Annotated in this window: 198 protein-coding genes, 5 tRNA genes, 1 other RNA gene, 3 pseudogenes and 2 other annotated features (1 of these 209 cut by a window edge); of the genes and pseudogenes, 68 read left to right on the top strand and 139 right to left on the bottom strand. The window is 40.2% G+C overall.

Annotated features, from left to right (window positions below; genetic code table 11):
* Positions 1-292: the 3' portion of a YeiH family protein gene (locus tag EIH20_RS03165; protein ID WP_124057912.1), read on the top strand. 695 nt of this gene lie to the left of the window's left edge; only the last 292 of its 987 coding nucleotides appear in the window; its start codon lies beyond the left edge, outside the window; it ends in the stop codon at positions 290-292.
* A gap of 90 nt (positions 293-382) precedes the next feature.
* Here the strand turns inward: EIH20_RS03165 and EIH20_RS03160 are convergent.
* The 14 genes and pseudogenes from EIH20_RS03160 to EIH20_RS03095 all read right to left on the bottom strand — a co-directional run.
* Positions 383-907, bottom strand: a pseudogene (locus tag EIH20_RS03160) (family 1 glycosylhydrolase); the annotation flags it as partial.
* Between the two features lie 75 nt (positions 908-982).
* Entirely contained in the window at positions 983-1,519 is a 537-nt protein-coding gene (locus EIH20_RS03155; protein ID WP_124057910.1) for an acyl-CoA thioesterase, read from the bottom strand.
* A gap of 26 nt (positions 1,520-1,545) precedes the next feature.
* A complete protein-coding gene (proS, locus tag EIH20_RS03150) occupies positions 1,546-2,985 on the bottom strand; it encodes a proline--tRNA ligase (RefSeq protein ID WP_124057909.1) in 1,440 nt (479 codons plus the stop codon).
* 267 nt (positions 2,986-3,252) lie between these two features.
* On the bottom strand, positions 3,253-6,513 hold the full coding sequence (locus tag EIH20_RS03145) for a DUF1002 domain-containing protein (protein ID WP_164470845.1): 3,261 nt from the start codon (positions 6,511-6,513) through the stop codon (positions 3,253-3,255).
* A 23-nt stretch (positions 6,514-6,536) separates the two neighbouring features.
* On the bottom strand, positions 6,537-7,859 hold the full coding sequence (locus EIH20_RS03140) for a zinc ribbon domain-containing protein (protein WP_124057907.1): 1,323 nt from the start codon (positions 7,857-7,859) through the stop codon (positions 6,537-6,539).
* Between the two features lie 12 nt (positions 7,860-7,871).
* The gene (locus EIH20_RS03135; RefSeq protein ID WP_124057906.1) at positions 7,872-8,678 is read right to left on the bottom strand and encodes a zinc ribbon domain-containing protein; all 807 of its coding nucleotides are present in this window, start codon (positions 8,676-8,678) and stop codon (positions 7,872-7,874) included.
* A 3-nt stretch (positions 8,679-8,681) separates the two neighbouring features.
* Positions 8,682-10,409, bottom strand: coding sequence for a serine hydrolase (locus EIH20_RS03130; protein WP_124057905.1), 1,728 nt, complete (start codon positions 10,407-10,409; stop codon positions 8,682-8,684).
* A 161-nt stretch (positions 10,410-10,570) separates the two neighbouring features.
* The gene (gene lepB, locus EIH20_RS03125) at positions 10,571-11,158 is read right to left on the bottom strand and encodes a signal peptidase I (RefSeq protein WP_124057904.1); all 588 of its coding nucleotides are present in this window, start codon (positions 11,156-11,158) and stop codon (positions 10,571-10,573) included.
* A gap of 121 nt (positions 11,159-11,279) precedes the next feature.
* Positions 11,280-13,322: a DUF2079 domain-containing protein gene (locus tag EIH20_RS03120; RefSeq protein ID WP_124057903.1), complete on the bottom strand. Its 2,043-nt coding sequence runs from the start codon at positions 13,320-13,322 to the stop codon at positions 11,280-11,282.
* A 214-nt stretch (positions 13,323-13,536) separates the two neighbouring features.
* Complete coding sequence (locus EIH20_RS03115; protein ID WP_124057902.1) at positions 13,537-14,502, bottom strand: L-threonine 3-dehydrogenase; 966 nt, start codon at positions 14,500-14,502, stop codon at positions 13,537-13,539.
* Positions 14,503-14,525: 23 nt separating this feature from the next.
* Positions 14,526-15,713: a glycine C-acetyltransferase gene (locus tag EIH20_RS03110; RefSeq protein WP_124057901.1), complete on the bottom strand. Its 1,188-nt coding sequence runs from the start codon at positions 15,711-15,713 to the stop codon at positions 14,526-14,528.
* A 214-nt stretch (positions 15,714-15,927) separates the two neighbouring features.
* Positions 15,928-31,902, bottom strand: a complete 15,975-nt coding sequence (locus EIH20_RS03105) for a DUF7507 domain-containing protein (RefSeq protein WP_124057900.1) — start codon at positions 31,900-31,902, stop codon at positions 15,928-15,930.
* A 406-nt stretch (positions 31,903-32,308) separates the two neighbouring features.
* Positions 32,309-32,791 carry an LURP-one-related/scramblase family protein gene (locus tag EIH20_RS03100; RefSeq protein ID WP_164470844.1) on the bottom strand — a complete coding sequence of 161 codons (483 nt, stop codon included), beginning with the start codon at positions 32,789-32,791 and terminating at the stop codon, positions 32,309-32,311.
* Positions 32,792-32,891: 100 nt separating this feature from the next.
* On the bottom strand, positions 32,892-33,776 hold the full coding sequence (locus tag EIH20_RS03095; protein ID WP_124057898.1) for a hypothetical protein: 885 nt from the start codon (positions 33,774-33,776) through the stop codon (positions 32,892-32,894).
* A gap of 256 nt (positions 33,777-34,032) precedes the next feature.
* Here EIH20_RS03095 and EIH20_RS03090 point away from each other — a divergent pair, with 256 nt between their 5' ends.
* Positions 34,033-35,694: an ABC transporter substrate-binding protein/permease gene (locus tag EIH20_RS03090; RefSeq protein WP_241152369.1), complete on the top strand. Its 1,662-nt coding sequence runs from the start codon at positions 34,033-34,035 to the stop codon at positions 35,692-35,694.
* Between the two features lie 16 nt (positions 35,695-35,710).
* Positions 35,711-36,445 carry an amino acid ABC transporter ATP-binding protein gene (locus EIH20_RS03085; RefSeq protein ID WP_124057896.1) on the top strand — a complete coding sequence of 245 codons (735 nt, stop codon included), beginning with the start codon at positions 35,711-35,713 and terminating at the stop codon, positions 36,443-36,445.
* 92 nt (positions 36,446-36,537) lie between these two features.
* Here the strand turns inward: EIH20_RS03085 and EIH20_RS03080 are convergent, their stop codons facing one another.
* The 9 genes from EIH20_RS03080 to EIH20_RS03040 all read right to left on the bottom strand — a co-directional run bounded on the left by EIH20_RS03080 (position 36,538) and on the right by EIH20_RS03040 (position 46,381).
* On the bottom strand, positions 36,538-37,251 hold the full coding sequence (locus tag EIH20_RS03080; protein ID WP_124057895.1) for a transaldolase: 714 nt from the start codon (positions 37,249-37,251) through the stop codon (positions 36,538-36,540).
* A gap of 11 nt (positions 37,252-37,262) precedes the next feature.
* Positions 37,263-38,624 carry a PTS ascorbate transporter subunit IIC gene (locus EIH20_RS03075; protein ID WP_124057894.1) on the bottom strand — a complete coding sequence of 454 codons (1,362 nt, stop codon included), beginning with the start codon at positions 38,622-38,624 and terminating at the stop codon, positions 37,263-37,265.
* Between the two features lie 15 nt (positions 38,625-38,639).
* On the bottom strand, positions 38,640-38,921 hold the full coding sequence (locus tag EIH20_RS03070; protein ID WP_124057893.1) for a PTS sugar transporter subunit IIB: 282 nt from the start codon (positions 38,919-38,921) through the stop codon (positions 38,640-38,642).
* Positions 38,914-40,980 (bottom strand): BglG family transcription antiterminator, encoded by a 2,067-nt coding sequence (locus EIH20_RS03065; RefSeq protein ID WP_164470843.1) that lies wholly within the window; start codon positions 40,978-40,980, stop codon positions 38,914-38,916. The genes EIH20_RS03070 and EIH20_RS03065 overlap by 8 nt, the downstream gene beginning before the upstream one ends.
* A 232-nt stretch (positions 40,981-41,212) precedes the next feature.
* Positions 41,213-42,568, bottom strand: coding sequence for an amidohydrolase (locus EIH20_RS03060; RefSeq protein WP_124057924.1), 1,356 nt, complete (start codon positions 42,566-42,568; stop codon positions 41,213-41,215).
* A gap of 67 nt (positions 42,569-42,635) precedes the next feature.
* Positions 42,636-43,718 carry an ABC transporter substrate-binding protein gene (locus EIH20_RS03055; RefSeq protein ID WP_124057891.1) on the bottom strand — a complete coding sequence of 361 codons (1,083 nt, stop codon included), beginning with the start codon at positions 43,716-43,718 and terminating at the stop codon, positions 42,636-42,638.
* Between the two features lie 22 nt (positions 43,719-43,740).
* Positions 43,741-44,790, bottom strand: coding sequence for an ABC transporter ATP-binding protein (locus EIH20_RS03050; protein WP_124057890.1), 1,050 nt, complete (start codon positions 44,788-44,790; stop codon positions 43,741-43,743).
* Between the two features lie 23 nt (positions 44,791-44,813).
* On the bottom strand, positions 44,814-45,593 hold the full coding sequence (locus tag EIH20_RS03045) for an ABC transporter permease (protein ID WP_124057889.1): 780 nt from the start codon (positions 45,591-45,593) through the stop codon (positions 44,814-44,816).
* Positions 45,593-46,381 (bottom strand): ABC transporter permease, encoded by a 789-nt coding sequence (locus tag EIH20_RS03040; protein WP_124057923.1) that lies wholly within the window; start codon positions 46,379-46,381, stop codon positions 45,593-45,595. The genes EIH20_RS03045 and EIH20_RS03040 overlap by 1 nt, the downstream gene beginning before the upstream one ends.
* Positions 46,382-46,774: 393 nt before the next feature.
* Here EIH20_RS03040 and EIH20_RS03035 point away from each other — a divergent pair, with 393 nt between their 5' ends.
* On the top strand, positions 46,775-47,341 hold the full coding sequence (locus EIH20_RS03035; RefSeq protein WP_124057888.1) for a beta-class carbonic anhydrase: 567 nt from the start codon (positions 46,775-46,777) through the stop codon (positions 47,339-47,341).
* Between the two features lie 144 nt (positions 47,342-47,485).
* Here EIH20_RS03035 and EIH20_RS03030 read toward each other — a convergent pair whose 3' ends face one another.
* Entirely contained in the window at positions 47,486-48,139 is a 654-nt protein-coding gene (locus tag EIH20_RS03030) for a YcjF family protein (protein WP_124057887.1), read from the bottom strand.
* A 222-nt stretch (positions 48,140-48,361) separates the two neighbouring features.
* Complete coding sequence (gene rlmH / locus EIH20_RS03025) at positions 48,362-48,841, bottom strand: 23S rRNA (pseudouridine(1915)-N(3))-methyltransferase RlmH (protein WP_124057922.1); 480 nt, start codon at positions 48,839-48,841, stop codon at positions 48,362-48,364.
* A 127-nt stretch (positions 48,842-48,968) separates the two neighbouring features.
* On the opposite strand from rlmH, the gene EIH20_RS03020 reads away from it, so the two are divergent.
* The 4 genes from EIH20_RS03020 to EIH20_RS03005 all read left to right on the top strand — a co-directional run bounded on the left by EIH20_RS03020 (position 48,969) and on the right by EIH20_RS03005 (position 54,998).
* Positions 48,969-50,357 (top strand): TrkH family potassium uptake protein, encoded by a 1,389-nt coding sequence (locus EIH20_RS03020; RefSeq protein WP_241152368.1) that lies wholly within the window; start codon positions 48,969-48,971, stop codon positions 50,355-50,357.
* A 19-nt stretch (positions 50,358-50,376) separates the two neighbouring features.
* Entirely contained in the window at positions 50,377-51,051 is a 675-nt protein-coding gene (locus tag EIH20_RS03015; protein WP_124057886.1) for a potassium channel family protein, read from the top strand.
* 382 nt (positions 51,052-51,433) lie between these two features.
* On the top strand, positions 51,434-52,375 hold the full coding sequence (locus EIH20_RS03010; RefSeq protein WP_124057885.1) for a metal ABC transporter solute-binding protein, Zn/Mn family: 942 nt from the start codon (positions 51,434-51,436) through the stop codon (positions 52,373-52,375).
* A gap of 1 nt (position 52,376) precedes the next feature.
* Positions 52,377-54,998, top strand: coding sequence for a pneumococcal-type histidine triad protein (locus tag EIH20_RS03005; RefSeq protein ID WP_124057884.1), 2,622 nt, complete (start codon positions 52,377-52,379; stop codon positions 54,996-54,998).
* A gap of 94 nt (positions 54,999-55,092) precedes the next feature.
* Here EIH20_RS03005 and EIH20_RS03000 read toward each other — a convergent pair whose 3' ends face one another.
* On the bottom strand, positions 55,093-56,376 hold the full coding sequence (locus EIH20_RS03000; protein WP_124057883.1) for a S1C family serine protease: 1,284 nt from the start codon (positions 56,374-56,376) through the stop codon (positions 55,093-55,095).
* 275 nt (positions 56,377-56,651) lie between these two features.
* On the opposite strand from EIH20_RS03000, the gene EIH20_RS02995 reads away from it, so the two are divergent.
* Complete coding sequence (locus EIH20_RS02995) at positions 56,652-58,175, top strand: YfcC family protein (RefSeq protein WP_124057882.1); 1,524 nt, start codon at positions 56,652-56,654, stop codon at positions 58,173-58,175.
* A 238-nt stretch (positions 58,176-58,413) separates the two neighbouring features.
* Here the strand turns inward: EIH20_RS02995 and EIH20_RS02990 are convergent, their stop codons facing one another.
* The 10 genes from EIH20_RS02990 to EIH20_RS02945 form a co-directional block, all read right to left on the bottom strand.
* Positions 58,414-59,229 carry an MBL fold metallo-hydrolase gene (locus EIH20_RS02990; protein WP_164470850.1) on the bottom strand — a complete coding sequence of 272 codons (816 nt, stop codon included), beginning with the start codon at positions 59,227-59,229 and terminating at the stop codon, positions 58,414-58,416.
* 70 nt (positions 59,230-59,299) lie between these two features.
* Positions 59,300-61,210: a DUF2207 domain-containing protein gene (locus EIH20_RS02985; protein WP_124057880.1), complete on the bottom strand. Its 1,911-nt coding sequence runs from the start codon at positions 61,208-61,210 to the stop codon at positions 59,300-59,302.
* Between the two features lie 127 nt (positions 61,211-61,337).
* Positions 61,338-62,183: a two-component system regulatory protein YycI gene (locus EIH20_RS02980; protein ID WP_164470842.1), complete on the bottom strand. Its 846-nt coding sequence runs from the start codon at positions 62,181-62,183 to the stop codon at positions 61,338-61,340.
* A gap of 1 nt (position 62,184) precedes the next feature.
* Complete coding sequence (locus EIH20_RS02975; protein WP_124057878.1) at positions 62,185-63,570, bottom strand: YycH family regulatory protein; 1,386 nt, start codon at positions 63,568-63,570, stop codon at positions 62,185-62,187.
* Complete coding sequence (gene walK / locus EIH20_RS02970) at positions 63,570-65,438, bottom strand: cell wall metabolism sensor histidine kinase WalK (RefSeq protein WP_124057877.1); 1,869 nt, start codon at positions 65,436-65,438, stop codon at positions 63,570-63,572. The genes EIH20_RS02975 and walK overlap by 1 nt, the downstream gene beginning before the upstream one ends.
* A gap of 3 nt (positions 65,439-65,441) precedes the next feature.
* Positions 65,442-66,152, bottom strand: coding sequence for a response regulator YycF (gene yycF, locus EIH20_RS02965; RefSeq protein WP_124057876.1), 711 nt, complete (start codon positions 66,150-66,152; stop codon positions 65,442-65,444).
* Between the two features lie 165 nt (positions 66,153-66,317).
* Positions 66,318-67,700 carry a L,D-transpeptidase family protein gene (locus EIH20_RS02960; protein WP_124057875.1) on the bottom strand — a complete coding sequence of 461 codons (1,383 nt, stop codon included), beginning with the start codon at positions 67,698-67,700 and terminating at the stop codon, positions 66,318-66,320.
* A 98-nt stretch (positions 67,701-67,798) separates the two neighbouring features.
* Positions 67,799-68,629: a Cof-type HAD-IIB family hydrolase gene (locus EIH20_RS02955; RefSeq protein ID WP_124057874.1), complete on the bottom strand. Its 831-nt coding sequence runs from the start codon at positions 68,627-68,629 to the stop codon at positions 67,799-67,801.
* 1 nt (position 68,630) lies between these two features.
* Positions 68,631-69,299 (bottom strand): O-methyltransferase, encoded by a 669-nt coding sequence (locus EIH20_RS02950; RefSeq protein WP_124057873.1) that lies wholly within the window; start codon positions 69,297-69,299, stop codon positions 68,631-68,633.
* An 86-nt stretch (positions 69,300-69,385) separates the two neighbouring features.
* On the bottom strand, positions 69,386-70,786 hold the full coding sequence (locus tag EIH20_RS02945; protein ID WP_124057872.1) for a hemolysin family protein: 1,401 nt from the start codon (positions 70,784-70,786) through the stop codon (positions 69,386-69,388).
* 192 nt (positions 70,787-70,978) lie between these two features.
* Here EIH20_RS02945 and cbpA point away from each other — a divergent pair, with 192 nt between their 5' ends.
* Positions 70,979-71,614, top strand: a complete 636-nt coding sequence (gene cbpA, locus EIH20_RS02940; protein WP_277423377.1) for a cyclic di-AMP binding protein CbpA — start codon at positions 70,979-70,981, stop codon at positions 71,612-71,614.
* Positions 71,615-71,711: 97 nt separating this feature from the next.
* Here the strand turns inward: cbpA and EIH20_RS02935 are convergent, their stop codons facing one another.
* The 9 genes from EIH20_RS02935 to EIH20_RS02895 form a co-directional block, all read right to left on the bottom strand.
* Positions 71,712-72,371: an MBL fold metallo-hydrolase gene (locus EIH20_RS02935; protein WP_124057870.1), complete on the bottom strand. Its 660-nt coding sequence runs from the start codon at positions 72,369-72,371 to the stop codon at positions 71,712-71,714.
* A 30-nt stretch (positions 72,372-72,401) separates the two neighbouring features.
* Positions 72,402-73,550, bottom strand: a complete 1,149-nt coding sequence (gene alr, locus EIH20_RS02930) for an alanine racemase (RefSeq protein WP_124057869.1) — start codon at positions 73,548-73,550, stop codon at positions 72,402-72,404.
* 31 nt (positions 73,551-73,581) lie between these two features.
* Positions 73,582-73,977 (bottom strand): holo-ACP synthase, encoded by a 396-nt coding sequence (gene acpS, locus EIH20_RS02925; RefSeq protein WP_241152367.1) that lies wholly within the window; start codon positions 73,975-73,977, stop codon positions 73,582-73,584.
* A gap of 23 nt (positions 73,978-74,000) precedes the next feature.
* A complete protein-coding gene (gene cshA, locus EIH20_RS02920) occupies positions 74,001-75,491 on the bottom strand; it encodes a degradosome RNA helicase CshA (RefSeq protein ID WP_124057867.1) in 1,491 nt (496 codons plus the stop codon).
* Between the two features lie 228 nt (positions 75,492-75,719).
* Positions 75,720-77,126: a UDP-N-acetylmuramoyl-tripeptide--D-alanyl-D-alanine ligase gene (locus EIH20_RS02915; RefSeq protein ID WP_124057866.1), complete on the bottom strand. Its 1,407-nt coding sequence runs from the start codon at positions 77,124-77,126 to the stop codon at positions 75,720-75,722.
* Between the two features lie 106 nt (positions 77,127-77,232).
* The gene (locus tag EIH20_RS02910; RefSeq protein WP_124057865.1) at positions 77,233-78,318 is read right to left on the bottom strand and encodes a D-alanine--D-alanine ligase; all 1,086 of its coding nucleotides are present in this window, start codon (positions 78,316-78,318) and stop codon (positions 77,233-77,235) included.
* Between the two features lie 21 nt (positions 78,319-78,339).
* Complete coding sequence (locus EIH20_RS02905; RefSeq protein ID WP_124057864.1) at positions 78,340-79,095, bottom strand: hypothetical protein; 756 nt, start codon at positions 79,093-79,095, stop codon at positions 78,340-78,342.
* A 273-nt stretch (positions 79,096-79,368) separates the two neighbouring features.
* Positions 79,369-79,929 carry a LemA family protein gene (locus tag EIH20_RS02900; RefSeq protein WP_124057863.1) on the bottom strand — a complete coding sequence of 187 codons (561 nt, stop codon included), beginning with the start codon at positions 79,927-79,929 and terminating at the stop codon, positions 79,369-79,371.
* A gap of 76 nt (positions 79,930-80,005) precedes the next feature.
* Positions 80,006-81,475, bottom strand: coding sequence for an FAD/NAD(P)-binding protein (locus tag EIH20_RS02895; protein ID WP_124057862.1), 1,470 nt, complete (start codon positions 81,473-81,475; stop codon positions 80,006-80,008).
* 131 nt (positions 81,476-81,606) lie between these two features.
* On the opposite strand from EIH20_RS02895, the gene EIH20_RS02890 reads away from it, so the two are divergent.
* On the top strand, positions 81,607-82,563 hold the full coding sequence (locus EIH20_RS02890; RefSeq protein ID WP_124057861.1) for a VOC family protein: 957 nt from the start codon (positions 81,607-81,609) through the stop codon (positions 82,561-82,563).
* 145 nt (positions 82,564-82,708) lie between these two features.
* Here the strand turns inward: EIH20_RS02890 and EIH20_RS02885 are convergent, their stop codons facing one another.
* Both EIH20_RS02885 and EIH20_RS08535 read right to left on the bottom strand, forming a co-directional pair.
* Complete coding sequence (locus EIH20_RS02885; RefSeq protein ID WP_124057860.1) at positions 82,709-83,020, bottom strand: hypothetical protein; 312 nt, start codon at positions 83,018-83,020, stop codon at positions 82,709-82,711.
* Between the two features lie 28 nt (positions 83,021-83,048).
* Entirely contained in the window at positions 83,049-83,189 is a 141-nt protein-coding gene (locus tag EIH20_RS08535; protein ID WP_164470841.1) for a hypothetical protein, read from the bottom strand.
* A 101-nt stretch (positions 83,190-83,290) separates the two neighbouring features.
* Here EIH20_RS08535 and EIH20_RS02880 point away from each other — a divergent pair, with 101 nt between their 5' ends.
* Positions 83,291-83,614 (top strand): hypothetical protein, encoded by a 324-nt coding sequence (locus EIH20_RS02880; protein WP_124057859.1) that lies wholly within the window; start codon positions 83,291-83,293, stop codon positions 83,612-83,614.
* A 19-nt stretch (positions 83,615-83,633) separates the two neighbouring features.
* Here EIH20_RS02880 and EIH20_RS02875 read toward each other — a convergent pair whose 3' ends face one another.
* The 15 genes from EIH20_RS02875 to EIH20_RS02805 form a co-directional block, all read right to left on the bottom strand.
* Positions 83,634-84,710 carry a hypothetical protein gene (locus EIH20_RS02875; protein WP_124057858.1) on the bottom strand — a complete coding sequence of 359 codons (1,077 nt, stop codon included), beginning with the start codon at positions 84,708-84,710 and terminating at the stop codon, positions 83,634-83,636.
* Entirely contained in the window at positions 84,700-87,189 is a 2,490-nt protein-coding gene (locus tag EIH20_RS02870) for a PEP/pyruvate-binding domain-containing protein (protein ID WP_124057857.1), read from the bottom strand. Before EIH20_RS02870 ends, EIH20_RS02875 begins: the two co-directional genes overlap by 11 nt.
* Positions 87,186-88,088 (bottom strand): UbiA prenyltransferase family protein, encoded by a 903-nt coding sequence (locus EIH20_RS02865; RefSeq protein ID WP_124057856.1) that lies wholly within the window; start codon positions 88,086-88,088, stop codon positions 87,186-87,188. Before EIH20_RS02865 ends, EIH20_RS02870 begins: the two co-directional genes overlap by 4 nt.
* Positions 88,073-88,951 carry a phosphatidylserine decarboxylase gene (locus EIH20_RS02860; protein WP_124057855.1) on the bottom strand — a complete coding sequence of 293 codons (879 nt, stop codon included), beginning with the start codon at positions 88,949-88,951 and terminating at the stop codon, positions 88,073-88,075. The genes EIH20_RS02865 and EIH20_RS02860 overlap by 16 nt, the downstream gene beginning before the upstream one ends.
* The gene (locus tag EIH20_RS02855) at positions 88,952-89,554 is read right to left on the bottom strand and encodes a CDP-alcohol phosphatidyltransferase family protein (protein WP_124057854.1); all 603 of its coding nucleotides are present in this window, start codon (positions 89,552-89,554) and stop codon (positions 88,952-88,954) included. It abuts the gene before it with no gap.
* An 18-nt stretch (positions 89,555-89,572) separates the two neighbouring features.
* A complete protein-coding gene (locus EIH20_RS02850) occupies positions 89,573-90,166 on the bottom strand; it encodes a CDP-archaeol synthase (protein ID WP_124057853.1) in 594 nt (197 codons plus the stop codon).
* Between the two features lie 227 nt (positions 90,167-90,393).
* Positions 90,394-90,672, bottom strand: a complete 279-nt coding sequence (locus EIH20_RS02845) for a type B 50S ribosomal protein L31 (protein ID WP_124057852.1) — start codon at positions 90,670-90,672, stop codon at positions 90,394-90,396.
* A 119-nt stretch (positions 90,673-90,791) separates the two neighbouring features.
* A complete protein-coding gene (locus tag EIH20_RS02840) occupies positions 90,792-91,772 on the bottom strand; it encodes an ABC transporter permease (protein WP_124057851.1) in 981 nt (326 codons plus the stop codon).
* Entirely contained in the window at positions 91,772-92,887 is a 1,116-nt protein-coding gene (locus EIH20_RS02835; RefSeq protein ID WP_124057850.1) for an ABC transporter permease, read from the bottom strand. The genes EIH20_RS02840 and EIH20_RS02835 overlap by 1 nt, the downstream gene beginning before the upstream one ends.
* Positions 92,884-94,446, bottom strand: a complete 1,563-nt coding sequence (locus EIH20_RS02830; RefSeq protein WP_124057849.1) for an ABC transporter ATP-binding protein — start codon at positions 94,444-94,446, stop codon at positions 92,884-92,886. Before EIH20_RS02830 ends, EIH20_RS02835 begins: the two co-directional genes overlap by 4 nt.
* A 121-nt stretch (positions 94,447-94,567) precedes the next feature.
* Positions 94,568-95,662: a BMP family ABC transporter substrate-binding protein gene (locus EIH20_RS02825; protein WP_124057848.1), complete on the bottom strand. Its 1,095-nt coding sequence runs from the start codon at positions 95,660-95,662 to the stop codon at positions 94,568-94,570.
* 17 nt (positions 95,663-95,679) lie between these two features.
* Positions 95,680-96,393, bottom strand: a complete 714-nt coding sequence (gene deoD, locus EIH20_RS02820) for a purine-nucleoside phosphorylase (RefSeq protein ID WP_277423379.1) — start codon at positions 96,391-96,393, stop codon at positions 95,680-95,682.
* A gap of 149 nt (positions 96,394-96,542) precedes the next feature.
* Positions 96,543-97,019 (bottom strand): Cys-tRNA(Pro) deacylase, encoded by a 477-nt coding sequence (ybaK, locus tag EIH20_RS02815; RefSeq protein WP_124057846.1) that lies wholly within the window; start codon positions 97,017-97,019, stop codon positions 96,543-96,545.
* Positions 97,020-97,126: 107 nt separating this feature from the next.
* Entirely contained in the window at positions 97,127-98,398 is a 1,272-nt protein-coding gene (locus EIH20_RS02810; protein WP_124057845.1) for a UDP-N-acetylglucosamine 1-carboxyvinyltransferase, read from the bottom strand.
* A gap of 17 nt (positions 98,399-98,415) precedes the next feature.
* Positions 98,416-99,252, bottom strand: coding sequence for a hypothetical protein (locus EIH20_RS02805; RefSeq protein WP_124057844.1), 837 nt, complete (start codon positions 99,250-99,252; stop codon positions 98,416-98,418).
* A gap of 187 nt (positions 99,253-99,439) precedes the next feature.
* On the opposite strand from EIH20_RS02805, the gene EIH20_RS02800 reads away from it, so the two are divergent.
* Positions 99,440-100,096 (top strand): lecithin retinol acyltransferase family protein, encoded by a 657-nt coding sequence (locus tag EIH20_RS02800; RefSeq protein ID WP_124057843.1) that lies wholly within the window; start codon positions 99,440-99,442, stop codon positions 100,094-100,096.
* A 55-nt stretch (positions 100,097-100,151) separates the two neighbouring features.
* Here EIH20_RS02800 and EIH20_RS02795 read toward each other — a convergent pair whose 3' ends face one another.
* The 3 genes from EIH20_RS02795 to pyrF all read right to left on the bottom strand — a co-directional run bounded on the left by EIH20_RS02795 (position 100,152) and on the right by pyrF (position 102,883).
* Entirely contained in the window at positions 100,152-101,426 is a 1,275-nt protein-coding gene (locus tag EIH20_RS02795; protein WP_124057842.1) for an MFS transporter, read from the bottom strand.
* Positions 101,427-101,489: 63 nt separating this feature from the next.
* Positions 101,490-102,128, bottom strand: coding sequence for an orotate phosphoribosyltransferase (gene pyrE, locus EIH20_RS02790; protein WP_124057841.1), 639 nt, complete (start codon positions 102,126-102,128; stop codon positions 101,490-101,492).
* A gap of 2 nt (positions 102,129-102,130) precedes the next feature.
* On the bottom strand, positions 102,131-102,883 hold the full coding sequence (gene pyrF, locus EIH20_RS02785) for an orotidine-5'-phosphate decarboxylase (RefSeq protein ID WP_124057840.1): 753 nt from the start codon (positions 102,881-102,883) through the stop codon (positions 102,131-102,133).
* Positions 102,884-103,122: 239 nt separating this feature from the next.
* Here pyrF and EIH20_RS02780 point away from each other — a divergent pair, with 239 nt between their 5' ends.
* Positions 103,123-103,554, top strand: a complete 432-nt coding sequence (locus tag EIH20_RS02780; protein WP_241152366.1) for a GNAT family N-acetyltransferase — start codon at positions 103,123-103,125, stop codon at positions 103,552-103,554.
* A 176-nt stretch (positions 103,555-103,730) separates the two neighbouring features.
* Here the strand turns inward: EIH20_RS02780 and EIH20_RS02775 are convergent, their stop codons facing one another.
* The 6 genes from EIH20_RS02775 to EIH20_RS02750 all read right to left on the bottom strand — a co-directional run bounded on the left by EIH20_RS02775 (position 103,731) and on the right by EIH20_RS02750 (position 109,446).
* Positions 103,731-104,798 carry a type 2 periplasmic-binding domain-containing protein gene (locus tag EIH20_RS02775; RefSeq protein ID WP_124057838.1) on the bottom strand — a complete coding sequence of 356 codons (1,068 nt, stop codon included), beginning with the start codon at positions 104,796-104,798 and terminating at the stop codon, positions 103,731-103,733.
* 17 nt (positions 104,799-104,815) lie between these two features.
* Positions 104,816-105,448, bottom strand: coding sequence for a 5-bromo-4-chloroindolyl phosphate hydrolysis family protein (locus EIH20_RS02770; protein WP_124057837.1), 633 nt, complete (start codon positions 105,446-105,448; stop codon positions 104,816-104,818).
* Between the two features lies 1 nt (position 105,449).
* The gene (locus tag EIH20_RS02765; protein WP_124057836.1) at positions 105,450-107,072 is read right to left on the bottom strand and encodes a substrate-binding domain-containing protein; all 1,623 of its coding nucleotides are present in this window, start codon (positions 107,070-107,072) and stop codon (positions 105,450-105,452) included.
* Positions 107,065-107,280 (bottom strand): helix-turn-helix domain-containing protein, encoded by a 216-nt coding sequence (locus tag EIH20_RS02760; protein WP_124057835.1) that lies wholly within the window; start codon positions 107,278-107,280, stop codon positions 107,065-107,067. Before EIH20_RS02760 ends, EIH20_RS02765 begins: the two co-directional genes overlap by 8 nt.
* A gap of 17 nt (positions 107,281-107,297) precedes the next feature.
* The gene (locus tag EIH20_RS02755) at positions 107,298-108,491 is read right to left on the bottom strand and encodes a toxic anion resistance protein (RefSeq protein ID WP_124057834.1); all 1,194 of its coding nucleotides are present in this window, start codon (positions 108,489-108,491) and stop codon (positions 107,298-107,300) included.
* Positions 108,492-108,777: 286 nt separating this feature from the next.
* Positions 108,778-109,446 carry a DNA alkylation repair protein gene (locus EIH20_RS02750; RefSeq protein ID WP_124057833.1) on the bottom strand — a complete coding sequence of 223 codons (669 nt, stop codon included), beginning with the start codon at positions 109,444-109,446 and terminating at the stop codon, positions 108,778-108,780.
* Positions 109,447-109,677: 231 nt separating this feature from the next.
* Here EIH20_RS02750 and EIH20_RS02745 point away from each other — a divergent pair, with 231 nt between their 5' ends.
* Both EIH20_RS02745 and EIH20_RS02740 read left to right on the top strand, forming a co-directional pair.
* Positions 109,678-111,144, top strand: coding sequence for an ABC transporter substrate-binding protein/permease (locus EIH20_RS02745; protein ID WP_124057832.1), 1,467 nt, complete (start codon positions 109,678-109,680; stop codon positions 111,142-111,144).
* 1 nt (position 111,145) lies between these two features.
* Positions 111,146-111,880: an amino acid ABC transporter ATP-binding protein gene (locus EIH20_RS02740; RefSeq protein WP_124057831.1), complete on the top strand. Its 735-nt coding sequence runs from the start codon at positions 111,146-111,148 to the stop codon at positions 111,878-111,880.
* A 60-nt stretch (positions 111,881-111,940) separates the two neighbouring features.
* On the opposite strand, the gene EIH20_RS02735 is transcribed toward EIH20_RS02740, so the two are convergent.
* Entirely contained in the window at positions 111,941-112,261 is a 321-nt protein-coding gene (locus EIH20_RS02735; RefSeq protein ID WP_124057830.1) for a hypothetical protein, read from the bottom strand.
* Between the two features lie 232 nt (positions 112,262-112,493).
* Between EIH20_RS02735 and EIH20_RS02730 the strand changes: the two genes are divergently transcribed.
* Positions 112,494-113,423 carry an ABC transporter ATP-binding protein gene (locus EIH20_RS02730; RefSeq protein ID WP_124057829.1) on the top strand — a complete coding sequence of 310 codons (930 nt, stop codon included), beginning with the start codon at positions 112,494-112,496 and terminating at the stop codon, positions 113,421-113,423.
* Entirely contained in the window at positions 113,417-114,193 is a 777-nt protein-coding gene (locus tag EIH20_RS02725) for an ABC transporter permease subunit (RefSeq protein WP_124057828.1), read from the top strand. The genes EIH20_RS02730 and EIH20_RS02725 overlap by 7 nt, the downstream gene beginning before the upstream one ends.
* Before the next feature lie 81 nt (positions 114,194-114,274).
* On the opposite strand, the gene EIH20_RS02720 is transcribed toward EIH20_RS02725, so the two are convergent.
* On the bottom strand, positions 114,275-115,585 hold the full coding sequence (locus tag EIH20_RS02720; RefSeq protein ID WP_124057827.1) for a sensor histidine kinase: 1,311 nt from the start codon (positions 115,583-115,585) through the stop codon (positions 114,275-114,277).
* The gene (locus EIH20_RS02715) at positions 115,582-116,277 is read right to left on the bottom strand and encodes a response regulator transcription factor (RefSeq protein ID WP_241152365.1); all 696 of its coding nucleotides are present in this window, start codon (positions 116,275-116,277) and stop codon (positions 115,582-115,584) included. The genes EIH20_RS02720 and EIH20_RS02715 overlap by 4 nt, the downstream gene beginning before the upstream one ends.
* A 143-nt stretch (positions 116,278-116,420) precedes the next feature.
* On the opposite strand from EIH20_RS02715, the gene EIH20_RS02710 reads away from it, so the two are divergent.
* Genes EIH20_RS02710 through EIH20_RS02700 form a run of 3 tightly spaced genes read left to right on the top strand, consistent with a single transcriptional unit; the run spans position 116,421 to position 118,815 of the window.
* On the top strand, positions 116,421-117,344 hold the full coding sequence (locus EIH20_RS02710; protein WP_124057825.1) for an ABC transporter ATP-binding protein: 924 nt from the start codon (positions 116,421-116,423) through the stop codon (positions 117,342-117,344).
* Entirely contained in the window at positions 117,341-118,081 is a 741-nt protein-coding gene (locus EIH20_RS02705) for an ABC-2 family transporter permease (RefSeq protein WP_124057824.1), read from the top strand. The genes EIH20_RS02710 and EIH20_RS02705 overlap by 4 nt, the downstream gene beginning before the upstream one ends.
* Positions 118,081-118,815, top strand: coding sequence for an ABC transporter permease (locus EIH20_RS02700; RefSeq protein WP_124057823.1), 735 nt, complete (start codon positions 118,081-118,083; stop codon positions 118,813-118,815). The genes EIH20_RS02705 and EIH20_RS02700 overlap by 1 nt, the downstream gene beginning before the upstream one ends.
* Positions 118,816-118,854: 39 nt before the next feature.
* Here EIH20_RS02700 and EIH20_RS02695 read toward each other — a convergent pair whose 3' ends face one another.
* The 10 genes and pseudogenes from EIH20_RS02695 to EIH20_RS02655 all read right to left on the bottom strand — a co-directional run bounded on the left by EIH20_RS02695 (position 118,855) and on the right by EIH20_RS02655 (position 128,094).
* Entirely contained in the window at positions 118,855-119,736 is an 882-nt protein-coding gene (locus EIH20_RS02695; protein WP_124057822.1) for a sensor histidine kinase, read from the bottom strand.
* The gene (locus tag EIH20_RS02690; RefSeq protein WP_124057821.1) at positions 119,733-120,422 is read right to left on the bottom strand and encodes a response regulator transcription factor; all 690 of its coding nucleotides are present in this window, start codon (positions 120,420-120,422) and stop codon (positions 119,733-119,735) included. The genes EIH20_RS02695 and EIH20_RS02690 overlap by 4 nt, the downstream gene beginning before the upstream one ends.
* Positions 120,423-120,530: 108 nt before the next feature.
* The gene (gene fba / locus EIH20_RS02685; RefSeq protein ID WP_124057920.1) at positions 120,531-121,388 is read right to left on the bottom strand and encodes a class II fructose-1,6-bisphosphate aldolase; all 858 of its coding nucleotides are present in this window, start codon (positions 121,386-121,388) and stop codon (positions 120,531-120,533) included.
* Positions 121,389-121,511: 123 nt separating this feature from the next.
* On the bottom strand, positions 121,512-123,125 hold the full coding sequence (locus EIH20_RS02680) for a CTP synthase (RefSeq protein ID WP_124057820.1): 1,614 nt from the start codon (positions 123,123-123,125) through the stop codon (positions 121,512-121,514).
* A gap of 249 nt (positions 123,126-123,374) precedes the next feature.
* Positions 123,375-124,304, bottom strand: coding sequence for a sensor histidine kinase (locus EIH20_RS02675; protein ID WP_124057819.1), 930 nt, complete (start codon positions 124,302-124,304; stop codon positions 123,375-123,377).
* Entirely contained in the window at positions 124,301-124,537 is a 237-nt protein-coding gene (locus EIH20_RS08630; protein ID WP_277423378.1) for a winged helix-turn-helix domain-containing protein, read from the bottom strand. The genes EIH20_RS02675 and EIH20_RS08630 overlap by 4 nt, the downstream gene beginning before the upstream one ends.
* Positions 124,538-124,624: 87 nt before the next feature.
* Positions 124,625-124,885: pseudogene (locus tag EIH20_RS08625) on the bottom strand (response regulator transcription factor); the annotation flags it as partial.
* An 89-nt stretch (positions 124,886-124,974) separates the two neighbouring features.
* Complete coding sequence (locus tag EIH20_RS02665) at positions 124,975-126,780, bottom strand: serine hydrolase domain-containing protein (RefSeq protein WP_124057817.1); 1,806 nt, start codon at positions 126,778-126,780, stop codon at positions 124,975-124,977.
* Between the two features lie 189 nt (positions 126,781-126,969).
* Positions 126,970-127,644 carry a DNA-directed RNA polymerase subunit delta gene (rpoE, locus tag EIH20_RS02660; protein WP_124057816.1) on the bottom strand — a complete coding sequence of 225 codons (675 nt, stop codon included), beginning with the start codon at positions 127,642-127,644 and terminating at the stop codon, positions 126,970-126,972.
* A gap of 42 nt (positions 127,645-127,686) precedes the next feature.
* Positions 127,687-128,094: a DUF1934 family protein gene (locus EIH20_RS02655; protein WP_124057815.1), complete on the bottom strand. Its 408-nt coding sequence runs from the start codon at positions 128,092-128,094 to the stop codon at positions 127,687-127,689.
* 88 nt (positions 128,095-128,182) lie between these two features.
* Between EIH20_RS02655 and EIH20_RS02650 the strand changes: the two genes are divergently transcribed.
* Positions 128,183-129,019: a lipoate--protein ligase family protein gene (locus EIH20_RS02650; RefSeq protein ID WP_124057814.1), complete on the top strand. Its 837-nt coding sequence runs from the start codon at positions 128,183-128,185 to the stop codon at positions 129,017-129,019.
* 11 nt (positions 129,020-129,030) lie between these two features.
* Entirely contained in the window at positions 129,031-130,425 is a 1,395-nt protein-coding gene (locus EIH20_RS02645) for an HD domain-containing protein (RefSeq protein WP_124057813.1), read from the top strand.
* Between the two features lie 96 nt (positions 130,426-130,521).
* Here the strand turns inward: EIH20_RS02645 and EIH20_RS02640 are convergent, their stop codons facing one another.
* From EIH20_RS02640 to EIH20_RS02630, 3 genes are read right to left on the bottom strand one after another with little or no spacing between them, the layout of a single operon-like run.
* Positions 130,522-131,361, bottom strand: coding sequence for a MetQ/NlpA family ABC transporter substrate-binding protein (locus EIH20_RS02640; RefSeq protein ID WP_124057812.1), 840 nt, complete (start codon positions 131,359-131,361; stop codon positions 130,522-130,524).
* 18 nt (positions 131,362-131,379) lie between these two features.
* Positions 131,380-132,081: a methionine ABC transporter permease gene (locus EIH20_RS02635; protein ID WP_124057811.1), complete on the bottom strand. Its 702-nt coding sequence runs from the start codon at positions 132,079-132,081 to the stop codon at positions 131,380-131,382.
* Position 132,082: 1 nt separating this feature from the next.
* A complete protein-coding gene (locus EIH20_RS02630) occupies positions 132,083-133,144 on the bottom strand; it encodes a methionine ABC transporter ATP-binding protein (RefSeq protein ID WP_124057810.1) in 1,062 nt (353 codons plus the stop codon).
* Between the two features lie 52 nt (positions 133,145-133,196).
* Positions 133,197-133,463: a binding site (T-box leader), on the bottom strand.
* A gap of 209 nt (positions 133,464-133,672) precedes the next feature.
* Between EIH20_RS02630 and EIH20_RS02625 the strand changes: the two genes are divergently transcribed.
* The 3 genes from EIH20_RS02625 (at position 133,673) to mscL (ending at position 135,633) form a co-directional block, all read left to right on the top strand.
* Positions 133,673-133,864, top strand: a complete 192-nt coding sequence (locus tag EIH20_RS02625; protein WP_124057809.1) for a 2-hydroxymuconate tautomerase — start codon at positions 133,673-133,675, stop codon at positions 133,862-133,864.
* Between the two features lie 131 nt (positions 133,865-133,995).
* Positions 133,996-135,126 carry an NAD(P)/FAD-dependent oxidoreductase gene (locus EIH20_RS02620; protein ID WP_124057808.1) on the top strand — a complete coding sequence of 377 codons (1,131 nt, stop codon included), beginning with the start codon at positions 133,996-133,998 and terminating at the stop codon, positions 135,124-135,126.
* Between the two features lie 117 nt (positions 135,127-135,243).
* The gene (mscL, locus tag EIH20_RS02615; RefSeq protein WP_124057807.1) at positions 135,244-135,633 is read left to right on the top strand and encodes a large conductance mechanosensitive channel protein MscL; all 390 of its coding nucleotides are present in this window, start codon (positions 135,244-135,246) and stop codon (positions 135,631-135,633) included.
* Positions 135,634-135,712: 79 nt separating this feature from the next.
* Here the strand turns inward: mscL and EIH20_RS02610 are convergent, their stop codons facing one another.
* From EIH20_RS02610 to EIH20_RS02505, 22 genes are all read right to left on the bottom strand, one after another.
* Entirely contained in the window at positions 135,713-136,282 is a 570-nt protein-coding gene (locus EIH20_RS02610; RefSeq protein WP_124057806.1) for a DNA-3-methyladenine glycosylase I, read from the bottom strand.
* The gene (locus EIH20_RS02605) at positions 136,266-136,445 is read right to left on the bottom strand and encodes a hypothetical protein (RefSeq protein WP_124057805.1); all 180 of its coding nucleotides are present in this window, start codon (positions 136,443-136,445) and stop codon (positions 136,266-136,268) included. Before EIH20_RS02605 ends, EIH20_RS02610 begins: the two co-directional genes overlap by 17 nt.
* Positions 136,446-136,461: 16 nt before the next feature.
* Positions 136,462-137,379, bottom strand: a complete 918-nt coding sequence (locus tag EIH20_RS02600) for a YdcF family protein (RefSeq protein WP_164470840.1) — start codon at positions 137,377-137,379, stop codon at positions 136,462-136,464.
* A 127-nt stretch (positions 137,380-137,506) separates the two neighbouring features.
* Positions 137,507-138,400 (bottom strand): 16S rRNA (cytidine(1402)-2'-O)-methyltransferase, encoded by an 894-nt coding sequence (gene rsmI / locus EIH20_RS02595; protein ID WP_124057803.1) that lies wholly within the window; start codon positions 138,398-138,400, stop codon positions 137,507-137,509.
* On the bottom strand, positions 138,372-138,758 hold the full coding sequence (locus tag EIH20_RS02590) for a GIY-YIG nuclease family protein (protein WP_124057802.1): 387 nt from the start codon (positions 138,756-138,758) through the stop codon (positions 138,372-138,374). The genes rsmI and EIH20_RS02590 overlap by 29 nt, the downstream gene beginning before the upstream one ends.
* Positions 138,751-139,506, bottom strand: coding sequence for a tRNA1(Val) (adenine(37)-N6)-methyltransferase (locus EIH20_RS02585; RefSeq protein WP_124057801.1), 756 nt, complete (start codon positions 139,504-139,506; stop codon positions 138,751-138,753). The genes EIH20_RS02590 and EIH20_RS02585 overlap by 8 nt, the downstream gene beginning before the upstream one ends.
* An 8-nt stretch (positions 139,507-139,514) precedes the next feature.
* Positions 139,515-139,973, bottom strand: coding sequence for an initiation control protein YabA (locus EIH20_RS02580; RefSeq protein ID WP_124057800.1), 459 nt, complete (start codon positions 139,971-139,973; stop codon positions 139,515-139,517).
* Between the two features lie 33 nt (positions 139,974-140,006).
* Entirely contained in the window at positions 140,007-140,975 is a 969-nt protein-coding gene (locus EIH20_RS02575; RefSeq protein ID WP_124057799.1) for a DNA polymerase III subunit delta', read from the bottom strand.
* A gap of 34 nt (positions 140,976-141,009) precedes the next feature.
* On the bottom strand, positions 141,010-141,339 hold the full coding sequence (locus EIH20_RS02570; protein WP_124057798.1) for a cyclic-di-AMP receptor: 330 nt from the start codon (positions 141,337-141,339) through the stop codon (positions 141,010-141,012).
* Between the two features lie 13 nt (positions 141,340-141,352).
* Positions 141,353-141,991: a dTMP kinase gene (tmk, locus tag EIH20_RS02565; RefSeq protein ID WP_124057797.1), complete on the bottom strand. Its 639-nt coding sequence runs from the start codon at positions 141,989-141,991 to the stop codon at positions 141,353-141,355.
* A gap of 15 nt (positions 141,992-142,006) precedes the next feature.
* Positions 142,007-142,603, bottom strand: coding sequence for a recombination mediator RecR (recR, locus tag EIH20_RS02560; RefSeq protein ID WP_124057796.1), 597 nt, complete (start codon positions 142,601-142,603; stop codon positions 142,007-142,009).
* 16 nt (positions 142,604-142,619) lie between these two features.
* Complete coding sequence (locus tag EIH20_RS02555; RefSeq protein ID WP_124057795.1) at positions 142,620-142,943, bottom strand: YbaB/EbfC family nucleoid-associated protein; 324 nt, start codon at positions 142,941-142,943, stop codon at positions 142,620-142,622.
* A gap of 222 nt (positions 142,944-143,165) precedes the next feature.
* Positions 143,166-145,172 (bottom strand): DNA polymerase III subunit gamma/tau, encoded by a 2,007-nt coding sequence (dnaX, locus tag EIH20_RS02550; RefSeq protein WP_124057794.1) that lies wholly within the window; start codon positions 145,170-145,172, stop codon positions 143,166-143,168.
* A 170-nt stretch (positions 145,173-145,342) separates the two neighbouring features.
* Positions 145,343-145,437, bottom strand: an RNA gene (gene ffs / locus EIH20_RS02545) — signal recognition particle sRNA small type.
* A gap of 33 nt (positions 145,438-145,470) precedes the next feature.
* On the bottom strand, positions 145,471-146,007 hold the full coding sequence (gene tadA, locus EIH20_RS02540; RefSeq protein ID WP_124057793.1) for a tRNA adenosine(34) deaminase TadA: 537 nt from the start codon (positions 146,005-146,007) through the stop codon (positions 145,471-145,473).
* 165 nt (positions 146,008-146,172) lie between these two features.
* On the bottom strand, positions 146,173-146,700 hold the full coding sequence (locus tag EIH20_RS02535; protein WP_124057792.1) for a hypothetical protein: 528 nt from the start codon (positions 146,698-146,700) through the stop codon (positions 146,173-146,175).
* Positions 146,701-146,803: 103 nt separating this feature from the next.
* Complete coding sequence (locus EIH20_RS02530) at positions 146,804-149,281, bottom strand: ATP-dependent Clp protease ATP-binding subunit (protein WP_124057791.1); 2,478 nt, start codon at positions 149,279-149,281, stop codon at positions 146,804-146,806.
* Positions 149,282-149,305: 24 nt separating this feature from the next.
* The gene (locus EIH20_RS02525) at positions 149,306-149,782 is read right to left on the bottom strand and encodes a CtsR family transcriptional regulator (RefSeq protein WP_124057790.1); all 477 of its coding nucleotides are present in this window, start codon (positions 149,780-149,782) and stop codon (positions 149,306-149,308) included.
* A gap of 123 nt (positions 149,783-149,905) precedes the next feature.
* Positions 149,906-149,979 (bottom strand) — tRNA-Arg (locus EIH20_RS02520).
* 25 nt (positions 149,980-150,004) lie between these two features.
* Positions 150,005-150,090 (bottom strand) — tRNA-Leu (locus EIH20_RS02515).
* A 24-nt stretch (positions 150,091-150,114) separates the two neighbouring features.
* Positions 150,115-150,186: transfer RNA gene (locus EIH20_RS02510), tRNA-Gly, on the bottom strand.
* A gap of 133 nt (positions 150,187-150,319) precedes the next feature.
* Entirely contained in the window at positions 150,320-151,402 is a 1,083-nt protein-coding gene (locus tag EIH20_RS02505; protein WP_124057789.1) for a LysM peptidoglycan-binding domain-containing protein, read from the bottom strand.
* A 612-nt stretch (positions 151,403-152,014) separates the two neighbouring features.
* Here EIH20_RS02505 and EIH20_RS02500 point away from each other — a divergent pair.
* Positions 152,015-156,214 (top strand): G5 domain-containing protein, encoded by a 4,200-nt coding sequence (locus EIH20_RS02500; protein ID WP_124057788.1) that lies wholly within the window; start codon positions 152,015-152,017, stop codon positions 156,212-156,214.
* Positions 156,215-156,274: 60 nt separating this feature from the next.
* On the opposite strand, the gene EIH20_RS02495 is transcribed toward EIH20_RS02500, so the two are convergent.
* The 3 genes from EIH20_RS02495 to EIH20_RS02485 all read right to left on the bottom strand — a co-directional run bounded on the left by EIH20_RS02495 (position 156,275) and on the right by EIH20_RS02485 (position 158,386).
* Complete coding sequence (locus EIH20_RS02495) at positions 156,275-156,790, bottom strand: hypothetical protein (RefSeq protein ID WP_124057787.1); 516 nt, start codon at positions 156,788-156,790, stop codon at positions 156,275-156,277.
* 648 nt (positions 156,791-157,438) lie between these two features.
* Entirely contained in the window at positions 157,439-158,002 is a 564-nt protein-coding gene (locus tag EIH20_RS02490) for a hypothetical protein (RefSeq protein WP_124057786.1), read from the bottom strand.
* 234 nt (positions 158,003-158,236) lie between these two features.
* Positions 158,237-158,386 carry a hypothetical protein gene (locus EIH20_RS02485; protein WP_124057785.1) on the bottom strand — a complete coding sequence of 50 codons (150 nt, stop codon included), beginning with the start codon at positions 158,384-158,386 and terminating at the stop codon, positions 158,237-158,239.
* Between EIH20_RS02485 and EIH20_RS02480 the strand changes: the two are divergent.
* A pseudogene (locus EIH20_RS02480) lies at positions 158,360-158,572 on the top strand (tyrosine-type recombinase/integrase); the annotation flags it as partial. The gene EIH20_RS02485 and the pseudogene EIH20_RS02480 sit on opposite strands and share 27 nt — an antisense overlap.
* 128 nt (positions 158,573-158,700) lie before the next feature.
* Here EIH20_RS02480 and EIH20_RS02475 read toward each other — a convergent pair.
* A tRNA-Thr gene (locus tag EIH20_RS02475) sits at positions 158,701-158,773 on the bottom strand.
* Positions 158,774-158,783: 10 nt separating this feature from the next.
* A tRNA-Lys gene (locus EIH20_RS02470) sits at positions 158,784-158,856 on the bottom strand.
* Between the two features lie 136 nt (positions 158,857-158,992).
* On the opposite strand from EIH20_RS02470, the gene EIH20_RS02465 reads away from it, so the two are divergent.
* Complete coding sequence (locus EIH20_RS02465) at positions 158,993-159,898, top strand: ABC transporter ATP-binding protein (RefSeq protein WP_124057783.1); 906 nt, start codon at positions 158,993-158,995, stop codon at positions 159,896-159,898.
* Positions 159,895-160,683: an ABC transporter permease subunit gene (locus EIH20_RS02460; protein WP_124057782.1), complete on the top strand. Its 789-nt coding sequence runs from the start codon at positions 159,895-159,897 to the stop codon at positions 160,681-160,683. The genes EIH20_RS02465 and EIH20_RS02460 overlap by 4 nt, the downstream gene beginning before the upstream one ends.
* 129 nt (positions 160,684-160,812) lie before the next feature.
* On the opposite strand, the gene EIH20_RS02455 is transcribed toward EIH20_RS02460, so the two are convergent.
* The 10 genes from EIH20_RS02455 to rsmG form a co-directional block, all read right to left on the bottom strand.
* The gene (locus EIH20_RS02455) at positions 160,813-162,147 is read right to left on the bottom strand and encodes a D-alanyl-D-alanine carboxypeptidase family protein (RefSeq protein ID WP_124057781.1); all 1,335 of its coding nucleotides are present in this window, start codon (positions 162,145-162,147) and stop codon (positions 160,813-160,815) included.
* A complete protein-coding gene (locus EIH20_RS02450) occupies positions 162,137-163,333 on the bottom strand; it encodes a sensor histidine kinase (RefSeq protein ID WP_124057780.1) in 1,197 nt (398 codons plus the stop codon). The genes EIH20_RS02455 and EIH20_RS02450 overlap by 11 nt, the downstream gene beginning before the upstream one ends.
* Before the next feature lie 10 nt (positions 163,334-163,343).
* Positions 163,344-164,033 carry a response regulator transcription factor gene (locus EIH20_RS02445; RefSeq protein WP_124057779.1) on the bottom strand — a complete coding sequence of 230 codons (690 nt, stop codon included), beginning with the start codon at positions 164,031-164,033 and terminating at the stop codon, positions 163,344-163,346.
* Positions 164,034-164,308: 275 nt separating this feature from the next.
* On the bottom strand, positions 164,309-165,787 hold the full coding sequence (guaB, locus tag EIH20_RS02440) for an IMP dehydrogenase (RefSeq protein WP_124057778.1): 1,479 nt from the start codon (positions 165,785-165,787) through the stop codon (positions 164,309-164,311).
* Positions 165,788-165,993: 206 nt separating this feature from the next.
* Complete coding sequence (locus EIH20_RS02435) at positions 165,994-167,016, bottom strand: DUF1129 domain-containing protein (protein WP_124057777.1); 1,023 nt, start codon at positions 167,014-167,016, stop codon at positions 165,994-165,996.
* Between the two features lie 30 nt (positions 167,017-167,046).
* Positions 167,047-168,147 carry a redox-regulated ATPase YchF gene (gene ychF, locus EIH20_RS02430; protein WP_124057776.1) on the bottom strand — a complete coding sequence of 367 codons (1,101 nt, stop codon included), beginning with the start codon at positions 168,145-168,147 and terminating at the stop codon, positions 167,047-167,049.
* 9 nt (positions 168,148-168,156) lie between these two features.
* Complete coding sequence (locus EIH20_RS02425) at positions 168,157-168,387, bottom strand: DUF951 domain-containing protein (RefSeq protein WP_124057775.1); 231 nt, start codon at positions 168,385-168,387, stop codon at positions 168,157-168,159.
* Positions 168,388-168,399: 12 nt separating this feature from the next.
* On the bottom strand, positions 168,400-169,281 hold the full coding sequence (locus EIH20_RS02420) for a ParB/RepB/Spo0J family partition protein (protein WP_124057774.1): 882 nt from the start codon (positions 169,279-169,281) through the stop codon (positions 168,400-168,402).
* Positions 169,271-170,035: a ParA family protein gene (locus tag EIH20_RS02415; RefSeq protein ID WP_124057773.1), complete on the bottom strand. Its 765-nt coding sequence runs from the start codon at positions 170,033-170,035 to the stop codon at positions 169,271-169,273. Before EIH20_RS02415 ends, EIH20_RS02420 begins: the two co-directional genes overlap by 11 nt.
* Positions 170,036-170,055: 20 nt before the next feature.
* Entirely contained in the window at positions 170,056-170,775 is a 720-nt protein-coding gene (gene rsmG, locus EIH20_RS02410; RefSeq protein WP_124057772.1) for a 16S rRNA (guanine(527)-N(7))-methyltransferase RsmG, read from the bottom strand.
* Positions 170,776-171,092: 317 nt separating this feature from the next.
* Here rsmG and EIH20_RS02405 point away from each other — a divergent pair, with 317 nt between their 5' ends.
* Positions 171,093-172,232, top strand: a complete 1,140-nt coding sequence (locus EIH20_RS02405; protein WP_124057771.1) for a hypothetical protein — start codon at positions 171,093-171,095, stop codon at positions 172,230-172,232.
* 78 nt (positions 172,233-172,310) lie between these two features.
* On the opposite strand, the gene mnmG is transcribed toward EIH20_RS02405, so the two are convergent.
* The 3 genes from mnmG to mnmE are packed head-to-tail and all read right to left on the bottom strand — an operon-like array spanning position 172,311 to position 176,111.
* On the bottom strand, positions 172,311-174,239 hold the full coding sequence (gene mnmG, locus EIH20_RS02400) for a tRNA uridine-5-carboxymethylaminomethyl(34) synthesis enzyme MnmG (RefSeq protein WP_124057770.1): 1,929 nt from the start codon (positions 174,237-174,239) through the stop codon (positions 172,311-172,313).
* Positions 174,240-174,253: 14 nt separating this feature from the next.
* Positions 174,254-174,724 (bottom strand): NUDIX hydrolase, encoded by a 471-nt coding sequence (locus tag EIH20_RS02395; protein ID WP_164470848.1) that lies wholly within the window; start codon positions 174,722-174,724, stop codon positions 174,254-174,256.
* 7 nt (positions 174,725-174,731) lie between these two features.
* The gene (gene mnmE / locus EIH20_RS02390; protein ID WP_124057768.1) at positions 174,732-176,111 is read right to left on the bottom strand and encodes a tRNA uridine-5-carboxymethylaminomethyl(34) synthesis GTPase MnmE; all 1,380 of its coding nucleotides are present in this window, start codon (positions 176,109-176,111) and stop codon (positions 174,732-174,734) included.
* Positions 176,112-176,350: 239 nt separating this feature from the next.
* On the opposite strand from mnmE, the gene treR reads away from it, so the two are divergent.
* Positions 176,351-177,070: a trehalose operon repressor gene (gene treR / locus EIH20_RS02385; RefSeq protein WP_124057767.1), complete on the top strand. Its 720-nt coding sequence runs from the start codon at positions 176,351-176,353 to the stop codon at positions 177,068-177,070.
* Between the two features lie 77 nt (positions 177,071-177,147).
* On the opposite strand, the gene EIH20_RS02380 is transcribed toward treR, so the two are convergent.
* The 7 genes from EIH20_RS02380 to rpmH form a co-directional block, all read right to left on the bottom strand.
* Positions 177,148-178,371: a hypothetical protein gene (locus tag EIH20_RS02380; protein ID WP_124057766.1), complete on the bottom strand. Its 1,224-nt coding sequence runs from the start codon at positions 178,369-178,371 to the stop codon at positions 177,148-177,150.
* A 181-nt stretch (positions 178,372-178,552) separates the two neighbouring features.
* Entirely contained in the window at positions 178,553-180,220 is a 1,668-nt protein-coding gene (treC, locus tag EIH20_RS02375; RefSeq protein WP_124057765.1) for an alpha,alpha-phosphotrehalase, read from the bottom strand.
* 24 nt (positions 180,221-180,244) lie between these two features.
* Positions 180,245-181,702 carry a PTS system trehalose-specific EIIBC component gene (treP, locus tag EIH20_RS02370; protein WP_124057764.1) on the bottom strand — a complete coding sequence of 486 codons (1,458 nt, stop codon included), beginning with the start codon at positions 181,700-181,702 and terminating at the stop codon, positions 180,245-180,247.
* A gap of 164 nt (positions 181,703-181,866) precedes the next feature.
* Entirely contained in the window at positions 181,867-182,766 is a 900-nt protein-coding gene (jag, locus tag EIH20_RS02365) for an RNA-binding cell elongation regulator Jag/EloR (RefSeq protein WP_124057763.1), read from the bottom strand.
* A gap of 22 nt (positions 182,767-182,788) precedes the next feature.
* Positions 182,789-183,619, bottom strand: a complete 831-nt coding sequence (locus tag EIH20_RS02360; protein WP_124057762.1) for a YidC/Oxa1 family membrane protein insertase — start codon at positions 183,617-183,619, stop codon at positions 182,789-182,791.
* Positions 183,606-183,989, bottom strand: a complete 384-nt coding sequence (rnpA, locus tag EIH20_RS02355; RefSeq protein WP_124057761.1) for a ribonuclease P protein component — start codon at positions 183,987-183,989, stop codon at positions 183,606-183,608. The genes EIH20_RS02360 and rnpA overlap by 14 nt, the downstream gene beginning before the upstream one ends.
* A 158-nt stretch (positions 183,990-184,147) precedes the next feature.
* Positions 184,148-184,282 carry a 50S ribosomal protein L34 gene (gene rpmH, locus EIH20_RS02350; protein WP_124057760.1) on the bottom strand — a complete coding sequence of 45 codons (135 nt, stop codon included), beginning with the start codon at positions 184,280-184,282 and terminating at the stop codon, positions 184,148-184,150.
* A 500-nt stretch (positions 184,283-184,782) separates the two neighbouring features.
* On the opposite strand from rpmH, the gene dnaA reads away from it, so the two are divergent.
* From dnaA to dnaB, 12 genes are all read left to right on the top strand, one after another.
* Positions 184,783-186,126: a chromosomal replication initiator protein DnaA gene (dnaA, locus tag EIH20_RS02345; protein WP_124057759.1), complete on the top strand. Its 1,344-nt coding sequence runs from the start codon at positions 184,783-184,785 to the stop codon at positions 186,124-186,126.
* 174 nt (positions 186,127-186,300) lie between these two features.
* Positions 186,301-187,449 carry a DNA polymerase III subunit beta gene (gene dnaN / locus EIH20_RS02340; protein WP_124057758.1) on the top strand — a complete coding sequence of 383 codons (1,149 nt, stop codon included), beginning with the start codon at positions 186,301-186,303 and terminating at the stop codon, positions 187,447-187,449.
* 170 nt (positions 187,450-187,619) lie between these two features.
* Positions 187,620-187,862, top strand: coding sequence for a S4 domain-containing protein YaaA (gene yaaA / locus EIH20_RS02335; protein ID WP_124057757.1), 243 nt, complete (start codon positions 187,620-187,622; stop codon positions 187,860-187,862).
* Positions 187,859-188,992, top strand: coding sequence for a DNA replication/repair protein RecF (gene recF, locus EIH20_RS02330; protein ID WP_124057756.1), 1,134 nt, complete (start codon positions 187,859-187,861; stop codon positions 188,990-188,992). Before yaaA ends, recF begins: the two co-directional genes overlap by 4 nt.
* Positions 188,985-190,904, top strand: coding sequence for a DNA topoisomerase (ATP-hydrolyzing) subunit B (gene gyrB, locus EIH20_RS02325; protein WP_124057755.1), 1,920 nt, complete (start codon positions 188,985-188,987; stop codon positions 190,902-190,904). The genes recF and gyrB overlap by 8 nt, the downstream gene beginning before the upstream one ends.
* Positions 190,905-190,930: 26 nt before the next feature.
* Positions 190,931-193,444 carry a DNA gyrase subunit A gene (gene gyrA, locus EIH20_RS02320; protein ID WP_124057754.1) on the top strand — a complete coding sequence of 838 codons (2,514 nt, stop codon included), beginning with the start codon at positions 190,931-190,933 and terminating at the stop codon, positions 193,442-193,444.
* Between the two features lie 128 nt (positions 193,445-193,572).
* Entirely contained in the window at positions 193,573-193,869 is a 297-nt protein-coding gene (rpsF, locus tag EIH20_RS02315) for a 30S ribosomal protein S6 (protein ID WP_124057753.1), read from the top strand.
* A 32-nt stretch (positions 193,870-193,901) separates the two neighbouring features.
* Complete coding sequence (ssb, locus tag EIH20_RS02310) at positions 193,902-194,411, top strand: single-stranded DNA-binding protein (protein ID WP_206424092.1); 510 nt, start codon at positions 193,902-193,904, stop codon at positions 194,409-194,411.
* A 22-nt stretch (positions 194,412-194,433) separates the two neighbouring features.
* Positions 194,434-194,670 (top strand): 30S ribosomal protein S18, encoded by a 237-nt coding sequence (gene rpsR / locus EIH20_RS02305; RefSeq protein ID WP_124057751.1) that lies wholly within the window; start codon positions 194,434-194,436, stop codon positions 194,668-194,670.
* A 136-nt stretch (positions 194,671-194,806) separates the two neighbouring features.
* Entirely contained in the window at positions 194,807-196,810 is a 2,004-nt protein-coding gene (locus EIH20_RS02300) for a DHH family phosphoesterase (RefSeq protein ID WP_124057750.1), read from the top strand.
* Entirely contained in the window at positions 196,807-197,259 is a 453-nt protein-coding gene (rplI, locus tag EIH20_RS02295) for a 50S ribosomal protein L9 (protein WP_124057749.1), read from the top strand. The genes EIH20_RS02300 and rplI overlap by 4 nt, the downstream gene beginning before the upstream one ends.
* 123 nt (positions 197,260-197,382) lie before the next feature.
* A complete protein-coding gene (gene dnaB / locus EIH20_RS02290) occupies positions 197,383-198,759 on the top strand; it encodes a replicative DNA helicase (RefSeq protein ID WP_277423376.1) in 1,377 nt (458 codons plus the stop codon).
* A 76-nt stretch (positions 198,760-198,835) separates the two neighbouring features.
* On the opposite strand, the gene EIH20_RS02285 is transcribed toward dnaB, so the two are convergent.
* Genes EIH20_RS02285 through EIH20_RS02275 form a run of 3 tightly spaced genes read right to left on the bottom strand, consistent with a single transcriptional unit; the run spans position 198,836 to position 201,970 of the window.
* On the bottom strand, positions 198,836-200,128 hold the full coding sequence (locus EIH20_RS02285; protein ID WP_124057747.1) for an adenylosuccinate synthase: 1,293 nt from the start codon (positions 200,126-200,128) through the stop codon (positions 198,836-198,838).
* Between the two features lie 12 nt (positions 200,129-200,140).
* Entirely contained in the window at positions 200,141-201,034 is an 894-nt protein-coding gene (locus EIH20_RS02280; RefSeq protein WP_124057746.1) for a cation diffusion facilitator family transporter, read from the bottom strand.
* A 12-nt stretch (positions 201,035-201,046) separates the two neighbouring features.
* Positions 201,047-201,970, bottom strand: a complete 924-nt coding sequence (locus EIH20_RS02275) for a C39 family peptidase (protein WP_124057745.1) — start codon at positions 201,968-201,970, stop codon at positions 201,047-201,049.
* Between the two features lie 263 nt (positions 201,971-202,233).
* Between EIH20_RS02275 and EIH20_RS02270 the strand changes: the two genes are divergently transcribed.
* From EIH20_RS02270 to rplL, 18 genes are all read left to right on the top strand, one after another.
* Positions 202,234-202,569, top strand: a complete 336-nt coding sequence (locus EIH20_RS02270) for a MerR family transcriptional regulator (protein ID WP_124057744.1) — start codon at positions 202,234-202,236, stop codon at positions 202,567-202,569.
* Between the two features lie 17 nt (positions 202,570-202,586).
* Positions 202,587-203,933, top strand: coding sequence for a type I glutamate--ammonia ligase (gene glnA / locus EIH20_RS02265; RefSeq protein ID WP_124057743.1), 1,347 nt, complete (start codon positions 202,587-202,589; stop codon positions 203,931-203,933).
* A 173-nt stretch (positions 203,934-204,106) separates the two neighbouring features.
* The gene (locus EIH20_RS02260; RefSeq protein WP_124057742.1) at positions 204,107-205,285 is read left to right on the top strand and encodes an acetyl-CoA C-acetyltransferase; all 1,179 of its coding nucleotides are present in this window, start codon (positions 204,107-204,109) and stop codon (positions 205,283-205,285) included.
* Between the two features lie 317 nt (positions 205,286-205,602).
* The gene (locus EIH20_RS02255) at positions 205,603-206,154 is read left to right on the top strand and encodes a dCTP deaminase/dUTPase family protein (protein ID WP_124057919.1); all 552 of its coding nucleotides are present in this window, start codon (positions 205,603-205,605) and stop codon (positions 206,152-206,154) included.
* Positions 206,155-206,175: 21 nt separating this feature from the next.
* On the top strand, positions 206,176-207,558 hold the full coding sequence (gene radA / locus EIH20_RS02250) for a DNA repair protein RadA (protein ID WP_124057741.1): 1,383 nt from the start codon (positions 206,176-206,178) through the stop codon (positions 207,556-207,558).
* Between the two features lie 36 nt (positions 207,559-207,594).
* Positions 207,595-208,716 carry a PIN/TRAM domain-containing protein gene (locus EIH20_RS02245; RefSeq protein ID WP_124057740.1) on the top strand — a complete coding sequence of 374 codons (1,122 nt, stop codon included), beginning with the start codon at positions 207,595-207,597 and terminating at the stop codon, positions 208,714-208,716.
* A 37-nt stretch (positions 208,717-208,753) separates the two neighbouring features.
* Complete coding sequence (gene gltX, locus EIH20_RS02240) at positions 208,754-210,226, top strand: glutamate--tRNA ligase (protein ID WP_277423375.1); 1,473 nt, start codon at positions 208,754-208,756, stop codon at positions 210,224-210,226.
* A gap of 79 nt (positions 210,227-210,305) precedes the next feature.
* The gene (cysS, locus tag EIH20_RS02235; RefSeq protein ID WP_124057739.1) at positions 210,306-211,727 is read left to right on the top strand and encodes a cysteine--tRNA ligase; all 1,422 of its coding nucleotides are present in this window, start codon (positions 210,306-210,308) and stop codon (positions 211,725-211,727) included.
* Complete coding sequence (locus tag EIH20_RS02230) at positions 211,727-212,140, top strand: Mini-ribonuclease 3 (protein WP_206424091.1); 414 nt, start codon at positions 211,727-211,729, stop codon at positions 212,138-212,140. Before cysS ends, EIH20_RS02230 begins: the two co-directional genes overlap by 1 nt.
* A 4-nt stretch (positions 212,141-212,144) precedes the next feature.
* Positions 212,145-212,978, top strand: a complete 834-nt coding sequence (gene rlmB / locus EIH20_RS02225) for a 23S rRNA (guanosine(2251)-2'-O)-methyltransferase RlmB (RefSeq protein WP_124057737.1) — start codon at positions 212,145-212,147, stop codon at positions 212,976-212,978.
* A gap of 489 nt (positions 212,979-213,467) precedes the next feature.
* Positions 213,468-214,067, top strand: coding sequence for a sigma-70 family RNA polymerase sigma factor (locus EIH20_RS02220; protein ID WP_124057736.1), 600 nt, complete (start codon positions 213,468-213,470; stop codon positions 214,065-214,067).
* A gap of 78 nt (positions 214,068-214,145) precedes the next feature.
* On the top strand, positions 214,146-214,298 hold the full coding sequence (gene rpmG, locus EIH20_RS02215; RefSeq protein WP_124057735.1) for a 50S ribosomal protein L33: 153 nt from the start codon (positions 214,146-214,148) through the stop codon (positions 214,296-214,298).
* Positions 214,299-214,313: 15 nt separating this feature from the next.
* Positions 214,314-214,487 (top strand): preprotein translocase subunit SecE, encoded by a 174-nt coding sequence (gene secE / locus EIH20_RS02210; protein ID WP_124057734.1) that lies wholly within the window; start codon positions 214,314-214,316, stop codon positions 214,485-214,487.
* A gap of 121 nt (positions 214,488-214,608) precedes the next feature.
* Positions 214,609-215,154 (top strand): transcription termination/antitermination protein NusG, encoded by a 546-nt coding sequence (nusG, locus tag EIH20_RS02205; RefSeq protein WP_124057733.1) that lies wholly within the window; start codon positions 214,609-214,611, stop codon positions 215,152-215,154.
* Between the two features lie 212 nt (positions 215,155-215,366).
* The gene (gene rplK, locus EIH20_RS02200) at positions 215,367-215,792 is read left to right on the top strand and encodes a 50S ribosomal protein L11 (protein WP_124057732.1); all 426 of its coding nucleotides are present in this window, start codon (positions 215,367-215,369) and stop codon (positions 215,790-215,792) included.
* Between the two features lie 81 nt (positions 215,793-215,873).
* Positions 215,874-216,563, top strand: coding sequence for a 50S ribosomal protein L1 (gene rplA, locus EIH20_RS02195; protein ID WP_124057731.1), 690 nt, complete (start codon positions 215,874-215,876; stop codon positions 216,561-216,563).
* 39 nt (positions 216,564-216,602) lie between these two features.
* Positions 216,603-216,726 (top strand) — a sequence feature (ribosomal protein L10 leader region).
* Positions 216,727-216,765: 39 nt separating this feature from the next.
* Complete coding sequence (rplJ, locus tag EIH20_RS02190) at positions 216,766-217,269, top strand: 50S ribosomal protein L10 (protein WP_124057730.1); 504 nt, start codon at positions 216,766-216,768, stop codon at positions 217,267-217,269.
* Positions 217,270-217,317: 48 nt separating this feature from the next.
* The gene (gene rplL, locus EIH20_RS02185; RefSeq protein ID WP_124057729.1) at positions 217,318-217,686 is read left to right on the top strand and encodes a 50S ribosomal protein L7/L12; all 369 of its coding nucleotides are present in this window, start codon (positions 217,318-217,320) and stop codon (positions 217,684-217,686) included.
* Between the two features lie 50 nt (positions 217,687-217,736).
* On the opposite strand, the gene EIH20_RS02180 is transcribed toward rplL, so the two are convergent.
* Positions 217,737-218,129, bottom strand: a complete 393-nt coding sequence (locus EIH20_RS02180; protein WP_124057728.1) for a hypothetical protein — start codon at positions 218,127-218,129, stop codon at positions 217,737-217,739.
* 73 nt (positions 218,130-218,202) lie between these two features.
* Entirely contained in the window at positions 218,203-219,078 is an 876-nt protein-coding gene (locus EIH20_RS02175; RefSeq protein WP_124057727.1) for a Cof-type HAD-IIB family hydrolase, read from the bottom strand.
* Positions 219,079-219,190: 112 nt separating this feature from the next.
* On the opposite strand from EIH20_RS02175, the gene manA reads away from it, so the two are divergent.
* From manA to rpoC, 6 genes are all read left to right on the top strand, one after another.
* The gene (gene manA / locus EIH20_RS02170) at positions 219,191-220,144 is read left to right on the top strand and encodes a mannose-6-phosphate isomerase, class I (protein WP_124057726.1); all 954 of its coding nucleotides are present in this window, start codon (positions 219,191-219,193) and stop codon (positions 220,142-220,144) included.
* A gap of 17 nt (positions 220,145-220,161) precedes the next feature.
* Positions 220,162-220,776: a class I SAM-dependent methyltransferase gene (locus tag EIH20_RS02165; protein WP_124057725.1), complete on the top strand. Its 615-nt coding sequence runs from the start codon at positions 220,162-220,164 to the stop codon at positions 220,774-220,776.
* Positions 220,777-220,880: 104 nt separating this feature from the next.
* Positions 220,881-221,993 carry a carbohydrate kinase gene (locus EIH20_RS02160; RefSeq protein ID WP_124057724.1) on the top strand — a complete coding sequence of 371 codons (1,113 nt, stop codon included), beginning with the start codon at positions 220,881-220,883 and terminating at the stop codon, positions 221,991-221,993.
* A 3-nt stretch (positions 221,994-221,996) separates the two neighbouring features.
* Positions 221,997-222,914 carry a pseudouridine-5'-phosphate glycosidase gene (locus EIH20_RS02155; protein WP_124057917.1) on the top strand — a complete coding sequence of 306 codons (918 nt, stop codon included), beginning with the start codon at positions 221,997-221,999 and terminating at the stop codon, positions 222,912-222,914.
* 297 nt (positions 222,915-223,211) lie between these two features.
* Complete coding sequence (gene rpoB, locus EIH20_RS02150; protein ID WP_206424090.1) at positions 223,212-226,832, top strand: DNA-directed RNA polymerase subunit beta; 3,621 nt, start codon at positions 223,212-223,214, stop codon at positions 226,830-226,832.
* A 61-nt stretch (positions 226,833-226,893) separates the two neighbouring features.
* Positions 226,894-230,520 carry a DNA-directed RNA polymerase subunit beta' gene (gene rpoC / locus EIH20_RS02145; RefSeq protein WP_124057722.1) on the top strand — a complete coding sequence of 1,209 codons (3,627 nt, stop codon included), beginning with the start codon at positions 226,894-226,896 and terminating at the stop codon, positions 230,518-230,520.
* Positions 230,521-230,686: the final 166 nt, after the last annotated feature.

Below are 230,686 nucleotides of genomic sequence, written 5' to 3'. Positions count from 1 at the left end.
GGCGTCTACCCAAAGCTTAAAACTCAGTGACATTACCCGCATCATTCCCCAATTTGTCCTCTGGTTCATGGCAGCCATTGTCTTTGCCAGTCTCTTTCCTCTCCCTGTTGAAATAACCCATCTATGCAAACAAGTCTCCCGTATCATCATGACCATGGCCTTAGCTGGCGTCGGCCTAACAGTCAATTTTGCCCAAATAAAAAAGGCCGGTGCCCGGCCGCTTATCCTTGGCGGACTCACTTGGGCTGCTGTGATTGCTACTAGTCTAGCGATGATTGCTATCTTCTATTAATCCTTCAAGTCAAAAAGGCTCCCAAACCTTGCTTCAGTCAGGTTTAGGAGCCTTTCTATATGCGATTCAACTAGCAGTCAGTCATCTGTGTTAATCATTACTTAAATCTTCACCATTTGAAGCAATGACTTTCTTATACCATTCAAAGGATTTTTTCTTAGAACGTTTGAGGGTGCCCTTGCCGTCGTTATCGCGGTCAACATAAATGAAACCATAGCGTTTTTTCATTTCACCGGTTCCGGCTGAGACAAGGTCAATACAGCCCCAGGTTGTATAACCCCATAGTTCAACGCCATCTTCATCGACAGCTCGGCGCATTTGTTCGATATGTTGAGCAAGGTATTTAATCCGATAATCGTCTGCGACATAGCCATTTTCATCTGGTTGGTCGACGGCACCTAAACCATTTTCCACAATGAATAAAGGTTTTTGATAACGGTCATATAGAGCGTTTAAAGTTGTCCGTAAACCTAGCGGATCTATTGCCCAACCCCACTCTGTCTTTTCAAGATATGGGTTATCCGGTGTTTGGAACAAGTTGCTTTCAACTGTTTCTTGTTGATCGTCAGCTGCCACCCCAATACGCGTATTGTAATAAGAGAAAGAAATGAAATCAAAAAGAACTCTTTCCGTAGCAAAACGGAAAGAGTTTAAATTTTGTTTAAGATATTTTCCAATAGCCTAGATGACTCATGCCCAAGGAATATCAATCGAAATTTGTTGATTAAAAGCTTGATCTTCTGCATAAGCCGACAATCGTGTTTGGCGGCGTTTAGCATAGCCGGCACAAACATATTTTTCCTCTGCTGTCTCTGGAAAGACGCTTGGCACATAAACCTTCTGACCCGCATCATTAGGCACCGTCACAAAGGTTAAGAAGGCCGTAGCCGCTAGATAACGCCGACCTGTATTCAGTTCCTCGCCCACTACCTTGACAAAAACTTCCATCGACGTCTTACCGGTCCCCGTCACCATGGTTTCAATGCAGACGGAATCAGCTAAGGGAAGCGGTTCGATAAAATTTAACGTGTCCATCGAAGCAGTCACCGTTAAGCAACGAGCATGTCGTGAAACAGAAATGCTCGCGCAGTTATCAATCATTTCCATCAAACGACCACCATATAAAGTATTGTGCATATTGCACATGGCAGGCAGAATGCGATGAGTCTGAATAACCCGTGATTGGGAGCAAGATTTGCTTTGCTTTAAAATAGCTGATTGATCCATATCAAATCATCCTTATCGCTAAAATCTTAGTAAGCCCGAGCTAACCAAACTGTATGTTTCGCCGGTTTCCCTGTCACGATACAGGTTGCTTTCTCTTCTACTTGACCAGCAAAAGGAATATTTCGCGTAGTAAAGCCTGTTAGCTCTTTAATCTTAGCTTCAGATTCTTCGGTGCCATCCCAACCAGCTAGAACCCAGCCTGGAACTTGGCCAGCTGCCCGTTTGCTTTCAATATGAGCAACCAATTCATCTAATGTATTGATATTGGTGTAGTAATTGGCTTGATTCATTTGACGTGCTTTTTCTAATAAGCGGGTTTGCATCGTATTTAATTCAGCTTGTACCCCAGCAACAAAATCAGGGAAGGCTAAAGCCACTTTATCTTCTGCATCGCGGGCTTTCATCATAGCTTGTTCATTTTTCAAGTCACGCGGTCCTACTTCAATCCGTAATGGCACCCCGCGAAGTTCCCACTCATTGAATTTATAACCGGGTGAATTGTCCGAATCATCAATAATGGTACGAATGCCTTGAGCTTTAAGGGCTTGGTCAAGTTCATGAATTTTGTCCATGATTTCAGGATTCTTTTGCCATGGTCCTACTGGTACGAAGACTACTTGTTGCGCCGCCACTTTTGGTGGTAAGACAAGACCTTTGTCATCGCCGTGAGTCATAATCATCGCTCCAATTAAACGGGTCGATACACCCCAAGAAGTCGTAAAGGCATGGACATGTTCGTTCTCAGTATTCAAGAAACGGATGTCAAAAGCTTGAGCAAACTTGGTTCCCATATAGTGAGAGGTTCCCGCTTGTACCGCTTTACCATCTTGCATCATGGCTTCGATTGAGAAGGTATTTTCTGCTCCCGCAAAACGTTCTGATGGCGTCTTTTCACCTGCATGAACGGGTACAGCTAACAAATCTTCCACTACTTCTTGATAAACTTTCAACATCTTCATGGTCCGCGCTAATGCTTCTTCAGCACTCGCATGGGCGGTGTGGCCTTCTTGCCATAAGAACTCAGACGTCCGTAAGAACGGTAAGGTTTTCTTCTCCCAACGGAAGACATTCGCCCATTGGTTAATTTCCATTGGTAGGTCACGGTAAGATTGAATCCATTCCGAAAAGGCTGATCCGATGACTGTTTCTGAAGTTGGACGCAAAGCTAAACGTTCTTCTAACTTCTCGCCCGCTGCTTCCGTTACCCAAGGTAATTCTGGCGCGAAACCTTCGATATGGTCCTTTTCTTTAGTAAAGAAGTTCTCTGGAATCAACATTGGGAAATAAGCGTTGCGAATTCCTTCTTCCTTAAAACGACGGTTAAATTCTTCTTGGATTTTTTCCCAAATTTCAAATGAGTTAGGTTTGAAAATCATACAGCCACGGACGGGTGAATAGTCCATTAAATCAGCTTGTTGAATGGTTTGAATATACCATTTTGAGAAATCTTCTTGTCTTGTTACCATTATTTTTTCCTCCTTAAAATTAAAAAGTGACTGTTCTCATCCTAAATTAAGGACGAAGAACAGTCACTCCGCGGTACCACCTTATTTGCTGATAGAATCAGCCAACTTTAAGCCGATAAGGAGGCCACCCAACAGTTCTACTTAGTAGGTTCAACTAAGGAGCGGGTGAGTTGCTTTCAGCCAAGGCAACTTTCTCTGAACACCATCCATTAGTTTACTAGTCTAGTCTTATTTATTATAAATTCCTAACTGCTAAAAATCAAGGTCTTACGGCTTTTGCAAATATTCCATCATGACGTCTGCATCTTGCGGTTCAACATTACCCGCAAAATTAGGAGCCACCAAGGAAACGCCTCCTGATTTATTCATAAAGAGGTACATATCCTTCAAGTCAGGATCCGTCGCATCTGTAAAGAGAATGACGGTGTTCACCGTTACTTCTCGAATACCCGAGCCGTCTGCTGAGAAGATACGAATGGTTTTTTCCGGTGCTTCAACTAATTGCACCTTATGCTGACCTTTGCCTTCAATATCAATGGTTGAATTAGCAAGATCTAAGGTGATATCTTTCGGAATATTCATTCCCTCAAGATGGAACTTCGCTGTCTGGCCTAATTGTGCCAAGTCAATCGCACCGACCATTCCACTAGGGGTTGGATTCGATTCAGGAGCTGTTGTTTCAGCTGTCATACTTTCTGCTGCTGAACTTTCTGACTCTGGTTGACTGACTTCTTGGCTTTGACTGTCTGTTTCTTGATTTGCCGCTGAAGCAGCCTCTTGGCTTTGACTTTCGCTTGCGGCACTTTCTTCAGAAACAGACGTTTGGTCATTTGGCTTAGCTGGGGCTTGGCTGCCCTCTACTGTGACTTGGGCTACTTGAACCCATTTATCGCCTTCTTGTTTTTCTAAAATAACTTGCATACCAGCTACTAAACCTTGATCATAAGCTAAATTATCTTGACCTTCAGCTGACATTTCTAATGGGTCTGTTACTGATCCACCAATATTTAAACGATAAGACGTTTTCGGTGTCCCTTTAACAATAATTTCTTTGCTTTGATCGGTAAGTGGTTCAAGAGTCAAAGTAGCTTCCGCTTTAGGAGCTTCTGACTTATCAGCTACTGTAGTAGCTGCCTCTTCCACTTTGGTCGTCGCTTGCTCTTCGGCCTTAGTCGTGGTTTCTGCCGCTGTTGTCGCTTTTTCCTCCGCCTTAGTCGTTTCAACTACGGTTGTGGCTTCTTTAGTCTCCTCATTCGCTTCGACCATTTGTTCTGCGACTGGCGTCCACTGATTTTCAATTTTTACCATCAATTGAACGGTCATGCCAGCTTTCAAGATATCTGGACTGCCTAAATCTACTGTTTCTTGATCGGCACCAGCTTTTGTTTCTTCTGTTTCTTCTTTATCGAGAACTAATTTATAAGTCAAACCTTTTTGGAGATTGATTTGAACTTGCGATTGGCCAGCTTTTAGAGGACTAATCGAATAATTCACTTTGAAGTTAGGCTCTTGCACAAGTGGTAAGGACCGTTCGCTAAAGGTCATCTTCTCTAATACTTGGCTAACTTTCTTCGAATCCACCTCTTTAATCTCTTGGCGTTTAGCTTGATTTAAAAGATCTTGAGTGTAGCTTTGAGCCCATTTTGGATCTTTAGCTTCTTTGTCGTTTGAATTCCAGTCTTTTGGCACCGGATAGACTTGAACCGTACCATCCCCATTACTTGAGTAGGTAATATATTGAGCACCATCCAGAACATAAGTCACACTAGGATAAGTTGCTCCCAGATGATTTTGATGGTCGACAGGCATCCCAGCTGGTTGACGATAAACTTGAATAGCTTGATCAAGGGCTTGGTCTCCTACTAAGCTTAGCCAAACTTTGGCTGCTTGGACTTGTTCTAAAGTAAAGCCTTTGAAATCGGGTGCTTGACTCTCCATACCTGATTTTGGTTTTTCTTCCCCAGCAACCGCTTGCTCTCCTTGAACTAAACTATTCGATTGTCCATCTAATTTATAGTCTTTCGGAATCTCAATCATAGCTTGACGCTGATTCTCAAGTTTGATGCCATAACGTTCTTGCAAGAAATCTTTAACCGCATAGTCGCTCGGTTGTTTTGGATCCTTGCTAGCATCACCAAATTTTTGCGTTTTAACATTATAGGCAATGTGCCAATTTTGACCACTGGCATCCATAATTTTAACGGAAATCCAGTCGCCATTTTGGACAAAATCTTGATAGACAGCCGTTTCCATACTTGGTGCTCCCGCCATAGCTAAGCGGTCCACTAATTCGCGCATCATAATATTTTGGTCTAGTGCCCGATAACGACGAAGAGATTCCAACCAAGTTTCACGCGTGTTTCCATATAAAACGGCTGGATCCTGACCGACTTTAGCAGCCATCTGACCATCCATCTTGCCGGCTACAAAATGATAAGCCAAGGTTCGAATGTAATTTAAGGCCAAGCGTTCATCAAGGCTGATATTGCCTAACATTTTTTCAACAGCAAAGGTATCGCTATAGACTTGATACATTCCAACTACATCTTGGTCTCCTTCAATTAGACTAAACGTTTTATCTAGCATGGCTTGTAAGATTGGCGCATATTTCTTAGTGTCGCGATAATCTGGCCGTTTTTCCTTCAACAATTGATCCTTGCTGAGGGGTTTGCCTAAGGTCGCTAATTGAGCATCCCAAGATTGAGCCATGATACTTCGGTTGATTTGATCAGCTGTATCTTTTGACTTAGAGGAATCTGTTTGCGCATAGTCTTTCAGGTAATCTAATAATTCTTGACGCAGTTTCTTATCGGTTAATTCCAATCCATTTTTCTTCAAATATTGGTCCAATAATTGATTGAATTCCTTCTCAGACATCGGTTTATTATGCTCCAAAAAGTACTGGTTGATATCCAGTTTCAAGTTCGCAATCCATACATTGGTTTGAGAATTATTGATGTCAAAATAGTTGCGCATATCATTAATAATGATTATTTCCTTCTGAGAAACAAGATAATCGTGTGGTTTAACTGATGACCCACCTTGATCTAACATCGCGTAAACACCCGCTAAGGCAGCTTCCCCAGTTACCGGAATCGGGGTGGCAATACGGATTAATTTATCTTTGGCTCCAGAGGTAATCGCCGCATTTTGATAAGTCGTAGACGTAACGTTCAAAATCATGCTTGGTGTCATAATTTGAACTTGAATACCAGATCCTGGGACCTGTTCAATGATCGAAGCTGATGAAAAGATACCTGTTCCATCACTGCCAATATTTAAATATTTATTCAAGATAGGCCCGGTCAACTGGATGGTATTTTGTGGACTTACTTGTTTTCCAGCCAAGATAGCCCGCATTTGTTGAACTTGATTTTCCGACAATGAACTGCCTAGGGCTATTTTTGAAGCCTTCATTTCTTGAATGGTTACTTGTTTAGTGATAGCCATAACTGGCTGACTCACGGGTGCAACTAGACTTAAAGCAGCGGCTGACGCTAAGAGACAACGTTTAAGCATGGGTTTCATATACATTCTCCTTTTTCTTCTGACTAGTCGACAATTTGATAATTAAGACCTTCAAAGAGTTGTAGGATAGACTCACTTGAATAACTATCATCCTTTTGCGCAAAAGTTGGCTCCATTAAGGCTACATTTACTTGCTTATTCTCATCTGTAATCAGGTTGGTAAAGCCAATAATACTCGTTGACTCCTCTTGTAATTTGGATTCATCATCTCTACTAAGCTGTTTCACTCGGAAAATACCAATAAAATGTCCGGCTCCGTTTTGAATCAAGTTCCCTTGTTCATCCGTCGGGAACGGATTATACATATAGTGTTCAAGCGTAACTTCATAGGGATAAAATTGATCTTCATAGCGACGTTTCACTTCTTCATTGATCATTCGTTTGATATCTTCGAGATTAGCAATCTCGCTGGCTTGATTCGCTACTTGGTCCAGACCCTTAACTTCGAAAGTCGGAGCAAATCCTTCTTCAAGAACATAACCTTGATTCAATAAGCTTTGTTCAGATTCCGGACTTAATCTAGCTACGACTTTGTCGCCATTCTTTAATTGACCATCATTATCGAAATTAAAAGTCAAATATTGAAATTCACCCGGCAGGGTACTATCAACTTTGACGCTTCCTTTACCTGATATCCCCACAAAGTTAACGATCAGGTGTTTTTGAATCAGGTCTGTTTTTAGTACTTTAGGTTCCTCCAAGCCCTCAACTTTAAAAGTCTTTTCTCCTCCCTTTAGCCTTTTTTGAGACTCTTTAGGAATCTCGATGATTAATTTAACTGTGTCTCCGTTTTTTAGATCTTGATCTTTATCAAACTTCAGTTCAAACTCCCTTATTGCATAGTCAAAATTCTCCTCGTAGCGGTTAGGATTGGGTTTGAATTGCTGATTATACTTTTCCCTTAATAGTTCATAATCCACATCACCAATCGCTTCTCCATGGCCACTCATGCCATGAAACTTGGCTATCGCATAAGGCATCACATCTAATGGCCGATTCTTATACCAATAATTTACACCTAAAAAAATAACGAAAATGCCAAGAAGGATTGGCCAGGTTTTCTTTAACCAAGGTCTTTGTTCTTGACTTGGATGGGGTCTCTCAGTTGATGTTCTAGTCTGAGTAACATCAGTTGGCATGCCTTGACTTTGATTTGGTTGAGATGACATTAGACTAGATTCTGGCTTAACGACTCGCTCTTTTTGAACCTTACTAGCCGAAGATGAACTAGTTGGTGTCGTTTTAGACGTAGTTTCCTTAGCTATTCCTTGTACAGCTTGACCACATTTGGGGCAAAATTTTTCATTTCCTTTTAACTGGTAGCCACACTTTGAACAAAATGCCATGAATGTTTCCCCCTACATGAATAATCTAATATATAAACTTGAAACAAGACCAAATAAAATGATATCCACAAAGATAATATAGTATTTAGAAATCATCGATTTAGTTGGAACAGAGTCAGATTGATAGATAAAAGCAGGCAATATCAGACCGATAAATAACCAAGAAGCTGACAAACAGAAAATTGCCAATCGAACCATGATTTCCAATGAAGACTCGCCGCCGATACTCGTTAAAATCGCAACAACAAAGGTAACTAGCGTCATTCCACATAAACTGTTGGCATACTTAGCAAGAATTTGTTGAAAATTAAGCGAAATTTTTTGAATGTAGTGCGCCACGATGTAAGTAATCGCCATTCTTAGAACAAGTAAACCAAAAACTATCAAGGTAAATTTAAACAGTACTTGTAGGTATGCATCCTCATAACCAGAAGCAGAGTATAGTTGATTGCCATAAGAACCAAAGGGGCCAAAGGACGATAGAAGGAAGCCTAGTGCTCGACTAGCAAACGAAGACAATAAAACAGCCTGACTTAGCGTGAATAGAGCAAGTGTGCCAAAATAATAATTTTTGTTTTTGTCAAACGGCCCTTCTTCTGGACGAAGTAGGCATGCTTTAAAGTAAGCCCAGTAGTCCTTAGCTTGACTATTTATTTGCGTCATATCGACATTAGCCACTTGTTGGGATACTTGCTGACTAATTTTGTCAAAGGATTCCCTAACTAATTCTCCATCAGCAATCGGTTGCTTTTGACCACACTTCGTACAAAATTTGGCTTGGTCATCGAGTTCATTTCCACAGTGTACACAATATTTCATTTTCTATTCCCCTTTTTCTTGGTTTATAAAGGCTTCATGAATGGCCTTCCCTAATTGTTGTAAACTTGAGACTTTGGCATCATAGTTCCCATCTTGAGATAAGACGACCATAATATAGGCCCCCTTATCTGTTTCAATTATGGCCGCATCATTCACTACTCCATACTCTTCAAATTGGCCACTCTTACTATAAATGGGGGTGCCCGAAGGCAGTTGATTAGTCAATTTACCATGGTCGATTTGTAATAAGAGGATGTCCAGCATGGCCTGATCAGCTTGAGGTGAAACGAGTTGTTTTGTATAAAGTTTTTCCAAAAATTCGCCAACTTCTTTTGCTGAAAGATAGTTGTCTTTCCCTGCATTTAACGCCTGCGTATCCAACATTTTTCGTTCCATCTTCGATTGTGTAAAACCAAGCGATTGAATATAGCGATTTATTTCTTCAATACCACCTAATTGATTAATCAAAATATTAGCGGCCGTATTATCACTGTTTGTGATCATCTCGGTAGCTAAAACCCGATACGTAAACGTCGTTCCCGGCGCTGCATTCTGGATATTACCTGTGCCACCCACTTTATCTTCCGCTTTTAACTTGTAAACTTGATCAAGTTTTACTTCACCCTTTTCAGCTTGTTTAAAGAGATCGGCTAAGATAAACAGTTTAATGACACTAGCTGAACGAATAGCTTGGTCACCGATCTGCACAGGGGAATCCGTAAGGGCTTGACCATCCGGACCCGTTAAGGCTTTAAAATAAAGACTGCTTGTCCCTTTATCTGCGAGCTGATTTTTAAAGGCGTCTTGAATGGGGCCCGCTAGTGCAGATTCTTTTGCTGTGACCACTTGAGTCGTTGCTGTTGATTCTGTTTCAACTTTTTTTAGTTTGATTTTTTTGACTTCTTTACTTGAGGTTTCTTGACTCGCAGTCTGAGATTTCTCAACTTGACTAGTCTTGTCATGTAAATCAACTTTCTCTTTTTTGTTTTGGTTAGCCAAGTATAGACTCCCAACACCAAGGCTCACCAAAATTAATAAGGCCATGATACCCTGCCATAAAGGGTTCAAAATACGTCTTCTTTCTGTTCGAGATTGAGTTTGAACTCTTGAAGGAAGTGGCGTCGACGTAGGAATTTCATTTACCAGTGGTTGACCACATTCTGTACAAAATTCAGCATCAGCTTCTTGAACGGCTCCACATTCTGGACAAAATAGTGAAGCAGCGGTACTCAGCCTGTTTTCTTCCTGATCGTAAGGCTCCATTCCATGTCCATTTTCTTTTGTAGCAAATTCTGATCTTTCTTCTTTATTATGTTCAGCAAAGTATTCACTTTCGAAACTTTCATCAACACTAACGATATTATCTTCATCCGTTTCGATTGGGGCATTTGGTTCAATTTGAAAATCCTGACTATCTTCTTTAACTTCTACGACAATATCTTTCGGTTCTGCGAAATCAGCCACTCCTTCTCCAATGGGGTCAGGTTCCTTATTAGTTTGATTCGGCTGATTTTCTTCTAACTCCCAAGTATTATCTTTATACTTATCTTGGCTAGGATCAGATTCAACAAAAGTCGATAACCCTTCTTGGCTATTCTCCCCCACATAAAGAGGAGATTCCTCGGAACTATCTTTCTCAACATCTAAATAAGATCTTAAGTCTGTTCCACATTCCGAACAAAATAGCGTTCCTTCACTGCAGGATTTTCCACAATTTGGACAAAAAACCACATGCTCACTCCCTATAAAAAAATAAAATAAATTTAAAATTTAATATAAATTATAGCATCTTTCTTATCCTTTCGCTATCTCTCACCAGAAACCAAAGATAATTGTCTTAAATAAAAATGCTCCAGCCAAACATTTTAGTTTAGCTGGAGCATGATATTTTTCTATTGAGGAACAATTTGTCCATGGTCGTCTAACTTGTATTTATCTAACAGACCTAACTTGTTAAATGGCCAATAGATCGCCACTGCCTCTCCCTTAATTTCGCTTTGATCGATAAAGCCTAAACGACGACTATCGAGAGAGTTTTGTCGATTATCGCCCATGACAAAGTATTTTCCTTGCGGGACTTTATCTTGAAAAGCAACTTCTTGCAGGCTGAAATTATTGGTAAATTCAGGCCCATATTCTGCTTGCTTCTTAGCCAAATATGGCTCAGGCGTCGCCACTCCATTCACATAAAGTTGGTCATCTTTAACTTGGATGGAATCGCCGGGCATACCAATAATCCGTTTAATGTATAGTTTGCCTGGATCATCGGGCGCTTTAAGAACAACGATATCAAAGCGCTCAAGCTTTTGTTGCTTAGTCATGAGAACCCGTTCGCCATCAGCTAGGGTATAATCCATCGAATGTCCTTTAACTTGAAAAGGCTCAATCACATAGGTTTTTACCGCCCAGAACACTGCAAAGACACACAAAAAAGTAAAAATGAAACTTACAACTTCACGGAAGAATTCTTTTTTTGACATATCATTTCCTCTAATCTCTTTAATCTATAGGCATTAACCAAAGCCTTTTATCTTCCCTAGTATAACAAATATCTAACTAATAAATAGGATTATTTTGTAAAAGATTTGCGACCAACCTTAATTATTTCTTCAAAATAACCACTTCATTAGTCGATTCAGCGGTTTCTTTATAACCTGCTTTAAGATACTTGCTAACAACTTCGGCTTCAACACTGGATCCAGTCATGTAAGATCTTGGCAAGATAACACTGTCAATCGTTGGGTCAACTTCACGCTTGTTGTGATAAAAAATGTCGTAAAGTTCCTTGGTTTCTTGTAGTTCGACTGTGTAATAAGCAAAAGCCAAGATTCGTTGATTACGAGACACTTTAGCAAGGTCTTGGCGGATAGCTTGATAGTGAGTCGGATCCGACTGATAGGCTCTTAAATTGTCGGTTAAAGGACCTAAGTATCCGTGTAAAAGGCCCGCTGACAAGATGAGAGACGCTAGTAAAACGCTCAATAACCGCCCCTTCGCTTGCATGGCATTGGATTGCTCTGCCTGCTTGAGATACAGAGCTTCAAATGCTAGACAAGCCATAAATAAGACTAAGACATTGGATCCGTAGCTATATTGGAAATGAAAATCAGCTTGATACGGATAATCGGATAGCAAGTTGATGACAACCAGAGGAATTAATAAGATAAAGTTTTGCCACTCTCTTTGGAAAAGTGGCATAAAAGCCATTCCCGCTAATAAGAGTAGAAGATAGGTGAGCTTCGTTTGGGTAAAGAGGCTCACTAAACTATAAGTTGGGTTGAGGATGATATTCGTCAAGACCGCTGATAAGCCCGCTTGATTCGGCAGAAGAAGATTGTCAAAACGAGTCACCATGGCTCCATCTCCATAATGCGTTAAATAGTAAAGACAGGCTCCAAAATAAATAATTGGCACAAGTAATTGAAGAACTGCTTTTAAGCGACGATCTTTTGCTTGTTGAGGGAATCGCTTTTGGAGAATAGCAAACAAACCAATCGCCATGACATAAATAATAGCGTCTTCTTTCACCATTAAGGTTATGCCGACAATTAAAGCCAAACGCCAACGCCAATTAGCCAAGTTGGCATAGAGTAACCATAAACAAAGGGGTACTAGGAAACAATTCTCGTGTAAATCGTAAGAGCCCGCTGTCGTCATGGCTGGTGTTACAGTAAAGAGAATCAACACAAGCCAGTGGGCCCAAGTAGGGAGTTTCAAACGACTTAAGCACAACTTCAAAGGAATTACTGCTGAAAATACAGTAATAACTTGTAAAACTTGCAAAGTTTCCCCCGACGGAAACAAAGCATAGAAAGGCAACATTAAATAATAAATAGGTGAAACGTGGACGGAAAAATGCGATAATAAGCGATCTCGTTCAAGGGTGGTCACCGGCCCTAAGCCGCATTTCATATTCGCAAACATTTGGGTGAAGATTCCCATGTCAAAAGTAGACGAACCAAAAGTTGTCACTTTTGCTGCCATAGCCCAACTTAAATAACCTACATAGGCTAAAATCAGCATACCGATACTCAATTTAATCCACCGTTGAGTTCTAATTGATAGCTCGATAGAATCAAGTTTCCCAACAATATGATGGGCTAGCGGAATAAGTAAGCTACAACAAATCATACTAAAAATTAAAAAGCTCACTTGACGGCCATTTAACTTATCGAGTTCAAACTGAAACGCGCTCAAAGCCACACCTGGACCATGATATAACAAGTTGAACATGTGCGGCAAACTTGCCAACATAGCTAGGGGCAGAAGCACCCGATAATCAGCTTGATCTAGGTAAAGCTTGAGATAAATCGCCAAGCCAATTACAAATAAGCCTAAAATCATTAAAATCGAAGGACTCATCAGCATGGCCTGACCCAAGAAAATGGCGATTAAGACTACAAACAAATCTTTATTTCGCCAACGACTGTCGCTTTCTTCTAGCGTGTAAAAGCCATAGCCTAAGGCTAGCATCATGAGAACAAAATTCATTAGCGGTGTTGTTTTACTTAACTTTAAATAAATACTTTCCATAGGAAATAACCAATGGATTAAGATTGCATAAACCAAATATGCATTCACGATAAAATAGACATTCTTAATTCGTAAGCTATGCCATTTTTGCTGCCACTTGTGCCAATTCATGTTTTTACAAATCCCTTCAATCAATCTCAATAGTCTTATTATACCGAAAGTCCATAGGCTTTAATATTGCTTTTTCAGTAATGTTGGTACCATTTTTTACGGATAAGCCGCTCCTTCTGGAATAATAATGCAAAAAAAGAAGCCGCCTAATCACCAGTCATCTTTCGACCTCGGACAGGCTAGCCTCTTGTAATGTTTTCCCCCTAACAAAAGCTTAATATTTAGCTTCGTCACCAAGTTTAACGCGTAATTTAGCCAACATATCTTTCACCATAGCCTCTAAATCATATTGTGCTTTAAAGCCCCATTCTTCTTGAGCGGCAGTGATATCCAAGCTATTTGGCCAAGAGTCCGCAATGGCTTGACGGACTGGATCAACTTTGTAAGTCAATTTGAAGTCTGGCAATTCTTTACGAATAGCCGCTGCAATTTCTTCTGGATCAAAACTCATTGCGGTAATATTGAAGGCATTGCGATGTACTAGTTTACTTTCATCAGCTTCCATCAAGTCTACAATGGCTTGTAGGGCATCTGGCATATACATCATATCCATCTGCGTACCAGCTCCAATAAAGCTTTCATATTGGTTAGCTTTAACTGCTTGGTAGAAAATATCTACAGCGTAATCAGTGGTTCCTCCACCTGGAAGAGCGACATTGGAAATCAAGCCAGGGAAGCGCACACCACGAGTGTCCACACCAAAGCGAGTATGGTAGTAATCACACAATAACTCGCCTGACACTTTGGTCACACCATACATGGTCGTTGGCCGTTGTAGGGTGTCTTGAGGCGTCGCATCTTTAGGAGTGGATGGTCCAAAGGCACCAATTGAAGATGGAGTGAAGAATTGTAAGTTTAATTCACGAGCCACTTCTAGGGCATTAACCAAACCATCCATGTTGATATCCCAAGCTAATTGTGGCTTTGCTTCAGCAACCGCTGACAATAAGGCCGCTAAATGCATCACGGTATCCACTTCATATTGGCGAGCAATCGCTAAAAAACGTTCATAATCTAGAACATCTAAAAGTTCGAAGATGCCTGTTTCGCAAACAGGATGGCCTTCAACTTGACGGATGTCAGTTGCTACGACATTGTCTTGACCATAAATTTCACGTAATTTACCTACTAATTCTGAACCAATTTGTCCTAGGGCTCCGGTTACCAAAATTTTCTTCATGTCTTCGTTATGCTCCTTTTAAATTAGATAATTCCCATTTCTTTGCCGACACGTTCATAAATAGCCACCGCTTGATCCAGCATTTCTTTGGTATGCGCCGCTGTTGGCATATTACGAACCCGACCAGTTCCTAAAGGAACGGTTGGGAAAACGATAGCTTTAGCATACACGCCTTCTTGGTACAAACGTTTCGAGAATTCTTGGGCCATCTTTTCATCCCCGATAATGACTGGAGTGATTGGCGCTTCTGAATGTCCAATATTAAAGCCTAAAGCCTGTAATTTCTCTTTCAAATAATCGCCATTTTGCCATAATTTCTCATTAAGTTCAGTTGATTCCATCATAATATCGATGGCTTCCATGGCAGCGGCTGCATCTCCTGGAGTTAAAGAAGTTGAGAATAAGAATGGACGTGCCGCTACTTTCAACCAATCAATTAGGTCTTTGCTACCGGCTACATAACCACCAACAACCCCAATAGCTTTGGATAAAGTTCCAATTTGGAAGTCGATGTCTTTTTCAAGGCCAAAGTGATGGACCGTACCTGCCCCTTTACCCATAACACCTGATCCATGCGCATCATCTACATAGGTGATGAGGTCAAATTCTTTAGCAATTTCTACTGCTTGTGGAAGTAAGGCAATATCGCCATCCATAGAGAATACACCATCAGTAATATACATAATTTTTTCATATAAGCCTGATTCACGTGCTTCTTTAGCTTTAGCTCTTAAATCGTCCATATCTGAGTGTTTTACGCGAATGATTTTAGCCCCAGATAAACGACAACCATCGATGATTGAAGCATGGTTCAATTCATCCGATAAAATGGCATCTTTCTTATTCATAACAGCTGAGATAGCCCCCATATTGCAGTTAAAACCTGATTGGAAAGCAATAGCGGCTTCAGTCCCTTTCAATTGAGCAATTTTTGCTTCTAATTGACGGTGAATATCCAAGGTTCCATTAATGGTCCGGACCGCTCCAGCCCCTACCCCGAACTCTTCAACAGCGACATGGTTAGCAGCTTTAAGACGTGGATGAGTCGCTAATCCTAAGTAGTTATTAGATGAAAGGTTAATCAATGATTTTCCTTCAATTTCAATAATCGGTCCGTTAGCACCATCTAGGATTTGAATTTCATTATATAATCCTCGATCTTTCTTATCTTGCAATGATGCTTGTAAAAATTGATCTAAAGCTTGGCTCATGCTGTTCCCTCCAATAGTTATTTGTAGCTTTATTATAGCTTTTGAAAACCGTTTCATCAATTGAATTATTGATAAAGATTTATCAGTCTTCAAGAAAAACCTTATCCTCAGCCATGTTTCATTAAAAAATCCCCGATTATTCATTACGAATAATCGGGGATTCTCTGTTCCTTCAAATGAGTGAGACCTTAGTCTAACTTATTATTCAGAGCTTTTATTCGCCTTTACGCTTATTGCTTGGGCGAAGAATCAATTGACTTCCTAAACCAATCAATAACCAAGAAACTAAGACAATTGGTAAGGACTCTTCACCAGTGGCTGGCAAGTCACCCTTAGGTTGTCCGCCGCCTCCGCCTGAAGGTCCAGGGACACCACCACCGCCGCCAGGACTCGGTGAAGGTTCTGGAGTTGGTTTAGTCGTTGTTGTCGTTGTTTCTGTTACAGGATTTTCTGGTTTTGGTTCGGTCGGTTTGTCATGTTCCGGCGGCACAATCACAAAGACTGTATTGGTTGCAACTGGTTTATGATCAAACTCGACTTGGGCTTGGTTCGGAATGACCGCTACATTATGCTTAGTATAAGCACTTAAATCAGCGCCATCCTTAATTGAAGCTTGAATTACCATCGTGATTTGGTATCCTTCTAAGACTTTCAAGATGTCTTTATCGGTAATATTGAAGTTCACCGTATTACCATTGACTGATAGTGAGCCAAGTTTCGTTGCATCATTACCCGCTTGAAGAACTTTCTCAGCGGCTTTAGCTTTCGGTTCAAGTTTTTCAGTCATTTCTTTCTTCAACTTATCGATTTCATCTTGTAATTCTTTCGGAGTCTTGGCCGGTTCACTTGTCGTTTGACTTGTTTCGGCTTGACTGGTTGCATCCGGTGATTGCAAGGCTTGCAATTTAGCTTGGGCTGCTTGAATTTGTTGATCTATCGCTGAAGTATCCGTTGTCGCGTAAGCTGGCTGAGCCGGAGCAACCGGTTGAGCCGGAATCGCTGGCATAGAGGCTTGAAGCCCAGATACATCGGCGGTTGGATCAGCAGCTAGCGCTGCATCAATTTGTGCTTGAATCGCGCTGGCTTGATTTACAGCAGCTTGGTAATTAGCCAATGCAGCTTGGTAATTTGCTAGTTGAGCTTGGTAGTCTGCTTCTAACTGAGCATTTTGACTATCGGCTTGGCTAGTTAAAGCAGTTCGTTGCGTCTCTAGCTCAGTAATCTGTTGTTTTAGGGCCGCGATTTCCTGACTATTATCTGCAGTAGTTGCCGCTTCAGATGTAGCTGCTTCAGTGGTTGATTCTAGGTCAGCTAATTGTTTTTCTAAGTCTTTGAGCTTATCTTTAGCTTCATTAAACTTATCAATTGCTTCTTTTGCCCCAGATCCGTTCAAGCGAATTTGAACACCATTTACAGCAAAGACAGGTTCCAATTGATCCTTAATCGCAAATTGTTCAAGATTCATATTGGCTTTAATATCCGCCTTAATTACAAAGCTAAAGCTTTCTTTAATGTCTTTTAATGTTCTCGTCAATGCTTGATTTGATCCACTTGCATCGCCGACTGCCTTGCTAGGAGCGCCTGGTGCTGGAGGTGTTGGTTCTGGAATTGGAATATTTGGAATATCTTCCACGTTCAGAATGACAAAGCCAGCCTTCATGTCACCAGAAATCTTAGTGGTAAATCCTTCCATCTTCACTTCAGAAACGGTGTAATTTATTTCTTTGCCATTTTCATCTAACTTAGGTAAATCTTTAAAGCTTCCTGCCCAATTATTGCTTGCATTCAACTCTAATTTTTCGCCTGTTTGATCAAGAACAGCCACTGCTTTAGAAGGAATTGGATTTCCTTTAATCATTTGCCATGATTTCACGACGTTGACATTAACCGTCTCTGGATCTGGTTTGTTACCCGGTACGGTATGATCGTCTTCATCGGTTGGAGGCGTGATTGGTTTATTCGGATCATTTGGATCCTTAGGCGGTGTTCCCGTTGTGGTTGCCTTGTTATAAACCTTACCTGCTTCTACATCCGCTTGAGTCACGGTATATTGAGCTGTTCCATGCGCTTCCTCACCTGGTTTCAAGGTTGTCTTATCTAACGTAATCGGTGCGTCAATCATTGGGTCGCTAACCTTGACGTCAGTTAAGGTCGTGTTACCCGTGTTGGTCACCGTGAAGGTAAAGTCGATGACTTCGCCTACCTTAGTGAAGTTACCTTGTTTAGCGTCTTTAACCAATTTAATTCCTGGTTTCAAGTCACCACCTGGTACCGTATGTTCATCTTCATCGGTTGGAGGCGTGATTGGTTTATCTGGATTGTTTGGATCCTTAGGCGGTGTTCCCGTTGTGGTTGCCTTGTTATAAACCTTACCTGCTTCTACATCCGCTTGAGTCACGGTGTATTGAGCTGTTCCATGCGCTTCCTCACCTGGTTTCAAGGTCGTCTTATCTAACGTAATCGGTGCGTCAATCATTGGGTCGCTAACCTTGACGTCAGTTAAGGTCGTGTTACCCGTGTTGGTCACCGTGAAGGTAAAGTCGATGACTTCGCCTACCTTAGTGAAGTTACCTTGTTTAGCGTCTTTAACCAATTTAATTCCTGGTTTCAAGTCACCACCTGGTACCGTATGTTCGTCTTCATCGGTTGGAGGATCCAAAGGTTTGTTCGGATCATTTGGATCGTGTGGTGGGGTACCCGTCGCAGTAGCTTTGTTGTAAATCTTACCAGCTTCCACGTCCGCTTGAGTCACGGTGTATTGAGCTGTTCCCGATGTTGATTCACCTGGAGCTAAGTCTGTTTTCGCTAAGTTAATTGGAATATTTAATTTAGCTAACATTGGATCATCCACTTTGACATTAGTCAATCGAGTCGTTCCAGTATTCTTAACGGTGAATTCATAAGTAATCACGTCACCGGCTTTGACATAGCTTGTTTCACGAGCAGTCTTAACTAATTCGATACCAGTTGTTGGCTTAGCTGGGATGTCGTGATCATCCTTAGGCGTGCGAATAGGCGTATCCGGATTATTTGGTGTTGTACCGGTCGCTGTCGCCGCATTGTAGACATGACCCGCATCTACGTCCGCTTGGGTAATAATGTATTGCGCTGTTCCTTGCGCTTTTTCACCTGGTTTAAGCGTGGTCTTATCTAAGCTAATCGCAATGTTTAACTTAGCCAACATTGGGTCATCAACTTTAATGTTATCCATCGTAACATTCCCAGTATTTTCTACGGTGAAGACATAGTCAATGACGTCGCCCGCTTGTTTGTACTCGGTTTGTTTTGCATCCTTAGTCAAGACTAACTGACCTTGTTGCTTACCAGGAATATCCACATCATCGGTAGCTGTTGGTGGTGTCACTGGCAGACTTGGGATTCCGGTTGCGGTCGCTTTGTTGTAAACATGACCGGCATCGACGTCTGCTTGAGTCACGGTATAATCCGCTGTTCCAGTTGTGCTTTCACCTGGAGCAAGGCTTGTCTTCGCTAAGGTAATTTGAATACCTAGTTTATTCAACATAGGGTCGCTAACTTCAACGTAGTTCAAGCTAATCTCGCCTGTATTCGTTACTTTAAATTGGTATTGAACCACTTGACCGGCATGGGTAATTTCAGATTGATTAGCTACTTTTTCAAGTTGAATCGCTGCTTTACCCTTACCAGGTACATCGTGGTCATCTTTATCTTCAACCGGTGGTCGTACTGGTTCACCCGGTTTACTTGGTGGAGTCCCTGTTACTGTTGCTGCATTGTAGACATGACCGGCATCCACGTCGGCTTGGGTTACTGTGTAACTTGCACTAGCTGTAGCTACTTCACCCGGTTTAAGCGTGGTCTTATCTAATTGGATTGGCGTTGACAAACCACTTAATAGTGGATCATTAATTTCAATCTTATCTAGAGTGATATTACCCGTGTTTTCAACTTTGAAGTTAAAGTGAATCACATCGCCTGCTTTGACAAATTCAGGTTCAGTCGCTGTTTTTTCAAGGTGAATGCTTGGGTTTTCTACTGCTGGCACATCATGTTCAGCATCATCCACCGGGGATGGTGGAGTCTGACCATTTGGTTGAGTTGGTGGGGTACCTGTCGCCGAAGCATGGTTATAAATATGGCCTGCATCTAAATCTGCTTGAGTAACAGTGTAAATAGCTTTAGCTTCCGTGCTTTCACCTGGAGCAAGAGTCGTAGATGCTAAGGTGATTGGAATGTTCAAGTTAATAAACATTGGGTCATTCACACGAACATCTTTCAGAGTCGTATTACCTGTGTTGGTCACGGTAAAGATATAGGTAATCTTATCACCGACTTGAGCATAAGATGTTTCTACTGAAGTCTTATCCAATTGGATAGCAGCCGTTTGGTCACCCGTTACCGTATCATCATCCTCTGCCGGTTTAGGAGTGTCACCGTTAGGTGTCGTACCGGTTGCCGTCGCTACGTTATGGATTTGACCCGCATCAACATCAGCTTGCGTTACCCGATATTCAGCATGACCTAGAGTTGATTGACCCGGTGCTAATACGGTTTGTTCAAGAAGAATTTGCAAGCCTAGTTTATTAATCATTGGGTCAGTGACTTTCACATTGGTTAACGTAACATTTCCTTCATTTCTCACAGTGAAATCATAGTGAATAATATCGCCAGCTTTAACATAAGTGTCTTCAACAGATACTTTATCTAAGCTTAATTGAGGGTTAGGTTGACCAGGAACTTCTTTCGTTGCCTCATCCGTTGGTGGAGTCAACGGTGTTTGACCCGGACTTGGAGCTGGTGGTGTACCGGTGGCTGTAGCAATGTTCATTACTTTGCCACTATCCAAATCAGCCTGCGTCACCGTGTATTTAGCCGTTGCTGTCGTACTTTCACCTGGAGCCAAGGTTGTCTTAGCAAGGTCAACGTTAGTACCTAATGCTTTCAACATTGGATCGTCTACTTTAACATCCGTCAAGGTCACAGAACCTGTATTGGTCACGGTGAAGTTGAAATCAATCACATCGCCGACTTTAGCATAAGAAGTCTGGCTAGCATCTTTAACTAATTTAATTTCAGTATTACGCTCACCTGGCGTGTCTTCTTGATCTTCATTTGGAATTGGGTCCCTTGGTGCTGTCACGCTCACCACATTGTGGACATAACCTCGGTCAAGGTCAGCTTGCGTCACCACATAAGGGGTTAGAACATGATAAACTTCTTTGTCGCCTGGAAGAAGTGGTTGTTTAAGTTGATAGCTTACTTGGTCCATACCTAGTAGGCTATCAGTAATCGTCACTTCAGTTAAAGTCATATTTCCCGTATTTGTGAATTCAAAATCATAGTAAATCTGATCGCCTACTTGACTAAATTTACCGGCTAGGTCTTGATTTTGACCTCTGATTACCTTGGCTGTTCGCTTATCAACTGACACATCTGGATTGCTTGCTCCTAGCGTATCATTACCGTCTTCACTAGGTACCGGTTGATTTGGACTTGTTACCGTTGCCACGTTATGGACTTTCATAGGATCAACATCAACATCCGCCTGGGTCACCACATAAGGCGTTTTCGCTGTATAAGTCATCTTGTCGCCTGGCTTCAAGATGCTGTACGGACTCTGAGTTAAATCAAGGGTCATATTAAGATTCAATTTATCATCCGTGATAGTCACTTGGTTCACGGTTTGGTTACCCGTATTTTCAAGGTCAAATTTGTAATAAATTTTGTCGCCTGCTTTTTGATAAATTAATCCTGGATAAGCATTATTTTTTGCATCCGTCACTTTAGTTGTCGACTTATTGATAGAAACAAATGGTTTACCATCGGCTGGCGTATAGTTGCCATCCTCAGTAGGTGGTGTTGGCCCTCCAGGGGTGGTTCCCGTAGCAGTCACTGTATTCTTAACTCGTCCAGCATCTAAATCATCTTGCGTAATCGTATAGAATTGACTTGGTGTGATTGTCACAGATTTACCTGGTAAGAGTGGTTCAGCTAAGGTTTCAAAAACGTCTTTAATGCCTAGCTTATCATCTGAGTATTTAATCTCAGTGATTGATTGGTTACCCGTATTAGTGAAGGTAAAGCTATAGTAGAGTCGATCACCGACTGCCTTATAGTTAGCGGTTGGGTAAGCTGTGCCAGCTGAATCAGTTACCTTCACTGTCTCTTTAACGACTGACATATTCGGTGTTTGGGTGACGGTAACCGTGTTGTCATCGGTGGCCTCCACTGGTTTATCACTTGGATCCTGTCCAGTTACTTTAGCCACATTGACTACTTTACCCGCATCGACGTCGGCTTGAGTTGACTTGTAGGTCACTTCCGCCACCAGTTGTTGACCTGGCTCTAGGCTTACTTGTCCATTATCGGTCACAGCCCCAGCTACCGGATTACCATCCGTTCCATAGACAGTGAAGCTTGCTTTAGTCAAGTCAACCTTATCATCGAATAATTCGACATTCTTCAAGACCACATTTCCTGTATTTTCAGCTGTCAATGTATAGATAATCTCATCGCCAACATTGACAAAAGTGGATTTGTTGGATGTTTTCTTCAAGGAAATCGCTGGTTTCATCGTTGCTGTAACAGTATTATCATCTGTATCTTCAACTGGTGTTCCTGAAGGACTCGTACCAGTTGCTTGGGCAATATTTAGGATATATCCTTGAGCAAAATCAGTCGCTTTTGCTTTATATTTAGCCACCAATTTCAAGCTTTGACCTGGTTCAAGGGCCACTTGACCATTGGTTGCATTATCAAGTTTTACTTGACCGTTTTTATCTAATACTTGGTAAGCATGATCATATAAGTCTGTCATACCATCGGCAATATTGACTTTAGTTAAGGTCGTATTACCTGTATTAGTCGCTACCATTTGGTAAGTCACGACATCGCCAACATTGTGAACTTCTTGCAAGTCAGATGTCTTCTCGATGGTAATACCTGGAGTTTGTCCCCCAACTTCTTCATGTTGGTCTTCACCAGGCGTTGGATCGTTCGGCGTTGACACCGTCACCGAGTTCATGACCGAACCGGCATCTAAGTCAGCTTGAGTGACTTTATGAGCTTGAGCTACCCGGTATTCATATGAATCACCAGGGGCTAAAGGACTTGGAAGAGTTACAGATAAATTATTTACACCTAACTTAGTATCGGTAATGGTCACTTGGTCAATCGTGGTGTTACCTGTATTCTTGATTACAAAACCATAGAAGATTAAGTCATCCACTGCATTATATTGGTCTTTAACTTGGCCAGCCGCATCGGTAATACGGAAGACTTTCTTAGTTACTGATACATCTGGGTTTTGATTACCCGGTGTTTCGTTTTCATCAGTGACAGGTGGATTAACTCCTGGTGCTGTCACTGACACAACATTCAGAACTTTACCTGCATCGACATCAGCTTGTTGAACGACATAAGCTTGATCTACCACATGTCGATAAGTTTGACCTGGTAACAAGAGGGTCGGTAATTCAACAATTAAATCTTTAATTCCTAATTTTTCATCATTAATAACAAATTGGCTAATCGAAACATTACCCGTATTTTTAAGATCAAACTCATAGTAAATTAAATCGCCAGCTTGTTCAAAAGTTCCTTTGCGGTCGGTTCCGTCACTAGCCGTTACCTTAAGTGTCTTCTTATCGACCGTAAAGGCGGGCGCCTGTGTACCTGGCGTTTCGTTCTCACCTTGACCTGGAGTTGGGTCATTCGGCGTCGAAACTGTCACAGCATTCGTAACTTTACCCGCATCAAGATCACCTTGTTGAATCTCATAAGGCTTAGTCACTTTATGAGTGTAAGTTTGACCTGGTAGTAATGGTTCGGTTAAATCAACCACTTGATTAAGAATGCCTAAGCGTTCATCAGTAATCGTCACTTGATTAATCGTGGTATTACCAATGTTCTTAATCGCAAATTCATAGTAAATTAAGTCGCCAACTTGCGAATAGGTTCCAGATAAATCCTTACCATTCGCATCAGTCACTTGAGTCGTCTTCTTCGTTACGGCAACATCCGGTTGTGGATCACCCGGCGTTTCATTGTCATCTTCCTCTGGCGTTGGATCGCCTGGCGTTGAGACAGTCACATGGTTCAGCACTTTACCTTGGTCCAAGTCTTTCTGTACGACAACATAAGGTTTGACTACCTCATATGTATAAGTTTGGCCTGGTAAGAGTGGCGTATCCAAATTCACCACTAAGTCCGTAATGCCCAGCAATTGATCATTAATGGTGACTTGCTTAATGGTCGTGTTACCACGGTTGGATATATCAAATTCATAGAAAATTTGATCGCCTACTTGGCTATATACACCATTTAAATCTTTACCTGCCTTATCCTGAACAGCTGAAGTCTTCTTGACAACATCTAAATCAGGTAACTGACTACCTGGAGTCTCATTATCATCTGTCGTCGGTGTAGGCATTCCTGGAGTCGACACTGAAACAGTATTGAGATACTGACCGGCGTCAAGATCGGCTTGGGTTACAGTATGTGGTGTATCTACCACATAAGTGTAGGATTGGCCTGGCAATAATGGTTGAGCCAAATCAATGGTCAGATTATTGACACCCAGCTTCGCATCATTCAAGGTAATCTGCTTCACAGTCACGTTACCCGTATTAGTTACCACAAATTGATAGTAGATTCGATCGCCAACTTGATTATAGGTCAGATTAGCATGCTCCGTACCGAATTGATTAGTTACCTTTGTCGTTTCTTTATTAACACTTACAGCTGGTTTACCATCAGCTGGTGTCAAGTTATCATCGGTCACCGGTGGAGTTTGACTAGTTGGTGTCTTACCTTGACTCGTTACCGTATTCAGGACATTGCCCTTATCAAGGTCAGCTTGAGTAACTGTGTAGAATTCTTTTGCCACATAAGTATAGCTTTGACCTGGTAAGAGTGGGTCAGTCAAATCAATAACTTGGTCGGTTACACCTAATTTGTCATCAGACCAAGTAATTTGATTAATAGTTTGGTTACCCGTATTTGTAAAGGTAAAGCTATAGTAAATCTTATCACCGACTGCTTTGAAGACTTTGTCAGCGTAAGCTTGACCAGCAGCATTGGTTATCTTGCTTGTTTCTTTTTGAACAGCCATATCCGGTTTAGCCGCCACGTCCACTACTGCTTGGTCAGTCGAATCCACCGGTGTATCGTGCGGATCGGTTCCGACAACATCAGCCACGTTGACAATTTCCCCTCGGTCCAAATCGGCTTGAGTGGTCCGATATTGCACCGCTACAATAACCATTTGACCTGGTTGAAGGGTAATATTACCATTCGGTACATTCGTTTGAACTAAGGTTTCGCCATCCGCTTGATAAATTTCGAAGTTAGCATTTTTTAAGTCTACTTTCTTATCCGAAATGGTCACATCATGTAAGACGACGTTTCCGGTGTTCTCTGCAATCAAGGTATAATCGATGAGATCGCCAACATTGGCTACCACATCTTGATCAACGAACTTAGTTAAATTAATAGCTGGATTACCTTTAGCGGTAACAGTATTATCGTCTGTCGCTTCGACATTAGGTCCGACTGGTGGTGTACCGATCGATGTAGCCGTATTGACTACTTGACCATCAGCAAAGTTATTAGGATCTACTTCATATTTAGCTTCAAGACGAAGCGATTGTCCCGGCAAGAGACTCACAAAACCATTAGTCAAACCTGATTGAAGTAACTGACCATTCTCATCGTATTTACTATAAACTTTGTCATACAAGCCTGGTAGACCATCGTCAATCTTCACTTGGGTTAATGTTACATTCCCTGCATTCGTTGCAATGACTTGGTAACGAATAATGTCTCCAACATTAGTCACACTGGTTACATCAGATGTTTTCTCAGTTGAAATCTTAGCCGTTTGATTACCTGGGGTTTGATTATCATCCGTAGCTGGTGTTGGATCACCTGGAACTGAAACGGATACCACGTTAACAACCTGACCTCGATCTAAGTCAGCCTGGGTCACCGTATATGGTGCGACTACCTTATGAGTATAGGTTTGGCCTGGTAACAATGGTGTTGTTAGAGACACGGTTAAATCATATACCCCAATCCGAGCGTCATTGATTAAGACTTGATTAATCGTAGTGGTCCCCGTGTTCTTGATGTCAAATTCATAATAGATGCGGTCGCCTACTTGGCTATATTTACCATTAAGATCTTGACCGTCTTTATCTATTACCTTAGTTGTCTTCTTATCAACACTTACATCGGTCGTAGGGTTACCTGGTGTTTCATTCGTATCGGTCGCTGGCGTTGGATCATTAGGCGCTGTTACCGTCACGGTATTCAAGACCGAACCCGCATCAACATCCGCTTGGGTCACTTTGTAAGCATCCGGCACAGTATAAGTTCGGCTCTCACCTGGTTTTAACCCATCGGTATAAGTCACTTTGAGATCCTTAATTCCTAGCTTACTGTCATTAATCGTCACTTCGTTGAGAGTTATATTTCCTGTGTTAGTGATGACAAAGGCATATTTAATCAAATCACCCGCTTTTTGGAACTTACCATTAAGGTCTGCACCAGAAGCATCGGTTACCGCTGTCGTCTTCTTATCAACGGCCACATCTGGATCGGTTACGCCAGGAGTCGTGTTATCATTCGTTCCTGGATTTGGAGCCCCAGGAGTTGTGACGGTTACGGTATTATCCACTTTACCCGCATCGACATCCGCTTGGGTCACCACATAAGCTGGCAATTCAGATTCATAAGTCATCGATTGACCTGGCGCCAGTGGTTTGTAAGGTGCTTGTGTTAAATTGAGTGTCACATCAATGTTTAACTTATTATCTTTAATTGTGACTTCATTAAGTGTTTGATTACCCGTATTCGTCAAGATAAATTTATAGTAAATTTTGTCGCCTGCATACTTGAATGTATTGGTTGCATAAGCATTTCCATCTTTATCTGTGACTTTTGCCGTGGCTTTATAGACATCAACATATGGTTTATCTTCACCTAAAGTTTTATTCGTATCGGTCGCTGGTGGCGTCGGTCCACCTGGAGTTTGTCCCGTGGCTGTCACCACGTTATCTACCATCTTATTATCAACATCTTTTTGTGTCACTGCATAGAATTCTTCTGGTGTATAAGTATATGATTTACCCGGTAATAATGGGTCAGCTAAATTAATTGTTCGGTTGGTCACACCCAACTTATCATCCGTAAAGGTAATCTGATTAATTGTCTGGTTACCTGTATTATAGAAGGTAAACGTATAATAGATCCGATCATCTACTTTTTGATAAACATTTTTCGGGTAGGCTGTACCAAGTGAATCCGTAACTTTAGCCGTTTCTTTATTAACCATCATAGCCGGTGTCTGTTGAACAGTAACCGTATTATTATCATTAGCCGTCACAGGTTTGTCTGCCGGATCTTGACCGGTCACTTGAGCCTTATTCAAGACTTTACCGGCATCCACGTCGGCTTGAGTAGTCGTATAGGATACGGTTGCTATCAACGATTGCCCTGGCGCCAACAGAACTGACCCGTTAGTCGCACTTGCATTCACAACACTGGTGCCATCTGTATCAATGACCTTGAAGCTAGCCTTAGATAAATTCACTTTATCATCGGTCAAGGTCACACTCTTAAGCTCCACGTTACCAGTATTTTTAGCCGTTAAGGTATATTGGATTGTCTCTCCAACCTTAGTAAAACTCGTCATGTTAGCCGACTTGTCTAATGTAATTTGCGGATTAGACTGTGCCGTAACGGTATTATCATCTTTAGCGCTGACTGGTGTGCCATCTGGTGCCGTACCAGAACCCGTAGCTGTGTTCAGAATCGAACCTTTAGCAAAATCAGCCGCTGTTGCATAATATTCAGCCGTCAAGATTAAGCTTTGACCTGGCAGAAGGGTTACGTTACCGTTGGTAACCCCGACTTGTTCCATTGAACCGTCCGCATTCATCACTGAATAAATCTTTTTATCTAATCCTGGCAAACCATCGTCAATCTTAACTTTAGCCAGACTAGTATTACCGGTGTTCTTGGTAGCCACTTTATATTCAACCAATTGGCCAACTTGGGTTACTTCAGTAATATCGGAAGATTTTTCAGTTAGAAGTTGTGGTTTCTGAACGGCCTCAGCAATAGCATCATCTGGTGCACTCACTTCTTGGTTGGTATCTGTAAAGCCATGGGCATAGGCTGTATTCTCTCTTCGACCATTATCAATATCAGCTTGAGTCACTTGATAGGAGGCGGTTCCGGTAGTCGATTCACCTGGGGCTAAAGTTGTCTTAGCCAAGGTCACCCCACCTGAGAAGAGTGGATCGTCAATATGAACATCACGTAAAGTAATTGGCCCTGTATTTGTCACTAAGAATGAGTAAGTTAACTTATCACCTACATTGGCATAGGTAGTTGGGAGGACATCTTTAACTAAGCTGATAGCTGGTGTGGCCGTTGATTCCAAGCGAGCTTCACCTGGATCGGTTACAATCAAGCCGGCAGGAGAAGTTCCGGTTGCCACCGCATCGTTCAGTATCGAACCACGATCTAAATCCGCTTGGGTTACCTTATAAGTCATGGTATAGGTGGTCGATTGCCCCGGAGCTAGCGTCGTAGGAGTGACTGGCACTGATTTGAGTTGCAACATCTTATCCGTCAAGTTGACATTTGTTAGGGTCACGTTTCCAACGTTAGTAATGGTAAAGGTATAGATAATTTCTTCACCTAGACGCGAGAAGGTGGTCTTATTGGCCGCTTTTTCTAAGTCAATCTTTAGTGTCCGTAAGACGTTAACAGTAGCGTCTCCTGGATCTTCAACCGGGGTTCCATTTGGAGCCGTTCCCTTAGCTGTAGCGGTATTAAGGACTTTACCTGAATCAATATCCGCTTGGGTTACAGAGTAAGACGCCGTATATGTTGTGGTCGCACCGACCGCCAAGGTATCGGCTACTTTCACTCCATTTAGTTTCAACTTAGCATCGGTTAAGGTGACGTTGGTCAACGTTACTTGACCATTATTGGTGATTGTGAAGGTATATTTAATCACATCCCCCACTTTAGTAACTTGAGTAACATCGGCTACCTTATCCATCGCAATCGATGGTGTTGTTGATCCGGTTATAGTGACTGTATCCGTATCTTGAACCGTTGTATTTGCTGGTGAAGTTCCTTTGGCCACAGCATTATTAGTCAATTTACCTGCGTCAACCATGGCTTGAGTCACAGTCACATTATATTTGATAATCGCATACTGGGTTGGTTTTAAGCTAAAGTTGCCATTGGTTGCCGTAGATGACACCGTGGTGCCATCAGCGTTATAAACTGTCAAGGTTTTACCCGTTAAATCTAGCTTGTCATCTGTTAAGGTGACTTTGTTTAAATCTGAGTTACCCGTATTGGTTACTTTTAATTGGTAAGGAACCGTTTGACCAGCTGCTGGTAACTTAGTTGCTGTAGTTGATTTAACTAAGTCAATAGCCGGCTCTTCAATCGGCGTCACATTCACCACATTGGTCGTCGTTGATCCAGTAGTGCCTGTTTCGTTGGCGTAATCAAGGGTTGCCGTGTTTGGATAAGCTGTTCCGGGAACGGCCTTACTATTCAATTTAGCATCGAAACGCATGGTTAATTGACTAGCGCCTTCTAAAGCAGCGAAATCATTAATCGTTAATTTAACCGTTCTGCTAGCCGCATCATAAGCAACTGTCCCAATGCTATTTTGGAAGGCACCATCGACCACGATTTGACCACTGCCATCGACAAAGTCTAATTCATTTGCCAGTTTGTCACTAATAACAAAGGTCTTATAGCGGCCAATATCGCCCGGCAATTTGACCGGTACATTATATGTAAATGGCACCCCAATGCGGGTGGTTAAATTAGTAGCCGACCCGTTAATATTCTTCGTGGCGGTTGGCGGATTATAGTTGATAACGGTTGTTCTAGCTGTTGACGTGTTGACCTCACCATCAACCGTTACAGCACCAGTCTCATCAACCGTCACTTCATGCATGGTGTTATCTGCTAAGTAACCAGAAGCAGTAGAGGTTTCCTTGAGATAGTAAAGTCCCATTGGCACACCGGAGAAGGAAGCCAACCCCGTTGCATCAGTCTTAATCGGGGTACCGACCACTGTCTTACCATCCATTTGATAAAGCGTAAACTCTGTACCCGCGATAGCCGTTTGGTTTTGATTGACCTTTTTAAGGTAAATATTACCGACAGCGGTTCCACCCGATCCAGATGCAGCCGCATTCTTTTCTGTTTCTCCACTTAATGAAGCAATAACATAACCATATGGGTCAGTAAATCGCGCATTATTTTGATAAAGACCCGATGGAGAAGGAGCAGCCTTTAAGGTTGTCACTTCAATAAAGTAATCTTGATTTTGAGATACATCAAGGTTGACTTTAAAACCATTAGAATAGGATGTAATAGTGGGACTAATTGGCGTCAAAGTACCCGTGTTATAACCATTGTTGGCATAGACGTCAGTCCTATAGACCTTAACCCCATTTGCGGCTGTACTTGCCCACTTTTGATATGTCGAATCGAAAGTATCAGTGACTACGAGTGTATTTGTTCCCCATGAACGCACTTTATCTCCTTGAACAACGATTTTCCATGTAATAGTTGTATCTGTTTCCTTGAGTACGTCTTTAGAACCATATGGGAACATAGACAGAAAATTACTACCGTCCTGGTTAATATAATCAATTGAAGCTTTGTTAATAAAGGTCCGCGTACAGTTGTTATCCACAGCTGTATATGAAAGATTATATGTCCCAACAGTAGATAAATCATTATAGGATGCTTGAAGGCCTTTTAAGTTAAAAGTCCCTCCTAAGTTAGTATGGGTATCAGCATAAGAGGACAAGGTAAAGGTCACTAAACGCGATGTAGGATCTATTGTTCCGGTACCAGCCGTTGCCCCATCAGCTGTCTTCAGATAAAAGAGCTGATTAGCCCCTTGGACACTAACTTCTTTAGGTAATTGTAGGGTAAACTTGTACCCGGCTTTCGCCGTATCTGGTACCGACCAAGTTCCGTTTATATCAATATTAAAGCCAATGAATGATCCACTAGCAGACGTTGAGGTCATCGGATAAAAGTTTGTATTGCTAACCGAGGTGACTCCAGACGGAATTGAACAAGTCGTGACCCCTTTCACATAGTTATTGGTAGCGGACCATTTGGTTCCGTAAAGATCTGTTTTAGCAATGGTTTCATAATAATCTCCCATGTCTGTTTCGGTCACATCAAAGACATACGGCTTACCGTTCGCATCAAACTTCGGAATATTACTAAATGTTGCTACACCTGTCGTGGCATTATAGGTCGCGTTGGTCCAAGTCTGACCGGTGTTGACATTCTTCAAAGTAAAACTTGGGGTCGGTTTAGTTACTCCTGTCGGAACATTTAACCATGTTTTTTGGATATTAATTGACCCTACCTTATTCGTATTGGTAAAGGTCCATGAAGTTGCTGAATTTTGTTTGCTTTTCTGTGTGTAGCCGGTTAATGGGCGTTCCTTAACCGTGTATGTAATAGCATTACCGGCAGAATCTTTCTTCGGTAAGCCGATAAAGGTGTAGCTAGTCGTCCCTGAATTCATAGTGTAAGAATTAATCGGAGTAGTTGAGTTACTAGCATATAAGTCAAAAATAACAGTTGGCTTAGTGGCCGGTGCATCTTCCCAAACTTTATCCACTTTCACGCTAGTTACGGTACTATCAACCGTGGCTGTCGCTTGTGCATAACGAGTCGAATAGTCTACATCCTCCACGGTGAAAGTATAGTTATCCCGATTCGGATCGGTAATTGGCGTGGTAATTTGATAGGTGTACTTGCTCGCTGTAGCTCCATTATAAGTATAATAGTAGCCATTATACGGCGTTAAGCTAGTAGCCGTCCCATTCATGGTTACATTAGTCGGCGCTCCAAGCCCTGTCCCTGGATAGAAATAGTTGTACATACCACCCGAATGATAGTAGAGGGCATTGTTAGTGACAACGGTCCAAACAATGGACTTACCATCCGCCGACACTTTCCCTGTCACCGCCGCATAATTGCTGTTGGTGGAAGTTGAACTATCAGCATAGGCCGTCTGCGGTGGACTAATCAAATCAAAGACGCCACCTAAAGGCACAAACGTCTGTACCAATAATAATGCCACTAGCGTCAGCGACACTATCTTTTTGAAATTTTGTTTTAACTTTGTCATCATGTTTCTACTCCTTTAAAACCCAAAAATTTTCACAGAAAAACAATCTAATATTCCAATTTTTATTATAACATTCCCTCTATACAAGTCTAGTCAAGCGATTCAGAATTTATAAAGTTTTTCTCTGGTTTTCCTTAATTTTTAATGAGAGTTTTTAGTCACCGCTGTCGGTTTTATTCGCTCTTCATTTGTTGGTATGCTAGCGAGAATACAAAAGTACGTTCAGAGCAATTTCATCCTGTTTTATTACCCCTTTGTTGAATAAAACATTTCAAAAAGTTGGCAATTCAATTTTTATCTATTTGCCTCCTATTTAATCACTAGGTCGATGCCTCATCACTAATTCATTAACCCAAGCAAAAAAGCTAGCCCTATTAGGGCTAGCACAAATTTTAATTTATTTCGTTTATTAGCGTTCAGCTGCATCCATAGCCGCATCAATCGCTAGAATGACACCTATAACGGTAATTAATTCGCCTTCTTCTTCATTTACATCGAATTCAAAGGTATCTGACCATGCAAAATATTTTTTCGAGATAACCGCAACTGTATCTCCTTCTTGATCAATGATGGAATAATTGTGGCCAAAGAAATCCCCTTCAATCCGCCAACCAATTTGTTCAATTTCGTAACGGTGTTTAAGTAAAGTGAATTTCTTCTTGATAGTCGCAATCAATTGACCATCACGATATAGTTCCATCTTAGGCATTAAAGTTGCTAAACGTTGCTTAATGAAGGCCAATTCTTGACCTGTCTTAGCATCTTTCAATGTCAATTGACGACCCAAAGAAATTAATTTTCCTTCAACTTTAAAATACGGCACTTGGTGTTCATCATAGATATCAAAGTCTTGTTTCAATGAAAAAACTTTTTGCTTCATATAAAGTTTCATGCTGGGACCTCCAAATTGTGTAGTATTTTTCATCGACATTATACTAAATCCATGACTAGCTGCCAAAGGATAACCCTTCTTAAAACACTATTTTTGATCTTTATTTGGGCTGAACCGATTCAGATAAAGGTTGAGCCTTAACTGGAGGCTGTATCTTTAGCGCTTGATCATAGCTAAATGCGACTTGCCCGTTCAAACGAAGCGTCTTGACTTTTCCAATACCTTGTTTGCTTAAGGCTTTTGAATCAACTTTCAAGGCTTGGCTAACCCATTCAATTGGAAGATTAGTATCAAGATAGACACTTGATAGACGTAAACTTTTAGCATCAAAACTTAACTTGAGTTTAGGGTGTCCTTTCAAGAATTGATCTAAGTTATTTTCAATCATCTTATGATTCAATCCTTTGGTTAAGTCAGGATTATCCTTCATAAAGCTTTGATATAGTTGATGAGCAGAAACTTGATCCTTTAATGTCAAAACAATTTGACCTTTTTCTAGCTTGTAGCTAAAAGCTTGGGACAACCAGGTCGCTTGTCCCTTGGCTAATTGACTGTAGAAAGCATCTAGTCCTTGAATTAAATTTAGCGCTTGTTTTTCCTCTTTTGCTCCCTTTCTAACCACGCTTTGATCAGCTAATAATTGTTGATAGAATTTGCCATCCTTTAACCAAAAAATAAGTGAATTTTGACTACCACTACCTTGCGAGATGGTTAAGGCTAATTGCCCTTGGAAAGGTTGATTAAAATTGTGCTGGCTTTCAACACTAAAGCTAGGATGAGTTAAAATCTTGCCAGCTTGATCTTTTAACTCAAGCTCAAATTTTCCTTGGCTCTTAAGACTTTTACTTGGGAAGGTCTGGTCTTGCGCCTTTAATAATTTCGCATAGTCAACCGACGGGGTTTCTTGCGCAAAAACAGGAGGACTAGCTACACCAACCTGACCAAGTATCATGGCTACTAACGCCACATGTTTCCATTTTTTCATATATCATTCCTCCAAAAACTTGTTGATACAATCCTAGCACAGAATAGAGAATTCAAAAGGCTTTTCGGCAAAAGATATACGAAATTTCCAATTACTTTCATTAATCACTTGTTTTACTCAAGCTTTTTCACACTTTCCTCAACTTGTTTCAAATATTCTGAAATTTCGCAAGCAATTTGCTCAGAATTGTATTAAGATATGAACGTGCGCATCTTGCGCTATATTACTCCTAGCTTTAAATAGAAAGGTGTCTATCATGCATAAATTAATCAGCAAAGCGTATCTATATTTCTCTATAATCCTTATCAGCTTAGGCTCTTGCTCATCTTGGATGATAAATCCCGTTCTTGCTGCCCCTACTCAAGCCGAAAAAACAGTAGTAGTTGGTACAACGGGGTCGACTAAACCCATGAACTTCCACGATGATAAGGGGCAACTAACCGGTTTTGAAATCGAATTACTAAAAGAAGTCGATCGTCGTGATGATCAACTTCATTTTGAATTCGAGTTAACAGAATTCCCTTCCCTATTTGCTGGTTTAGATTCCAAGAAATTCGACCTAGTCGCCAACAACCTAGGCGAAAGCAAAGAACGTCGCCAAAAATATTTATACAGCCTCTATCCTTATATTATTAGTCATAATAAATTAATCACGGCTGATCCTTCTTCAAAAGACCTCACCATGGACGACATGAAAGGCAAAAAATTCGGCGTTGTTCCATCCTCTCCTCAAGCTATGTTTTTGGAAAAATACAATAAAGCTAATCCCGACAAAGCCGTTCAAATAATCTATGTCGACACCAACCCGCCACAGATTATCCAAGATGTCCATAACGGGCGCTTGGATGCCGCTATTTATGCCTCGACTTATATTCACGATGTCGAAAAAACCTATGGCTACAAACTAAAAGCCAGCCCTATCGCTAATGAAGATGCCATTAAACCACCTGGCTCTTATTTAATCTATCGAATTGAAGACAAAGCCCTTCGCGACCAAATTGATCGCCAACTAGAGGCCATTCGTCAAGATGGTACCTTGACCAAAATCAGCCAGAAATATATTGGTCAAGATGATACCCAACTGACCGAGGCTTTAATCAAGAAGAATCAAGCCTATGATCAAGCTTTTAATAAAGCCCACCCTGAATTCAAGCAACAACAAACAAAGAGCAACAAAAGAGAGAATGCGCAATCAAAAACCTCACTCTTTAAACCAAGTTTAATCCCAACCACCTTGCTTAAGCTCTTGCCATATCTCCCGATCACCTTATTAATGGCCTTATGCTCAGAAATCATCGGTCTCATCCTAGGCTTCTTAATTTGCATGGCAAAACTTAAAAAAGTGCCTGTATTAAATCCTTTGCTCACTGTTTTTGTTTCTTTCATGCGTGGAACTCCTCAGCTAGTCCAACTTTTCCTAGCCTTCTATGGTTTCCCGATTTTTGTCGAATGGCTTAATCAACAACTAGGAACTGGCATTCAGGTCACCCAAATCCCTCCTCTCGTGTATGTCTTTATTGCTTTCGGCTTAAGTGAAGCAGCTTATAATTCGGAAATCTTCCGTTCAGCAGTCCAAGCCGTCAATAAAACCGAGATTGAAGCAGCTTACGCAATTGGCTTAACTTCATGGCAAACTCTCAAACGCGTGATTGTACCAAACGCCCTAATTACTGCTATTCCTAACCTAGGCAACAGCCTTATCCGCCTCTTAAAAGGGACTTCCTTGGCCTTTACCGTTACGGTCATTGATATAATGGGACAAACACGAATCCTAGCCGGAGCCAACTTACGTTACTTTGAAGCCTATGTAGCGGTTGCTCTCATTTACTGGCTCATCTGTATAACCATTGAATGGGCTATCCACCGTTTAGAAGACCATCTAAACATCGACCGTCGTTTCATTATCCATCAAGATTAAGTTCTCAGGAGGCTTTATGTTAAAAATAGAAAATTGGTCAAAAACCTTCCATCAACACACTGTACTCAACCAACTTGCTTTTCAAGTTGAAACCGGCCAAGTCCTCACCATTATCGGGCCTAGCGGAACCGGAAAATCTACCCTCCTTCGCAGCCTAAATTTTCTTGAACCCGCTGATTCTGGACATATCCAACTGGACGACCTAGACTATGATGTAACCCGCATGACAAGCCATGATATACTGACCCTGAGACGTCAAACCGCCATGGTCTTCCAAAACTATGGTTTATTTTCTCGTAAAACAGCATTGGAAAATGTCATGGAAGCTCTCGTTATGGTCAAACAAATGGATAAAGTCCAAGCTCAAGAGCAAGCCACTTTGTATCTAAACCAAGTCGGTATGGGAGACAAGTGTCACTACTATCCTAAACAGCTCTCTGGCGGACAACAGCAGCGCGTAGGAATCGCTCGAGCTCTAGCCATTCAACCCAAACTGATGCTCCTAGACGAACCTACATCCTCCTTGGATCCTGAATTAGTCAAAGGCATTCTGGATTTGATTAAAGGCATGGCCGGAAAGGAAATGACCATCCTCTTAGCGACCCATGAAATGTCTTTTGCCCGCGAGATCAGTGATCAGGTTCTCTTCTTAGATCAAGGACGGATCCTCGATGCTGGTAGCCCTGACTACCTCTTCAATCATAGCCCTCACCAACGAATTCAAGACTTTCTAAAAAAATTAAATCGCTAAATTAAGGGAACGTCACCCTAGACAAGCAGACAGAACAAAAGAGACTACTTTCCTCTAAAAAGGGGAAGTAGTCTCTTTTGCTTTCTATTTATTTAGAGAATGCTAAAACCTAGACTGGTTGAATCCTTGAGAAACATTTGCACGGTTTCTAAGGAATAGGTTTCTAAATCTTTACCTTGCAAAGCTAATTTTTCAATAATAGTTGGCGTACAAGTAATAATATCAACACCAAGGCGATCCGCTTGATAAATATTGAAGACTTCACGTGGACTAGCCCATAGAAGTTCAACACCGTCTTTTTGACGACAGAGGTCTAAAGCCGCTTTCATCAATGGTTCTGGATCAATACCCGTGTCAGCAATCCGACCAGCAAAGACAGAAACAATCGTTCCCACGCCAGCTTTAACCGCCTCTACTGTCTGCTTGACTTGGTCCAGCGTAAAGATTGCTGTGACATTCAATTTAATACCTTGAGCGGAAAGCTCTTGAATCAAGGGGATTGTACTTTCTCCTTGAGCATTGGTAATAGGAATTTTCACGTAGACATTGTCTGCTAAAGCCGCTAATTTCTCAGCTTCTAACTTCATAGTTGCCAAATCGTCAGCAAAGACTTCAAAAGAAACGGGATAGTCTTTAATGGATGCCAAAACTTCTTCGGCAAAAGCTACGTAAGAAGTAATCCCAGCTTTCTTCATTAAGCTTGGGTTGGTAGTAAAACCACACACGCGACCTGAGTCCAAATCATGCAGCATATCACTGAGGACAGCTCCATCGGAAAAGATTTTCACCTTCAAATTATCAGTCATGTTTTCTCCCCCTAAACTTGATGATTAATCGTTTGATCCTTATTTCCTTTCAATGATGGAACAATAAGGATAATAGCTAAGATAGCAACTAAGATATAAACGCCGGTTGAATGAGCCATTGAGCCAAGACGGCCTAAAAGAATACCTAAGACACCAAAGTCCACATCACCAAAGGTCGTATTTGAGAAGCCAAGATTTCCTAAAACAGGTAATAACATGGCAGGCAAGAAGGCTAAAAGCAAGCCATTTACAAAAGCACCTACCATCGCTCCACGACGGCCACCAGTCGCATTACCAAAGATCCCCGCTGTTGCTCCACAGAAGAAGTGAGGAACCATACCAGGAATGATTAAGACACCGCCCATCATACCCAAGATTAGCATACCGATTAAACCGCCTAAGAAACTGAAGGCAAAACCAATAATTACCGCAGTTGGAGCATATGGGAAGAAGACTGCACAGTCAACAGCTGGAACAGCATTTGGAATTAAACGAGAAGATACTCCTTCGAAGGCAGGAATTAAGTCAGCTAAAATCATACGAACCCCTGCATAGACAATTGCCACACCTACAGCAAATTTTAAACCAGATAAAATTGCGAAAATAAACGGATTTTGACCTGCAGATAAGGTTTCAACAAATTTCGGCCCCGCTGCAATAGCCGCAATTAAATAGAAAAACACCATAATTAAAGCAGTTGAAATAGTTGAATTACGTAAGAAATTCCATTTTTCTGACACTTGAATATCTTCCGTTGAAGGACTATCTTTACCTACTAATGAACCAATCCACGCAGATAAATAATAGCCTAGAGAGCCGAAGTGACCCATAGCAATTTCATCCCCATCAGTAGCTTTGATTGTATAATGTTGTCCAATGGCTGGCGAAATTGCAGACCAAGCACCTAAGATAAAGCCCCCTACTAAGATAAGAGTAAGACCTTTAAAGTCCAAAGCACCTAGAACGGCTGATAATAAGCAAGCCATAAAGAATGAATGGTGACCGGTTAAGAAAATGTATTTGAAACGAGTAAAGCGAGCAATCAACAAGTTGAAAGCTAAACCTGCCACTAAAATCGACATGGTTTCAACCCCTAGCACCTTTTGTGCTACTGAAGTAACAGCTTCATTATTTGGTACTACCCCTGTAATATGGAAGCCTGTTTCAATCATCTTCGATAATGGCTCAAGGTTGGTCACAATTACGCCCGCACCTGCGGCTAACATCAAATAACCTAAGATTGGGCCCAAAGTTCCGGTCATAACTTTATGAGCAGGAGACTTTAAAGCGATTAAACCAAAACACGCAATTAAACCCATCAAAAAGGCTGGTTCACTTAAAATATCTTTCAAAAAATCTAATAATAACATGATTAATTATTCTCCTCCTTAATTGTTTTGCATGCTTGAGAGAACAGGTAATAAGTCTTCTTCAATTTTCTTTTTGTTGGTATAGCTTTTAACGATACAAACTTGCGCATCCGCTGGGAAAATATCTTTAAATTCTTTCACGGTTACAAATAAATCACATTCACGGCCAACCGCTGCATTTGAATCACAAGATTCTGATTGGACATCATAGCCATGTTCTTTGGCAATGGCTTCAATTTTCATTTTCAGCAATAAACTTGAGCCAATTCCATTGCCACATACAGTAATAATCTTAATCATTTTCTTCCTCCTCTTGAATGGCGCCACAAACAATTTCATACATCGCTTGACAATTAGGGGCTTCGATCAAAGCTTGCAAGCTAGACTCATCATCAAGAATCATCACTAACTGTTGCAAAGCTTTTAAATGAGCTGATGAGTCAACCGCAGCTAATACAAATATCAAGCGAACTTGTCGATCCTCATCATAGTCTTCAGGATCTAAGTTGAAGTCTACAGCTTGCTTCAATTGTAAAAGACTGATGCCAAGACGTTTAACCCCCTTGTCTGGAGCTGCATGGGGAACAGCCACATGAGGTGCCAACACAATATAAGCACCCGATCGATTAACCGAATCAATCATGGCTTCAATATACGTTGCTTCAATATAGCCTTTCTTTAACAAAGGTTGGGCCGCTAAGCGTATGGCTTCTGACCACGATTCAACCTTTTCGCATTGTTGAATTAAATCTTCTTTCAACAAATCGTTCAAATTAATACCCTCCCAATTAATATATCCTCGTTCCGAGTTAAGTAAACATTTAGTCAATTCATCTCTTAGATTACCCGCATCATTGATACAACAATATCTATCGATAATTCGCATCAAGTCATCAACCTTTGAATTCTGGCCAGCATCCAAATGGAATTCACCATATACTTTTTCCTTTAGGAGAGCTTTCTCTACCGGATTCATGAACGGTTGTGTCACATAAAGCGGCTTATCAGTCTCAAAGAAGACCGTCGAGAAAACCAGATCATACTCTTGAGGATCTAAATGATTTAATTGATCTAGCTGATGCAACTCTTTAAAGTGAATTTCCGGCATTAAAGCCTTTAATTCAGAACTTAAAATCACCGAAGAGCTCACCCCATTCGGACAGACTGATAAAGCCACAATTTGACGTTGATTTTGATCAGGTTGATGTAGAGCTACATAACCACCAAAATGCATGGTAAAGTAGGCCACTTCATCATCAGAGATTTCTTTACCCAAAGCTTGACGCAAGGGAGACAAACTCTTCTTTATCAGATAAAAGAGGCTACTGTATTCCGCTAAAATCTGTTCCTTCAAAGGATTTGTCAACTTCATCTCAAAGACGAGCCGGTAATAGGCTGGCACCAAATGGCTATAAAGATTTCGTTTGAAATCAGCCTGATCATTAAAGTTAATTCCTGTCTTGGCCGAAACCAATTCAATAATTTGTTTCATAATAGCTAGAATATCTGGGTCCGCTTCGACTAAATAATCCCCTTGTACACAGCCCAATAATCGTGAAGCAATAAAGTATTTCTCGATTTGTAAACTTGGATAAATTTCAACAAAGTGATCAACTAATTCCATGATCCTTGTTTGTTCAATTAATACTTGTTCTTCAGATTGATAAGCCATTGTTTCCGGTAATTGGACATTTAACAGGGCTAAAATCAGGTAGGACGTCGCCTCAATTCGTTCTCCAACAAAATGAAGATTATCCTGGCTAGTCCGTTTGACAAATATTTGCGTGATTTCCTCTAATTTAAATTCACAGTGACATTGATAAAAAATATAACGCAAAATCCACTTACCACTGGCAAATTGCAATAGTTCATTGATGGTTGCTTCTAACAACAAATGCAGTGCTCGGACCAGTCCGACTAAGTGATATCCCCGACTTCGGCTATAGGCTACCTGAACCTCATAATTAACCAAAAATTGTTTTAACTCTTTTAAGTCAGATAGAACCGTATTCTTACTCACTTTGAGCAAATCTTGCAAATGGAAATTAGAAACCGGTTCCTTTTCCAAAAACAGATAAAAGATAATCATAAACAAGCGTTCATCTTGAAAATGATACCACTTCATCTGGGGAGCCATCTTAGCAAATAAATCTTTCACCGCAATGGGCGGAACGTGAATGCGATCCTCCTCAATCGTCACCAAGGAATCCTCGTATTCAGCTAGTACTTCATTTAAGCGAGCTACTTCCCATAGTAAATTCTTACGCGGCATTTTAAATATCCGCTCAAAATCAGAGATTTGATGCCCACTATATTTGGAAAAAATTGGAATTTTTTTAATGATATCATTGGTTAGCATCGCAATTCCTCCTATCTTCACTATATAGTAAACCGTTTTCAATATTAAGCGTGATTGAGTCCAATTCATGTCAATAAAGTCTTATTTGGTTGGACTCAAGTCCAACTTATACAATGAACCCTTGTCCAAAAGAAAAGCTGAACCCCTCCTAGCGCCTATCTAAGGCTGCAATGGATGAGGATTCAGCTTTCAAAATATTAAGGCGAAACAAAACTAGTTTCAATCTAGTTACTTACTCTTGCTCCATTAAACTTTCCACCGCTTGGCGAAAACCGACCATAGCTTTATCAAGTTGCTGACGAATGTGTTTCAAATCAATATGAACTAACTGATGATCTCGTACTAATTGACGCCCATTTACCCAAACATGACGAACATTATAGCTATCCGCCGCATAGACTAGGGCACTATACGGATCAAAGATAGGGAACATGTTAACCGAATCCGTTTCCACTAAAGTCAAATCAGCTTGATATCCTACTTTTAATTGACCCACTCGCTTTTCTAGTCCTAATACTTGAGCTCCGCCAACTGTCGCCAAGCGGACAATCTCTTTGGCTGGGAAAGCCTGGCGGTCATGGTTAGCTGTCTTGTGAGCATAAGCGATATACCTCATTTGATGAAAAAGATCTAAGGTATTTCCGGAACTTGGCCCGTCCGTACCAAGCCCCACAGGGACTCCAGCTTCCAGCAACTCTTTTAAAGGGGCGATACCTTTGGCTGCCTTGGTATTAGCCCCAATACAATGAATCATCTTAGCTTGCCTATGAGCCATCAAATCAATATCCTCTTGACTCAGATGAATACAATGAACAGCTAACAAGTGTTCATTCAATAAGCCCAGCTTATCCAGATAGCCAATCGGACTCGTGCCCAATTCTTGCCTAAAATAATCCATCTCATAGTCCATTTCAGCCACATGCATCATGACTGGAACTTGATACGATTCCGCTTTAGCTTTAATAGCTAACAGGGTGCTCTCATCGTTGGTATTAGTAGCATGAGGAGCTAACATAGGGCGAATTAACTCCTGGCCCTGCCATTGGTTAATAAATGAATCACTGATCCGCAAGCCATAATAGGGATCTTGGTCACCATCGCACGTCGCTTGATTAATAATCGTTTCGCCAATCAAAGCCCGCATACCCACTTCTTGTGTCACTTGACCAATGACTGATTCAAAATAATACATATCAGCAAAGGTGGTAATCCCTGCTAATAGCATTTCAGCTAAAGCGTAGCGAGCACTGGCTTCGACTAGTTCAGCCGTCATGTTGGCTTCAAGTGGAAAAAGCAAACGACGTAAACGGTCTTTCATATCATCGCCCAAGGAACGAAACGGTATCATGCCCACATGAGTATGGGCATTAATCATGCCTGGCATGAGGATACCATCTTGAGCATCAATCAGCTGGTAGTCAGCGCCAGAATAGCCCTCATTAAGTCTTTCTTGCCATTCAAGCGGTAGGTCAGATTGGTGGCCTAGGGCCATAATTTTATCTTCTTCAATAATTAAATAACCCGGATGATAGGTTTCGTCCTTATCATTCATCGTTAAGATCCAAGCATTATAGATTAAGCTTTGCATCATCGTTCCTCCCATAAAAAAACACCTACCTTTATTATAGCAAATAAAGGTAGGTTCGTTTAATGACTTAGTTCAAGACTTCATTCCATTGATTTAACCAATCCGCTAAGTTTTGATCAACGAATTTAGTATTCATTGCTTTAGCTTTTACAGCAACTGGTCCATAAGTTTTATTAGCTGCGACTTCTGGTTTCAACACAACATCTTTATTAACAGGAGCTTCGTTGAAGCCTTCTGCCGTTTTTAATTCTAAGTCTTTACTAATACGCCAGTTCAAATATTTATAAGCTAATTCTTTATTTTTAGCATTAGCTGGGATATTTAACGTATTGTAGTTAGCATAAGTTCCTGACTCCGGAACAATAAAGCTTACCTTTGGATTAGCTTCTTTAATCATACCTTGGGCAAAGTCAGCTACTACAGCCACTTGAACTTCACCTGCTTGGAACATGTTAGCTAAGTCTGAAGATTTAGCATAAGTTTTAACCACGTTTGGTTTTAATTCTTTCAAGGCTTCAAAAGCTGCTTTACCCTTGTCGTCTTCTAATTTTGCCCCTTTGTAGTCACTTGCTACATACAACATAGCTGGACCGAAAGTAGTTGATAATTCAGGAATCGCTACTTTGCCTTTTAATTCAGCCTTCCATAAATCAGACCAATCTTTAATTTCAAAACCAAGCGCTTCACGGTCGTAAATAATCCCGATACTGTTCACAGCGTAAGGAATACCTGAACCATTATCATAAACTTCCTTAGCTCCTGGTGTTAGTTTAGCGATGTTTGGTACTTCTTTTTCAGTTACTTTCGCGAATAATTTGTCTTTAGCACCTTGGTCAGCATTTAATTGTGATAATTCAATCACGTCAATGTTAGCATTTTTATCATTTTTTAATTTAGTTAAACGTTCTGATGCATTTCCGACTTCTAAAGTGACTTTCGCATTATTATCTTTAGCAAATGGATCCATAACAATCTTTTGAACGTCATCTTGGTTCAAACCAAAAGTCGAGATAACTAAACTTGATTCGGCTTTTGCTGAATCTTTGCTGCTTGAGGCTTCCTTTTCAGCCGTTGGAGCTTGTGAGTTACCACAACCTGCTAACAATAACATACCAGCTGTGAAAGCTGTTAAAAGACTTTGTTTCTTCATATTGATTCCTCCAATATATTTTTTATTTATTTAAAGCCAATAATTTAGTTTGTGGTAAATAAAGGTGAACTTCATCTCCCACTTGATATTTCGTTTGAGAAAAGTCATGAACTAAGCACTTGCCTAAGTCAGTTTCCACTTCGTACTGATAACCTTTTCCCATAAAGGTCCGAACAGTCACGCGACCTGATAGGTGATTAGAGCCACTTGTTTCCGCCGGATTAAGTTGAATATCCTCTGGACGGATGGTTAAGACTAAGTCCTTCTTATCTTGGGCTCCATCCACATAGGTAACATCATAAACACGTCCTTGAGCATCCTTTAATTGACCATCCACTAGTTGAACCGCAAAGAAATTCTCAAAACCAATAAATTCGGCCACAAAACGGGTCTTAGGATAGCGATAAATCTCTTCTGGCGAGGCAAATTGTTCAATAACACCCTGATTCATAATAGCAACTTTATCTGAAATTGAGAAGCACTCTTCTTGGTCATGAGTGACAAAGACAGTGGTCATACCCAATTGTTCATGTAAGCGGCGAATTTCTAAGCGCATGGCTAACCGCAATTTAGCATCCAGATTGGATAGAGGTTCATCTAATAGAAGCAATTTTGGTTCAATCACCAAAGCTCGCGCTAAAGCCACCCGTTGGCGTTGTCCACCTGACAATTGTTTAGGAAAACGGTCGCCTAAGCCTTCTAGACCACAAACTTTCATGATAGTTTCAACTTTTTCTTTAATCACAGCTGGATCTAATTTATTTAATTTTAACCCAAACGCTACATTATCATAAATTGTTAAATGTGGAAATAAAGCATACGATTGGAAAACCATTCCGAACTTACGTTTATGAACCGGCACCTGGCTCAAGTCTTGACCATCTACATAAAATTGGCCTTTTTGTTGTTGAATCAAGCCAGCCATCACACGCAAAGTAGTCGTCTTACCACAGCCGGATGGACCCAATAAAGAAATTAATTGACCTTGTTCAATCGCTAAATTCAAGTCTTCTAAAATATAATGATCTTGATCATAGGTGACGCCAATGTTTTTTAATTCAACATAAGACATATTTTCTTACTTCCCTTCTTTCTTTAAACAATAGACGACAAACCTAAGGTCTTATCGATCGCATACATCAAACCTAAGGTTAAGAGCATCAAGAGGGTCGAAATCGCCGAAACAGCCGGATTGTAATTAAATTCCATATAATTCAATATACTAATCGGTAAGGTAGAAACCCCTGGTCCAGTCAAGAACATGCTGACTGGAATATTATTAAACGAATTAATAAAAGCCAACATAAAGGCAGCGAAAATACCGGATGAAATATTAGGTAGCACAATCTTGGTAATAGCTTGCAAAGGTGTATAACCCAATGTCCAAGCCGCTTCTTCAATCGAAGAATCTAAATTCTGTAAGCTCGAACCAATTAAGCGAATCACATAGGGTAGACTAATTAATAAATGTCCCACTAAGAGTGACACTAATACGGGCCATTGGAATTGCACAACAACCAATTGGAAAATAGCATAACCGGTCACCATACCTGGGATTAAGGTCGGCGATAAGAAGAATTGATTCAAGAAGCGATTGCTTCGATGTGAATAGCGAGCTAAAACATAAGCGGCTGGAATGCCAATCAATAGAGCTAGCAAAGTCGCCACTAAGCCTATCCCCAAACTAACCCAGAAACTCGACACAAAGGTGTCTGATTCAAATACAACCCGATACCAGTCCAAGGTAAAACCTTGAATCGGAAATTGAATGGCTGCCTGCGTTCCAAATGAGGTAATCACAATAATCACTAATGGTAAGAAAAGAAAAAGAAAAACAGCAATGGCAATCACACTAATCCATTTATTTGCTTTCATTACAGATCACCCGCCAATCGTTTATCCATTCGTTTAGCTAGTCGCGATAATAGAGCATTCACTAATAAGGTTATTAATATCATAATAAAAGCCACGACGCTGGCTAATTGCCAATTACCCAAAGTCAAAGCATTTTGGCGTAGGAAGGTAGCCAGAAGCATATTCTTATTTCCGCCCAATAATTGCGGCGTTGTATAAGCCGTCAAGGTACCCGTAAAGACGAGGATACTACCGACAATCGTCCCTGGAATACTAAGCGGCACAATAATCTTGCGAAAGACGCGCCACTGGCTAGCACCTAAAGTGGACGCAGCTTCTAAAACTTCAGGTTCAATTGAATCCATTACTCCCACCAAGGAAATAATCATGGTTGGTAAGAATAAATAAATCGAACCAATAATAATAGCAAAATCGGTATATAAAAGAGTAAGTGGCTGATCAATAAGATGCATAGCCAAAAGAGTCTGATTGACGATACCCTTTTGTCCCAAAATATTAATCCAAGCAAAGCTTCGAACCACTGAATTAGTTAATAAGGGAAACAAGGTCACAGCCATCAATAAGCTTTTCCATTTTTTTGTTTGACCAGAAATAAAATAGGCAGTTGGGATTCCTAAGATAGCACACCAAAGAGTCACTAAACTGGCCACTTTCAAGGTGCGCCATAATACTTTCATTTGATATGAACTAGCAAAAAAAGCCGTATATTGACTGAAAGGATTGAGGGATAGTTCTAATGTTGGTAATAGCAAGTAAATTAAAGGTAGCACCATGAAGACTAAAAGCATCAACACGGCTGGGCTCAAACCAAAAACACGAACTTTATTCACGATTTAACCTCCTATCGTTAGCACTCAACAAGTATACACTCTCTAATAGCCCCATTCAAGAGCTTCTTGTGAAATTTATGCGTTTTTATCAGAATCACTCCAGACAAAAGACTGATTTTATTCGATTTTCAGAACGGATGATCGGACCTTTTTGTGAACCACACCATAGCTAACGAGAACCCCATGCCCTTTATCCCCCTATCACTTTGTCTGCCTTCTGATTCAATTTTTGTCCTCTAATTGAAAAAACGAACATTAATAAAAAAAGTGACTTTTAAAAAAGCAAGTCAGATGCCATTAAACTGATAAAAGATTACAATAGACATAAGCTACAAAAAAGGAGTCAATACAATGTCATTACTTGAATCTATCTTAACCTATAATCAACAATTCGTCGCCAATCAAGACTATAAAGCTTACGAAACCCAAGACAAATTTCCGGCCAAACGCTTAGTTATGTTGACTTGCATGGATACCCGCCTGGTAGATTTAGCTACCAAAGCCCTGAATTTAGCCAACGGCGATGTCAAAGTCATCAAGAATGCTGGGGCTTTGATTTCTCATCCCTACGGATCAATTATGCGTTCTTTGGTCATTGCTATATACCTTCTCAAAGCTGATGAAGTGATTATTATGGGTCACCATGATTGTGGCATGCAACAAGTTGATACCCAAGCTGTCCTAACTAAAATGAAAGAAAGAGGCATTACAAGCGAAAATTTAGCTAGCTTAGAAGCCAATGGACTTAATCTTGAAAATTGGTTATATGGTTTTGACGATGTAATCACTTCTGTTCGTCACGATGTGGATCTAGTACGCAATCATCCCCTAATTCCTCGTGATGTCCCGGTACATGGATTAGTCATTGATCCTCATACTGGTAAAGTGGACTTGGTCGTGAATGGTTACCTAGCTTAAGCTGAAATGGTTGCAGTTTGATACTATGAATAAGGCCACTTCTCGCTAGTGAGAAGTGGCCTTATGACTTTCATTTTTTAATAAATACACATATTTTCCTTTTTGAACACTTTGCGAAGCATGCTTAATAGAGGTGACGTTTAATTACAAAATTCCTGCTTTCTTTAAGGCTTGCATCAAGCCTTTATACTTACCTTTAAAACTACCCATATTCTCAAGTAAATCTTCGCCGCCATTAAGCATCTTGACTGTCGCCCAACCTAATGAAGCCGTGATACTCGATGCAACCACGCCATTTACAGCAGCTCCCGAATAAGTACCTAAGCCGGGAATTAGCTTCATAATATTGCCAACTGTGCTTCGACCAAAGCCTACCACAGCCAATTCTTTGGTAAATGATTTACCTAAACTCTTAGTCCAAGATTGGCCAAATAATTTATGCAATCGCGCCATCATAGTCAATTGAATGGGCACTAAGAGGATGGCATCTGAAAAAGGAATAGGCGAACACCCGACTACAGCAGCCATTATTGTTGCCGTTCGAATTATTTTGCCCGCTTCTTGACGACGAGACGATTCCAAACCACCCACAAAGTCGTTCAAGACCCCATCTAATTGATCTTTATGGCTATCCACGATTTTTTCAGCTTGATTTCGCGATTGACGATAAAATGATACAAAACTTGAGGCCACTGGTTTAGGTAAACGCCCTAATAATTCATCCATAAATGATGCTTCTTGAGGATTTTCAACTTGAATATTTTTTGAATTGATTAAATCTTGCGATTCTGTTGGCATAAGAATCCCACCTTTTTATTTATTTGGCTTTGCACTATTTATATGCTTACCTTATATAAAGCCAAACAAAATTTCAAATAATATAACTTCTACTTTTCTGAGAACTGATAACGAGGACCGCCTTCTCTAGACTCCCATTACAGCTTGGATAGCCGACATACACAGCTTAACTCGGAAACGGGTCAGTTCAATTTGTGGTGTCTTTTTTTGACAGCTCCTAACTTATTTATGATAGGCATGTCCATGCATAATTCGAAAAGCTCGATAAATCTGTTCGGTTAAAACTAGCCGCATCAATTGATGGGGCAGTGTAATTCGGCCAAAAGAAATCTTCATTTGAGCGTCTTGCTTTAGTCTTTCTGCCAACCCTAAAGAACCTCCTATAATAAAGGTAATCTTAGACTGACCGTATGTAGCCATCTGATCGAGTGTGGTCGCTAATTCTTCAGAGGAAATCATTTTCCCTTCAATTGCTAAGACAATCACTTGGCGACTGGGATCTAATTTGGCAAGGATTTTATCTGCCTCTTTATCTAACACGAGGTCAATTTCTTTTTGGCTCATCTGCTCACTCGTTGCTTCATCGGCCACCTCAACAATAGAAAAGTTGGCATACGTACTGAGGCGTTTAGCATATTCATCGATACCTTGCTTGAGATATTTTTCTTTAATTTTACCAACACAGATTAACTCGATATTAATCATGTCTTTCCTCCTAACTTTACATTTAAATGATAGCATTCTCTCAGTATTTTGTGTATGATATTATGCAAGGAACTAACTTAGTGAGGCAATTTTGTCTTGCGTTTTTTTATTGGAGTGAAATTTTGTGGAAAAATTAAAAGCAAAGATTCAACTGCATTGGACCACCCCGCAAAAACTCACCTTGAGTTTTGTTTTTATTATCTTCTTCGGCGGCTTCCTCTTGTCCTTACCGATTTCACATCGAACGACAGCCCCGCCGACGGTCTTTCTGGATCATCTATTTACTGCCGTTTCCATGATTTGCGTGACCGGCTTAACCGTCCTAGATGTTGGAGCGGTTTATAATAACCTCGGTCAAATTATTTGTATTGCTCTGATGCAAATTGGCGGCTTAGGTTTAATCACCATCATCTCTGCCTCTATGTATTATCTTAACAAAAAGATGTCACTCAAAGATCAATATTTCTTACAAGAAGCCCTCAACCGAGGAACTAATGATGACTTTATTTCCTTCTTGATGTCGGTTTACAAATTTACTTTCTCAGTCGAAGCGATTTTCGCTTGTATCTTGATGATTGACTTTATTCCTCGTTGGGGATTAGGTCGAGGCATGTTTAACTCTATTTTTGTTGCTGTATCTGCTTTTTGTAATGCTGGTTTTGATAACTTTGGCTCAACAAGTTTGCAAAAATTTATTGGTAATCCAATCGTAAACTTTGTAGTCACTTCCTTGATTATCTGTGGTGGCTTGGGCTTTAGTGTCTGGTTTGAACTACGTCAAAAAACTAAAGAATATTTAAGCTCCAAACCTCGAATTCTACGTTTAACTTTCCGTAATCTCTCTGTGCATACTCGCTTAGCCATTACGGCAACAGTCGTGGTTTTAACTCTCGGTACCACAATTGGTTGGCTAGTCGAACATAACAATCCTAATACCATTGGCAACCTGCCTTTATGGCAACAATGGATGGCCTCTTATTTCCAAGCTGTTACAATGAGAACGGCCGGTTTTGCAACTATCAACTATGAAAATAGCCATCCCTTCTCTAATCTGATGTATATTTTTCAGATGATTATCGGGGGGGCCCCTGGAGGAACAGCCGGTGGGATCAAAGTAACGACAGCGGCTATGTTATTCTTACTCTTCATTTCTGAACTAAAAGGCTATAGCCAAGTCGTATACCACAAACGAACCCTCCCTTCATATTTACTGAAACAAGCGATGACCATCACTCTTTTCTTCTTATCCGCCTTGATGGTTGGGTTCTCCCTTCTTTTACTGACTGAACCTAATCCCGATCCTTTTAAAATAATGTTTGAGGCTGTATCGGCCATCTGTACCGTAGGCGTATCGATGAACTATACTGGCCAATTAACCACTTGGGGACGGATTATCATTATGAGTATGATGTTCATTGGCCGTGTCGGCCCAATAACTGTCTTAATCAGTATTATCTCGCAACGCAAGAAATACGAAGTACGGTATGCTGACGCTGAAGTTTTACTAAGTTAATTTAGAAAGGAAGCTCTTTATGAAAAAAACAGAAACAGTTGGTATTTTAGGTTTAGGTGTCTTTGGTCGCACAGTTGCTAAAGATTTAAGTCATTATGGCACAACCGTCATAGCCGTTGACCGGGATCCTCTTATGGTTAAAGATGTTGCAGACGAAGTCACCAATGCAGCCGTTGGTGACATTACTGACTTCCAATTCTTGAAAACTTTAGGTATTCATAACTGTGATATTGTCGTGATTGCAACAGGGACTAACCTTGAAAGTGCTGTTCTAGCTACTATGAACTGCAAAAAATTAGGTGTTCCCCAAGTCGTAGCCAAAGCCCGTTCAGTAACATTTGAGGAAGTCCTATATGAAGTTGGGGCTGATGTTGTCGTTTCACCAGAACGTGACTCCGGTATGCGCCTGGCATCAAAAATTCTTCGCAACAAGATCGAAGAAGTCCTTCGCCTTGACGACGATACATCCGTTATTGAATTCCGCGCACCAGAAAAATGGGTTGGCAAAACCGTCAATGAATTAGATCTACGTAAACAATACGAACTTAACTTAATCGGCATGCGCCAAGAACGTGGTGAAAAGTTAAATTCTTCGATTGCCATTAATGATCCGATTGAAGCAGACACTATTCTAGTAGCGATTGCTAGCTCTCATGTTTTCGAAAAATTCGACTATTTAGGTTATTTTAACTAAGATATGCACTTTAAAAAGCGAGTTATCCACAGAATTAATTTTGATTCTGTGGATAACTCGCTTTTCTTGTTGATTTCTCATCAAAATAAACAGATGTTCGCTTGAAAACCGCCTCTTATTTGTTCCTTTCATTTTGCTTCAAATTTTCATTTCATGGCAACCCTAATTTAATCACTTATACACATGATTTCGACTTATCCACAAGATAATGCATATTTCTGTGGATAAGTCTTTTTGTCTTGTCAGTAAACCGTTTGACCCTTGGTTGAGTCAGCAAGTTTGACAGTCGATTTTGTAAATTAATGAGAAAGTGAGTTGACAAAATAAACAGTAATTAATACTATTATACCTGCGTGGAATTCCATCGCAAAGGAGGAAGCAAATGAAAAAAAGCATTCATTATATTGTTTTGGCATGTCTCGTCAGTCTATTTGGTCTATTGGTGGATTCAGTTAGTGTTGAGGCCTCAAAGGCCAATAAAGAGCCCTTAAGAATTGTCACCAGCTTTTACCCAATGTATGCCATCACTAAAGAGATTGTCGGCGACAAACACCCGGTTTACATGATTAATTCTAGTATGGGCATTCACGGTTTTGAACCCTCAGCTAACGATGTGGCCGAGATTTATCAAGCCGATTTATTTATCTATCATTCAGTAGCTTTAGAATCTTGGACCAAAAATATTGCAAAAAATGCCAAAAGTCATCCTGTTCAATTAATTGAAGCTTCTCAAGGTTTGGACTTGATGAAAGTCCAAGGATTAGAAGATATGGAATCCGTAGCCGGCATGGCGAGTGCTTCCCTATATGATCCTCACACTTGGTTAGACCCGATTGAAGCCGGTCGCGAAGCGACCTTAATCGCCAATCACTTAGCAGAAATTGACCCTAACAATGCTGACTTTTATCAGCAGAATGCGAAATCTTTCAATCAAAAGGCTAAAGCCCTAGTAGACACTTATCACCCCATTTTTGCTAAGTTAAAAAACAAAACCTTTATCACCCAACATACCGCCTTTTCTTATCTAGCTAAACGCTTTGGTCTGAAGCAATTAGGTATCGCGGGTATTTCATCTGAAGTCGAACCCTCATCTAAACGAATGGCTGAAATTCAGCAATTTATTCAACGCTATCAGGTCAAGACCCTTTTTGTTGAACCCAACGCAAATCAAAATATGGCCAAAACGGTAGCTAAAGCCACTGGCGTAAAACTAGCTACTTTGAGCCCTTTAGAGAGCGATCCTCAAAATAATCGCTCATTCTTAGATAACCTTGCCAGCAACATACAAATTTTGGCTGAAACTCTACAGAAAGAAGGCAATTGAGATGAAACATTCCTTATACAAGCACCCCTTTATCCTTTTTAGCACTGTAGCTTGCTTAGGCGCTCTGACTCAAGCCGTAACCCATTCACCGATTGAGGCAAAAGAAGGACAATATCAAATCCAATATATTGATGGGGCTCAACCCAATAAACCGTCAAATAACCAAACTAATGAGAACAAAAGTCAGGAAGAAATCAACCAAGAAGAAGGTATTGCGGCCGAACAAATTGTGGTTAAAATTACAGCCGATGGTTATGTTACCTCTCACGGTGATCATTATCATTACTACAACGGACAAGTACCTGAAAATTCGATTATTAGCGAAGACTTGTTAGCCCCGGATGACTATCATTTTAATGAACGTGACCTAGTCAACAAAGTTAAAGATGGCGCTATTATATGTTATCAAGATCATTTCTACCTAAATGTTAAAGACCCTGATCAATGTCAAAACGTCAGAACTTTAGAAGAAATTAGTTTACAGTCCAATGAAGTCCATCCAAAAGATGCCAAGAAAATTGTTGGTTTAAAGAAAACCTATCAACTAGGTCCAGAATCCCTAGTCATCTATGAAGGAGAGCGAACACCCGATCAAGTTACAAAGGAAAATCAAGGCCATGAAGAGCCGATTGTAGTCTATCTAACCGAGAAGGAATACGTGACTTGCCAAGGAATCGATCTGCATGTGTTCAAAGGACGTCCACCGAAAGATAGTCTATTTAGTGAAGATCTCTTAGCTCCCCAAGATTACCACTATCATAAAAAAGACCTAGTCTATGAAACGCCCACAGCCTATATTATTAAGTTAAAAGAAGATTACTATATTGTACTCAAGGATGAACAATCACAGAAATCTCTACGCAGCCTAAAGGAAGTCCAAGAAAAGGTCAAAAACGCTTTAGTTGAATTTAATGAAAAAGGTGGCAAACGAAACAAACAAGACGATAAGGTACCCACCGGTGCCCTTGGCGGCTCCGGAACGAGAAATGCGTCTGGTGCTTATGTTACTGATGATGGCTATGTCTTTAGCCCTTACGATGTCATCTCAGATATGGGTGACGGCTTTGTCGTTCCTCATGGGGACCATTTTCATTTTATTCCTAAAGGCGATTTGACGGCGGCCGAACTCAAGATTGCCTATCAAGTTCTGGGTAAATCACCCTCAAACGGGAAAACAACCCAACCAAAAGCAGGTAAAGTAGCCACTGATTCTGGTGAACATCGCAACCAAAATCAAAAAAATGGCCGTTATACCACGAGCGATGGCTATGTCTTTACTCCGGAATCGATTAGCAAAGTCGAAGGAAATGGTATCATTGCTAGACATGGCAGCCATTTCCACTGGATTCCCTTTACTGATTTAAACCCTAAAGAATTCGCCCAAGCTAAAGATTACATCAAAAAACATTTTGGCCAAGATATTCAGAATAAAACAGACAAACCTAATGACAAGGGATCGAGTCCTCAAGTCAATAAACCAGCTAAACCCAAATTTGACCATCAAAAGGTCGTTAGCAAAACGACCCAAAATGGTCAATTAGGCTATATTTACCAAGTTAATCAGCAAACCTATTTCGAAGCTTTAAATCAATTAAATTACCAAGATATCGCCTTTGCGGAATTAACTTTAAGTCAAAAAAATCCACAGCATTATCGATTCGATGTCAGCAAAAATAAACCTTCCGACTTAAAGCCAGGCCTATACGTTCCTTTGAGTCAATTACCTATGCATGCTGGCAGTGCAACCTTTGATTCTGGTCAATCCTTCGTTATTCCCCACATTGATCATATTCATATTGTGACCTATGATGATCTCACAGACAAACAAATTGCGACAATTAAATATTTGATGCAACATCCGGAATATCGTCCGGCGCCGTGGACCAGTGCTGGCCATCAGCAAACACATCATCAGGATATCACTTATATTCCCAATGTAACCCCCAAGAATAAACGCAAGGACTTGATGAACTGGCAAATTGTTCATTCATTAGATGAAGTTAAACAAGCCTTAGCTGAGGGTAATTTTGCAACGGATGAAGGTTATATTTTTAGTCCCGACGATTTATTAGCCAAAGAGGCTTTCATTTGGCAAAACGGTTCTTTCTCCATTCCTAAAGCGAACGGCAAAGAATACATGGCTATTAAACCTGAACAAGTAAACCCTAAAATGAAAAACGACATATCACTTAAGCTTAAAGAACGGAATTCAAAAAAAGATAGTCAAAATTCAACAACTGAATCAGAGGTATCCAATCTAGATTTGATTAATTTCCTTGCTAACCATTATCAAGTTGGCAAGTTAGCCGTTATTTATTCAATTTCTGATAACACCTTTACCGTTAAGCTAACAAAGAATAATCAAGTAGTTATTAGTAAAAGTCAAGCCACGGCTGCTTATCGTGGTCAAGCGAGTCTACCAAGCGTGGACCTCAAGCCACAAAGCCAAGTTCAATCAAACACGGTCGAAACCACAAGCTCGACTGCAATTGAAACTGAGTCAAACATGCCGCCTAATCCTACAAGCACTAGTGAAACAGCAAGCCAAACTACCCCCCCTAGCATTGAAACAACTGAAGAAAGTTTGACAAGTCAAAATTTGGTAACGAATCAAGAGCAATAAGTCCGACTTCGTTTTATCGGCAAAATAGCAAAATCCCCTACACCAACATGGAGTTGATGTAGGGGATTTTTCTTACTTATGATAGAGCGGCCACTTAATTCCCTGAGTTTAATTCCTCTTTAGGAGCTTGGAGACTCACCGTTGTTTGCGCTTCTTTACCTTGGCGTAAGTATTTTACTTCAATCTTATCGCCCTCTTTGTGATTATAAAGCACATTCCTTAAGCTTGCTGTATCCTCTATTTTCTTACCATCTAATTCAATAATAACATCATAGCCCTTAAGTCCTGCTTTTTCAGCGGAAGAACCTGATTCAACATCACGAATAGCGACCCCACTAGTTTGTTCAGGATCAAGTTGTAGAATATCTATACGAGAATGATCTGATAAAAGATTAACATCGACTGATGAAATGCCTAACACAGGTCGGGTTACTTTACCATTCTTTTCTAATTGATCAATAATTGTTTTGACTTCATTACTAGGAATAGCAAAACCCATTCCTTCGATTCCAGTCGAAGAAAATTTATTTGAGTTGATACCTATTAATTGGCCATCTTTATTCACTAATGCCCCACCAGAATTACCCGGATTAATGGCTGCATCCGTTTGTAATAAGCTAGCCGTCCAATCTTTAACCCCATCTTGGTTAACATCAACTGGCATAGACCGATTTAAGCCTGACACAATTCCTTGGGTAACCGAAGAAGCAAAATGGCTGCCTAAAGGAGACCCGATTGCAATAGCCAAAGATCCCACCTTAATATTATCCGAATTAGCAAATTCAATTTTATTTTTAGCATATTTGGCATCAATCGTCACCACAGCCAGATCAGTAATCTGATCTGATCCCAATACCTTAGCATCTACTTTTTGTCCGTCAGCCATAATGACTTGAAGGGCTTTATTGCCATCAATGACGTGGTTGTTGGTTACAATATAAGCTTTATTACCTTCTATTTTGTATATTACACCAGATCCTTCTCCAACTACTTCTAAATTGGCATTTGGATCAGGCAATTCAGCCTGTCCAGAATAAGAACCGAATAAGTCTCCTGACTTAGGATCTTGTAAATTCCCAATTGATACAACGGCCCCTTTTGTTCGTTCAACCGCACCTAGAATCGCTGTTTCAAAGTCATTTAACGTTTTGCTTGCTTGTGGACTCGTTTTAACTGCCAAAGCGTGGGGTTGACTATTTTGCGTGTAAGCTACCGATTGCTTCCACCCTTGACCTCCAAATAAAAACAAGAAAATACCTAGAATGACAAATGATCCCAACAATCCCCCAACAAATCCCTTCCAAAGCGTAACCTTTGAAGTATCAACTTTACTGGCTAAGGGTAGCGTTTCTTGTACTTGTTCTTCATTTACTTGCATATTATTCACTCCTTTATTATCAGTGTTGCTTGAATATGGTCAATATAGCACTTATTCATGAAAAAAGTTAGAACAATTTTCTGAAATTCAGTTATGAAATAGTATCTTTATTGTAGCATTTGCTTAAAATAGAGAACAGTGTTTTCACCCTCTCTTGCGTTAAAACTGCTCTTTATAAATTTTATCCATAATTTTATCCTCACTTATTCAACTATACATTGCAATAAAGCGCTTTCCATGATACTCTTTTTTCATAAAATGAAAGGAGCAATTATATGACAGAACAACAAAAAGTTAAAAAGAAACGTAGTTTTCCAACTGCTTATACGGTCTTATTTATTATTCTTATCTTCGCCGCATTACTTACTTGGGTAATCCCTGCCGGTTCATTTGAACGCTTGGCCTATGATGCCGAGGCCGGCCATTTCATTAAAACGGATGCAGAAGGAGCCGAGACAGTAGTCGAAGCTACCCAACAAAATCTAGACAAGCTTGGCATTACCGTCCCCTTAGAAAATTTCAAAAACGGTAAAGTATACAAGCCCGTTGCAATCCCAAATTCTTATAAAAAGATTGGTCGCAAACCACAAGGTCCAGTTGCCGTGGTCATGTCAATGGTAACCGGTCTTGCTGAATCAATTGATATTATTTCCTTTATTTTAATTCTCGGTGGATTAATTGGTATCTTGAACAAGACCAACACATTTGCTGCTGGTATCTCGGCCCTTTCTCGTAAAACCAAAGGCAAAGAATATCTATTAATTGTTATTATCACCCTTTTAATTACAGCTGGAGGTACAACCTTTGGTATGGCTGAAGAAACGATTGCTTTCTTCCCAATTTTAATGCCGATCTTCTTAGCTTCTGGCTATGATGCTATGGTGTGTATTGCTACCATTTATTTAGCTTCATCCGTCGGCACCATGTTCTCAACAACCAATCCTTTCTCAGTCGTTCTTGCCTCCAATGCAGCCGGTATTTCATTCACTGACGGCATTGCTTTCCGCTTTATTTCTTTAGTTTTAGCTACTCTAATTTCATTATTCTATTTAATGCGTTATGCTAACAAAGTAAAAAATGACCCATCTCAATCTTTATTAGCTGACGAAATGCCAGCCATTAAAGAACGCTTCTTACACAACTATGACGCAGACGCCGTCATTCCATTTGATTGGCGCAAATCTCTTATGTTGACATTATTTGGTTTAGGGTTCCCCGTAATGATTTGGGGTGTATCTAGCCAAGGTTGGTGGTTCAATGAGTTAACAACCCTCTTCCTATGTATCGGTATTATTTGCATGATCATTTCAGGCTTGTCTGAGAAAGAGGCTATCAATACCTTTATCGATGGCGCAGCAGAATTAATTTCTGTAGCTCTGATTGTAGCGGTAGCTCGGGCCATCAATATTGTCATGGATGCCGGCATGATTTCTGACACAATTCTCCAAAGTGCTTCTGGCATTATATCTGGGGTTAACGGTGTTCTATTCTCTACCGTTCAAATGATTCTCTTCTCGTTCTTAGGAATCTTCATCCCATCATCTTCTGGTCTTGCTACTTTATCTATGCCAATTGTGGCTCCTCTAGCCGATGTAGTCCACGTTGGACGTGACGTAGTAGTCTCAGCTTATAACGAAGGTCAAGGTTGGATGGCTTTCATTACCCCAACCGGCCTAATTTTGGCCGTATTAGAATTGGTCGACGTATCCTATGACAAATGGTTAAAATTCGTTTGGCCACTCATGGTGGTTATTGGCATCTTCAGCGTCATCATGCTAGCCCTCCAAACCATCATGTAACCAACAAAGTGAGGCTTTGCGTTAAGAAATGAATCACTTTGACTTAAGCGACAAAGCTTGATTTGCAAGCTAGGAGCTTAAACAAAGTGGAGGTCATTTCTGCAAAGACGAACTAGACTCCATCAAAGTGAGGAAGCTCGTTCAGCTCTGAAGCATTTGGCAAAGCGTGCAGATTAGCCCAGCTAAGCAAACGCCTTTAGACAAACGGAACTCAGAGTTGAGCTTTCTCTTAATTCAGTTATAATTTTCTTAATTGAGTAGATTGCGCAGGATCAGTCATATTAAGACTGAAATCTTGGTGAACAGCGAAATCTTTGCTTTGCAAAAGCCGGGTCATGGTATCCATCGCAATCTCTTTCGTATTATTATCCTTACTTAAATGGCCCAAATAAATATGTTTCGTCGCTTGACCAATTAATTGACTCATAGCTAAAGCTCCATCTTCATTGCTAAGATGGCCCTTATCTCCCAAAATTCGTTGTTTAACCGACCATGGATACTTACCATAACGTAACATTTCGACCTCATGATTACTTTCAATCAAATAGGCTGAAGCATTAGCAAGTTGACCCAGAAGGCGATCACTCACATAGCCCGTATCTGTTAGCATGGCAAAGACTTTCTTGCCCTTTTGAAAGGCATAAAATTGAGGATCGATGGCATCATGACTGACAGAATAAGTTTGAACGTCTATATCCCCTAGGCTAATTAATTGATTCGCCTCGACAAAGCGTTTATTTTCAGGAGCGATTTGACCAATCATGGTTTCCATCACTGACCAAGTCGCCCGATTCGCATAAATAGGAATATTAAATTTTCGCGATAGAATCCCCACTCCTTGAACATGATCAATGTGTTCATGAGTGACTAAAATAGCATCAAGACCTTGAGGAGAGCGATCAATTTCTGCTAAGAGATTAATAATTTTCTTGCCACTTAAACCCGCATCAACAAGAATGCGCTGCTTTGCGGATTCGATATACGTACAATTACCGCTTGAACCAGAAGCTAATACAGAGAAGCTCAAACTATCAACTTGAGCTTCTTGTGCCATAGGGTCTTGATATTTAGGAACAAATTGCATAACTTACCACTTTCTAAATTTAGATTGATTGGAGCTTGGTTTAGAATCCACTTGAACCTGATCCGCCACCGAAACCACCGGAGGAGCCACCAGAGAAGCCCCCACCGAAACCACCGGAGTTAGAACCTGAATAGCCCCCACTCGAACCAGTCGATTTAGGCGTCGCTGTTGAAATAGAATTGCGAACAGAGTAACGCATGGTATGGGCTAAAATATAAGGATCATTCATGCCACCGTTAATGAGACGCCCTTGAGCTAACTCACCTGGATTAAATTCCATATTCATCGCATCGACAACCTTATCAGCTACTCCGAGCGAAACAGCATACACAAGGTATTCTTCCCATAAGGCTAGCGACCCAATTTCCCGCATATTGAATTGACCAATATCGTGTAACATTTGCTTAAATCCTTGCCACTCTTGCTTCATTTGGTCTTGTTTAGCTGAGCGAATTGGCCACTTACTCATCGAAACGAGTAAAATTACTAAAGCAAGCACAGAAATGGCCGCTGCTATTAATACATAAGGTACCCATTCTGGTTTAGCATTCAATGCCATGATTAAGGACAAACCACTACCCCCAATGGTGGCAAATAAAGCAAAGGCTGACCATAGTGACGCTTGCAAAGTTTCTTTGGTTGCTTTCTGAGCAATCTGCTCGCCTTTAACAGCCGCTGAATCGCGGAACTTAGTCCAATAATCATATTGTTTTCGGCGGAAACTTTCTGAATCATTCATCCGGTCTTCTAACTCTTCTAGCGTAATCGATTGTTTTTCTGGTTGGACATAGTGGAGGGCTTGAAGCTCATGCCGCAGCAAATTCGATTCAGCTGGCGGATTTACTGTCGGACTAATTTGAACAGTGGTGGAAATACCGTTAGATAAGAAACCTCGTTTTTGGCGAGCCACTTCCTCTACTTCAATATAGCCTTTGCGAGCTAAGTCTAGAATCGTCGCAGCAAAATCATCTTCGTTCGGATTATTTCTTAACACAGCTGCAGCCATTATAGCCGGTGTGATATCTTCAGGTAATTCATATATATGCTGAGGTAAATGAACAGGATTTGGATTAGCCCGCTTACGGTTACGCAAATAAACCCAGAAAGCTCTTAATAAAACCAAAGGAGCTAACAAACATGATGCTGTTAAAGCAAGCATTTCAGTTAAACGATTTCGTTCATAAGCCGCTTTATCAGCTTTAATTTGCTTCTCTTCTTGGGCAATGATATCCGCTTTCTTAGCTTGATCGACCCGATTTTGATTTTGCGGTGTTAAGGCCGTAGGGAATAACGCATGGATTTCAACGAATTGATTGGCAGGATTATCCTTAACTTGAGCATGAATCACACTATGCGAACCTTGTCGGTTCAATTCAATAATCCCTTGAGGAGCACCATGAGCCCACGCTCTTAGGTCTTCCTTCTTATCGACTTTACCTGGTAAGCTAATCTTGATATCCGCATCAAAAGGTTCATCGGTATGCGAACCAATAATTTTACGATTTAGCACGGCTGTGTCACGATAATTGGTCACTAAATCTTTCATCGTATATTCAAAGACGAAGGTTACTTGAGCATTGTTGGTCGGATGATAGGCTTTAAACTCAATCTCATTTGTTCCGCGTGATACTTCGAAGTTACGATCCTGACCAAAATAAGTTTCTTCAAAATATTGGATTTTCTTAGTTTTAGGATCAAGAATACCGACTCGATAAGCGGTCACTTCAGATCCTTGCGTGTCTAAAACAAACTTGGCTCCATTCATATGCTCAGCATCATAAGTTTGAAAATCTTTAAAATGAACACTGCCATCTGATTGAACATCAGCTTGAATTTCTTGTTTGATAAAATCATAATTTACTTCCTGAGCCTGAACCAAGCTTGTGTGTGAGCTCAACAAACAAAGTAAAACCATGAAAAATGACACTAAACAACGAATCCCATTACGCATATCTACTTCATCCTCCCAAATCTATTACCCATATTTTATCAGTTTATTTACTGTAATGATAGGTAAAGGCCCGTCGGAAAAGTGAAATTTGTATGAAGACTGATTGTCTAGTGTCATGCAAATAAGGTTACTCACCTGGATTATGATTAAGTACTTGACCACGAATCGCATCGACTAACATCGACTTGGTAACACCATCACTCCGATAATAGATAATTTCCCATGCAGGAGAAAAGATACTGAAATCTTTAGTCGCCATATACCGAAAATACGTCAACCCAATATGCTGAATCTTAGAATCATTCGGCAGATAGGTCTCAATCCGTTGATCAAGGAAAGTCACGGCTTCTTTGGCAGAAATTAACTGAATAGGCTGTTCTAGTGCATAAAAGTTAGTCTGATAATTTTGAGAATACGAGACCATCTGATAGTTCTGGTCTAATTGAATACGCAAATCAGCTGATCCATCTACAATTGCCTTCCCATCATAGGCGCTCATACGAAAAATAATCAGACGAGATGAAGGTATATACCACCAATGCGTATATTGGTCACCAAAGAGAAACATTTCGCCATTCTTTAAGAAGTTATCTCGAATTATCTGAGCTTGGTCTTTAGATAAGCCTGTTGACTGATTATTTAGGCCCACACCTAGATCCACTGGCGCGTTAAAGGTCGAATTAAGGGTGCCATTAGCATCAACGACAGCCTTTTGATTCTTTAACTGACCGAGATTATCTTGTAAGAGCTGAAGTTTCGGAGCTTTGACAATGGGCAAATGAACGCGATCGGCGTCCAAGGGTTTTGATAGACTAATATTACGACCTTTTAAATCATCTTCGATGTTCGTATAGGTCGTAGTCGTATTAACTTGATCGGCGTAGTTGAACTTATTGTACAACTGCGTAACCAAATAACAATTGAAAAGGAAGAAGATTAAAACCAACAAGACTTGAATTCGCTTAAAGTCCATCTTACTCCCCCTCTGTATTAGACTCTTGTGCTTGATCTTGTTTAGCAAGATCGCCATGAGTAATTTGATCTAAGGAATATTGCCGTCCATTCACTTCGACATACCACTTAGGTATCAAGGTCACCACTTGAAAATTCTGCATATCCGGTTGCCATTCATATACCAATTGAATATCGGATATTCGATCTAGATTAACACCGGCACCCGTAAGAGTTGTGACTAGTTCATCCGCCGATAGAAGAGGAATATCCTGACTCATATCATCGATATTAGCCATCAAAATCACGGTTGGTTTTTCAAAACGATAGACTTCTGAACCTGGTGTATTTCGCATATAAACTTTTAAAGCCCCATAATCTTCGATGCTTGAATGACTGTATATAGGAAACCCATCGAGGAAACGACGATAAGTGACCATATTGTTTCGAATACCATCATAGCGTAAGCCTTGTCGCCAATAGGCATTTTCAGCTACTGGTTTAAAACTTTCACGTAGCTTCTGCTCTTCCGAAATCTTTTCGCGGTTAGAAATCGAATTGGTTGTAATAGTCATTAACTGTTTACTACCAAAGATAGTCAGCGTGGATTGATAATTTTGATAACTCTTAGTATCCGTCGTATTGGCTTGCGAAATCACGAAATCTGAGTTAGGAAATACTGAAGAGATGAACATATTTTCCGGAATTTTTTCTAAGATATAGGTCTTACTTTTGATAACTTGCTCATTCACAGGCAAGTAGACCGACTTGTCTTTTAGGTCATAACGATCAACCGATAACCAATTTTCTTTGACTTTATTCACTTGGTTGAAACAGTCCGCCAGATCAAAATCTGTACTTAGTTCCACCTCGATGAAAGATTTCGTTCGGGTATCAACCACATAAGCCAAGCGCTTGTCTGAATCTGGAATTAAAATCCGATCCAACTTAAAAGGGGTTTCCTGGTTATTGCCTAGATTGATAAGACTATCCACTAAGCTTAACGGAACCGATTGACGGAAATCAAATTCAATATAATCTTGCTCATATAGAGCTTGATAATCCTCTAGATTTCGATTAATTCGAATGTCCCTCACCTGGATAGGAGCATGTTGAATTTTAACTAAAAGACTTTCCAAGGTTGGGTAGTGATTCAAATCAAACAGACGATTACCCTTAGCCAGATAAGCCGTGGTTGGGAAAACCGCTTCTTCAAATTTTACATGAGCCGGTTGATAATAGGCAGACAATTGCTCTTGATTATTTTGAATCGTCTTGGTCGCGACTTCCTCTTGTGATAAATACTTAGATAATGGATGAGAATTGAAGACCAGTAAATAGGATAAGGCGATACTGGTTAACACAAACATGGCTAAAAAGAAGGATAAAAAAGGAAAACGTCGTTTCATTAATCATCCCACCCTTCATCAATCGCGCTGTCATATGGTGAATAAGGTAATTCAAAGATAAAGGTTGACCCTTTACCCTCGACACTTTCAGCCCAAATACGGCCGCCATGCATTTCGATCACTTCTTTAGAAATAGCTAAACCTAAACCTGTTCCTCCTTGTTCACGGGAACGGGCTTTATCTACCCGATAAAATCGTTCAAATAAATGAGGTAAATCCTTCTGAGGAATTCCCAAACCTTGGTCTGAGATACTTAATAGAACATTGGAATGGTTCTCTTCGATTTTCACTTCAATCTTACCGCCATCTGGGGAATACTTAATGGCATTATTTAAGATATTATCAATAACTTGCGTCATTCGATCTTGATCTAATTCCACATAGAGGTCACGACTGGTAAAATCACGAACGATACGATATTTCTTCACCCGTTGATTATTCTGGTCACTCTCAAGGGTAAAATCAAACCGATCGAGAATATGTGAGACCATCCGCGTAAAGTTAACAAACTCTTTGTTGAACTTCAATTGACCACCATCTAGTTTGGATAAATCCAATAGATTACCAATCATCCGCATCATCCGATTTGCTTCAGATTGAATAACCTCCAAAAATTGCGGCGCAATATCCGGGTTCTGCCAAGCTCCCTCGGACAAAGCCTCTGAATAGGACTTAATACTTGTCAATGGAGTCCGTAATTCGTGAGATACATTAGATACGAAATCGCGACGTTCTTGCTCGGTCTTCTCTTGTTCAGTGACATCAGTTAAGACACAAACCAGACCCGTAACGAAACCCGTCTCCCGACGAATAATCGAAAATTCGCCCTTAAGAATGGTGCGTTGATGGTGTCCATCTAGTCGATTGATTAATATCTCGGTTTCTTGTTGCAATAAATTCTTAAGCGTCAATTTTTCACCAATATCCAAAAGGCGAATAATGGAGCGTCCTACTGCTTGTTCTTGACTAATGCCTAGGAGATACAGAGCTCGATCATTAACTAAAAGGATATTTCCCCGGCGATCAGTCGCGATAACCCCGTCAGTCATGTGACGCAAGACCCCATCCAAACGTTGACGTTCAGATTCGGTCGAATCTTGGGCCTCTTTTACTTTAACAGCCAGTTCATTAATCGTAATGGCTAACTCACCAAGTTCATCTTGCCCATAAACCGTCGCTGGGTAGTTATAGATCCCTTCTGAGATACGAATGGCTTGTTGCCGCATATTTTCAATTGGACGGGTTAAACCTTGTGATAATAATAAGGACACGCCAAAAGTAACCGCCACTGCCACAGCTGCCGATTTAATAAAGAGATTCATAATGGCTGTTGTCTGTTCATAGACCTGATTCATACCTGCTTTAACGGAAACAGCCCCGACCACTTCTCCCGTATCAGGTGAAAGGATGGGTTTAATCAAGTTATAAGAGTGCTGACCATTTTCAGCATTGTAGCGTTCTTCAGCAAAAGACCGTTGGTTAACCAAGACATTCTTAACATCCAATTCATTGGTTTTTGCCCCAACCGCATTTTGCTGAACCTTAAAGTTAGTAGCTACGACATACTCTTCCGTGTTAATAATCAGGACTTCAGTCGGATTAGCCGAAGTAAAAGTTTCTAGCGTCTGGGTCAGACGTGCACTTTTGACATCTTTGGCCAGATTCATATCCGCCATAATCGGACTCGCATTGGTCACTAGAAAATCAACTTGGGTATTGATTTGCTCTTTAAAATTACTGACCGACTGTACTTCCAATTGATTGATGAAGAAAACACCAATCACTTGAAAAGCAATCAGTAAAATAAAGATGAATAGTAAGGGTATCTTAATATAAATGGATTGGAAAAATTTGTAGGATCGTTTCATAACCTAAGCTTCCTGATCAGGATTTTTTAAGAAATAACCCACTCCGCGTCGGGTGACAATATAAGACGGATGACTTGGTAAATCTTCAATCTTTTCCCGTAAACGACGAATGGTCACATCCACTGTCCGTACATCGCCAAAATAATCATATCCCCATACAGTCTCTAAGAGATGCTCACGGGTCATCACTTGGCCGATATGTTTAGCTAAATAATGCAATAGTTCAAATTCACGATGGGTGAGTTCAATCTCTTGACCACGCTTAGAAATAATATAAGCGTCTTGATGAACCGTTAATTCACCGATCACAATTTCGTTGGCCTTAGTGTCATCTTGTTGATTACCTTCTTGTAAAGCATTTCGACGTAAATTAGCCTTAACACGAGCGATTAATTCCCGGTTAGAAAAAGGTTTAGTCACATAATCATCAGCGCCTAATTCAAGACCTAAGACCTTATCGATTTCTGAATCTTTGGCCGTTAACATAATAATAGGCACCAAACTTTTCTTGCGAATTTCACGGCAAACTTCTAAACCATCTACCTTAGGTAACATCAAATCCAAAATCACAAGGTCAGGATTCACTTCTTCAAATTGACTTAAGGCTTCTTCACCATCATAAGCTTTCTCAATTTCATATCCTTCGTTGGATAAATTAAAGGCAATGATATCTGAGATTGGCTTTTCATCATCGACTACTAGAATCTTTTTCATCTACTCACTCCTTGTCAGGTTCAAGACCATGCGTAAGCTTCTGCATACCCTATATACTTAAGAATCTATCATTTCCATTATACCTTTTAGCTATGATTAGTCAAAGACTGGATTAGCTTAAGGTTAGAATTAAATAAGGGCTTGTCAACCAAGCCCTCTATATTTTTAAAAGATAATAACGGGGGTGCCTTCTTGGACTAAATCAAAGACTTGAGGCATGACTGCCGGAGAAATATTCACACATCCATTGGACCCATTGGTCAAATAGAAATCCCCACCAAAAGTTGGCTGCCAGCCTGCATCATGCAAGCCTTGTCCAATTTGATCGAACGGCATCCAATAAGCCACCGGTGACGCATATTTTTTACCGGTTAAGCCATTGACCCCACGCAAGGTGGCATTACGCTCTTTGCCCCAGATAGCATAAGCACCTGGAACCGTTTCAGATACCCCTTTTAAACCCGTAACGACCGGGGTTTCTAATTGCTTCTTACCATCGATATAAATAAACATGGTTTGGTGGGCGATATCCACTTCTACATAAGTATTACCAATATCATCCGTCCCACTATTGTTATAACCGGTACCGACAATGGCTGGTTCGCGGGTCACTTCTTTACCCGCTTTTAAATCCTGAGCGATTTGGGCAGCCTCAGTCTCACTGTCAATCGACCAACCTAAAGTCCCTGGTTGAACTTGGACTTGACCACTTAAGGTTGAATTGAAGGTTCTGGTTTTATTGAAGGTAGCATACTGATCGTTCAAACCTTTAACAAATTCTTGGATCTTGCCTTGGTCGAAAACAATTTGATTATTGGCATCAAAGCTCATCCATTTCATCACATCAGTCTTAGCGATAGGGATTTTCTTATCCTTAATCTTTAAGGTTAATTTAACCTGACTAGCTTGATCAATTTGCTTCATGAATTGGGTAATCTTCTTATCCGTACTCAAGATTTTTGGTGTTTTATAAGCTTCTTTAATATCTATTTCATTCTGACCTTTCTGAATACCATCAATCATCATGGTTTGAACCTTAGCTAGATCAACTTGATTACCCGCCTTTTCAGGAGTGACAAAATAACCACGTTCATCGGCATAATCGATTTTCGCATCTTGAGCTGGATGGCGTTTTTGGTTATCCAAGCCAATGGAAGTGAGAGCCTTACTTAAGGCTTCACCATCAAATTGAACATGTTGACTCAATACTTGATCGTATTTCGTTGTCTTGAAATAAGCCAACAGCCAAAAGCGAGGATCTTGCGAAAGATATTTTTCTTTCAAAACACCTTTTGTCTCAATTTTCCCTTTTAACTCGCCCACACTAAATTTACCGATTTCTTGACCTTGTTCTTTAACCGACAAGGTCTTTTTATTTAGTTCGTCTTCAAGTTTTTTCTGAGCTTGGTCTAATTTCAAATTGCTAATATCCACTGAACCGAATTTGGTATTTGCTTGAAAACGATCTGCATAATAACCAATTCCGGCTCCATAGCCTATTCCTATAATAATCAACAGTCCTAAAATAATCCCAATTGTTTTCTTCACTTAGTCACCACCTGTCCCCTTCTCTATACAGCCTCATTCAAATACAAATTTTAGCATCATTGTGTGAAGAAAGTATAAACTTACTATTAAATTATATCCTATTTTTCTAAAATATGTTTGTTTATCGCTTGGGATACCCCTGCTTGATCATTGGTCCCGGTTACATACTTGGCTGCTGCTTTAACCATAGGTTGGGCATTACCCATCGCTACTGAGTAGCCAGCATACTGTAACATCTCAATGTCATTCAATTGATCGCCGATGGTCATGACCTGCTCAGCAGGAATGTGTAGATAATCCGCTAAATCAGCCACCGCTTGACCCTTGTTGACACCCAAAGCAAAGAATTCAATAATGACATCCTTACTGCGTACCATACTGCATTGTTCTTTAAGCTCATTTGGAATCTGTGCTTGAACTCGATCCAATTCTTCTTTAGGACCCATAAGTAGAACTTTGGTTAAATCCTCAACAGCAGAAAAAGCTTCATCGGTTACCGGAATCACTGGCATAGCCAAGGTAGCCGCATCAGCCACAATATGAGGATTCGGCAGCTGGCTGCCGGTAAGGAAAATGGTCTCATCATTCAAACCAATTAATTGAGTTAGTTTGACATCTTGTTGATGGAAGAAAGCTAGAATAGCTTGGCGAATGGTAGGCGAAATAATATGTCGCTTAACAACTTCTAAACTTGGATAGGCTAAGGTTAAGGCTCCATTATGAAGAATGAGATAACCTTCTTTCTTCAGGTTCGGCATTCCTTGTATAAAGCGTTCCACCCCTGGATAGGTCCGCCCCGTGCAAATTAATGTCTCAACCCCAGCTTTTTGGGCCAATTCTAAGCTAGCTACATTTTCTGAAATTAACTGAGTTTGACTCGATAAAAATGTGCCATCAAGATCAATTGCCAACATTTTTACAGGCAACATATTATCCTTCCTTTCTTACCATTAATAATCCATCTCCTAAAGGAACTAAACAAGATCGATGACAAGGATCGTTAAGGACTGTCTGATGAAGTTCATTTAATTTGCGATGGATTTTGCGAACGCGTTTTGGCCGATCGGCTTCATCTTCTAGAATGGTCCCCCCTTGGAAAACATCATCAATAACAAGTACGCCCCCGACCTTCAAAAGTCGCATGCACTCGGGATAAAACTCAATATATTTGGCCTTAGCTGAATCCATAAAGATAAGATCATAGGGCCCAGATAAAGTAGGCAGGACTTCGGCCGCATCTCCTTCAATAATTGAAATACGGTCGCTTAAGCCCAACTTGGCAAAATTTTCTTTGGCGCGCTCGTACATCAACGCATAACGATCAATGGTGGTCAAATGACCATCCAGTTGTAAGTGTTGAGCCATAAGTGAAGCAGAAAACCCAATGGCCGTCCCAATTTCTAAGATATCTTTTGGTTGAATGGTGGCGCAAAAGAAATCTAAAAACTTAGCCGTTTCATGAGGAATAATTGGAATACCCAATTCGTTAGCAAAGGCTTCAAGTTGGCCTAATTGTCCCGGAAACTTAGCCTGAGCTGTCCGCATATATTCAACCAGTTCCGGCATGACTACCGGACGATACATCATTTCATTTAACATGATTATCTCCTTTTTATCAAAAAGGAACGAATCGCCCCGAGGTCTCGCTTAGTTCGGTTTCTCTTGGCAAATTCGTTCCCTAGAAATTAAATATTATAGTCGTAATTCTCTTCGGATTCATAATGATCATCATCGTGACCATTGTAATCTAAATCATTGATATCATATTCCACTTGCAAGTTACGATCGGGATCATAGACCACATGAATTCCTCGAATCCGTCCGTTCTCGATTTGGGTAGTCGTTAGGACGTGATCATTCATTCGCACCGAAACGCGTTCATCATCATCGGGTACATAACCGATCTGGTGAATAATCATCCCGGCAATCGTATCGACATCTTCCGAATGCAACTTCTCATGGAAAATTTGGTTATATTTATCTAAAGGTAAGATACCATCGATATAATAGTTATGTTCGTCCACTTTACGAATGGTTTTTGAAGCTGTATCGGACTCGTCTTCAATTTCACCGACAATTTCTTCAATGAGGTCTTCTAGAGTGACTATCCCTTCGACTCCCCCATACTCATCTTTGAGAATCGCCATATGCTGTTGCTCACGACGAAATTCTAAGAGCAGATCGTCAATATATATAGTAGAAGGAACAAACAGTGGCTCATTGGCAATCTCAAGTAGATTAATATTTTCAAAACCAACCTGACGAGAAGCCTTCAAGACATTCTTCACGTGGATGACCCCAATGACATTATCCTTATCTTCTTCATATAATGGAATTCGCGAATAAGGACTTGTTAATAACTCTTCTAAATTTTCAATGATATCATCTTCAATATCAATCATTTGAGTATCTGTCCGCGGAACCATTACTTCGCGCGCTAACTTAGAATCAAGTGATAGAACCCCTTGAAGCATAGAGAACTCCTCTAAGTCAATCGCTCCATCGTTACGTGAATTGTCTAATAAAGCCTTCATCTCACTTCGGGTAAACTTCTCTTCTTCCTTGGTGAAATCAATAGGGGTTAACCGCTTTAACAAACCGGTCGAAGCCGATAACAAGATAACAAACGGTTTGGTTATACGCTGTACAATCGAGATAAAACCTGCTGTTAAGAGAGCGACCTTCTCAGGCATCTGCAAAGCAACTTGCTTAGGATACAATTCCCCTAAGACCAAGGTAAAGTAAGATAAAATTAAAGTGACGATAAGAATGGCAATTTGTTTGCCACCCCAAATACCTGGGATATAGCGCATGATCAAGTCAGCAAAAGTTGTGGCCGCCGAAGCACTGGAGAAGAAACCAGCTAGGGTGATGACAACCTGAATTGTGGCTAAGAAATCGTCAGAATTATCTAGAAGTCTAAGCACACGCTTAGCTTTACGATTACCTGTTTCTGCCATTTGTTTCATTTTCTGTTGATTTAGTGAAACGAAAGCAATCTCTGTTGCTGCACAAACGGCATTAATCAAGGTCAAGAATAGAATAATAAATAATTGGGTAATTAATGAATTCCCCAAGGGGTCCATAGTTATTTCTCCTTTATATCACAAGTCAATTTTTTACATATATCATTAATATAGAAAAAATTACAGCAAAAAGCAAGAAATAGCGAAAAATTAATGATTAAAATATTAGAATTAAATGAGAACATCGTTGCTTTTGCTCTAATTGTTTGTTATGATTAGCTAGATAAATCAGCAGAAAGGAGTATTCACAACTTGATTCAATCTCTCATAATTCCTAAAAAAAATTTAGTGTGTATACCCGAATCTTGTAATTGTCTGGATGCTCTCTCAATTTTAGAAGATAACTCACAACGTTGTGCCCCTGTTCTAGACGCAACCAACACCTTATATCGTGGCAATATATATCGCTACCACATCTATCAATATCATTTCCACCATCCAGAAGTCGACTTGCGGACCCTTCCAGTGACTCCCTTCTTGAAAAACACAACCCGGGTGGTACACGAAGAAGATTCTTTCTTCAAGATGTTCTTCAGCATGGCCGACTTACCCTATATTGCTGTCTTGAATCAACAAAATTCCTTTGTCGGTATCGTCAATCATAGCCAAATGCTAGATTTCTTCAGCCAAGCCTTGGCTATCGATGAAGCAGGTTGGCTCTTAGAAGTTCAAACTATAGGCGCCAAAGGCGAGCTCAGTAAGATTGCTAAATTAATCAATCGTCATTGCGATATCACCGCTTGTACAACCTTTGAACAGACGGAATATGACACGCCTAGTCGTTGTCTCTTTATCCTGCCGAATTATTTAGATCAATTGAGCTTTAACCTCTTGGTGCGGGATTTGACACGTCGCGGATATATGATTAATCACGACAAAATTAATTAACACTAATGAATATACCCCTCGTTTCCTTTTAGAAACGAGGGGTATTTATTTTGCTAGGATTAAGTTAACAACGAAACAAAAGATAAGCCATCTTATTCTAAAGAGAGTGTTTATCAGCTTGACGAAAGACCTCAAAGAAAGGATTTTGTTTCAATTCATCAGCCACAGTCGTCATTGGCCCATGGCCTGGATAGAGGACATAGTGAGAAGGCAAGCCGATTAATTGATCAGCAATTGACCGCATCAATTGAGGGTAATCGCCACCTTCTAAATCGGTACGACCAATCGACCCCTTAAATATGGTATCCCCAACTATAGCTAGGCCATCCTCAGCAAAGAGATAGGCTACATGACCTGGACTATGACCCGGAACAAAGACGACTTCAAAGTGAAAATCCCCTACTTGGTGTTGCCCCATATGAGACCATTCATATTCACACGGCTGAACAATAATCGGATCAACCGGGAAGCTCAAGGATAAGTTCAAAGCCGGATTCGTTAAAAAACTTGCTTCAATCGGGTGAACATAGGCTGGGATAGCAAACGTCTGACGAATTTGATCTAAGGCACCGATATGATCAAAATGAGCGTGGGTCAAGAGCACCGCCTGTGGCTGCCAACCTGAGGATTGAATCCAATGAATCAATTCATCAGCTTGAGCTCCCGGATCGATAATCAAAGCTCGATTAGCCTCATCAATCACACAATAGGTATTTTCTTGAGCCATACCTACTATCATTTGCTCTACTCTTAACATCCAATCGCCCCTTTAATCCTTACAGATTGTTTAGTCTTTTAGATAAATTCGTGGCACCCGCGGACCAATTCCACAAAGAATTTCATAAGAAATAGTATCGAGTTTTCGCGCAAGATCCGATACGTGGTTAGTTAGACCACCATCGTCCCCAATAAAGGTTACCAAGGTTCCCACTGGATATGCTTTAGGTAATTTTACCATCATTTGGTCCATATTAATAATACCAACGACTGGACAAGCTTGACCATCAATCAAGACATCCACTGCCTTATAACGACGGAACCAACCATCCGCATAACCCATTGGAATTGTAGCGATCCATTCATCTTGACTGGCTTCATAAGTAGCACCATAAGAAATCTTCGTTCCTTTTGGCACTTGTTTAACATACACAATCTCAGAAATTAATTGAAGAGCGGGTTTCAAATCAAACCCTGGACTCGGTATTTGATCTTTTGGATCCAAGCCATACATTGAAATTCCCAAACGAACGATATCACTTTGCGGTTGCTTAGGATACCACATACCCATGGCCGAATTAGCAAAGTGTCGTAAGCTAACTTCTTCCGGTAAAACAGCCGTCAATTCCAACCATTTTTCCCATTGATAGTCGATATAGGTTGGATCGCCGCCACCTGCGGTCGAGAAATGAGTAAAGGCTCCTTGCCAGTCAATCCAATCATACGAGGCAACAGTCGCTTTAAAGGCTTCAATTTCTGCCACACTGGTTAAACCAATACGACTCATACCCGTATCTAAAGCTAGATGGAAAGGTAATTGATATAGACTTAATAAAGATAATTGGTCTGTATCAGCTAATTGTTGATAAGCCTCTACAAAGAAGTCAGCCGAAGAAACGGTAATGGTGATATGGTAATGCAAGATTTCAGCAATCCCTCGAGGATCGGTTAAACCTAGCACTAGAATCGGCACTTGAATTAAGCCCGACTTACGTAACTCGATGGCTTCATCCACTGAGGCCACACACAAACCTTGAGCACCAGCTTCCATGGCAGCACGGGCTACTTGTTCCGCTCCATGGCCATAACCGTTAGCTTTGACAGTAGCATAAAGGACTTGATTAGGTTGCATGGTGGCCAAAACTTGTTTGACATTATGTTGGATGGCATTTAAATCGACAATAGCTTGGGTAGGGCGATGTTCACTTGGTTCAATCATAATTTTTAGCTCCTTTATTTTGTCTCTTTTGTTAGTTAAGCTTAGCAAAATATTTCGCTAAAGCCTCGTTAATCACTTGTTCTGTTGATTCGATCAATACGGTAGCCGTCGCATAGTTTCGACTATGACTAATCGATACTTGGACCCCCTGGGTCAAGGGGCCTTCTTGTAAATACGGTTGTCCGTTCTTATGATAACCGATACTGATTTGTTTCATCTGGATGCGTCCCAATCCGGTTCCTAGGGCTTTGACATAAGCTTCTTTAACGCAAAAACGCCCCGCTAAAAATTCAATTTGGCGTGGATATGGCATAGATGCAAATAAAAAAGACTCAGATGGACTAAGAACGCGATTAGAAAAGTGCGGATGGCGGTCGTATGCCGCCTGAATCCGTTCAATTTCTATAATATCCGTTCCTATTCTCATCTGAATCCCCTCTTTAATTTGGATTAAGCTTGACGTTTTTTAATTTTGTAGGCTTTGTGGCTGCCTTCTTTTTTGCCGGCTTTATCATCGTAGCGTCTAGACCGATCGGATTTACCCGCTTTATAGCCTTTCCCGCCGCCTTGACGACTACCCGAACGATTGCCTGAACGTTTAGCCTCTTTTTTATTAGCGTTTGGTAAAGGTCTTTGCGGTGAAATAGCCACTTGAACTTGACTATTGTCACTGATTAGTTGGCTCAAAAGAGCGGCTACAAGATCATTAGCTGGGTAATGTTGTAATAATAATTTAGCCGTATTAAAGTGTTGCGCCGCTTGCCCTGACTCCAACATCTCATTGGCTTGATCAATCAATTGTTGAATTTGCCCAGCTTGAGCTTCTTGAACAGTTGGTGGTTTCATCGGCATCATTTCTTTACGAGTTAAATGTTCAATCGTTCGTAAATAAGGCATTTCCATTGGGGTAACGAAGGTAATGGATACCCCATCATTTCCCGCCCGGCCTGTCCGACCAATACGGTGAACATAGCTCTCAGGATCTTGAGTAATATCGTAGTTATAGACATGGGTCACACCCGAAATGTCTAAACCACGAGCGGCTACATCGGTTGCCACTAAGATTTCAAGTTGTCCTTTACGGAAGGTGTTGATTACTGAGGTCCGTTTTTGTTGAACAATATCGCCATGGATACATTCAGCATTATAACCACGTAGGCCTAATCCACGAGTTACTTCATCTACCCGTTTTTTGGTTCGGCAGAAGATAATCGCTTGCGTTGGGTTTTGGACATCAATTAAGCGCGTTAAAATATCAAATTTCTCATCATCACGACATTTGATAAAATGCTGCTCAATCAAGTCAGCTGTCATTTCTTTAGCTTCAATTCGAATTTGGGTTGGTTCTTTTAAGAACTGTTTGCTTAGAGACTTAATAGCTGGTGACATGGTCGCCGAGAACATCAACGTTTGACGATTTTCTGGTGTTTCTTCCACAATCGCTTTGACATCTTCAATAAAGCCCATATTAAGCATTTCATCTGCTTCATCAAGAACTAAAGTTTGTAAGTCTTGTAATTTTAAAGCTTTACGCTTAATTAAATCTAGAATACGTCCTGGCGTACCCACAACGATTTGAGGTCGGTTTGTCCGTAAGCGTTCTAATTGCTTACCAATTGGTGATCCTCCGTAGACAACATAGACACGAGCCCGTTGACCCTTACCTAAACGGAATAGTTCTTCTTGAACTTGAATCGCTAATTCCCGAGTTGGAGCTACAACTAAAGCTTGAACGCTTTTGTTGCTGTCATCCAATTTATTTAAGATAGGTAAACCAAAAGCGGCTGTTTTACCAGTCCCGGTTTGTGCTTGACCAATCATGTCACGGCCTTCTAAGGCTACTGGTAATGCTTGTTGTTGAATCGGAGTTGGGGCTTCGAAGCCCAACTCTTGCAATGAATCTAAAATAGGTTGTTTCAGGTTAAATTCTGTAAATTTCAATCAATTTCCTCTTTTTCTTTTGTTTTTTGCTTCAGCAATGGGTGTCGCGAGTATCTAAGCGCTGTTTTTTTCAAGCAAAAAACCGCACTGACGGTGGCACAAGCAAGAAACTTGTGTTGTTTGCCATGCGGTCCATAACATTCATAATAACACAGTGACACTCTGTAAGTCTTATAAGTGAGTGTAACACTAATCGAAAGTGAACACAATGCTTATTCAAAATTATCCTTAATCTTTGACCTTTTTGCCTGTCAAGGCTGTCACAACTTGAAGCAAATCAGTACCAAAACTAGACTTCACAAGAACGATATCATCTTCTTGGATATCAGCTTCTAAAGCCGCCACTAAACGGTCGTGTTGACTTTCTTCATAGAAAATTTGGTCCTTAGCATATTTATCTTTAATCTCATCAGCTAAGTAAGCCATATAAGGACCAAATAAATATACTTTGTCAATGACTTGTGGATCCAAGCCTTGGCTTAAGTGACGGTGGAAATATTCCGTTTGATCGCCTAACTCCCGAATGTCACCTAGGACAGCTATCTTACGTCCTGTTGCTTCCATTTTAGCTGTCGCGAGTGTCTTAAGAACGGCCATCATCGAAGTTGGACTCGCATTATAGGCATCATTCAGTAAATTAGCCCCATTTAAAGTCTTTAACCATTCCAAGCGATTCTTGGTCAATTGGAATTGGGCTAATTGGAAAATGGCTTGCTCCAATGGTACTTGCAATTCTTTAGCAATCGACAAAGCGATTAATGCGTTGGAAACATTGTAAGAGCCAATGACTGGAATCATACAACGCACGTTAGGATCCAAATTGGTCTTGAAATAGGTGCCTGCTTGTTCTTCCACTAAATCATAAGCATAGGCATCAAAGCTTGAATCAAAACCAAATGACCGCATTTGAATCGACTTAGTTAGCTCTGGCATCTGGCTTTGAATCAAGGGTTCATTACCAGGATAAATGAAGACGCCATCTTCTTTCAAGCCTGCTAAAATCTCTAGCTTAGCTTGCGCAATCCCTGCCCGTGAACCTAAAAATTCTAAGTGAGATTCACCTATCAGAGTAATCGCCGCAATATCTGGTTGAGCAATTTGACTCAATAATTCAATCTCTTTGAACTCACTCATACCCATTTCACAGACTAATACCTCGGTATCAGCCGGCATCTGCAAAATTGTGTAAGGCCCGCCAATTTCATTATTATAATTGCCTTGGGTTTTATGAACGTGGTATTTAGCCGCTAAACAGGCTGCCGTCATATCTTTAGTCGTCGTCTTTCCGTTCGACCCTGTAATGCCCACAACAATCGGATTATGCAAGCGGCGATAATAAGCGGCTAAATCTTGCATGGCTTTCAAGGTGTCGTCCACGAAGATGACGGCTATTTGATCGCTCGGTGCTTGATCAGCTGACCGGGACCAGAAAGTCGCTACTGCTCCATTTTCAATGGCTTTTTGTACATAGTCATGACCATCAGTTGCCCCACCTACTAGAGGAACAAACAATGACCCTGGTGTGACTTTCCGTGAATCGAATTCAACTGAAGTGACCTCAATAAACCGATCCTTAGCCGTGTAGTCAATAGCTTTAACCTCTTTTACAATATCCATAAATTTAATTGCTTTCATTTTCACTCACCTATCGCTTGATTTAATCGATTTACCCTCTATTGGCTCAATAAAAGCGCCACCCAACTCGAATCGAGGATAGATAGCGCTCATTCAACTTTAGCCATTACTCAGGCGTGCTCAAAGATTGTTTAATTTCATGTTGGCGTAAGGCTAACTGCAATAATTCCTCAATCAAATCTCGCGTTTCTAATCCAGTTTCTTTCCATAAGCAAGGATACATACTATATGGAGTAAAGCCTGGCATAGTATTGATTTCATTGATGTAGATGTCATGATTACTTGTCACAAAGAAGTCTGCACGAGATAATCCATGCCCATCTAAAGCCCGATATGCTTTTAGGGCGTATTCTTGGATTTTTTGGCTTACAGCTTCAGGTAAATCAGCCGGGATTTCCATTTGGACAGTGTTATTGATATATTTTTCATCATAGTCATAGAAGTCAACTTCTTTTAATAAGTGCCCTACAACACTGACATGAGCATCATCATTACCCAAGATTGCTACTTCACATTCTTCAGCCTTGATACCTTGTTCTACCACAATGCGGCGATCAAATTTCAAAGCTAAATCAACGGCTTGGCGTAATTCTTCGCTATTTGTAGCTTGAGAAATACCCACGCTTGACCCCATGTTTGCTGGTTTAATGAATAGAGGATATAAAAGATTGCCTTCGCATTTTTGGATGAGTGCGTCTGCATCTTCGCTCCATTCACGGCCGTCAAAGGCTACATAAGGTACTTGTGGAATACCCGCTTGATGGAATAATTGCTTAGACATGACTTTATCCATCCCACAAGCTGAACCCGTCACACCACAACCAACATAAGGCATATCCAAAACTTCCAAGAACCCTTGAATGGTGCCATCTTCACCATTTGGTCCATGTAGGATAGGGAAAACAATGGTATCTTCTTCTGCGATTTGACCTGGATTAATTCGAACCCCTGTTGAAGAAACTTCAGGATCAGTCGACCAAGATGGCAAGGTTGCTTCTTTAAGAATCAGCATTTGGCTAGTAGCTGGAGCTTCTTCTAATAATGGTCCTTTTAACCATTGACCGGTCTTCGTAATATAAATCGGTTGAACTTGGTAATAGTTATACATAATCGATTGAGCAATATTTTGGGCAGAGATAATTGAAATATCATGCTCTGCTGATTTTCCACCATATAATAAGATAATTTTCATATAAAATTCCTCCGTTGCTTGCTAAAATGCTTCTCCTATAGTGACTTGCCATTGTTCAGATGTCAGATCGTAACTGATAAAGCCCTCTTGTTCATCTAAATCTTGTTGTTGTGTTAATAAGGTTAATTCATCTTCAATAATCATCAAAGGAATTATCCATCGCGATCCCGAAGCGAAGGCTTGGGAAAAATTGACTTTCAAACCAGACGCGAACAAAGGAGCAAGGTCCTCAACCAAGTCTGGCGGAAAAGGAGCGACTTTCTCTTTACGAGCAAAAATAAAATTCTTGCCTTCATTGACTAAATCAAAAACTTTTTCGCGGATTACCCGACGAAAACGAGGATAGAAATGAACCATATGCCTGTAATATACCTTATTTAAACCGTTAGGTAGGGTAAGATAAACAAAATTATTTTGTAATTTATAGAAAAAAGCTGAACGCAAACTCATATTAGCATGGAATAAATATAATAATTCCGCTACTTCCGTCGGCGTTAATTGGTGCATCATTTCTATCGTCTCAAAGTCAATCCAATTGGACATCCGAATATGTTCCCGTTCGCACGTTTGCATATAGGAAGTGACTTCAGCGCGACCCCGAAGCATCTTAAAGTTAGTTTGAGCATCAAAGCGCCCATACTCGGCTGGCGCTTCAGCTAAAATTAAATTATTGGGTAGATAATGCTCATCAAAGTCAATCGATAAGAGATCGATTCCTCGAGTCATTATGTGGTTCGTGACCGAATCATAATGAATATATAAGTTGAATCGGCTCATTTCTAACCCCCCTTCTAATGCATTTCAAAGAATATTTTACTATTTTTACCATCATAATAAAAGCAGAACTGGCATAAATCACAAAAAAACACGCAAATATTTCCCCATTTTATGTAACGAAGGCCTATATGATTCCATTTAAACATAAAAAGCCTCAGTTTGAGCTACCTATCGCATGATCAGCTGGTCAGGTGACCGAGGATTTAATAGAGGTAGTTTCTCAAACGGAGACTTTGAAAATCGATATAGTCTTCCTAATTGCTCATCGCTCTGTTAGAAAGTTACTTGTGGCACTTGGCGAGCAGCTTCCGGTGTTTCAAGATATGGTTTCACCTTAAAACCATGAACGCCTGCTACAATATTATTAGGTACGGTTTGCACTTTAGTATTAAATTGACCAATAGAAGAATTATACAATTGACGAGCTTTAGCAATTTTATCTTCTGTATCACTTAAGCTCTTTTGTAATTCCATGAAGTTAGCGTTAGCTTTTAATTCTGGGTAAGCCTCAGCAACTGCTAGTAAACGAGATAAAGCTCCGGTTAATTCATTAGATAATGCATTCTTTTGTTCAGGCGTTGCGTCCGCTGGTAAATTCACCATTTGTTGACGGGCTTTCACCACTTCTTCTAACGTTTGGCTTTCATGCTTAGCATAGCCTTTAACCGTCTCAACTAAATTAGGAATTAAATCATTCCGGCGTTGTAATTGCACATCAACTTGACTAAAGCTTTGTTCAGCCCAGGTTCTCAATTTAATTAATGAGTTATAAATGCCAATCCAACCCGCTATTAATACTACGACAATAATCGCGATAATCATCCACAAATTCATTCTACTCACTCCTATTTTGCTAAATTTATTATAATACCATCTTCATCATATCACATTCTGAAAAAGCTACCTAATATTATTCCTTAGCCTGCCACTCTTTGACCAATCGATCGATCAAACGTTGGGCTTGTTCCTGAATTTTATTCGTTGAATTATTCATAAAGATCGCTCCATTAACCAAAAGCCCATGTCCATGTAAAGTGGACCATTCACCAAAGCGCGGTGAGATAAGATTCAACGTTTGATAATTAAGCGATAATCCACCAGCAGTATCCACTTGCCCATATTGCTTATCCAATAGATCCGCAAAAAGGGCCTCTTTTTCGCCCAAGTTCTGCAATTTAAAGTCCATACCGGTGGCATTAAAAAGCCAATCGGCCTCATACTCATAATCTTGCGTCTGTAATTTAAAGCCTTGATCTAAGACATCGATCTGTTTCAGACCAGCTACTAATTGAATGCGTCCTTGATCCATGCCTAGCAAAAGTTCTTGCGCAGAAGTCGCTGGCATAGGATTTCTGAAGCAGACTAAAGCTTTTTGGTAGCGTTGGTTGAACTGACGTCGACAGGTTTGGCTCATAGCTGGCCAAATCTGACTCATGACGACGGAAACTTGAAGCAAAATAGCTTGCATCAAGCCAACCTGCTGAGGATTATGCAAAGTCATCTCCATTCCCGCACGTCCTGGCAGAAAATAATGGGCCATAAAAGCATCATATTCTAAATCAAAGCGCGCTAATTCCGCTTCAAACAAGGCTTGGAACTGATCAAAACTAAACCGTCCACCATTCACTGCTAACAAGCGGGCCACTTTTGCATCGGTAAGATAATGAAAGTCTAACTGGTAATCTTTCCCACGTACACTAGGAAAATAACCTTGACGGGAGACAAAAGTAAGGCTTGGTTGGGTAAAATGTTCATAAAGATATTTAGCTACGTCAATCGCAGATAAGCCCGAACCTAAAATTGCTAGTCGCTGAGCTTGGTTGAGATGTTGAGGGATAGCTTCCAAGGGATAAACCTCACCAATATAATGTGGGTGTCCCTGTAATCCATAAGGGTCTTGGCTCGGCAATTCACCACAACAGAGATGGACTCGATCAAAAACTTGCTCAAAACCTTGATCATCTAAACTTGTTGTAACTAACCATTTATCTAATTTAGGAAGCCAAGTTAAACTCTGAACTTTGCTCCAGTGCAACTGCGCTCCACTTGCCTCCACTAATGCTTGACTTCGCTCATGGAGATATTGACCAAATAGCCCGCGAGATACATAGGATTCTTGACTTAAACTTGGTTGATTCGAACTCAACCATTCTTTGAAATCTAATATGCGGTCAACATCATAAGAAATTTGGTGTGTTCGTGAATTGATGATTGCCTGTTCCGCCTGTTCTCGAAAGGCTTTCCCTTTGCCAAAACTCAGTGGACTATCATAGCAATCTATTTGAACCTGATAGTCAGGATGACTTTTCATCGCCTTTACATAAGCCAATAAAACAGCCGATCCGCTAACTCCCATACCAATAATGGCTACACGTTCCATCCCTACACCCCCAATCTTATCATTATTATTCTAACCTTCTTTAAATCATCCAACAAGTTGAAACCTTTGGTTTGTGACCTATAGGCAATTATGATATTATTATCACCACCATTTGAACAAAGGAGACATGTATGAAGCTTAATTTCGTTTTACCACGACTAAAATTATTTCTAGTCTTATTCGTTAGTCTAATCTTAGGGGCTGCTGTCCTAGCTAAAACTTCTTACGCCCAAACTAGCCCAAGCCAAACTCACCTTGAGCCAGCTTCCTATCAGCTAAATGCCCTTAAGCCTAAACAATTAGCTGACTTTTATCATCAGAGCTTAGGTTTGTCACTTTTAGACAGCCGAACTGAAAAAAATTATTACCGCTTAGGAACACCGGAAGGTAAAGTCTTACTGGAAATTTTCCCAGCTAAACTTGAGCATCGAAATACTACCGGCCTCTACCACACAGCCTTTCTCTTTGCTTCTGAAAAGGATCTAATGAACGCCTATGCTCGTATGATGCGCGCGGGTGGCGGTCGACTCCAGGGTACCGCAGACCACGGAGTGAGCCAAGCCATTTATTTTGCTGACCCTGAAGGCAACGGTATCGAGCTCTATCATGACAAAGACCCTAACGTTTGGCCGCGAGACACGGCAGGCAATATAACCATGGGTAACCAACCCTACGATATTAGCCGTTTCTTAAAACAAGCCGACCCCGCCTACGAAGCCATTCCTAATTCAGGAAAAATCGGCCACTTCCACCTAGCAGTAGCCGATATACAAGCAACACGAGCATTTTACGAAGGCTTACTTGGCTTCGGTGTCACTTCCAGCGAAAATATCGACTCCCTCTTTATGGCTAGCGGTTCCTATCACCATCATCTGGGCGCCAACACTTGGGAAACACTCGGCGCCACTGGACCCCAAGCTGACCAACAAGGACTACGCCGCGTCATCTGGCATACCTCAGACAGTCAAGACTTGAGCCTCATCAAAGACCGACTTAAGCAAGCGGGCCATCCTTTCCAAGACCATGGTCAGCAACTGGATTTAATAGATAATTCCGGTATTCCGATTCAAATTAGACTAGAAAAGTAATCACCCATAGCTAAAAGTCATAACTAGGCAAAAAGCCCCCAGTTTAGTTCGCCAAAACGAGCTAGCCTGAGGGCTTTAGATTAATCCATTTATTGTGACACGTTAGTTTGTTTCTAGGGCTAGTACTAAGGTTTTTCAGTTAGACTTATGACTCAATTTTATCCCAAAGTCGATTAGCTTGTCGTCTGATCTTTCGGAAAAGGCCTCGATTCTTTAAGCGTTTTTCTTCTTCTGGATTGCGTTCCATACCCGCACCTAAGGCTACCCCAAAAGCTAAACCTGCTGGTAACGAATTAATAGCCGCACCAAATACTAAACCCAAGCCAAGACCAACGGCCATCCCTTCAGCCACTCGTCGTTTTACTGTTTTACCAGTTGACGCCTTTGATTCATTCGTCGATTGGGTTATTTCCTGTTCACGATCCTTTACGGAGTCTGGCGTATTTAACTGTTTCATAGCTTACTCACCCTCTCTAAAAAGCGCTTTACTTGCGTTCTTGTGCTCGTTTCGTCAAAATTAAAGAAAGAAAGATGCCCCATGGAATACTGTATAGGCCTAAAACAATCGCCCAACCTAAGGCCATGGACCCTTCTTTTTGTTTCTGTGGGTTACTCTTATTATGCATGATTTTGCTCCTTTTGTTAACGACCCTTTAAGTATATTCATAGTATAATGAAATTTAGTCAAGAAAACAAAAGTATCAAAATAAATAAGGAGGCGTTAGCCATGACTCAATCAAACAAAACGACCAAAGGCCATCTAATTATTGACCAAGAAGCCATTCCTTTCGCCCAAGTCGATTACTATCTCCAACAGAAGGACTACTGGGCCCAACAGATATTAGACCACTATAGTGAACAATTTCCGATTGCCAAACGAACCTTCAAAGGAAGTCAAAGCGAAGAGACCATCAGTGGCTATAACCAAGAAGGTGATTTATTAGCCCAGGTTCGTTTAAGTCCTAGTATCATTCAAAGTCTAGATCAAGCAGAACTCTTTGGGCAAGTCAAGCAAGTAATGGCTGATTTGAGCCGGCCATTACATCCCTAAAAGAAAGATTTACTTACTCTTAGCTTAAATCCAATTCAAATAAACCATAATAATGACGGCCTCCTTGGAGAGCCGGAACATAGTGAGCACTTACCTTACCTTCTAAGATTAAAGCTCCAACCGTTCTGGCTCTTCGTTTTTTTATCTCCTGAAAAACAGGATAACCCATGGCTGAAGCCAAACCTAAGTGTTCTGGATCGACCCCAATATACATAACAATATAGCGCTTAGCCCGCCGACGACAACGCCAAATTCGCCAAAGTTTGCTCAGACTGAGGGCACCATATAAGTCCATTTCATAATCCGGTAAGGTAATAAAGAAGCCCACTAATTTTTCATGCTTATAGGCTAGCTTCACCATAGAGAAATCCAAAATCCAAGCCAAAGGGGCAAACAAGGCTTTAAACTGAGCTTCTGTAATCGGATGATAAAGCGGGAAGTCAGCATATAAACGCATCAGTAGCTGATAGACTTGTGCTGACACACGCGCCCAATCTCGTCGCTCAGGGGAAATAATCTGATAGTCCGCTTGGATAAATTGAGCGTAACGCTTGGCTAGGCGATAATCATCCTGGCCATCTGGTATGGATAGATACATATTAGACAGATAGCGATGTTTGAGCTTAAAACCTACTTCTTCCCATAATTGTGGATAATAAGCCAAATTATAAGGCTCTCCAGTAAATGGTTTCTGGTCGAAATGGGATAAACGCATACGATAACCTAACCAAAAGCTGGCCTGTACCGGACCCACCATGACCCGACCGCCCCAAGCACGGGCGGTCTTTTTTATTTGGGCTATGAACGCTGCCATTACAGCGACATCCTCTATTGACTCAAAATAACCCAAATAAACTTGACTAGGATGATCCTTCAATTGACTCAGGGCGCCACGAATCACCACTCGGTCTTGATTGTCATAGCCAACAAAAGCTTGAAAGCGATATAAACGACTGAGGACATGTTGCTCTCGTATCTGGTCTCGCTCTTCTTTAGATTGATGGAATTTCAATGAGCCATATAATTGATCGCCAAAGGCAATAAAGTCCGCCTCGGTCGCTTGGTAGGGGAGAACCTTTTTAACTCTAATCTGCATCTCTATGGTCGACCCTCCTCACTATGCCTGTTTGCCCGTCCATCTCCACCCAGTCTCCCGACTGTAAGAATTGAGTGGCTCCTTTAATTCCTACGACCGAAGGAAGACCTAATTCTCGTGAAATAATAGCTGTATGAGAGAGTAGCGACCCTTGTTCAGCAATAATGCCAACCGCTTGCGTCAGCAAATAAACCCAACCGGGATCTGTCATTTTCGTTACGATAATCTTACCCTGACCCTCGGTTACCTGATGGATGTCGGTTACCACTAGAACAGGCGCCTTTACTCGCCCTTTGGCACAACCAATTCCCTGCCAAGGACCCTCCTCATTAGCATCTTGACTGACCCAAGCCCCCGCTAGAGCAGTTGGTTGGATGATAGCTTGGTCAAAGATTAAGCGCGAAAAAGCAGGCCAAGATTGGTCAGCCTGATGGGCTGCTTTAGCACGTTCAACTTGTTGCCGAAAATTTTGCGTCGTTGGCCAAGCGAAGACCTGATCTAAGGACAGATAAAAGACATCACCGACTTCAGCCAACTGGCCTGCCTCAACTAGACGCTTGCCTGCTGTCAAAATAAGCGTTCGCATCATACCATAGATCCGAGTTCGGTTGAGACGGGAGCTTTCCCGATGACGAATGCCTAATAAAGCGCGTTTCTGGATAGGCTTCAGATACCAAGGCAAAGCTTTCGCTGAAATTGTAGGTTTTTCCATCAGAGGAATGTTGTTACCCAAATTTGGATTTAACAACCGTTCTTGAAGTAAGCGCAACAGACGAACAGGATCCGTCCGAAAAGTTGGCGTCTCTAATTTTAATTCTTCTGGTGCCCGATCGCCAAACTGCTCGATAAAAGCATGGACTCGATCTGCCATAGGATGATGACTGTCTAATAAAGCTTGCCAATCAGCCTCTGTCTGGGCTACCAATAATTGTTGTCGCCAAGTTTCATTCCCTGACTCTTGCAAATGATTGACTAGGTCTTGTAGCGCTATCGCTGGTCCCATACTGGCAATGTGTTCAATTTGCGCAATTTGAGTCTGAATGGGTTGACTGGCCTGCATTTTCTGTAGCAAACCTGTAAAGATAAAGGCATATAGATCATTGATCAAAGTAATATCCCACTGATCCAATACTTGGGTTTGGATAGCTTCGAACATGTCTTTGAGTTCTACTAATGATGCCTGAGAATGATAATGGTCCGCAAAATAGCGGGTCACATGTTGAAAATCCTGATTGAGTTGACGCATTAAGGCCGGCGCTCGGAAAAAATTCTTCGCTAAGGCAAACCCAACCTTGAGATGTTGCCAACGTGTCAAACGCACTGTCAAAACAGGCAAACGACGATCCGTCACACCTAACATATCTTGCCAAATCGGAATAATACGCTTAGAAAAAGGTAATAAACCCAAAAGTTGATACCAATTCTGAATTTGATAATAGAGCCGGTGGCGATAGGTCGCCAACATATTAGCTAAAATAGGTTGATAAGCTGTTAAGATGGAACTTTGTTCCCCGACCATACGGCGAGCTAGTTGCGTAAAAATCCCTTGATAGGCGGCTTGGGCAAACCCACTCGTTAACGGAGTGGTCGTGCCAGGATAAGATTCCACAATATTACTATTATCTAAAATCACGGGCGCTTGGCCGGTCAAACTAGTAATGGGTCGGACTTGCAGTAAATAGACTTGATCCTTAGCAAAGGCAAATTCAATATCCAGATAGGGCCCAAAAGTCTCTTTCAATTGAGGACTCAAGTCCAAGAGTGCTTTTTGATACGCTTTTGGCATTAAGGGCGCTTGGGCTGCTTGATCAACCAAGGTCAAATCATCCGCTGGATGATAGTAGACATGAGTCGTCGGGACCCGATCTTCTACAATGGCTTGACCCGCACCAGTAGCAAAAACAAAGACCTCTTGATTCAAAAGCCCTTGGGGGTTGGCGGTAAAATAGATACCTGCATAATCACTGGCTACCTGTTCTTGAATAATAACCGTCATCTTAATTTGACTTAACTCTATTTTATTCCGTTGATAATAGGCTAGAGCGGCTGGTGAATACAGAGAAACGACCACCCGACCCATGGCTCTAGCTGAATCAGCTACGGCGACGTCAAGAACCGACTCAAACTGACCAGCAAAAGATAAGCTAGCCCCATCCTCCACATTGGCCGATGAGCGAATGGCATAAGTTTTTTCACTAGTAAGGTCATTGCTGAGTTGGTTTTGAACCTGGTCCAAGTCTGCTTGCCACCACTGATTGAATCGTGTGACCAATTCCCGGCTCAAATCATCTAGCGGCGTCGTTTGTGCAGCTAATTTTTGCCCCTGTTCAGTTAAATAAACTTGGACTTCTTCCTGATCAAATAAGCCTATATGATAGGCCACTAATGCCGGCACTGGCAACCCTAACTCTTGCATCTTAAATAAATTTTGTGCCTTCGATCCTAACCTTGGATCCCCCGCTCGTACTTGTTCAATCAATGTACCCACTCCATTATTAGGTGACTAACGACGGACAATACCATCGTTGCTTCTGTAATATAAGTGTAGCGCTCAACTTGCTCTTTTAGATTAAACCGATTAGGATCGGTGATGAATTGTTGAAAACGCCAAGTCATCCATGACACATTCAGAATTAAAACGACAACTCCTAACCACGAAATTTTCCACAGCAACAAGATATTCGTCACAATATCAATCAGAGTTAAAATTTGAACAAAACGGGAAACTTTTTGATAACCGAATAATTTGGAATAGGTGACGTAGGCTGTTTCATCTTTTGGAGCTCTGATTTTACGGCTAATTTCCCAAATTAAGCTAGGAAAATACATGGTAAAGGCCAAAAGAAAGACCTGCCAAGTAAGCATAGATAGGCCGTACTTATAGCAAACAAAAGAAATGGTATATAAATTAAGGACCATCATCACCGGATTGTGGGTCACCAACGCCAAGGGTAGCGAATTCTGAATTTTATCCTTCTTGAAGAACCACAAGGACATCAAAGTTCCATATATATAGAGGAAGAAGAACCAAGCTTGATTATTCATTAACCAGACATTCAAGAATACCGACAGACAGACAACAAAACCTAAAGCCCAAGCCAGATCTCGTTTATAAACTCGTCCAGAAGGCAAAGGGCGGTCTGGAAAGAGGCGTCGGTCTGTCTCATAATCTTTGAAATCATCCGCAATCCGCAGAATCATTAAAAAAACAAAAATAGTAAAAATACCCACCCACTCTTGAACACCCAGACGAAACTGATAAATTCCCATATTCAAGAGCAAAATAAAATAAATCTCCGCAAAGACTAGGGCCGCTAAACCAAAACGTTGACCCAGAGGATACATCTCTTTAAAGTAAATAGCTAATCGTTTAAGCATATTTTCTCTCCTATCACTTGTCCGATTTGTACTTGACACTCAAAACCCGCCTGACTCAAGCGGTTGATTTCTTCACTAACTTCTACCACCTTAGCCGGATAAAGCACCAAAATAGCCGACCCGCCTAAACCAAAGTAGCCCTTCTCCTGTCCGGCTTCTAACTGGGCGCACAAAGAATTATGAATTTTACCCACTAAAAGGGCTCCGATTTCCATCTGAATGACGGGAAAGCCATCTTTTGTATCTAGCAAACAATATTGTCGCACGTTTTCTTTAAAGACTGGATAGTGGTCTTGGGCCAATTGGCGCACAGAATGCAATTTGCCCGCCAAGCGCCGACGAAGGCGAACTTGACCAGTCTCACAGGCTAAATAACGGTGATAATCTTCCACACCCAAGCGATAAAGAAAGGCCATCCCTCCCCTAAACAGATTGGCTAATGGCTCATCCACTAGTAAATCAACTAGACTATAATCTTGATCTTTAATTCTAAGAGACAAAGTCTCATCGACAGTATAGACTTGTAATTTGGCTTGAGCCACCGCTCCTATTTGCTGAGAATTCCAAAGTTTGATTTGATCATCTTGATATTGACGTTTAAAAAAGGCCGCAAAGGTCTTATAAGGTCCATCCTGATAGCACGATAAGTCTATGTCATAGGTTTGACAGAAACGCTCAATTTTCCCTTTGGATAAGGGAGTGTAATCCCACCATGAATAAACTTTAGTGAAAAAAGGCCGCACCAGCCAGGCTAAAATTAATTTTCTAAGAAGATTTGAGCCATACAAACGTTTAAGCAAACCGTCTTGATAAGCTTGTTCTTGAACCCACTTAGATTTAGTTAGATCGTAATATTTCGCCATCTAAGCCAGTCCCCCTAAGCCGAATAAGGTCACCACGGCTAATATCAGCAAAAACAGATAGGCCCATTTATTAGGCTTGGGTAACTTCACCTTCAAGACAAATAGAAGGGGCATCACGAGACCCAAGGTCAGCCAAGTGGGAAACAAGTAGTGTGGCCCAAACCAAGACACGACCCAATAAGATAACGGAAAAACTAGCGCACTATAAGTCACCGGTAAGCCCACAAAGTACGAGTATCGCTCCTCAGATTTAGCATTGCGATTAAAATAAGCCAACCTAGAGACCGCAGCTAAAACATAAAGAATCGCCAAGAATAGCCCCAAACCAAGAGGTTTAATTTGGCTGAACAGAAGACAAGCAGGCAAGGCCGCAAAGCTTATCATGTCACACAAGGAATCAATCTCCACCCCAAAGGCTTCTTGAGCCGGTGTTCGCTGGCAACGACGGGCCACCTGACCATCAAACAAATCGCAAATTCCAGCTAAAATAAAAACCATCATGGCTAAACGGATATTTCCCTGAAAGACGAGAGCCATAGCAAGCACCGCAAAGCTCGCACCCAAATAAGTCAGAAAGACTGATTTATCATATTCCCCAATCATACGTTTCCTCCTTCACCTTCATACGGGATTGTTCCGCAAACCACAACGATACAAGACCTGATTCACTGCAACATGAGTAAAAGCACCGAGAAAAACAATGCCCAAACAATCTAACCAAGTAGCCGTTGTCAGTTGATACGTTAACCAAGCACAGCCCAATAAAGAATCAATTTGATCAAGAACAAAGAAGAAATGACGTTCAGGCCCGCGTCCCAACTTGCCCGGTACAATCGCAAAGCGCCGCTTTAGGAAGGAATTAGGCAATTCCCATAAGGCATAAGTTAACCCTAACAGCAAACCTAAGACCGCGCTATTTATTAAATTATCTGTCCAAACCGGCGCAAAAAAGTTATAAGTTTGCAAAGCTGGCCAAATTTTCATAATAATCGACCACAGCACTTGCATGATTGCCCCACTCATCATCATGCCGAAAAAACCTTTCCAGGTCTTATTGATACCAAAAAAAGGACGGCCATCCCAAGCCAAGCGCCCCCCATCTATCGACCGCTTCCAACGATCCGCTATGGGTTGCTTACAAAACCACATATTTAAGGCCCCTGCCAAAATAACCGGCATTAAACTCACATAGAGTTTGATGATTCTAGCTATCACACTTCCACCTCTGAAAGACTCTTATTTCAAAAACACATTTCTCCTTTAGTATACTCAATTCCTTAAGCAAACTCATCGAAAATGATAAGGATATGAAAATTTTTCTTAATAGCGATCAAATGATAAAAGGCCCCGTACTTTTTAGCCATCAAGAGAGGAAGGGTCAATAAAATTAATTTCCAAAAGAAAAAGGCTTCCCTTTCGGGAAGCCTTCATTATATTTAAAATTATTCTGCGTCTTCTTTTGGAGCCGCGTTTTTGTCTTGGAAACCGTATTTCTTGTTGAAACGGTCGACACGTCCATCGGCTTGAGTGAATTTTTGACGTCCTGTATAGAATGGATGTGAATCAGACGAAATTTCCACACGGATTAATGGGTAAGTGTTTCCATCTTCCCACTCTACTGTTTCATTTGATGATTTAGTAGATCCTGATAAAAATTTGTATCCGGTAGTAGTATCCATAAACACGACAGTCTGATAATTCGGATGAATTTCTGGTCTCATTTATTCTACTTCCTTTCTGCCCTAAACTATTTGCTAGTCTAGAGTTAATAAGTGCATAATATGCAACACTAGAATAATACCATGCATATTCTCTAATTGCAAAGAGATTTTGCTAAAAATTATGATTCCAATTCTTTGGAAGTTTGACTTTCTGGGTCAACATGGTCAACGACTACTTTTTGCAAGACACGACGTTTAGCTGTCTTCTTACGGTAAGTGTACAAGGAATACATCACGATGGTCGCTAGATAGGGAATCATATAAATAAATTCTGACGGTATTTGCGATACAGCTTGCAGTTGGTTCCCTAGTTGGTCAAAAAAGCCAAATAAGACGGAAGCAAAGAGCGTACCTATTGGCGCAGTGCCACCAACGTAAGACGCAGCTAAGGCAATATATCCGCGACCAGATACCATCCCTTTGGTAAAGACTGTTAGGTAGCCCATAGACATAAAGGCACCCGCAAAACCGGTTAAGACACCCGAAAGGATCATAGCCAAATAACGGGTCTTAGTAACAGAGACCCCCACTGATTCTGCTGCATGAGCATTGCCTCCCACCGAACGGATCCGAAGTCCTAGCGGTGTTTTGAAAAGCAAATAGTGAACCAAAAATACCGCTATAAAAGCCACATAAACTAAGATACTTTGGCCTGAAATAATACGACCTAGAAACGGAATGTCCTTGATAAGAGGAAGGGTTACGTTTGGAAAAACTCCACTCTTTAAGGCTGAAGAGACGCTTTTTGAATCACTAATTAGATACAAAATGAAGACCGTCGCCCCACTCGCGAGCAAGTTTAAAGCAATCGCAACCATGATTTCATCGGCATCCATCTTCATTTTAAAGTAAGCTAATACCAAAGTTAGGCCAACACAAACTAAAATCGATAAAGCTAAGCCAAGCCAAACATTTTGTGTAAGCCAAGATCCAATAACTGCAAATAAGGCTCCGAATAACATAATCCCTTCAATAGCCATATTGGTAATCCCACAACGTTGAGAAACCAAAGCGGCTAAAGCAGCAAAGAGAATCGGCGTCGTTGAGCGGAGGACACCAAACCATAAATCTGGATTTAATAACAATTCAAATACATTCATTAGGCTTCCTCCTCTTCAAGATGTGCAGCGGTTGAGACTTTAACAATTTGTTGTTGCTTCCACTTACTTAAAAATGCTTTAGCAGCGATTAGTAAGATGATGATAGCCTGTACGACGGAAATAATTTCAGCCGGAATATCCGAAGTTCGATTGAGGATGTCGGCTCCTGTTCGTAAGTAGGCCAAGAAGAAGGCCGCTAGAGGAACATAGAGAGGATTATTCCGTGCCAAGGTAGCAATAATAACGCCATCGAAACCATAACCTGGCGACTCACTCCATTTAAAACTATCATAAATCCCAAACATTTCTGTGGCACCACCCAGACCAGCAATTGCTGACCCAATCACTTGAGCCAAAATAATGGTAGTCGTCACTTTCACGCCAGCATAATGAGCGAACTGCTCATTTAGTCCTGTTGCTCTTAAACTATAACCCCACTTGGTTTTGTAAATGACCACATAGGCTAAAACGACAAGAATCAAAACAATCACTAAGCCCCAGTGAAGCCGCGTCCGTTCAAGGAGTTGACCTAAATCCACCCCATCCGGTAGCGGTAAAGACTGTAAACTTGAAGAAGATGTATCGCGAACAACATTATTAAAGATGTATAGGACTAAATAGCCCACAACATAGTTCAACATGAGAGAGGTTACGAGTTCCGAAGCACCGAATTTTTCATTTAAAAGAGCTGGAATATAACCCAATAAGCAGCCCGCTACGATAGCCGCTACCATCCCCAAGAAGAGGGTCACAGGAGGAGTAAAAGGACTATTGACCCCGATGACACAAGCCAAGATTGCCCCTAAATAAAAGGACCCTTCGGAAATAAGGTTAAACCGTTTGACCTTAAAAGTAATGGTAATAGCCAAACCTGTAAAAGTAAGTGGAATTAACAATTCCAAAACATTAGCAAAGCGACGACGGCTCGTTAACGGACCTAATATCAATTGCTTAATCGCATGAGTCGGATCATCTGAAAGCAAGAGCACCATAATGAGAATAATCGCCATGGCAATTAGAATCGACATAAGCGTTCTGAGAAACTCAAAGCGACTTTCAATGCCTTTGACTTTCCGTCGAACTTGATTTTGTTTTTGGCTAGTCGTAGCTGTCATCTCATCACCTCCTCTAATTCACTTGAACTCATTTGTTTTAGTCCTAACATATAAAGACCTAATTCTTCTTCAGTCACTGTGCTCGAATCGGCAAAATAGGCTACAATTTGTCCCTCGAACATCACCATTAAACAATCCGAAACTGTAAGTAATTCATTAATATCAGCAGAAACTAATACAACCGCCGTTCCTTGATCACGCATTGCCACTAATTGTTCATGAATGAAACTAGCCGCTCCCACATCAATTCCTCGCGTCGGCTGATCGGCAATTAAGCAAGCACTTGCCTCGCTCATCTCACGCGCTGCGACAACTTTTTGCATATTACCACCTGAAAGCATGCGGACAGGAGTTTGTTCACTATCTGTCTTAATTTGATATTCCTTCACTAGCTGTTGACTAAGTTGATTCATTTTAGCCTGATTCAATAAACCCTTGTTCTGAAATTCTGGCCGATCGAATCGATTAGCCATCATGTTTTCTTCGATGCTAGCATCCGCCATCACGCCATATTTAAAGCGATCTTCTGGGATATGATTCATTCCCATCAAACGACGTGCCTTCACGCCATTTTTCTGTGGACACATTTGACCTTGTAGATAAATATTGCCCTGATAGTGACTTTGTAAGCCAGTGACACAGTCAATTAGTTCACGTTGGCCATTACCTGCAACACCCGCCACCCCGACAATTTGTCCTGGATAAACGTTAAATGTGACTCCTTTAACTACTTCATTAAAGTCATCATCAACCACATGCAAGTCTTCTACTCGTAGTACAGGGGTAGCTTCTTTCTTTTGTGCTGGTTTTTTTGTTATTTGCGAAATAACTTCACGGCCTACCATCATTCGTGATAAGTCTTTTAACTCAACATCTTTTAAATCATATGCCCCGACCGTCTGACCAGCCCGCATAACGGTCGCTCGACTACAGATTGCTTTAACTTCATTTAATTTATGCGAAATAAAGACGATAGTATGACCATGATCGCGTAACATCTTCAATTGAACAAATAGCTCATCCGTTTCTTGTGGCGTTAAAACAGCTGTTGGCTCATCCAAAATCAAGAGTTTGGCACCTCGAATCAACGCTTTCAATAATTCAACTTTTTGCTTTTGGGCAACATTCAAATCTGCTACCCGTTGGTCCGGTCTAACCTTGAAGTGGTATTTATCGGCTACTTCTTGCACCATTTGTCTAGCCTTTGACTGATTGATAGCTAATCCTTTAGTTGGTTCCATTCCTAAGATAATATTCTCAGTCACTGTTAGATCATCATCTAGCATAAAATGCTGGTGGACCATCCCAATTCCTTGTTTGATTGCTTCTAAAGGATTTTTGAAATTGACTAATTGACCATCCCAAAGAATACGCCCTGAGGTGGGAGCTTCACTGCCAAATAAAATCTTCATCAAAGTAGACTTTCCAGCTCCGTTTTCACCCATCAAGGCATGAATTTCTCCGTATTGAAGAGCCAAATTAACCGCTTTATTAGCCATGACACCATTAGGGTAAACCTTGGTAATGTCTTGCATCTCGAGTATATACTGTTCGGTCATCGCGAACTCCTTTCACATTTTACCGTTTAGCAATAAAGACAATAATCCGTATCGACTACTAAACTTAGCTTAGTAATCGGTACGGATTGTTTATTGTTTAATTAGTCATCTAATAGACGTATTATGGCTTAACTCCATCACGGATTTCCTTCACTTTTTCAGTCGGCATACCATAACCTGAATCTACTTTAATTTCGCCTTTGATAATCTTATCTTCTAGTTCTTTCACTTTAGCTCGTAAATCTTCAGGATACGCTGCTTGGAAATACTCATTATCAGCTAGACCAACTGATCCTTCTTTAATCCCTAATTCTTCATTGGCACCTAATTTAAGTTTACCTTCTAAACGTAAACCAATTGCACGATGCAATGAATCGCCAACATTCTTAAGAACAGAGGTCGGAATAACTTTAGCGAAGTCTTCTTTACCTTGAGCTTTATACATCATAGCTTGGTCACTATCGACACCTAATACTTGTTTCTTATTCTCAACAGCGGCTTCAATTAGACCTACACCAGAACCTCCGGCTACGTTAAAGACAATATCAGCCCCTTGATTATACATAGCAATACCCAACTCTTTACCTTTAGCCGAATCCGTCCAAGATCCTACGTACGAGGTGGCTACTTTAATGTCAGGTTTAGCTTCTTTAGCTCCTTGAATAAATCCAACTAAGAAGTCAGAAATGATATTTTGATCAATTCCTCCTAAGAAACCAATCACGCCAGATTTAGATTGAGCAGCTACTAAATATCCACCTAAGAATGAAGCTTCATTGGCTTTATAGACAATGGAATAAACATTTGGGTAATCCCCTTTAGAAAAGTCAAATTCAGTATCAAATATCCAGAACTCAACATCTGGATAATCAGGCGCATACTTCGTTACAAATTCTGATAAGGTTGAGCTCACAATCACAACATCAACCCCAGAGTCCGCTGCATCTAAGAAGTTTGGTTCAAATCCGCTTGGATCATCACCGTGTTCAATAATTTTAACATCGATTTTCTTGCCAAATTCTTTTTCAGCCTTCTCCATACCAGCTACAGCTGAATCAAAGAAAGACATATCGCCCCGGTTACCAATTAATAAGGCAACTTTCAAAGGTCCATCTTTTTTGTCTGCTGCTTGAGCAGTTGGTAAAGACCCCCATAGAGGCGCTAATAGACTAAAGGCCATCATCAAAACACAAAGTTTAGTAAAAAATCGTTTCATTATATTTTCGTCTCCTTTTATTCTGGTGCAATTTCTAGTGCTAGTTCCATCATTTGGCGATAGGCTTGTTGGCGCTCTTGAGCTGATTCAGACTCATCGGTAACGAGACTATCACTGATAGTAAACAAAGCTAAACTACGTTTACCCAATTTACGAGCTGTCGTAAAGAGGGCACCGGATTCCATCTCGGCTGCTAAAACTCCGTATTGAGCTAATTTTTGGCTTATCTCTACTTTCTCATCGCTATAAAACTCATCCGAAGATAATACCGTACCAAAATGGGTTCGAATTCCCATTCGTTCCGCCTCTTCCTTGGCCTTTACCAATAAATCAAAGTCAGGTGTTGGGGCAAAACGCGTATTGCCAAATTTATTATGGTTAATAATGGAATTTGTGCAGGCTGCAGTCGCTACTACAATATCTTTTAGTCGAATATCAGCTTGTAAAGCACCTGCGGTACCAATTCGTATGATGGTTTGAACATCATAAAACGCAAATAACTCATGATAATAAATCATGGCTGAAGGCATCCCCATGCCTGAACCCATGACCGAAATGCGCTTACCTTTATAATAGCCAGTATATCCATACATGCCGCGGACTTGATTAAAGCATTCTACTTGGTCCAAGTAGGTCTCTGCAATGAATTTTGCTCGCAATGGATCGCCCGGCATCAAGACGGTATTCGCAATTTGGTCTGGACTGGTCGCCTCAATATGAGGGGTTGGAATTTGACTCACTTTCATCCTCCTTTGACTTTTTAGTTTTTATGACCTTTTGCACAATAGCGCATTAAGTCTAGCATTCGGGGTAAGCGCTGTCAATATTTGTCTATAAATAATGGTTGTTTTACTCGTCGCTTATCTATTCTAGGTGATTCTTAGTCGATTAAATTGGCTATTTTAATCGGAAAGACTTTTTGAAAATCTTCACGTGCCATCTGAATTTGATAGCCGATTTTACCTGCTGAAAATATAAGTTGGTCTTGACTTAAAGCCGATTGATCCAGAACAGTCGGAAAAACTTTTTTCATACCAATCGGTGAACAACCACCATGGACATAGCCGGTTAAGGCCAACAAATCTTTCTCTTTTATCATAGCAATCGCTTTCTCATCCACTGCTTCCGCTGCCGCTTTCAAATTAAGACTAGCTGCTACAGGAACCATAAAAACATAATATTGTTTAGATTTTCCTTGGGTAACTAAAGTTTTAAAGACTTGATCTGGATTTTCGCCTAAGCGTTGAGCTACTTGCAAACCAGTCGTTCGGCTATCACCTTCATATTGATGTGCTTGGTAGGCTATACCTCGTTGATCTAGCCACCTCATCGCATTGGTCTTAACGGGTTTTGCCATCTTATTGCCTCCTCAACGAATAAAAAGAGTCGACCTCTCAACCAAATTTTGGCTGTGCAACGGTCAACTCATGATGAAATTTGTCGCAGTTATTCCTTTCGACCAGATTAAATTTCTGGACTATCATCCTCAATCATTTCAATATCAGCACCTAAATCACGAAGTTTACCGACAATATTCGAATATCCTCGCAAGATATTTTCGACACCTGTAATAACGGTTTCCCCTTCCGCGATCAAACCAGCAATAACTAAGCAAGCACCCGCTCTTAAATCGCTTGCTTTAACTTCAACACCCGTTAATTTAGCTGGACCCTTGGTACGGATGATATCGCCATCAATGCGAATATCAGCCCCCATGCGGTTTAACTCAGGGATATGTTTCACCCGTTGTGGATAAATGGTGTCCGTAATGGTGCCTTCCCCTTTAGCTAAAGCTAATAGCGGTGTTAAAGGTTGTTGTAAGTCAGTCGCAAAGCCTGGATAAGGTAAGGTTTTGATAGAGACAGCTATAAGATCGCGACTCGGTTTTACGAAGATGCTATCTTCGCCTACTTCTAATTCAACGCCCATCTCCATAATTTTGGCGATAAAACTTTCAATATGTTCGAACAAGACATTATTCACTTTCACGCCTTGGCCCATAGCCGCCGCTGCAGTGATATAAGTACCTGCTTCAATACGGTCAGGAATAATAGTATGGTTACAACCATGCAATTCTTTAACCCCTTCGATTCGAATGACATTGGTTCCAGCCCCTTTAATTTGAGCGCCCATCTTATTCAAAAGCGTAACTAAATCGATAATTTCAGGTTCACGAGCCGCATTTTCGATAACGGTTTTGCCTTCTGCACGCACCGCTGCTAAGATACAGTTAATAGTCGCCCCAACAGAGACTACGTCCATATAGATGCGAGCCCCTTTCATGCCGTTAGGCGAAGTCAGGGTCACGACTCCAAATTCATCTTGTACATCCACCCCAAGTGAGCGAAAGGCTTTCAAATGTTGGTCAATCGGACGAGGACCTAAGAAGCAGCCGCCTGGCAGACCAATAACCCCTTCACCGAATTTAGCCAAGGTCGCTCCCATGAAATAATAAGACGCTCGTAAACTTTGAATTTTCCCAGTTGGCATTGGAATCGACACCATTTCTCGGGGATCAATGCGCAAGACATTATTTTCAAAGTGAGTCTTCACATTAAAGTCATTCAAAATTTCAATCAAGGAATAGACATCCTGAATATCCGGTACCCCTTCAAGTACAACCTCTGAATCAGCCATAATCGCTGCTGGGATTAAAGCAACGGTTGAATTTTTAGCACCATTGATTGTAATTTCTCCTGTAAGGGGTTTTCCACCACGGACAATTAACTTTTTCATAATTTACTCCTCGTTTATTAATTTTCTTGTTTAATGAGCTTAAGGGCGGTCAAAATATCATGATTTAACTGGCTTAGGACCTGTAAGTGAGGCTTCTTGTCTAGACCAGCGAGCGTCATTAATTCTAACAATAATTCATGAATTTGCATAGGACTTAAATGGCAACGGGCTTCAATCCATTCAGGATTAACATAGACCACTTCGTGGGCAACCATATTGCGCACTAATTTCTCAACTTGTCGCATTTGTTGAGCCTTAGCAACCAAGTCAGGATGTTTACTATAGCTTTCGATTAATTTTAACAAATGACTTGAAGACACATATTGTTCGTAATCGAAGCTATCTCCATAATAATGATGCCAAGTACTTTGAATTCGGTTGGGCTTAGCCATCACCTTACTTCTTGACCATTGGATACCTCGATACAGATTATCACCGTGATCAGATTCTTTATGGATAGGTTCCATGTAATCTGCCAAATTTGGCATGAAGTCATGCTCAATTAATAAGCGAAAGACATTGACTAAAATAGGCGTTAAACCACGCAAGTAATCCATATATTCGTGCCGTTTTAATTGAACACTTAAATAGAGAAAATAAGCATAGGTCGCTTGCTCTAAGTCTGACCCTTGAAGTAAGTAGTCATAATTCAATCTTGGTGCCAATTGAGCCACCGTCTTTAAATCGACAGCCAAAATCGCTTGTGCTAGACTTACATAAGCTTTTGCTGACGCATCATTGGCTAAACCTATCTGTTCCAAGTATTGGTTCAAAGCAAGATAGTCTTGATCTTGAAGCATATATTGAATCAGGATCTCTTGTTGGCCCGACACGGCCTTGGTGTGTTCATTCACTGCCCGTCACCTCTTTAAATATAATCTCTTTTTTATTCTAACATAAGTCTAGCTAAAGTCCTATCCTGACCTTTAGGGAAGACAGAATGTTAATAGGAAGAAAATATTCACCTCACTCACTTTTTACTAGCTTTTTAAGCTTAAGAGCGTCAAAATAGAGCTAAGGAATTGTTAAGGAGTGATCGCTATGTTAAAACAAGATTTATTTAAACAGGCGATTCATTATGTGGTTCATCTAAATAAATTACGACACGATACTTGGGACCGTCTGCGAAAAGACCATCGCTTCTTATCCTTTAGCGAAACCTTTTCCCAATTAAATCCTTTTCCTTATCGTAGTCCCTATTTAAAGAAAGCCAATGAATTGCTACTCGAATTATCCGACTTCACAGATCCACCCCCACTTAAATTTGCCGACCTAGATGAAGATGCTCAGGCCAAACTCAATAATCTAGGCGTGACTTTGCGGAACCCTTTCATTAATGGTCAGGATGTTCGTTGGCCCAAGCCAGCTGATCATTTGTTTGTTTCCTTTGGCTTTTTTACTCACCATGGAATCTATATTGGTCATAATCAAGTCATTCATTTCTCAATAACGCCAGATTCTTATAAAATCATTCAATCCAATTTACAAGAGTTTTCCATGGGCTTACCCATTAAACGTCTAAATAATGATCAGAGCCCGCTGACTTATTCCATCAAAGAAGCCATTCAACGGGCCAAAAGTCAGCTTAATGAAACTGACTATAATCTGCTCTATCAAAACTGTGAACATTTCGTCATCTGGTGCCGACAAGGCGACACTGATGATTTCGTACCTGATGACATGCTTTCTTCAAACTAAACAAAAATAATCCCCATCTCGCTTAAAAGTGAGATGGGGATTTCTTCTTATTAAATTACGCAAGACGAGGATCGAGGTCATTGGTCACTTCATCAACTAGACTTGCGGGAACAGGCTGGCCTAATTGGCTATAAGTCGACCACTTCAATTGTTTGATGGTCAGCATAGCGGCTAAACTAATTAAGTATAAACTTGCTAAGAAAAGCATAACCATCGTCGTATTTGAGCGATCGAGAATCATCCCAATGATAACTGATGAGAAGCCACCAATAGCTCGGCCGACATTTAAAATCGTATTGTTAGCAATCGAGCGAATGTGACCCGGATAAAGGCGAGTAATCATAGCTCCGTAGCCAGCAAACATCCCATTGACGAAGAAGCCAACCAAAGCACCACCGATTAACATAGCTGTGGCTGTATGAGCAAAGGAGAATAGATAGACTGCGAGTGCAGAAGCTACTAAGAAAATACCGTAAACCAAACGCGGACCAAATTTATCTAATAATTGGCCAAAGACAAGCATCCCGATACACATACCCACAATGGTTGCCACCATCCACTGTGAAGATGATTTAACAGAGATACCAATACTTTTCTCCATAATTGTTGGTAACCAGTTCATCATACCGAAATAGCCAGCAATTTGAACTGTGGTCATCACCATTAGGGCTCCTGTTTGAGCCGCTAAGGCTGGAGTCGCAAATAATAAACCAATCCGTGCTTTCTCTTTGGTCTCTTTTTGTTGAGTAGCAAAGCGATCAAAAATAGCATGATCATCTATCGTCATAACCATCCAAGCCACTAAGACTAAAGGAGCCAGACCAAACAAGAAAAGACCACGCCAACCAAACATAGGTGCAATTAAACCAGCTAACATAGCCGATGAGATAGATCCAATTTGCCCGGCAATCCCATTTAAGGAAGAGATGCGCCCCATCTTCTCTGCTGGAACGATTCCAGCCATAATGGCAATGGCCACCCCATATTCACCACCGACACCGACACCCGCAATAAACCGCATCAAATAAAGGTAATGAATATCTTTAGTGAAGAAAATTAATCCAGTAGCCACCGAGAAAATGATGATCGTCCATTTAAAGACTTTGAATTTATTATAACGATCGGCCAAGACACCAAATAATAGGCCCCCTGCTAGCATCCCAAAGTTAGTAATGGTCGCAATCCAGCCCCCTTGGGTCGCTGATATGCCCAATTGAGCAATAATCGATGACATAGAGAAAGCAAGGAACATGACATTTAAATCATCGGTCCCAGAAGCGACAATCGCTGCAATTAAGGCACGTTGAGTATTTTTTGATAAGTCTTTCATTATTATTATCTCCTTTTTAATGTTTACTCTCGGTAAACGTTATTAAATAGTGAACATAAACGATTAAGCGTGAGCCTGTGACCAAGCAATCGGATCTAAGTACCATTGAGTCAATTTGTCTTCATAAGCAGCTAATTCAGGGCGTTGAACGGCTAATTTCACTAATTCTGTATAATTCGTTAAGGTCACTAACGGAAAGTCTTCTTGAGCAAAAGCATCTTTACCACTTTGTAGTAAGTAGTTAAATACAGCCACACAACCAATCACTTTGCCGTGAGCTTCTTGAACAGCATGGGCTGCATGAATCACACTCTTACCCGTCGAGATTAAGTCTTCGACCATGAGCACTCGTTGACCAGGGATCAACTGGCCTTCGATTTGATTTTGGCGACCATGCTCTTTAGCACTTGAACGCACATAAATCATTGGTAAATCAAGCAATTGAGCGATGAACGCTGCGTGAGGAATACCTGCCGTAGCCGTACCTGCCACAACATCTACCTCAGCAAAGCGTTCCTTAATAACTTGGACAAAGCCCGCTTCCACTACTTTACGAGCTTGAGGATGACTCATAATTAAACGATTATCACAATAAATAGGTGTTCGTAAGCCACTCGTCCAAGTAAAAGGCTCTTCGGGGCTTAAACACACCGCATTGATTTCTAATAATGTTTTGGCAATTTCTTGAGATAAGTTTTCCATAGTTAGCCTAACTTCCCTTCTGTATTCTTCTTAAGACGACCAGCTTGCCAATCAGCTAAAATACTTTCATAAGTGGCAACAGGATTTTCTGCCCGGGTAATAGGTCGACCCACAACAATATAATCTGATCCTAATTCAGCCGCATTAAACGGTGTGGCAATCCGCTTTTGATCATCTTTACGAACATTCCCTTGTTGCAAGCGAATCCCTGGCGTAACGGTTAAAAAGTTGTCGCCAACATGTTCTTTGATTAAGCCTGCTTCAAGCGGCGAACAAACTACCCCGTTCAAGCCAGCTTCCTGAGTTAGGTTAGCCAAGTGAAGAATATTCTCTTGCATGCCCACTCGGGATAATTGATCTCGTTCTAACATTTCTGGTGTCGTAGACGTTAATTGGGTCACGGCGATTAATAGAGGTGTTTTAGCACCTAGGCGCGTTCCGCGAACCAAGCCATTCATGGCTGCTTCCATCATATGTTTACCACCGATGGCGTGAACATTGATCATCGATACTCCTTTTTTGGCTAGGGCCATCATTGACCGCTCCACCGTATTAGGAATATCGTATAACTTAAGGTCAAGGAAAATCTCGTGTCCCATTTCGGTCAAATCTTGGATAATTTGAGGACCAGAGGCATAGTATAATTCCATCCCAATCTTCAAATTCAATTGTTGATATTCAAACTTCTTAACGAAAGCCATGGCTTCATAGGCATCCTCAAAGTCTAAGGCAATAATCGGCAATTCTTTCTTCATTTTGTCACTCCTTGTCTTGCTTTGGGCACAAAAAAACAGCTCAACACCATGTGTCGAGCTGGGAAAGTTTCAGTGTATATGAGTGTAGATACCATCCCCCTTAGGAAATGAACCTACTATCTTATTATTCTGCTACTTTCGTGTCTCTCGGACACATTTAAAGATAACCCTGTAATCATAAGGATTATAATGATAAACTAGAGTAAAGTCAACCCATAATTCAACAAAGGAGTTTCATGATGGAATTAAAAATTGGCACTCAAGCGTATTTAAGAGCAGCTGCAAGCTACATCCGTTATCAAGTTTTTGTCATTGATGGAGTCATTGCTCCTGATGACGAATTCGACGACAACGATATCCCCGAAACCTGTTATGCCGTTATGTTTGATGGCAAAGTTCCAGTTGCCACCGCTCGTCTATTGGATGAAGACGCAAAAACAGTCCGCATTACCCGAGTAGCTACTCTATCCGCTTATCGAGGTCGTGGCCTGGCTAGTCAAATTCTTCAAGCTCTTGAAGAAACGGCTCAAAGTCAAGGCTACCAAAAAGTTCTGATCCATTCGGAAATAGATGCTTTACCCTTCTATCTAAAAAACCACTATCAAAAAATCGGCATCCCTTATTATGAAGACGACCAACCCTGTCAAAGCGTTTATAAAGATTTAAAGTAAGTGAGACTCTTTCAAAAAATATAGCCTCCGTTCTCAAGGTCTAGCTTGATCTTGGAACGAAGGCTTTTTTCATATTGGGATAGCCTAGGCGCTTGCGTCCGTAATCCGTTTAGGATGAAGGACGGTCCCTTGCTTAATTGGGCTAGCTGATAAGGGCTAGAAAACCTATTTATTTTTTATTGAATCAACTTCATCAATTCTTGCATGACTTTAGGATTAGGCAACGGCATAATCTGAGTCACTTCCTTAGCTACCCCATTTACCTTGAAATGTTTAATATCATTGGTTCCCGCTACCACGGTTCGAAAACCGTGTTGTTCCCAAGCGATTTTTTGCACCTCTGGATCCAGAAGTGCCTTCTGGAACTGACGACTATCATCATTCAAACCGATGAAGACATGGCTAGACCAAACGGTCGGCGTCGGATACAAGATGACAATGTCATCTTTAATTTGATTGTAAACGTCTGGTTTACTAATTGAAAATTCAAGCAATTGACTCTCGTAGGCTGCAATTAAAGGAAAAGCACCCATCCCTTGTTGTAAGAACTGATTAAATAAATCGGCTGACGACGTCTGGCTATAACCTAATTTGCCATAAATTTGTTTCACATCATCCTTAATAGCTTCTAAATTCTCAGCGGTCACCGGCTTGTTATCATTAAGTGAGTTAGCTAAAAGACCCAAGAACATATTACCTGAGTTAGAGGCATTCGGATCGGTCGTATCGACTAAGATGTCACCATATAATTGGCCTAAGCCGATTGACTGCCATGATTTGCCTTCTTTGATGGCTAAGGCAAGTTTCTTCATATCGACATAATGAACACCATCTTTTTGGCTGACGTAACCCGCTTTCGTTAAGGCTTCAACGACGGGTTTACGAGAGAAAAGAACAATAGGCGTGTTTAGTATAATTTCGTCTACCTTAGCCTGCCCACCATTGGCTTTGAATAAATCGGCTGGAAACTGACTGGATGGGAAGAGATAATCATAGTCTTGATAGACGCCGGGTTGAACCATTTCAATTGACCCTTCCTTACGAATATCATAAGTCACCCCATATTTTTTCTTGGCAATTTTTTGGACTTCCGTGTTTTCTAACCAAGGAATCTTCTCGCCACCCACGAGCCCTCTTAATTCGACTTGTTTAGGCTGACCCTGTTGAAAGAAGAGAAAGCCTGCAATCGCCATCATGGTCACGACTAAGATTAGCGCGCCAATTAATTGAGTATTTTTCTTCATGCAATGCCCCTACTTTCTTATTTAGTGGAATCCTCTTGTTGAATCATGTCACGGCCAAAAGTAACGGTTTTTTCTAACAATTCATTCGTTACTTCTAGCTGTGAAACCGTATTTTGATAATAATCATCTCGTTGCTGTTGATAAATCTGCGATAACAACGTTAACGAACGTTGAGTGCGATCATTAACTTTCACCATTTTATCCGCCGACAAATGAATATCTTCTAACTTATTATAGTTATCCAGTACGGACAAAGTCTTAGGCAAATAATATTCAAGAAAATGCCGACTGCTAGATAAATCTTGTAAATGGCTACTCAAATGGGTCAAAATATCTTGGCCGACTGCATGAATCTGTTCGATCTGCTGACGAATGGCCTCGTGTTCAATCGCCGTTTGATAAGTGGCTATTTGCTCTAAGCGTTGACGGCTATCTAGATACAGCTGATTAAGTTCTTCATTTAAAGCCGTATGTTCTGCCATTACATCGGCTACTTTAAATTGTGGGGTTAAAATATAGGATAGGCCGAAATAAAAGCCCAAAGCCACAGGCATCACTAGCCAGATCGGCCATTTTAAAACTAATAGGCCCAATAAAAAACTAGTTAAACTTACTCCTATAGCAATTATCATGCGTTTAGTAGCTGACATATTAATTATATCCTTTCACAGATTTGAAGGCTCCGACTAAATCCTTCCGCCCATCAAAGACACGCCCATTACTTAACTCGGCTAAATGCTTGATATAGGTTTCATCCGCATCACCAAATTGAATTGAAAAAATCGGAACGTCCAAATTCATAGCCTGGTATTCTTTTGCTACCGCCTCTTCTTGGTCATAGTCATTAGCGCGGCCATCTGACAGAATGACAATCATCGGTGTATGAGTCGCAAACAAGGCTTGGTCTTGCTGAATCTGTTTAAAGACTTCCAGTAAGGCCGTATTCATCGCCGTTCCGCCAGTAGGTTCTTTCTCTTTGACCTTTTCATAAAGATCAACCATTTCTTGCCCATTTCCTTTGGCCTGAGGCATCGTTTCCACTTCACTGTTGAAAGCATAAGTTCGGGTAATGTCTTGGGGATGCCCTTGTAGTAAATATTGTTTAGCTTTATCAGGCAACATTACGTAAGACAAGGCATTTGTCAGTTGATCAACCGGTTCTCCGGCCATTGAGCCTGAATAGTCTAAGACATAATAAGTTAAAGCTGGCTTTTTGAATGAAGTTTGGTATAAGCCAAGAGCTTGTTCAATGGTCTTAGCCTCTGGTAAGCGCATGGTATTCAAGACCCGATCGGTATCTAAGCCCCATTCCTTTGGGAAAGCTGATTTATTAGCCGGACGAACGGTGTTATACACACTGCGACGTCCCGTCTTCTCGATGGCATCTTGGGCCCGATCGGCTAATAAATATTTTTGGAAGGCCAAGAAGGCCTTCTCTTTTTTTTCTTTTTGATGGTCCACATAGGCTAAAGGTGAGTCACTCATGACAATGCCTTCTTTAGGATAAACCATGTATAAAGGTTCCTTGCCTGCTTTTTTCAACTCATGATTAGTTTGAATAATCAGGGTTTCATAGTTAACCATAGCATCGTAGTCACCTTTAAGAAACAAATCCACTAACCAGTTAGATGATCCCGAAGTACGGTTGACGCCCGCAAGTAAACTTTGAATATCCTTTTGAATAGTACTATCAGCCAAGATCGTAGGAGTCAAAACTTTTTGACCACTCAAGGCCGTTAAGAAAGATAAATAAGCACTCGCACCGGAGTTAGATTGGGTCGCACTCGTCATGGCGAAGGTCATCTTCTTATCCTTGACAGCCTGTAAGATATCGCGAATCGAAGGGGCTTGCTTGGTGAAGCCTAATTTTTCAGCTTTGGATTGTTTGATACCAAACACAACCGGTGTCATGGTAATAGAAGCTTGGTGTTTCAAAATATGGTTCTTGTCTCCGAGGGTTAGCCACATGGAACTTGCTGGCCACACAGCATCATAGTCCATCTTTCCTGTTTGTAGGAGACGCATCATATCGACACTTCCCATGTAGGTCACTTCGATGGTTTGCTTTTGTTGTTTAGCGTAATCTTTCAATATCGGCTCTAAAATTTTAATTTCTGAACCTGCTAGAACTTTGAGCTTTTCGCCGCCAAAGTCGGCCACAAAATCAGCCTTAGCTACTTGGTTCTCCTCCCCATCGCTACATGCACCGATGATAAAACCCAAAGAGACTAAAAAACCAAATATGGCTAACACTTTAAGTAGTTGTTTAAACATGGCCGTCTCCTTTCTTATCCTGTTCCAAGTAATCTTCTAATTTATGTAGGGTTTGGATCGACATATTACTCACTTGAGCGTCACCCCGCCGATAGCGACTGATCATTTCACGGGTGAGACCCGTTTTTTGCGCTAAGGCATTGGCTGACATCCTAGGGTCTAACAACAAGTCGATGGCTGCCTGATTACGTTTAATCTCGTGCTTCATCGCCTTATCTTTCCTCCTTACAACTCAATATCTCCAGGAACCGTTTTTGGTGTAGCTTGACTATATTCAGCTTGGGGTTGACCAATGGATTCAACTAACGCTACTTGTAAATCAGATTCAATTTGGCGTAATTCTTTCTCAGCTTGTTGACGGTTTTGTCGGCTCGCTTCATGAATTTGGCGCGTCTCTTTCAAGGTTTCAATTAAATCTTGATTCACTTTCTTCACCGTTTCGATATCCACAATTGAGCGCTCAGCTTCTTTAGCTGTCGCAATCGTGTTTTGTTTTAGTTTAGCTGCATTTTCTTTCAACATGCGATTAGTGGTGTTTGAAATTTGTTCTTGCATGTCTAGGACTTGCCGTTGCTTATCCAAGCCTAAAGTAATAATGATCTGCGATTTCCATAAAGGAATAACGGTGGTGATGGAATCAGAGATTTTTTCAGCTAATAATTTGTCATTATTTTGAATTAACTTGATTTGTGGCGCGGTTTGGATAGCTATCGTTTTAGATATATCCAAATCGTGGATGCGTTTTTCAAAGCGATCGATTGATTCTTTATAATCATTCACTACTTGGAGAGCCATAGGATCATTGGATTGGTTAGCTTCTGCATAGAGCTTAGGCAATTCGACTTCTCTTAATTCTTTAATCTTTTCTTGACCGGCAGCGATATAGATTTGTAAGTTATGGAAATATTCTTTGTTCTTGTCATAGAGTTTGTCATACATGCCGATATCTTGAAGTAAGGACATGCGGGCATTTTCTAGTTGAGACGTAATTTTATCGATTTGTAATTCAAGGGTATTGTATTTTGCTAAGTAGCGTTCAACGGCTTTGCTAGCTTGGTTTAGGAATGGAATTTTATCTAAAAAGCTCGATTGTAAGCTAGTATCAAACTTCTCAACTTGAACGACCATATCGGTTAACAACGTTCCCACTTGTCCTGCATCTTTGGCTTTAATTTCTTGAAGGATGGTATCACTGAAGGTCGCAATTTGCTTTTGAACACTGGTCCCGTACATGGAAGTGAGTTGAGCATCGGTTAAATCAATCTTCTCTTTAACTTCTTGAACTTTAGCAAGATCTTGTTGAGTTAAACTTGATAAATCTTGCTTAGTGGCCGCTACAAGAGTTTCATTATTTTCTAGGCTAGGACTCGCTGTTTCTGTCTTCTTTGCCATTAAATCTTCTAAGCTATGATTGGCCATGTCACTATGTGCTATCTCCTTTTAGATAGCTACTCCTTCTTTTATATTCAGGTAGGGACCTACCTTGTCTTCAGTATAGTGTAAACCCAGGTTGACAACAACCGCCTAAAGTCTTATAAACCAAGGTTTACAAACTCTTAACCTAGTATTTACATATAATTTACATTAAGGACAGAAGTCTGACGTTTTACCATATTAGCACCATTCCATAAAAAATGCCCCTTGCTTGGACACGCCCAAGGCAAGGGGAAATCATGCTTGTTATTCTATTTAGCACAAAAGTTTCTTACTTTTCTTGTCGCCGCAGAACAGCCGCGATCCAATCAGGTGCATAGGCAGACGTACACCCTTTGGCTACCTTCATATCTTGATAGGCCCCAATCTTTTGAGCCGCTGCCAAAACACGTGGGCGAAAGTCTGGATAATGAAGCGCAATTTCAACCATGGTTCGGTTCATATTCCACTTGGTATACGGCAGAGCCTGGCCGAGCTTCGCTTCGATTTCAGTTAAGAGTGACTCCACTTCTGTCTCGGGAAGCTGTTTAGCTATCACTTGACGTAAACGTAAACCCCAGCCTAAACGGACCAAGCGATCTTCGTCACTCTTTAATAATTGCTCCTGCCATTGGGCAGCATCTGAGCGCTTGGCTAAGATTTTGTCACAAAATTTGTCAAGAACTAACACTGATACGTTGGGTTGAAGGGCCAAAGCAATTTCATCCTCTGCTAAATCGTTGGGTTTAAACAATTGAATGGCAACCAGTTGGGCATCTAAGTTCCCTGTGAGCCATAAGTCTTTAAAAGATAAATCCTGCCCTTGATATTTTTTGGCCATCTTACTAATATCCGCCATGCTGACGCCAAAGTAGGGTTTTGGTTCTCCATTTTTTTCATAGCGGCGAACGGTGGCTGCTTTACCCAAAGTGGCTAAATCCGTTAATAATTGTTCTATCATCACGCATTCTCCCTTCACTTCTTAGGTGCAGTATAACATATTATCAGATTGGTTTGAACGATCGCCCGTCATAGCGATCTTAATATACGAAATATCGTTAAATTTACTATCTATTTAGTGATTGATTCTAATGAATATTTCATGAAAACGTTATATTAATGCGTTTCTTTTGTGCTATGAATGAATAAACAATATAATTAACTTATTCTAATTTATAGACGAGGTGTAAAAATGAATGATTCCTATTGTCCGTCAATCCGTCAGCTTAGTCGTCTGTTCTTGGTAATCAGCCTCCTAATTGGATGCTTTTGGCCAAACGTGACTAGCTTGGCGGCTGATAATCAACCTGCCAAAGGACAAACCTTTGTCATCGCCACCGATACAACCTACGCTCCCTTCGAATTTCTCGATAGCAAAGGGAAGCTAGTCGGTATTGATATTGATATTCTCAACGCGATTGCCAAAGATCAAGGCTTCAAAGTTGATTATCGCTTCATGCCTTTCTCTTCTGGTATCCAAGCTTTAGAAAGTAATCAGGTCGACGGCATGATTGCAGCTATGGGCGTAACACCCGAGCGAAAGAAGTCTTTTGATTTTACTGATGCTCATTATCAAAGTGGAGCTATCTTCGCGGTTAACCCTAAAGCCAAGATTAAAAATTATGCGGACCTCAAAGGTAAGCGAGTCGCGGTTAAAATCGGTACGCAAGGTGCCGAGCTGGCCGAGAAATTATCTAAACAATATCATTTCAAAACGGTCAGTTTCGAAGACTCGGTTAATATGTACCAAGACGTGACTTCTGGCAATAGTCAAGCAGTCATCGAGGATCGTCCGGTCATGGCTTATGCGGTTAAAACCGGCACCATTGACCTAGAATTAATGGGACAAGAAATAGATACCATCCCGCTAGCGATGGCTGTCAACAAAGGGCAAAATCCAGCCTTGCGACAAGCCTTTAATCAAGGACTCAAAAACATCAAACAATCCGGCCAATATGATCAAATTATTGATCGCTATGTCGGTAAAGGAGCTGAAAAAACACAAGTGGATACTAGTTTATTGGGTCAATTACAACAAAACTTCCCTGCCCTCTTGGTCGGTTTGGGTCAAACATTACTTGTAACAATCTGTTCAATTATACTTGCTCTAATCTTTGGCGTCATTTTAGGTTTAATGCGCTCAAGTAAATCAAACTGGGTGAATCATATAGCTGAAATCTATATCGATATTATGCGGGGTATCCCATTGATTGTGCTTGCCTTCTTTATTTACTTCGGCATTCCCCAATGGACAGGCATCACCTTTGGTGCCCATATTGCGGGTATTGCTACCTTGAGTCTCAACGCAGCTGCCTATATCGCTGAAATCGTTCGTGGGGGAATCCAAGCCATTGCTAAAGGCCAATTTGAAGCCGGTCGCAGTCTAGGTTTGTCTAACAAGGTTACTATGCGCAAAATTGTGTTACCTCAAGCCTTTAAGATTATGGTCCCTTCATTTATTAACCAATTCGTCATCACCCTGAAAGATACGTCCATTCTTTCTGTCATTGGTTTAGTCGAATTAACCCAAACCGGTCGGGTTGTCATTGCTCGCACCTACCAATCCGGTAGTATGTGGTTAATCGTTGGCTTGATGTATATCATTATTATCACTTTCCTAACTAAGCTATCCAAACACCTAGAAAAGGAGCTAGTATAAGATGAGCGAACATAAAATTCAAGTAAAAAATCTCAAAAAAAGTTACGGCCATCATGTCGTACTTAAAGATATCTCAATGGATATTGATGCAGGTCAGGTTGTTTGCATCATCGGTCCCTCAGGTTCCGGTAAATCCACCCTCTTACGTTGCCTAAACCGGTTAGAGAAAATTCAAAAGGGGCAAATTTTTGTTAACGGCCAAAACCTAACCGATAAACAGGCTGATATCAATAAAATTCGCCAAAACATTGGTATGGTTTTCCAGCACTTTAATCTCTTCCCTCATTTGAGCGTGAAAGAAAACATCACCTTAGCTCCCTTAGAGCTAAATAAGATGAATCAAGAGGAAGCGGATCAAACGGCCATGCAACTGTTAGAAGAAGTTGGATTAGCCGATAAAGCCGATAAATATCCTAATTCCTTATCAGGTGGACAAAAACAGCGGGTCGCTATTGCTCGTGCCCTTGCCATGAAACCTGATATTATGCTCTTCGACGAACCAACCTCTGCTTTAGACCCTGAGATGGTGGGCGATGTACTTGGTGTTATGAAGAAGTTAGCCGAAGAAGGTATGACCATGGTTGTCGTTACCCACGAAATGGGCTTTGCTCGTGAAGTAGCTGATCGGGTCATCTTCATGGATGGTGGCTACATCGTCGAAGATGGTCACCCTGATCAAATCTTCGATCATCCTCAAGAAGAACGGACCCAGAACTTCCTCGAAAAAGTCTTATAAAATCAACAAAAACGTGCTAGCTGAGCTAGCACGTTTTTTATTTACATCGTTATCTTCTTGTTACCTAAAACCAAAAAATTCCCAATAGAGCTTTTGCGGATTAGCTGTCACATCCACAAGTTCGATATCATCTTCACTTAAGTGATAGTGTTCAGCCAAGGCTTCCATTAATTGGTCCATAGCTAAAGCTGATTTAAGCAAACCGCACCGTGTTACCTCATCCAGATGAACCCAACGTCCAATCGTCGAAGGCAAAGCTTGGTCAAACAACTCCATATGGTCAGACCATAACTCAACTCGATAGAAGGTCATTTTATTTGATGATTCGGCCCGCTTCTTCATGACCATATTTACAATTTTAATAAAGGGACTAATAATCATCCGCCATTCCTCCCAGCCAATATCTTTCTTACAAATAGATGCTTAATACACTGATCATCTTAGCTCATACGCTAAGTCTCAGCATCCGACTAAAGGATGATAATCCTTTTTGACTAAAATAACAATCTATTTTTGGAAATATAACATTTTAGAAACTGTTGAGAAATGCTTGATAAACTATTGAAAAAGAAGCGTTATGATGGAAACATCAAAGGAGAAGGAGTAAATAAAAATGGAAAATGTATTAGAGATTCAAGGATTGAGTCAAAAATTCGGTCACCACTATGTACTTAAAGACATTAATCTAACTATTCAAAAAGGGGACATCTACGGCTTGATTGGGCGAAATGGAGCTGGGAAAACAACCTTATTGAAATTAATCACTCAACTCTTAATCCCAACTCAAGGCACAATTGCTTTGTTTGGCTCACAAAATAGCCATGAGTTAACGCAAGCTCTTAAACAGGCTGGGTCAGTTATCGAAACCCCTGTAGCTTACGATCATCTAACCGCCAAACAAAACTTGGCTTACTACTGTAAACTTCGAGGCATTGTTAATGCCAAAGCCGTTATCCAAGAGACCTTAGAATTTGTTCAATTGGACCAGACTGGTAACAAAAAATTCAAAAATTTCTCACTTGGGATGAAACAAAAGCTTGGAATCGCTATCGCCCTATTAACCCGTCCCGATTTTCTTATCTTAGATGAACCGATTAACGGTCTCGATCCGTTAGCTATTGTCGAATTTCGTAAATTAATCAAACGCTTAAACCAAGAAAAAGGGATGACTATCATTATTTCAAGTCATATCCTAGAGGAACTCTACCAAGTAGCCAATCGATTCGGCATCATTAATGACGGCGTCCTCGTCAAAGAAATTAGCAAATCAGACTTTGATCGATTAAGCCAAGATTATATTATCTTAGAAACGAGTCAACCAAGCTTAGCCAGTCAATACATTCAAGATCAACTACATCATCAAATTAAAGTCATCGATGATCATACGATTCACATTTTTGGTCAAGCTCATCTAATTAATCCTATTATTCAAGCTCTCGTTAAAGCCGACATCCCGGTTGATGGAATTTATTATTCTAAATTAAACCTTGAAGCCTATTTCACAGATCTTGTAACGAATACTAAGGAGGAATTCACATGTTAAATGCCATTCGTGCTGATTTTTATCGTCTTATCCGCTCTAGGGGTTTTATCATCAATCAAATATTACTCTTCAGCATCCTGATTTTAACCATCGTGACCAAAGCAACCGGTTCAATTGGGGTCAAAGTCTCAGACTCTAACCTTCCCCAAACAAATCCTTTAGACCACCTTCAATGGACCAGTCCCGTTAGTGCTCAAGCTGCATCTGGGATAGCTTCCTTCCTTATTTATTTCGGCTTACCCTTATTTATCATCATCGTCGGTCATGATTTAACGAAAAAAACCTATAAAAACATTTTGACTAATGGGCTTTCTCGCTGGCAATATTTTCTGTCAAAATTTGGGGTCTTCCTCTTTATGCTTCTATTACAATTTATTTTCTACTATGGTTGTATCATGATAACAGCCGGTGTTCGAACTGGCTTTGGCCAATTAGATCAAGTATTTTGGGCTAAGTTAGCTTCGACCATTGCTTTCCAGTATCTAAATCTTTTAGCCATCTTCTCAATTGCCATGTTGATTCTTTACCTATTCTTCTCAAATGTCGGAGCTGTGATAGCCAGTGTGGTCATACCAATTGTGATGAGTATTACCTATTTAATTTATAAGAACGAGCTAATCAGTCACTTCAATTTTCAGCCCAATATCGATAGTGCATGGGGGTTGAAATTCGCTAGCCCTACTTATCTTCAATCCTGTCTAGCTTGTGTGGCAGTCATCCTGATTTGTAATAGTCTCAGCTATCTAATTTTTAAAAAGAAAGCCCTCTAATATAAAATGTAACAGTGAATAAACACTTAAGCCGTACCTCTCTTTTCATGGTACGGCTTTTTTGATAGTTATTATTTCTTCTCAATCGATAATTGGCAGATGAATTAACACACGCAAACCAGGTTGATTAAAATAAAACGAAAGGGTCCCCTTATGCAATTGAATAATTTGTTTACTAATTAGAGTTCCCATTCCATGGGATGAATAATTACGTTCTTTATGATTTAAGACTACTACCTCTTGTGGACCTATTTGACCATTGTCTTGAAGTGTTATGACTATTTCCGCATCCAAGCGCTTCATACTTACCTTAATTTCTACTTCATTATTATTGTGCATTAGAGAATTTAAAAGCAGATTATGGATGGCTCGTTTTATTAAAATCTTATCACCTAAAATATATGCATGGGTCTCTTTTAAATCAACACAAAGATTAACCATGGGATATTGATTCATAAATTCACTTAAGCAAGTCCGCATATAGGCATCCATCGCAATCCTTTTAAACGAATCTTTAGGTTGAGGGCTATCCAAGATATAAATTAAATTTAGGTTGGAGATAATTTCTTGCATATGAGCCACTTGATCATGAATCTTACTTATCGACTCATGATGACCCCCTTCTAATTCAATTTGACGTGTCTGGCTCATGATTAAGGTCAAAGGATTTCGTAAATCATGACTCACTCCCCGAATCCAATGATCACGATTCTCCCGATTCTCTTGAATCATTTGTGAAGTCCGATTCAAAGTTTCTTTAATTTCACTAAAATTCCCTTCCACATCTAAATGGATTGGTTGATATTCTTGCAAATCATTAATGGCTTGATTAATGGGAATAAGTTCTTGATCTAATCGCAAACGACTATAGTAATAAACACCAAATAAGACGCATAAAATAAAAATTAAAACACCAATACCAATAAAAAATACGCCTTTTAGAGTTTGAAACCGATAATAATTATCGGGAAATTTATCATAGACCCCTTTAGGGTAACCCAAAACTAACAACTGATTTTTGATTGGATAACAAAATACTGGATAATCTTGCAAATACCACCGAGTAAAGCGAACAATGTCATTATTTGAATAGACTTGTGGCAAATTAGTCGGTGTACGATAACTTAAACTCTTTTTTCCATTCTGATCTAAGACCATCATCCAGATTTTCTCTTTAGCGAGCAACTTTCGATTTGTATCGTTCAAAACGATTTCTTGCTTATTATTAATCAATACTGAGCTTATATGATTGGGAGAAGAGTGCTGTTGAGATTCTTGATAAAAATGATAAAAGGACAGACCCATAAATAACACTATCCCTACCGAAACAAGACCTAAAATAAGGAACATGTAGCGAATGAATAAGCGAGTAAAAGATCGTAACATGTTCATAAATTAGGCACCTCCAACTTATAACCTAGCCCTTTGACTGTCACCAAATGATCTGGTTGAGAAGGATTCAGCTCAATCTTTTGCCGAATTTTGCGAATATGTGCCATCAACGAATTATTATACCCGTCATAGGCCTGCCCCCAAACATTGGCCATCAGACTGTCAAAGGTTACAATACGATTTTTCTGATCCATCAATACTCTTAGAATAGCATATTCTTTAGCCGTTAATGGAATTTGCTCTGTCTCTTTAATCACAACCGCTCGGCTGAAATCGATGAAACAAGCAGATAATTCAACTTGATCCATTATTTGTGGATAGGTTCTGTTTAAAATTGAGGCCACACGCAAAGTTAAATCTTTTGCTTGAAAAGGCTTTACAATATAATCATCTGCTCCTAGCTCAAAACCTTGATATTGTTTTTGAATATCTGAAATAGCGGAAAGAAATAGAACCGGCATGTCAGAAAATTTTCTGATTTCTTTTAAGAGATCAAATCCATTTCCATCTGGGAGCATGATATCCAAAATAGCTAAATCAAATACCTCTTCAATTAAGCTAGCTGAAGCTTCTTGAAAGGAAGCTACCCACTTAACGGACTGGTACCCTGCTTCTGAAAGAATACCTTCTATTAATTGTCCGATTTCCTCATGATCTTCCACAACCAAAAGCTTTCTTTGATAATTTGACACGACCGATTTCCTCCCATCTACTAATCTAGTATACCACCTTCTCGCTTCCATATTTTATTTTCTAAACGATTTAAGGAGGAATTAAGGAAGAAATCAGGCTAAATTAAGGAGCTACCTGTATTCTCATAAGTGAGGTGAGGAAAATGAAAGAAATGATCAAATTTGAACATGTAATGAAACTCTATGATAAGAAACCTGTCGTCAATGTCGAGCATTTAGTGATTGAAAAAGGGCAAATATATGGCCTTATTGGGCCTAATGGCGCTGGTAAATCAACCATTATGAAAATGATTTGTGGCCTACAAGAAACAACCAAAGGTCAAGTAACCATTCAAGGAAAAGCTTATACTCATACCAATCGGCACCAAATTGTCAGCCAAATTGGTTCGTTGATTGAAGCCCCTTCTTATTATGAACATTTAAGTGGTTTCGAGAATTTAAAAATCGTTTGCCAACTTAAAAACCTTCCTATTGAAGAAGTCGACAAGGCGCTAGAAGAGGTAGGTCTTAGCCAACATAAACACAAAAAAGTAAAGAATTACTCATTAGGTATGAAACAGCGGATTGGTATTGCCATGGCACTGATTGGTCGGCCTCCTCTTATTATTTTGGATGAACCGACTAACGGTCTCGACCCTCAAGCCAAAGAAGAAATCCGGCATTTAATCCGTGATTTGCCCGCTAAATATGGATCGACGGTGATGGTTTCCTCTCACGCCCTCGATGAAATTGAACGTATGGTGACTCAAATTGGCATTATTGGGCAAGGAAAATTACTTTACCAAGGTACCATCGACAACTTTAAACAACATCAAAGTCGAGCTATCCTCATGAGAACTTCTGATAACCAATTAGCTGCTTCTATCATGGGCATTCCAAACGTCATTATGACAGATGGTGCAATAAAATTCTCTTATGTGGATGATAACCAAATCGCTAGTTATCTCAAAAAACTGGTCAAAGCGAATATTGAAGTCTATCGAATCTATGAAGAACATAAGAGTCTTGAAGAATTATTTATCGAGTTTACTCATGACTTAACCTTAACAGGAGGGAGAGTCCTATGATCACCGCATTACGCAAAACAGAAAGACAAAAATATTCTCTCATTCAATTCGGAGCTGTTTATCTTATTATTACGGGAGTTGTGGTCGGAATCTCCCTCATTTCATTAAAACAAGGTATTCAAAACAAATTGATTTGGTTTTCAATAATGGATTCCTTTGCTTTTATTCAGCTCATTATAGCTCCTCTATTAATTGCTTCTCTATATAGCTTATGTGTACAAGTGGAAGCTAAACATAATATGTGGAAAGTCATTAAATCAAGTGGTGCTAGCCTCAAATCACTTTACACCATAAAATTTTGGTATATCCAAAAACAATTGATTCTCTTATACACCATTCAAATAGGTCTCTTATTGGTTGCCGGTAAGGTATTTGGGATACAATCGCCACTGCCTTGGACTGATATCGCGATTTTTTATCTCGGCGTCTTACTCATTAACTTTGCACTCAGTAGCATACATTATTATCTGTCCTTAAAATTTGAAAATCCCTTAATCGGACTAGCTGCCGCTGTCTTCGGTTCGTTAACCGGCATTGGCATCACTCTTATTTCAAAAATGGTTGGATACCTTATTCCTTACTCTTGGTATTCAATATTACTGCGGATAGAACATATAGTTGTTAACGGCGAATTTACTAAGAAACTGTCGCTCCCATCCTTCTATCCGTTGATAGCAGGTTTATTATTAGGCCTAATTTTCTATTATTTAGGCAAACAAGTGGAGGTGGAAGCCTAATGAATTTATATAAAGCAGAGCTTCAAAAACTAAAACGATCGAAACTATGGCTACCTCTGCTTCTCTTGCCTTTATTAGCCATCAGTTATGGCGCCATAAACTATACTTTCAATAAAGAAATTCTAACAAGAGAATGGATTAGCCTTTGGACCCAAGTATTCCTATTCTATGGAGCCTTCTTTTATCCCTTTATTATCGGATTGATAGCTGCTCTCGTTTGGCACAATGAACATAAGAAAAACGGCTTACGCCTCATCTTAAGTAGCGCGTATACCTTTAAGCAAATCATCACAAGTAAACTCCTAGTGATCTTTAGTTTATTAACTGGTTTACAAATATATTTTCTAATCTTATATTATCTGGTTGGCAGTTTTATGCATTTTAAAACGCAAGCCCCCTTTGACCTGATTGCTTGGTTAGGACTTGTAACCCTCTTATCTCTTGTCCAAGTTGCTTTACAATCCTTTCTCTCTTTGCGAATCAAAAATTTTTCCGTCCCCGTACTCCTAGCTTTAGTCTACGGATTAACTAGTTTTATGGCCTGCGCACAAAATAAATTACCAGAGTTACCTTATTTACTTGGCTCTGCCAAACTCTCTTTAGCCATGAATAATGAATTTCCTAATATTCAGTTTAACTTGATTGAATGGGGTAAATTGTTTGGCTGGGCTTCTGTCCTAACCATCATCTTGGTCACTTTACAAATAAACTACTTAAAAAAATTAACCCATTAAACAAAATCCCCGCCCAGAGCTTTGGGCGGGGATTTTGTCTTATTGTATGTTTATTGGCCAAGAGGCTTGGATGGTAAAATTCGGTTCCTGATAAGTCAATTCTAGTTGACCTCCCGTTAAGTGAACAAGTTGTTCGGTGATATAGAGGCCTAAACCTGAAGATTTCTCGCTTGAAGATAAATCTTCCGCATAAAAGCGCTGGGTCAGTCTTGTTATGTTGACTATCGGTGTCTTGCTTTTATTTTTTACTTGCAAATAGACTCGACCTTGATGACAGTATAAATGAATCCGAACAAAGTCACGCCCATGTTTAGCTACATTACCCAAAATATTCTGCATAATCCGTTCTAAAATTTGGGGATCATTTTCAATTTGAATCCCTTCTTCTAAGTCTAATTCTACCTGCAAATGGAGTCGCTGATAGGTATCATAGAAGCTTAAAGTTTGTTCGCCTACTAATTGTGAAAACGAGAATCTTTGTTTAGCTGGCTGAACATTTTGTTCTAATAAATTTTGATACTCTAAAAGATATTCGAGTCGCTGTGAAACACGCCCTAAACTGTCATCAATCTTAATTAGTTGAGGATTGTCAGGGTCGTCTTTCAAAAGTTGTTTGGCATAACCCCAAGAAACCGTTAGCGGAGTCCTAATATCATGCGAAATATTATGGATGGTCTGGTCAAGCATTTGACGCTCTTGTTGATAGAGAGCTTGGCTTTCTTCCATTTGAGTGAAAACATCATTATACGCCGTGATTAGTCCATCCATGAAGCCGATTCCTTGTTTGTTCAAAATAGCCACCCTTGATTGGCTAGCCAGTTTATCTTGAATAGCTTGAGTTAACTGCCTGATGGCACGGCGTATCAAATACAGATAAATAACCATAATCAGAATAATGGCGCTTAATAAATATAAAATCATGATGATTGCCACTCCTTCAAGCGAATCCCTAAGCCCCAGATGGTTTCAATGTATTCGTGACAATCGTCTACCTCTTTGAGCTTCTTCCGCAGATTACTCAAGTGAGCATTGAGGGTATTATCCCCGGGCAGATAGACATCCTGCCATATCTGTTCATAGAGTTTTTCTTTAGTAAAAATTTGTTTAGGATGATCGAGTAAAAGCTGAAAAATATCATATTCTTTCTTGCGTAAACTTACTTGACCCAAAGGACCTGACACTGTAAAGGTCTGAGAATCTAATTCAATATGCCCATACTCTTGTCGTTTAGAGCCGGCTAGTTCTTGACTCATAGTCTGACGTAATTGAACTTGAATCCGGGCTTTTACTTCATCCCCATCAAAGGGTTTGGTAATGTAATCATTCGCGCCATTTAGCAAGTATTGGGTAACGGATTGCTTATCGCCGATGGCTGTAATCATGAGCACCGGAACCTGACTACTTTGACGAATCTCCTGAAGAACTTGACCCCCATCTTTGCCAGGCAACATGATGTCTAACAAGACTAAATCAAAGATTTCTTGCTTAAATAATAAAGTCGCTTCTGTACCTGAATAGGCCTGAATCACTTGATGTTCTCCAAGTAATAAGTTCTTAAGAATCTCATTAATATCTTCGTTATCCTCAACCACTAATATCTTTGCCACACTACTCACCCCTTCTCATTGCCTCTATTATAGCATTCTCCTTGATTAGCCTCTATAGCAAAAAAGCCGCGACCCTCAAAAGGGTGCGGCTTTAATTTTTGGCTTAAATTAAGCTTTATTTGAAGAACCGAAGATGTCCATTGTTTCTTTGGTTACTTTTACAATCGCTTCGAAACCTGGTTTGATAATCTTACGTGGATCGTAAACTTTATCATCCGTGTTTAATTTTTCGCGAACAGCTTTAGTCCATTGTTGTTGTAATTCAGTGTTAACATTGATCTTAGCGTGTCCACGTTCGATTGCTTTCTTGATTTGGTATTCAGGGATGCCAGATCCTCCGTGTAAAACTAATGGAGCATTGGTTGCTTCAGAGATAGCTAACATTTCGTCAAAACCTAATACAGGTTCACCTGCATAAGTTCCGTGAACAGATCCTAAAGCAGCAGCTAAGCAGTCAACGCCTGCTTCTTTGACCATACGAACACATTCGTCAAGGTCAGCATATTTAACACCACCAGTTACGCCGTCTTCTACACCACCGACAGTGCCGACTTCTGCTTCAACAGACACACCTTTAGGGTGAGCATAAGCCACAACTTCTTTAGTCATGTCAATGTTTTCATCGATTGGGAAATGAGAGTGGTCAAACATAACGGATGAGAAACCAGCATCAATATATTGTTTACATACTTCAACAGAAGAACCATGATCTAAGTGTAAAGCTACAGGAACTGTAATGTCCATTGTTTCTAACAAAGCATTAACCATTGCTGAAACAACTTTAGCGCCACCCATGTATTTACCTGCGCCTTCAGAAACACCCAAGATAATTGGTGAATTATTTTCTTGAGCAGCTGTCAACACGGCTTGGGTCCATTCAAGGTTGTTGATATTGAATTGACCAACTGCATAGTGTTCTTCTTTGGCTTTGTTCAACATTTCTGTCATACTGACTAAACGACTCATCATTAATTTCCTCCTTATAACGTTACCGTTATTTATTCGATGCTTCCATTATACTCTTCTTTACTGACTTACGCTAGTTTTCTTAATGAAAATCTTGTCTAGTCAATCATTAATTCTAGACAACTAGTTTTGTCCGCGTTTATGCAGAATGCTAGCTGAAACAAAGCCAGCAAATAATTTTTGTGGACGGTTAGGACGAGAGATGAATTCTGGATGGAATTGAGAAGCGATGAAGAATGGGTGTTCTGGTAATTCAATGATTTCAACCAAACGATCATCTGGACTAACACCTGAAAAGACCATACCTTTATCAGCTAATGCTTGACGATACTCATTATTAAATTCGTAACGGTGACGGTGACGTTCTTCAATAACATCTTGATCATCGTACACTTTGCGTGTCAAACTACCTTCTTGTAATTTACATGGGTAAAGACCTAGACGTAAGGTACCACCCATTTGAGCCACATCATTTTGATCGGCCATTAAATCGATAATATTGTGTGCGCAATCTGGATTTTCTTCCGCTGAATCGGCTCCTTCTAAGCCAACGACATTTCGAGCAAATTCGACACAAGCTAATTGCATACCTAAGCAAATACCTAAGAAAGGAATCTTATTCTCCCGAGCATAACGAATAGCTGAGATCTTACCGTTGACACCACGGTGACCAAAACCACCCGGTACTAAGATACCATCCACATCGGCTAAGTAGTCCGCCGCATTGGCATCCGTCACTTCTTCCGCATCAATCCACTTAATATTGATATCAGAATCGTACATATAACCGGCATGTTTTAAGGCTTCTACGACAGATAAATAAGCATCTGGTAAAGACACATATTTACCAACCAAACCAATAGTGACAGACTCTTTCAAGTTAAGAACCAATTTTTCTAATTCTTTCCAATCAGTCATGTCCGCTTCCGGTAAATCAAGACCAAAATGTTCTAAGACTAGGTCATCCATTCCTTGTTCTTGTAAACTTAATGGAATGGTATATAGAGTTTCAACATCGCGTGATTCGATAACGGCGCGCTCATCTACATCACAGAAAAGAGCTAGTTTTTGTTTAATTGATTGAGCTAATTCTTGTTCAGTCCGCACAACCAAAATGTTAGGTTGAATCCCAAGCGAACGCAATTCTTTAACACTGTGTTGGGTTGGCTTAGTCTTCACTTCACCTGCTGCTTTTAAATAAGGAATCAAAGTCGTGTGAATGTACATCACATTATTAGCACCCATATCGGCTTTCATTTGACGCAAAGCTTCAAGGAATGGTAAGGACTCAATATCCCCTACAGTTCCCCCTACTTCAGTGATAACCACATCTGCATCGGTTGTTTCGCCGGCACGCATGATTTTTTCTTTAATTTCATTGGTAATATGAGGAATGACTTGAACGGTCGCACCCAAATAGTCTCCACGACGTTCTTTCTTCAAGACTTGCGAATACACTTTACCTGTTGTTACATTGGAGTATTGGTTTAAGTTGATATCAATAAAGCGTTCATAGTGGCCTAAGTCTAAATCGGTTTCGGTCCCATCATCGGTCACAAACACTTCTCCGTGTTGATAAGGACTCATGGTTCCTGGGTCAACGTTGATATATGGATCAAACTTTTGAATGGCAATCTTCAAGCCCCGATTCTTTAATAAACGCCCCAAAGAAGCCGCTACAATCCCTTTACCAATCGAAGATACTACGCCACCTGTTACAAAAATATATTTTGTCACTAATCTCACTCCTCTATAATTATTGTCAGGTTGTTTTCCGCTTAAAAATAAAAAAATTCCCCATTCCATTTGGAACGGGGAGCGATAAAAACGTCTGTACCCATAGCTGAGCTAGGGTGCCCAAGAAAGATATTACTTGAATTTGGCTCATTCGTCAAGGAGAAGCTGGAAATCCTTTTTGATTTTGAATCCCAAATCGGTTCTCATCGAGTTTTCTCTAGTTGCCTTTTGACACTATTTTTCAAGTTATCATAGGGGAAGGGTAATAACAAAGGCTTTAGTGTACGGAGCTTCCAGGCTAATAAGCCTTAAGTGACCTTGATGTTGGTCCACAATTCGTTGGCAAATGGCTAAACCTAAGCCGGATCCTGTCTCGTTGGTCATCGAACGTGCCGAATCTTTTTTTACATAAGGTTGAACTAAATAGTCCAAGTCTTCCGACTTCAAGTCTTGCCCATCATCGGCAATTAAAATTTGAGCCTGTGCAGACTGCCTCTTAGTCGAGACTTTCAAGCGGCGGCCTTTTGCATTATGATAGCAGACATTCAAGACAATATTTTCAATTAAGCGATAGATATTTTGATAAGAAGCCTGAATTTTAAGCTCTTCATGAGTAAAATCAAGCTCTAACTGAACCTGATAGCTTTCTAAGGTATCATAATGATCGGCCAAGACCTGACTAATCACTTCATTTAAATAAACTTCTTGAGTCGTTAGGGACAAGTCATCTTGACTGGCTAACTTCGTATAGGCCGTTAATTGATCTAAGCGATTGGTGATAGTATCAACCTTAATGCGTAAGCGGTCATAGACCGATTGACGCTGATTTTCTTCAACTTTCTGATCCTTTAAGGCAGTCGCATAACCCTTAATCGCGGTCAAAGGAGTTTTTAAATCATGAGTAATCGATGCAAAAAGCAGATTATGCTGCTGGATTTGTTGGCTGACTTCAAAATGAATGATATGGTCTAGCTTTTTAATAAAATAAAAGGTGACCAGAACCAGCCAGGCAATATCTACCCCAATGTTTAAGATACCAATCACAGTAAAAGGCATAGACCAGTCCGGATATTGTCTAAGCCCAATTTCAAAGAGACTGTCAATTAAAACACTCACTGACCGCAAGACAATGACCGTGATGATAAACAAACGAATAATAGCTTGTCGAGTTTTTTTCATAATTTCCACCTATATCCGATGCCACGAATGGTTTCGATATGGTCGACGCCCAGTTTATCGCGTAGTCGACTAATCAAGACCCGTAAGGAATTATCATCCTCTAAATAGGTTTGCTCCCATGCTTGTTGATACAACTGCGCTTTGGTAAAGACCCATTTTGGATGTTCCATCAGTGTCTTAAGGAGCACACACTCCACCGCTGTTAAAGGGTAGTCTTGATCCGAAACCGTCACTGTCACCCGATCTAAATCCAATGACACGTCACCCAAGCGAATGACATGAGCGCGCTCTAGCCGACCTATGCGGGCCCGAACTTTAGCCACAACTTCGGCTGGTTCAAAGGGCTTGGTGATGAAATCTTCGGCTCCTATTTCATAACCCTTGAGTTTATCCTCCAAATGATTCAGAGCCGATAAAATCAGGCAAGGAAAATCATAGTCGGCTTTAATCCGTTCAATAAGCTGATAGCCATCCAATCCCGGCATCATAATATCGACAATCGCCAAGTCAATCGTCTCTTTTTGAACAATTTCCCAAGCTCTTTGACCGTCTTGAGCAAGATGAATTTCCCAGTCTTCTTGCTGTAGATAGAGAGAGTATCTCTAAGATAGCCGGTTCGTCATCACATATTAATATCTGATAGCCCGTCATTCACTTGCCCCCTTCCTAATTAACCCCTATACATTTGGAAAAATAAGACCGCTGCCATACTTAAACTTGGAAGAATGGCTGCTAATAGATCTTTTCTCCGATTTTGCTGCTTAGCCTTATTATATACCTGAAAGAGCAGATTCGTTAAGATGAGACCCGCACAAAGCCCATTGATTATCCCCCAAAATTGAACACTGGCTGCCTGATAGGTCTGAACAATCTGCCAGTAAAGGAAAATACCGCCAATCATCATCGCTGCTAGATGAGCACTTAAGTTAGCCCAGTTATAAAGTGAACTTGGTCGGCGAAGAATCCTTTTATAAATGGCCCGGCCCAACCAAAAGAGCCCAACTAACACATTCAATACTAAAACTAACAAGAGAATCACGGCCGTTCCGATTTCCCACCAAGGTAATTTTTGATAGTCGGTCGTATACGATTCAAAGCCCTGATTATCCGCCTTTTGGAACATTAAGAAGGCTAGACCATTACCTGAATCTTGCAGATAAGCTCGGTGGCCCAAACTAATCACTTTAAAATCAACAAGGGGAATCTTAAATTCTCCTGACGTCGCTGTTTTTTGGATGGGCATTAAACTCGACATATATTTAAAGAGACGACCAAACCCCTGTTCAATCGTTCTTCGCGGTGCATATACACCAGAAATATCTGCCCCTTCCCCTTTCTTGCTCGGATAAGCCCCGTACAGTAAAGTCGCTAGACCATAATTATAGGTCGTTTCACCTACTTCATTGGTCATGACCGCATAGCCCGTCTTTGATTGAGGATCGAACCAAAAAGCCGAAGAAAAACCTTGGGTATTTCCCCCATGTCCGATTAATTTTTGACCAGGATCGATAGACCAGAGACCATGGAAATTGCGGCCCAAATCCGTTTGACTATAGGTGGAACTTGCTTCTTGAAAGGCTCTCAGACTTTCCGTTTTTTGGAAGAGAGGTGACGTCTTAGCCGTAAACTGACTGGCAAATTTGCCAAAGTCTCCAATCGTTCCGGTGCAAGATCCTGCCGGATATAAGCCAATATAAACCAGACTAGACCCCAGATTTTCATGATTTTCCTGACTCAAATAGTAGGTTTGCATCTTGTTTCGCTGCTTAGCTACAAAGGCATTGTCTGACCAATCTGCTTTGGCCGATGTATGAGTCATCGCTAATGGCTGAAAAATATGGTCTTTGACATACTGATAATATGGCTGGCCACTCTGTTCTTGAACAATATAAGCCGCTAAAGCCGTCGACCAATTACTATAGGCCGTAACCGAGCCAGGCTGATAGATTTGCGCCGGTTGGCTGGAAATCAGTTGGTCCTTTAAACTGGGGATGTCTTGTTTATGACTGTACTCCACTTGATAGACCGTTTCTTGAAAGCCTGCTTGGTGATTCATCAAATCTAAAAGGGTAAAGTCTGCTTTAAAGTGCATTTTGGCTTTGAAATCGGCCGGTAAATAGTCGAGAGCAGACTGACGGAGATCTAATTTACCTTGTTCAACTAATTGCATGATGGAGACCCAGACCAAGGCTTTCGAGACCGAACCCCATTCATAGACTGAATCGGGACTTACTCTACGTTGCTTGTCCATATCTTCAAAGCCATCTTGTTTTTCCAGAATAATTTGGCCTTCCTTAAAGAAGACCATCGAAACAGAGGCGGTGCTCGCTCGTCTTTGATCCATAAATGTCTTTAATTTACTTTCCAAAATGTCCTTAGAAAAATCGGCTTCAGCTTGTACGGCTGTCATTCCCATACCAGAAAATAGATAGACACCCATCATCATGACCAGTAATAGTTTACGATAACTTTTCATAACTTTTCCTCCTTACCTATTACTTTCAGTATAAAAGGTCAAGATTAACTGAATATTAATTCTCCCAAATGCCAGACATTTTTTAAAATCGAAGACCTAATCAAAACACTCATCCTCACTATAGTTCTATTATTTTTGATTCGGTTTGCAGAAAAGCAAAAAAGCCGGCCCTAGGGCCGGCTTTTGCTATTATTCGTCTATTTCATCATCTGAATAGTCATCTTCAAGAACTTCTTCTTCCTCTTCGTCAGCAAATTCATCGTCTTCTTCGAGTTCTTCTTCAAGTTCTTCATCTAAGTCGATGTCTTCAGTATCAAACTCATCAAGATCGCTAGCGTAGGCAGTTAGTTCTTCATCTTCTTCGTCATCTTCAACTTCTGGAATCACTTCAAGACCGACTACCACTTCTGGTGTATCATCTTCATCATCTTCCGCATCATCAAAGATTTCTTCATCTTCAACATAATCGTCACTATCTTCAGGGTCATCATCGTTGTAGTCAATCATATCATCACCTTGAGAGAAGGCATTGTATTTACGTTTCTTACGACGACGGCGTTCTGGAATATCTTCATCATCAATAGAAGAGATAATTTCTTCATCAATGGCATCAATCGCATACCAAGCCCGTAAGCCCCAACGATTTTCGCCTAAAGAAATGAAACGTCCATCAATATTTAAGTCTGTATAAAAACGAGCCATACGATCTTCTAATTGGCTTTCAGATAGTTGTAAAAATTCTTGAATTTGAATCAGTAAGTCGGTGAAGTTTACAACATCGCCTTGCTTTTCTAACATGGCATAAGCAACTTCAACCATTGACAATTCAGCTAAATTTTGCCCTTTAAATTGTTCTAATTCCATCTTGCCACTTCCTTTTCTCGAGTACTCATATATATTACCGATTTAATCCTCATAAATCAATTGAAAATCATAGTTTCCCAACTTTTCTTGACCCAAGTAAAGTTCATAGGTCAGCCTCACTTGACCACTGTTTGCCTCTTGTTGCCAAGTTAGGTCTTGGGTAACGACTTGAAGCTCCCAGGTTCCTTGGGGAGTGGGATATAGACACTCAGTCGTCTGAGCGATATTAAAGGCCAAGCGTGTTTGACCCTGATGAATCGTTGCATAAGCTGGTGTTTGTTTATCAACCTTGATTTCTTGTAAGCCATGGGGACCTTGATAAGCCAGTTTGAAATAGGTATTTAAATCCCATAATTGGCCTGTCCCTTGCCACTGCCAGCGATCTTTTGTCCCATCATGAGCATAGACAATGGACTGGTTAATCTTAATTTGAACGGTAGTATGTCGCATAAGAACCTCACTAACTTAATCTCTACTTACTATTATAAGCTAAAATTTGTTATAATTATACTGAAAAATTCTGTAAAGGAGCGGCAACATGTCCGACTTGAGCTCTAGCTACCCCAATCGTTGGCTTTTATTTGACCACTCAAAATCTCACCTACAGGCCAGTCAGGCTTTAGCCTACGAAGATGCTCTGATTCGCTGGCTGCCTCAAATCAATCAAACCGATGGCTGCCAAGGCCAACGCAGTATCTTGCATTTATATCCGTTGGAGCAGCCTACGGTCTTACTAGGAGCTAAAGATAGTCGCTTGAGCCAGTTTAAGGAAGGAATCCACTTCTTAAATGAGGCTGGCTATCAGACCTGTTTACGACCTCATGGTGGCTTAGCCGTCGTCTGCGATCCAGGAGTAACTAACTTTTCTCTAATCCATGATCAAAGCCAGCTTCCCCTCTCCATCGACCAAGCCTACGAGCAAATGGTCGACTTAGTCAGCCGCTTCTTAGCTGGCTATGGTTTACAGGTTCAAGCCTATGAAATCTCTCAATCTTATTGCCCGGGACGTTATGATTTAGTCGTTGAAGGTCGTAAGATTGGTGGTTTGGCTCAGCGCCGCTTTAAAGATGGGGTTACATGCGCGGCCTACCTTAGTGTCACCGGCCCACAAGATAAGCGAGCTGACTTAATCAAATGCTTCTATCAAATCGGCCAAGCAGATGCGTCTTACCCAAACGTTGAGGCCCAAGTGATGGCTAGCTTAAGTGAGTTTATCCCTCAACCATTTAGTGTAACTGACTTTAATCAACAATTGATCCAATTCTTAGCCCAAAGCTCTTTACTTGATCTGAGACCGAACGTCAATTCCACTTTACAAACCCTTGTCAATCAAATGGAAGCCAAAATTCAAGCCCGTAATACATTTAACCCATAATGGAGGCCCTTATGAATCGCATTGAAGCTCTAGCTCAAAAAGAAAAGTTAAGCCGCGAGAAAGTCTTTCGCGATCCCGTCCACGATTATATTCATATCCAAGACCAAATGATTTTGGATTTAATAGATACTAAAGAATTTCAGCGTCTACGCCGCATCAAACAACTCGGCACCTCATCTTACACTTTCCATGGAGCTGAACATTCACGTTTCAACCATTCTCTTGGTGTTTACGAGATTACCCGCCGCATTGTCGATAAATTCGCTCGCTCGTATGCTTCCCAGGATCCCTACGATGGCCTCTGGCAGACACAGGAACGGATGTTGGTGCTCTGTGCTGCTCTCTTGCATGATATCGGACACGGACCCTTCTCCCATACCTTCGAACAAATCTTCCATACCGACCACGAAGCCCTTACTCAAGCCATTATTACCTCACCGGAAACAGAAATCAACCGGGTTTTACGCCGCTTTGGCGATGAATTTCCGCTTAAAGTAGCTAGCGTCATCAACAAAACTTACGAAAATAAACAAGTTGTCCAATTGATTTCGAGTCAACTAGACGCTGATCGCATGGATTACCTTTTACGGGATGCCTACTATGCTGGCGTTTCCTACGGTACCTTCGATATTACACGGATTTTGCGCGTCATTCGCCCCTTCAACAAGCAAATCGCCTTTGATTTTTCTGGCATGCATGCGGTAGAAGATTATATTATCAGTCGCTACCAAATGTATATGCAAGTCTACTTCCACCCTGTTTCTCGAGGTATGGAAGAAGTGCTTCAAAGTCTGCTTGCTCGGGCCAAACACTGCTATCTCAATCATCCTGATAAAATGAAAACGCCAATTGGCCTCTTAGAACCCTTCTTGATGAATAAATGGCAACTGCAGGATTATCTAAGTCTAGATGATACCATTCTCAGCTCTTATTTCACCCACTGGTTACGCGAAGACGATGCGATTCTGGCTGATTTGGCTTACCGCTTCCTTAATCGCAAATCCTTCAAGTCGATTCTGACTAATAACGATGAGAAAAATCAACTTGAAATTGCTTTGCGCAATGAACTCTTCAAGGCTGGCTTTGATCCAAAATACTATCTTTCTGAGAATTCTAGCTTCGACCTTCCTTACGATTATTACCGACCTAACCATAGCAATAGTAAGATTCAGATTGAGTTAGTCACCAAAACCGGTCAAGTGGTGGAATTGTCCCAAGTTTCCGCTTTAGTTCACTCCTTAGCCGGTAAGACCAACGGTGATCACCGCCTCTACTTCCCACGAGAATTATTTGAATTCCTCTATCAAATTCCAGCGGATCAACTCAATGAAGATCAGCGCATGATTCTGGTCGCTCATGCCAATGAACGCAATGACGTCACCCATATCCAGCAACGTCTATTCTAATCTTCCCATAACTACTTACAAAAACCGCTCCACCAGATAAGAAATTAGCTCTTATCTGGTGGAGCGGTTTTTTCGGTTCAGAGAACAGGCTAACTCTTATTCCCAAGCAGCCAAGTCGCTTCCCTTACTTACTTCTAATAATTTTTTCTTCACAGCTTCAGTTTGATAGATGGATAAGACTTTTTCAAGGACCTTACGGTCTTTGTTGCTTTTGTTAACTGCGACCACGTTCTTATACTCATCAGGCAAACTCTTTAAATCTTTAGCATCGATAAAGATAGCGTCTTTCAACGTTAAACCATTATCAATAGCAAAGGTATTATTGATGGCCGCTGCATCCACATCACTTAAAGAATTAGGAATTTGAGCCGCATCTAATTCTTCAAATTTCACTTGCTTAGGATTTTTTGTCACGTCCTTAACGGTTGGTAAAATACCCGCTTTGTCATCAACTTCAATCACTCCTGCTTGTTCAAGAGCTAGTAAAGCTCGACCTCCGTTCGTTGGGTCATTAGGAATAGCAATCCGTGCTCCTTTAGCTAATTCATCTAAGGATTTAACTTTTTCAGAATAAATTCCTAGCGGTGTTACATAGGTAAATCCAAGTGGTTCCAATGTTCCCTTATTTGCTTTATTCCAATCTTCAAGATAAGCAATATGTTGGAAAGCGTTGATATCTAATGATCCATCTTGCAAAGCGACATTGGGTTGAACATAATCGGTAAAGAGCACGATATCTAAACGAATACCCGCTTCTTTTTCTGCTTTTTTCGCAACAAAATCCCAAACTTCTTCTTCCGCATCCGATACAACGCCGATTTTAACCGTTTGTCCATCAAAGGGTTTATCAACAGCTTGCACGCTATGTGGAGCTTTAACCAGTCCGGCAGTCAATAACGTTGTTGCGAGGAGGGTTTTAACAAAGTGTTTAGTCATTTGAATTCCTTCTTTCTATTATTTATGGTGATGTTCTGCCGCCTTAATTAGGCGGTTAAAGATCAATTGGGACACAGCAACTAACAACAAAATCAAAAGCGTCGACACTATAATGATATCCATTCGGTTACGATTATAACCGCGGGCAATGGCCATGGTCCCTAAACCACCCCCACCAACTGCCCCCGCCATTGCGGTTAAGCCAATGACATTGATGACTGTTGAAGCGGATACTCGAAGTAAAGCAGGTAAGCCTTCACGTAGATAGACCCGGATGATAATGTCCATCGGCGATAAGCCCATAGCTTGAGCCGCTTCGATGACACCCGGCTTCACTTCTAATAAAGCAATCTCGACTTGACGAGCAAAGAAGGGCACCGTTCCAATGACCAAAGGAACTAGAGCAGCTGTTGGCCCAATCGTATCGTGGACAATGAGACGAGTTAAGCCACTTAATAAGGCAATCAAAATGATAAAAGGAATCGAACGGAAAATATTAATCAAATAATCCAACACTTGATAGAGACCCCGGTTTTCCCACAAGCCTCTAGGAGCGGTTACCACCATTAAGACGCCAATCACTAAACCGAAAAAGCCCGCAATCACAGCTGTCATGCCTAACATATAGACGGTTTCCCAGATGGCTTCATAAAATTTATCCAAATCGCGCATCACATGCGGCATCCACTCTTCTAAGATTGATAAGAAATCTAATAACATCTTATTGTCCCTCCTTTTCCTTGATTGCTTCTTGTGGGTCTAAAATCTTCACTTGAATGCCTTCCTTGGTAAGAAATTCAACGGCTTGGACTAAATTCTCTAATTGTCCAGAGAAAGAGACGAGTAAGTTACCCACGGGTGTATGTTCGATAATCTCGATATGGCCACTTAAAATATTGGTTTCAATGTTAAACTGTTTGGTTAGTCGAGCCACAAAAGGTTCCATAGTGGCTTGCCCAATATAAGTAATTTGGGCGATTTGGCCTGGGGCATTGGCTCCTTGTTGGGCCACATAATCAAAGACTGTCTTCAACTCTTGATCTAAATGGGTTGCCGCTTGAATAAACTCTTGGGTCAAGGCTTGTTGCGGATTGGTAAAGACCTCTAGAATTGGACCTTGTTCAATAATGCGCCCATTTTCCATAACAGCCACTTTATGACATAAATCTTTGACAACGGCCATTTCGTGGGTGATGACCACCATAGTGACTCCCATTTCTTGGTTAATGCGGCGCAATAAAGCCAAAATATCCTGAGTTGTCTTCGGATCTAAGGCACTGGTGGCTTCATCACATAGCAGAACCTCTGGGTCGTTGGCTAAGGCGCGGGCAATAGCCACCCGTTGCTTTTGTCCACCCGAAAGTTGGTCGGGATAACCCTTGGCTTTATCCGCTAGGCCAACCAAATCTAAAAGAGCGTTCACTTTATCAGCAATCTGGCTTTTAGTTAGTGAAGAGCCTTTTAAAGGAAAAGCGACGTTATCAAAGATCGTCCGCGATTCCATTAAGTTAAATTGTTGGAAAATCATGCCGATTTTCTTGCGGGCTTGGCGCAATTGGCTAGGTGTTAAAGCCGCCAAGTCTTGACCAGCGACAAGAACTTGTCCTTGAGTAGGCACTTGTAAGAAGTTAATTGTCCGGACTAGAGTTGATTTACCCGCGCCAGAATAGCCCACAATTCCATAAATTTCACCTTTTTTTACTTCTAACGATGCATTTTCAACGGCTACGATTTGGCGCTGACCTTGCTTAAATTTAACTGAGACATCGGTTAATTGAATCATCGCTTACTTCCTTTCTTTCTTTAAATAATCACATAAAAAAAACTCCCATCCCTCAAAGGACGCGAGTTGTTCATCATCTGCGTGGTACCACCTTATTTTGTTATCTCATCACTGACATAACCTCTTACAGTACGGCAACTGACATAATCAGTCATAATACTGTGGCTTTTTAACGGTAGCTCCCGTTCATTCTTATTGCTCAGCATTCAGAATGACCGCTCAGTGGCCATTTTCAATTCTTCTTTCTTGACTCACTTTCACCAAACGTGAGCTCTCTAGGCAAGTCCCAAGAATCTACTTTCCACTTCTTTGCGTTTCCTATACGTTATATGCATACTATCATGAAGGATTTGCCCTGTCAAACAAAAAATGATGATTTAATGAGAGAAATTCACAGACAACTATGCTACAATTATTTTAGCCTCGGTGATAGGTTCCAAGCAAGCGCGACCCCGTCACCGCTACCGAGCAAGGAACCCTTGGTTTCTGCTCAAACTTCTAGACTATATTAACTAAAGGAGTCAGATTATGCCATTTATCCATATTGAATTAGTAGAAGGTCGCAGCCTTGAAGCACGTCAAGCTATGGCCCACGAGGTTATCGATGTGGTAGCCAAGCATACCGGTGCCCCTGTTGAACATATTCATGTGATTATTAATGAAATGCGCAAAGAAGACTACGTTCATCTTGAAGCTGCCAAGGATTCTGCGGCCAACTAAGTCAAGCAGGTTTTATATCAATCACGCCCAACCCTCATCCAGTCAAGTTAGCTGTGGCTTAGCTTACTTAGGGGCCAGGGGCGTGATTTTTCTTATCCCCACGCATTAAAGTAATGACAAGGAGAATAGCGATGACTCAACATTTTGCGATTATTGGTGGTGGTATTGTCGGTTCGACTGCGGCTTACTATCTCAGCCGTCAAGGTTATAAGGTCACCCTCTTCGATGAGGGAATCGGTCAAGCGAGCCAAGCGGCGGCGGGCATCATTTGTCCCTGGTTTTCTAAACGTCGCAACCAAACTTGGTATCAATTAGTCCGTCAAGGAGCCGAATTCTACCGGCTATTAAATCAAGATCTCCTAGCCGATGGCTGCTCAAAGGTCAGCTTATTTCAAGAAGTCGGTAGCCTCTTATTGCGTCCAAACCAAACAAGTTTAGACCAAGACCTCCTCTTTGCCCAAGAAAGACGCCAACTAGCGCCCGCCATCGGTCAAGTAAAAACCCTGACTCCAGATCAAGTCAAGCAAAGTTTTCCCCTAATCGAGACAAACTTAGGTGCAACCTGGGTTCAAGGGGGTGGCTTAGTCGATGGTGCCGCTTTGGTAGCCAGTCTGCAGCAGACTAGCCAGTCTCACGGCTGCCAAATTATACGCAGTAGGGCTCAATTAATCCGCCAAGCTGATAATCGCTTGTCTATTCGTTGGGACTTTCCCCAAAAGGAACAAGCCTTTGATCAAATTCTCTTAGCTGCCGGAGCCTGGTTACCGCAAATCTTAGAACCCCTCGGTTACAAAGTAGATATCCGCCCCCAAAAGGGTCAATTAGTTCGCTTCTACCATGATCAATGGGCTAACCAAGCTTGGCCAGTGATTATACCCCCAGGCCCTATCGACCTCATCCCTTTTGCCAGTGGACATCTAATTGTGGGAGCTAGTCACGAAAATGACCAAGGTTACGACTTGAAGCCAAATGATGATGTGCTTCAGGACCTTATAGCTCAAGCCTGCTACTGGCTTCCCCAACTAAAGCAAGCTGATATCTGCGATGTCAAAGTGGGTATTCGAGCCTATACTTCGGACTACGGTGTTTTAGTAGGCTCTGTCCCTGAACTAACAAATGTAACGGCCATTTCCGGACTTGGCTCATCTGGCTTAACTTCAGGTCCCTACCTAGGCTACCAATGGACACAACTAGTGACGAAAGGACAGTGGGACATAGATCCCCAGCTTTATCCTATTGAAACTTATATCAAACGGACGTAAAACCGTTTACACCTTATAAAATGATTAAAGTTTCATTATCAGGAGCGTTTGACTATACAAGTACTCAGCCTCGTGTTATGCTTAGGCTATATTAAAGAAATAGGAGGGATTCCTTTCATGTGGAAAGAATTCAAAGCATTTATTGCCAACGATTCAATCGTTAAATTAGCAACAGCTGTTATTATTGGTGGTGCTTTTACTGCAATTATTAATTCATTAGTTAAAGATATCTTCATGCCAGTTATCGTAGCCTTAACTGGACAAGCTGATGTTTCTCATTTAGCAGTTAAAATTGGTTCAACTACCCTTGGTGTCGGTAACTTCTTACAAGCGATTATCAACTTCTTATTAATCGCAGCTTTACTCTTCATGACTTTAAAAGCTTTAGAAAAAGCTCAACGCAAAAAAATCATTGCTCCAGATCCAGAACCAACTGGTCCTACTGAAACAGAATTATTAGAACAAATTTTAGTAGAATTAAAAGAACAAAAACGTCCAACGCTTTAATCTTTTAAATCAAAATTAAAAATCGAATCCCTCTAAATTGGGATTCGATTTTTTTGTTGGGCAAAATTTAATTAAAAGTTTACTTAAATGAACAGCTAGCCTCATGATCATTAATGACCCCGATAGCTTGTAGATAGGAATAAATAGTGACTGTGCCGATAAATTTAAAACCACGTCGTTTCATATCCTTGGTTACTTGATCACTCAGTGGGCTTGATGTAGCAGTAGGCTGGTCAGATTGACGAACGATGGGTTCCCCTTGTGTAAAGTGCCAAATATAGGAATCAAAACTACCGAATTCGACCTGAACACGCATAAAAGCCTGAGCATTGGCGATGGCCGCTTGGATTTTGCCACGATGACGGATAATGCCAGGATTATTTAATAATCGTTCAATATCGGCTTCATCATACTTGGCGATTTGTTGGTAATCAAAATTTGCAAAGGCTTGATCAAAAGCATCTTGCTTAGACAAGACTAATTGCCAAGAAAGACCTACATGAAAGGTCTCTAAAATCAGCCAACGAAACAAAGCTTGATCATCGTGTTCAGGCTTACCCCAGACAGCATCATGGTAGGCCACATAATAATCCGGCTTACCTTCTATCCAAGTACAGCGGTTGACTCCAGTCTTAGGCTTTGGCGTCATGATCAGACCCCAACTCAGCTAAAGCATCCATATCGAGTTCATATTGATCTGCTAACTGATCTTTAAAAGTCGGTTTTTCTTCAATCTCAACCCCCAAATTACGCAAAAGTTGATCTAGCTGGGAATCTTTCTTTAACAAAAAATCTTCATCTTTTAATGGCATACGGATTTCCTTCTTTCTAAGATAGTCGAAACACTTGCGTAATTCCGTTGATAATAATAAAGATCAAAAAGATATAGTTAATTTCTTTTGAGATTAACAGAAAAGCTAAATATTCTCGCACTAAGGCATAGGGCCACAAATAAAAAGCGGTCGTAGCACCTAAAAAGTCGGCCTTCAAGTGATGGATATCAGCAAAATACGCCGATCTCAATAAGTGGAAAAGTGAAGTAATAACCAAGGGGCGCGATTGAATACCTTGTTTGGCCAACAAGGCCTTGGAATAGATGAAATTCTCACTAGTATTTCTAGCTTGTTTCTCAGCCAAAATCTGAACCTCCGGAATGCCTTCTTGAATGAGATAGGCTTTCATCCGATCCGCTTCAGTCATGTCGGCTTTATTATCCAAACCTCCGGAAACAATATAAATAACCTTTTCTTGTTGGCCCTTGGATAGATGGCGATGATAGTGCACCGTCCGATCTAAGCGCCGCTTCAAGGTGTTGAGAACTTGCCCATCGTCACCAATTTCCGTTCCTAAAATAATGACAGCCTCATGTTCCTTGGCTTTGGGTAAAAACTGGAGGATTAAATTCATCAACATATAAGCGATGACAGTTGCCGTAAAATACAAGGCAATTAAACTATAGATTGAAATAAAACGAGCAAATTCAAAATGCACCCGATTGGATAAACCCCACAAAGTGAACGCCACAAAAACTAAAAAAGAACTGGCTATCAAACCATTAAACAGCTTCTGCAGACGATTCTGCCCTTCCTCTTTAAAAGAACGAGCAATAATCAAAAGGGCTAACACTGCCAAGATAAAGGGCACCGCTAACATAACGAAAGCCGAAATAATATAGAAAAAATAGCGGAACATAAAAATCGGTGTCCAATCACTATCTTGAAAAATAGCCAAAATAAAACTCGTCATAGTATAAAAAGCGAAGACCGCGGGTTGTAACAAATGCCGTTTAGAAAACAAAGCTATTGAGGTTAAGAGAAGAAAAAAGCCTAGAAAGAAAAAGAACATATCAGCACCTCACTTATCTTAACCTAGTCTAATCAAGCTCATGATAAGCTTGATAAACCAATTGTTTCTTAACTTGTTGTTGCTTTGCCACATGCTTAATGGCCTCTTTTGCATCCAATCCCTGGGCTGCCATCAAAGCCTCAACTTGCTGCTTCCAAGTTAGGTCACTAGCGTCTGTTAAGGTATCATCGATTTCAGCTTCCGAACGCCCCCCTTGACCGCCTTCAATCAAGAGGACACATTCACCCTTGAGTTCATGATCAGCCAGATGAGTCAATAATTCAGCAGCCGTCGCTCGAAGATATTCTTCATAACGCTTAGTCAGCTCCCTCGCAAGCACCAAATTGGTCTGTGGACCCAATTCCTTTTGAATGGCCTGCACGCTCTTCTTAACGCGAAAAGGCGATTCATAAAAGATGGCCGTTTCTTGTCTTTGACCAACCAAACTGAGTAATTGCTTTTGTTCCTTAGTAGCTCGAGGAAAGAAACCATAATAAGTAAACTGGCGACAATCCAAACCTGAGGCAACTAAAGCCGTCAAAGCCGCATTAGCACCCGGGAGCGCAATGACAGGCAGGTTCATAGCCAAGGCCCTTTGAACTAAAGGATGGCCAGGGTCGTTAATTAAGGGCATGCCAGCATCCGAAATCAAAGCAATCTGCTGACCGGCTTCCAACAAGGAAGCATAATAGTCCAAATCACTTGGCCGCGAAAACTCATGAAAACTTTTCATCGGTTGATGAATATCAAAATGATTCAATAATTTAATCGAATTACGGGTATCTTCAGCTAAGATCAAATCCACACTGGCTAAGACCTTAACCGCCCGGTAAGTCATATCATCCAAATTACCAATCGGCGTCGGAACGAGATACAAGGCGCCGATTGTTTGGTCAGGTTGATAACTCTTCTGTTGTTGCATGCGTCTGGTCTCCTTCCTTAGTCGTTACTAATAGATGATTTTGTAGCCCTTTTACTAGCACGAGGGCCTGACTGGGGTGAACGTTTACCTGAGCCTGAGCCAAGTAAGCTAGTTTTTCAGCTCGGTTGAGCTGTTTGAACCGGGCCTCGCTCTGCAAGGCAGGCCGCTTTTGGTCAAAATATTCGGCATAAATCATGGTTAGAGGCTGTCGCTTGGCGGCTCGGGTGTACTTAGCCCCTTTACCAGCTCTGTGTGTAGCCAAGCGCTTAGCTAAATCAGTGGTATAGCCGGCATACAAGCTCCCATCACCACACAATAACACATAAAAATAATGCTTTTGTTGTCCTTGATCAGCCATAATAAATCGCCTGCAATTCTGGCGTATAGGTATTATCGTCCTGATATACCACTAGTGGCGGTTCAACCCGCACCCCGTTGCGTCCGCCACGATAAATGGCTTCAACGAGGAGAACGTTAGCCCGTGCCCCCGCTTTAGGATGAACAAATTGCATGCGATAGACTGCAAAATGATGCTTCTCCAAACAAGCCATCAAATCATCTAAACGGTCTGGCCGATGTACAAAAAAGAGCCGACCCTTATCTTTAAGAATCTGACTGGCCTTCTTCACCCACTGGTCGAGCGTCAATTTAAGCTCATGACGAGCCAAAGCCAACGAAGTCAAATGGTGAACTTCCTTACTATTATCCACTAAAAAATAGGGGGGATTACAAGTCACTATATCGTATTGACTGCCCTGATACATAAAATCATTTAAATTCATACATTGAAAATGCAACCGGTCTTGCAAACCATTAAGCTGAGCTGACCGCTGAGCCATCTCGACTAAGCCCGGCTGTAATTCAATCGCATCAATTGCAACTTCCGTTTTAGCACTCAAAAGCAAGGGAATGACCCCGTTGCCACTACAAAAATCCACAATTTTCAATTTGTTCCGTCGAGGAATTTGGGTGAAATGAGCCAAAAGGACCGCATCCAAAGAAAAGTTGAAATAGTCCTGACTTTGAATAATGACCAAGTCCTCCCGGATAAAACGATCTAAGCGCTCACCCGGACCTAATTGGGGGGCTTTATCTGCTTCAAACATGCTTCGTCCTACTTTCTCTCCTCATGCTGCGAATGACCCTCTAAGCCATCCAAAAGACTTTGGCAGAACATGCACTCTTCACCAGGCTCGCGCCGCGAACCAAAATAAGGATGGCAAATATGAATCCCTTCCTCATAAAACGTTTGTAGGCGTTCCTTGCCTGAACTTGCCCTTGCCTGTGTTGACTCATCTTGGCGACCAAGCTCAAGTTGGCTTGATTCGCCTAGCATTTTCGCAGTCTGACCGGAATCAAATTGGCTAGCTTCTTCATTCCCTGTTTGATGGGATTTCAAATTAGACCATTCCGGCAGGCGACTGCCATGCCATTCATGGTTCATCAGCCGTAAACGGTTATTTTCTTCAATTAAATCACTATAGGCATTGCTTAGCTGTGCCACCGTTTCATTCAATTGACTTAATTGCTGATCAAACTGGGCGATCAAGGCTTGAATTTTCTCTTGTTCCATGGCACATCTCCTCTACAATCACTTGTCTTTAACTTACTTCACTAAGCTGACAACTAGACCTTCAAAAACTAATTGGGGGGACACATTGGCCGCTAAACGCTGCTTAGCAAGCAATATAGCCTCCTGAATAGCTAATAATGTTGAAAGTTGACAAGTTTGTTTCTGTAATAACTCATAAATAAAATACGATTGAATCACCTGGTCTGATTGGGCGCCGGTCGTCAATTGTACGACGGCAGCATGGTTGATAACAGCCAGATAATCTAAGGCATCCAAAGCGTCTGCTCCGGACAAAAAGGCTTTAAGTTGACTTTGAATCATCACAAAAGCCTGCGGATTCCCCCCCACTAATAAGCGATAAAATTGATTCAAGAGCTTAATCCACGTATCAAATTCTGCCACTTGATAGCGAAGGGTCCACCGTTGGACCGCATCGCCGCCAAGTGCTTGAATGATTTGGGCATGGCCTTGGTCAAATCCTTGGTCAACCATTGCCTGAATTTGATCCTGACTGTCCACTTGAGCTAAATGAATCGTCTGCACTCGCGAGCGGATAGTGGCTAATAAACGATCCGCTTCTTGAGCGAATAAAATCAGATAAACATCAGCAGTGGGCTCTTCAAGAAAGGTCAATAAAGCATTGGCAGCAGACGCATTCATAGTATCTGCCTGTTCGATGACCGCCATCTTAAAGTCAGCCTCAAGCGGCGATTTCGTCAACCATTCTTTAAGCGAACGAATCTGATCGACTTTTAAATTTTGCCCGTCAGGTTGGAGGTAATACACATCAGCAAATTGATCCGCTTCAATCCGCTGACAGCTTTGGCAGTGGCCACAGGCCGGTCCTCCTTGGTCTTGCGCTGTTGGACAAACTAGCTTCTGCAAGATAGCTTGGACCAAATCGTGCTTAGCTTGCTGATTGGGACCGGTAAACAAATAAGCATGAGCCAATTGTCCCTGGTCGATCAGCTGTACAAAGTGTTGGGACTCTACTTGGCTCATGCTATTCCTCCTCTAATTTAACTTGCAATAAGAGCTAAAATTGAAGAAATTGATCAATCGGTAAGACAAAGACCGTTGCTCCGCCCACTTCAACTTTAACCGGGTACGACGCTGACACATCTAAAGTAACATCTAAGTTCACAGGTGAAGAAATATATTGTTCACGCGATTGCGAAGATGCTTTGATAACTTCAAGAACTTCGTCAACCCGTTCTTCTTCAATCCCAATCAAGAAAGTGGTATTTCCAGACCGTAAAAATGAACCCGTTGAACTTAATTTGGTTGCACGAATATTCGCATCAAATAAGGCGTTACCTAAAATTGTTTTGTCCTGATCTTGTACAATAGCAATAATTAATTTCATCTTACATTCCTCCTTAGATAATCCCATGCGCCTGCAATAATTCTAAACAATCCTGAGCCACTTGGTCGACAGGTTTCGTTCCATCTACTAAGACGATGCGCTCTTGTTCCGCCGCAAAATCTAAGAATGCCTGACGCACTAGATTATGAAAGTCCACACTTTCACGATCTAAGCGGTCAAACTGTCGTTTGCCTTGAGCTTTATATATCCGTTCTAAGCCCACTTCGGCTGGCACATCAATTAACAAGGTTAAATCCGGTAAATAATCTTCAATCGCAAAATGGTTAATTTGCCAAATCAAGTCAGTTGAAATATTACGTGCAATCCCTTGATAGGCTAATGAGGAATCCACAAAACGGTCACAAATCACGATTTTGCCCGCTTCCAAAGCTGGAATCACCGTCTCAACGAGATGTTGGCGTCGCGAGGCTGCAAACAAAAGGGCTTCCGTACGATGATCCATATCTTGATTATGCACATCAAGCAAAATCTGACGAATTTGTTCAGCAATAGCTGAGCCACCTGGTTCACGGGTTAAAATATATTGATCTTGCCAACCCGCTTGATCCAATAATTGGCTAAGGGCCTTAATCGTGCTCGATTTTCCTGAGCCGTCTGGACCTTCAATTGAAATAAATCTCCCTTTTTTCATGTTCCACCCTTTCAATCACAACTCCCGACGGCCTTCAATCGCTCGATAGAGGGTCATTTCATCCGCATATTCGATATCCGAACCTACAGCCAATCCATGCGCCAAGCGAGTCACCTTAATCCCAATTGGTTTGATTAAACGCGACAAGTACATCGCCGTCGCTTCTCCCTCAGCTGTAGCATTGGTTGCAATGATGATCTCTTGAATCCGCTCATCTTCTAAACGCTTGATTAAACTAGCAATATTTAAGTCTTCCGGTCCAGTCCCCTCCATCGGTGAAAGTACCCCATGAAGAACATGGTAAAGACCATGGTACTCTTGCATTCGCTCTAAGGAAATGACATCACGTGTATCTTCAACGACTAGGATTTGGCTCTGATCCCGTTGCGAATCACTACAAATGCTGCAAGGGTCGGTGTCCGTAATATTGCCGCAAACACTACAATAAGTTAGATCCCGCTTCACGTTAATCAAAGCTTGGGCAAATTGAGTCACATCCGCTTCCGGCATGTCTAGTACATAGAAAGCCAAGCGAGCAGCGGTCTTGGATCCGATACCCGGTAATTTGGTAAAACTGTTCATTAACTTAGCAATCGGGACTGGATATTGCATGAGACGACTCCTTCACTTAGAACGGTAAATTCAAGTTTTTGGTAAATTTACCTAACCGTTTTTCTGTATCTTCATCAATTTGGCTTAATACTTGATTAGTAGTAGCAATAATTAAATCTTGTAACATCTCAACATCGTCAGGATCGACTAATTCAGGTTTAAGCACTAATTCAACCATTTCTTTGCGCCCATTCATCTTAACGGTCACTAACTCATTGACATCACTAGCTTGATAAACGGTTTCTTCAATCGCTGCTTGTTCTTTATTCATTTCTTTTTGCATCTTCTGCATTTTTTGCATCATGCCTTGCATGTTGCCCATATTTCCCATACCTTTCATAGAAGGGCCTCCTTGTTGAGTTTTATGTAGCTTCTTTTCAATTATACCATGAAAGCCCCATTTTCGTGACAAGAAATCCTTGTAAAAACCTTGAATCTTGTTTGGAGCTTAACGTTAAATAAAAAAAACAACCCGAGCACAGCCTTCCATCAGCCAAACTGGTTTAAGAAAAGCGTTGATTCGGGCTAGATTATCCTATGCTTCATGCCGACTTGTTAACGTTTATTCATCAAAAACATTGACTTTATCGCTACCAAATAATTCAACGGCACGGGCCACTACTTCTGGTAACGGTGGCTCTTCCATTTGATCCTCAAGGAGTAAATTATCTGCTTCAGGATCAGTCAGACTGGTTTGAGTTGTTGGCTCTCGATTAGCTTTCTCTTGGACAGGTACTGAGTTATCAAAGTCCATGCTAGCTGCAACATCCTCCACTTCAGATTGAACAAGTCTTTCGTCCGCGGGCGTTTGTTCTGGAGCATCGTAATCATCTTGATCGTTTTGACTAACTTCTTTTAAATCTTCGGTCTCCGGCAAATCAAGCGGCTGACCACCGTTTTGTTTACGCAATACCATATAGTCTTGACGAAGTCCTTGCCAATCCTTAGTCAAAATGACTTCAAGGCGAAGATTATGGCCCAGTATTTGACTAGCTATTCGTTCTACCCGCTCACGCAAATCCGCATCATGTTGAATCGCTCCACAGAAAGCTAGATTATCAAAAGCAATCAAGCCCAAGGAAGGGCCAGCGGCTAGCGGTTGGGTGCCAAAGAATTTGGCCCGTTGGACGGGACTCAATTCTGCTAAAATACGACTCCATTGAGCCTTTAATTCTTGAATATCGGTTTTAGTTGCCTGATTCAAAACTCGATAGACCTGGTTGACTTCTAATTGATAGTCGGTTTTGAAAGCTTCTGGCCGTGGCCGCGGTGTCTTGGCTGGTTGAACAGAGGTCGTTTCTAGTTTATGACCCTCGTTAACCGGTTCAACGACTTCCACGTCTGGTTGGTTATAGGCTTGACGCCGCAAAGTTTCTTGTAGTGTAGCTACTTGTGTTTGTAACTGCATAACGCTTTCTTCTAAGAAACGAACTTTCTCCTGCCATTGGCTGTCTGACGAATCGGCTGTCATTTCGGGGCGATGGCTAACTTGGCTATGGTCGCCTTGAGCCAATTGAACCGTGATCACCTCAAGATAAAGGTCCGGCTGATTAGAAAAGCGCATTTGATTTTGAGCCGAATTCAACTGATGAATCAAGTGATAGTAGAAGTCTGCCGGGATAGTTTGGCGAACTTCTTGCAATTCAGCTTCATTTAATAGCGTATGGTTATGTTTAGTATGCAAGGTCAAGAGTAAATCGCGGCTGAATAAGATAAGTTCTTCGATAAAGCGTGAAGCCTGTTTACCTTTCGCCAACTGAGTCTGTAAAAAACTTAAGGCTTGTTGCGCTTGCCCCGCTTTTAAAGCTAAAAGATAGTCAATATAATCTTTTTGATCGAGTGAGCCCGACACCTCCAAAGCAGAAACAACCGTCACTTCTTGGTTATTATAGGAAAGAGCTTGATCTAAAAGGGAAAGAGCATCTCGCATGCCTCCGTTAGCGGCACGGGCGATAATGGCTAAGGCCTCTTCTTCATAAGCAATGTGATCATGATCAAGAATATGTTGCATGCGACTAATTAAGTCGCGCGCTTGAATCCGTTGGAAATCAAAGCGTTGAGTCCGCGAGATTATCGTAGCTGGAATCTTATGGGGTTCTGTCGTTGCTAGAATAAAGATTACTTGAGCGGGTGGTTCTTCTAAGGTCTTTAGCAAAGCATTGAATGCCCCAGTTGTTAACATATGAACTTCATCAATGATATAGACTTTATACTTAGCTTGGGTCGGCGCATAGCGGACTTTGTCGCGCAAATCACGAATCTCTTCAACCCCATTATTTGAAGCGGCATCAATTTCAATGACATCGGATAATTGGCCGGACGTAATCGCCTGACATAAGTCACATTCGTTACATGGATTACCATCCTCTTGGTGCGAACAGTTTACCGATTTTGCCAAAATTTTAGCAGCGGATGTCTTACCGGTTCCTCGCGGCCCCGTAAATAAATAAGCATGGCTCAATTGCCCATTTGTAATCGCGTTCTTTAATGTCTCGGCAATCATGTCCTGACCCACTAATTCATCAAATGTTTGTGGCCGCCAAACACGATATAAGGCTTGATAACCCATGCTTTGTCACTCCCTCAATAAAATACTTACTTCCATTATAACAAAAAGAAGGGTCAATTTAACCCTTCTTTGGCAAAATGATTGCGATAGTCAGTTCCTGTCCAAAATATTACTGAAACATAATCATAAAAGAAACTCCCCGCTAAATGATTGATTTAGCGGGGAACATTTTTAATAAAAAAAATAGCACATGACCTTGTCACTTATAGCTGCTACCTTCCGGTCCTGACTCGATTCGTGACGTGGTCATTGCCAAAATTTATTATAACACAAGTTCAATAAAAAGCCAAATCGAGGATTATTGAGCGTCTTTGTCCGCAGCTTGGTTAGCTTGCTTACGGGCTTTATTTCGTAAACGCAGACCTTGAAAGAAATCTTTCATCTTCTGACGACACTCCTCTTCAAGAACACCCGCCACCAATTCGACCCGATGGTTAAAACGGGAATCTTCGACCAAATTCATCAAAGAGCCTGCACAACCTGCTTTAGGATCCGTTGTTCCATAGACTACCCGATCCACCCGCGACAAGATAATGGCTCCCGAACACATAGGACAAGGTTCTACCGTCACATAGAGGGTCGACCCGGTCAAACGCCAAGCCCCAACTAATCGATTGGCTTCCTGAATTACTAGAAGTTCTGCATGAGCTGTGGCTGCATGGTCACGTTCGCGCAGATTAAAGGCAGAAGCAATGAGTTGACCATCTTTAACTAGGACGGCTCCGATAGGCACCTCACCAATAGCGGCCGCCTTATCCGCTTCCTCTAAAGCTAGGCGCATCCATGCTTCATCGATTTGCCGTTGTGCCTGAGTTAAGTCATCACTATGAATCATGGTCCCACCTCCTATTTTACTAGCATAGCATATCCCTCGACCTTCGCCAATCCTGATTAGCCTAATAAGGACGGCTCCCTCTCTTGATGGGACAAAAGGCAAAGGCCCTTATTTACCAAAAAAGGAGTCCCCTTGGGACCCCTTTTAGTTATTGGTGGAACTGGATTAGCTTAAGAAAGAATTTAATTTACCCACAATCATGTTGCCAATCTTTAGGGCTGATTCGATGGTTTCAAGGTAAGAATCATGAGCAGTTTCAATCACGTCTTCGGATTTGTCCACTAAATCATCTTTTAAGTTAGCAGCTTTCTTAGCTACTTTGTCTTGTTTCTTCGTAACTTCTTTCTCAGTGTCTTTCATGAAAGACTGCGCTTTTTGACTTGCATCGTCACGGAAGTCTTCCACACGATCAGTCACATCATCTAAAAATTCACTGGCTTTATCCATCACACGGTTAGAACCATCAATAAATTTCATTAAAAGAGAGACTTCGTTATCAGATAAATCATCCACAGCTTCGACGATATCGTCATCCGCTTTTAATTTATGTTGGACTAAGGCTTTGGCACGTTCACGATTAACTAATCCTTGAACTTTGTTACGGGCGTTTCCGTCACAGTGGACATATAAAGCCACCCCCGCAATTGTCAGTGCAGAACCAATTAAAAGTTTGTTAAATGAAGCTTGTTCCATGATCATTTCCTCCTTAAGGTAACTTTAATTGTTCAACTACCCTAAGTAGACTATAACATAATTTACCTCAAGATTCGAAAGTTAGGCCTTGAGGATCATGACCTTATTTCGACCGGTTGCCTATCTTGATCTTCCCAGAACGCCCACCAATGGTAATTTCATCGCCTAAAACAATGTCGCCATTCAATAACATTTCACTCAATTCATCTTCAATTTGTTTTTGAATAGCCCGCCGGATTGGGCGTGCTCCATACTCAGGATCAAAGCCAGCTTGAGCGATAATATCGACAGCCGTATCGGTAACCCGAGCTTGGATATGTAAATCTTCCAAACGTTTCACAATTTCCTTGGCATGCAATTTCACTATTTGACGGATGTTATCTTTGCTTAAGCTATGGAAGACGATAATTTCATCGATCCGATTCAAGAATTCTGGCTTAAAGGCTTGTTTCAATTCTTGACGGATGCGTTTTTCCATGGCTGCATGATCAGCCGTAAAGGATTTAGCACCAAAGCCAACCGCTTTCTCATCGCGTAGGGCAGTTGCACCCAAGTTAGAGGTCATAATGATGATGGTATTGCGGAAATCAACGCGTCGACCTTTAGAATCAGTCAAGAAACCGTCATCGAAGACTTGTAATAATAAATTAAAGACATCTGGATGGGCTTTTTCAACTTCATCGAAAAGCACGACACTATATGGTTTCTGACGGATTTTTTCCGTCAATTGACCCGCTTCTTCATGACCTACATAGCCTGGAGGTGAACCAATCAAGCGAGATACCGTATGTTTTTCCATGTATTCAGACATATCTACCCGAATCATATTATCTTCACTGGCAAACATGGAAGCAGCCAAGGCTTTGGCTAATTCGGTTTTACCTACCCCGGTCGGCCCGAGGAAAAGGAAGGATCCGATTGGGCGTTTAGGACTCTTCAAACCGGAACGAGCACGACGAATAGCGCGAGCGACCGCTTTAACCGCATCATCTTGGCCGATAACCCGTTGGTGCAACTCATTTTCTAAGTTAACTAAGCGTTTGGATTCTTTGAGTTCCATCTGTTGAACAGGGACACCCGTCGCTAATGCCACTACTTCAACTACTTGACTAGGCGTCACTTGAGGACGAGGCCCTTCTTTAGTTGCAGGTGTTTTTTGGGTCTCTTGGCGCAAGCGTTCTTCAAGTTCTTCTTCTTTGACCCTTAACTCAGCAGCGCGATCAAATTGGCGGTCCAGAATAGCTTTTTCTTTCTGACTAGCTAATTGGCTGAGTTCTTTTTCAAGTTGAGCAACTGAGTTATCAGCCACTGTTTGGTCAATCCGAACCTTGGCTGCCGCTTCATCAATTAAATCAATGGCCTTATCAGGCAAACGACGAGAAGTCATATAGCGACTCGAATAATTGACTGCCGCTAAGACAGCTTCATCGGTAATGTCCACCCCATGGTGGTCTTCATACCGTTTCTTCAAACCTTGAATAATTTGCACCGATTCTTCAGCGGTCGGTTCATCTACTTGAACCTTAGAGAAACGACGTTCTAAAGCCGCATCTTTCTCAATATATATTTGATATTCGTCTAAGGTAGTGGCCCCAATCGCTTGGATCTCACCCCGGGCTAAAGCCGGTTTTAAGATGTTAGAAGCATCAATGGCTCCCTCGGCACCACCGGCACCAATCAAGGTATGTAATTCATCAATAAAGAGGATGACATTGCCATCTTCGGCAATTTCTTCAATGATTTTCTTCATCCGTTCTTCGAATTCTCCCCGATATTTGGTTCCTGCTACTAAAGAACCCATATCGAGCATCATCAAACGTTTCTTAGCGATATCAGCCGGAACGGTTCCATCAACCATCCGTTGGGCTAAGCCTTCCACAATAGCTGTCTTACCCACACCGGGTTCGCCGACTAACACGGGATTGTTTTTCTGACGACGACTAATCACTTGGGTAATCCGTTTCACTTCAGCTTGGCGGCCCACCACTGGATCGAGCTTGTGTTCACGAGCTTGTTGAGTCAAATCACGAGCAACAGCATCCAAAGTCGGTGTACCCTGTGCTTCGGCATTGAGTCCGCGCCCCTTGGCTTGTTGGCCACGTCGAGCATTGGCTTGAACTGCCTTAATGTTCTCCTGTGAAACGCCGATTAATTCATAAACAAGATTGCGCAAAGCTTCCAAATCGATATCCAATTGTTTTAAGAGGACAGTTGCTAGGATTTCTTCTTTCAGCATCCCCAACAAGAGGTGCTCTGTTCCTAATTTCGGTGCCCCAAGACGTTTTGCGTCATTGGAGGCGTTCATAATAATCTTCTTAGAGCGGGGAGAGTATGGGATGACAACTTCGGTCACGAGTGGGGCTACCGAAGAGGCTCCTCTAATTTCTTCTAGGCTAGCTTGTAAGCGTTCGAAACTTGCCCCCACCTCACGCAAGGCTTTGCCGGCAATCCCCTTCTCTTCTTTGGCTAAGCCTAAGAGAATATGCTCTGTGCCAACCGCTTGATGGCGCATGTAATAGGCCATTTCAGCTGCATAAATCATGGCCTGGCGGGCACTTTCAGTAAATAATTCTTCAAACATGGTCTTCACCTCTTATATCTAAATCTAAGCGTCTTCGTTAATGGTGTAACGAAGTTGTTGTAAGAAAGTCTTCAATAGGATAGCACGAGCCTTCTGCTCTTCTTGGCAGATGTTAAGGAGAATCGACTTCTCAATAACCGAAAGAATCAGTGTGCCTTCGCGCCGGGTAATCATTTGGCGATCAACCATGGTCTGAATTAGGTTGATGCCGTTACGTTGGCTAATGTGGTCACCGACGAGATCAATCATTTGATCCAATTGGTCTACTTCATCGACTAAGTGGATTTTGAGGATGCGGATATAACCACCGCCACCTCGTTTACTTTCGACTAGATAGCCGTGTTCTTGGGTAAATCGGGTATTGATGACATAGTTAATTTGTGAAGGGACACAGTCAAATTGCTCAGCGATATCACTGCGTTTGATTTCGACATGTTCGCGTTCCTTCAGGAAGCTTTTCAAGTAGGCTTCAATGATGTCTGACATATTGCGTTGTTGCACGGAATCCCTCCTTTACAATTTAACATTGACTTTCTTTGACCATTATATAATAAATTGACCAATTTGCAACTATTAGATTTGCAAACACAAAAAAAGAACAGCCGAAGCTGTTCTTCAATACGATACACCCAACAGGAGTCGAACCTGTAACCGCTTGATTCGTAGTCAAGTACTCTATCCAATTGAGCTATGGGTGCCTATTATTATCGCACGAAGTGCGTATGCCGAGGACCGGAATCGAACCGGTACGGTTATCACTAACCGCAGGATTTTAAGTCCTGTGCGTCTGCCAGTTCCGCCACCCCGGCAGGTTAGATCGGTCATCTGACAAAAGCGGAAAACGGGGTTCGAACCCGCGACCCCCACCTTGGCAAGGTGATGTTCTACCACTGAACTATTTCCGCAAAACTTACTTACTAGCGAAGTAACAAAAGTAATTATATACCAACCCCGCTTTAAAAGGCAAGTCTTTTTGCGAAAAATTTAACAAAAAAACAGACTCCTCAGTGAGAGAAGCCTGTCATTAATCGTCTTGTCTTAGTTGAATGATACGTGAACGTGATCATAGTGGTTAGCTGTGATGCTACCGCGGTCTTCCATTTGACTCCAACCATTACCTAGGTTGATTTGTTGTTGCCAGATAACGTATTTAATGTTGTTAGCCGCCATGTTGTTCACTGAGTAATCAGCAATGGCGTCCCCTTTAGCAGAGTCACCGTAAACCATAAAGTCTACTGCATTTCCTGTACCATGGTCACCAGAATCACCCGGACGGTATAATGAGAAGTCAGTTACACCATATTGAGCCGCAATTTTTTCTTTGTAAGCTGCTGCATCTGCATCTAAACCAGCGTTTTCTGGATTAGCATATGGATCTTTAGCAGGCGCTTGGGTTGTCACTGCTTCAGACGTTACTGGAGCTTGCGTTGTAACCGGTGCTTGCGTAGTTACTGCTTCAGTCACTGGAGCTGAGGTCGTTACCGCTTCGGTTGAAGCAGGTGCTTCTTGACTAACTGCTTCGGTAACAGGTGCTTCAGTCACTACTTCAGTAGCCACTGGTTGAGCTGTTGCTTCTGATACAGATGAGTAAGTTGAAGTGATGGTTTCAGTTACAGGTGTTCCACCGCCGATAGCTTCAGAAACAGTTGTTTCAGCTTCAACAGCTGGTGTTGTAGTTGGTGTTGTTTGTTCAGCTGGAGCCACATATTCTGCCACTTGATCAACCATAACTTGAGATTCTTGGCTAGGTGCCACACTTAAATCATAATCATTAACTTGTCCTTCAGGTGTTTCAACAGATAAGTTAGTCGCTTTACCTGCATTGTCTACTTGAACGGTGAAGACATTACCAGGGAAGATTAAGTCCACATCAGCGATTTGGTTAATTTCAGCTAACGTGTTCATGTCAATCTTCATCGCTTCAGCAATCACGCTAAGGGTGTCGCCTTCTTTAACGGTATATTTTAATTGGTTGTTTTCATCTTTAACGATATCCGCTAAGACTTGTTCAGCACTACGGGGTGTCCAAGTAGTCGCTGTTTCTTGAGCTGAAATGATGCCACCGTGTGACATTAAAGCTAAGACAGAAGCTCCAATCCATAAATGTTTTTTCAATTTCATAATTAAATCACCTTTTTAAGTTTATTTTAGATAGTTCTCTCTCGACAAGAATCATCTTACCATAAACTTTTGGCTTGAAAATAGCTTTCGTCGCTTTTTAAATAAACTGACTCAATCTTGTAACATTGACGGCTGTCCGTGTCACAATTGCGCTAAGATAGCGGATTATTCGACCCTTGTCTAGGCAAGAAATCGTTACTTAGACGTTTCAGAACAGAGGATTGAAGGTATTTGCCTCAAAATATTGTCCCTTATATTTTTGTAAGAATGTTGCGTAAATTTGTAAGTTAAAACAAAGGCTGCCTGGCTTAGACACTATTATAATGAGGTCATAAATAATCAATTAACTCACACTATTAAAGGAGGCTCCTCTCATGTCAACAGCCATTATTTCTTCCATCTTTGGCGGACTGCTTGCTTACTATCTCACACAAAAGAAAAAATACAAAGGTTAAATAATCTACTATACAAAACAGACCGACTATAAGGATTAAATCCTTATAGTCGGTCTGTTTATTTGAGTTTTTTTATAATTTTCATTATAATTTCTTATTAAAATATTCAATCATTTGTTGTTTAATAGTAGTGATTATAATTAATAAGGAGGAAACTATGGTCGGTCGAAATAATTATCATGAAAAACACAAATATACCTATCAAAGCCAAACGAAATATGTCATAAAACGCCTCAATATCGGTGTCTTCTCTATTGTAGCTTCCCTCAGTTATCTAGGCTACGCGAATCTTCAACCTGTCCGAGCCCAAGGCCAACTAGACACTAGCCAAATGATAACGGAAAACGTCACACCAACTGTATCTGAAACTTCATCAGCTATCATTGATTCAGTCGTCCCTTCTTCTGCTAGTCCCGAAACAGTCACCTCAACGCAAACCCCTGTAATCGAATCTAGTTCAAGTGATTTACCTAGCGAAACCTCTACTAGCAACCAAACTAGCGAATCTACGACCAGTAATCAAACAACGCTAACTAGTGAAACTAGCACAACCTCCTCAGTGATAGATATAACAACAAGTACTTCCGAGCCAATTACAACTAACGCTACTAACTCGCCTAGCCTTGCAACAATCAATCGTCAATTTAGCAGCTCAACTATCAACCAAGCTCTCTATGCTACGGAGACTAACTTCCAATGGTTACAAAATCAAGTCTTAAATATGACCCAAGGGGTAATTGATTTGCGACCTGGGGAGTATCTATTTGATAAATCACTTGTCATTGCAGCAGGAAAAAATATTACCTTCCGCAATGTTGATGAAGTCATTTTCAAGCGAGATCCAGCGGCCACTGGATTTGTCAAACGAATGATTGATGTGGCAGCAGGCGCCGTATTTAATATTGAAAGTCCTAATAAAAACCTCATCTTCGAGGGGGGAGCAGATACTGACACCAGCAAACAGCACCCTTATTTTGACAGCGATGCGGGTTACTTGTTGGAAATCAAGGGTGAATCGACAATTGATGGAGCCGAATTTAGAAACCAATATATGGCTTCGGGCAATTACGCTTCACCAATCTTAGTTACCGGTGCCCAAAGTAATTTGACTTTAAGCAACACTAAAATCCACGATAATAAAATCACCGTAGGATCGAATGTCTCAATTGGCTCAGCTGCGGGTATCCGAGCAACCAACTTTGCCAAGTTAACCTTCAATAGTGGAGTAGAAGTCTTTAACAACACCGCCAATGTCTATTCTACTTTAGATAATATGGGTGTAGTGGCTATTTCCAATGGGGCTCAATTTATTATGAACGATGGTCACCTTTATAATAACAACGCTAACGGCGGGACCATCGTGACAGGTGAAGACCGATCCGAGACCTATAATTATAACACCGCCACTTGGGTACCTTTTGATCGAACGCTTGGACTCGATACAAGTAAACAATTTACCAGTGTTGATCAACTATTCGTATCAGGCAAGAAACCTCAAGCTACTGCTGTCATGACATTAAATGGTGGGATAATTGAAAATAACATCGCCCGATCCAATGGTGGGGGAATCCACGTCGGGGCAAGCAGTCAGGTTACCATGAATGGCGGGATTATTCGACGAAATACCTCCGCTGTCGGGGGCGGCGTTGCTGTCATTGATAATTACACCAAATTTCAAACAATCCGTGACAGTTTAAAACCATTCTCTATCGCAAATATCGCATATTCAGAATGGGAGAAATATTTTGCAGCTAGCTTTACCATGAATGGTGGTGAAATTAGTCAAAACACGGCTAACTATCAATATCAAGACGGCCGTGGGGGCGGTATCTACATCGCGTCTAATCATGTCACTCTAAACTCAGGCAAGATTACCAACAATAATTCCTACTATATGGGTGGGGGGATTCATTTAGCCAATGAATTCTATCACCTCAACCTTAAAAACCTCAATCTAACTAATAGTGCTAGCTCCTATATTAAAGGTGGCAACTTGATTTACTCATCACCTTTCGGTGACTTAGCTATCTTTGATCGCCAGAATTTTACGGCCGGTACCAACCCCAATTGGGATATTGTCCTAGCAGGCAGTAGTCAAACTTTTAAAAAGATGCGAGATCATCTAACCGTCGATATCCCGACTAGTCTTTTAGGTGACTATTATGTTCAATGGCTAGGCCAAGCTAACGACCCCAATTCTACAACTGCCCAAGATATATTCAAACAAGTAGATCAAGTTCAAAATTTCACTGATTCAGGTCTAATCAAATTAACTAATCTTCCTTCTGATATGACGAGTGCTCTTAAGCTAGTTCAATTGGATTTATCTGGTAACTCCGCCTATTATGGTGGCGGTATTTATGCTGGCGGTTTTCTAACGATTGGTGAACCGAGCGGTCAAGAAACAATTGAAATTCGATTAGATACTGATCCACAAGCACCAAATCCTCCATTAGATGCTACCGTGAAATCTTATATTGTAGACAGTGCTGGTAATAAACAATTGGCCAAGGAATTTCAATTAAATAAGGATAATGCTTATTCCTATAATTGGGCCTATTTACCAGATACGATTGATATCAATCGTTTGGTTTTTGAAGTCACCACGAGTGAAGGAACTCAAGAGTATACGGGCGCTGACCTAATTAGCCAAGGTTCACTCAACCAAAGTCTACCATATTTTGACCCTAATACTTATACGATGACTAACACTCAAACTGACCTTTCACTAAAAAATTACCGTCGTTTACTCGCCGCTACGGTCATTAGCTATCAAGATGTCGCCATTCCTATACCTACGGAGATTGTCAAAGAAGATCCGAACATGGACCGTGGAACCGAGCGTGTCGAGCCAGGACAACCTGGGTTAGAACGAATTAAATTCGTCAACGGTGTTGAAGTCTCTCGGGAAATCATTACTCCAGCTACTCCGCCAATTCGCTATGTAGGAACAAAAGATGTGGTGACCTTTCAGGATGTTGAAATCCCAATCCCTTCTGAAATCGTTAAAGAAGATCCGAACATGGATCATGGAACCGAGCGCGTCGAACCAGGACAGCCTGGGTTAGAACGAATTAAATTCGTCAATGGCGTAGAAGTATCTCGTGAAATTATCACTCCAGCTACACCGCCTATCCGTTATGTCGGAACAAAAGATGTGGTGACATTTGAAGACGTGCCAATTCCAATCCCTACGGAGGTTGTTAAAGAAGATCCGAACATGGATCATGGAACCGAGCGCATCGAACCAGGACAACCTGGGTTAGAACGAATTAAATTCGTCAATGGCGTAGAAGTATCTCGTGAAATTATCACTCCAGCTACACCACCTATCCGTTATATCGGAACAAAAGATGTGGTGACATTTGAAGACGTGCCAATTCCAATCCCTGCGGAGGTTGTTAAAGAAGATCCGAACATGGATCATGGAACCGAGCGCATCGAACCAGGACAACCTGGGTTAGAACGAATTAAATTCGTCAATGGCGTCGAAGTATCTCGTGAAATTATCACTCCAGCTACACCACCTATCCGTTATATCGGAACAAAAGATGTGGTGACATTTGAAGACGTGCCAATTCCAATCCCTGCGGAGGTTGTTAAAGAAGACCCGAACATGGATCGCGGAACTGAGCGTGTCGAACCAGGACAACCTGGCGTCGAACGAATTAAATTCGTCAACGGTGTTGAAGTATCTCGGGAAATCATTACACCTGCTGCGCCACCAATTCGCTATGTAGGAACAAGAGATGTCGTGACCTTTAAAGAAGTTCCTATTCCAATCCCTTCTGAAATCGTGAAAGAAGACCCGAACATGGATCGCGGAACTGAGCGTGTCGAACTAGGGCAACCTGGCGTTGAACGAATTAAATTCGTCAATGGCGTCGAAGTATCTCGTGAAATTATCACTCCACCTACGCCACCTATCCGTTACGTCGGAACAAGAGATGTCGTGACCTTTAAAGACGTGCCAATTCCAATCCCTTCTGAAATCGTGAAAGAAGATCCGAACATGGACCGCGGAACCGAGCGCGTCGAACCAGGACAGCCTGGCGTTGAACGAATCAAATTCGTCAACGGTGTTGAAGTGTCGCGTGAAATCATCACTCCAGCTGCGCCACCAATTCGTTATGTGGGAACAAAGGAAGTTGCTGAGGTTACGCCTATTCCACCTGAGCCAAACCACCCAGAGCCAACTCAATCAGAACCGGTTTTACCAAGCACGACTGAAGAAGTTGTTCTGCTAGAAAGCACCGTTCTACCCGCAACTGGTGAGGAAAGCAACAATAATGACCTCATTGCCTTAGGGTTAGCGAGTCTTGGACTGGTTCTTCTACCCTTCAAGAAAAAGAAATAAGATCTCTTATCTTTATCTAAATAAAGAGCCTGTATCTTAATCGATACAGGCTCTTTGCATTTAGCGAAAACGCCAATAATTAATTATCGTATAAAGTAATTGTAGGTTAATATCAGGCTTTTGATCTAAGTCCTTGACTAAGGGGCCAAAAACCTGCCAAAATTGATTCACCATTTCTTGCTGATCGCGGGATGTCAATTTTTGGCGTTCTAAACGATTTTCTTGAATATTAACAGTATATAATTCCCTTAACTTGGCATTACTATCGAATATGTATTGCCGGTCATCCACCTTGAAGCTATAGAAGTTCGGCGACTTCGAAAGCTCACCTCCCTTGACCACAAGTTCCTGTGGATCCATTGATTGAGTCTGCTTTTGAAGAATTAAAGAACTTTCCCAAACGTCAATGTGATCAGCTAATACCACCATCAACGGTTCTCGGTCCTCAGCATGCGGAAGATTGCGACTGTAATGAAGTTCATTAGCATGGAAATTAGCTAAGACTCCTAAGCCAAGCCCTCCTAGCAAAGCAATGATCGTCAAACTAAGCAGAAAAAATTTTAGGAATTGCTTCACTCTTATGCTCCTCCCTATAAAATTTTATTGATAATGTTCTCAAACTTAGCATACTCAAAAATGATGTTATACGCTAGCAAGTAACCTTTTTACACTTTTAACAGCCACAAAAAATTGGATTTTGCAGAATTTGATATTTCGTATTTTTCATGTAACTCTTGCAAAGCATTCCCTTTTCGGCAAGAATTTTTCAGCATTTATCTCCGTAAAGGTTTAATTTCCTCTTTTGTTTTTGAGACACTACTTTTTATTTTTTCGTTAATACACGGTAATCCTCTAAAATACTTCTAAATCTTCTGATGGCTGTTCATATAGATAGAGTTTTTCAATCTCATACTCCATTAACTCTCTTCCAGGTATTAAACCATTATAGAAAAACAACAATTTTTTTGACAATTACTCAATAAAATTTTAATACTATTAAAAATAGCTACTTATCCTCGGTCCAATACCGACAATAAGTAGCTTGGGATAGAAGCGTCTTATTTTTATTACATGTTGTAAATTTTATCTAAGGCTTATATACCTATTAAATTATTATTTTAGTGATTATTAAACGGTGTGCCATCGGGACCAATGCAGTCTCCATTAGCAAATACAGAATAATTTCCTTGAGCAGATGGGAAAATATATGCTCCTACTGCACTATCAGTTTCTTTCTTCAGGAATAAAAACATGAATATCTTTTATTTCTGGATTCTTCATGAAACGATGAATGTAAATTCTACGACCCAATACTTTATTTTCTTCAAAAATTTCTTCTATTTCAAAATAAATTTTTTCATCTTGCTTATTAAAATAATCTAATATCTTTTGTTCATAAAATAATTGTCCTCTATACTTAATTGAATTTCTGTTTGCTTTACTGTCTTGAAGTGAAACATTAAAACCGTTATTTTTACCAAAAAAATTATTCACTTTTTGTTCTTTCAAGTCCTTTAAAGGTATTAAAAACTTTTTAAATGCTGAAGCAATAAAATGTCCTTTATCTTTATATTTATCTTGCTGAGATTTAGACTTATCATGATTTATCTTTCCAAGCATTTTATTGAAGTAATCTCCTTTGACTTCTTTTCTAAGCATCACTTTAAAAAATTTTTTACTCTCCGAGAAAATAGGCTGTTTCTCAACACGTTCGAGGTCTTCAGGACTAACTTCATATTCAGTACTTATATTATAATAATTTCCATCATTAACTTGATCCAATTTCATCTTTCCGCAAGAAGTATTTATTTCCATATTTTTTCTCTCTTAACTTTCTGCTCTATTTAATTCTTAAACATCAAAACCATTATATCGCAATAATATACGCACTTATACAGTACGAATGTATTAATTAAATATCCTCCACTATCCTCGCCTTGTTTCACTCTCGTGCCCATTACATCCTAACGGATTTCATATGGACTCGATTGAACCTTCAGCTTCAGATAGTGGAGGATATTTTTATGACACCATTTGATTCACACGATTTTGTACTTGCCTTGCATCGTACCCAGCTTTTACTAATCGTTGTACACGATCTCTGCCGTTACCCCATAAGCCTCGAATTACTTCTCGAGCAATCGCATCATCAAAAATAATGATTTGCCTCACATCACGCTACACGGATTTAGACACACTCACTGCTCTTTACTGTTTGAAGCAGGTCTTTCCATTAACGAGGTCAAAGATCGCCTTGGCCATAAAGATATTACAACGACAATGAATATTTATGCCCATCTAACGGCCAATAAAAAAGATGAAGTGGCCGATAAGTTTGCTGCCTTTATGGACATTTAGTCCTGATATTCAGTTTTCAGGCAATATTTCAGGCAATATCAAATTTTTCTACGCAATTTTGAATATATGAAGTAAAATTTTTGCACAAAAAAGCCCACCGTTTCCGGTGGGACAAGCTTTAATTTGTATGCCAGCTGCAGGGATCGAACCTGTGACCTCCGCGTTACGAGTGCGATGCTCTACCAACTGAGCTAAGCTGGCAATATCTGAATGACCCGTGCAGGATTCGAACCTGCGACCCACTGATTAAAAGTCAGTTGCTCTACCGACTGAGCTAACGAGTCAATAAACGACTTCACTATGATACTTCAATAGAGCTTACTTGTCAATATTTGAAAATTTATTTTACTAACTGATATCTAAGCCCCTAGCAAGGTGTATAATAGACCTAATCAAATAAGGATTAGAACGGGGGTTTTTATGGAAACGCAAGCTATTATTGAAATAAACGACTTATGCAAGAATTACGGCACCTTCGCCGCTTTAGATCATTTATCCCTCCGAGTCATGCCCGGGGACTTTTATGCCTTCATTGGTCCCAACGGCGCCGGCAAATCAACCACCATCCGCATCCTACTCGGTCTCATTCAGAAAACGTCTGGCCAGGCTCAGATTTTAGGTTACCCTTGCCAGCCTAGCCAAAGCGATTTACTTAAACACATCGCCTACTTGCCTTCAGAGTCAGCTTTTTATCCTCATCTTAAAGTCAAAGAGGTTCTGCGCTTAGCTGCTAAGCTGCAGGGCTTACAGTCTACTGATGAAACTAAACGCCTTTGTCACTTATTTGAATTAAACCCTCAACTCAAAATTAGCGAATTATCTCTAGGTAATCGTAAAAAGGTCAGTATCGTTTGTGCCTTACAACATCAAGCTCAAGTTTATATCTTTGATGAACCTACCTCAGGATTAGATCCTCTCATGCAAGAGCGCTTTTGGCAAGAGCTCCAACAACGCAATCAAGCAGGAGCTACAGTCTTTGTCTCTTCGCATGTCCTTTCTGAAGTACAGAAATATTGTCATAAGGCCGCTTTTATCCGTCAAGGCCAAATCATTCTAGAAGATACGATCAGCCATTTAGTTCAATCGGCTGCTAAACGAGTCATCCTTCATGGCATCAGTCAGTTTGATTCGATTGAAGGCATGTCCCAAGTGACTTGCCAAGGTGAATCGATTAGCTTCCTTTATCAAGGTTCGGTTGCGCGTCTACTCGACCATCTTAGACCGTTCCAAGACCGGTTGCTTGATTTGCAAATCCAAGAATTATCCATGGAAGAACTCTTCCGTCACTACTATAATCAAGGTAAACAGGAGGTTAGCCAGTCATGACCCTTATTCAACATGAATTTAAACAACATCTACAATTAACCTTGATTTGGGCTATCTCTTTAGCTTTGTTTGTGGCCATGATAATTACCATCTATCCACAAATGGCCGATCAAATGAATCAAATGTCTAGTTTAATGAGTGGGTTAGGCATGCTTACTTCTGCCCTCAACATTGATATTAAAAGCATGACTACCTTACTAGGCTACTATGCCATGGAAGTCGAGAATATGGTTGGTATTGGCGGAGGCCTCTTTGCCGCCTATCTCGGCGCTCGTCTGTTAAGCAAAGAAGAAGCCCTACATACTGCCGAATTTCTCTTTACTCAGCCAATTAAGCGGCATCAGGTTTATTGGCAAAAACTAGTGGCCTTGGTTGGCCTTATTCTTTTATTAAATGGCTTGATTGTCTGCTGCTCATGGAGTTTAATTCACATAACCCACCAAACGGTCCCCTTAGACCGCTTTGTCCAATTTCATCTAGCGATTGTTTGCTTACATCTAGACTTAGCCCTCCTTTGTTATGGCCTTTCAGCTATGAGCCAACATTTTACACCCTCAATTGGCTTGGGATTAAGCTTTGGTCTCTATTTCTTGAGTATCCTAATTAATCTTTGGGATAAACTAGATGTAGCTCGCTATGTAACGCCTTTTCAGTTCGCCTATGCAGCAGATATTATCAAGCAAGGAAGTTTAGACATCCCCTTACTCACTAGTAATTTTGCTCTAGCTCTAACTATTCTATTGATTGGTTTAGTCTGCTTCTGTCGCCGAGATTTAGCCGCTTAACATACTATAATGAAGAAAAAAGCGAATAGCTACTCATAACACAGGTCACTCTTCTATCTAGAAGACTGGTTGCTTGAGTAGCTATTCGCTTTTTGTTTTTTCTATTAATCTAGTTTGTCTTTCAACTCTCTAGTTAAACAGACTGGTAAAGAATTTGCGGAACCATTCCATAATTCCGATTACTAAGTTAACCAAGAAACGCCAAACTTTAAGATACCAAGGGGCTTCTTTTACTTCCTGGCTATTAACAACATCCACCTTGTTTGCTACAGCAGACGGTAGGTAGTGGACATTGGCTCCTTTAGGACGAATCGTCATCTGACCGACCACGGTTTTAGCTTTCAAAGGAGCTTTCAGTTGCCCTTTATTATTAAAATATGATTTCGATTGACTAAACTGATAGTCTAAACGCGGCGTAGTATCGACTACCGGTACAACTAAGTCCAAATCACGACCATAAGATAAAGGAACAGTGGCTTGTCTGGCATTTGCTGATTCAATATCTCCACCCTGGGTTACTTTATCTCCCTTAGAAACAACATGTTGCGACATATAAGCGGCATATACATAGTCATACATACGTTTACTATCATCATATCGAGCAGCACTATCTTCGGATCCCAAAGCAACAGAAATCACCCGAAAACCATTTCGTTGAGTCGTCGACACTAAGGCCTCGCCATCATGAGCAGCTGAGCCAATAATCAAACCATCCACGCCTTCATACTCATATTGGCGACCTGCCAACATTTCATTGTAATTGCGCATCTCAAATTCGTCATCCGTACCCTTTTGGAAGAATTTTTTCGGTGTTTGGGTATATTTAAGAAATTCAGGATGTTCTTTGACTAAATGATAGGAAATCACGGCGACCGCTTCTGCCGATAACTTTTGTTGTTCTCCTTGTTTAATGGATTCTTTATCTTGGGGCTGATATTTATCACTCAAGCCCGTAGCATTAACTAAGTCTGTTCCTTGAATACCCCAATCTGCTAATTGCTGATTCATCTGCTTAGCAAAAGCTTCCTCTGATCCTGCCACTTGTTCAGCTAAGGCGACAGCAGATCCATTGGCCAAAGTGATGCCGATTGATTCTAGCAAATCCCCTACCTTGTATTGGACATCTTGGCGCAGGGGCACATTGGCAATATTGTAATCTTGACTGATAGCATAGGCATGGTCAGAGATAGATACCTTGGTATCTAGACTTAACTTCCCTTCATCAATCGCTTTATAGGTTAAATAAACCGTCATGAGCTTCGTGATCGATGCAATTTCGACGGGTTTTTTACTATTAGATTCAAATAAAATCTGCCCATTGGTGGCATCAATGGCCATCGCTGATTTGGCACTTAAGTCAACCTGAGTTGTCTGTTCTTGAGCAAAAACAGCAATCGGACTCGCTATACTTGAAAATAGGCAGAGTCCGACCCCTAGCTTTTTACACACTGTTTTAATGTTCATCTTTCGTCACCTTATCTATTCGTTGTGGAAGCTCCATGCGGAACTTCAATTGTTGATCCTCAACAATAGCATACACATGACCATGATGTAATTCAACAATATTTTTTACAATCGCTAATCCTAGGCCTGCCCCACCCACATCAGATTGACGAGCTTGGTCCGCTCGGTAGGAACGGGAAAAGATGACTTCCAATTGGTCCTCCGGAATTAATTCACCGTCATTGCAGACTTCTAAACGAATCTGGCAATTATTCTCTGAATCATCTAAATTACATTGGCAAACTTTGCTGTCTTGCATACACTTAGCTGTAAGCACAACTTTTGTCGCTCCATGACCATATTTAAGCACATTACTCAATAAGTTGTGATAAACTCGTGCCATTTTCTCGACATCAAGAATTAACTCCAGATTCTGCGGTTCAATGACAATCTCTGCCTCAATATCTTTCTTAGAAAGATCCACTTCAAAGTCCGCCAAAATTTGCTCTAAGAAGGTCGCCATCTGAATCCGTTGCGGTTGAATCACATAACTAGTTTGGCGCGAGACGGTATAGAATAATAAATCGGAAACCAAGGTCTGCATCTGTTGAGCCTTACGATAGGCAATATGACTATAGTCAAGTAATTCTTCTTCTGTCTTATATTGTTTATTTTCAATTAAACCTAAATAACCAATAATCGAGGTCAAAGGAGTCCGCAAATCATGACCGACATTAGCGATTAACTCATCTTTGGTTTTCTCAATTTTTCGTTCTTCCTCCATGGCATGAACGGTACTATCCACGAGGTGGTTGACACTTGAAACCACTTCTTTGATTTCACTAAAATCAGATTCAGGAATACGATAATCATAATTTCCTTTAGAGATATATTTAACAGCATCCATCACATGTTGGAAATAAATATGTTTCAAAAGCCGGTTAATCCGCCAGATAACATAGGTAATTCCTGTAATCACAAACATAAAAGTCACAAAGAAATAGAAGAGCGAGATAGTCTCGTCACTCAAAGCTAACTGACCTCGCAGCGTCCCTTGAAAATGAGTAAATTTAAAAGGGTAGTCGATCATTTCAAAGCATACGAAAATAACACTCATATAGAGTAAAGCTTCTATAATGAGTGTTAGAATGATGTCGCCTATGAGATCTCTTCGTTCACGCGAAGTCAACTCCATCTTAGGTTCCATTTATAAATCCTCAGGCTTCAATCTTGTAGCCAACGCCCCAAACCGTTTGGACGACTTTTTCGCCACCAGTGGCTTCTTCAATCTTATCACGCAAATGACTCACGTGAACCATAACGGTTTTAGCTGAGACGATACTTTCTTGGTTCCAAACTTGTTCAAAAATCTCTTCGGCCGAGAAAACCCTATTTGGATGACTAGCTAAAAGATAGAGAATGCCGAATTCCAAAGCCGTCAATTGAATATCTTTACCTGTCACTGTTTTCACTTCATGAAATTCCTTACGAATCACAAGAGGTCCTACTTCAATTACGTTTGGTTCTTCCGACGCCGTATACTTGTATTGGCGACGTAAAAGCGATTTAACCCGAGCAATAACTTCAAGTGGATTGAAAGGTTTTGAAACATAGTCATCCGCACCTGAAATTAAGCCTTGAATCTTATCATTATCAGAAGCTTTAGCACTAATAATAATGACTGGAATACCATGATTTTGAGCACGTAATTGTTCAACCACTTCTAAGCCGTTGATTTTTGGCATCATAATATCAATAATGACTAGCTGAATTTCTTCATCATTCTCTAGATAATCCATGGCTTGTTGGCCATTATAAGCCTTCACAACTTCATAACCTTCATTTTTTAAATAAATATTTAATAATTCAACTATTTCACGATCGTCATCTACGATTAGTACCCGCATGTCATTATCACTCCTTTTTTTAGATAGTTTATTCCTATATCAACAAACTATTTCTATATTTCACAATACTAACATTATAATACATAATTTAATATTTAAAAGCATTAAGTTCTATTCTTTAAACTTTAATAATTAATTTGCAATATTTGAAATATGACAAAAAACAACCTAACTCTAGGCCTAAAGGAGAGGCATTTATCCTGAGGATAAACTCGCTCATTGACACACAAGTTAGATTGTTTTTAAAAAATATTAATTAAATTTATTTATATGATTTATTGTCGTGAATAGTTTGGAGCTTCTTTGGTAATTTGAATATCATGTGGATGTGATTCAATTAAGCCCGCTCCACTCATTCGAATAAATTGTGCTTCTTCACGAAGGCGTTGAATATTTGGTGCTCCACAGTAGCCCATTCCTGAACGCAAGCCGCCTAACATTTGGAAAATAATATCAGAAACAGCACCACGATAAGCTACGCGACCTTCAATTCCTTCTGGAACCAATTTATTAGCTTCATTCTTCGATTGGAAGTAACGATCACTTGAGCCTTTAGCCATCGAAGCCAATGAACCCATACCGCGATAGACTTTGAAGCGACGTCCTTGGAAGATTTCGAATTCACCTGGCGATTCATCTGTACCCGCTAGCATAGAACCTAACATGACAGCATATCCACCAGCAGCTAAGGCTTTTACGATATCGCCTGAGTACTTAATACCACCGTCTGCGATAATCGCTTTACCAAATTCTTTAGCTACCGTCGCACATTCGTAGATGGCGGTTAATTGAGGAACCCCAACACCTGCTACAACCCGGGTTGTACAGATTGAACCTGGTCCAATACCAACTTTAACAATATCTACACCCACATTGAAGAGCTCACGCGTTGCTTCACCGGTTGCTACATTTCCGGCAATAATAGTCACATCTGGATATTTAGCGCGGATTTCTTTAATTTTACGAATTACACCTGCACTGTGGCCATGAGCAGTATCAATAACAAGAGCGTCAACTTGTTCTGCGATTAAAGCTGAAGCGCGTTCAAACGTGTCGGAGGTTACACCAATCGCAGCGGCAGCTAAAAGGCGGCCGTGTTGGTCTTTGGCTGCATTTGGGAATTCAATGACTTTTTCAATATCTTTAATGGTAATTAAACCAGCTAAAACACCGTTTTTATCGACAATTGGTAACTTTTCAATGCGATGTTGATGAAGAAGTAATTCCGCTTCTTTTAGAGAGGTGCCTTCTGGAGCTGTTACTAAGTCTTCCTTAGTCATGGCATCGCCAATTTTTTGACTGTAATCGGTAATAAAGCGTAAATCGCGGTTAGTAATAATCCCAACTAAGCGACGATTTTCAAGATTTTCTACAATCGGCACACCTGAAATACGGTATTGGCTCATCAAGTTTTCAGCATCTTGAACGGTATCTTGAGGAGTTAAGTAGAATGGATCTAGGATAACACCATTTTCTGAACGTTTTACTTTACGAACTTCCATGGCTTGTTCTTCGATCGACATATTCTTATGAATAACCCCTAAGCCACCTTGACGGGCCATGGCAATAGCCATTTTTGAATCCGTAACAGTGTCCATAGAAGCTGAAATAATTGGAATATTTAAATGTAAGTTAGGAGCTAGGTCAACCGATAAATCCACATCATTCGGTAGTACCTCACTCTTAGCCGGAATTAATAAGACGTCATCGAACGTATAGCCTTCTCTTGCAAATTTTGTTTCCCACGCAGTCATGTAAATCCTCCTTCGTATATTTCCATATAAATTATCATTTTTACGAACTATATTCAAGTATCTTTTAATTAAAATTCGCTAATATTTGGACTTGTTTCTGAAAACGCCCCCTCTTTTACAACATATTAAGTCGAAATCCTCGAAAAAGAGAACATTCAAGTAAGAATGCTTACAAAAAAAAGTCTGGTCAAAGACCAGACTAAACTTTAGAATACGCCACCGCGTACATTCCATTTCTTTTTAAGATAGAAGTGCAAGGCTAAGGTAATAGAACCTATAAGAATGTAGAAATAAGGAGGCAAGGTAATATTAATTGATTTAGGTAAAATCATAGAAGAGCCAGACACTGCTAAAATCCATAGCATCATTGTTCCAATTGAAATGGCAAAATAGCGTAAATAACCTTTCTTCTTACCTTTAGGCGTATCAAGATCTGGCATAGCTCGCGAAGTAAAGAGCATGGCTACGCCAGCCATTAAATAATTAATTACTAAGGTGATAATACCTAACGCAGCCGTTGATTTTGTCGTACCTCGCATCAACATAAAACCAGATAAAATTGTGTACATAGATCCCAATACCAGACCACCATCAATTGCTAGATGTTTTTCTGGTGATTTTGCTTGCGGATCATCCGTAGGGAATTGTTGTTTCAGAATAGTTTGTGCACACTCCGTTGGCGTGCCATATAATTGACGCGCTGTTTGTCCGGTATGTTGTCCTTCCAACAAGGTCTCACATAATTCTGTATAGACTTGACGGCGGACTTGGCTCGCTAAATTTGCCGCGGCCAAATTCTTGTCTAAGGTAATCATGAATTGTTGATTACGCTTGGTTAAGCGATTAAAGACATCTGCATCAACCACTGCTAATAAACCTTGTGATGCTTCTTGATTAAGTTCAGCATCTTGTAGACTTTCCTCTTCAGAATGAACTGTATCTTCAACAAGTGATTGATCATCTTCTTCAGGCTCAAGCATAGGGCTATCTTGGATTCCTTCATCCGCTACTGGAACAGAAAGGTCTGCTTGTTCGGTTGTCTCTTCATTATTTGGGGCGAATTCAATTGTTTCGCTTGCCTCGTTCATAGCTTGATCCGCTTGAGCTACTGTTGAATCAGCGGTTACACCTTGATTCAATTCTTCAGTATGAGTTTTAGCTTCCTCCACTTGGGTGTCCACTAGCGTTTCTTGATTATCTACTGTATCTTGGATTTCTTTTTTGGTCATCTCATTCACTCCTTTTTGGCTTTAGTTCGCTTAGACATTAAAGCGGAATAACATGATGTCGCCATCAGCTACCACATATTCTTTACCTTCAGAACGAACACGTCCTGCTTCTTTAGCGGCTATCATAGTCTTGTAAGTCATCAAATCTTCATAGGAGACGGTTTCAGCACGAATAAATCCACGCTCGAAGTCAGTATGAATAATCCCAGCTGCTTGTGGAGCTTTCATGCCTTTACGGAAAGTCCAAGCCCGAACTTCTTGTTCACCAGCTGTAAAGTAAGTTGCTAAGCCTAAGAGAGAATAAACATGTTGGATGAGACGATCTAATCCGGATTCTTCAATACCGAAGTCCTCTAAGAAAACTTGCTTTTCTTCATCATCTAGTTCAGCAATTTCTTCTTCCAAGCGAGCACAAACAGGAACGACTTGTGCCCCTTGCTGATTAGCTAATTCTTGCACTTGTGCCAAGTAAGGATTACCGCTTGGATCGGTAACTTCCTCTTCACTAATATTCGCTACATATAGCATTTTTTTGCGGGTTAACAAGAAAAGATTGCGAACGATTGGCAATTGTTCATCATAAAATTCAACAGCGTTAGCTAATTGCCCATTTTCTAGGGCTTGTTTTAATTTCTCCAAGACTTCAAGTTCCATCACGGCATCTTTGTCTTTGGTTTTGGCTAACTTGGCCACTCGACCTAAGCGTTTCTCGATTGTTTCTAAGTCAGCAAAAATCAATTCCATATTGATGGTCTCAATATCAGCAATCGGATCTACTTTACCAGCCACGTGGGTAATATTGCCATCATCGAAGCAACGTACGACATGACAAATCGCATCAACTTGACGGATATGGCTTAAAAATTTATTACCCAAACCTTCGCCCCGACTAGCACCTTTAACAATACCGGCAATATCGGTAAATTCAATGGTTGTAGGGACTGTTTTTTTAGGGGTGATGAGCTGCGTAATATCCCACAAACGTTTATCGGGCACTTCTACAATCCCAACATTAGGATCAATAGTGGCAAAAGGATAGTTAGCCGCTTCAACACCGGCTTTAGTAATTGCATTAAATAGGGTTGATTTACCTACATTGGGTAACCCTACAATTCCAGCTGTTAATGACATGTATTCACTCTACTTTCTTTGGGTCTCTTCAGGATTGACTTTCGGTTGGTTCTGTACAAGGACCCGTTTCATTTTTTTCTCAAAATCGCGTCGGGTCATGGTGACAATATGGCCACAATTTTGGCATTTAATCCGGATATCCATGCCCATGCGGATAATTTCCCAACGATTAGTCTGGCAAGCATGGGGTTTGCGCATTTCGACAATGTCTAATTTGTCATATTGTTTTGGATTGGTCATCAATTTCCTCCATTATACGTGTATATCTAATAAATCTAGAATGCGAATCAAATCCGATTCGGAAAGAAATTCAATCTCAATCTTACCTTTTTGACCTTTTTGTAAAATGCTCGCCCCTGTTCCAAAGCGCTCTTGGATCCGATGTTCACATTCTAAGATATGTTGTGGTTTCTGTTCTTGTCGTGCGCGTTTTTTAGGTTCAACTTCTTCTTTAGTGTTCACTTGTTGGACCAATTCTTCCACCTGGCGAACAGTCAATTGTTGCTTAATAACCCGCTCAGCTACAGGAATCATTTGTTTCTTATCCTTTAGGGAAAGCAAGGTTCGGGCTTGACCCATCGATAATTGTTGTTGCGACACCCAGGTCTTAATCTTATCTGGCAAGGATAAAAGACGTAAATAGTTTGCGATATAGGGACGACTTTTACCAATGCGTTCAGCCACTTGGGCCTGAGTCAGTTCTAATTTCCGCATCAACATGTCATAAGCTTCTGCCTCTTCAAGTGCACTCAAGTCTTCCCGTTGCAAGTTCTCAATAACGGCAATTTCGATCATCGCCTGTTCATCCAATTGACGAACGATTGCCGGAATGGTTTCTTTTTCCGCTAAGCGGCTAGCACGAACCCGCCGTTCGCCGGCGATAAGCTCATAGCCTTTAATCGAAGATTTGCGTAAGATGACAGGTTGAAAGACACCTGATTGCTTAATCGATTCAGCCAATTCTTTTAAGGCTTCTTCATCAAAGCTTTTACGTGGTTGGTAAGGATTGGGCCGAATATCCGCTAGAGCGATTTCAACTACTTGTTCATTCTCATTAGGAGTTTCTTCATAGGGTGTAAAGAGGGCTTCCATCCCCCGGCCTAAGCCACCTGTTTTTCGTGTCTTATTCACCATTTGCCAACACTTCCTTTGCTAAATCCAGATACATTTCAGCACCACGAGAGCGAGGATCATAATCAATGATAGATTGTCCATAAGATGGAGCTTCAGATAAACGAATATTACGTGAGATAATGGTATTATAGACCTTTTCTTGGAAATACTTCCGCACTTCTTCGACTACTTCATAACCCAAATTCGTCCGTGCATCCAACATGGTTAGAAGGACTCCTTCAATACGGAAATCTTTATTATAAGACCGTTGTACTAGGCGAATGGTATTGAGCAATTGACTCAAGCCTTCCAAAGCATAATATTCACATTGGACAGGAATTAAGATGGTATCTGAAGCTGTAAAAGCATTAATCGATAATTGTCCCAAAGAAGGAGGGCAGTCAATTAAGATATAATCATACTGATCTTTAATTGGTTCAACGGCATCTTTTAAACGCAATTCACGGCTTTTTACATTGGATAATTCCAGTTCTGCCGCCGCTAATTGAATGGTAGACGGAACAACAAATAGATTATCTCGTGAAGTTGGCACCACACATTCTGCCATAGGCACTTGATCGACGAGAATTTCATAAAGGCTGTGTTTAACATCGCCTCGTTCCACACCCAAACCACTGGTTGCATTGCCTTGTGAATCTGAGTCAATAATTAAAACCTTTTTACCTAAGGAAGCCAATGCTGCACCTAGGTTTACGGTAGTAGTGGTCTTGCCGACGCCACCTTTTTGATTTCCGACAGCAATCATTTTTCCCATCTTATGCATCCTCCATTCGCTTAGATAATTGGTTCTTTGGCCGGTTTACCAGCCCGTCTTGGGTATTTTTTTGGTGTTTCTTTGGTTTTCTTCAACTTTAAGAAAAAACGTTCACTTTCTTCAATTGGCAATAAAGCCGTTTCTTGCTCGACCAACTTAGCACCAAGAACCGCAATGGCTGTTTTGGCTTCTTGAATTTCTTCCTGAGCTTTTTGGCCTTTCATGGCTAAGAAATAACCACCCTGCTTCACTAAAGGCAGACAAAATTCACACAAAATATTTAAGGCTGCAACCGCCCGGGCCGTCACTAAGTCGAATTGACCACGAAACTGAGGATCTTGACCCACCTCTTCGGCACGGCCATGTACACATATCACTTGCTCTAAGCCGAGTGTCTCGACCAAAAGATTTAAAAAGTTAATTCGCTTATTGAGTGAATCAACAATGGTTACCTTTAACTCAGGTTTCACAATTTTAAGAGGGATTGATGGAAAGCCCGCTCCCGCTCCAACATCACATAATGTTAGATCATATGAGTCTAAGGGCATAACCCATAAAGGCATCAAACAATCATAGAAATGTTTCAAATAAACATCGGCTTCATTAGTCAAAGCTGTTAAATTTATTTTTTGATTCCATTCAATTAATAAACGATAATAATCACGGAATTGTTGGATTTGTTCAGGAGACAAGTGAATGCCATGTTGGCTTAATTGCGCTAAAAATTCTTCTTCAGTCATGACTAGCTCCTTCAAATAGATTTGTGAAACAAAAAGTTTCACACGTCTATACTTTAACGTAAAATCAGCCTAATAGCAATGCAAAACCCTGATAAAGTCGATTAAATTTTGGCTAATATACTAGGGCTGATTTACTATGATCCTATGGCTATCTGATTGAAGAAAGGACAATTTATTCAACGAATTGAGACTTGTTTTCTTTACCAAATTTATTCAAACTTCCTTCGAATAATAACAATGTCTATTTATCAGCATTTTTGTTAATATATAAGAGTGAAAGACTACTATTATATATAGAATATGAAAGAGGTGCTTACATGAATCCATTTAAACGTCCCTTATTCAAGCTAATTGCTAGCTTAAGTTTAGTGATGTCCCTTAGTCTACCATCCATTGTCCTTGCTCAAGAAACGCCAAGTAACCAAGCGTCTAATGACATTGTTGGCGTATGGCAAGCCTCAACCCAAGGACCCGCTTTTGTGGTGACCAAACAATCCATCTATTTGAACAAGCAATTCTATCAATTGAAACAAGTTGAAAAGAATAGTGCTGTCCCAAATATTGATACCTATACCCTTCACTTCGATACAGCAAAATTCGTCAAAGATTATGGCCAAGCTGCTCTCGAAAATGAACTGCCTTTTACTTGGCAATACAATCAGACCATGGATACTTTAACTGGTAATTTTACCTATTACCGTCAAATTGATTTGAATACGGTCACAAGTCAAAAAGAAGAATTGCTCAAAACACAACCGATCAATGCCGAACACTTAAGCACTGTTTTGAAAAATTCCATTTCCGGTTATAGCGAAATAGCTCGCCAAGAAGACATTCCTCAAGCTAAGGTGAACCGCTTTATCTACGATCAAATCGTGAAAGAATATCCAGACTTAGGCCTGCTTAAGGGTGATGAATATGGCGAATACTTAAAAATCAGTCGTCAATTACCTGATTTTAAATGGGAAGACTTGAATAAGGCCAACCCAGCAGATGTACTAAGTTGGTATCGTGAAGCCGCTAAAGTTAATAAGAACGACAAGAAAAAAATTGCCGCTGCTTTGAAAAACAAAATTCAAGCTGCGATTAAGGAGTTTGATCAACGCATGAGCCAAGCAGAAAAAGAAGGTCTCAAAACAACTAGTACGGATTCTTCAAGTCAAGATGCTAGCAACCAAGATGAAACCTCAAAAGACGAAACAAATGCTCAGAAAGATCAACCAGCTGTCGACTCCAATGGTAAAAAAATTGAAGGGGTAAAAGCTGAAGCAGTTGATGCCATCAAAAAAACCTACCCAACCATGGCTGGTTCTAATATCACTTACATTGTCACCACTGATCAAGATGATAAAAATGTAATTGTAGTAGAAGTCTATGCTAAAGGAGATGCTCAACTTAATCTAATGGGTATTTTCCATTACTTAAAAGACGCCAAAACCATTCAACAAATTCAATAGAATAAGCAAAAATAAACCCGCCTAGTCTGTTTTACAGATTAGGCGGGTTTTCTTATTGACGGGATAAAATTTTCTTGCTCAAATTTCCTTTTGTGTGGCGTCTGGTTTGTCTCCTAGGCGCGCAATCTTTCCTTGTTGAATGTAGACCGAAAGAATTGCAATATCGGCTGGATTCACTCCTGATACACGGCTGGCTTGAGCCAGAGTAGAAGGTTGAATTTTTTTCAAGCGGTCACGAGCTTCATTAGCTAAGTTATCGACCGCATCATAATCGATGTCATGAGGAATTTGTTTTTCTTCCATAGCCTTCACTTTGTCCACTTTTTGCAAAGCTTTTTTGATGTAGCCTTCATATTTTACTTGAATTTCCACTTGTTCAGCTGCTTGGCGATCAAGGGCTTGATCCTGACGAGGAATAAGAGTTACCAAATCTTGGTAGCGAATCTCAGGACGGCGTAGCAAATCAATTGCCAAGATACCATCTAATAATTGAGTAGAGTGTCTTTCCGCAAGAAATTCAGCCAGGCCTGGAGTTTTCGGTGTAAGGCGAATGGACCCTAAACGGGTCATCTCATCTTCAATGAGAGCTAATTTTGCTTGGAAAGTTTGATAACGCTCTGGAGTCACTAAGCCTAATTGATAACCATACTCGGTTAAACGTAAATCCGCATTATCATGACGAATAAGTAGGCGATATTCTGCCCGTGACGTTAAGAGACGATAAGGCTCGGTAGTCCCTTTGGTCACTAAATCATCAATCATTACTCCAATATAACCTTCACTTCGCTTCATGATGAAAGGCTCTTTACCTTGAACCTTCAAAGCTGCATTAATTCCAGCCATTATCCCTTGACCGGCTGCTTCTTCATAACCCGAAGTCCCATTTGTTTGACCTGCGGTAAATAAATTAGGGATTGCTTTAGTCTCTAGTGATAAGCGAAGTTGATGAGGCACAACTACATCATACTCAATGGCATATCCTAACCGCATTAATTCAGCTTTCTCTAAACCAGGAACCGAGTGTAGCATATCCACTTGCACATCTTCGGGTAGGGAAGTCGACAAACCTTGGACATACATTTCATCTGTTGATAAAGATTCCGGTTCAATAAATAATTGGTGACGCGGTTTATCGCTAAAGCGGACGATTTTATCCTCAATCGATGGGCAATAACGTGCTCCGACTCCTTCAACAATTCCCGTAAACATAGGAGCACGGTGAAGATTTTGCCGAATAATTTCATGGGTAGCTTGACTAGTATGAGTCAACCAACACGGTGTCGAATCCACTTTATAATCTTCATCCGGTGTTAAAAAGGAAAAATGGTTGGGCGCTTGATCACCGGGTTGAATTTCCATAGCGTCAAAGTTGACTGAGTCATGGTGAATTCGTGGTGGCGTTCCTGTCTTAAAGCGAGCAAGTTCTAACCCTAATTCCATTAAGTGTTCAGACAATTTAATCGAAGGCAAGGTATTATTAGGACCAGAAGAATATTTCAAATCACCAATAATAATCTGCCCGCGCGCTGAAGTCCCAGTCGTTAATACAACCGCTTGTGATCGATAAACGGCACCTGTTTGAGTAATAACTCCGCAACATTGACCGTCTTCAATTAAGAGCCGCTCTACAATGCCTTGTTTTAAATCAAGATTAGGAGTGGCTTCAATCGTTTTCTTCATGGTTTCTGAATAGAGCTTTTTATCAGCTTGGGCGCGTAGAGCTTGCACAGCGGGTCCTTTACCGGTATTCAATAGACGCATTTGGATATAGGTCCGATCGATATTGCGACCCATTTCGCCTCCTAAGGCATCGATTTCTCGAACGACCACTCCTTTGGCTGGTCCGCCAATCGATGGATTACAGGGCATAAAGGCCACCATATCTAAGGAAATAGTTAATAAAAGTGTGTGGCATCCCATACGTGCGGATGCTAAAGCCGCTTCTGATCCGGCATGGCCCGCACCGACAATGATGACATCGTAATTTCCTGCTTGATATTCTTGCATGCATTCGTTCCTTTCTATTTTTGATAAAATCTCACTTGGTAATCTTTGAACTCATCAGCTTCATAAATAAATTTTGCTGAAAAGAAAGGGCGATCTTCTAATACCCAACGCAAGAAGATGAGATCACCTTCCCAGGTCGGTTTATCCAAGACTTGATCATAATCGACCCATTCCAACGTACCTTCATCGCAAGGACCAATTTGACCACTAAATTTAGTCACTCGAAAAACATAAGTGTACCAGTCTGTTTCTGGCGTAAATTCAGGAAAAGTAATCAGTCCTTTCAATTCTAACTCTTCCACAATCAAGCCTGTTTCTTCTTGAATTTCACGAATGGCACATTCTTCCGGCGTTTCGCCAGCTTCAAATTTGCCACCCACACCAATCCATTTGCCTTGGTGAACATCATTGGGCTTTTTATTGCGGTGAAGTAATAAGAATTGAGAACCATTGTCAATATAGCAAATGGTAGCTAATTTCATAATCGATTTCCTACTTTCCTAAACAGAATTGGCTAAAGAGTTTAGTCAGTAATTCATCTTGCACACTATCGCCAGTAATTTCACCTAACAAATCCCAAGCCCGGGTAAAGTCAATCTGAATCAAATCAACGGGCAATCCCATCTCACAGGCTTTTTGGACTTCATCTAAAGCGAGGATGGCTTGCTGTAGCAATTGGGTATGACGAGTATTTAAGAGATAATTCAAATCGGCTGTCTGTAATTTGCCCGCAAAAAAGCGAGCTTCAATTTGTTGTTCTAATTGATCCAAACCAGCTTCATCTAACATAGATGTCGTTAAGACTTGATCAGGATTCAACCACTGACTTAAGTCCTCGGTCTTTAAGCGAGAGGGCAGATCTTGCTTATTCAAAATAACCAACCGTTCTTGACCTTGAGTGAAATCTAAGAGTTCGCGGTCGACATCGGTTAATTCTTCAGCCTGATTGAGTAACAGAATCACCAAATCAGCTTCTTCCATGACCTTACGACTCTTTTGCACTCCAATTTTTTCAACCACTTCATCAGTTTGACGAATACCAGCCGTGTCAATTAATTTAAGTGGAACACCGCGAACATTGACATATTCTTCAATCGTATCGCGAGTGGTTCCTTCGATTTCCGTTACAATGGCCTTATCTTCACCGGTTAAGCGATTCAGCAGACTGGATTTTCCTACATTTGGCCGACCAATAATGGCCGTTTTAATGCCTTCACGGAATAATTTCCCTTGATTGGCTTGTTGCATAATCAACCGAATTTCTTGACTAACTTCTTGAGCCATCTGATTTAATTGGTCCAAGGATAATTCTTCGACACCATCATACTCCGGATAATCGATGGTCACTTCAACTTGAGCAAGGGTTTCTAGCATCTTTTGCCGTAAGTTCCGAATTTTAGTCGATAGCGAACCCTGCAATTGATTCAAGGACGCGTCCATGGCTTTGGCAGTTTTAGCATGGATTAAATCCATAATGGCTTCCGCTTGCGATAAGTCAATTCGCCCATTCAAGAAGGCCCGTTTGGTAAATTCACCCGGTTCAGCTAGTCTAGCTCCAACATAAAGTAAAGCTTCTAACACCCGTTGAACAGCGATGATGCCCCCGTGGCAATTGATTTCGACGATATCTTCCCTAGTGAAAGAGCGAGGTCCCCGCATTACTGAAACCATACTTTCATCAATAATTTGGTGATTTAAAGGAGATAAGATATGCCCATAATGAATAGTATGACTAGGCACTTGGGTAAGATCTTTTCCTTTAAAGACTTGGTTGGCAAATTCGACTGCTTGGTCTCCACTTAAACGGACAATACCAATCGCACCTTCACCTAATGCAGTTGAGATAGCGGCAATTGTGTCTTGTTGATACATCTTGATCTCCTTTCAATCCCAAAATTTAGCATAAAAAAAGTGCCGACACGATCCCCCTATAAACTTGACGGAAAGTGAGCACTTTGACTGCTACCTATTTGATAATTCATTTGCATTATACAAAAAGTCCTCTCAAAAAGCAAACACTTGTCTACTATTATAGCCAAATAATCTAGCTTAAACCGATTTTTTGCTGTCAGTTGTCTGGAAAAAATGATACAATGAGCCTGAGGTGTATTATGAATAAATTCGAAAAAATCTACTTAGATATTGAAAAAAAAATAAAAGATGGGATTTATCCGATTGGCTCACTCATTCCAAGTGAACATGACTTAGCAAGTCAATACAATGTCTCACGAGAAACCATTCGTAAAGCCCAAAAAATTCTTTTAGAAAATGGCTTCATTCAAAAAAAACAAGGCCGCGGATCCGTCGTTCTCGACTACAATCGTTTTTCGTTTCCCATTAGTGGCTTGGTTTCTTATAAAGAACTCCAAGAAGAACAACGCATCAATTCGATTACTCATCTGATTCAAAATCGGATTGTACCCGCTCCCGAATTTCTTGTCGGCTTAGAAGATGTCACACCGGATGAAAAATTTATCCATCTAGTTCGTACTCGGGTCATGAATGGAGAAGTCATGATTATTGATGAAGACTATATTCGCTGTAGTGTAGTAGAGCGCATTCCTGACTCCATCGCTAAAGATTCCATCTACCAATACTTTGAACAACAACTAAATTTATCCATTGGCTATGCCACCAAAGAGTTCATTGCTGAGAAAGCAAGCAACATGGATATTGATTTGATGAATTTAAATCCTATGGACTACGTGATAAAAGTAAGTAGCCATGTCTTCCTTGAAGATACGACTTTCTTCCAATATACGACCTCGCATCATCGTCTGGAAAAATTCCGTTTCGCTGAATTCGCTCGTCGTAAACCGCGGTTCAATTAATTTCACCCACAAATCCAACAAAAAAGGTTCGAATCAAGATTGATTCGAACCTTTTAAATTTATATGAAACTTATCACTTATTCTTTTGTCCAAGCTGGATCCACGGTCCATATACCTGGCTGCTGTGGCTTAATATTATATGGAGCCATAATACTACCATTGACGGTTAATTTCACCTGAGAAACTTTGTAATAATCGGCCACCGATTTTACCATAGCTGGAATAACCCCTGCATCAGTTGCCGGATTAAGATTCATCCCATTAACAATACCTGGGGCAAAATCCAAAGTAACGATTTGGTCTTCCACAATCACTTGATTTAAACGATTTTGTCCTGACATCCATCCTTCTTGAAGAAAAAGTTGGGCCCAAGCTCCGACTGGGTCCTCTTGCGGATTGTATTTAAAATCCGTTTCTTTAGCTACTAACAAGGGAGTCTTACCAGCGGGGTTAGGGCTGCTGAAGGTCACATGAAGTCCTTGATTGGTAGCCGCATCTGATTTAGCTTTGACTGGTTCTATACTGGCTAATACTAAGATTTCCTCTTTGCCATCATTGGAATTAATATGACGAGTCGCAATCAAACCGACATTTTCGGCAAAATATTGGATCATGGTCTCGTTATCTAACTTAGTCGTCACTTCAACAATATTTTTAAACTGTCCCGCTGCTAATTCAAGGGATTCATATATGGCTGTAATCGAGCTTTGGTGAACTTGATCATAGGACCAAGTGGTCCCAACCGTAACCGGTTCAGCCAAGAGGGTATATGATGGAACAATAGGATTTGTTTGGGCAGCCGAGCTTAAATCTTCGCCAGCTTTAGCTTCTTCTTGCTCATAAATCAAATTAATTTGACCGCCAAATGGCTGATAAACCTTTGTCTTAGAACCTTGTTCGTAATTCTCGCGAATTTGTAAATAACCCGTTTGTGGATTTTGTAATTCAACAATGGCTTCATATTGGCTTTGACTTGATTGATAGTGGTAACTTTGACTGACTTGACCCGGCAAATATGCCGCTAAGCTTAGCAAGCTACCTTCTGGCAATGATTTGGCTTGCTCAATTGGAAAGGCAAGGTCTTGTTTTTCTTTTTGCTTTTTACTAGCTTGTTTTCCGGCTGATTCATCTGCTTTCTTTCCTTTCAAAGCAGCTTCTTTGGCTTCAATCGAGGCTTGATTCTCCTTACTTAGCTTAATCATAGGTTCTTTTTTACAAGCAGTTAAACTGATGATACAAGCAAACAAGCAGAGAAATTGGCTAATTTTTTTCATGGCTAAAGACCTTTCTGTGAGTTTCATTGAGAATCTTCTTAAGCAATCAACACTTCGCTACTATGATAGCAAAAATCTCAACAAATTGAACTAATTATTCGCTAATTATTCCTCGTCTAATTTACCATAAAAAATACAGCCAAGTGGACCTTTCTTAGCTACATAAGCTGAGGAAGATGCTTGACTGCCTGTTATTGATTCGAGTTGACTAGGCCTGTTCGTTAAAATAAAAAGCTACTGTTTCATAAGGAGCAAGTTCTATTTCTGAATTCAAGGCCATTAAAGGACCATTTCCGATTAACTTTTTAGCTGATCGATCAATAAATTCACTTGGTAGGGTAAGACGAATCGTTCCTGGATAAAAATGACTGAGAACTAGCAGTTGTTGATCTTTTATTTCTCTTACATAAGCCATGACTTGTGGATGCTCTAAGAGTAAACCACGATAAGTTCCATAGGCAATCACATCATACTCTTTACGCAAACGAATTAAGTTTTGGTAATAGTTAAAGATGTGACCTTGGCTTAATTCTCGCTCTACATTAATTTGTGGATAATTAGGCGCCACACTCAACCAAGGTTGTCCTTGAGTAAAGCCCGCATGAGGACTATCATCCCACTGCATAGGCGTCCGACTCGTATCACGCGACTTAGCTTGAATGATCGACATGGCTTCAGCTGGACTGACACCTTTTGCCAATAAAAGTTGATAATTATTATGGGTTTCCACATCATCATACAAATCAATCTCGGCAAAATCAGGATTAGTCATACCAATTTCTTCCCCTTGATAAATATAAGGAGTTCCTCTTAAGAATTGAATTGTTTGAGCTAACATAGTTTGCGTCTCAAATGGATAGTGATCGGGATCGCCAAACCGTGAGTTAGAACGCGGTTGATCATGGTTGTTTAAGAAGAGGGCATTCCAACCTTGACCATCTGACATGCCTCGTTGCCATTCATCTAAAATAGCTTTTAACTGAAGGAAATCGAAAGCTGGGTTGGACCATTTTTCTCCATCCTGATAATCAACTTTTAAATGATGGAAACTAAAAATCATGGATAATTCTTTTTCGCTAGGATTGGAATACTGAACACCATTTAAAACATTAGTCGAAGACATTTCACCAACTGTAATAATGTCATCACGTTGACCAAAGGAAGCTTGATTCATTTCTTTAATCCACTGATGCACAATAGGAGTATCCGTATAAAGGCTTTTCTCTTGGGCCGAACCGGGTTCTTGACTGTCGATTAAGACGGGCGACTTACCAATGACATTCAAGACATCGAAACGAAATCCCTTAACGCCTTTAGTCAACCAAAAGTTTAAAACCTTTTGCAATTCTAAGCGTACTTGTGGGTTGTGCCAATTTAGATCCGCTTGGGTGACATCATATAGATGGAGATAATAGAGTTCTGTTTCACCAAAGCGTGCCCAAGCTGGTCCACCAAATTTAGAATCCCAGTTAGTGGGTAGCGATCCATCCTCTTTGGCTGGCCGCAAATAATAATAATCTTGATAAGTTTCATCACCGGCTAAGGCTTTTTGAAACCATTCATGGTCTGTCGAGGTATGATTGAAGACCATATCCATCATGATATCAATCTTATGTTGTTGACAGACTTGAACCAAGTGTTCAAAATCTTCCATGCTACCAAAACGCGGATCAATGGCACAATAATCGGCTACATCATAGCCATTATCATGTTGTGGGGAAGGATAAAATGGATTTAACCAAATCATATCCACCCCTAATTGGGCTAAGTATGGGATTTTTTCAATGACACCAGGTAAATCTCCTAATCCATCGCCATTACTGTCTTTAAATGATTTTGTATAGACTTGATATATTACTTTTTTAGCTAAATCCATAAAAACTCCTTTAATCTAATAGGCTTATTTCTTTAAGAAAGGAATATCAAATTCTACCGTATTTTGGGTTAAGATCTTGTTCTTGTTGAAGAAAATCGTTAAAACAAATGGCACCACGATGGCCACAGCCATACAGACAAAAAACATAACCATTGATTTTGGTTGAATAACTAAGAAACCAGGTAGACCCCCAACACCAATTGAATTGGCTGTTACTTTGGTCGAGGTAGCAATTAAACCGGCAATTCCTGACCCAATCATAGCAGCTACAAATGGATATAAATACTTGATATTCACCCCGAACATAGCAGGTTCAGTGACCCCTAGATAAGCTGAAATCATTGATGGCAAGGTAATTTGAGTTTCATTTTCATCGTGACGAGTTAACCACCAAACACCTAGAACAGCTGAACCTTGAGCAATGTTAGATAGCGCAATCATTGGCCATAACCCTGTCCCGCCAAAGTCAGCCACTAATTGAGTATCGATGGCGTTTGACATATGGTGCAAACCAGTAATAACAAGTGGAGAATAAAGCGCACCAAAAATTGCTCCGAATAACCAAGAGAATGAACCCGTTAAGCCGGCATATACCACACTAGAGATAGCTTGACCGATTTTCCAACCAATCGGACCTAAAATGGTATGCGCTAAAATAACAGCTGGTAATAAAGCTAGGAAAGGAACTAAAATCATTGACAATACTTCTGGTACGACTTTACGCCAGAACTTCTCTAAGTAAGCTAAGGTTAAGCCGGCAAAAATAGCTGGAATAACTTGGGCTTGATAACCAATCATGTTTAATTTAAATAAACCAAAATCCCACTGTGGAACTTCCCCTTTAGCTAAAGCATCAGCCGCTCCATAAGCATTAAGTAATTGAGGAGATACTAAGGTAATCCCAAGGACAATCCCTAGAATTTGCGTTGTACCCATCTTGCGGGTCACTGACCAAGTAATACCTACAGGTAAGAAGTGGAAGATAGCTTCACCTGGTAACCATAAGAAGGAATTGACACCTGACCAGAAAGGTGAACTTTCAACAATGGTTTTTCCTTGTAAAAAGTCCATCGGTACGCCTTCAAGAATATTACGGAATCCTAAAATAAGACCCCCAACAATAATAGCTGGAATAATTGGAGCAAAGATTTCTGCCATAAAAGCCATAGCCCGTTGAAACATATTTTGATTTTGTTCAGCTGCTTTTTTGACATCGTCTTTTGTAGCTTCACCCACACCGGCTAAAGCCACAAATTCTTTATAAAATTCAGAAACCGCATTCCCAACAATCACTTGAAATTGACCAGCTTGCGTAAAACTACCTTTTACTGACGGTAAAGCTTCAATTGCTTTAATATCTGCTTTATCAGGATCAACTAAAGCAAAACGCATCCGTGTTGCACAGTGAGTCACTGCTGAAATGTTGTCTTTACCACCTATCAAAGTCAGCATTTTTGCTGCATCATCTTTAAAATTTGCCATCAAACACCCTCCTATAATTTGTCTATACAAGTATTTGACTTCATCATATAATGAAAGCGATTGTAATGCAAGTTTTATGCACTTTTATTACTGTAAATTTTTCCGATAAAAAAAGTCTGCTTCCTTTTCTAGAAAGCAGACATTAATAAGTCTAATTTATAGTATTAATTTGCAGTATATTCAACTACTAAATAACGATTAGGATCTTTACCTTCAGAATGTGTTTTAATATGATCCACTTTACTTAAATACGCATGAATTTGTTTACGTTCATAAGAGGGAAGAGGATCTAAGATAACGGGTTGTTTGGTCTTTAAGACTTGTTTGGCTGTGCGTTGAGCCATTTGTTCTAATACACCAGCCCGACGATCACGATAATCGCCTACATTAATAAGAACTGATAAACGGCGACGATCATATTGGTGTAACATAACTTGTGCTAAAATTTGCAAAGCATTAATAATCCGTCCATGTTTACCAATGACAAGACCAGATTTTGGTGAATCAATATTGAAAATCACTTGATTACCAGATTCTTCATAAGACACTGTACCCGGTGCGCCATATTCATTAATGACTGCTTCCAAATATTGAGCTACAAGGGTCCGTGATTGATCAATTTCTTCTTGACTTTGAATAGCTACAGTCTCTTGTTCACTAGCTGTTTCTTGATGGTTCGAATCATTTTCTTCTTCAGCAACTAATTGATTAGCTCTTTCTTCTTTAATAATTTCAAATTGATCATTTGCTGCTGGTTCAACTATGGCTTCATTTTCTTCTAAATCCACTTGAGTTTGCCAAGAATCTTGAGGTTGAGTACCTAAATCAGGACTATTTGTTGATTGGGTTTCTTCTAATTGTTGAGTTAATTCTGACAAAGTCATATCCGACTTCTTGGTTAATTCAACAATAGCATCTTGTTTACCAAAACCAAATAGACCTTTTTTTCCTTCGCTAATCACATTGACTGTAACTTCATCTTGATTAGCGTCTAATCGCGTTAAACCAATTTTAATTGCTTTTTCAACGGATTCAGCTCTGACAGTTGTCGTATTTTCTAACATAATTTTATCCAATCTCCTTACCTTATTTTCTATTTTTTGCTTGTTTTAAAGCTTTCTTTAAAGCTTTTTGTTTAGCCTTTTCAGCGTCTCGTTTAGCTTGACGTTCAGCTAAAATCTTATAAGGATTATTATAAATAAAAGTTTGTGCTAGAGTAATAGCATTTGAAATAACCCAATAGACTGCCACTGCTGACGGTAGACCTAGTGAAATAAAGAGAATCATCAGCGGCATCATATACATCATTGACTTAGTCGTTACATTCGAAGAAGGATTAGCCTTCATCGTAAAGTATGAAGTCGCAAAGGTTAATCCTGCTGCTAAAACTGGTAAGATAAAATAAGGATCAGGATTCCCTAAATTCATCCAGAGAAAATGTCCTTGACGAAGTTCTGGAGTTCGAACAATTGCTTGGTATAAAGCAATCATCACTGGGAACTGAATCAAAAGAGGTAAACAACCTGCATATTGATTCACCCCATGTTCTTTCATCAAAGCTTGTTGTTCTTCTTGCATTGCTTCCATCGATTGACGGTCTTTGTTAGGATATTTTTCTTTTAATTTATCCAATTCTGGTTGAATTTCCATCATATCTCGTTGCGATTTCATCTGCATTTTAGTTAAAGGCAATAGAAGCGTACGTAAAACAATGGTAAAGAGAATAATAGCTAAAGCATAGTGATTGCCTACTAATTTAGCAATCCATAATAAAAATTGCGACAAAGTATAGATTACATAACGATCCCAAATACCAGTTGAATGTTGCGAAACGGCATCTGTTTTACCACAAGCACTCAAGGTGACAACGACACCGATTAATAAGGCTATTTGTAGCCATTGTTTAGTTTTCTTCATTAGATCCTCCTGCTACATCCTTATCAGGATGTTGATCGAGTAAGTGGGTTAGTTTCATTACATGGATGAGCGATTTTTTAACTTGAAAAAAATCTCGTTGGCTAATATCTGGACGAGCAATGACCAAGAAATCCCATTCTGGTTGAATCTGATCTTCTAATTCATGTAAAGCCTGACGAATATATCGTTTAACCTGGTTCCGTTTGACAGCATTACCAATCCGTTTACCAACGGAAATACCTACTCGAAAATGTTCTTGGTTTTCTTTTGGAAAAGTATAAAGAACCAATTGGCGGTTAGCAACCGACGTTCCTTCACTAAATACCTTTTGAAATTCTTTTTCTTTTTTTACACGATATATTTTTTTCACGAAACTACCTCATCTAATCCACTCTACAAACCGTCACTTCATCCTATTATAACTAAAATTCAGCCAAAAGAAAAATTGAATTATCATTTATTTGCAAAAAGCTGGATAAAAATAAGCAAAAAAAAAAAGGCTACTACAAGAGTACCCTTCAAAATTCATTATGCAGCTAATTTTGCTCTACCTTTTAAACGACGTTTTCTTAATACACGACGACCGTTCTTTGTGCTCATTCTTTTACGGAATCCGTGAACTTTTTTACGAGTACGTTTCTTTGGTTGGTAAGTTCTTTTCAAAGTTACACACCTCCTACTAATAGACTATTTATGTACAATACTAAGTTATTTTAATTAAGTATCAAGTGAAAGTCAAGCTGAAATCTCAAATTAAATCATTTTTATCTGAGTTAAAACACACAACTTATGCACAGAATAATAATTATCTGTGTATAAATCTTTTAAATAGCTGACCTTATGCCCAAAAAACTAATCGACTTATCCACAAATAAACAAATTGTTAATAAGATATTAACTTATCCACAATTTCTGTGCATAAGTGTGATAAATATGATAAAATCAGTCTGTTATTAATAAATTTTATCCACAAATATATTTAAATTATGATTTTGAACTTTTTTTATCCTCAACTTTTATGCACTTGTGGATAACTAAATTGTTCATTAGTGGATAAAATCATTTACTCATTTTTACTTGTTGAAAAAAGGGACTATGATACAATAAACATACTATTTAACAAGGAAAATGGGCAAACTATCGAAGTGAGGTGACCGACGCAGATGGACGAAAAAGACGTCTTTTGGCAAGGACTTGTTCAATACTTAAAAGAAGTTCTATCCGATACAACATTTAATAACTGGGTTGTTCCAGTCAAACCACGGCGAATTGCGAATCAATCCATTTCTCTAATTGTTCCGAATAGTTTTATTAAATCTTACTGGGAACGCCATTTATCAGGTTATATTCTTCAATTTAGTTTAGAAAAATATGGAGTAGAATTCCAACCAACTTTTACTATTCTACCTGATAAAACAGAGTTGGAAGAAAAGCTCGAACAAAAATCTGAACAAAATAAATTAATCGAAAATGATATCTTTATTAATTCCCACCTTAATCCAAATTATACTTTTGAAAACTTTGTTATCGGTGAAGATAATAAAATGGCTAACGGTGCAGCTCTAGCTGTCTGTGATGGTCCGGGAAAAACCTACAATCCATTCTTAATTTATGGTGGCGTTGGATTGGGGAAAACGCACTTAATGCAAGCAATTGGAAATGAAATTCACCGTAAAAATCCTCAAGCAAAAATCAAATATGCGACTAGTGAATCGTTCATGAATGACTTTATCAATGCGATTTCCAATGGATCTCAGAAAGAATTTCGCGAAATGTATCGCAATATCGATGTTTTATTAATCGATGATATCCAATTTTTATCGAATAAAGATAAAACCCAAGAAGAATTCTTCCACACTTTTAATGCGCTTTATAATAATGAAAAGCAAATTGTATTAACCAGTGATCGCTTACCCAATAATATCGATAATCTCGAGGAACGTTTAATCAGCCGCTTTAAATGGGGACTATCAACTGACATTACCCCACCTGATTTAGAAACACGGATTGCTATTTTACGTAAAAAAGCCAGTAAAGATCACTTAGATATTAACTCAGAAACTTTAACCTACATTGCTAATAACATTGATACTAACATCCGGGAACTGGAAGGCGCTTTAGTTCGCGTTATCGCTTTTGCTGCTATTAAAGGAAAAGAAATCAACTCCAATTTAGCTGCTGAAGCACTCCAAAGTATTGTCGGTTCTAATGAGAAAAAAGCTCTCACAATTGATGAAATTATTCAAGAAGTTAGCCGCTACTATCAAGTTTCAGTGGCAGAAATTAAAGGAAAAAAACGTACAAAAGAAATCGTCTATCCTCGTCAAATTGCCATGTTTCTAGCCCGTGAATTAACCGATATTTCGTTTCCAAAAATTGGCGAAGATTTCGGTAACAAGAATCATACAACCGTTATTCACGCCTATGAAAAGATTAACGATAGTCGTTTAATAGATGCTAAACTTAAAGAAGAACTTCAACAATTAACAGATCGCTTGAAAAATTAAATGAAGGGCCTTGTGGATAAGTTGAGCACAAACAGTCGATTTATTGACACCCTTGTTAACATGCTAATCTGTTCCTTGGGCTAGCTTTAAGCCTCTTTTGAACATGATTAACAGCCCCTATTACTATTACTATTTATTTATAATAATTTATATTGAATAAAAAGGAGTAACATCATGAAATTTACCATTCAAAGACAAGCCTTGATTAATCAATTAAGTCATGTCACTCGAGCTATTTCATCAAAAGCGACCATCCCAGTCTTAACAGGTATTAAAGTTACAGCTAGCCATCAAGGATTAACCTTAATCGGTTCAGATGCTGACATCTCAATTGAAAGTTATTTACCTCAAGCTGATGATCAAATTAAATTAACCATTGAAAAAACAGGTTCTATCGTTTTACCAGCTCGCTTATTTAATGAAGTTATCAAAAAATTACCTACCCCGGAAGTTACCATTGAAGTAAATGAGAATTTTTTAGCTACCATTTCATCTGGAACAGTTGTTTTTGAAATCAATGGTGTAGATGGTCAACAATATCCTCAATTACCAGAAATTAGTTCTGATCAAAAAATTGCTCTACCAACTCTCTTATTTAAACAAATGATTAACCAAACAGTGTTTGCGACTTCCAATCAAGAAAGTCGTCCAATCCTAACAGGCATTAATTTTAGTTTAAAGGTTGATCAATTAAGTGCCGTTGCAACTGATAGTCATCGTTTGAGTAAACGAACGATTCCTTTGAATCAAAATGAATTATCTTTAACCGATCAAACCCTAACGATTCCTAAAAAGACTATGATTGAATTAAGTCGTATTGTTGAAGATAATCAAGAATTGTATATGACTTTAATGGCTCAACAAGTCATCTTTACTGTGGATAACTTAACCATTTATTCTCGCCTTCTTGAAGGAAATTATCCGGAAACAGATCGTTTAATTCCAAATTCACATCAAACGGAATTAATTGTGAATGCCAATGAATTCTTAGCTGCTATTGATCGAGCTTCTTTAATGGCTCATGAAGGTAAAAATAATGTTGTTCAGCTTGAAATTGATGATCAGAAAGTTGAGTTATCGGTTCAAGGTAATGAAGCAGGTCATCTAGCTGAAGAGATTGCTTATCAATTAGCAGAGGGTGATGCTATTAAGATTTCTTTCAATCCTGATTATATGAAAGACGCCTTGAAATCATTTGGTGATGTCGATGTTAAAATTGGCTTCCAATCACCTGTACGTCCTTTATTACTTTCTGCCGTTGTAGAACAAGTTCAAGAGAATAATCAATTGTTACAATTATTAACGCCAATTAGAACCCATTAAAATTTATAATTTTAAAAAAACAGGCTATTTTAGCCTGTTTTTTTATTTTAAGGCGTTTAACTAATTTTATAGTTAAAAAGCATAGAGCCTATAATTTTTGAGAAAAATTTGTAGTTTAGCTATTAAAAGGGTATAATTTAAAATGTAAATTAAGGGATATAGGTGATGATATGACAAAGAAATTAGTTGAAATTAACGATAGCTTTATTACTCTAGGTCAATTACTTAAACATGAAAGTATTATTGGCAGTGGTGGAATGGCTAAATGGTATTTAGCTGAGCATACCATCTATGTTAACGATGAACCAGAAAATCGTCGTGGCAAAAAATTAAGTCACGGTGATTGCATTCATCTAGTTGATGAAGATTTGGAGCTGACCATCCATTCAACTGTTCAAACGATGGATTCATGAGACTTAAACAATTAAACTTAGAAAATTTTCGTAATTACCCACAATTAAATTTGGAGTTCAATCATGGACTAACCATATTAACCGGTGAAAATGCTCAAGGAAAAACAAATCTCCTTGAGGCCATTTTTTTGTTATCGCTAGCAAAGAGTCACCGATCTAATCATGATAATGAAATGATTCGTTGGCATGAAAATTCTGCTCGTGTTACTGGTTTAGTCGAGACTGAACATTTTGAATTTCCCTTAGAATTGATTTTGACTAATAAAGGTAAAAAAGCTAAATATAATCACCTAGAACAAGCTAAATTAAGTCATTTTATTGGCAAGTTGAATGTTATTCTTTTTGCCCCTGAAGATATGCAACTAATTAAAGGTTCACCTGCTTTTAGAAGAAAATTTTTGGATAGTGAATTGGGCCAATCTCACCCTGTTTATCTGAATGAATTACTAGAATACAATCGTATTTTAAAACAGCGAAATACTTACTTAAAGCAATATAGTCATTCAAATCAATTTGATAATGTTTATTTTAGTATCTTAACTCAACAATTAATTGACCGTGCTGTGAGTATTGTGCGTTATCGTTCCAATTTTGTTACATCGTTAAATCAGCTAGCTCAACCCATTCATCAAGCCTTATCAAATGAGCGTGATCAACTAGGCATGATGTATCTTGCTTCAAGTTCTCACTTAGATTATCAAGTAGATGAAGCTGAATTAAAAAGTCAGTTTCAAGCTTTATTTGAATGCTCTTTTATTCGTGAAAAGGATCAAGCAACAACTTTATATGGTCCTCATCGTGATGATTTAGGGTTATATATTAATGACAAGAAAGCGGTAGATTTTGCTTCACAAGGTCAACAACGAACAACTGTCTTAAGTTTAAAATTGGCTGAAATTGAATTAATGAAAGAATTAAAGGGAGAATATCCCATCCTCTTACTGGATGATGTCTTATCAGAATTAGATGATGCCCGTCAGCATTTACTTATGTCTTATATTGAAAAAAAAGTTCAAACCTTTTTAACAACCGCGACAATTCAAGGTTTGAAACTTCATCAATTATCTGATGCGGATATTTTTTATGTGGAAAATGCAAATGTTTATAAAGGAGAATCATTAAATGGTTGAAAATCTTAATCAAACGGCTTATGATGCCAATCAAATTCAAGTCCTCGAAGGTTTAGAAGCCGTTCGTAAGCGACCAGGTATGTACATTGGTTCGACCAGTGGCGAAGGTTTGCACCACTTAGTCTGGGAAATTGTGGATAATTCAATCGACGAAGCTTTAGCCGGTTACTGTGATCATATTGAAGTATTTATTGAAGCTAATAATAGTATTACCGTTGTGGATAATGGTCGTGGGATTCCTGTTGATATTCAAACGAAAACTGGTCGACCTGCGGTTGAAACAGTCTTTACTGTTTTGCATGCTGGAGGAAAATTCGGCGGTGGTGGATACAAAGTGTCCGGTGGCTTACACGGTGTAGGTGCTTCGGTTGTAAATGCGTTATCAACTGAATTAACAGTACAAGTATCCCGTAATGGTAATTTGTATCAACAAACTTATCATCGTGGTTTGGTTCAAGGTGACTTAGCGATTGTCGGAAGTTCAGATGAAACTGGAACTCGCGTGAATTTTGTTCCAGATCCGGCTATTTTTACTGAAACAACTGATTTTAATTACGAAAAATTAATGAAACGTGTGCGCGAATTAGCCTTTTTAAATAAAGGTTTACGTATTTCTATCGAAGATAAACGTGAGGACCGCCAAAAACATGATTCATTTTATTTTGAAGGCGGTATTAAATCTTATGTTGAGTATATAAATAAAGATAAGACCGTTCTTTTTGATGAACCTATCTATATTGAAGATCAAGTCGATGATATTCAAGTTGAGGTTTCTATGCAATATACGGATGGTTATCACATGAATATTGTTTCGTTTGCTAATAATATTCATACACACGAAGGTGGAACCCACGAATCTGGTTTTAAAGCAGCTTTAACTCGGGTCGTGAATGATTATGCTCGTAAAATGAACTTAATCAAGGAAAATGATGAAAACTTAATTGGAGAAGATGCTCGAGAAGGTTTAACCGCTATTATTTCTGTAAAACATCCAGATCCTCAATTTGAAGGTCAAACAAAGACTAAATTAGGCAATTCAGAAGTCAGAGCCATTACTGACCGTTTATTCTCTACTGGATTTGAAACTTTTATGTTAGAAAATCCTAAAGTTGCAAGAATGATTGTTGATAAAGGGATTCTAGCATCAAAAGCCCGTAATGCAGCAAAACGAGCGCGTGAAATGACTCGACGTAAAAATGTATTGGAAATTTCGAATCTTCCAGGTAAATTAGCCGATTGCTCGAGTAAAGAAGCTGAAAAATGTGAACTTTTTATCGTCGAAGGAGACTCAGCCGGTGGGTCAGCTAAACAAGGACGTTCGCGGATGTATCAAGCTATTCTACCAATTCGTGGAAAAATTTTGAACGTTGAAAAAGCAACCATGGATCGCATTTTAAATAACGAAGAAATTCGGTCGCTATTTACCGCCATGGGTACTGGCTTTGGTGGCGAATTTGATGTCGAAAAAGCTCGTTACCATAAATTAATCATTATGACTGATGCTGATGTCGATGGCGCTCATATTCGTACTCTTTTATTAACACTTGTCTTTCGATATATGCGTCCATTATTAGATGCTGGCTATGTTTATATTGCACAACCTCCTTTATATCAAATTAAACAAGGTAAAAAAGAAACCTATATTGATAGCGATGAAGCTTTAAAAAATTGGCAAAAAGAGAATCCAGAAGCTAAATACACAATTCAACGTTATAAAGGTCTTGGAGAAATGGACTATGAACAACTTTGGGAAACAACTATGAATCCCGCTAATCGCCGTCTATTAAAAGTTTCGGTTGAAGATGCTATTGAATCTGACCAAGTTATGCAAATGTTGATGGGAGATGAGGTTGAACCTCGTCGTCTCTTTATCGAAGAGAATGCGGTTTATGTTCAAAATCTAGATATTTAACAACTGGAAGAAAGGAAAGATAAATCATGACTGAAATATTCGGTGAAAGTCCGCGCGAATTTGAGACAATCAATTTACCTGATGAAATGCGGACCTCATTTTTAGATTATGCCATGAGTGTTATCGTGGCTCGTGCTCTTCCAGATGTTCGAGATGGCCTTAAACCGGTTCATCGCCGAATTTTATTTGGAATGAATGAATTAGGGGTTACCCCGGATAAACCACATAAGAAATCAGCCCGGATTGTTGGGGATGTCATGGGTAAATATCACCCTCATGGAGACTCAGCTATCTATGAAGCTATGGTCAGAATGGCTCAACCGTTCTCTTATCGGCAAATGTTAGTCGATGGACATGGTAACTTTGGTTCAGTGGATGGTGATGGTGCTGCGGCTATGCGTTATACGGAAGCTCGTATGAGTCGTATTGCAACGGAAATGCTGAAAGATATCAATAAGGATACGATTGATTTCCAAGATAATTACTCGCAAGAAGAGAAAGAACCGGTTGTTTTACCAGCTCGCTTCCCTAACCTATTGGTAAATGGAGCTTCAGGTATTGCTGTTGGGATGGCAACTAACATTCCGCCACATAACTTAGGTGAAGTTATTGATGCTCTCGTTTTACTGATAAAAAATCGGGAAGTTACAGTGAGTGAATTAATGGAAGTTCTACCTGGGCCTGATTTTCCAACGGGTGGTATCGTGATGGGTAAATCCGGTATCCGTAAAGCCTATCAAACAGGTAAGGGCAAAATTATTGTGCGTAGCCGAGTTGAAATTGAACAAATGGCCCATGATAAAGAACGGATTATCGTAACTGAATTACCTTATGCTGTTAACAAAGCTCGAGTGGTCGAACGAATTGCGGAATTAGCACGTGAGAAAAAGATTGAAGGTATTACTTATGTAGCGGATGAATCTGGCCGTGAAGGAATGCGGATTGTCGTAGAAGTGCGTCGCGATCAATCAGCCTCTGTTGTATTGAACAATTTGTATAAATATACCCCACTTCAAACTTCTTTTGGTTTTAATATGTTAGCCATCGACCAAGGAGTACCTAAAATTCTTTCTTTGAAAGACATATTAACTAAATATCTTGAGCATCAAGAAGAAGTTGTTCGTCGTCGTACCCTTTTTGAAAAGAAAAAAGCAGAAGATCGGGCCCATATTTTAGAAGGATTACGAAAAGCGCTTGATGTCATTGATCAAATTATTGCAATCATTCGGGGATCTCGTGATTCGGAAGTAGCAAAACAAGAATTAATGGAACAATTTGCCTTTACACCGATTCAAGCTCAAGCGATTTTGGATATGCGCTTAGTTCGGTTGACCGGTTTAGAAAGAGAAAAAATTGATGCTGAATATAATAATTTAATGGAATTGATCCGACGTTTAAATGAAATTTTAGCAAGTGAAGCTCGTTTGTTAGAAATTATTGAAGATGAATTATTAGACATCAAACAACGCTATAATGATCCTCGTCGGACAGAATTGAGAATTGGTGAACTCTTAAGCTTGGATGATGAAGATCTGATTGAAGAAGAAGATGTTCTTATTGCTTTAACGGCTAATGGTTATATCAAACGCATGACCGAAGATGAGTTTCAGGTGCAAAATCGTGGAGGTCGTGGAGTTAAAGGTATGGGTATGGCTGATGATGACGATATCCAAAGTCTAGTATCGTGTTCAACCCATGATCAATTACTCTTCTTTACAAATCGTGGTAAAGTATATCAATTGAAAGCATATGAAATTCCTGAATATGGTCGAACTGCTAAAGGAATTCCAGTTGTTAATTTACTGAATATTGAAAAGAATGAATTTGTTAAAGAAATAGTTCCAATTAATCAGACTGAATCTGTACAAAATCTATTTTTTGTAACCCATCAAGGTACTGTTAAACGGACTGAAGCCAAAGCTTATGGTAATATTCGTAATAACGGCCTAATTGCTATTAACATGAAAGAGGACGATCAATTAGTTAATGTGTTGATTACGAATGGTCAACAAACGATTATTATCGGAACTCATGAAGGATATGCTATGACCTTTAGTGAAAATGATGTTCGTTTGATGGGACGCACGGCGACAGGAGTTCGAGGTATTAAACTACGGTCTGAGGATTATGTAGTCGGGGCCGCTGTTTTAAATGAAGACAGCGAAGTCCTAGTTGTGACCGAAAAAGGTTACGGTAAACGAACCCCTGCGAAAGAATATGCAGTGAAAAATCGGGGTGGTAAAGGGGTTAAAACGTCTAACATCAGTGAAAAGAGCGGTAAACTAGCTGGAATTGTTGCTACTGATGGTAATGAAGATCTGATGATTATGACGGATCAAGGGGTTGTTATCCGCTTTAGTATTGCAAGTATTTCGATGACTTCGCGGGCAACTTTGGGTGTTCGAATGATTAAACTGGATGATACAGCCAAAGTAAGTTCCATCACTAAAATCTTAAAATCTGAAGGAGCTATCGAAGTTGAAGCTACAGAAATTGATCAAAGTTTAGCTAGCGAAGATGATGATAGTGATGAAGAATAAATTCTTTTAAAAAATGATTGTTTTAATCATTAAGAAGTAGTATAATCTTAAAATGTGAGAATTTGCTTATATAAGCAATCCTCTCCTTGCTCATTTTGAGCCAATAGACCAAAAGGAGGTGCAACCAGATGGAATCAACTAAATATGAAATCCTTTATATTATTCGTCCTGATATGAACGATGATGCTAAGAAAGAATTAGTAGAACGTTTCGATAGTATCTTAACAGATAACGGTACGGAGATTGTTGAATCTAAAGACTGGGCTAAAAAACGCTTTGCATACGAAATTAACGATTACAAAGAAGGTATCTACCACTTAGTAAACGTTACTGCTACAGATGCAAAAGGGATCAATGAATTTGATCGTTTAGCTAAAATCAGTCGTGACATTTTACGTCATATGATTATCAAGCTTGAAGATTAATTTGTTTCACGTGAAACACTTTTAGGAGGAAAATTATGAATACAGTTCAACTGGTCGGACGCTTAACTCGAGAAGTTGATTTGAAATTTACTTCATCAGGTACCGCTGTTGGTACATTTTCAATCGCTGTGAATCGTAATTTTACTAATCAACAAGGTGAACGCGAAGCAGATTTTATCAATTGTGTGATTTGGCGTAAAGCTGCTGAAAACTTTGCTAATTTTACTCGCAAAGGATCGTTAGTAGGTATTGAAGGTCGAATTCAAACTCGATCTTATGATAACCAACAAGGTCAAAAAGTTTATGTTACAGAAGTAGTCGTAAATAACTTTGATTTACTTGAACCACGTTCTGTTACTGAGCAACGTCCAGTTGGTGATCAACGTCCTGCTAATCAAGGCTACCAAAACCAAGCATCTAATTATCAAGCAAATAACAATAATTCAAATTTCTCATCTTTCAATAATAATCAGTCAGTCTCCTCTCCATTTATTGAAGATGGACGGCCAATTGATATTTCTGAAGATGACCTACCGTTTTAAGATTAAATAAGGAGGAATTCTAATGGCTGGACAACGTCGTGGCGGAAGAAGAAGAAAAAAAGTATGTTTCTTCTCTGCAAATCATATTGAATATATTGATTACAAAGATGTTGATTTATTAAAGAAATTTATTTCTGAAAAAGGAAAAATTTTACCACGCCGTGTAACGGGAACAAGCGCTAAACACCAACGTAAATTAGCTGTAGCTATCAAACGTGCACGTGTTATGGGCTTACTACCATTCACAGTACAAGATTAATAAATTAATAGAAAGAGTGCTTCGGCACTCTTTTTTTTTTTTTGTAATGGTGTTTCACGTGAAACATTATGACATGGCGAAAGTATGAAAAATGTGGTAAAATAGGCTATTATAGTGGTAGTGAGGTGATATTTTTTTGAAGAGTAAATGGAAAGAGTTTTTTGATGTTTTTCATTCACTAGCTATGAGTTGGCAAATTTATACTCTTTTGATAATCTATCTAAGTATTATGGTTGTAGCCTTTATCTTTAAAGTACAGATTGGCTGGCTACTTTTATTTTTTCTATTATTACTGTTGATATTTGGTGTATTCAACTATAAAAATTTCTTGAAAGAAACGAATATCTTAGCAAATGAATTGTCAAAGAAAACTAAAATGATTCAAAATGATGCCCTGTTTCAATCACCCTTGGCAATTTTAATATATGATAACAATTATCGAGTTAAATGGGCAAATCCAGGTTTTCAGAAAATGGTTGGCAACAAAACGGTGTTAGGACAAGAACTAAGTGAAATTGTTGAAGAATTGAATGTTTTAAAATCAATTAAAGATGATCATCAATGGCATATTTGTTCTTTTCAAAATAAATATTATAAAGTTATGCATAAAGCAGAAGACCAATCTTTCTACTTTTTAGACATTGATATAGAATATCGTTTAAATGAGCAACGTAAACACGATCGTTTAGTCTTAGGTTATATCTATTTAGATGACTATGATGAATTAGTTCAAACAATGACAGATCAAGAAGAAGCTCAGTTCAAAACCGAATTATTAAAAGATTTCACTAAATGGTCTAATCGCGACAACTTCTATCTAAAACGTTTAGATGATGATCAATACATTATGATTGCAAATTTAGCCATGCTAGAAAAAATGGAACATGAAAAGTTCAAACATCTAGAGGAAATTAGGCAAAAAGAGTTTATCAAACACGTCCCTACTTCTATTAGCTTAGCCATCAGTTATTCGCAAGCAGAGACATATGATTTTAATCAAATAGCGAATCAGGCCCAAAAGAATCTGGAGCTAGCCTTTGGTCGTGGTGGAAATCAAACCGTTATTCGTTCTCTTGAAGGAAAAGCACGTTTTTATGGTGGACAAAATCATCAAAGTGATAAACGTAGTATCGTTCGTTCAAAATTAGTTTTTCAAGCATTATTACACTCCATTCAGCAAGCAGATCAAGTATATATTGTAGGGCATAAACGGCCTGACTTAGATTCCATTGCTTCGGCACTTGGTCTGTTTCGCTTAATTTCAAGTTATAAAAAATCAGTTAGAATTATCTTAAATCAAGATACCTTAAATCATAATGTACAGCATCTACTATCAGATGCCTCTATTCAAAAAGATTGGGCACAGATATTTATTACACCTGAAGCAGTTACTGAAAAGGTAACTGATCAATCCTTAATTATTATGGTCGACCACCATCGTCCACTATTAAGCGAAGCAAAAGATTTGGTTTGTCATCATGACGTTGTGATTATTGACCATCATCGCAGGAGTGAAGATTTTCCAGAACATTCTGTCCTTACTTTTATTGAACCATCGGCTTCATCAACTTCAGAATTAATCACCGAGTTCTTTATTTATATGCGAAACAATAGAAAAACTCTTTCAAAATTTGATGCGACTGCATTACTTGCTGGAATAATCGTAGATACAAATAATTTTGCTCAACGGACGAGTTCACGAACCTTCGATGCAGCTTCTTACCTCAAATCCAAAGGTGCGGACATGGTGCAAATCCAACGATTTTTAAAAGAAGATATTGCCAGTATTAAGCAACGTAATCGGTTAATTGATCAGGTAAGTTTTCCGTTTACGGGAATTGCTATCGTGGAAGCTGATGATCAGGAGATATATTCGACGGTTATGGCGGCTCAATCAGCTGATGAACTATTAAAATTAAAAGATATAGAAGCATCCTTTGTTGTATATCGACGAGATAAAGATACAGTTGCTGTAAGTGCGCGGAGTTTGGGAGATATTAATGTTCAAACGATTATGGAAAAATTAAACGGAGGCGGTCATTTATCTAATGCAGCTACCCAAATTAAACAGACAAGCACTCAAAAAGTTGCACAGCAATTGAAGGAAGAAATAATCAATATGTTGGAGGAATCAAAATGAAAGTTATCTTATTACAAGATGTTAAAAAACAAGGAAAAAAAGGCCAAGTGATTGAAGTTTCTGATGGCTATGGTCGTAATTATCTAATTAAAAATAATTTGGCCAAGTTAGCGGATAATTCAGCTATGAGTCAATTAAATGCAGAAAATGAAGCCAAAAAACGGATTGCAGCTGAAGAATTAGCAGAAGCGAAAAAATTAAAAACAATCATTGAAGACGAAAAAACAGTTGTTGAGATTGAAGCTAAATCCGGTGATGATGGTCGTCTATTTGGAACAATTCCATCTAAACAAGTTGCTCAAGAGCTTGAAAAACAATATTCAATTGCGATTGATAAACGAAAAATTCAAATGACACATAATTTATCTTCGTTAGGATATCATAATGTTGAAGTCAAATTACACCATGAAGTTACAGCTAACATTCGTGTTCATGTGATTGAAAAATAAAGTTTAATCGCAAAAAAGAGCCCTTTTTATTCGTAATTAGCGAACTGAGAGAGCTCTTTTTTTATTGAAATATAGGGTAAATTTTAGTACACTTAATCAGTGAGAATGAGAGAAGGTGAATACGTGGAACAGACAGTATTTGAAAAAACATTACCATATAGTATTGAAGCAGAAATGTCAGTCTTAGGTTCATTAATCATTGATCCAATAAAAATGGGAGCTGTTCAAGCTATCATTGAAGAGGACGATTTTTATAAACGGTCTCACCAACTGATTTTTGCTGCCATGAACAAAATTTTTGATAAAACAGGAATTATTGATGTTGTCACTTTAGTCAATCAATTAGATGCTTATGATGAATTAGAAAATGTGGGCGGCCATGATTATTTAGTTGAGGTTTCCACCTATACACCTTCCTCAGCTAATGTGGAAGAATATGCCCATATTGTTAAAGATAAGTCGACCTTACGACGTTTAATCGCCGCAACCCAAACGATTTCTAATGATGCCTATGAAGAAGGCGATGAAGTAGATAATATTATTGATCGCAGTGAAAAATTAATATTATCTATTGGCGAAAATAGTCAAAAGAATAAGCCAAAAGAAATGAAATATCTGGTGGCGGAAGCCTTCGAGCGTGTGGTTAAATTATCGGAAGAGCATCGGGAAATTGTCGGGTTACCAACGGGATATATTGATTTAGATCGAATGACTAGTGGTTTTCAGCCTGATCAATTGATTATTATTGCAGCTCGTCCATCGGTAGGTAAAACCGCTTTTGCCTTAAACATCGCTCAAAACGTAGCTACCAAGGCTAAAGTACCTGTAGTAATCTTCTCGCTTGAGATGGGAGCTGTGGACTTAGTTTATCGGATGTTGTGCGCTGAAGGTAATATTAATGCCTCTAACATGAAGACTGGCCAGTTAACTGATGAAGAATGGGCTAGTTTTACAGTTGCTACCGACACCTTAAAAGATGCCCAAATTTTTATTGATGATTCAGCAGGGATTAAAGTATCTGAAATTCGGGCTAAATGTCGCCGCTTAAAACAAGAAATACCAGAACTTGGTTTGGTCGTTATTGATTATTTGCAATTGATTGAAGGAACTGGACGTGAAAATCGTCAACAAGAAGTATCTGAAATTTCACGTCAATTGAAGAAATTAGCTAAAGAATTGCAGTTGCCAGTTATTGCTTTATCTCAATTATCACGGGGACTTGAACAAAGACAGAATAAGCGCCCTATATTGAGTGATATTCGGGAATCAGGATCAATTGAACAAGATGCTGATATTGTTGCTTTCCTCTATCGAGAAGACTATCATCAACAAGATGGGGATGAAGATAGTGGCCATCAAGATGATTTACCGGATAATACGGTAGAAGTTATTTTAGCTAAAAACCGGTCTGGAGCTCGTGATACAGTTAAACTACTCTTTAAAAAAGAATACAATAAATTTTCTAGTCTTTCTTATCTTCCAGAAGCACCAAATTTTTAGAATATTAAGCATGAAAAAGAACCGCAATCAGTTAGTGAATTCACTTTCTGGTTGCGGTTCTTACTTGTTATATAAATTAGTTATCCCAAACGTTTTTGATAATCATGGTTTGTTCGCGGTTAGGACCAACGGATAAAGTAGCTAATTCAACACCTACTAATTGGCAAATACGTTTAACATAATTTTGCGCATTGGTTGGTAATTCATCGAAGTTTTGACATTGAGTAATATCTTCGGTCCAACCAGGTAATTCTTCAAAGATTGGTGTACAATCGGCTAATAATTTAAGACTTGCTGGATAGTATTCAATGGTTTGGCCTTGGCTTGTTTGATAAGCTGTGCAAATTTTAACGGTTTCGAGTCCAGTAAGTACATCAATACTATTTAATGACAAATCAGTGATACCAGAAACGCGACGTGAATGACGCATTACGACGCTATCGAACCAACCAACCCGTCGTGGTCGACCCGTTGTTGTGCCGTATTCACGACCTACTTCTCGAATTTGATGACCAATTTCGTCGAATAATTCGGTTGGGAATGGACCGTCACCAACCCGAGAGGTATAGGCTTTACATACACCTACAACGCGATTAATTTTGCAAGGACCAATACCATTACCCACTGTCACGCCACCAGCGATTGGGTTAGAAGAAGTAACGAATGGGTATGTACCGTGGTCAATATCTAACATAACCCCTTGAGCTCCTTCAAAGAGGACTTTCTTACCTTGATCAAGGCCATCATTAAGGATGACAGAGGTTTCAGCAACATAGTCTTTGATTTGTTGACCATATTCATAATATTCATCTAAAATCGTTTGATAATCTAAAGGTTCTGCCCCATAGACTTTTTCAATTATTTTATTCTTTTCAGCTAAGTTTGTTTTTAATAATTCAGCGAACACTTCTTTATCAAGCAAATCGATCATTCGAATTCCTGAACGAGCGGCTTTATCTGTGTATGCTGGGCCAATGCCTTTTATGGTAGTGCCGATTTTTTTATCGCCTTTGGCTTCTTCTTGCAATCGGTCTAAAACAATGTGATAAGGTAAAATAATTTGAGCACGTGAAGAAATACGTAAACCAGAAGTATCTACACCTTCTTCGTGTAAGTAAGCTAATTCTTCTAACAAGGCTTTAGGGTTCACAACAACACCGTTACCAATGATACTTAATTTTTCTGGATTGAAGATACCAGAAGGAATCAGGTGTAACTTAAATTTTTTGTCAGCAAATTGAATGGTGTGACCAGCATTATCTCCCCCTTGATAGCGGGCAATAAATTCAGCTTGTTCACTTAAAAAATCAGTAATTTTTCCTTTTCCTTCATCGCCCCATTGGGTTCCTACAACTACTACTGATGGCATAATATTTCTCCTTTATTCGTTAGATTCATAATATGGTTCCACGTGGACATCAACATCACGTACTCCGTAATGATAGCATAAAATCTGCTCAATTTCTTGAGTAATATGATGAGATTCTACAACTGAAAGATGACGATCGATTTCAACGGTGATATCGACATAAATATATGAGCCACAGAGGCGGCCACGAATACTTGGAATAGCTTCGACACGGGGATGTTTTAAGATTAAATCTTTATAGGCTCTTAAAGCTTCTTCATCGAAACCGTCGGAAAGTGTAAAGGTGCTTTCGCTAAAAATATCGTAAGCTGTTTTGATAATTAAACAGGCCACAATAAGCGACATGAAGGTGTCGATTTGAGGAAAACCGAGGGAAGATCCGAGAATGGCAATGCTTGTTCCGACTGTCGTAAGCATGTCGCTAAACAAGTCCTTGGCTGAGGCTTTTAAGCCTAAGCTGCCCGTTTCTTTGGCTAGTTGATCCATATAACGATAGGCGATAAATAAGATAAGAATGGAAATAAGGGCAACCCAAACGGATTGCAAATTAGGTTGAAGAAATTGGTGGGTAATAAAGCGATGAATGCCCTCCTTTAGGACTTCAAAACCAATGGTAAACATAATTAATGAAGTAACGAAACTGGCTAAAGGTTCATATTTAGAATGACCGAAATGATGATCATGATCAGCGGGCCTTTTGGCGATGAGCAAGCCGATAAATAAAGTTAAGGATGAAATGATATCACTTAAATTATTTAAACCATCGGCTTTTAGAGCCGCAGAATGAAAATAATATGAGGCAATCAACTTGAAGCTGGCTAGAAATAAATAAACAATGATTCCGACACTTGCCCCTTTCGAGGCAGAGCGTTTAGAACCATTGTTATTTGTAGAATGATTTAACAAAATTGTTCCTCCCTATTTTTTGGAAATAGCCCAGTAGTTCACACCACTATCGATTAAAACCTGTTCATCAAGCGCTTGGATTGAAAACATTTTTGATGGGTCATCATTGGGGTCATTCACCAAAACTTTACCATCTTTATAGCCTCGAACGACAAGGATATGACCGACTTCAGTAAAAGTTCCGGGAGACACAGAAGCAATAATGACGGTATCTGGTTTAATAGCTTGCATGGCAGTTTGGAAGTCATTCCCATAATTGAAAAAATTATAGTTAAATTTTTGAGCGAAATCATAAAAAATATTCCAAGATGTTCCTTGCCCGGTTAGGTAGTATCGGCTGCCAGACCATTTTAAAATGTCTTTAGGGGTGATATCTTTTTGTGAGAGATAGCTGTGAGCCATGGCCAAAGAGACAATAGCACAGCCATTTTCACCTAATTGTTTGGTGCCATCAGAACCATATTCGATGTCGCGCCAACGTGGATCTTTTTGTAAGATCAAGGGGATATCGAGTTGAGGTTTGATGTCGCGAAGCGCTGGCAATTGAGCTGGACGGTTAGGAAAATATAAATATGCGACGTCATTAGGTTGTTTTTTGGCCTGTTTAATTTCTGCTTCAATTTGGGTTTTATTTTTGAGTAAATCATCTTTATAGTGATGTTGGATGATTGATTGACCTAATTGATTTAATTTTGAATCAGTCGGTTTATAAGGGTCTTGATAGGTAGCGTCTTCCTTAGTTTTAGAACTTTCATTAGCATCCGCCAAGAAGGTGGTTGTTTCTTGGACAGTATGAATTTTGTGATCTAAATGGCTTGATTGTTGGTTTTTGGCATATGATAGGTTGGTTAAATAAAAAATCAAGCTAACGCCTAGCATTATGGTCAAGCCTGTTATTAGGTAAATAAGTGAGTGCTTGTTCGAGAATTTTGGCATAAAAAGGTTTTCTCCTTTTAGAATGACTGTGTTACTTTAGCAATAGTATGCTTAAGTGTACTATTAATGATAATTATAAATCAATAATACTTTATTAATACATTAAAATTAAGGATTATGCAATAAAATGCTCAAGTTTTAAGAATAATGTAATAGCATGTTAAAATAGATGTATGTTATATTATATGACATGATGTGTTAGATAATGATTGACGGTCACTTTTTTTATAAAATATAATAGCAAAGTATTTAAGGAGTTAAAGATGAAAGCAAAAGAATTTCGAAGATCGATGGCGGTTTTTCCAATTGGAACGGTGATGGAATTAACGGATTTGACGGCTCGTCAAATTCGCTATTATGAAGCCCAAGGCTTAATTCATCCTAAGCGGAGTGACACCAATCGACGCTTGTACTCGTTAAATGATGTCGATCGTCTTTTAGAAATTATGGATTTGATTGAGGACGGACTTACCTTAGCAGGTATTCAGAAGCGGTTTAGTCAAACGAAACCGACTGAGAGCTCTGATATGGGAATGACTGACCAAGATGTCAGACGAATTTTGAGAGATGAGCTAGAGATGCAAAGTCGCTTTAATTAAAAAAATGGAGGTCATATATGACACAAGTAAAATGGACTAAAGAAACAATTTTGGCTGATGCTAAGAAAAATAATGTGCGTTTTGTTCGTTTAATGTTTACGGATATCAATGGAACCATTAAGAACGTTGAAGTTCCTTCAAGTCAACTAGAGAAAGCCTTAGATGGCATGATGATGTTTGATGGTTCTTCAATTGAAGGTTTTGTCCGTATTGAAGAAAGTGATATGTATTTAGTTCCAGATTATAATACTTGGTTAGTTTTTAATTGGAAAGATAGCGACAGTGATGCAAAAATTGCCCGTCTAATTTGTGATGTAGAATCAACCGACCGTCAACCTTTTTCTGGAGATCCACGTTCAAACCTTAAACGTATTCTTAAGAAGATGGAAGACATGGGCTTTAGCTCGTTCAACTTAGGTCCAGAACCCGAATTCTTCTTATTTAAATTAGATCAAAATGGTGAAGCAACCATGAATTTAAATGATGATGGTGGCTACTTTGACTTAGCTCCTCATGATTTAGCTGAAAATTGCCGTCGTGAAATTGTCCTACAATTAGAAGATTTAGGTTTTGAAATTGAAGCCAGTCACCATGAAGTAGCCCCTGGTCAACACGAAATCGATTGGAAATATTCAGATGCTTTAACCGCTTGCGATAATATCCAAACCTTCAAATTGATTGTAAAATCGGTCGCTCGTCGTCATAATCTTCATGCGACTTTTATGCCAAAACCGATGTTTGGTATTGCTGGTTCAGGTATGCACTGTAATTTATCGCTCTTTAACGAATCAGGTAATGTATTCTATGATGAGACAACAGAAGATCAATTATCTCAAACAGCTTACTACTTTATTGGCGGATTATTAAAATATGCTCGTGCTTTTACAGCTGTCTGCAATCCTTTAGTGAACTCATACAAACGTCTAGTTCCTGGCTATGAAGCTCCGGTTTATGTTGCTTGGAGTGGTCAAAACCGTTCGCCATTACTTCGAATTCCGGCTTCTCGGGGTAATTCAACCCGGGTTGAAGTTCGTAGTGTGGACCCAGCAGCTAATCCTTATTTAGCTTTAGCTGTATTATTAGAAGCTGGATTAAAAGGAATTGAAGATAAAATTATGCCACCAGCAGCTATCGATCGTAACATTTATGCTATGACACGGGAAGAAAGATTGGCAGAAGGTGTGAATGACTTACCAGGTTCATTACGGGAAGCTCTTAAAGAATTGAAGCAAGAACCCGTTATTTTAGATGCTTTAGGAGATCATATTGCCCAAAACTTCATTGCAGAGAAGACGATTGAATATTTCTCTTATCAAAAACAAGTGACGCAATGGGAAATTGAAAAATACTTTAATCAATATTAAACTCGTAACCAGCTCTTTGGAGCTGGTTATTTTTTTCTAATATTAAGGTTTTCAAATAAGTTGCATAAAAAAATCAGTCTTTTAGAGGCGAAAAATCGCATTTGTATGCTAAAATGAAGCCTGTTAATAAATAATTCACACTTTAACTATTCAATTGAACGGAGGAAATTTAATTGAAAGAAGTTGTCATTGTGGCTGCCGGACGGAGTCCGATTGGAAATTTTGGTGGATGCTTTAAAAATGTTTCAGCAGTTGACTTGGGTCGGCAAGTTTTGACTCAGCTCTTAGCTGAGCTTAATTTAGAACCCAATCAAATTGATGAAGTGATTATCGGTAATGTCTTGAGTAGTGGACTAGGTCAAAATGTGGCTCGTCAAGTCGCTATTCAAGCGGGGCTGCCCCATGAAGTCAGCGCTTATGCGGTAAATAAAGTGTGTGGATCTGGCTTAAAAGCCATCACGCTAGCGGCTCAAGCCATTATGACGGGCGAACATGATATTGTGGTGGCAGGCGGTATTGAGAACATGAGTCAAGCGCCTTATTTGAGCTCAAACGCTCGCTGGGGGCAACGCTTAGGTCATCAAAGCTTAATCGATTCGATATTATCTGAAGGTTTGACCGATGCCTTTGAAGGGATTCATATGGGTCTGACAGCGGAAAATATTGCTGAAAAATATGGCTATACACGTCAACAACAGGATGAATTTGCCTGCCAAAGTCAAGCGCGGGCTGCAGTGGCTATTCAGGCTCAGCGTTTTAAAGAAGAAATTGTGCCTATTCGAGTGCCTCAACGTAAGCAAGAGGATTTACTAGTTACTCAAGATGAATTTCCGCGCTTCGATACTAGCATGGATTCATTAGCCAAGTTAAGACCAGCTTTTAAGTCTGACGGAACCGTTACGGCGGGTAATGCTTCAGGGATTAATGATGGGGCAGCTATGCTTATTCTAATGTCCGCTGAAAAAGCTCAGTCGCTGGGACTGCAACCTCTCGCGACAATTCGCTCTTATGCAAGTGCGGGTGTTGATCCACAATTAATGGGTTTAGGCCCAGTGCCTGCGGTCAAGAAAGCCTTAGCTAAAGCCAATTTAAAAATTGAAGATGTCGATTTGATTGAGGCTAACGAGGCCTTTGCTGCCCAAGCTTTAGCGGTAATAGATCAATTAGAACTCGATCCTAATCGGGTCAATGTGAATGGTGGCGCCATTGCTTTAGGTCATCCAATCGGTGCGAGTGGAGCTCGGATACTAGTAACGTTAATATATGAAATGATTAAGCGTCAAGATCACTATGGTTTAGCAAGTTTATGTATTGGTGGCGGTCAAGGAATTGCCTTAGTAATTGAGCGGTAACTTAATAAGGCCACATTAAGTGACTAGTCAAGGAGATAATTGAATGTTTTAGAAGCTTGGCCATCATTAGATAAGGCCAAGCGCTAGCTGTTAAACGTTCAAATATCCCTTTTTATGTCTGGTTCAGAATATTCAGAAAATAGTGGTGAATAATAGAATTTAATGAAAATTCGTCACGAAGATGAAAATATCAAGATATTTATCAGTTTTATGCCAAATTTGTGGCAAAATTTGATAGAATAAAGCTATGTTTAATAAAAAAGTGTATTAAATGCTTAATAAATTCACTAGAAAGGGGGCCAATTTTGATGACTCAAATGCGTAAAAGAGGTTTTGAAGTGATTTCTACTTATCAAAATCAAGAGATCGAATTGCCTCAACGAGCAACCAAGCAAGCCGCTGGCTATGATTTACAAGCTGCTGAAACGGTAATCTTGCCAAGTTTTTGGCCTAAATTATTTACTTTCTTAGCTCAAGAATTAAAACAATGGATTTTTGCCAGTCAAAATACTCAAGCTGAACGCTTGGCAGTAGATAAAGCAACTCTATTAAAACCAATACTTGTGCCTACAGGAATCAAGGCCTATATGCCTGAGGATGAGTATCTTCAGTTAGTTAACCGATCAAGTAATCCTTTGAAACGGTTTTTGATTTTGCCTAATGGTATAGGAGTCATTGATGCAGATTATTATGATAATCCGTCGAACGAAGGTCATATCTATGTACAACTATTAAATTTTGGCTTGTTTGATCAAACCATCCATAAAGGAGATCGGATTGCGCAAGCTATTTTCCTTCCGTTTTTAAAAGCGGATAATGATCAGGGTGGTTTAATTCAACGTAGCGGAGGTTTTGGTTCCTCGGACTAATTGAAGGTCAAGGGTGAGATGATGGCAAAGAAGAAAATCATGTATGAATGCATGGCATGTGGTTACGAATCACCAAAATGGTTGGGTAAATGCCCTAATTGTGGGGCTTGGAATCAAATGGAGGAACAGTTAGCTGAGTTGAGTGGGACTCAGTCTTCACTTAAAGTTCAGTTAACTACTTCTAAGCGAGCTAGCCAAGGTCAAGCTAGACAACTTCATGAAATCCAATACGTGAATGAAGCTCGTACTCAGACAGGCTTTCAAGAATTTGATCGCGTCTTGGGTGGGGGTGTGGTTTCAGGCTCTATGGTATTAATTGGGGGCGATCCGGGGATTGGAAAATCAACGCTTCTACTTCAAGTATCCATCCAATTAGCCAATCAAGGCCAAAAGATTCTTTATGTTTCTGGTGAGGAAAGTCTAGCTCAAATTAAGATGCGGGCAGAAAGATTATCCCTTCATGGATCTGATTTCTATTTGTTAGCTGAAACGGATTTACAAGCAATTGCTAATGAAATGAGCCGCCTCGAACCGGATATGGTGGTGATTGATTCCATTCAAACCATGTCTGTTCCTGAACATACAGGAGTAGCAGGCAGTGTGGGTCAACTTAGAGAAGCGACTAATATTTTGATGCGAATGGCTAAAGATAATCAGATAGCAATCTTTATTGTCGGTCATGTAACCAAAGAAGGAAATATTGCCGGTCCGCGAATGTTGGAGCATATGGTCGATACCGTTTTATATTTTGAAGGAGAACGACATAATCGTTTTCGTTTGTTGCGGGCCGTTAAGAATCGTTTTGGCTCAACTAACGAATTGGGCGTATTTGAAATGATGGATGTGGGATTAAAAGAAGTACTCAATCCATCAGAGCTTTTTTTAGAAGAACGCTTAACGGGAGCGACAGGGTCGACGGTTGTAGCCTCCATTGAAGGGTCAAGGACCATTTTAGCGGAAGTCCAATCATTGATGACACCGACGGCCTTTGGTAATGCTAAACGGACAGCTAGCGGAATCGAGTATCAACGGATTTCTTTATTATTAGCGGTGATGGAGAAGCATTGTCATTTATTAGTTCAGAATCAAGATGCCTTCTTTAAAACAGCTGGTGGTGTGAAATTAGATGAACCCGCCATTGATTTGGCGATTGCCGTGAGTATTGCCTCATCCTATTGGAATAAAGCTACCCGTGTAGATGATTGTTTCATTGGTGAAATTGGCTTGACTGGAGAAATCAGACGGGTGAGTCAGATTAACGAACGCATTAAAGAAGCTGATAAATTAGGCTTTAAACGTGTTTTTATTCCTAAAAATAATTATACTAGTATCGAGGATGGCTTTAATATAGAAGTGATCCCGGTTGCAACCATTCAACAAGCGGTCAAATTAATTTTTAATTAGCTTGACCGATTATGTTCTTTTAAAGGAGGTGAGAAGATGTTTAAGAAAGTTTTGATGTTTCTTTCAGTCGTCATTGGTTTGAGTTTTGGTTTTAGTGTGGGCCCTGCTATATGGCAATCTTTGCACATCAGCCATGGTTTTCTAACCAATACCTATGTTAATGCACTTATTTTTGGCATCATTTTTATGATTGTTGGCTATTTGCTTGAACCTTATGTGGCTCGCTTAATTCGGCGGATACAAGAAACAGTCAATCGTCAAACGACAAGTACCTTGTTATTTGGAACGCTAGGCATTTTAATTGGTTTGTTAGTGGGGTATTTATTATCATTACCGTTTGCTAGTCTGGATATTCCCTTTTTGTCGTCTACTTTGCCGTTGGTCTTTTCAATTACTTTAGCACTAGTTGGTTATCAGACGGCCACTAGTCGAAAAGAGGAGTGGCGTAATCTATTTGTCCGCCATGATAAGCATGACAAGCAGCCAGTATCAGCTGTCGATGCCCAGATTCTAGAGCGTAAAGCGGGAGAAACTTTCCGCAAGTACAAATTATTAGATACTAGCGTTATTATCGATGGACGAATTGCAGACATTGTTAAGACGAACTTCTTAGAAGGCGTGATTGTGATTCCAAATTTCGTCTTAACTGAATTACAATACATAGCTGATTCATCTGATTCTTTAAAACGGGCTAAGGGTCGACGAGGATTAGATATTTTGAATGACTTACAAAAGGATTCAGAGGTGCCGATTGAATTTTATGAAGGTGATTTCGAGGATATTCCTGAGGTTGATAGTAAATTGATTCGGTTGGCCAAATTAATTGATGCGGCTATTGTAACGAATGATTATAATTTGAATAAGGTCTGCGAATTTCAAAATGTTCGAGTATTTAATATTAATGCTTTAGCCAATGCAGTCAAACCGGTGGTGATTCCGGGAGAAGAAATGAAAGTTTTGGTTATTAAAGCAGGGACTGAACGCAAACAAGGAGTCGCTTACTTAGAGGATGGCACCATGATCGTTGTTGAGGATGGTCAGTATTATATGAATGAATGGATTCGTGTGGTCGTAACGAGTGCTTTACAAACGGCTGCTGGGCGTATGATTTTTGCTAAACCAGTTCATCAACAAGATAAATTAGAAGCAGCCGAGTAGGCTCAAGAAGATAAATTATAGATTGAGGAGAATAATTATGACAAAAGTTCGGGTACGCTATGCACCAAGCCCAACAGGAGAATTACATATTGGAAATGCGCGAACAGCTTTATTTAATTACTTATTTGCTCGCCATAATAATGGGGATTTTATTCTAAGAATTGAGGATACGGATTTAAAACGTAATATTGCTCACGGTGAAGCAAGTCAACTTGCCAATTTAACATGGTTAGGTATTGATTGGGATGAAGGTCCAGATAAACCCGGCCAAGTAGGTCCATACCGCCAGTCAGAACGTTTATCGATTTATGAACCATTAATTGAACAACTTTTAGCTGAAGGTAAAGCTTATAAATGCTACATGACGGAAGAAGAGTTAGAACAAGAGCGCGAGGAGCAAAAAGCACGCGGTGAAATGCCTCACTACGCAGGTAAGCACGCTCATTTGACTCGTGAACAAGAAGCCGCTTTTGAGGCTGAAGGGCGGACGCCAGTTATTCGTTTCCGTGTTCCAACAGATGGCGTTTATGAATTTAATGATATGGTTAAAGGTCCGATTCATTTTGAAGCCAAGAGTATTTCTGGTGACTGGGTAATTCGTAAACGGGATGGCATGCCAACCTATAACTTTGCAGTTACAGTGGATGACCATATGATGGGAATTACTCACGTTTTACGGGGTGACGACCATATCGCTAACACGCCTAAACAAATGATGATCTATCAAGCTTTTGGTTGGGAATGCCCAGAATTTGGGCACATGACTTTAATTGTTAACAGCGAAACCAATAAGAAACTGTCAAAACGGGATGGATCAATTTTACAATTTATTGAGCAATACCGTAATTTAGGTTATCTTCCTGAAGCGATGTTTAACTTCATTACATTATTAGGTTGGTCACCAGTAGGTGAAGAAGAAATCTACTCACAAGCTGAATTAATTCAACTCTTTGATCCAAATCGTTTATCAACCTCACCCGCTGCTTTTGATGCGAAGAAATTAGAGTGGATCAATAATACCTATGTGAAGAAAGCAAGCTTAGCGGAAGTGACTGCTTTAGCGTTACCTCATTTACAAGCGGCTGGTCGCGTCTCTGAACAACCAGATGAAGCTGAACTCGCTTGGGTGGAAAAGGTCGTATCCTTATATCATGAGCAAATGTCATACGGTGCTGAAATTGTCGATTTATCAGCCTTATTCTTTAATGATCATTTGGAAATTGATGAAGAAAGCCGTCAAGTTCTTCAAGAAGAAACAGCTCCAATCGTCTTGGCAGCTATCAAAGAAAAACTTGCCAATTTACCGGCTGACCAATTTGTTGCCGAAAACATTAAGCCGTTGATGAAAGAAATCCAAAAAGAACATGGTATCAAAGGACGGGCTCTCTTCATGCCAGTGCGGATTGCTGTCAGCGGTCAGATGCACGGACCAGAGTTACCATTATTAATAGAAGTATTAGGCCAAACCAAAGCCTTAAATCATATTGATCAAGTTCAAGCCCAACTATAGTAAAAAGGAAACTAGCTTGCCTCATACGCGACACGGATGGGCTAGCTAGTTTTTTAAAAAGAATAAAGGAGTTTTGCGCATGCCCATTCAGTTATACAACACGTTAAATCGTCAAAAAGAAGTATTTAAACCCATTCAAGAGAATAAGGTGACCTTCTATGTCTGTGGGCCAACCGTGTATAACTATATTCACATTGGCAATGCCCGTAGCGCGGTGGCTTTTGATACCATTCGTCGCTATTTTGAATATCGTGGTTATGAAGTGAATTATGTAAGTAATTTTACAGACGTCGATGATAAGATTATTAAAGCTGCACATGCGGAAGGTTTAAGTCCAGTCGAAATTGCTAACAAATATATTGAGGCTTTTAAAGAAGATACAGCAGCCATCGGGATTAAACCGGCTACAGTTCATCCTCGGGTAATGGAAAATATACCTGAAATTATCCAGTTCGTGGAAACACTTATTGCTAAAGGCTATGCTTATGAATCTGCTGGCGATGTCTATTTCAGAACGGAAAAATTTACTGAATATGGTAGTTTATCTGACCAATCGATTAAAGATTTATTAGTTGGTGCCAGTGAACGTGTGGATGATACTATGACTGAACGCAAGGAAAATCCACTAGACTTTGCCTTATGGAAGACAGCTAAAGAAGGCGAAATAGCTTGGGATTCTCCTTGGGGTCAAGGCCGACCTGGATGGCATATCGAATGCTCAGTTATGGCAACTAAATATTTAGGTCATACAATTGATATTCATGGGGGCGGACAAGATTTAGCTTTCCCTCACCATGAGAATGAAATCGCCCAATCAGAGTGCTGCACTGGACATAAATTTGCTAATTATTGGTTGCACAATGGCTTTGTAACGATTGGTGCAGACGAAGAGAAGATGAGTAAATCATTGGGAAACTTTGTTTTATTGCGTGACTTGATTCGTGAAGTGGATCCACAAGTGGTGCGCTTCTTGTTAGCCAGTGTTCATTATCGCCGTCCTTTAAAATACGATCATAGCTCGGTTGAAGAAGCACGAACGAATCTAGCTAAGATTAAAGAAGTCATGCGTAAACTTCATGCTCGCCAAACAAGCGCTGAAAAAGAATTCCTCGTCGGAGATCAAGAAGAGCTTGACCAATTGATTCAGTTAGAAGAACAATTTGTTGAAGAAATGGACGATGATTTTAATGCCGCGAACGGATTAACGGTTATTTATAATATGGTGAGAGTCATAAACCGTTATTTGGATCACAGCCAGGTCTCTTTACCTCTATTAGAACGCATGACACAATTGCTCAGTCGTTTATTAGCGATTTTCGGTTTGAAGTTTGAATTCAACGATTTATTAGATGATGAAATTCAAGCCTTGATTGAAGAACGGACCCAAGCTCGTTTGAACAAGGATTTTGTTCGCAGTGATGAAATTCGTGATCAGTTGAAAGCCCAAGGTATCTTATTAGATGATACGCCGCAAGGAACCCAATGGAAGCGTGTCGACTAATGGATAATCATTTAAATCAACAAGCTATTCAAAGTTTAAATGGATCAGCCCTCGCTTACATGGGTGACAGTGTGTTTGAACAAGCTGTTCGACATCATGTCCTCGTACAAGGCGGAACACAAGTTCAAAATCTTCATAAAGCAGCGGTCAAATTTGTTTCAGCTCAAGCTCAAGCGCGTATTATGCACCAATGGTTAGCTGATGAGCAATTGCTAACGGCCGATGAAATTACCATCTATAAACGAGGACGGAATCATAAGGCCAATACCAAAGCGAAAAATGCTTCTATTGGTGATTACAGGCAGGCCACGGGCTTTGAAGCTTTGCTTGGTTGGCTTTATTTAACTCAGCAAGACCAACGCTTAGCTCAATTAATCGCCTTAGCGATTAAGATGATTGAAGAGGAGGATTAAGTTAATGGTAGAGTATAAAAGAAGACCCAAGCGAACCAAAGCAGAAAATCGGCCTCATCAGCCGGCAAGACCGGAGTCATCTTTAAACGAAGCGACCCAAGAATCAGGGGAAGCAATTTACTTTGGCAAGCACGTGGTCATGGGCTTATTAAAAGAACAACGGCAAGTCAACAAGCTATTTTTGCAAAAAGGTATATCAGGACCCCAAATCAAGACCATTTTGGATTTAGCTAAAGAAGCGAAATGGCTTGTCCAAGAGGTGCCCAAAGCTAAGCTTGATGAATTAACGGATGGCGAAAATCACCAAGGCTTAGTCGTCACTATGCCGGCTTTTGCTTATAGTGAATTGGCTGACTGTTTTGCCTTAGCCAAGACCAAAGAACAAGATCCTTTCTTTTTGGTTTTAGATGGGATTGAAGATCCGCATAATTTAGGTTCCATCTTAAGAACCGCTGATGCAGTTGGTGTTCATGGGGTCATTATCCCTAAACGCCGTTCGGTGTCCTTGACGGGTGTAGTTGCTAAGACATCAGCTGGAGCAATAGAACATGTTCCGGTGGTGCGAGTAACCAATCTAGCTCAAACAATTGAACAGCTTAAGTCAGCGGGTGTTTGGGTTTTTGCTACGGCTATGGAAGGACAAGACATGCGCCAGTGGAACAGTCAAGGACCGATTGCTTTAGTTATTGGCAATGAAGGCCAAGGAGTTAGCCCACTAGTGCAATCCGTGTCAGACGGCACCGTGACAATCCCTATGCAAGGTCACGTTCAAAGCTTAAATGCAAGTGTGGCCGCTAGCGTGCTTATGTATGAAGTCGCTCGAAAACGTATGCTATAAGAATTTATCTTTTGACTTGTTTTATAGTTAGAAAGATAGAATAAAGGCAGAAAGTAAATACAAGAAACTTAGTCTCGTTAAACAACTCATTCGCTTAATGGGGCTAACATACTCAATAAATCTCGTACCGAACTTAGGAACAATATCAAGTTCATGTTATTTTTACCATACGAGGAGAAATGGCAGATACTTATATTGAACGCGAAGGTTTGACTAAGGTAGTTGAATCAAGTGCTTGTTTATAAAAGACTCCAGGAGCAGAATACCAAAGTTAAAATGATTGTTTTTAAGGATGAAAAGGAACTCATTTAGTGAAGGTGTTTCTGTGAGAGGGTTGGACGATAAAATCAACACTTCGCCGTTAATAGTTACGATGAGTATTTAACTCATTTTTTAGCGGATTTAGAACGTTTAAAAGAGTAAGAAATTCTAAGCTAGAATTTCTTTGATTTCAAGATCTCCGTTCTCCAATCTAACTAAGAGGAGAAGATGATTAAAATGGAAGTTGCTCAAACCAACGAAGAAATTGTCGCTCGTTTGCAAGAAGAATTCAATGAAGCTGATTTTTTGCAACTATATAACCGCTTTGTCCCTTTATTTAAACGGGCAGCAGGTATGTATGTAATTTACGGCTATTCAAAAGAAGACTATCTGCAGGAAGGACGTATTGCTTTGTTGGTAGCTCTTGACCATTTTAATCAAGAACGCACTCGATTTTTTGCAAGTTATTTGAAAATGGTCTTTAAAAATCGAATGTTCAATCTCATTCGTCATCAAATAGCGGCCAAGCGAGGGGGCACCCAACAAGACCTTTCCATAGAAAGCATTGTTGAAGACCCTGACTTAGATTATCTGGGTTCATCGAGTTTGTTGATGGATCACTATCTGGCAAATCCTGAAGAAGTTGCTATTGTAAAATCTCAAGAGGAATCCTATTTTAAACACTTATCTGATCTAGAATTAGCCGTCTTTAAGTTATATCTACAAGCGGATGATTTTATGACCATTGCTCAGAAATTGAACCAACCCTACGATCGGGTCTGTAATGCCTATGATCGCTGTCGTCAAAAATTACGCCGCTTGGTTTAATTAGAAAAGCTTGACAATTTGTCCTGTGCTTTATATGATTAAGCGTGACCTAAGGTGACAGAGTGAGGAGGAATTGCCATGGTACAAAGAAAAGCGGCCCTAGCATGTTCTGAGTGTGGCCAACGTAACTACCAGATGACGCCAACTCAAACCGGTCAAACTACCCGTTTAGAAGTAAAGAAATTCTGTAAATATTGTAATAAACATACGTTACATAAAGAAACTAAGTAAGAGGGATGAACGTTTATGAACTACATTAAAGAAGTTGCTCAAGAGATGGGCAAAGTAACTTGGCCAAGTTTTAAAGAAGTGAATAAATATACGTGGACAGTTATCGTATCAGTCATCTTATTTGGTCTATACTTTGGTTTAGTCGATTTTGGTTTTGGTAAACTGATCAATTGGTTAGTTTCGCTCTAAATTAGAGTTAAATCTATTATTTATCTGAGAACGTGCTATAATAAGAGCAGAGAAAAGCCTACGAATGTAGGTTTTTTATTTTGGTGTCGGCTAAGTATTGGTAAGGAAAGGGTTGAAGAAAATGGAAGCAAACAAAGAATGGTATGTATTACACACATATTCTGGTTATGAGAATAAGGTCAAAGAAAATATTGAAATGCGTAAAGAAAGTATGAAAATGCATGATCACATCTTCCGGATTATGGTCCCAGAGGAAGAAGTAATCGAAGTAAAAGATGGCGTGGAAAAGAAAGTTGTTGATAAAACTTTCCCAGGATACGTCTTGGTTGAAATGATTATGTCTGATGAAGCTTGGTTTATTGTGCGAAATACACCAGGCGTAACAGGTTTTGTTGGTTCTCATGGAGCCGGTTCAAAACCATCACCTTTATTAGACGAAGAAATTGCTGCTATTTTAAGTGACGTGCCAGCTAGTCAACCAAAAGTAAAATTAGACGTAACAGTGGGAGATTATGTTGAAATCACAGATGGTGCTTTCTCAGGATTATCTGGACAGATCGAAGAGATTGATGAAGAACATGATAAATTGAAAGTTGTGATTGAAATGTTTGGCCGTGAAACCGTGGCTGAATTAGACACAACTCAAGTCAAAAAAGAAAATCATTAATTAAATGATGAGATTGGTTAAAAATAGCCAGTCTCATTTTTGTTAGATAAAAATGCAGAATGGATTGAATAGAAAAATTTTAATATAGACTTGCTATTTAAAAAGAAACTCGTTATAATATTACGGTGCGCCTAGTATGCGCACATGGGTGGGAGGAAGTAATCTTCCATATACCACATCACGAACAAAAATTTTACAAGGAGGAATGTTTCGTGGCTAAAAAAGTCGTAAAACAAGTTAAATTACAAATCCCTGCCGGAAAAGCTAGCCCAGCTCCACCAGTTGGTCCTGCTTTAGGTCAAGCACAAGTTAATATCATGGGATTCTGTAAAGAGTTCAATGCTCGTACACAAGACCAAGCAGGTCTTATCATCCCAGTTGTAATCTCGGTTTATGAAGATCGTTCGTTTACCTTTATTACTAAAACACCACCAGCTCCAGTGTTATTATTAAAAGCTGCCGGTGTTGCTAAAGGTTCAGGCGTTCCTAACAAAACTAAGGTTGCTACTGTAACTAAAGCTCAAGTTAAAGAAATTGCAGAAACTAAAATGCCAGACTTAAATGCAGCAGATGTAGAAGCTGCAATGCGCATGGTTGAAGGTACTGCTCGCTCTATGGGTATCACAGTCCAAGACTAAGCACAATGTAGCTTCTCGCCCCGTATTCTATCGGGTGTGGGAGGTAGAACCGTTAATACCACAAAATAGGAGGAAAATATAATGGCAAAGAAAAGCAAAAACCTACGTGCAGCACTTGAAAAAGTAGACCGCACTAAAAAATATGATGCTGCTGAAGCAATCGCCTTAGTAAAAGAAATCGATTTTGCTAAATTCGACGCAACAGTTGAAGTATCTTACAACTTAAATATCGACGTTAAAAAAGCTGACCAACAAATCCGTGGCGCAATGGTATTGCCAAACGGAACTGGTAAAACTCAACGCGTAGTGGTAATCGCACGTGGTGAGAAAGCTAAAGAAGCAGAAGCAGCAGGGGCAGACTTTGTTGGTGAAGCAGATTTAATTCAAAAAATTTCTGACGGTTGGTTAGAATTTGATGTGATGGTAGCTACTCCTGACATGATGGGCCAAGTAGGTCGTCTTGGACGGGTTTTAGGTCCTAAAGGTTTAATGCCTAACCCTAAAACAGGTACTGTTACAATGGATGTTACTAAAGCCGTTAATGATATCAAAGCTGGTCAAGTAACTTACCGTGCTGATAAAGCGGGTATTGTGAATGTTCCAATTGGTAAAGTATCATTTGAAGATGCTAAATTAGTTGAAAACTTCAAAGCTTTACACGAACAAATCTTACGTGTAAAACCAGCTACAGCTAAAGGTACTTATATCACAAACTTGTCAATGAGCACAACCTTTGGCCCTGGTGTTAAAATCGATACAGCATCAATCTAATAAAATAAAGCTTGACGAATGTTGACCGGTTGGTTAAACTAGTCATGTTAATAACGACCAAAGACAGTAAGTGGCCTAGGCCTTAATTTCTTACCGAGGGAGTTCCGATCAATTGGAAGCTATCTCTATGTCTAAGGTGACATAGAGATTTTTTATTTATGAATAGAAGATCTCTATAGCAATCTGACGGAGGTGAAAATCAATGGAAAAAGCAATCATTGCTAAGAAACAAGAAGAAGTATCATACGTTGCATCACAACTTAAAGATGCTGCTTCTGTAGTTGTCGTTGACTACTTAGGATTAACAGTTGAACAAGTAACAGACTTGCGTAAACAATTACGTGATAACGGCGTTCAAATGAAAGTTATCAAAAATACGATCTTACGTCGTGCTGTTAAAGAAGCTGAAATCGAAGGCTTAGATGCTACTTTTACTGGACCAACAGCTGTCTTGTACTCACAAGATGAAGTTATTGCACCAGCTAAAGTTGTTTCTGAATTCGCTAAAACTGCTGACAAATTGTCTATCAAAGGCGGTTTGATTGAAGGTAAATATGCTGACGTGGAAGAAATCAATGCCTTGGCTAAATTACCAGACCGCGAAGGTTTACTTTCTATGTTACTTTCTGTATTACAAGCGCCAGTTCGCAACACTGCTTTAGCAGTCAAAGCTGTGGCAGAAGCCAAAGAACAAGGTGCCGCTTAATTTATTATTACCAAACTAAACTAAAAAACAAAACGGAGGAATAACATCATGGCATTAAACATTGAAAATATTATTGCTGAAATTAAAGAAGCAACAATTATCGAATTAAATGACTTAGTAAAAGCAATCGAAGAAGAATTTGGCGTAACAGCAGCAGCTCCTGTAGCAGTAGCAGCAGCAGGTGGCGCAGCAGCTGAAGAAGAAAAATCAGACTTCGATGTAGAATTAACTTCTGCTGGCGCAAGCAAGATCAAAGTTATCAAAGTTGTTCGTGAAGCAACTGGCTTAGGTCTTAAAGAAGCTAAAGAATTAGTAGATGGCGCTCCTAAAGTTATCAAAGAAGGCGCTGCTAAAGAAGAAGCTGAAGAATTAAAAGCTAAACTTGAAGAAGTTGGCGCAAGCGTAACATTAAAATAATTTGTTGTATTAAAAAGGCCGGTTCCATTTGGAATCGGCCTTTTTTGATGTTATTTTTTCTTTTTCTTCTTCTTTTTCGTCGTTTCCGTTAAATTTTCCGTCAGCTCTACTTCAGTAGTTTGGTTGACCACTGATTGTTTGGCTAGAAGTTGGCTAGCGTAATTCAATACATCCGCTTGTTGGTCAGAGTTAAGGGTTTCAAAAATACGACTTAAATTAAGGTTTAATTCTCTCGTTTCAGTCCTAAAAGCAGGGTTCAGATGACTAATCGAAAAGTCTAGGCCATCACAAATTTTAAAGATATTGTCCAAACGGGCGTTACCGACACCGCGTTCTAAAATAGTGCGAACGGTGGTATAAGGCACCTTAATATTATCGGAAAAGGCTTTAACATTACCAAACTTTGTTTCAATCTCTGTTTTTAATGTTTGTTCTCTATCCATAGAAGTCACCCCTTTATCTTTATCTTATCACAAGCAAAAAGAAAAGGGCATTAATGTGACTTTGTTAATAGATTTATGGAAGTTGGTTTGACAGAACTCGGTTAATAATTGTGGCTACGCCATCCTCATTATGATGGGGCGCTTGGTATTTAGCTAATTGTTTGACAGCATCGGGCGCATTTTCCATTGCATAACTATATCCAGCCATGGATAACATGGAACGATCATTAAGCGAATCCCCTATAGTTAAAACTTGGATCATATCAAAGCCAACTTGCGTGACATAGTCTTGAATAGCGATTCCCTTTTGCGCAAACTTGCTTGTAACTTCCAAGTTGTCGTGATTGGACGAGGTGATATCTAACAGTGGATGATCGACAAAGGATTGGTGAAATGCCTCTAATGCTTGGGGTTGGTCGGACATGACCATAAATTTAAGGGCTAAGGTATTTTCATCTAGTTTTAAGTCAGCTAATGGCTTGACTTGTTCCAGATGCATCATGAGTTGGGCATCGGTCACATCACTTTCAGACTGTAATTCCGGGTGGCTAGCCTGTTGGGTAATATTTATAAAGAAGGCGCGCATTCTTTCCTTGAAACGTTGGCAATCAGGGACAAATAACCCCTGATCGGTAATTAATGTATGGTCGATTTGATGTAGTTGGAGGTAATGAAGAATATCTTGCGTCACCTTAGCATCTAGCGGGTGAGGGACACTAATTTGGCCTTTTTCATCCACAAATCCAGCGCCGTTCAATATTATCATTTTACAAGTTAAACCATGGGCGGCTAATAACTTGTGAGCGGAATAGTAGTCGCGGCCAGTGGCAATCATAAATTCAATTCCAGCAGCTTGAAGTTGTCGAATGGCTTGTGCATTGGTTGGTGAAATAACATGGTCGGCATTGAGTAAAGTGCCATCCATATCGGAAACGAATAATTTTATCATGTGAATTTGCCCCACTTTCTATAAGAATAGTTTAACACGAATATCATAAAAAATGGTATGATAGGATTGATTAACTTCCTTGTTTATAAGGGGAAAAGAAAGGTGTATAAAGATGAAAGAACCTATTTTTCTAGCGACGGTCCTCCAAGAAAAAATTTGGGGTGGAAATCGATTGGCTAGTCAATTTAAGATGGATTTACCGAGTGATAAGGTGGGAGAAGCGTGGGTTATTAGTGCTCATCCTAATGGAATCAGCCGTGTCATCAGCCCGAAATCAATTGCCGGCTTAGGATTGGATCAACTTTACACAGAGCATGCTGAATTATTCGGAAATCCGTCACAAGGTCCATTTCCATTGTTAGTTAAAATTTTGGATGCAGCCGAGGATTTGTCAGTTCAAGTTCACCCAGATGATCAGTATGGACTTGAACGTGAAGGCGAGTTGGGTAAAACGGAGTGTTGGTATGTAATTGCTGCTGATCCGGGTGCTAAGATTGTCTATGGTCACAAGGCTCAGAATAAACAAGAGTTCTTGGAAATGATTGAAGCTGAGAGATGGTCTGATCTTCTTACCCAGGTGCCGGTCAAAGCTGGCGACTTCTTCTATGTCCCTCACGGAACGATACATGCCATTGGTGGAGGGATTATGATTCTGGAAACTCAGCAGAATTCAGATACAACCTATCGTGTTTATGACTATGATCGAATAGATAAGAGTGGTCAATTACGGCCTTTGCATATTGAAGATTCAGCAGCGGTGACTCGATTCCCACATACTGATCCAAGCTCAATGACTAAGTCTTACCCACAAGCCGAGGGTCAGGTTATCCATTATTTAACGAATGACTTATTTAGTGTCTATCAATGGCAAGTTCAAGGTTCTTTACTTGTCGACTTACCTAAAGCCTATTATTTAGCCACGGTCATTGAAGGACAAGGCTGGTTAGAAATTGAGGGTCAACGTTATTCATTAGACTTAGCCGACTCATTTATCCTACCGCATGAGGTTGATCAAATAAGAATTGAGGGTAATTTACGCTTAATTGCCTCAAATCCAGAAAATTAAGTTAGGGGAGACACACCATGACTGATCATTACTATAGTCACCAGCCAGAAAGCGACCATCAAGAACGAACCATTCAATTTAGTATTCAAGATCAAAGTTTGCAATTTGTGACCGATCGAGGTGTTTTTTCCAAAGACCGTGTAGACTATGGGTCTAATGTTTTGCTAAAAGCCTTTCTAGACCACGAAAACACACAAGTGGGTCAATCATTGCTTGAATTAGGTAGTGGCTATGGGCCCATTCTAATTAGTTTGGCAAAGCTAGCTCCTCAACTTCACTATGTGGGTGTAGAAGTTAACCAAAGGAGCTTAGATTTAGCAATACGAAACCAAGCTCTAAATAAAGTATCGAATATAGATTGGCACTTAGCTGACGCTACCCAAATAGATTTGAATCAATTTTTTGATTATGCCATAACAAATCCGCCTATTCGCGCGGGTAAGAAGACCATCCAGGCTTTTGTGAATCAAGCCTATCGTCACATAAAAGTAGGTGGGCGTCTCTTTGTGGTCATTCAGAAGAAACAAGGCGCAGAATCAATGAAAAAATATATGGACCAAGTGTTTGGCCAGGCTGAACGCATCAGCTTGGATAAAGGTTATTGGGTCTTGATGAGCCAAAAAGAAGACTGATTTTAATGTAAAAAACATCTTGTCTTTCTACTTAAAAATGGTATACTGTCTTAGACAATTATCCTAAAAAAAACATTTGTCTAAGAAAGAAAGGAGGCAAAGCTATGTTAAACTTTAATGAGCGTCGTGTACTTAAGTTAATTGAAGAAGATCCCTTCTTATCACAGCAAAGTATTGCTGATCAACTTGATGTGCCACGTTCAACAGTAGCTACGATTATTTCGAATTTAACGACAAAAAAACAACTGTTAGGCCGCGCCTATATTGTTAACAAGCAACCGGAAGTATTTTGTATCGGTGCAATGAATGTCGACCGTAAATTTGTGCTTAACCAAGCCCTCATTCGCGGTACCAGTAATCCGGTGTCATCTAGCGTTAGCATCGGCGGCGTAGCACGGAATGTGGCCGAAAACCTTGGCCGTTTAGATGTCAAAGTTAGCTTAATTTCTTTAGCAGGCCAGGATAAAGACTATGAATTGATTAAGCAAAATACGCAAGGTTTTGTTAATTTGCAACATGTTCAACAATTACCGGAGGCCTCAACCAGTAACTATACGGCTGTATTAGAACAAAGTGGAGAACTTGATTTTGCCTTTGCTGATATGGATATTTGCCAATTGATGACGGCAGAATGGATTGAATCATACCAGTTGGTTCTTTCGCAAGCCCGTATGATTGTTGCGGACTTGAATGTTTCGCAAGACGCTGTAGCTAAAATTATCGAAATTGCTAACAAAGAAGCTATCGACTTAATGCTAGTCAGTGTATCGACACCAAAGATGTCTCATTTGCCTAAAAATTTAAATGGGGTAACTTGGTTAATCATCAATGAGGAAGAAAGTCGGGCTTACTTCGAGGCTCATCAGTTAGCACAACCAAGCGAAGAAGACTTACTAAAAACCTGGTTAGATCTAGGAGTGGAAAATATCGTCATCACTCATGGAGCTCAGCCAACGCGTTATGCTAATCGTCAAGGAGACATGGGTCACATCCAACCACCGATGGTGGATCATGTAGAAGATGTAACTGGAGCAGGGGATGCCTTTTCTGCAGGCGTTGTTTGCGGATACTTAGATGCTTATTCATTGCACGAAGCAATTGAATTTGGCTTGACGAATTCATATTACACCATTCAGTCAGAGCAAACGGTACGTAAGGACTTGACCAAAGAAATATTGCGTAAACAGCACAAAGCCTTGAAAGGAAGTTTTAAATAAATGATGAATAACTTATTAGCGATTAGTCCAGAAGTTCAGGCAGCTTTTGATCAAAATTTACCCGTTGTTGCCTTAGAGTCAACTATTATCTCTCACGGGATGCCTTATCCACAAAATGTACAAATGGCTAAAACGGTTGAACAAATTATTCGTGATAATGGAGCTGTCCCAGCGACTATTGCGATTATGGATGGCCAGTTCAAAATTGGTCTAGATGACCAAGATCTTGAGCGTTTGGCCTCTGAAAAAGATGTGGTTAAAGTTAGCCGCCGAGATTTGGCAGAAGTTTTTGCTAAAGGGAAAACAGGCGCTACTACCGTTGCAACGACCATGATCGGTGCACATTTAGCAGGTATTAAAGTCTTTGTTACAGGTGGAATTGGTGGGGTTCACCGGGGAGTAGAAGATAGCATGGATATCTCTGCTGACCTAGATGAATTAGGGCAAACCCCAGTCACTGTCGTTTGTGCAGGTGCTAAAGCCATCCTTGATTTACCTCGGACCTTGGAATATCTTGAAACAAAAGGTGTTCCAGTTGTGGGCTACCAAACAGATTATTTACCAGCCTTTTATACAGGAACATCAGAATATAAATTGAATACCCGTTGCGATTCGCCTACGGAAATTTCGCGGATGATGATGTATGCAGAAGCCTTAGGTCTTAAAGCTGGCTTATTGGTAACTAATCCTGTTCCAAGTGAATATGAAATTCCGCACGAAAAGATTGATGCGATTATTAATCAAGCTGTTGAAGAAGCCAACAAACAAGGCATTAAAGGTAAAGACACCACACCATTCCTACTAGCAAAAATTGTCGAATTAACAGATGGAGCTAGTTTGGATACAAATATTCAATTAGTTTATAATAATGCTAAAGTAGGTGCTCAAATCGCAGTAGCCTATCAAGCAGAAATTAAATAATATTCTAAAAACTTACCGCAAGGTAAGTTTTTTCTTTGAGCTAGCCTTGACAAGGTGATGAAAATATAATAATATTTCTAGATGCAAAGAGTTGACTAAGATAAAGAAAAACCCGTTTGAAATCTTGTCCAAATCGGGATTTTCGCCAGAATAAAACAAAAGATTGACGATTTTTCGTAAAAAGAATCAATCCTTTGTCTTTTTTTTGCCTATTTTTTGGGACAAAAGTCATTTGTTATCTATTCTTAACAATTGTCATTATTCTGTCATCTTAGCGGGTCTTAATTTTTATAAGGGGTGAAGAGCTTGAGTCAACATATCGTCAAATACGGTAAAAAAGCAGAGCGTCGTAGCTATGCGCGTATCGATGAAATCTTGGAATTACCAAACTTAATCGAGATTCAAACGGATTCTTATCAATGGTTCTTAGATGAAGGACTTAAAGTGATGTTTGAAGATATTTCTCCAATTGTCGACCATACTGAAAATCTTGAATTGCACTTCATCGATTATGACTTCCGGGATGCTAAATATAGTGTTCAAGAAGCGCGTGATCGGGATGCGAACTACTCAAAACAAATCTATGTGACCTTACGTCTAATCAATAAGGAAACAGGTGAAGTGAAGGAACAAGAGGTCTTCTTTGGAGATTTCCCAATCATGACAGAAATGGGAACCTTTATTATCAATGGAGCAGAACGGGTCATCGTTTCACAATTAGTGCGGTCACCAGGTGTTTATTTCCATGATAAAGTTGACAAAAAAGCCCGTCATTCTTATACCTCAACTGTGATTCCTAACCGCGGAGCTTGGTTAGAATTTGAAACCGATGCTAAAGGCATTGCTTATGTACGGATTGACCGGACACGTAAAATTCCATTAACCGTTTTAATTCGTGCTTTAGGATTTGGTTCAGATGAAGAAATTTTTGATATCTTTACCAATTCCGATTTATTGGAATTGACAGCTGAAAAAGATGTTCACAAAAATGTGGCTGATTCACGGACAGAAGAAGCTTTGAAAGATATTTATGAACGACTCCGTCCTGGCGAACCTAAGACAGCTGATTCATCGCGTAACTTATTGAATGCACGTTTCTTTGATCCACGTCGTTATGACTTAGCTCCTGTTGGTCGCTATAAGATTAATAAGAAACTTCATCTTAAAAATCGTTTGGCTGGCTTAACGCTAGCAGAAACCTTAGCTGATCCGGAAACGGGAGAAGTGATTTTAAGCGAAGGTACCTTATTAGATGAAGCAAATATGGCTATTCTCTTACCATATTTAGACCAAAATATTAATACAGTGACCCTGTATCCTTCTCCAGAAGGTGTGGTGCCAGATCCAATCGATTTACAAATCATTAAAGTCTATGCACCAAGTGATCCAGATCGCGTGATCAATATTATCGGTAATGCTAATCTTCAAGGGGTTAAGAGCTTAACACCGGCTGATATTTTAGCTTCAATTAACTATTATTTATTCCTTTCAGAAGGCATTGGTACGACAGACGATATCGACCACTTAGGTAACCGTCGTATTCGTTCAGTAGGTGAATTATTACAAAATCAATTCCGGATTGGGTTATCACGGATGGAACGTGTGGTTCGCGAACGGATGTCATTGCAAGATGTATCTACGATCACACCCCAACAATTGATTAATATTCGTCCAGTAGTAGCAGCCATCAAAGAATTCTTTGGTTCCTCCCAATTATCTCAATTTATGGATCAAACGAACCCATTAGGGGAATTAACCCATAAACGTCGTCTTTCAGCCTTAGGACCTGGTGGTTTGACTCGGGACCGTGCGGGTTATGAAGTTCGGGACGTTCACTATTCTCACTATGGGCGTATGTGTCCAATTGAAACACCTGAAGGACCAAACATTGGTTTGATTAACAGCTTATCTTCTTATGCGAAAATTAATCAATATGGCTTTATCGAAACCCCCTATCGTAAGGTAGATAAGGCTAACAAACGGGTAACCGATGAAATTCATTATCTAGCAGCGGATGAAGAAGACTTGTATGTTGTAGCACAAGCCAATTCACCATTGAACGAAGATGGTACCTTTACCAATGACGTGGTTATGGCCCGTTACATTTCTGAAAACTTAGAAGTGAAGACTAGCCAAGTAGACTATATGGACGTGTCGCCAAAACAAGTAGTAGCTGTCGCAACCGCTTCGATTCCGTTCTTAGAAAACGATGACTCTAACCGGGCCTTGATGGGTGCTAACATGCAACGTCAAGCTGTTCCGCTAATCAATCCAAAATCACCTTTAATCGGAACCGGTATGGAATACAAAGCCGCTCACGACTCAGGGGCAGCCCTAATTTGTAAGCGTGCAGGTGAAGTCATCTATGTGGATGCAAATCGTGTCCGCGTGAAGACAGAAGATGGCTCAGTTGATGAATACCGCTTAACTAAGTTTGCACGTTCTAACTCAGGAACTTGCTACAATCAACGTCCAATCGTCCGTTTAGGCGAGCATGTTGATGCTCAAGATATCTTAGCGGATGGTCCATCAATGGAAAATGGAGAAATGGCTCTTGGTCAAAACCCATTAGTTGCCTTCATGACTTGGAACGGATATAACTATGAAGATGCGGTTATCATGTCTGAACGTTTAGTTAAAGATGACGTGTATACCTCTATTCATATTGAAGAATATGAATCTGAGTCACGTGATACTAAGTTAGGACCTGAAGAAATTACCCGTGAAATTCCAAACGTATCTGAAGAAGCCTTAAAATATTTAGACCGTGATGGCATTATTTCCATCGGGGCTGAAGTTAAAGATAATGACATCTTAGTTGGTAAAGTAACACCAAAAGGAGTTACTGAATTATCAGCTGAAGAACGCTTATTACATGCTATCTTTGGTGAAAAAGCGCGTGAAGTTCGCGATACCTCTTTACGGGTTCCTCACGGCGGTGGTGGGATTGTTCATGATGTGAAAATCTTTACTCGCGAAGCCGGCGATGAATTACCACCAGGTGTTAATAAATTAGTTCGCGTCTATATCGTTCAAAAACGTAAAATCAACGAAGGGGATAAAATGGCCGGACGGCATGGTAATAAAGGGGTTGTCTCTTTAATTATGCCAGAAGAAGATATGCCATTCTTACCAGATGGAACGCCAGTAGATATCATGTTGAACCCATTAGGGGTACCATCACGGATGAATATCGGACAAGTTCTTGAACTTCACTTAGGGATGGCTGCTCGTCAGCTAGGTATCCATATTGCCACTCCTGTTTTTGATGGGGCAAGTGAAGAAGATGTTTGGGAAACGGTTCGTGAAGCCGGTATGGAAGCTGACGCTAAAACTATCCTATATGATGGCCGTACAGGTGAACCATTTGACCGTAAAGTTTCAGTTGGGGTTATGTACATGATTAAGTTAGCCCACATGGTTGACGACAAATTGCATGCGCGTTCGACTGGACCTTACTCATTAGTTACTCAACAGCCATTGGGAGGTAAAGCTCAATTTGGTGGACAACGGTTTGGGGAAATGGAAGTTTGGGCTCTTGAAGCGTATGGAGCCGCTTATACCTTGCAAGAAATCCTAACCTATAAATCCGATGACGTTGTGGGACGGGTAAAAACTTACGAAGCAATTGTTAAAGGCCAACCAATTCCACGCCCAGGTGTACCAGAGTCCTTCCGCGTGTTGGTGAAAGAATTACAAGCCTTGGGATTAGACCTTAAAGTCCTCGATGAAGATGATCAAGAAATTGAGTTGCGTGATGATGACGATGATGATGATGTAGTTAACTTCAATGCCTTAGATAAATTCCGTGAGGATCAAAAGGCAGCCGAACGTCAACATTATAACGAAGTTCCTCTTTCCGAAGACGAGGATCAAGACGCAGAGGAATCTAACAACGAACCTGAAGTAGAAGCGTAAGCAATTGCCTGGAGCCAATTGGAGATAGGCACTCCAAAAATAGAAAGAGGAGGTCGGCCCCTTGATAGATGTGAATAATTTTGAAGCCATGCAAATTGGCTTAGCATCCTCCGAGAAAATTCGTTCTTGGTCTTACGGAGAAGTTAAGAAACCAGAAACTATTAACTATCGAACATTAAAACCTGAAAAAGATGGACTATTCTGTGAGAGAATTTTTGGTCCTACTAAAGATTGGGAATGTTCATGTGGAAAATTAAAACGTGTTCGCTATAAAGGACGCGTTTGTGATCGCTGTGGTGTTGAAGTAACCCGAGCTAAAGTACGTCGTGAACGTATGGGGCACATTGAACTCGCAGCCCCTGTTACTCACGTTTGGTATTTTAAAGGTATTCCAAGCCGGATGGGCTTAGTCTTAGACTTAAGCCCCCGCTTGTTAGAGGAAGTTATTTATTTTGCTTCATATATTGTGATTGATGCGGGTGATACTCCGCTTGAACCAAAATCACTTTTAACCGAAGCAGAATATCGTGAGAAAAAACGTGAATACGGCGATCGTTTCTATGCCAAAATGGGAGCGGAAGCGATTAAAGAATTATTAGAAGCCGTGGATTTAGATAAAGAATGTGAAGAACTTAAAGAAACCTTAAAAACAGCGACTGGCCAAAAACGGACGCGTGCTATTCGTCGTTTAGATATCTTAGAGGCCTTCAGAACGTCAGGTAACCAACCTTCATGGATGGTTATGGATGCTCTACCAGTCATTCCACCTGATTTACGTCCGATGGTTCAATTAGAAGGTGGCCGCTTTGCCACTTCTGACTTGAATGATTTATATCGTCGGGTCATTAACCGTAATAACCGTTTGAAACGATTATTAGATTTGGGTGCACCAAATATTATCGTTCAAAATGAAAAACGGATGTTACAAGAGGCTGTCGATGCTTTGATTGATAATGGTCGCCGCGGACGCGCTGTTACTGGACCAGGTAATCGTCCATTGAAATCACTATCTCATATGTTGAAAGGGAAACAAGGTCGTTTCCGTCAAAACTTACTTGGTAAACGGGTTGACTATTCAGGACGTTCCGTTATTGTCGTTGGACCAAACTTGAAGATGTATCAATGTGGTTTACCAAAAGAAATGGCCATTGAATTATTCAAGCCATTTGTCATGAAAGAATTGGTTGAACGCGAAATCGCTTCAAATATCAAGAATGCTAAGCGCATGATTGAAACACAAGACAATGCGATTTGGCCTGTTATTGAAGAAGTTATTCGTGAACACCCTGTTTTACTTAACCGGGCACCGACGCTTCACCGTTTAGGTATTCAAGCGTTTGAGCCAACCCTAGTAGAAGGTCGTGCTATCCGTCTTCACCCATTAGTCTGTGAAGCTTATAATGCTGACTTCGATGGTGACCAAATGGCCGTCCATGTACCTTTATCAGAAGAAGCCCAAGCCGAAGCGCGTCTCTTGATGTTAGCGGCCCAAAATATCTTGAACCCGAAAGATGGTAAACCCGTTGTAACACCATCGCAAGACATGGTTTTAGGTAACTACTATTTGACCTTAGAAGAACCAGGTCGGGTAGGTGAAGGTCTCATCGTATCAAGTGTTGCTGAAGCAGAGATTGCTTATCAAAATGGTTATGTTCATTTACATACCCGGATTGCTATTCCGGCAAGCGCCTTAGCTGGTAAACCTTTCACTGAATGGCAAAAGAATCGTTTAATGATCACCACGGTTGGTAAATTATTATTCAACGAAATTATGCCAATCGAATTCCCTTACTTGAATGAACCATCTTCTGAGAATTTAACGGTACAAACACCAGATAAATACTTCTTAGAACCTGGTGAAAATGTGGTTGAAAAGATCCAATCAATGGATATTGTGCCACCGTTCAAGAAGAAAGACCTGGGTAAAATTATTGCACAAGTCTTTAAACGATTCCACATTACAGAAACGTCTGTCATGTTAGATAAGATGAAGAATTTAGGGTATAAGTATTCAACACGAGCAGGAATTACCGTTGGGGTAGCCGATGTTTTACGTTTGGATACTAAACCAGCTATCTTAGAAAAAGCCCACGCCCAAGTCGATAACATTGCTAAACAATATCGTCGTGGATTAATTACTGAAGATGAACGTTATGAAAATGTTATCCGTACATGGGAACAAGCCAAGGATCAAATCCAATCTGACTTAAGTAAATCCTTACCACGTCTAAATCCAATTGCGATGATGTCAGATTCAGGAGCCCGGGGTAACATTTCCAACTTTACCCAGTTAGCCGGTATGCGGGGTAACATGGCTGCTCCAAGTGGACGGATCATCGAGTTACCAATCACATCAAACTTCCGTGAAGGCTTAACCGTCTTAGAAATGTTTATCTCGACTCACGGTGCCCGTAAAGGGATGACCGATACAGCCTTGAAGACGGCTGACTCTGGTTACTTAACCCGTCGTTTGGTTGACGTTGCTCAAGATGTTATTATTCGTGAGGACGATTGTGGAACAGATAAAGGGGTTACTGTTCGCGCGATCAATGATGGTAATAGTGTCATTGAATCATTAGAAGAACGTCTAATCGGACGTTATACGCAAAAAACAGTGAAACATCCAGAAACAGGTCAAGTCATTATTGGAGCGAACGAAATTATTACTGAAGATATCGCTAACGAGATTGTTAATGCGGGTATTGAAGAAGTAACCATTCGTTCCGTCTTTACCTGTGACACCAACCACGGTGTCTGCAAACACTGTTATGGTCGTAACTTAGCGACAGGTCTTGAAGTTGAAGTCGGTGAAGCGGTCGGTACCATCGCGGCTCAATCAATCGGTGAACCGGGTACACAATTAACCATGCGTACCTTCCATACCGGTGGGGTTGCCGGCGGTGGCGATATTACTCAAGGTTTACCGCGTATTCAGGAAATCTTCGAAGCTCGTCATCCAAAAGGTCAAGCAACTATTACCGAAGTCGCTGGTGAAATTGAATCCATTGAAGAAAAAGCATCAGATCGTTCAAAAGACATTACGGTTAAAGGGGTTACCGATACTCGTACTTACAATGTTCCTTATACCTCACGCTTGAAAGTTGTTGAAGGTGATTATGTTGAACGGGGTCAAGCTTTAACTGAAGGGTCGATTGATCCAAAAGAACTTCTTCAAGTGACGGATGTTATTACCGTTGAAAACTACTTATTACGTGAAGTACAGGCTGTTTACCGCAGTCAAGGGGTAGAAATCGGTGATAAACACGTTGAGGTTATGGTTCGTCAAATGTTGCGTAAAGTTAGGGTCATGGATCCAGCTTCAACCAACATCTTACCAGGTGCTTTACTTGATATTGCTGACTTTACAGAAGCCAATACGGCAGCGATTAAAGCGGGTGAAACGCCAGCAACGGCTCGTCCGGTCTTGTTAGGAATCACAAAAGCTGCTCTAGAAACCAAGTCCTTTATTTCAGCTGCTTCTTTCCAAGAAACCACACGTGTCTTAACTGATGCTGCTATTCGTGGTAAGAAAGATGTTCTCTTGGGCTTGAAAGAAAATGTTACAATTGGTAAGTTAATTCCAGCCGGTACAGGTATGACTCGTTATCGTAAATTAGAACCAGAAATGGCAATTAAGGAAGAAAAAGTTACCGAAGTAGCAAACGAAGAAGCTAATCCATTCTTATAATGGTAAATAAAAAGCACGCCATAGGGCGTGCTTTTTTTATTACAACGTAATAAAACCACCCGTTTTACGGGTGAGCTGCCAAGAGCTTTAGCGTTAAAAACTCCTTTCGATTATACTTAAATGTGGCTACCAACCGCATTAAGATCGAAAGGAGTTTTTCTATGTC

The sequence above is a fragment of the Vaginisenegalia massiliensis genome (genome assembly GCF_900604935.1).
GTDB classification, from domain to species: domain Bacteria; phylum Bacillota; class Bacilli; order Lactobacillales; family Aerococcaceae; genus Vaginisenegalia; species Vaginisenegalia massiliensis.
This window is presented reverse-complemented; position numbering and strand designations above follow the sequence as displayed.

What these genes read in the sequence shown, in the direction of transcription:
- EIH20_RS03005 (WP_124057884.1), top strand. Translation starts at nt 52,377, where the DNA reads ATGAAACATTCCTTATACAAGCACCCCTTTATCCTTTTTAGCACTGTA.
- EIH20_RS03105 (WP_124057900.1), bottom strand. Translation starts at nt 31,902, where the DNA reads ATGATGACAAAGTTAAAACAAAATTTCAAAAAGATAGTGTCGCTGACG.
- EIH20_RS03085 (WP_124057896.1), top strand. Translation starts at nt 35,711, where the DNA reads ATGTTAAAAATAGAAAATTGGTCAAAAACCTTCCATCAACACACTGTA.
- EIH20_RS03015 (WP_124057886.1), top strand. Translation starts at nt 50,377, where the DNA reads ATGAAAAAAACAGAAACAGTTGGTATTTTAGGTTTAGGTGTCTTTGGT.
- EIH20_RS02950 (WP_124057873.1), bottom strand. Translation starts at nt 69,299, where the DNA reads ATGTTAAATGAAATGATGTATCGTCCGGTAGTCATGCCGGAACTGGTT.
- EIH20_RS03055 (WP_124057891.1), bottom strand. Translation starts at nt 43,718, where the DNA reads ATGAAGAAACAAAGTCTTTTAACAGCTTTCACAGCTGGTATGTTATTG.
- EIH20_RS02775 (WP_124057838.1), bottom strand. Translation starts at nt 104,798, where the DNA reads ATGAAGAAAAATACTCAATTAATTGGCGCGCTAATCTTAGTCGTGACC.
- EIH20_RS02985 (WP_124057880.1), bottom strand. Translation starts at nt 61,210, where the DNA reads ATGCGTAATGGGATTCGTTGTTTAGTGTCATTTTTCATGGTTTTACTT.
- EIH20_RS02875 (WP_124057858.1), bottom strand. Translation starts at nt 84,710, where the DNA reads ATGCAGATTAGAGTTAAAAAGGTTCTCCCCTACCAAGCGACCGAGGCG.
- EIH20_RS08535 (WP_164470841.1), bottom strand. Translation starts at nt 83,189, where the DNA reads ATGCATAATAAGAGTAACCCACAGAAACAAAAAGAAGGGTCCATGGCC.
- EIH20_RS02890 (WP_124057861.1), top strand. Translation starts at nt 81,607, where the DNA reads ATGAAGCTTAATTTCGTTTTACCACGACTAAAATTATTTCTAGTCTTA.
- EIH20_RS02640 (WP_124057812.1), bottom strand. Translation starts at nt 131,361, where the DNA reads ATGACTAAACACTTTGTTAAAACCCTCCTCGCAACAACGTTATTGACT.
- EIH20_RS02780 (WP_241152366.1), top strand. Translation starts at nt 103,123, where the DNA reads ATGGAATTAAAAATTGGCACTCAAGCGTATTTAAGAGCAGCTGCAAGC.
- EIH20_RS02845 (WP_124057852.1), bottom strand. Translation starts at nt 90,672, where the DNA reads ATGAGACCAGAAATTCATCCGAATTATCAGACTGTCGTGTTTATGGAT.
- tmk (WP_124057797.1), bottom strand. Translation starts at nt 141,991, where the DNA reads ATGAAAAAAGGGAGATTTATTTCAATTGAAGGTCCAGACGGCTCAGGA.
- EIH20_RS02465 (WP_124057783.1), top strand. Translation starts at nt 158,993, where the DNA reads ATGGAAACGCAAGCTATTATTGAAATAAACGACTTATGCAAGAATTAC.
- EIH20_RS02860 (WP_124057855.1), bottom strand. Translation starts at nt 88,951, where the DNA reads ATGGCGAAATATTACGATCTAACTAAATCTAAGTGGGTTCAAGAACAA.
- glnA (WP_124057743.1), top strand. Translation starts at nt 202,587, where the DNA reads ATGACACAAGTAAAATGGACTAAAGAAACAATTTTGGCTGATGCTAAG.
- rplL (WP_124057729.1), top strand. Translation starts at nt 217,318, where the DNA reads ATGGCATTAAACATTGAAAATATTATTGCTGAAATTAAAGAAGCAACA.
- EIH20_RS02580 (WP_124057800.1), bottom strand. Translation starts at nt 139,973, where the DNA reads ATGGAACAAGAGAAAATTCAAGCCTTGATCGCCCAGTTTGATCAGCAA.
- jag (WP_124057763.1), bottom strand. Translation starts at nt 182,766, where the DNA reads ATGTTAGAAAATACGACAACTGTCAGAGCTGAATCCGTTGAAAAAGCA.
- EIH20_RS02705 (WP_124057824.1), top strand. Translation starts at nt 117,341, where the DNA reads ATGATCACCGCATTACGCAAAACAGAAAGACAAAAATATTCTCTCATT.
- EIH20_RS02720 (WP_124057827.1), bottom strand. Translation starts at nt 115,585, where the DNA reads ATGAACATGTTACGATCTTTTACTCGCTTATTCATTCGCTACATGTTC.
- walK (WP_124057877.1), bottom strand. Translation starts at nt 65,438, where the DNA reads ATGAAACGATCCTACAAATTTTTCCAATCCATTTATATTAAGATACCC.
- yaaA (WP_124057757.1), top strand. Translation starts at nt 187,620, where the DNA reads ATGACAAAGAAATTAGTTGAAATTAACGATAGCTTTATTACTCTAGGT.
- EIH20_RS02695 (WP_124057822.1), bottom strand. Translation starts at nt 119,736, where the DNA reads ATGATTTTATATTTATTAAGCGCCATTATTCTGATTATGGTTATTTAT.
- proS (WP_124057909.1), bottom strand. Translation starts at nt 2,985, where the DNA reads ATGGTAACAAGACAAGAAGATTTCTCAAAATGGTATATTCAAACCATT.
- EIH20_RS02420 (WP_124057774.1), bottom strand. Translation starts at nt 169,281, where the DNA reads ATGGTGAATAAGACACGAAAAACAGGTGGCTTAGGCCGGGGGATGGAA.
- EIH20_RS03110 (WP_124057901.1), bottom strand. Translation starts at nt 15,713, where the DNA reads ATGAGCCAAGCTTTAGATCAATTTTTACAAGCATCATTGCAAGATAAG.
- EIH20_RS02425 (WP_124057775.1), bottom strand. Translation starts at nt 168,387, where the DNA reads ATGACCAATCCAAAACAATATGACAAATTAGACATTGTCGAAATGCGC.
- EIH20_RS02360 (WP_124057762.1), bottom strand. Translation starts at nt 183,619, where the DNA reads ATGAAGAAAACTAAACAATGGCTACAAATAGCCTTATTAATCGGTGTC.
- EIH20_RS03060 (WP_124057924.1), bottom strand. Translation starts at nt 42,568, where the DNA reads ATGCAAAGCTTAATCTATAATGCTTGGATCTTAACGATGAATGATAAG.
- EIH20_RS02275 (WP_124057745.1), bottom strand. Translation starts at nt 201,970, where the DNA reads ATGCCAAAATTCTCGAACAAGCACTCACTTATTTACCTAATAACAGGC.
- EIH20_RS02455 (WP_124057781.1), bottom strand. Translation starts at nt 162,147, where the DNA reads ATGAACATTAAAACAGTGTGTAAAAAGCTAGGGGTCGGACTCTGCCTA.
- rplI (WP_124057749.1), top strand. Translation starts at nt 196,807, where the DNA reads ATGAAAGTTATCTTATTACAAGATGTTAAAAAACAAGGAAAAAAAGGC.
- ybaK (WP_124057846.1), bottom strand. Translation starts at nt 97,019, where the DNA reads ATGGCAAAACCCGTTAAGACCAATGCGATGAGGTGGCTAGATCAACGA.
- EIH20_RS02605 (WP_124057805.1), bottom strand. Translation starts at nt 136,445, where the DNA reads ATGCCATTAAAAGATGAAGATTTTTTGTTAAAGAAAGATTCCCAGCTA.
- EIH20_RS02740 (WP_124057831.1), top strand. Translation starts at nt 111,146, where the DNA reads ATGAGCGAACATAAAATTCAAGTAAAAAATCTCAAAAAAAGTTACGGC.
- EIH20_RS02810 (WP_124057845.1), bottom strand. Translation starts at nt 98,398, where the DNA reads ATGAAAAAGTTAATTGTCCGTGGTGGAAAACCCCTTACAGGAGAAATT.
- EIH20_RS02710 (WP_124057825.1), top strand. Translation starts at nt 116,421, where the DNA reads ATGAAAGAAATGATCAAATTTGAACATGTAATGAAACTCTATGATAAG.
- rsmI (WP_124057803.1), bottom strand. Translation starts at nt 138,400, where the DNA reads ATGCAACAACAGAAGAGTTATCAACCTGACCAAACAATCGGCGCCTTG.
- EIH20_RS02755 (WP_124057834.1), bottom strand. Translation starts at nt 108,491, where the DNA reads ATGGCCAATCATAGCTTAGAAGATTTAATGGCAAAGAAGACAGAAACA.
- EIH20_RS02620 (WP_124057808.1), top strand. Translation starts at nt 133,996, where the DNA reads ATGACTCAACATTTTGCGATTATTGGTGGTGGTATTGTCGGTTCGACT.
- acpS (WP_241152367.1), bottom strand. Translation starts at nt 73,977, where the DNA reads ATGAGAATAGGAACGGATATTATAGAAATTGAACGGATTCAGGCGGCA.
- EIH20_RS02760 (WP_124057835.1), bottom strand. Translation starts at nt 107,280, where the DNA reads ATGAAGCACGAGATTAAACGTAATCAGGCAGCCATCGACTTGTTGTTA.
- EIH20_RS02910 (WP_124057865.1), bottom strand. Translation starts at nt 78,318, where the DNA reads ATGAAAATTATCTTATTATATGGTGGAAAATCAGCAGAGCATGATATT.
- EIH20_RS03070 (WP_124057893.1), bottom strand. Translation starts at nt 38,921, where the DNA reads ATGATTAAGATTATTACTGTATGTGGCAATGGAATTGGCTCAAGTTTA.
- EIH20_RS02450 (WP_124057780.1), bottom strand. Translation starts at nt 163,333, where the DNA reads ATGGAACCTAAGATGGAGTTGACTTCGCGTGAACGAAGAGATCTCATA.
- EIH20_RS03155 (WP_124057910.1), bottom strand. Translation starts at nt 1,519, where the DNA reads ATGGATCAATCAGCTATTTTAAAGCAAAGCAAATCTTGCTCCCAATCA.
- EIH20_RS02935 (WP_124057870.1), bottom strand. Translation starts at nt 72,371, where the DNA reads ATGTTAAGAGTAGAGCAAATGATAGTAGGTATGGCTCAAGAAAATACC.
- EIH20_RS02405 (WP_124057771.1), top strand. Translation starts at nt 171,093, where the DNA reads ATGAATCCATTTAAACGTCCCTTATTCAAGCTAATTGCTAGCTTAAGT.
- EIH20_RS02570 (WP_124057798.1), bottom strand. Translation starts at nt 141,339, where the DNA reads ATGAAATTAATTATTGCTATTGTACAAGATCAGGACAAAACAATTTTA.
- guaB (WP_124057778.1), bottom strand. Translation starts at nt 165,787, where the DNA reads ATGACTGCGTGGGAAACAAAATTTGCAAGAGAAGGCTATACGTTCGAT.
- alr (WP_124057869.1), bottom strand. Translation starts at nt 73,550, where the DNA reads ATGATTGAACCAAGTGAACATCGCCCTACCCAAGCTATTGTCGATTTA.
- dnaA (WP_124057759.1), top strand. Translation starts at nt 184,783, where the DNA reads ATGGACGAAAAAGACGTCTTTTGGCAAGGACTTGTTCAATACTTAAAA.
- dnaX (WP_124057794.1), bottom strand. Translation starts at nt 145,172, where the DNA reads ATGGGTTATCAAGCCTTATATCGTGTTTGGCGGCCACAAACATTTGAT.
- EIH20_RS03045 (WP_124057889.1), bottom strand. Translation starts at nt 45,593, where the DNA reads ATGAAAGCAAATAAATGGATTAGTGTGATTGCCATTGCTGTTTTTCTT.
- EIH20_RS02745 (WP_124057832.1), top strand. Translation starts at nt 109,678, where the DNA reads ATGAATGATTCCTATTGTCCGTCAATCCGTCAGCTTAGTCGTCTGTTC.
- EIH20_RS02995 (WP_124057882.1), top strand. Translation starts at nt 56,652, where the DNA reads ATGACAGAACAACAAAAAGTTAAAAAGAAACGTAGTTTTCCAACTGCT.
- recR (WP_124057796.1), bottom strand. Translation starts at nt 142,603, where the DNA reads ATGCAATATCCAGTCCCGATTGCTAAGTTAATGAACAGTTTTACCAAA.
- EIH20_RS02635 (WP_124057811.1), bottom strand. Translation starts at nt 132,081, where the DNA reads ATGTTATTAGATTTCTTATCAATCTTAGAAGAGTGGATGCCGCATGTG.
- EIH20_RS03100 (WP_164470844.1), bottom strand. Translation starts at nt 32,791, where the DNA reads ATGAAACTTTATATGAAGCAAAAAGTTTTTTCATTGAAACAAGACTTT.
- EIH20_RS02895 (WP_124057862.1), bottom strand. Translation starts at nt 81,475, where the DNA reads ATGGAACGTGTAGCCATTATTGGTATGGGAGTTAGCGGATCGGCTGTT.
- EIH20_RS02575 (WP_124057799.1), bottom strand. Translation starts at nt 140,975, where the DNA reads ATGAGCCAAGTAGAGTCCCAACACTTTGTACAGCTGATCGACCAGGGA.
- EIH20_RS02535 (WP_124057792.1), bottom strand. Translation starts at nt 146,700, where the DNA reads ATGGAACAAGCTTCATTTAACAAACTTTTAATTGGTTCTGCACTGACA.
- treP (WP_124057764.1), bottom strand. Translation starts at nt 181,702, where the DNA reads ATGGCAAATTTTAAAGATGATGCAGCAAAAATGCTGACTTTGATAGGT.
- gyrA (WP_124057754.1), top strand. Translation starts at nt 190,931, where the DNA reads ATGACTGAAATATTCGGTGAAAGTCCGCGCGAATTTGAGACAATCAAT.
- mnmG (WP_124057770.1), bottom strand. Translation starts at nt 174,239, where the DNA reads ATGCAAGAATATCAAGCAGGAAATTACGATGTCATCATTGTCGGTGCG.
- EIH20_RS02900 (WP_124057863.1), bottom strand. Translation starts at nt 79,929, where the DNA reads ATGAATTTGTGGATGATTATCGCGATTATTGTCGTAGTATTAATAGCG.
- recF (WP_124057756.1), top strand. Translation starts at nt 187,859, where the DNA reads ATGAGACTTAAACAATTAAACTTAGAAAATTTTCGTAATTACCCACAA.
- EIH20_RS02600 (WP_164470840.1), bottom strand. Translation starts at nt 137,379, where the DNA reads ATGACGAGTTTTATTTTGGCTATTTTTCAAGATAGTGATTGGACACCG.
- EIH20_RS02255 (WP_124057919.1), top strand. Translation starts at nt 205,603, where the DNA reads ATGCGTAAAAGAGGTTTTGAAGTGATTTCTACTTATCAAAATCAAGAG.
- EIH20_RS02770 (WP_124057837.1), bottom strand. Translation starts at nt 105,448, where the DNA reads ATGTCAGCTACTAAACGCATGATAATTGCTATAGGAGTAAGTTTAACT.
- lepB (WP_124057904.1), bottom strand. Translation starts at nt 11,158, where the DNA reads ATGTCAAAAAAAGAATTCTTCCGTGAAGTTGTAAGTTTCATTTTTACT.
- EIH20_RS02155 (WP_124057917.1), top strand. Translation starts at nt 221,997, where the DNA reads ATGAATAACTTATTAGCGATTAGTCCAGAAGTTCAGGCAGCTTTTGAT.
- manA (WP_124057726.1), top strand. Translation starts at nt 219,191, where the DNA reads ATGAAAGAACCTATTTTTCTAGCGACGGTCCTCCAAGAAAAAATTTGG.
- EIH20_RS02905 (WP_124057864.1), bottom strand. Translation starts at nt 79,095, where the DNA reads ATGAGCCGATTCAACTTATATATTCATTATGATTCGGTCACGAACCAC.
- rpsF (WP_124057753.1), top strand. Translation starts at nt 193,573, where the DNA reads ATGGAATCAACTAAATATGAAATCCTTTATATTATTCGTCCTGATATG.
- EIH20_RS03050 (WP_124057890.1), bottom strand. Translation starts at nt 44,790, where the DNA reads ATGTCTTATGTTGAATTAAAAAACATTGGCGTCACCTATGATCAAGAT.
- EIH20_RS02885 (WP_124057860.1), bottom strand. Translation starts at nt 83,020, where the DNA reads ATGAAACAGTTAAATACGCCAGACTCCGTAAAGGATCGTGAACAGGAA.
- EIH20_RS03000 (WP_124057883.1), bottom strand. Translation starts at nt 56,376, where the DNA reads ATGCAAGTAAATGAAGAACAAGTACAAGAAACGCTACCCTTAGCCAGT.
- EIH20_RS02735 (WP_124057830.1), bottom strand. Translation starts at nt 112,261, where the DNA reads ATGATTATTAGTCCCTTTATTAAAATTGTAAATATGGTCATGAAGAAG.
- treC (WP_124057765.1), bottom strand. Translation starts at nt 180,220, where the DNA reads ATGGATTTAGCTAAAAAAGTAATATATCAAGTCTATACAAAATCATTT.
- EIH20_RS03065 (WP_164470843.1), bottom strand. Translation starts at nt 40,980, where the DNA reads ATGCTAACCAATGATATCATTAAAAAAATTCCAATTTTTTCCAAATAT.
- EIH20_RS02460 (WP_124057782.1), top strand. Translation starts at nt 159,895, where the DNA reads ATGACCCTTATTCAACATGAATTTAAACAACATCTACAATTAACCTTG.
- EIH20_RS02750 (WP_124057833.1), bottom strand. Translation starts at nt 109,446, where the DNA reads ATGATAGAACAATTATTAACGGATTTAGCCACTTTGGGTAAAGCAGCC.
- EIH20_RS02880 (WP_124057859.1), top strand. Translation starts at nt 83,291, where the DNA reads ATGACTCAATCAAACAAAACGACCAAAGGCCATCTAATTATTGACCAA.
- treR (WP_124057767.1), top strand. Translation starts at nt 176,351, where the DNA reads ATGAATAAATTCGAAAAAATCTACTTAGATATTGAAAAAAAAATAAAA.
- EIH20_RS03010 (WP_124057885.1), top strand. Translation starts at nt 51,434, where the DNA reads ATGAAAAAAAGCATTCATTATATTGTTTTGGCATGTCTCGTCAGTCTA.
- EIH20_RS02730 (WP_124057829.1), top strand. Translation starts at nt 112,494, where the DNA reads ATGGAAAATGTATTAGAGATTCAAGGATTGAGTCAAAAATTCGGTCAC.
- EIH20_RS02285 (WP_124057747.1), bottom strand. Translation starts at nt 200,128, where the DNA reads ATGCCATCAGTAGTAGTTGTAGGAACCCAATGGGGCGATGAAGGAAAA.
- EIH20_RS02655 (WP_124057815.1), bottom strand. Translation starts at nt 128,094, where the DNA reads ATGCGACATACTACCGTTCAAATTAAGATTAACCAGTCCATTGTCTAT.
- EIH20_RS02160 (WP_124057724.1), top strand. Translation starts at nt 220,881, where the DNA reads ATGTTAAACTTTAATGAGCGTCGTGTACTTAAGTTAATTGAAGAAGAT.
- EIH20_RS02650 (WP_124057814.1), top strand. Translation starts at nt 128,183, where the DNA reads ATGTCCGACTTGAGCTCTAGCTACCCCAATCGTTGGCTTTTATTTGAC.
- pyrF (WP_124057840.1), bottom strand. Translation starts at nt 102,883, where the DNA reads ATGAAGAAAGAATTGCCGATTATTGCCTTAGACTTTGAGGATGCCTAT.
- EIH20_RS02180 (WP_124057728.1), bottom strand. Translation starts at nt 218,129, where the DNA reads ATGGATAGAGAACAAACATTAAAAACAGAGATTGAAACAAAGTTTGGT.
- EIH20_RS02610 (WP_124057806.1), bottom strand. Translation starts at nt 136,282, where the DNA reads ATGACGCCAAAGCCTAAGACTGGAGTCAACCGCTGTACTTGGATAGAA.
- EIH20_RS02855 (WP_124057854.1), bottom strand. Translation starts at nt 89,554, where the DNA reads ATGATTGGGGAATATGATAAATCAGTCTTTCTGACTTATTTGGGTGCG.
- EIH20_RS02645 (WP_124057813.1), top strand. Translation starts at nt 129,031, where the DNA reads ATGAATCGCATTGAAGCTCTAGCTCAAAAAGAAAAGTTAAGCCGCGAG.
- EIH20_RS03140 (WP_124057907.1), bottom strand. Translation starts at nt 7,859, where the DNA reads ATGGCATTTTGTTCAAAGTGTGGCTACCAGTTAAAAGGAAATGAAAAA.
- dnaN (WP_124057758.1), top strand. Translation starts at nt 186,301, where the DNA reads ATGAAATTTACCATTCAAAGACAAGCCTTGATTAATCAATTAAGTCAT.
- yycF (WP_124057876.1), bottom strand. Translation starts at nt 66,152, where the DNA reads ATGAAAAAGATTCTAGTAGTCGATGATGAAAAGCCAATCTCAGATATC.
- EIH20_RS02800 (WP_124057843.1), top strand. Translation starts at nt 99,440, where the DNA reads ATGTTAAAACAAGATTTATTTAAACAGGCGATTCATTATGTGGTTCAT.
- EIH20_RS02500 (WP_124057788.1), top strand. Translation starts at nt 152,015, where the DNA reads ATGGTCGGTCGAAATAATTATCATGAAAAACACAAATATACCTATCAA.
- mscL (WP_124057807.1), top strand. Translation starts at nt 135,244, where the DNA reads ATGTGGAAAGAATTCAAAGCATTTATTGCCAACGATTCAATCGTTAAA.
- EIH20_RS02165 (WP_124057725.1), top strand. Translation starts at nt 220,162, where the DNA reads ATGACTGATCATTACTATAGTCACCAGCCAGAAAGCGACCATCAAGAA.
- EIH20_RS02865 (WP_124057856.1), bottom strand. Translation starts at nt 88,088, where the DNA reads ATGCTTAAACGATTAGCTATTTACTTTAAAGAGATGTATCCTCTGGGT.
- EIH20_RS02230 (WP_206424091.1), top strand. Translation starts at nt 211,727, where the DNA reads ATGGATAATCATTTAAATCAACAAGCTATTCAAAGTTTAAATGGATCA.
- EIH20_RS03080 (WP_124057895.1), bottom strand. Translation starts at nt 37,251, where the DNA reads ATGACTGATAATTTGAAGGTGAAAATCTTTTCCGATGGAGCTGTCCTC.
- EIH20_RS02835 (WP_124057850.1), bottom strand. Translation starts at nt 92,887, where the DNA reads ATGACAGCTACGACTAGCCAAAAACAAAATCAAGTTCGACGGAAAGTC.
- EIH20_RS03035 (WP_124057888.1), top strand. Translation starts at nt 46,775, where the DNA reads ATGTCATTACTTGAATCTATCTTAACCTATAATCAACAATTCGTCGCC.
- EIH20_RS02915 (WP_124057866.1), bottom strand. Translation starts at nt 77,126, where the DNA reads ATGAAAGCAATTAAATTTATGGATATTGTAAAAGAGGTTAAAGCTATT.
- cysS (WP_124057739.1), top strand. Translation starts at nt 210,306, where the DNA reads ATGCCCATTCAGTTATACAACACGTTAAATCGTCAAAAAGAAGTATTT.
- EIH20_RS02435 (WP_124057777.1), bottom strand. Translation starts at nt 167,016, where the DNA reads ATGACCAAAAAAGAAATCCAAGATACAGTAGATAATCAAGAAACGCTA.
- EIH20_RS02725 (WP_124057828.1), top strand. Translation starts at nt 113,417, where the DNA reads ATGTTAAATGCCATTCGTGCTGATTTTTATCGTCTTATCCGCTCTAGG.
- rlmB (WP_124057737.1), top strand. Translation starts at nt 212,145, where the DNA reads ATGGTAGAGTATAAAAGAAGACCCAAGCGAACCAAAGCAGAAAATCGG.
- EIH20_RS02415 (WP_124057773.1), bottom strand. Translation starts at nt 170,035, where the DNA reads ATGGGAAAAATGATTGCTGTCGGAAATCAAAAAGGTGGCGTCGGCAAG.
- EIH20_RS02955 (WP_124057874.1), bottom strand. Translation starts at nt 68,629, where the DNA reads ATGTTGCCTGTAAAAATGTTGGCAATTGATCTTGATGGCACATTTTTA.
- EIH20_RS03135 (WP_124057906.1), bottom strand. Translation starts at nt 8,678, where the DNA reads ATGAAATATTGTGTACACTGTGGAAATGAACTCGATGACCAAGCCAAA.
- EIH20_RS02380 (WP_124057766.1), bottom strand. Translation starts at nt 178,371, where the DNA reads ATGAAACTCACAGAAAGGTCTTTAGCCATGAAAAAAATTAGCCAATTT.
- EIH20_RS03030 (WP_124057887.1), bottom strand. Translation starts at nt 48,139, where the DNA reads ATGCCAACAGAATCGCAAGATTTAATCAATTCAAAAAATATTCAAGTT.
- mnmE (WP_124057768.1), bottom strand. Translation starts at nt 176,111, where the DNA reads ATGTATCAACAAGACACAATTGCCGCTATCTCAACTGCATTAGGTGAA.
- gltX (WP_277423375.1), top strand. Translation starts at nt 208,754, where the DNA reads ATGACAAAAGTTCGGGTACGCTATGCACCAAGCCCAACAGGAGAATTA.
- EIH20_RS03120 (WP_124057903.1), bottom strand. Translation starts at nt 13,322, where the DNA reads ATGAATTGGCACAAGTGGCAGCAAAAATGGCATAGCTTACGAATTAAG.
- fba (WP_124057920.1), bottom strand. Translation starts at nt 121,388, where the DNA reads ATGAGTCGTTTAGTCAGTATGACAGAAATGTTGAACAAAGCCAAAGAA.
- EIH20_RS02825 (WP_124057848.1), bottom strand. Translation starts at nt 95,662, where the DNA reads ATGAAACGATTTTTTACTAAACTTTGTGTTTTGATGATGGCCTTTAGT.
- nusG (WP_124057733.1), top strand. Translation starts at nt 214,609, where the DNA reads ATGGAAGCAAACAAAGAATGGTATGTATTACACACATATTCTGGTTAT.
- EIH20_RS02445 (WP_124057779.1), bottom strand. Translation starts at nt 164,033, where the DNA reads ATGCGGGTACTAATCGTAGATGACGATCGTGAAATAGTTGAATTATTA.
- EIH20_RS02270 (WP_124057744.1), top strand. Translation starts at nt 202,234, where the DNA reads ATGAAAGCAAAAGAATTTCGAAGATCGATGGCGGTTTTTCCAATTGGA.
- ychF (WP_124057776.1), bottom strand. Translation starts at nt 168,147, where the DNA reads ATGTCATTAACAGCTGGAATTGTAGGGTTACCCAATGTAGGTAAATCA.
- EIH20_RS02625 (WP_124057809.1), top strand. Translation starts at nt 133,673, where the DNA reads ATGCCATTTATCCATATTGAATTAGTAGAAGGTCGCAGCCTTGAAGCA.
- rpmG (WP_124057735.1), top strand. Translation starts at nt 214,146, where the DNA reads ATGGTACAAAGAAAAGCGGCCCTAGCATGTTCTGAGTGTGGCCAACGT.
- EIH20_RS02840 (WP_124057851.1), bottom strand. Translation starts at nt 91,772, where the DNA reads ATGAATGTATTTGAATTGTTATTAAATCCAGATTTATGGTTTGGTGTC.
- EIH20_RS02830 (WP_124057849.1), bottom strand. Translation starts at nt 94,446, where the DNA reads ATGACCGAACAGTATATACTCGAGATGCAAGACATTACCAAGGTTTAC.
- EIH20_RS03095 (WP_124057898.1), bottom strand. Translation starts at nt 33,776, where the DNA reads ATGAAAAAATGGAAACATGTGGCGTTAGTAGCCATGATACTTGGTCAG.
- EIH20_RS02975 (WP_124057878.1), bottom strand. Translation starts at nt 63,570, where the DNA reads ATGAAACGACGTTTTCCTTTTTTATCCTTCTTTTTAGCCATGTTTGTG.
- EIH20_RS02795 (WP_124057842.1), bottom strand. Translation starts at nt 101,426, where the DNA reads ATGAAAGACTTATCAAAAAATACTCAACGTGCCTTAATTGCAGCGATT.
- radA (WP_124057741.1), top strand. Translation starts at nt 206,176, where the DNA reads ATGGCAAAGAAGAAAATCATGTATGAATGCATGGCATGTGGTTACGAA.
- pyrE (WP_124057841.1), bottom strand. Translation starts at nt 102,128, where the DNA reads ATGGAAAACTTATCTCAAGAAATTGCCAAAACATTATTAGAAATCAAT.
- EIH20_RS02945 (WP_124057872.1), bottom strand. Translation starts at nt 70,786, where the DNA reads ATGGACCCCTTGGGGAATTCATTAATTACCCAATTATTTATTATTCTA.
- EIH20_RS02220 (WP_124057736.1), top strand. Translation starts at nt 213,468, where the DNA reads ATGATTAAAATGGAAGTTGCTCAAACCAACGAAGAAATTGTCGCTCGT.
- EIH20_RS02630 (WP_124057810.1), bottom strand. Translation starts at nt 133,144, where the DNA reads ATGATTCAATTAACCGATGTCTCAGTTAAATTTAAGCAAGGTCAGCGC.
- EIH20_RS02700 (WP_124057823.1), top strand. Translation starts at nt 118,081, where the DNA reads ATGAATTTATATAAAGCAGAGCTTCAAAAACTAAAACGATCGAAACTA.
- gyrB (WP_124057755.1), top strand. Translation starts at nt 188,985, where the DNA reads ATGGTTGAAAATCTTAATCAAACGGCTTATGATGCCAATCAAATTCAA.
- EIH20_RS02980 (WP_164470842.1), bottom strand. Translation starts at nt 62,183, where the DNA reads ATGGACTTTAAGCGAATTCAAGTCTTGTTGGTTTTAATCTTCTTCCTT.
- rsmG (WP_124057772.1), bottom strand. Translation starts at nt 170,775, where the DNA reads ATGACTGAAGAAGAATTTTTAGCGCAATTAAGCCAACATGGCATTCAC.
- EIH20_RS02765 (WP_124057836.1), bottom strand. Translation starts at nt 107,072, where the DNA reads ATGTTTAAACAACTACTTAAAGTGTTAGCCATATTTGGTTTTTTAGTC.
- EIH20_RS03040 (WP_124057923.1), bottom strand. Translation starts at nt 46,381, where the DNA reads ATGCTTTTAGTCTTCATGGTGCTACCTTTAATTTACTTGCTATTACCA.
- rplJ (WP_124057730.1), top strand. Translation starts at nt 216,766, where the DNA reads ATGGAAAAAGCAATCATTGCTAAGAAACAAGAAGAAGTATCATACGTT.
- EIH20_RS02530 (WP_124057791.1), bottom strand. Translation starts at nt 149,281, where the DNA reads ATGTTTGAAGAATTATTTACTGAAAGTGCCCGCCAGGCCATGATTTAT.
- EIH20_RS02505 (WP_124057789.1), bottom strand. Translation starts at nt 151,402, where the DNA reads ATGAAATTGAAAAAACATTTATGGATTGGAGCTTCTGTCTTAGCTTTA.
- EIH20_RS02555 (WP_124057795.1), bottom strand. Translation starts at nt 142,943, where the DNA reads ATGAAAGGTATGGGAAATATGGGCAACATGCAAGGCATGATGCAAAAA.
- rpoE (WP_124057816.1), bottom strand. Translation starts at nt 127,644, where the DNA reads ATGGAATTAGAACAATTTAAAGGGCAAAATTTAGCTGAATTGTCAATG.
- EIH20_RS02585 (WP_124057801.1), bottom strand. Translation starts at nt 139,506, where the DNA reads ATGTTTGAAGCAGATAAAGCCCCCCAATTAGGTCCGGGTGAGCGCTTA.
- EIH20_RS02665 (WP_124057817.1), bottom strand. Translation starts at nt 126,780, where the DNA reads ATGAAAAGTTATCGTAAACTATTACTGGTCATGATGATGGGTGTCTAT.
- EIH20_RS03090 (WP_241152369.1), top strand. Translation starts at nt 34,033, where the DNA reads ATGCATAAATTAATCAGCAAAGCGTATCTATATTTCTCTATAATCCTT.
- EIH20_RS02245 (WP_124057740.1), top strand. Translation starts at nt 207,595, where the DNA reads ATGTTTAAGAAAGTTTTGATGTTTCTTTCAGTCGTCATTGGTTTGAGT.
- rpsR (WP_124057751.1), top strand. Translation starts at nt 194,434, where the DNA reads ATGGCTGGACAACGTCGTGGCGGAAGAAGAAGAAAAAAAGTATGTTTC.
- EIH20_RS02175 (WP_124057727.1), bottom strand. Translation starts at nt 219,078, where the DNA reads ATGATAAAATTATTCGTTTCCGATATGGATGGCACTTTACTCAATGCC.
- EIH20_RS02990 (WP_164470850.1), bottom strand. Translation starts at nt 59,229, where the DNA reads ATGGCACAAGAAGCTCAAGTTGATAGTTTGAGCTTCTCTGTATTAGCT.
- EIH20_RS02590 (WP_124057802.1), bottom strand. Translation starts at nt 138,758, where the DNA reads ATGGCTGATCAAGGACAACAAAAGCATTATTTTTATGTGTTATTGTGT.
- EIH20_RS02675 (WP_124057819.1), bottom strand. Translation starts at nt 124,304, where the DNA reads ATGAAAAAAACTCGACAAGCTATTATTCGTTTGTTTATCATCACGGTC.
- EIH20_RS02490 (WP_124057786.1), bottom strand. Translation starts at nt 158,002, where the DNA reads ATGAAATTGGATCAAGTTAATGATGGAAATTATTATAATATAAGTACT.
- tadA (WP_124057793.1), bottom strand. Translation starts at nt 146,007, where the DNA reads ATGATTCATAGTGATGACTTAACTCAGGCACAACGGCAAATCGATGAA.
- secE (WP_124057734.1), top strand. Translation starts at nt 214,314, where the DNA reads ATGAACTACATTAAAGAAGTTGCTCAAGAGATGGGCAAAGTAACTTGG.
- EIH20_RS03115 (WP_124057902.1), bottom strand. Translation starts at nt 14,502, where the DNA reads ATGAAGAAAATTTTGGTAACCGGAGCCCTAGGACAAATTGGTTCAGAA.
- rplA (WP_124057731.1), top strand. Translation starts at nt 215,874, where the DNA reads ATGGCAAAGAAAAGCAAAAACCTACGTGCAGCACTTGAAAAAGTAGAC.
- EIH20_RS03145 (WP_164470845.1), bottom strand. Translation starts at nt 6,513, where the DNA reads ATGAAACCCATGCTTAAACGTTGTCTCTTAGCGTCAGCCGCTGCTTTA.